224 protein-coding genes, 1 tRNA gene, 2 pseudogenes and 2 riboswitches (2 of these 229 only partly in view) are annotated in these 230686 nt (G+C 45.2%); of the genes and pseudogenes, 108 read left to right on the top strand and 119 right to left on the bottom strand.

Going from position 1 to position 230686, the window contains the following annotated elements; translation table 11 throughout:
- Window positions 1–308: the 3' portion of an SCO family protein gene (locus C9J01_RS01665; RefSeq protein WP_107296369.1), read on the top strand. It extends 286 nt beyond the left edge of the window; the window shows 308 of its 594 coding nt (coding positions 287–594); its start codon lies beyond the left edge, outside the window; its stop codon occupies window positions 306–308.
- A 177-nt stretch (window positions 309–485) separates the two neighbouring features.
- On the top strand, window positions 486–749 hold the full coding sequence (locus C9J01_RS01660) for an Lpp/OprI family alanine-zipper lipoprotein (RefSeq protein WP_036821101.1): 264 nt from the start codon (window positions 486–488) through the stop codon (window positions 747–749).
- Window positions 750–791: 42 nt separating this feature from the next.
- On the opposite strand, the gene C9J01_RS01655 is transcribed toward C9J01_RS01660, so the two are convergent.
- Window positions 792–1457 carry a response regulator transcription factor gene (locus tag C9J01_RS01655; RefSeq protein ID WP_107296368.1) on the bottom strand — a complete coding sequence of 222 codons (666 nt, stop codon included), beginning with the start codon at window positions 1455–1457 and terminating at the stop codon, window positions 792–794.
- Window positions 1458–2253: 796 nt separating this feature from the next.
- Between C9J01_RS01655 and codB the strand changes: the two genes are divergently transcribed.
- Together codB and C9J01_RS01645 are read left to right on the top strand one after the other, a co-directional pair.
- On the top strand, window positions 2254–3495 hold the full coding sequence (codB, locus tag C9J01_RS01650; RefSeq protein WP_107296367.1) for a cytosine permease: 1242 nt from the start codon (window positions 2254–2256) through the stop codon (window positions 3493–3495).
- Window positions 3496–3506: 11 nt separating this feature from the next.
- Window positions 3507–4793: a cytosine deaminase gene (locus C9J01_RS01645; protein ID WP_107296366.1), complete on the top strand. Its 1287-nt coding sequence runs from the start codon at window positions 3507–3509 to the stop codon at window positions 4791–4793.
- 37 nt (window positions 4794–4830) lie between these two features.
- Here C9J01_RS01645 and C9J01_RS01640 read toward each other — a convergent pair whose 3' ends face one another.
- Window positions 4831–6069: a serine protease gene (locus C9J01_RS01640; RefSeq protein WP_107296365.1), complete on the bottom strand. Its 1239-nt coding sequence runs from the start codon at window positions 6067–6069 to the stop codon at window positions 4831–4833.
- Between the two features lie 204 nt (window positions 6070–6273).
- Window positions 6274–6762, bottom strand: coding sequence for a hypothetical protein (locus C9J01_RS01635; RefSeq protein ID WP_107296364.1), 489 nt, complete (start codon window positions 6760–6762; stop codon window positions 6274–6276).
- 254 nt (window positions 6763–7016) lie between these two features.
- Here C9J01_RS01635 and C9J01_RS01630 point away from each other — a divergent pair, with 254 nt between their 5' ends.
- The 6 genes and pseudogenes from C9J01_RS01630 (at window position 7017) to tenA (ending at window position 12120) form a co-directional block, all read left to right on the top strand.
- Entirely contained in the window at window positions 7017–7589 is a 573-nt protein-coding gene (locus C9J01_RS01630; protein ID WP_107296363.1) for a PhnA domain-containing protein, read from the top strand.
- Between the two features lie 197 nt (window positions 7590–7786).
- Window positions 7787–7883: riboswitch (TPP riboswitch) on the top strand.
- Between the two features lie 61 nt (window positions 7884–7944).
- Window positions 7945–8772 (top strand): bifunctional hydroxymethylpyrimidine kinase/phosphomethylpyrimidine kinase, encoded by an 828-nt coding sequence (thiD, locus tag C9J01_RS01625; RefSeq protein WP_107296362.1) that lies wholly within the window; start codon window positions 7945–7947, stop codon window positions 8770–8772.
- Window positions 8773–8792: 20 nt separating this feature from the next.
- Window positions 8793–9581: an ABC transporter ATP-binding protein gene (locus C9J01_RS01620; protein WP_107297382.1), complete on the top strand. Its 789-nt coding sequence runs from the start codon at window positions 8793–8795 to the stop codon at window positions 9579–9581.
- A gap of 103 nt (window positions 9582–9684) precedes the next feature.
- Window positions 9685–10410 (top strand): annotated as a pseudogene (locus tag C9J01_RS01615) (ABC transporter permease); the annotation flags it as partial.
- Window positions 10411–10462: 52 nt separating this feature from the next.
- Window positions 10463–11422 carry an ABC transporter substrate-binding protein gene (locus C9J01_RS01610; RefSeq protein ID WP_107296360.1) on the top strand — a complete coding sequence of 320 codons (960 nt, stop codon included), beginning with the start codon at window positions 10463–10465 and terminating at the stop codon, window positions 11420–11422.
- Between the two features lie 32 nt (window positions 11423–11454).
- Window positions 11455–12120: a thiaminase II gene (gene tenA, locus C9J01_RS01605; protein ID WP_107296359.1), complete on the top strand. Its 666-nt coding sequence runs from the start codon at window positions 11455–11457 to the stop codon at window positions 12118–12120.
- A gap of 69 nt (window positions 12121–12189) precedes the next feature.
- On the opposite strand, the gene C9J01_RS01600 is transcribed toward tenA, so the two are convergent.
- The 5 genes from C9J01_RS01600 to C9J01_RS01580 form a co-directional block, all read right to left on the bottom strand.
- A complete protein-coding gene (locus tag C9J01_RS01600) occupies window positions 12190–12834 on the bottom strand; it encodes a YdcF family protein (protein ID WP_107296358.1) in 645 nt (214 codons plus the stop codon).
- Between the two features lie 145 nt (window positions 12835–12979).
- Window positions 12980–13519: a YaeQ family protein gene (locus C9J01_RS01595; protein ID WP_107296357.1), complete on the bottom strand. Its 540-nt coding sequence runs from the start codon at window positions 13517–13519 to the stop codon at window positions 12980–12982.
- A gap of 176 nt (window positions 13520–13695) precedes the next feature.
- Window positions 13696–14025, bottom strand: coding sequence for a GIY-YIG nuclease family protein (locus C9J01_RS01590; RefSeq protein WP_107296356.1), 330 nt, complete (start codon window positions 14023–14025; stop codon window positions 13696–13698).
- Window positions 14026–14091: 66 nt separating this feature from the next.
- The gene (locus C9J01_RS01585; RefSeq protein ID WP_107296355.1) at window positions 14092–14763 is read right to left on the bottom strand and encodes a YceH family protein; all 672 of its coding nucleotides are present in this window, start codon (window positions 14761–14763) and stop codon (window positions 14092–14094) included.
- Window positions 14764–15012: 249 nt separating this feature from the next.
- Entirely contained in the window at window positions 15013–15960 is a 948-nt protein-coding gene (locus C9J01_RS01580) for a GGDEF domain-containing response regulator (RefSeq protein ID WP_107296354.1), read from the bottom strand.
- 293 nt (window positions 15961–16253) lie between these two features.
- Here C9J01_RS01580 and C9J01_RS01575 point away from each other — a divergent pair, with 293 nt between their 5' ends.
- The 4 genes from C9J01_RS01575 to C9J01_RS01560 all read left to right on the top strand — a co-directional run bounded on the left by C9J01_RS01575 (window position 16254) and on the right by C9J01_RS01560 (window position 21615).
- Window positions 16254–16706 carry a DUF3069 domain-containing protein gene (locus C9J01_RS01575; RefSeq protein ID WP_107296353.1) on the top strand — a complete coding sequence of 151 codons (453 nt, stop codon included), beginning with the start codon at window positions 16254–16256 and terminating at the stop codon, window positions 16704–16706.
- Window positions 16707–16916: 210 nt separating this feature from the next.
- Window positions 16917–18203 carry a winged helix-turn-helix domain-containing protein gene (locus C9J01_RS01570; RefSeq protein ID WP_107296352.1) on the top strand — a complete coding sequence of 429 codons (1287 nt, stop codon included), beginning with the start codon at window positions 16917–16919 and terminating at the stop codon, window positions 18201–18203.
- Window positions 18204–18377: 174 nt separating this feature from the next.
- Complete coding sequence (locus C9J01_RS01565) at window positions 18378–20756, top strand: fatty acid cis/trans isomerase (protein WP_107296351.1); 2379 nt, start codon at window positions 18378–18380, stop codon at window positions 20754–20756.
- 184 nt (window positions 20757–20940) lie between these two features.
- Window positions 20941–21615: a cytochrome b/b6 domain-containing protein gene (locus tag C9J01_RS01560; protein ID WP_107296350.1), complete on the top strand. Its 675-nt coding sequence runs from the start codon at window positions 20941–20943 to the stop codon at window positions 21613–21615.
- 73 nt (window positions 21616–21688) lie between these two features.
- On the opposite strand, the gene C9J01_RS01555 is transcribed toward C9J01_RS01560, so the two are convergent.
- The 3 genes from C9J01_RS01555 to C9J01_RS01545 all read right to left on the bottom strand — a co-directional run bounded on the left by C9J01_RS01555 (window position 21689) and on the right by C9J01_RS01545 (window position 22780).
- Window positions 21689–22135 (bottom strand): c-type cytochrome, encoded by a 447-nt coding sequence (locus tag C9J01_RS01555; RefSeq protein ID WP_107296349.1) that lies wholly within the window; start codon window positions 22133–22135, stop codon window positions 21689–21691.
- Window positions 22136–22274: 139 nt separating this feature from the next.
- Window positions 22275–22538, bottom strand: coding sequence for a GNAT family N-acetyltransferase (locus C9J01_RS30140; RefSeq protein ID WP_107296348.1), 264 nt, complete (start codon window positions 22536–22538; stop codon window positions 22275–22277).
- A gap of 5 nt (window positions 22539–22543) precedes the next feature.
- Complete coding sequence (locus C9J01_RS01545) at window positions 22544–22780, bottom strand: hypothetical protein (RefSeq protein ID WP_107296347.1); 237 nt, start codon at window positions 22778–22780, stop codon at window positions 22544–22546.
- A gap of 115 nt (window positions 22781–22895) precedes the next feature.
- On the opposite strand from C9J01_RS01545, the gene C9J01_RS01540 reads away from it, so the two are divergent.
- Complete coding sequence (locus tag C9J01_RS01540; protein ID WP_107296346.1) at window positions 22896–23717, top strand: DUF2797 domain-containing protein; 822 nt, start codon at window positions 22896–22898, stop codon at window positions 23715–23717.
- Between the two features lie 72 nt (window positions 23718–23789).
- On the opposite strand, the gene C9J01_RS01535 is transcribed toward C9J01_RS01540, so the two are convergent.
- From C9J01_RS01535 to C9J01_RS01520, 4 genes are all read right to left on the bottom strand, one after another.
- Window positions 23790–24422 (bottom strand): putative ATP-dependent zinc protease, encoded by a 633-nt coding sequence (locus C9J01_RS01535; RefSeq protein ID WP_107296345.1) that lies wholly within the window; start codon window positions 24420–24422, stop codon window positions 23790–23792.
- 147 nt (window positions 24423–24569) lie between these two features.
- Window positions 24570–25433 (bottom strand): phosphotransferase, encoded by an 864-nt coding sequence (locus C9J01_RS01530; RefSeq protein WP_237156835.1) that lies wholly within the window; start codon window positions 25431–25433, stop codon window positions 24570–24572.
- 233 nt (window positions 25434–25666) lie between these two features.
- On the bottom strand, window positions 25667–25900 hold the full coding sequence (locus C9J01_RS01525; protein ID WP_107296343.1) for a DUF3389 domain-containing protein: 234 nt from the start codon (window positions 25898–25900) through the stop codon (window positions 25667–25669).
- Window positions 25900–26334 carry a hotdog fold thioesterase gene (locus C9J01_RS01520; protein ID WP_107296342.1) on the bottom strand — a complete coding sequence of 145 codons (435 nt, stop codon included), beginning with the start codon at window positions 26332–26334 and terminating at the stop codon, window positions 25900–25902. Before C9J01_RS01520 ends, C9J01_RS01525 begins: the two co-directional genes overlap by 1 nt.
- Window positions 26335–26427: 93 nt before the next feature.
- Here C9J01_RS01520 and C9J01_RS01515 point away from each other — a divergent pair, with 93 nt between their 5' ends.
- Window positions 26428–27219 (top strand): M48 family metallopeptidase, encoded by a 792-nt coding sequence (locus tag C9J01_RS01515; RefSeq protein WP_107296341.1) that lies wholly within the window; start codon window positions 26428–26430, stop codon window positions 27217–27219.
- Between the two features lie 95 nt (window positions 27220–27314).
- On the opposite strand, the gene C9J01_RS01510 is transcribed toward C9J01_RS01515, so the two are convergent.
- Window positions 27315–27506, bottom strand: coding sequence for a hypothetical protein (locus C9J01_RS01510; RefSeq protein WP_107296340.1), 192 nt, complete (start codon window positions 27504–27506; stop codon window positions 27315–27317).
- A gap of 115 nt (window positions 27507–27621) precedes the next feature.
- Window positions 27622–28092, bottom strand: coding sequence for a TetR family transcriptional regulator (locus C9J01_RS01505; protein WP_107296339.1), 471 nt, complete (start codon window positions 28090–28092; stop codon window positions 27622–27624).
- A gap of 599 nt (window positions 28093–28691) precedes the next feature.
- Between C9J01_RS01505 and C9J01_RS01500 the strand changes: the two genes are divergently transcribed.
- Window positions 28692–30386: an AMP-binding protein gene (locus tag C9J01_RS01500; protein WP_107296338.1), complete on the top strand. Its 1695-nt coding sequence runs from the start codon at window positions 28692–28694 to the stop codon at window positions 30384–30386.
- A 77-nt stretch (window positions 30387–30463) separates the two neighbouring features.
- On the opposite strand, the gene C9J01_RS01495 is transcribed toward C9J01_RS01500, so the two are convergent.
- A complete protein-coding gene (locus C9J01_RS01495) occupies window positions 30464–32350 on the bottom strand; it encodes a methyl-accepting chemotaxis protein (protein WP_107296337.1) in 1887 nt (628 codons plus the stop codon).
- Window positions 32351–32619: 269 nt separating this feature from the next.
- On the opposite strand from C9J01_RS01495, the gene C9J01_RS01490 reads away from it, so the two are divergent.
- From C9J01_RS01490 to C9J01_RS01480, 3 genes are read left to right on the top strand one after another with little or no spacing between them, the layout of a single operon-like run.
- A complete protein-coding gene (locus tag C9J01_RS01490; protein ID WP_107296336.1) occupies window positions 32620–32967 on the top strand; it encodes a PepSY domain-containing protein in 348 nt (115 codons plus the stop codon).
- On the top strand, window positions 32964–33623 hold the full coding sequence (locus C9J01_RS01485; RefSeq protein ID WP_107296335.1) for a response regulator transcription factor: 660 nt from the start codon (window positions 32964–32966) through the stop codon (window positions 33621–33623). The genes C9J01_RS01490 and C9J01_RS01485 overlap by 4 nt, the downstream gene beginning before the upstream one ends.
- A complete protein-coding gene (locus tag C9J01_RS01480) occupies window positions 33613–34950 on the top strand; it encodes an ATP-binding protein (protein WP_107296334.1) in 1338 nt (445 codons plus the stop codon). The genes C9J01_RS01485 and C9J01_RS01480 overlap by 11 nt, the downstream gene beginning before the upstream one ends.
- Window positions 34951–35011: 61 nt before the next feature.
- On the opposite strand, the gene C9J01_RS01475 is transcribed toward C9J01_RS01480, so the two are convergent.
- Window positions 35012–35251 carry a hypothetical protein gene (locus tag C9J01_RS01475; protein ID WP_107296333.1) on the bottom strand — a complete coding sequence of 80 codons (240 nt, stop codon included), beginning with the start codon at window positions 35249–35251 and terminating at the stop codon, window positions 35012–35014.
- 202 nt (window positions 35252–35453) lie between these two features.
- On the opposite strand from C9J01_RS01475, the gene C9J01_RS01470 reads away from it, so the two are divergent.
- Entirely contained in the window at window positions 35454–37103 is a 1650-nt protein-coding gene (locus tag C9J01_RS01470) for an ABC-ATPase domain-containing protein (RefSeq protein ID WP_107296332.1), read from the top strand.
- An 87-nt stretch (window positions 37104–37190) separates the two neighbouring features.
- Here C9J01_RS01470 and C9J01_RS01465 read toward each other — a convergent pair whose 3' ends face one another.
- The 5 genes from C9J01_RS01465 to C9J01_RS01445 all read right to left on the bottom strand — a co-directional run bounded on the left by C9J01_RS01465 (window position 37191) and on the right by C9J01_RS01445 (window position 47076).
- A complete protein-coding gene (locus C9J01_RS01465; protein ID WP_107296331.1) occupies window positions 37191–38768 on the bottom strand; it encodes a methyl-accepting chemotaxis protein in 1578 nt (525 codons plus the stop codon).
- 212 nt (window positions 38769–38980) lie between these two features.
- Entirely contained in the window at window positions 38981–39934 is a 954-nt protein-coding gene (locus C9J01_RS01460) for a patatin-like phospholipase family protein (RefSeq protein ID WP_107296330.1), read from the bottom strand.
- Window positions 39935–40145: 211 nt separating this feature from the next.
- Window positions 40146–42329, bottom strand: coding sequence for a 1,4-alpha-glucan branching protein GlgB (gene glgB, locus C9J01_RS01455; protein ID WP_107296329.1), 2184 nt, complete (start codon window positions 42327–42329; stop codon window positions 40146–40148).
- Between the two features lie 16 nt (window positions 42330–42345).
- Window positions 42346–44529 carry a 4-alpha-glucanotransferase gene (malQ, locus tag C9J01_RS01450; RefSeq protein ID WP_107296328.1) on the bottom strand — a complete coding sequence of 728 codons (2184 nt, stop codon included), beginning with the start codon at window positions 44527–44529 and terminating at the stop codon, window positions 42346–42348.
- An 87-nt stretch (window positions 44530–44616) separates the two neighbouring features.
- Window positions 44617–47076: a glycogen/starch/alpha-glucan phosphorylase gene (locus tag C9J01_RS01445; RefSeq protein WP_107296327.1), complete on the bottom strand. Its 2460-nt coding sequence runs from the start codon at window positions 47074–47076 to the stop codon at window positions 44617–44619.
- A gap of 480 nt (window positions 47077–47556) precedes the next feature.
- Here C9J01_RS01445 and malT point away from each other — a divergent pair, with 480 nt between their 5' ends.
- The 8 genes from malT to C9J01_RS01405 all read left to right on the top strand — a co-directional run bounded on the left by malT (window position 47557) and on the right by C9J01_RS01405 (window position 56343).
- A complete protein-coding gene (malT, locus tag C9J01_RS01440; RefSeq protein ID WP_107296326.1) occupies window positions 47557–50265 on the top strand; it encodes an HTH-type transcriptional regulator MalT in 2709 nt (902 codons plus the stop codon).
- 30 nt (window positions 50266–50295) lie between these two features.
- Window positions 50296–50973, top strand: a complete 678-nt coding sequence (locus tag C9J01_RS01435) for a DUF4336 domain-containing protein (RefSeq protein ID WP_107296325.1) — start codon at window positions 50296–50298, stop codon at window positions 50971–50973.
- Window positions 50974–51110: 137 nt separating this feature from the next.
- A complete protein-coding gene (locus tag C9J01_RS01430; RefSeq protein ID WP_146157053.1) occupies window positions 51111–51755 on the top strand; it encodes a hypothetical protein in 645 nt (214 codons plus the stop codon).
- Between the two features lie 143 nt (window positions 51756–51898).
- Window positions 51899–52180: a D-fructose-6-phosphate amidotransferase gene (locus C9J01_RS01425; RefSeq protein ID WP_107297381.1), complete on the top strand. Its 282-nt coding sequence runs from the start codon at window positions 51899–51901 to the stop codon at window positions 52178–52180.
- A 176-nt stretch (window positions 52181–52356) separates the two neighbouring features.
- Entirely contained in the window at window positions 52357–53430 is a 1074-nt protein-coding gene (locus C9J01_RS01420; protein ID WP_237156834.1) for a M14 family zinc carboxypeptidase, read from the top strand.
- Window positions 53423–54256, top strand: coding sequence for an alpha/beta fold hydrolase (locus C9J01_RS01415; protein WP_158264472.1), 834 nt, complete (start codon window positions 53423–53425; stop codon window positions 54254–54256). The genes C9J01_RS01420 and C9J01_RS01415 overlap by 8 nt, the downstream gene beginning before the upstream one ends.
- Before the next feature lie 68 nt (window positions 54257–54324).
- Window positions 54325–55056 (top strand): glycosyltransferase, encoded by a 732-nt coding sequence (locus C9J01_RS01410; RefSeq protein WP_107296322.1) that lies wholly within the window; start codon window positions 54325–54327, stop codon window positions 55054–55056.
- A 3-nt stretch (window positions 55057–55059) separates the two neighbouring features.
- Window positions 55060–56343 (top strand): LssY C-terminal domain-containing protein, encoded by a 1284-nt coding sequence (locus C9J01_RS01405; protein ID WP_107296321.1) that lies wholly within the window; start codon window positions 55060–55062, stop codon window positions 56341–56343.
- Between the two features lie 69 nt (window positions 56344–56412).
- On the opposite strand, the gene C9J01_RS01400 is transcribed toward C9J01_RS01405, so the two are convergent.
- The 4 genes from C9J01_RS01400 to modA form a co-directional block, all read right to left on the bottom strand.
- On the bottom strand, window positions 56413–57072 hold the full coding sequence (locus tag C9J01_RS01400) for a CAP domain-containing protein (RefSeq protein WP_107296320.1): 660 nt from the start codon (window positions 57070–57072) through the stop codon (window positions 56413–56415).
- Window positions 57073–57563: 491 nt separating this feature from the next.
- Window positions 57564–58649: a molybdenum ABC transporter ATP-binding protein ModC gene (modC, locus tag C9J01_RS01395; protein ID WP_107296319.1), complete on the bottom strand. Its 1086-nt coding sequence runs from the start codon at window positions 58647–58649 to the stop codon at window positions 57564–57566.
- Window positions 58646–59335: a molybdate ABC transporter permease subunit gene (gene modB, locus C9J01_RS01390; RefSeq protein ID WP_107296318.1), complete on the bottom strand. Its 690-nt coding sequence runs from the start codon at window positions 59333–59335 to the stop codon at window positions 58646–58648. The genes modC and modB overlap by 4 nt, the downstream gene beginning before the upstream one ends.
- The gene (gene modA, locus C9J01_RS01385; RefSeq protein ID WP_107296317.1) at window positions 59335–60102 is read right to left on the bottom strand and encodes a molybdate ABC transporter substrate-binding protein; all 768 of its coding nucleotides are present in this window, start codon (window positions 60100–60102) and stop codon (window positions 59335–59337) included. The genes modB and modA overlap by 1 nt, the downstream gene beginning before the upstream one ends.
- Before the next feature lie 309 nt (window positions 60103–60411).
- Here modA and C9J01_RS01380 point away from each other — a divergent pair, with 309 nt between their 5' ends.
- Complete coding sequence (locus C9J01_RS01380; protein ID WP_107296316.1) at window positions 60412–60744, top strand: hypothetical protein; 333 nt, start codon at window positions 60412–60414, stop codon at window positions 60742–60744.
- A gap of 153 nt (window positions 60745–60897) precedes the next feature.
- Window positions 60898–61581, top strand: coding sequence for a hypothetical protein (locus tag C9J01_RS01375; protein ID WP_107297379.1), 684 nt, complete (start codon window positions 60898–60900; stop codon window positions 61579–61581).
- Between the two features lie 52 nt (window positions 61582–61633).
- On the opposite strand, the gene C9J01_RS01370 is transcribed toward C9J01_RS01375, so the two are convergent.
- The 6 genes and pseudogenes from C9J01_RS01370 to C9J01_RS01350 form a co-directional block, all read right to left on the bottom strand.
- A complete protein-coding gene (locus tag C9J01_RS01370) occupies window positions 61634–61933 on the bottom strand; it encodes a hypothetical protein (RefSeq protein ID WP_107296315.1) in 300 nt (99 codons plus the stop codon).
- Between the two features lie 338 nt (window positions 61934–62271).
- Window positions 62272–62547 carry a sunset domain-containing protein gene (locus C9J01_RS30195; protein ID WP_473805502.1) on the bottom strand — a complete coding sequence of 92 codons (276 nt, stop codon included), beginning with the start codon at window positions 62545–62547 and terminating at the stop codon, window positions 62272–62274.
- Window positions 62524–63207: pseudogene (locus C9J01_RS01365) on the bottom strand (endonuclease); the annotation flags it as partial. The pseudogene C9J01_RS01365 and the gene C9J01_RS30195, both read right to left, overlap by 24 nt.
- Before the next feature lie 172 nt (window positions 63208–63379).
- Window positions 63380–64498 carry a S1 family serine peptidase gene (locus tag C9J01_RS01360; RefSeq protein ID WP_107296313.1) on the bottom strand — a complete coding sequence of 373 codons (1119 nt, stop codon included), beginning with the start codon at window positions 64496–64498 and terminating at the stop codon, window positions 63380–63382.
- A 103-nt stretch (window positions 64499–64601) separates the two neighbouring features.
- A complete protein-coding gene (locus C9J01_RS01355; RefSeq protein ID WP_237156833.1) occupies window positions 64602–64910 on the bottom strand; it encodes a hypothetical protein in 309 nt (102 codons plus the stop codon).
- Between the two features lie 176 nt (window positions 64911–65086).
- Window positions 65087–66109: an AbrB family transcriptional regulator gene (locus C9J01_RS01350; RefSeq protein WP_107296311.1), complete on the bottom strand. Its 1023-nt coding sequence runs from the start codon at window positions 66107–66109 to the stop codon at window positions 65087–65089.
- Between the two features lie 339 nt (window positions 66110–66448).
- Between C9J01_RS01350 and C9J01_RS01345 the strand changes: the two genes are divergently transcribed.
- Window positions 66449–67228: a transporter substrate-binding domain-containing protein gene (locus tag C9J01_RS01345; RefSeq protein WP_107296310.1), complete on the top strand. Its 780-nt coding sequence runs from the start codon at window positions 66449–66451 to the stop codon at window positions 67226–67228.
- 284 nt (window positions 67229–67512) lie between these two features.
- A complete protein-coding gene (locus tag C9J01_RS01340; protein WP_107296309.1) occupies window positions 67513–68448 on the top strand; it encodes a bile acid:sodium symporter family protein in 936 nt (311 codons plus the stop codon).
- 103 nt (window positions 68449–68551) lie between these two features.
- Here the strand turns inward: C9J01_RS01340 and rsgA are convergent, their stop codons facing one another.
- Window positions 68552–69595: a ribosome small subunit-dependent GTPase A gene (gene rsgA, locus C9J01_RS01335; RefSeq protein WP_107296308.1), complete on the bottom strand. Its 1044-nt coding sequence runs from the start codon at window positions 69593–69595 to the stop codon at window positions 68552–68554.
- Between the two features lie 463 nt (window positions 69596–70058).
- Here rsgA and C9J01_RS01330 point away from each other — a divergent pair, with 463 nt between their 5' ends.
- The 7 genes from C9J01_RS01330 (at window position 70059) to C9J01_RS01300 (ending at window position 77137) form a co-directional block, all read left to right on the top strand.
- Window positions 70059–71891, top strand: a complete 1833-nt coding sequence (locus C9J01_RS01330) for an ABC transporter permease (RefSeq protein WP_201797773.1) — start codon at window positions 70059–70061, stop codon at window positions 71889–71891.
- Window positions 71891–73027 (top strand): ABC transporter ATP-binding protein, encoded by a 1137-nt coding sequence (locus C9J01_RS01325; protein WP_107296306.1) that lies wholly within the window; start codon window positions 71891–71893, stop codon window positions 73025–73027. The genes C9J01_RS01330 and C9J01_RS01325 overlap by 1 nt, the downstream gene beginning before the upstream one ends.
- A 35-nt stretch (window positions 73028–73062) precedes the next feature.
- The gene (locus C9J01_RS01320; RefSeq protein ID WP_107296305.1) at window positions 73063–74172 is read left to right on the top strand and encodes an ABC transporter substrate-binding protein; all 1110 of its coding nucleotides are present in this window, start codon (window positions 73063–73065) and stop codon (window positions 74170–74172) included.
- A gap of 56 nt (window positions 74173–74228) precedes the next feature.
- A complete protein-coding gene (locus C9J01_RS01315) occupies window positions 74229–75029 on the top strand; it encodes an inositol monophosphatase family protein (RefSeq protein ID WP_107296304.1) in 801 nt (266 codons plus the stop codon).
- A gap of 27 nt (window positions 75030–75056) precedes the next feature.
- A complete protein-coding gene (locus C9J01_RS01310) occupies window positions 75057–75665 on the top strand; it encodes a dual specificity protein phosphatase family protein (RefSeq protein WP_107296303.1) in 609 nt (202 codons plus the stop codon).
- Between the two features lie 95 nt (window positions 75666–75760).
- The gene (locus tag C9J01_RS01305; protein WP_107296302.1) at window positions 75761–76753 is read left to right on the top strand and encodes a LacI family DNA-binding transcriptional regulator; all 993 of its coding nucleotides are present in this window, start codon (window positions 75761–75763) and stop codon (window positions 76751–76753) included.
- Window positions 76754–76831: 78 nt separating this feature from the next.
- On the top strand, window positions 76832–77137 hold the full coding sequence (locus tag C9J01_RS01300; protein WP_107296301.1) for an ArsR/SmtB family transcription factor: 306 nt from the start codon (window positions 76832–76834) through the stop codon (window positions 77135–77137).
- 108 nt (window positions 77138–77245) lie between these two features.
- On the opposite strand, the gene glgA is transcribed toward C9J01_RS01300, so the two are convergent.
- Both glgA and glgC read right to left on the bottom strand, forming a co-directional pair.
- Window positions 77246–78763 (bottom strand): glycogen synthase GlgA, encoded by a 1518-nt coding sequence (glgA, locus tag C9J01_RS01295; RefSeq protein ID WP_107296300.1) that lies wholly within the window; start codon window positions 78761–78763, stop codon window positions 77246–77248.
- The gene (gene glgC / locus C9J01_RS01290) at window positions 78753–79970 is read right to left on the bottom strand and encodes a glucose-1-phosphate adenylyltransferase (protein WP_107296299.1); all 1218 of its coding nucleotides are present in this window, start codon (window positions 79968–79970) and stop codon (window positions 78753–78755) included. The genes glgA and glgC overlap by 11 nt, the downstream gene beginning before the upstream one ends.
- 365 nt (window positions 79971–80335) lie before the next feature.
- On the opposite strand from glgC, the gene C9J01_RS01285 reads away from it, so the two are divergent.
- A complete protein-coding gene (locus tag C9J01_RS01285; protein ID WP_107296298.1) occupies window positions 80336–81727 on the top strand; it encodes an alpha-amylase family glycosyl hydrolase in 1392 nt (463 codons plus the stop codon).
- A gap of 88 nt (window positions 81728–81815) precedes the next feature.
- On the opposite strand, the gene C9J01_RS01280 is transcribed toward C9J01_RS01285, so the two are convergent.
- Entirely contained in the window at window positions 81816–82094 is a 279-nt protein-coding gene (locus tag C9J01_RS01280) for a PepSY domain-containing protein (protein WP_107296297.1), read from the bottom strand.
- 270 nt (window positions 82095–82364) lie between these two features.
- On the opposite strand from C9J01_RS01280, the gene C9J01_RS01275 reads away from it, so the two are divergent.
- Window positions 82365–83756 carry a class II fumarate hydratase gene (locus C9J01_RS01275; RefSeq protein ID WP_107296296.1) on the top strand — a complete coding sequence of 464 codons (1392 nt, stop codon included), beginning with the start codon at window positions 82365–82367 and terminating at the stop codon, window positions 83754–83756.
- Window positions 83757–83787: 31 nt separating this feature from the next.
- Here the strand turns inward: C9J01_RS01275 and C9J01_RS01270 are convergent, their stop codons facing one another.
- Complete coding sequence (locus C9J01_RS01270; protein WP_158264471.1) at window positions 83788–84624, bottom strand: EAL domain-containing protein; 837 nt, start codon at window positions 84622–84624, stop codon at window positions 83788–83790.
- Window positions 84625–85020: 396 nt separating this feature from the next.
- Here C9J01_RS01270 and C9J01_RS01265 point away from each other — a divergent pair, with 396 nt between their 5' ends.
- Window positions 85021–86700 carry an RluA family pseudouridine synthase gene (locus C9J01_RS01265; RefSeq protein WP_107296294.1) on the top strand — a complete coding sequence of 560 codons (1680 nt, stop codon included), beginning with the start codon at window positions 85021–85023 and terminating at the stop codon, window positions 86698–86700.
- Window positions 86701–86861: 161 nt separating this feature from the next.
- Here the strand turns inward: C9J01_RS01265 and C9J01_RS01260 are convergent, their stop codons facing one another.
- From C9J01_RS01260 to C9J01_RS01250, 3 genes are all read right to left on the bottom strand, one after another.
- Complete coding sequence (locus C9J01_RS01260) at window positions 86862–88046, bottom strand: Gfo/Idh/MocA family protein (RefSeq protein ID WP_107296293.1); 1185 nt, start codon at window positions 88044–88046, stop codon at window positions 86862–86864.
- 73 nt (window positions 88047–88119) lie between these two features.
- Window positions 88120–88740: a class I SAM-dependent methyltransferase gene (locus tag C9J01_RS01255; RefSeq protein WP_201797772.1), complete on the bottom strand. Its 621-nt coding sequence runs from the start codon at window positions 88738–88740 to the stop codon at window positions 88120–88122.
- Between the two features lie 161 nt (window positions 88741–88901).
- Window positions 88902–89786, bottom strand: a complete 885-nt coding sequence (locus tag C9J01_RS01250) for a sugar phosphate isomerase/epimerase family protein (RefSeq protein ID WP_107296291.1) — start codon at window positions 89784–89786, stop codon at window positions 88902–88904.
- A 382-nt stretch (window positions 89787–90168) separates the two neighbouring features.
- Between C9J01_RS01250 and C9J01_RS01245 the strand changes: the two genes are divergently transcribed.
- Window positions 90169–90966, top strand: coding sequence for a helix-turn-helix domain-containing protein (locus tag C9J01_RS01245; protein ID WP_107296290.1), 798 nt, complete (start codon window positions 90169–90171; stop codon window positions 90964–90966).
- A gap of 180 nt (window positions 90967–91146) precedes the next feature.
- Here C9J01_RS01245 and C9J01_RS01240 read toward each other — a convergent pair whose 3' ends face one another.
- Both C9J01_RS01240 and C9J01_RS01235 read right to left on the bottom strand, forming a co-directional pair.
- Complete coding sequence (locus C9J01_RS01240; protein ID WP_107296289.1) at window positions 91147–91692, bottom strand: hypothetical protein; 546 nt, start codon at window positions 91690–91692, stop codon at window positions 91147–91149.
- A 291-nt stretch (window positions 91693–91983) separates the two neighbouring features.
- On the bottom strand, window positions 91984–92496 hold the full coding sequence (locus C9J01_RS01235) for an O-acetyl-ADP-ribose deacetylase (protein WP_107296288.1): 513 nt from the start codon (window positions 92494–92496) through the stop codon (window positions 91984–91986).
- A 121-nt stretch (window positions 92497–92617) separates the two neighbouring features.
- On the opposite strand from C9J01_RS01235, the gene C9J01_RS01230 reads away from it, so the two are divergent.
- Complete coding sequence (locus C9J01_RS01230) at window positions 92618–93499, top strand: patatin-like phospholipase family protein (protein ID WP_107296287.1); 882 nt, start codon at window positions 92618–92620, stop codon at window positions 93497–93499.
- 80 nt (window positions 93500–93579) lie between these two features.
- Here C9J01_RS01230 and C9J01_RS01225 read toward each other — a convergent pair whose 3' ends face one another.
- From C9J01_RS01225 to C9J01_RS01215, 3 genes are all read right to left on the bottom strand, one after another.
- Window positions 93580–94035: a dCMP deaminase family protein gene (locus tag C9J01_RS01225; RefSeq protein ID WP_107296286.1), complete on the bottom strand. Its 456-nt coding sequence runs from the start codon at window positions 94033–94035 to the stop codon at window positions 93580–93582.
- 139 nt (window positions 94036–94174) lie between these two features.
- The gene (locus C9J01_RS01220; protein ID WP_107296285.1) at window positions 94175–95362 is read right to left on the bottom strand and encodes an MFS transporter; all 1188 of its coding nucleotides are present in this window, start codon (window positions 95360–95362) and stop codon (window positions 94175–94177) included.
- 73 nt (window positions 95363–95435) lie between these two features.
- A complete protein-coding gene (locus C9J01_RS01215; protein WP_107296284.1) occupies window positions 95436–95924 on the bottom strand; it encodes a c-type cytochrome in 489 nt (162 codons plus the stop codon).
- A 145-nt stretch (window positions 95925–96069) separates the two neighbouring features.
- Between C9J01_RS01215 and C9J01_RS01210 the strand changes: the two genes are divergently transcribed.
- Together C9J01_RS01210 and C9J01_RS01205 are read left to right on the top strand one after the other, a co-directional pair.
- On the top strand, window positions 96070–96699 hold the full coding sequence (locus C9J01_RS01210; RefSeq protein WP_107296283.1) for a cytochrome b/b6 domain-containing protein: 630 nt from the start codon (window positions 96070–96072) through the stop codon (window positions 96697–96699).
- Between the two features lie 23 nt (window positions 96700–96722).
- Entirely contained in the window at window positions 96723–97151 is a 429-nt protein-coding gene (locus C9J01_RS01205) for a MarR family winged helix-turn-helix transcriptional regulator (protein ID WP_107296282.1), read from the top strand.
- A gap of 53 nt (window positions 97152–97204) precedes the next feature.
- Here C9J01_RS01205 and C9J01_RS01200 read toward each other — a convergent pair whose 3' ends face one another.
- Entirely contained in the window at window positions 97205–97579 is a 375-nt protein-coding gene (locus C9J01_RS01200) for a thiol-disulfide oxidoreductase DCC family protein (protein ID WP_107296281.1), read from the bottom strand.
- A gap of 165 nt (window positions 97580–97744) precedes the next feature.
- Here C9J01_RS01200 and C9J01_RS01195 point away from each other — a divergent pair, with 165 nt between their 5' ends.
- Together C9J01_RS01195 and C9J01_RS01190 are read left to right on the top strand one after the other, a co-directional pair.
- Window positions 97745–98422 carry a type 1 glutamine amidotransferase domain-containing protein gene (locus tag C9J01_RS01195; RefSeq protein WP_107296280.1) on the top strand — a complete coding sequence of 226 codons (678 nt, stop codon included), beginning with the start codon at window positions 97745–97747 and terminating at the stop codon, window positions 98420–98422.
- Window positions 98423–98464: 42 nt separating this feature from the next.
- Entirely contained in the window at window positions 98465–98905 is a 441-nt protein-coding gene (locus C9J01_RS01190) for a VOC family protein (protein WP_107296279.1), read from the top strand.
- Window positions 98906–99004: 99 nt separating this feature from the next.
- Here the strand turns inward: C9J01_RS01190 and C9J01_RS01185 are convergent, their stop codons facing one another.
- The gene (locus C9J01_RS01185; RefSeq protein WP_107296278.1) at window positions 99005–99913 is read right to left on the bottom strand and encodes an aldo/keto reductase; all 909 of its coding nucleotides are present in this window, start codon (window positions 99911–99913) and stop codon (window positions 99005–99007) included.
- A 102-nt stretch (window positions 99914–100015) separates the two neighbouring features.
- On the opposite strand from C9J01_RS01185, the gene C9J01_RS01180 reads away from it, so the two are divergent.
- Together C9J01_RS01180 and C9J01_RS01175 are read left to right on the top strand one after the other, a co-directional pair.
- Entirely contained in the window at window positions 100016–100423 is a 408-nt protein-coding gene (locus tag C9J01_RS01180; protein ID WP_107296277.1) for a helix-turn-helix domain-containing protein, read from the top strand.
- 95 nt (window positions 100424–100518) lie between these two features.
- Entirely contained in the window at window positions 100519–101778 is a 1260-nt protein-coding gene (locus tag C9J01_RS01175) for a hydroxymethylglutaryl-CoA reductase (protein ID WP_107296276.1), read from the top strand.
- Between the two features lie 97 nt (window positions 101779–101875).
- On the opposite strand, the gene C9J01_RS01170 is transcribed toward C9J01_RS01175, so the two are convergent.
- Entirely contained in the window at window positions 101876–103447 is a 1572-nt protein-coding gene (locus C9J01_RS01170; protein WP_107296275.1) for a cryptochrome/photolyase family protein, read from the bottom strand.
- Window positions 103440–103583 carry a DUF2256 domain-containing protein gene (locus C9J01_RS01165; protein ID WP_107296274.1) on the bottom strand — a complete coding sequence of 48 codons (144 nt, stop codon included), beginning with the start codon at window positions 103581–103583 and terminating at the stop codon, window positions 103440–103442. The genes C9J01_RS01170 and C9J01_RS01165 overlap by 8 nt, the downstream gene beginning before the upstream one ends.
- A 261-nt stretch (window positions 103584–103844) precedes the next feature.
- Here C9J01_RS01165 and C9J01_RS01160 point away from each other — a divergent pair, with 261 nt between their 5' ends.
- Window positions 103845–104765, top strand: coding sequence for a DMT family transporter (locus C9J01_RS01160; protein WP_107297378.1), 921 nt, complete (start codon window positions 103845–103847; stop codon window positions 104763–104765).
- 81 nt (window positions 104766–104846) lie between these two features.
- Here the strand turns inward: C9J01_RS01160 and C9J01_RS01155 are convergent, their stop codons facing one another.
- Window positions 104847–107216, bottom strand: a complete 2370-nt coding sequence (locus C9J01_RS01155) for an ATP-binding protein (RefSeq protein WP_107296273.1) — start codon at window positions 107214–107216, stop codon at window positions 104847–104849.
- A 249-nt stretch (window positions 107217–107465) separates the two neighbouring features.
- Here C9J01_RS01155 and C9J01_RS01150 point away from each other — a divergent pair, with 249 nt between their 5' ends.
- A complete protein-coding gene (locus C9J01_RS01150; protein ID WP_107296272.1) occupies window positions 107466–107987 on the top strand; it encodes an RNA methyltransferase in 522 nt (173 codons plus the stop codon).
- A gap of 7 nt (window positions 107988–107994) precedes the next feature.
- Here C9J01_RS01150 and C9J01_RS01145 read toward each other — a convergent pair whose 3' ends face one another.
- Complete coding sequence (locus tag C9J01_RS01145; RefSeq protein ID WP_107296271.1) at window positions 107995–108717, bottom strand: hypothetical protein; 723 nt, start codon at window positions 108715–108717, stop codon at window positions 107995–107997.
- A gap of 259 nt (window positions 108718–108976) precedes the next feature.
- Window positions 108977–109735 carry a DeoR/GlpR family DNA-binding transcription regulator gene (locus C9J01_RS01140; protein WP_107296270.1) on the bottom strand — a complete coding sequence of 253 codons (759 nt, stop codon included), beginning with the start codon at window positions 109733–109735 and terminating at the stop codon, window positions 108977–108979.
- A 294-nt stretch (window positions 109736–110029) separates the two neighbouring features.
- On the opposite strand from C9J01_RS01140, the gene ltnD reads away from it, so the two are divergent.
- From ltnD to C9J01_RS01115, 5 genes are all read left to right on the top strand, one after another.
- Entirely contained in the window at window positions 110030–110935 is a 906-nt protein-coding gene (gene ltnD / locus C9J01_RS01135; protein WP_107296269.1) for an L-threonate dehydrogenase, read from the top strand.
- Between the two features lie 2 nt (window positions 110936–110937).
- On the top strand, window positions 110938–112197 hold the full coding sequence (gene otnK / locus C9J01_RS01130; RefSeq protein ID WP_107296268.1) for a 3-oxo-tetronate kinase: 1260 nt from the start codon (window positions 110938–110940) through the stop codon (window positions 112195–112197).
- Window positions 112190–112822, top strand: coding sequence for a 3-oxo-tetronate 4-phosphate decarboxylase (otnC, locus tag C9J01_RS01125; RefSeq protein ID WP_107296267.1), 633 nt, complete (start codon window positions 112190–112192; stop codon window positions 112820–112822). The genes otnK and otnC overlap by 8 nt, the downstream gene beginning before the upstream one ends.
- Window positions 112822–113604, top strand: coding sequence for a 2-oxo-tetronate isomerase (otnI, locus tag C9J01_RS01120; RefSeq protein ID WP_107296266.1), 783 nt, complete (start codon window positions 112822–112824; stop codon window positions 113602–113604). The genes otnC and otnI overlap by 1 nt, the downstream gene beginning before the upstream one ends.
- 135 nt (window positions 113605–113739) lie before the next feature.
- Window positions 113740–115191 carry a GntP family permease gene (locus C9J01_RS01115; protein ID WP_107296265.1) on the top strand — a complete coding sequence of 484 codons (1452 nt, stop codon included), beginning with the start codon at window positions 113740–113742 and terminating at the stop codon, window positions 115189–115191.
- Window positions 115192–115271: 80 nt separating this feature from the next.
- Here C9J01_RS01115 and C9J01_RS01110 read toward each other — a convergent pair whose 3' ends face one another.
- Together C9J01_RS01110 and C9J01_RS01105 are read right to left on the bottom strand one after the other, a co-directional pair.
- The gene (locus C9J01_RS01110; RefSeq protein ID WP_107296264.1) at window positions 115272–115952 is read right to left on the bottom strand and encodes a hypothetical protein; all 681 of its coding nucleotides are present in this window, start codon (window positions 115950–115952) and stop codon (window positions 115272–115274) included.
- Between the two features lie 329 nt (window positions 115953–116281).
- Window positions 116282–116692, bottom strand: a complete 411-nt coding sequence (locus C9J01_RS01105) for a hypothetical protein (RefSeq protein WP_237156832.1) — start codon at window positions 116690–116692, stop codon at window positions 116282–116284.
- Between the two features lie 270 nt (window positions 116693–116962).
- Window positions 116963–117026, top strand: a riboswitch (Fluoride riboswitch).
- Window positions 117027–117154: 128 nt separating this feature from the next.
- Between C9J01_RS01105 and C9J01_RS01100 the strand changes: the two genes are divergently transcribed.
- Window positions 117155–117847: an iron-sulfur cluster assembly scaffold protein gene (locus tag C9J01_RS01100; protein ID WP_107296263.1), complete on the top strand. Its 693-nt coding sequence runs from the start codon at window positions 117155–117157 to the stop codon at window positions 117845–117847.
- Between the two features lie 82 nt (window positions 117848–117929).
- Window positions 117930–118943, top strand: coding sequence for a GGGtGRT protein (locus tag C9J01_RS01095; RefSeq protein ID WP_107296262.1), 1014 nt, complete (start codon window positions 117930–117932; stop codon window positions 118941–118943).
- A gap of 83 nt (window positions 118944–119026) precedes the next feature.
- Here the strand turns inward: C9J01_RS01095 and C9J01_RS01090 are convergent, their stop codons facing one another.
- A complete protein-coding gene (locus C9J01_RS01090; RefSeq protein WP_107296261.1) occupies window positions 119027–119878 on the bottom strand; it encodes a GNAT family N-acetyltransferase in 852 nt (283 codons plus the stop codon).
- Between the two features lie 275 nt (window positions 119879–120153).
- Between C9J01_RS01090 and C9J01_RS01085 the strand changes: the two genes are divergently transcribed.
- Both C9J01_RS01085 and C9J01_RS01080 read left to right on the top strand, forming a co-directional pair.
- A complete protein-coding gene (locus C9J01_RS01085) occupies window positions 120154–120444 on the top strand; it encodes a putative quinol monooxygenase (RefSeq protein ID WP_107296260.1) in 291 nt (96 codons plus the stop codon).
- Between the two features lie 170 nt (window positions 120445–120614).
- Window positions 120615–121154, top strand: a complete 540-nt coding sequence (locus C9J01_RS01080) for a peroxiredoxin family protein (protein WP_107296259.1) — start codon at window positions 120615–120617, stop codon at window positions 121152–121154.
- Window positions 121155–121235: 81 nt separating this feature from the next.
- On the opposite strand, the gene C9J01_RS01075 is transcribed toward C9J01_RS01080, so the two are convergent.
- From C9J01_RS01075 to C9J01_RS01065, 3 genes are read right to left on the bottom strand one after another with little or no spacing between them, the layout of a single operon-like run.
- Window positions 121236–122081 carry a dimethyl sulfoxide reductase anchor subunit family protein gene (locus tag C9J01_RS01075; RefSeq protein ID WP_107296258.1) on the bottom strand — a complete coding sequence of 282 codons (846 nt, stop codon included), beginning with the start codon at window positions 122079–122081 and terminating at the stop codon, window positions 121236–121238.
- Complete coding sequence (locus tag C9J01_RS01070) at window positions 122078–122704, bottom strand: DMSO/selenate family reductase complex B subunit (protein ID WP_039469785.1); 627 nt, start codon at window positions 122702–122704, stop codon at window positions 122078–122080. Before C9J01_RS01070 ends, C9J01_RS01075 begins: the two co-directional genes overlap by 4 nt.
- A gap of 13 nt (window positions 122705–122717) precedes the next feature.
- Window positions 122718–125129, bottom strand: a complete 2412-nt coding sequence (locus C9J01_RS01065) for a DMSO/selenate family reductase complex A subunit (protein ID WP_107296257.1) — start codon at window positions 125127–125129, stop codon at window positions 122718–122720.
- Between the two features lie 425 nt (window positions 125130–125554).
- Here C9J01_RS01065 and C9J01_RS01060 point away from each other — a divergent pair, with 425 nt between their 5' ends.
- The 5 genes from C9J01_RS01060 to C9J01_RS01040 all read left to right on the top strand — a co-directional run bounded on the left by C9J01_RS01060 (window position 125555) and on the right by C9J01_RS01040 (window position 129254).
- Window positions 125555–126100 carry a helix-turn-helix domain-containing protein gene (locus C9J01_RS01060; protein WP_107296256.1) on the top strand — a complete coding sequence of 182 codons (546 nt, stop codon included), beginning with the start codon at window positions 125555–125557 and terminating at the stop codon, window positions 126098–126100.
- A 146-nt stretch (window positions 126101–126246) separates the two neighbouring features.
- Window positions 126247–126981, top strand: a complete 735-nt coding sequence (locus C9J01_RS01055) for an HAD family hydrolase (RefSeq protein ID WP_237156831.1) — start codon at window positions 126247–126249, stop codon at window positions 126979–126981.
- 207 nt (window positions 126982–127188) lie between these two features.
- Window positions 127189–127725 (top strand): cytochrome b, encoded by a 537-nt coding sequence (locus tag C9J01_RS01050; RefSeq protein ID WP_107296255.1) that lies wholly within the window; start codon window positions 127189–127191, stop codon window positions 127723–127725.
- Window positions 127726–128295, top strand: a complete 570-nt coding sequence (locus tag C9J01_RS01045) for a YceI family protein (protein WP_107296254.1) — start codon at window positions 127726–127728, stop codon at window positions 128293–128295. It begins immediately after the preceding gene.
- Between the two features lie 176 nt (window positions 128296–128471).
- Complete coding sequence (locus C9J01_RS01040; RefSeq protein WP_107296253.1) at window positions 128472–129254, top strand: DUF2076 domain-containing protein; 783 nt, start codon at window positions 128472–128474, stop codon at window positions 129252–129254.
- A gap of 39 nt (window positions 129255–129293) precedes the next feature.
- On the opposite strand, the gene C9J01_RS01035 is transcribed toward C9J01_RS01040, so the two are convergent.
- Window positions 129294–129737: an Lrp/AsnC family transcriptional regulator gene (locus C9J01_RS01035; protein ID WP_107296252.1), complete on the bottom strand. Its 444-nt coding sequence runs from the start codon at window positions 129735–129737 to the stop codon at window positions 129294–129296.
- Between the two features lie 111 nt (window positions 129738–129848).
- Here C9J01_RS01035 and C9J01_RS01030 point away from each other — a divergent pair, with 111 nt between their 5' ends.
- A complete protein-coding gene (locus tag C9J01_RS01030) occupies window positions 129849–130436 on the top strand; it encodes a LysE family translocator (RefSeq protein ID WP_107296251.1) in 588 nt (195 codons plus the stop codon).
- Window positions 130437–130989: 553 nt separating this feature from the next.
- The gene (locus tag C9J01_RS01025; protein ID WP_107296250.1) at window positions 130990–132516 is read left to right on the top strand and encodes a phospholipase D family protein; all 1527 of its coding nucleotides are present in this window, start codon (window positions 130990–130992) and stop codon (window positions 132514–132516) included.
- 57 nt (window positions 132517–132573) lie between these two features.
- Here the strand turns inward: C9J01_RS01025 and C9J01_RS01020 are convergent, their stop codons facing one another.
- From C9J01_RS01020 to C9J01_RS01010, 3 genes are all read right to left on the bottom strand, one after another.
- Entirely contained in the window at window positions 132574–133470 is an 897-nt protein-coding gene (locus C9J01_RS01020) for a 6-pyruvoyl trahydropterin synthase family protein (protein WP_107296249.1), read from the bottom strand.
- Between the two features lie 87 nt (window positions 133471–133557).
- The gene (locus C9J01_RS01015; RefSeq protein ID WP_158264470.1) at window positions 133558–134247 is read right to left on the bottom strand and encodes an outer membrane protein; all 690 of its coding nucleotides are present in this window, start codon (window positions 134245–134247) and stop codon (window positions 133558–133560) included.
- 132 nt (window positions 134248–134379) lie between these two features.
- Window positions 134380–134760 (bottom strand): SpoIIAA family protein, encoded by a 381-nt coding sequence (locus C9J01_RS01010; RefSeq protein ID WP_107296247.1) that lies wholly within the window; start codon window positions 134758–134760, stop codon window positions 134380–134382.
- Window positions 134761–134897: 137 nt separating this feature from the next.
- On the opposite strand from C9J01_RS01010, the gene C9J01_RS01005 reads away from it, so the two are divergent.
- Complete coding sequence (locus C9J01_RS01005; protein ID WP_107296246.1) at window positions 134898–135674, top strand: AraC family transcriptional regulator; 777 nt, start codon at window positions 134898–134900, stop codon at window positions 135672–135674.
- On the opposite strand, the gene C9J01_RS01000 is transcribed toward C9J01_RS01005, so the two are convergent.
- Window positions 135671–136078 (bottom strand): hypothetical protein, encoded by a 408-nt coding sequence (locus C9J01_RS01000; RefSeq protein ID WP_107296245.1) that lies wholly within the window; start codon window positions 136076–136078, stop codon window positions 135671–135673. The two genes, C9J01_RS01005 and C9J01_RS01000, sit on opposite strands and share 4 nt — an antisense overlap.
- A 93-nt stretch (window positions 136079–136171) precedes the next feature.
- Window positions 136172–136624 carry a methyltransferase family protein gene (locus C9J01_RS00995; protein WP_107296244.1) on the bottom strand — a complete coding sequence of 151 codons (453 nt, stop codon included), beginning with the start codon at window positions 136622–136624 and terminating at the stop codon, window positions 136172–136174.
- Window positions 136625–136752: 128 nt separating this feature from the next.
- Between C9J01_RS00995 and C9J01_RS00990 the strand changes: the two genes are divergently transcribed.
- Together C9J01_RS00990 and C9J01_RS00985 are read left to right on the top strand one after the other, a co-directional pair.
- Complete coding sequence (locus C9J01_RS00990; RefSeq protein WP_107296243.1) at window positions 136753–137259, top strand: M48 metallopeptidase family protein; 507 nt, start codon at window positions 136753–136755, stop codon at window positions 137257–137259.
- A 79-nt stretch (window positions 137260–137338) separates the two neighbouring features.
- Window positions 137339–137761 carry a DUF3010 family protein gene (locus C9J01_RS00985; RefSeq protein ID WP_107296242.1) on the top strand — a complete coding sequence of 141 codons (423 nt, stop codon included), beginning with the start codon at window positions 137339–137341 and terminating at the stop codon, window positions 137759–137761.
- A gap of 80 nt (window positions 137762–137841) precedes the next feature.
- Here C9J01_RS00985 and C9J01_RS00980 read toward each other — a convergent pair whose 3' ends face one another.
- Complete coding sequence (locus C9J01_RS00980; protein ID WP_107296241.1) at window positions 137842–138744, bottom strand: LysR family transcriptional regulator; 903 nt, start codon at window positions 138742–138744, stop codon at window positions 137842–137844.
- 136 nt (window positions 138745–138880) lie between these two features.
- On the opposite strand from C9J01_RS00980, the gene C9J01_RS00975 reads away from it, so the two are divergent.
- The 3 genes from C9J01_RS00975 (at window position 138881) to lhgO (ending at window position 144345) form a co-directional block, all read left to right on the top strand.
- Complete coding sequence (locus C9J01_RS00975; protein WP_107296240.1) at window positions 138881–140923, top strand: alkyl/aryl-sulfatase; 2043 nt, start codon at window positions 138881–138883, stop codon at window positions 140921–140923.
- 346 nt (window positions 140924–141269) lie between these two features.
- On the top strand, window positions 141270–142232 hold the full coding sequence (locus C9J01_RS00970; RefSeq protein WP_107296239.1) for a hypothetical protein: 963 nt from the start codon (window positions 141270–141272) through the stop codon (window positions 142230–142232).
- A gap of 904 nt (window positions 142233–143136) precedes the next feature.
- Window positions 143137–144345 carry an L-2-hydroxyglutarate oxidase gene (gene lhgO, locus C9J01_RS00960; RefSeq protein WP_107296237.1) on the top strand — a complete coding sequence of 403 codons (1209 nt, stop codon included), beginning with the start codon at window positions 143137–143139 and terminating at the stop codon, window positions 144343–144345.
- On the opposite strand, the gene C9J01_RS00955 is transcribed toward lhgO, so the two are convergent.
- Entirely contained in the window at window positions 144340–144531 is a 192-nt protein-coding gene (locus tag C9J01_RS00955) for a hypothetical protein (RefSeq protein ID WP_107296236.1), read from the bottom strand. The two genes, lhgO and C9J01_RS00955, sit on opposite strands and share 6 nt — an antisense overlap.
- Before the next feature lie 170 nt (window positions 144532–144701).
- On the opposite strand from C9J01_RS00955, the gene C9J01_RS00950 reads away from it, so the two are divergent.
- The gene (locus C9J01_RS00950) at window positions 144702–145598 is read left to right on the top strand and encodes an AraC family transcriptional regulator (RefSeq protein WP_107296235.1); all 897 of its coding nucleotides are present in this window, start codon (window positions 144702–144704) and stop codon (window positions 145596–145598) included.
- 22 nt (window positions 145599–145620) lie between these two features.
- Here C9J01_RS00950 and C9J01_RS00945 read toward each other — a convergent pair whose 3' ends face one another.
- The 3 genes from C9J01_RS00945 to C9J01_RS00935 form a co-directional block, all read right to left on the bottom strand.
- Window positions 145621–147135: an ATP-binding cassette domain-containing protein gene (locus C9J01_RS00945; protein WP_107296234.1), complete on the bottom strand. Its 1515-nt coding sequence runs from the start codon at window positions 147133–147135 to the stop codon at window positions 145621–145623.
- Window positions 147136–147239: 104 nt separating this feature from the next.
- Window positions 147240–147791: a ferredoxin-type protein NapF gene (napF, locus tag C9J01_RS00940; protein WP_107296233.1), complete on the bottom strand. Its 552-nt coding sequence runs from the start codon at window positions 147789–147791 to the stop codon at window positions 147240–147242.
- A complete protein-coding gene (locus tag C9J01_RS00935) occupies window positions 147791–148372 on the bottom strand; it encodes a molecular chaperone TorD family protein (RefSeq protein ID WP_107296232.1) in 582 nt (193 codons plus the stop codon). Before C9J01_RS00935 ends, napF begins: the two co-directional genes overlap by 1 nt.
- 387 nt (window positions 148373–148759) lie before the next feature.
- Here C9J01_RS00935 and C9J01_RS00930 point away from each other — a divergent pair, with 387 nt between their 5' ends.
- The 7 genes from C9J01_RS00930 to C9J01_RS00900 all read left to right on the top strand — a co-directional run bounded on the left by C9J01_RS00930 (window position 148760) and on the right by C9J01_RS00900 (window position 158423).
- A complete protein-coding gene (locus tag C9J01_RS00930; RefSeq protein ID WP_107296231.1) occupies window positions 148760–151189 on the top strand; it encodes a DmsA/YnfE/YnfF family dimethyl sulfoxide reductase in 2430 nt (809 codons plus the stop codon).
- Between the two features lie 10 nt (window positions 151190–151199).
- Window positions 151200–151817 (top strand): DMSO/selenate family reductase complex B subunit, encoded by a 618-nt coding sequence (locus C9J01_RS00925; protein ID WP_107296230.1) that lies wholly within the window; start codon window positions 151200–151202, stop codon window positions 151815–151817.
- A 1-nt stretch (window position 151818) separates the two neighbouring features.
- A complete protein-coding gene (locus C9J01_RS00920) occupies window positions 151819–152664 on the top strand; it encodes a dimethyl sulfoxide reductase anchor subunit family protein (protein WP_107296229.1) in 846 nt (281 codons plus the stop codon).
- 599 nt (window positions 152665–153263) lie between these two features.
- Window positions 153264–155705 (top strand): DmsA/YnfE/YnfF family dimethyl sulfoxide reductase, encoded by a 2442-nt coding sequence (locus tag C9J01_RS00915; protein WP_107296228.1) that lies wholly within the window; start codon window positions 153264–153266, stop codon window positions 155703–155705.
- Window positions 155706–155715: 10 nt separating this feature from the next.
- Window positions 155716–156333 (top strand): DMSO/selenate family reductase complex B subunit, encoded by a 618-nt coding sequence (locus C9J01_RS00910; protein ID WP_107296227.1) that lies wholly within the window; start codon window positions 155716–155718, stop codon window positions 156331–156333.
- A 1-nt stretch (window position 156334) separates the two neighbouring features.
- Window positions 156335–157180, top strand: coding sequence for a DmsC/YnfH family molybdoenzyme membrane anchor subunit (locus tag C9J01_RS00905; protein ID WP_107296226.1), 846 nt, complete (start codon window positions 156335–156337; stop codon window positions 157178–157180).
- Window positions 157181–157418: 238 nt separating this feature from the next.
- Window positions 157419–158423, top strand: a complete 1005-nt coding sequence (locus C9J01_RS00900; protein ID WP_237156830.1) for a Solitary outer membrane autotransporter beta-barrel domain — start codon at window positions 157419–157421, stop codon at window positions 158421–158423.
- 45 nt (window positions 158424–158468) lie between these two features.
- Here C9J01_RS00900 and C9J01_RS00895 read toward each other — a convergent pair whose 3' ends face one another.
- Together C9J01_RS00895 and C9J01_RS00890 are read right to left on the bottom strand one after the other, a co-directional pair.
- On the bottom strand, window positions 158469–160466 hold the full coding sequence (locus tag C9J01_RS00895) for a TonB-dependent receptor domain-containing protein (RefSeq protein WP_107296225.1): 1998 nt from the start codon (window positions 160464–160466) through the stop codon (window positions 158469–158471).
- A 151-nt stretch (window positions 160467–160617) separates the two neighbouring features.
- The gene (locus C9J01_RS00890) at window positions 160618–161541 is read right to left on the bottom strand and encodes a LysR family transcriptional regulator (protein ID WP_107296224.1); all 924 of its coding nucleotides are present in this window, start codon (window positions 161539–161541) and stop codon (window positions 160618–160620) included.
- 313 nt (window positions 161542–161854) lie between these two features.
- On the opposite strand from C9J01_RS00890, the gene C9J01_RS00885 reads away from it, so the two are divergent.
- From C9J01_RS00885 to C9J01_RS00870, 4 genes are read left to right on the top strand one after another with little or no spacing between them, the layout of a single operon-like run.
- Window positions 161855–162778 (top strand): siderophore ABC transporter substrate-binding protein, encoded by a 924-nt coding sequence (locus C9J01_RS00885; RefSeq protein ID WP_107296223.1) that lies wholly within the window; start codon window positions 161855–161857, stop codon window positions 162776–162778.
- A gap of 37 nt (window positions 162779–162815) precedes the next feature.
- Window positions 162816–163775, top strand: a complete 960-nt coding sequence (locus C9J01_RS00880; protein ID WP_107296222.1) for an ABC transporter permease — start codon at window positions 162816–162818, stop codon at window positions 163773–163775.
- Window positions 163768–164715: an iron chelate uptake ABC transporter family permease subunit gene (locus C9J01_RS00875; RefSeq protein ID WP_107296221.1), complete on the top strand. Its 948-nt coding sequence runs from the start codon at window positions 163768–163770 to the stop codon at window positions 164713–164715. Before C9J01_RS00880 ends, C9J01_RS00875 begins: the two co-directional genes overlap by 8 nt.
- 6 nt (window positions 164716–164721) lie before the next feature.
- The gene (locus C9J01_RS00870; RefSeq protein WP_107296220.1) at window positions 164722–165483 is read left to right on the top strand and encodes an iron ABC transporter ATP-binding protein; all 762 of its coding nucleotides are present in this window, start codon (window positions 164722–164724) and stop codon (window positions 165481–165483) included.
- Window positions 165484–165571: 88 nt separating this feature from the next.
- On the opposite strand, the gene C9J01_RS00865 is transcribed toward C9J01_RS00870, so the two are convergent.
- The 6 genes from C9J01_RS00865 to C9J01_RS00840 form a co-directional block, all read right to left on the bottom strand.
- Window positions 165572–166141 carry a 4Fe-4S binding protein gene (locus tag C9J01_RS00865; protein ID WP_107296219.1) on the bottom strand — a complete coding sequence of 190 codons (570 nt, stop codon included), beginning with the start codon at window positions 166139–166141 and terminating at the stop codon, window positions 165572–165574.
- Window positions 166142–166212: 71 nt separating this feature from the next.
- The gene (locus C9J01_RS00860; protein ID WP_107296218.1) at window positions 166213–166866 is read right to left on the bottom strand and encodes a TorD/DmsD family molecular chaperone; all 654 of its coding nucleotides are present in this window, start codon (window positions 166864–166866) and stop codon (window positions 166213–166215) included.
- A gap of 96 nt (window positions 166867–166962) precedes the next feature.
- On the bottom strand, window positions 166963–167808 hold the full coding sequence (locus C9J01_RS00855; RefSeq protein WP_107296217.1) for a dimethyl sulfoxide reductase anchor subunit family protein: 846 nt from the start codon (window positions 167806–167808) through the stop codon (window positions 166963–166965).
- Complete coding sequence (locus tag C9J01_RS00850) at window positions 167805–168431, bottom strand: DMSO/selenate family reductase complex B subunit (RefSeq protein ID WP_107296216.1); 627 nt, start codon at window positions 168429–168431, stop codon at window positions 167805–167807. Before C9J01_RS00850 ends, C9J01_RS00855 begins: the two co-directional genes overlap by 4 nt.
- Window positions 168432–168443: 12 nt before the next feature.
- Entirely contained in the window at window positions 168444–170873 is a 2430-nt protein-coding gene (locus tag C9J01_RS00845; RefSeq protein WP_107296215.1) for a DMSO/selenate family reductase complex A subunit, read from the bottom strand.
- 543 nt (window positions 170874–171416) lie between these two features.
- Window positions 171417–172247, bottom strand: a complete 831-nt coding sequence (locus tag C9J01_RS00840) for a siderophore-interacting protein (protein ID WP_237156829.1) — start codon at window positions 172245–172247, stop codon at window positions 171417–171419.
- A gap of 472 nt (window positions 172248–172719) precedes the next feature.
- Here C9J01_RS00840 and C9J01_RS00830 point away from each other — a divergent pair, with 472 nt between their 5' ends.
- Entirely contained in the window at window positions 172720–173397 is a 678-nt protein-coding gene (locus C9J01_RS00830; protein WP_237156828.1) for a hypothetical protein, read from the top strand.
- Window positions 173398–173548: 151 nt separating this feature from the next.
- Here C9J01_RS00830 and C9J01_RS29565 read toward each other — a convergent pair whose 3' ends face one another.
- Together C9J01_RS29565 and C9J01_RS29560 are read right to left on the bottom strand one after the other, a co-directional pair.
- Window positions 173549–173944 (bottom strand): hypothetical protein, encoded by a 396-nt coding sequence (locus C9J01_RS29565; RefSeq protein WP_158264469.1) that lies wholly within the window; start codon window positions 173942–173944, stop codon window positions 173549–173551.
- Entirely contained in the window at window positions 173945–174427 is a 483-nt protein-coding gene (locus C9J01_RS29560) for a NanQ anomerase/TabA/YiaL family protein (protein ID WP_158264468.1), read from the bottom strand.
- Between the two features lie 348 nt (window positions 174428–174775).
- On the opposite strand from C9J01_RS29560, the gene C9J01_RS00820 reads away from it, so the two are divergent.
- On the top strand, window positions 174776–175303 hold the full coding sequence (locus C9J01_RS00820) for a GNAT family N-acetyltransferase (protein ID WP_107296212.1): 528 nt from the start codon (window positions 174776–174778) through the stop codon (window positions 175301–175303).
- Between the two features lie 4 nt (window positions 175304–175307).
- Here C9J01_RS00820 and C9J01_RS00815 read toward each other — a convergent pair whose 3' ends face one another.
- The gene (locus C9J01_RS00815; protein ID WP_107296211.1) at window positions 175308–175739 is read right to left on the bottom strand and encodes a universal stress protein; all 432 of its coding nucleotides are present in this window, start codon (window positions 175737–175739) and stop codon (window positions 175308–175310) included.
- A 178-nt stretch (window positions 175740–175917) separates the two neighbouring features.
- Here C9J01_RS00815 and C9J01_RS00810 point away from each other — a divergent pair, with 178 nt between their 5' ends.
- Window positions 175918–176739: a bestrophin-like domain gene (locus C9J01_RS00810; RefSeq protein WP_107296210.1), complete on the top strand. Its 822-nt coding sequence runs from the start codon at window positions 175918–175920 to the stop codon at window positions 176737–176739.
- A 2-nt stretch (window positions 176740–176741) separates the two neighbouring features.
- On the opposite strand, the gene C9J01_RS00805 is transcribed toward C9J01_RS00810, so the two are convergent.
- The 9 genes from C9J01_RS00805 to C9J01_RS00765 all read right to left on the bottom strand — a co-directional run bounded on the left by C9J01_RS00805 (window position 176742) and on the right by C9J01_RS00765 (window position 188410).
- The gene (locus tag C9J01_RS00805) at window positions 176742–177578 is read right to left on the bottom strand and encodes a (2Fe-2S)-binding protein (RefSeq protein ID WP_107296209.1); all 837 of its coding nucleotides are present in this window, start codon (window positions 177576–177578) and stop codon (window positions 176742–176744) included.
- 493 nt (window positions 177579–178071) lie between these two features.
- Entirely contained in the window at window positions 178072–178401 is a 330-nt protein-coding gene (locus C9J01_RS00800; protein WP_107296208.1) for a hypothetical protein, read from the bottom strand.
- A 181-nt stretch (window positions 178402–178582) separates the two neighbouring features.
- Window positions 178583–180457 (bottom strand): propionyl-CoA synthetase, encoded by a 1875-nt coding sequence (locus C9J01_RS00795; protein ID WP_170114870.1) that lies wholly within the window; start codon window positions 180455–180457, stop codon window positions 178583–178585.
- A 58-nt stretch (window positions 180458–180515) separates the two neighbouring features.
- Window positions 180516–181724, bottom strand: coding sequence for a 2-methylaconitate cis-trans isomerase PrpF (prpF, locus tag C9J01_RS00790; protein WP_107296206.1), 1209 nt, complete (start codon window positions 181722–181724; stop codon window positions 180516–180518).
- A 13-nt stretch (window positions 181725–181737) separates the two neighbouring features.
- The gene (gene acnD, locus C9J01_RS00785) at window positions 181738–184323 is read right to left on the bottom strand and encodes a Fe/S-dependent 2-methylisocitrate dehydratase AcnD (RefSeq protein WP_107296205.1); all 2586 of its coding nucleotides are present in this window, start codon (window positions 184321–184323) and stop codon (window positions 181738–181740) included.
- Between the two features lie 24 nt (window positions 184324–184347).
- Entirely contained in the window at window positions 184348–185523 is a 1176-nt protein-coding gene (gene prpC, locus C9J01_RS00780; protein WP_107296204.1) for a bifunctional 2-methylcitrate synthase/citrate synthase, read from the bottom strand.
- A gap of 156 nt (window positions 185524–185679) precedes the next feature.
- On the bottom strand, window positions 185680–186549 hold the full coding sequence (gene prpB / locus C9J01_RS00775) for a methylisocitrate lyase (RefSeq protein WP_107296203.1): 870 nt from the start codon (window positions 186547–186549) through the stop codon (window positions 185680–185682).
- Window positions 186546–187259: a GntR family transcriptional regulator gene (locus tag C9J01_RS00770; RefSeq protein ID WP_107297373.1), complete on the bottom strand. Its 714-nt coding sequence runs from the start codon at window positions 187257–187259 to the stop codon at window positions 186546–186548. Before C9J01_RS00770 ends, prpB begins: the two co-directional genes overlap by 4 nt.
- A gap of 242 nt (window positions 187260–187501) precedes the next feature.
- A complete protein-coding gene (locus C9J01_RS00765; RefSeq protein ID WP_107296202.1) occupies window positions 187502–188410 on the bottom strand; it encodes a DMT family transporter in 909 nt (302 codons plus the stop codon).
- 378 nt (window positions 188411–188788) lie between these two features.
- Between C9J01_RS00765 and C9J01_RS00760 the strand changes: the two genes are divergently transcribed.
- The gene (locus C9J01_RS00760; protein WP_107296201.1) at window positions 188789–189244 is read left to right on the top strand and encodes a hotdog fold domain-containing protein; all 456 of its coding nucleotides are present in this window, start codon (window positions 188789–188791) and stop codon (window positions 189242–189244) included.
- A gap of 63 nt (window positions 189245–189307) precedes the next feature.
- Here the strand turns inward: C9J01_RS00760 and C9J01_RS00755 are convergent, their stop codons facing one another.
- From C9J01_RS00755 to C9J01_RS00685, 15 genes are all read right to left on the bottom strand, one after another.
- Window positions 189308–189724, bottom strand: a complete 417-nt coding sequence (locus tag C9J01_RS00755) for a hypothetical protein (protein ID WP_107296200.1) — start codon at window positions 189722–189724, stop codon at window positions 189308–189310.
- Window positions 189725–189962: 238 nt separating this feature from the next.
- Window positions 189963–190502, bottom strand: coding sequence for a 3'-5' exonuclease (locus C9J01_RS00750; protein ID WP_107296199.1), 540 nt, complete (start codon window positions 190500–190502; stop codon window positions 189963–189965).
- Window positions 190503–190630: 128 nt separating this feature from the next.
- On the bottom strand, window positions 190631–191323 hold the full coding sequence (locus C9J01_RS00745; protein WP_107296198.1) for an MOSC domain-containing protein: 693 nt from the start codon (window positions 191321–191323) through the stop codon (window positions 190631–190633).
- Window positions 191324–191383: 60 nt separating this feature from the next.
- Window positions 191384–191914: a GNAT family N-acetyltransferase gene (locus C9J01_RS00740; RefSeq protein ID WP_107296197.1), complete on the bottom strand. Its 531-nt coding sequence runs from the start codon at window positions 191912–191914 to the stop codon at window positions 191384–191386.
- A gap of 11 nt (window positions 191915–191925) precedes the next feature.
- The gene (locus tag C9J01_RS00735) at window positions 191926–192396 is read right to left on the bottom strand and encodes an HAD family hydrolase (protein WP_107296196.1); all 471 of its coding nucleotides are present in this window, start codon (window positions 192394–192396) and stop codon (window positions 191926–191928) included.
- Window positions 192397–192437: 41 nt separating this feature from the next.
- Window positions 192438–192833 (bottom strand): ACT domain-containing protein, encoded by a 396-nt coding sequence (locus C9J01_RS00730; RefSeq protein ID WP_107296195.1) that lies wholly within the window; start codon window positions 192831–192833, stop codon window positions 192438–192440.
- A 25-nt stretch (window positions 192834–192858) separates the two neighbouring features.
- A complete protein-coding gene (locus C9J01_RS00725; RefSeq protein ID WP_107296194.1) occupies window positions 192859–193440 on the bottom strand; it encodes a GNAT family N-acetyltransferase in 582 nt (193 codons plus the stop codon).
- Window positions 193441–193553: 113 nt separating this feature from the next.
- Window positions 193554–194036, bottom strand: a complete 483-nt coding sequence (locus C9J01_RS00720) for a GNAT family N-acetyltransferase (RefSeq protein ID WP_107296193.1) — start codon at window positions 194034–194036, stop codon at window positions 193554–193556.
- Window positions 194029–194412 carry a MazG nucleotide pyrophosphohydrolase domain-containing protein gene (locus C9J01_RS00715; RefSeq protein ID WP_107296192.1) on the bottom strand — a complete coding sequence of 128 codons (384 nt, stop codon included), beginning with the start codon at window positions 194410–194412 and terminating at the stop codon, window positions 194029–194031. Before C9J01_RS00715 ends, C9J01_RS00720 begins: the two co-directional genes overlap by 8 nt.
- A 29-nt stretch (window positions 194413–194441) precedes the next feature.
- Window positions 194442–194801: an MmcQ/YjbR family DNA-binding protein gene (locus tag C9J01_RS00710; RefSeq protein ID WP_107296191.1), complete on the bottom strand. Its 360-nt coding sequence runs from the start codon at window positions 194799–194801 to the stop codon at window positions 194442–194444.
- Window positions 194802–194819: 18 nt separating this feature from the next.
- Window positions 194820–195245, bottom strand: a complete 426-nt coding sequence (locus C9J01_RS00705) for a VOC family protein (protein ID WP_107296190.1) — start codon at window positions 195243–195245, stop codon at window positions 194820–194822.
- A 30-nt stretch (window positions 195246–195275) separates the two neighbouring features.
- Entirely contained in the window at window positions 195276–195668 is a 393-nt protein-coding gene (locus C9J01_RS00700) for an NUDIX hydrolase (RefSeq protein ID WP_107297372.1), read from the bottom strand.
- An 81-nt stretch (window positions 195669–195749) separates the two neighbouring features.
- Window positions 195750–196151, bottom strand: a complete 402-nt coding sequence (locus C9J01_RS00695; RefSeq protein WP_107296189.1) for a GFA family protein — start codon at window positions 196149–196151, stop codon at window positions 195750–195752.
- Window positions 196152–196307: 156 nt separating this feature from the next.
- Window positions 196308–197501, bottom strand: a complete 1194-nt coding sequence (locus C9J01_RS00690; RefSeq protein ID WP_107296188.1) for a DEAD/DEAH box helicase — start codon at window positions 197499–197501, stop codon at window positions 196308–196310.
- Between the two features lie 517 nt (window positions 197502–198018).
- Entirely contained in the window at window positions 198019–198900 is an 882-nt protein-coding gene (locus tag C9J01_RS00685) for a mechanosensitive ion channel family protein (RefSeq protein ID WP_107296187.1), read from the bottom strand.
- 515 nt (window positions 198901–199415) lie between these two features.
- Between C9J01_RS00685 and C9J01_RS00680 the strand changes: the two genes are divergently transcribed.
- Together C9J01_RS00680 and C9J01_RS00675 are read left to right on the top strand one after the other, a co-directional pair.
- Window positions 199416–200918, top strand: a complete 1503-nt coding sequence (locus C9J01_RS00680; protein WP_107296186.1) for a DUF1800 domain-containing protein — start codon at window positions 199416–199418, stop codon at window positions 200916–200918.
- 5 nt (window positions 200919–200923) lie between these two features.
- Window positions 200924–202708 carry a DUF1501 domain-containing protein gene (locus tag C9J01_RS00675; protein ID WP_107296185.1) on the top strand — a complete coding sequence of 595 codons (1785 nt, stop codon included), beginning with the start codon at window positions 200924–200926 and terminating at the stop codon, window positions 202706–202708.
- A 33-nt stretch (window positions 202709–202741) separates the two neighbouring features.
- On the opposite strand, the gene C9J01_RS00670 is transcribed toward C9J01_RS00675, so the two are convergent.
- Entirely contained in the window at window positions 202742–203695 is a 954-nt protein-coding gene (locus tag C9J01_RS00670; RefSeq protein WP_201797771.1) for a DUF4382 domain-containing protein, read from the bottom strand.
- Window positions 203696–203889: 194 nt separating this feature from the next.
- On the bottom strand, window positions 203890–204738 hold the full coding sequence (locus tag C9J01_RS00665) for an MBL fold metallo-hydrolase (protein ID WP_237156826.1): 849 nt from the start codon (window positions 204736–204738) through the stop codon (window positions 203890–203892).
- A gap of 187 nt (window positions 204739–204925) precedes the next feature.
- Between C9J01_RS00665 and C9J01_RS00660 the strand changes: the two genes are divergently transcribed.
- The 6 genes from C9J01_RS00660 to C9J01_RS00635 all read left to right on the top strand — a co-directional run bounded on the left by C9J01_RS00660 (window position 204926) and on the right by C9J01_RS00635 (window position 210816).
- Entirely contained in the window at window positions 204926–205717 is a 792-nt protein-coding gene (locus C9J01_RS00660; RefSeq protein WP_107296183.1) for an AraC family transcriptional regulator, read from the top strand.
- Window positions 205718–205812: 95 nt separating this feature from the next.
- Window positions 205813–206751, top strand: coding sequence for a DUF3179 domain-containing protein (locus tag C9J01_RS00655; protein ID WP_107296182.1), 939 nt, complete (start codon window positions 205813–205815; stop codon window positions 206749–206751).
- A 640-nt stretch (window positions 206752–207391) separates the two neighbouring features.
- Window positions 207392–207730, top strand: coding sequence for an Hpt domain-containing protein (locus tag C9J01_RS00650; RefSeq protein ID WP_158264467.1), 339 nt, complete (start codon window positions 207392–207394; stop codon window positions 207728–207730).
- A gap of 190 nt (window positions 207731–207920) precedes the next feature.
- On the top strand, window positions 207921–208994 hold the full coding sequence (locus tag C9J01_RS00645; protein ID WP_107296180.1) for a threonine aldolase family protein: 1074 nt from the start codon (window positions 207921–207923) through the stop codon (window positions 208992–208994).
- Window positions 208995–209314: 320 nt separating this feature from the next.
- Window positions 209315–209695, top strand: a complete 381-nt coding sequence (gloA, locus tag C9J01_RS00640; RefSeq protein WP_107296179.1) for a lactoylglutathione lyase — start codon at window positions 209315–209317, stop codon at window positions 209693–209695.
- 20 nt (window positions 209696–209715) lie between these two features.
- On the top strand, window positions 209716–210816 hold the full coding sequence (locus tag C9J01_RS00635; RefSeq protein WP_107296178.1) for an alkene reductase: 1101 nt from the start codon (window positions 209716–209718) through the stop codon (window positions 210814–210816).
- A 69-nt stretch (window positions 210817–210885) separates the two neighbouring features.
- On the opposite strand, the gene C9J01_RS00630 is transcribed toward C9J01_RS00635, so the two are convergent.
- The 3 genes from C9J01_RS00630 to C9J01_RS00620 form a co-directional block, all read right to left on the bottom strand.
- Entirely contained in the window at window positions 210886–211176 is a 291-nt protein-coding gene (locus C9J01_RS00630; RefSeq protein WP_107296177.1) for a GNAT family N-acetyltransferase, read from the bottom strand.
- Between the two features lie 127 nt (window positions 211177–211303).
- Entirely contained in the window at window positions 211304–212050 is a 747-nt protein-coding gene (locus C9J01_RS00625) for a nuclear transport factor 2 family protein (RefSeq protein ID WP_107296176.1), read from the bottom strand.
- Between the two features lie 137 nt (window positions 212051–212187).
- Window positions 212188–212736 carry an outer membrane beta-barrel protein gene (locus C9J01_RS00620; protein ID WP_107296175.1) on the bottom strand — a complete coding sequence of 183 codons (549 nt, stop codon included), beginning with the start codon at window positions 212734–212736 and terminating at the stop codon, window positions 212188–212190.
- Window positions 212737–213290: 554 nt separating this feature from the next.
- On the opposite strand from C9J01_RS00620, the gene osmF reads away from it, so the two are divergent.
- From osmF to C9J01_RS00600, 4 genes are read left to right on the top strand one after another with little or no spacing between them, the layout of a single operon-like run.
- Window positions 213291–214205, top strand: coding sequence for a glycine betaine ABC transporter substrate-binding protein OsmF (osmF, locus tag C9J01_RS00615; RefSeq protein ID WP_107296174.1), 915 nt, complete (start codon window positions 213291–213293; stop codon window positions 214203–214205).
- 26 nt (window positions 214206–214231) lie between these two features.
- On the top strand, window positions 214232–215383 hold the full coding sequence (locus tag C9J01_RS00610; RefSeq protein WP_201797770.1) for an ABC transporter permease: 1152 nt from the start codon (window positions 214232–214234) through the stop codon (window positions 215381–215383).
- Entirely contained in the window at window positions 215380–216330 is a 951-nt protein-coding gene (locus C9J01_RS00605; protein WP_107296173.1) for an ABC transporter ATP-binding protein, read from the top strand. Before C9J01_RS00610 ends, C9J01_RS00605 begins: the two co-directional genes overlap by 4 nt.
- A complete protein-coding gene (locus C9J01_RS00600) occupies window positions 216327–217061 on the top strand; it encodes an ABC transporter permease (protein ID WP_201797769.1) in 735 nt (244 codons plus the stop codon). Before C9J01_RS00605 ends, C9J01_RS00600 begins: the two co-directional genes overlap by 4 nt.
- Here C9J01_RS00600 and C9J01_RS00595 read toward each other — a convergent pair.
- The 4 genes from C9J01_RS00595 to C9J01_RS00580 all read right to left on the bottom strand — a co-directional run bounded on the left by C9J01_RS00595 (window position 217058) and on the right by C9J01_RS00580 (window position 221343).
- Complete coding sequence (locus C9J01_RS00595) at window positions 217058–218446, bottom strand: aldehyde dehydrogenase family protein (RefSeq protein ID WP_107296172.1); 1389 nt, start codon at window positions 218444–218446, stop codon at window positions 217058–217060. The genes C9J01_RS00600 and C9J01_RS00595 overlap by 4 nt on opposite strands.
- Window positions 218443–220083, bottom strand: a complete 1641-nt coding sequence (locus C9J01_RS00590; RefSeq protein ID WP_107297368.1) for an acetolactate synthase large subunit — start codon at window positions 220081–220083, stop codon at window positions 218443–218445. Before C9J01_RS00590 ends, C9J01_RS00595 begins: the two co-directional genes overlap by 4 nt.
- Before the next feature lie 98 nt (window positions 220084–220181).
- On the bottom strand, window positions 220182–221054 hold the full coding sequence (gene purU, locus C9J01_RS00585) for a formyltetrahydrofolate deformylase (RefSeq protein ID WP_107296171.1): 873 nt from the start codon (window positions 221052–221054) through the stop codon (window positions 220182–220184).
- A gap of 214 nt (window positions 221055–221268) precedes the next feature.
- Window positions 221269–221343: transfer RNA gene (locus C9J01_RS00580), tRNA-Gly, on the bottom strand.
- Between the two features lie 469 nt (window positions 221344–221812).
- Between C9J01_RS00580 and aspA the strand changes: the two genes are divergently transcribed.
- Window positions 221813–223243 carry an aspartate ammonia-lyase gene (aspA, locus tag C9J01_RS00575; protein WP_107296170.1) on the top strand — a complete coding sequence of 477 codons (1431 nt, stop codon included), beginning with the start codon at window positions 221813–221815 and terminating at the stop codon, window positions 223241–223243.
- A gap of 144 nt (window positions 223244–223387) precedes the next feature.
- Here the strand turns inward: aspA and C9J01_RS00570 are convergent, their stop codons facing one another.
- Complete coding sequence (locus tag C9J01_RS00570; RefSeq protein ID WP_107296169.1) at window positions 223388–224305, bottom strand: LysR substrate-binding domain-containing protein; 918 nt, start codon at window positions 224303–224305, stop codon at window positions 223388–223390.
- 396 nt (window positions 224306–224701) lie between these two features.
- Here C9J01_RS00570 and C9J01_RS00565 point away from each other — a divergent pair, with 396 nt between their 5' ends.
- Window positions 224702–225889: a dicarboxylate/amino acid:cation symporter gene (locus C9J01_RS00565; protein WP_107296168.1), complete on the top strand. Its 1188-nt coding sequence runs from the start codon at window positions 224702–224704 to the stop codon at window positions 225887–225889.
- Between the two features lie 88 nt (window positions 225890–225977).
- Here C9J01_RS00565 and C9J01_RS00560 read toward each other — a convergent pair whose 3' ends face one another.
- Both C9J01_RS00560 and C9J01_RS29980 read right to left on the bottom strand, forming a co-directional pair.
- Entirely contained in the window at window positions 225978–226157 is a 180-nt protein-coding gene (locus C9J01_RS00560) for a hypothetical protein (RefSeq protein ID WP_107296167.1), read from the bottom strand.
- 36 nt (window positions 226158–226193) lie between these two features.
- Entirely contained in the window at window positions 226194–226328 is a 135-nt protein-coding gene (locus C9J01_RS29980; protein WP_272898704.1) for a hypothetical protein, read from the bottom strand.
- 133 nt (window positions 226329–226461) lie between these two features.
- On the opposite strand from C9J01_RS29980, the gene C9J01_RS00555 reads away from it, so the two are divergent.
- From C9J01_RS00555 to C9J01_RS00545, 3 genes are all read left to right on the top strand, one after another.
- A complete protein-coding gene (locus C9J01_RS00555) occupies window positions 226462–227367 on the top strand; it encodes a chemotaxis protein (protein WP_107296166.1) in 906 nt (301 codons plus the stop codon).
- A 161-nt stretch (window positions 227368–227528) separates the two neighbouring features.
- Window positions 227529–229010, top strand: a complete 1482-nt coding sequence (locus C9J01_RS00550) for an FMN-binding glutamate synthase family protein (protein ID WP_107296165.1) — start codon at window positions 227529–227531, stop codon at window positions 229008–229010.
- Between the two features lie 257 nt (window positions 229011–229267).
- Window positions 229268–229576 carry a hypothetical protein gene (locus C9J01_RS00545; protein ID WP_107296164.1) on the top strand — a complete coding sequence of 103 codons (309 nt, stop codon included), beginning with the start codon at window positions 229268–229270 and terminating at the stop codon, window positions 229574–229576.
- Window positions 229577–229647: 71 nt separating this feature from the next.
- Here C9J01_RS00545 and C9J01_RS00540 read toward each other — a convergent pair whose 3' ends face one another.
- Window positions 229648–230686, bottom strand: partial view of a response regulator gene (locus tag C9J01_RS00540; protein ID WP_107296163.1) — the 3' end only. It continues 1409 nt past the right edge of the window; 1039 of the gene's 2448 nt are visible here — the last part of the coding sequence; the start codon falls outside the window, past its right edge — the gene reads right to left on this strand; it ends in the stop codon at window positions 229648–229650.

Here is a 230686-nt window from a genome sequence, read left to right as displayed (position 1 = left end):
TCACGTTAGATCCTGAACGAGACACGCCTGAAAAGAGTGCTCAATATGCACAGTACTTCCATAAAAAAATTATAGGTATGACAGGAGATGCTGATCAGACAAAAGCACTGGCTGAAAAATACGGCGTGTTATACATGCGCACAGAACTGGAAGGCTCAGCATTGGAATATGCGGTAGACCATAGCTCTTATTTTTATTTCCTCCGTGCTGATGGCACCTTGGTAGAAAAAGTGCAGCATACCCTCAATCCGAATATTTTAGTCGATGCAATAAACCGGATTCTTGCTGATGAAAACGCACCTGCGTAATTTCTGTATTCCGCATAAATAAACCCGCTCAGGCCGGTTTTCTCATCTTTGAGAGAAAAAAATCTGACTCTTTCTTCACTTTAAGCAGCAATTTGCGCAACTTCTGCCATAATGAATTTGCCGACTGAAACTTTTATCGAACAGTCTGTAGTGGCAAACAAAGGAGAAGAAAGAAAAATGAACCGTTCATTATCTATCCTTACCGGTATTATTCTGAGTGCAACACTTATCGGTTGTTCTAGCTCAGATGAAGTTGACCAAATGCAGCAACTAACCAATAAAGTAGATATGCTCTCTGATCAGGTAGGCGCATTACAAAGCCAACAAGATCAAATGGCTGGTGCAGTTAACGATGCTCGTGCGGCATCAGACGCTGCTTACCAAGAAGCTATGCGCGCAAACCAGCGTATCGACAATATTGCTAGTTCTTACAGCAAGTAAAACCAAAGAGTGGCGCATTATTGCGCCACTCTTTTATTTTATTCAAAACCCAACTACTTCCAAGAAACTATACCCTTTACCCCTCACGGTTTTTATATGCTGTTTTGGTAATCCTGATTGAACTATTTTGCGACGAATGTTGCTAATATGCATGTCAAGATTTCTATCAAATGGGCTCAATTCTTTCTTAAGCACCGCTTTCTGCAATTCAGCTTTTGATACAACAATACCGTTATGCTTGACAAGATACTCCAACAATTCACTCTCGGTACCCGTTAACGGAATTCGCCTCAGCTGTTCAGTGATATCCATATCAGTAGAAACATTACTGCCACGTTGCTTTTCTAATCCAACTCGTCGCATTGTAGATTTTATTCTAGCCAGCAATTCAGGCACATTAAAAGGCTTCGCCATATAATGATCAGCGCCAGCTTGTAAGCCATCAAGTAATGAGGCCTCATCTCCTAATGCCGTCAGCATAATAATTGGCGTCGCAAACCTCTGGCATATTCGCCGGGCCATCTGCATACCGTCAATATGTGGAAGCATGACATCAAGCAAAACGAGATCAACAGGCTGCTCTTGCAAGTAAGCTAACCCTGTCTTCCCACAATGTGCACAATGAACGTCGTACCCTTCTTCCTCGAGTACTTCCTGGAGTAACTCGCAAAGGACAATATCATCATCTACAACAAGGATCTTAGACACAAAACACTACACTTATCGAAATCATTATCATTTAGATAGCATTATCCTGCCTCTATGCTCTGCAATCAAGGTGATAAAGCAGTCTCAGCCTCTGATTGTAGCCAAAACACCCAAGCAATTATCGTTGAAAAGCAAAATTGAGTTGTGTCAATAACCTTTATTTTTCATGATGTTTTTATAATGATTTCATGAACACAGGTATTGACTTTACTGAAGCCAGCATGGGGATTAGCTCTCAACCATTTCCCACAGAGTTACTCACAAGTTTTGTGGATAATAAAGTTATCCACAGGTTTAAGTTCATTTCCTTCCCGGCGCCACAATGAACAGTTTTCTCATACAAAAAACGACATTAACCGCCACAAAACCATTATAAAAAACAACCAAAACCAAAAATCATGCCGCAGCGGTTGTTTTCACATGTAAACAGAAGCCCAAAAACATAAGCAAGTTCTTTATCGACTATTAAGTCTATGAGTTAGTGAAAAGAAATCGTTTTCATATAAGGAGTTTTCCGCATGACTTAGAATATTGAGACGCAGACATCAATAATCTTTATTTGAAATCATATTTGACACCATTTAAGGCTCACACCCATCATACAAACGATTTCCTTTTTTACAGTCAACAATACTAATAAATGTAATTAACTGTTAAATAAGGAGATAATTTAGACCTTTGATAAATTTCTGAAAATCCCCCTAAAACACATTTGACAGCAGTTTTTTATTCACTAAAATACGCGCCGTTTAGCTGCAAATCAGTACTATTATTAAATGACGTTAGAGGTGTTTCAATGGCTGGCGATAACAACTACAGTCTAGGGCCTGTGCCAAAATCGGCACGTAAAGGAGTAGTGTCACTTACTATGGTGATGCTCGGACTGACCTTCTTTTCAGCCAGTATGTGGACCGGAGGGACATTAGGAACAGGGCTCTCCTATGATGATTTCTTCCTCGCTGTTCTTATTGGTAACCTCATTCTTGGTATCTACACCTCCTTCCTCGGATACATCGGCTCTTCCACTGGCCTCTCTACCCACCTTCTTGCTCGATTCTCTTTTGGCTCTAAAGGCTCTTGGCTTCCTTCCCTACTTCTTGGCGGTACACAAGTCGGCTGGTTTGGTGTCGGCGTCGCTATGTTTGCCATTCCCGTTCAAAAAGCAACGGGTATTGATACCAACATCCTGATTCTGGTATCGGGCCTTCTGATGACAGCAACGGTATATTTTGGCATTTCAGCGTTGATGGTACTTTCCGCTATCGCAGTTCCAGCCATTGCCTTGCTTGGTGGTTACTCTGTATTTGAAGCTGTAGGCAGTACTGGTGGTATTGATGGCCTCAAAGCTATTACACCTGAAAACCCAATCGAATTTTCAACCGCTCTGGCGCTGGTTGTCGGCTCATTTGTTTCAGCCGGTACCTTAACAGCAGACTTTGTTCGCTTCGGTAAAAAGCCAATGGGCGCTGTCATGGTCACTATGATTGCCTTCTTTATTGGTAACTCCCTGATGTTCATCTTCGGTGCAGCGGGCGCAGCAGCAACCGGCCAATCGGATATCTCCGAGGTAATGATTGCACAAGGCCTACTAATCCCAGCCATTATCGTACTTGGCCTGAACATTTGGACCACCAACGACAATGCCCTATACGCCTCAGGTCTTGGCTTCTCAAACGTCACTGGCCTACCAAGTAAATACCTTTCTATGGCAAATGGCTTAATCGGTACGCTATGTGCACTATGGCTCTACAATAACTTCGTTGGTTGGTTAACCTTCTTGTCGGCGGCTATTCCTCCAATCGGTGGTATTATCATTGCAGATTTCATTAAAAACCGTCATCGTTACAAAGATTTCGCGAACGCAGAGTTTAAAACCGTTAACTGGGCTGCAATCATCGGTGTTGCTGTAGGTGTTGCTGCCGGTCACTTCCTGCCAGGTGTTGTTCCAATCAATGCCGTGCTAGGCGGTGCAATCAGCTACCTTATCCTTAACCCGGTGCTAAATCGCGATACCGAAGCTTGTGCAAGTAACGCGTAAGGACAACTAAGATGCAAACCTCAAACATGCTAATAAAAAACGTCACCATCAAAGGCAAGGATGGCCTGCATCAGATACTGATTAACGAAGGTAAATTTCATTCTATCAAGCCAATGGGCGAGCACGTTGATTTCAACGGCCTTGTGCTTGACGGTGAAGGGGGTATGGCAGTGCCTCCTTTCTGCGAACCTCATATCCATCTAGACACCACGCAAACAGCAGGTGAACCTAACTGGAATATTTCAGGTACGCTATTTGAAGGGATTGAACGCTGGGCTGAGCGCAAATCAATGCTTTCCATTGAAGATGTAAAAGCTCGCGCAAAACAAACGCTTAAATGGCAAATCGCCAATGGTGTGCAACATGTGCGTACCCATGTCGATGTCTCAGACCCAACACTTATCGCCCTGAAAGCCATGCTTGAAGTGCGTGAAGAAATGAAAGAATGGGTTGATATCCAGATTGTGGCTTTCCCGCAAGAAGGGATTTTGTCGTACCCGAACGGCAAAGAACTTCTTGAAGAAGCCGTGAAGTTGGGCGCTGACGTTATCGGTGCAATCCCACACTTTGAGTTTACTCGTGAATACGGCGTAGAATCCCTTCATTATGTATTCGAATTGGCACGTAAATACGATCGCCTAATCGATGTTCATTGTGACGAAATCGATGATGAGCAATCCCGTTTTGTAGAAACGCTAGCCGCACTTGCCCATAAATTTGAAATGGGTGACAAAGTAACTGCTAGCCACACAACCGCGATGCACTCATACAATGGCGCCTATGCGTCAAGGCTGTTCCGACTGCTGAAAATGTCAGGCATCAGCTTTGTTGCTAACCCTCTGGTCAATATCCACTTGCAGGGTCGTTTCGATGATTACCCAAAACGCCGTGGTGTGACCCGTGTAAAGGAAATGCTAGCTTCAAACATCAATGTCTGCTTTGGCCATGACGATGTTTTTGACCCATGGTACCCATTGGGAACAGCTAACATGATGCAAGTTCTGCATATGGGACTGCATGTTTGCCAGGTGATGGGCTACGACCAAATCAACCAATCTTTGGATTTGATCAGCACTAATTCTGCGACCACGCTAAACATTCAAAGCCGCTACGGTATTGAGTTGGGTAAGCCAGGTAACCTGCTTATTCTTCCTGCTGAAAATGGCTTTGATGCGGTTCGCCGCCAAGTGCCAGTACGTTACTCAATTCGTGCCGGTAACGTTATTGCTGAAACCCAGCCAGCGGTTACCCATATTGAACTAGCAGACGGTAAAGAAGCAGTTTCTTTCCGCCGCTAACGAAAACAGCCACCCTCCTGGGTGGCTGTTTTTTAAATTAATCGCGTGATAAAACTCGTCGTCTCAACAACATCAGAATCAAGCCTCCTAAGCCAAAATAGCTGACCATACCGCCTCCCCCATCTGAATTCAGGGCACAATTATTCGGGCTGATACCGGAGACCTCGGGGTTACACCCTTCGTCGGCCTTTCCTTCCCCCGTATCTACGTCTTGATCATCATCTTTACTAGTTCCAGTTTCCTTATCTTCCATAAAGTCTGGATTGGAGATTGGGCTATCGGGAATCTTACCAACTATTTCCTTTATCCAATCAAAATATGTACCTACTCGCGCATAAAAACCTGGACGTAAATATGCGCCACAAAGAGGGGCTCCTTGTGGGCCTCCACTCACTACCCCTAACTGCACCCACCTTCCGTCGATATCTTTCGTTACGAGTGGGCCACCACTGTCTCCCTTGCAGGCATCAGGCCCATATCCGAGGGGGTCACCTTCTTCATCAAACAAAATATCAGGTGGTAAGGCACAAACTTTCGTCAAGTTCATCGGGCTACCTATGATAAAGTGTTCATCATTGCCCCTTTCAAGTAAATTGAAGCAATCTGATATTGGCAAATATGAGAGTTCGGTATACATAAGGTTTGTTGATATACCGGTGCCATCACTATTTGTCGCCCCCCAACCAGAAACCACAGTATTGGCTGGGCGATTGATTTCGTTCCACTCACCAGCCAAACTCGCCTCGAGCCTTTGTGCTATTTTCTGATCAGCTAATTTAATTGGGTTTACCGTAGGAAACGGAAACGATCGATTGACGCGAAGCAACGCAATATCATTGTCTAATGCTAACTTAACCACTTCCTGCGTCTGGTTTTGATTTTCATCGACCGTAATTTTAGTTTCAGCGTTCGGAGAGTATTCAGGGTGTACGACAACATGGGTGACCTGATATAGATCGGCAGTGTCAACGACCTCACTAGACAATTTTCCAACCATCACAGCTAGGTTATTAGGCGGCAACGTAAATTCATTGCCAGCGATACCCTGCACAACGCAATGGGCGGCAGTTAATACCCACTCCTTATTAACAATACTGCCTCCACAAAAATGTGAAGTATTGTCCGTCGTATTTCTTATTGAGGCCATCCAGGTTATTTCATCACCTTGCCTGACAGGATTGCCGCCAACAATATAGCTCTCAATTTCAGCAGCATAACCAATACACGGAATATTGATCAAAATACCTAAAAGGCCGAATATCCCTTTCTTTTTCATTACTTCTTACCGCTTAATAACCCAAAAGTAGTGGCTTAAATTAGCAAGAAACCCCTAGTCAAAAACCAGTCAGAAATAGAAGTTGCGAGTCATTTAATGAAATTAATTTAAAGGAATGAAACAGTAATGGTGTTTCTTTTAACTAAAAGAATATAGCAGGCCTATGTATGCTACATTAAGGCCTGCCTTTCAACCGACTATCAACTACAACCCAATACTTGAGCAACTTACACGCTCAATATCAAAGTCAGAAAAGGTATCACCTAGCAAATCAGCCGCTAATTTAGGGTAGAAACCATTGTCATAGGCGCGTTTCACTTCATCAATGTCGATGGTATAAAGTTTGATACCTAATTTAGTGACCTCATCGGGTACACAAACTGTATCGCTCCCAGCTCCAAAACAAACATCGCCACTGGTATCAATAATACCGCAATCTGTATCCTCTATATCTATACCTAGAGATCCTAACCGGCTATCTAGCGTTTGTTCAGAGCCTGCTGGGAATTCATCGGGCAAAGTGATTGGATATTGGTTTTCTAGGCTATCAATGCTGGTGTAACCTTGTGCTCCTTCAACTTCAGCTCCGGTAACGGCAAACACTTCTGCATTGCCTGATACTGTGTTCACTACATCCTCATCATCACAACCAATAAGTGCTAAAGCTGAAAGTAAAAAAAGTGCCTTTTTCATACATTTTCCTATTTCTTTTTCTGTAACTACTTGGATAGGCTATTTGATCTTAGTCTCAACTCAACAATATCTCCTACATTTTTGTTGCATTATTTTTACTTAGACGTTCAATTAGTCTGTTTTTTGCCCGTAAGTTAATGAGACTAATGTGATCTTGATCTTCATTCCTTTTCTTCTCAGAATTAAATGGCATAATAAACAGAACAGTTACCTGTATGGTAACTAAAACCATTACACTTCCTTGGAATATTCCTATGAGCATTGAATCAATCGTTAAAGAGCGCGCTGGCGCTAAATGTGAACTATGTGGATCAGAAGACAGTCTGAGCGTTTACGAAGTTCCTGCGTCTCCTGACCAAACAGCAGGTAGCTGTGTGATGGTATGTGGAACTTGCCGTACAGAAATCGAAGACGCTGAAACGCTAGATCAAAACCACTGGCGTTGTTTGAACGACAGCATGTGGAGCCAAGAACCTGCTGTTCAGGTTATGGCTTACCGCCTTCTTAAGCGTCTGTCTTCTGAAACATGGGCTCAAGACCTGCTTGATATGATGTACTTGGAAGAAGAGATGATTGAATGGGCTGAAAAGGGTATCGCCCTTGCTGAGCTTGACTCAATCAAGACCGTGGATGTAAACGGTACGGCTCTTGAAGCAGGTGACAACGTCACTATCATCAAAGATCTGCCAGTGAAAGGCTCTAACCTTGTTATCAAACAAGGTACTGCTGTTCGTGGTATCCGCCTGACTGATAACCCATTACACATCTCGGGTAAAGCAGCAGGTACTAACATGGTAATCATTGCGGCATACTGCAAAAAAATGTAATTACCAAGGCAGCCACAGTGTGGCTGCCTCTTTATTCCCCTTCTGTATTATTCTTCATCCATACACCTCATTTTATTCCTAACATGTTTGCCCTATCGTAAAAAACATGTTTAGATTAGTCACATCTTCAGGCATTTAAGCCAGAAAACTGTTTTTTTCAGGTCAATATTCAACATTGGCCCGTAAGTACAAATTTTATCCGTTAGTCGGGGAGCCGAGCGCTGAGACCACGTAGTGGGACCCGTTGAACCTGATCCATTTAATAATGGCGTAGGGAACTAGCTGTAATGCCCTTTCTCGTGCCCCACTGCGGTTCGATGGTATTAGCTACCTTACGTCTTAGATAGAGGTAACTATGCCAATTTCATCAAAGACCCCGATTACCCTTACCATCGCTGGCTCTGACAGTGGTGGCGGCGCAGGCATTCAAGCCGACATCAAAGCCATTTCCGCAACTGGCGGCTATGCATGCTCTGTGATCACAGCACTCACTGCCCAGAATACCCAAGGCGTAACAGGTATCCTTGGTATTGATCCTGCCTTTGTCGAGCAACAACTTGACGCTGTATTTACCGACCTTGATGTAAAGGCCGTTAAAATTGGCATGCTGAGTGACGCTAATATCATTCGCATGGTCGCTAAAAAACTACGCCAGTATCAGCCTAAATTCTTGGTTATTGACCCAGTTATGGTGGCAACAAGTGGTGATTTACTGCTTGAGCAAGATGCGATCTCAACACTGAAGGCCGAGCTACTACCGCTCGCCGACGTGATCACCCCGAACCTTCCTGAAGCAGCAGCATTGATTGGCTCAGATTTACCTGAAACTGAGCAAGAAATGACAGCAATGATCGCTGCATTGCGCAGCATTGGTTCACGTTCAATTCTATTGAAAGGTGGCCACCTAGAAAAAGACGAGTTCAGTACCGACCTCTTGATTCTTGAAGGTGATGTTATCCGTATGAGCACTCCGCGAATTGCGACCCGCAATACCCACGGTACTGGCTGTACGCTATCGGCAGCAACTGCCTCATTCCTTGCTCAAGAGTACCCACTGCAAGACGCTGTAAAACATGCCAAAGCCTACATCACCAAAGCCATCGAACATGCAGATGAACTTGAAATCGGTTCTGGCCACGGACCGGTGAATCATTTCTTTGCAGGCCACTTCAAACCAGAGTAAGCATGGAAGCGATAAACAAGATGAATAGCAATCTTGCATCAGACACATCTGGCAATTCTTATGTTGCTAAAGGGATGGCGGTCAAAATCGAGGATCTAATACTTCGATATAACGACGCCAGCACCCCATTATTTAGCCAGTTAAACGTTGAGTTGCCAGCCGGTCAATGGACTTGCCTTCTGGGGAAGAGCGGTTGCGGCAAAACAACACTGCTCCGCCATCTTGCTGGCCTGTTGGAGGACAACGTTGCATGGACTGGCACTATCTCCACAAGCAACAAGTTACCACTAAACGGCAACATCGCTTACATGGCCCAGCAAGATTTACTACTGCCTTGGCTCAATGTCATGGACAATGTTTGCTTAAGTGCGCGTTTTGGTAAAGCTCAGAAAGCAGACAAACAACGTGCTCAGGCATTACTGGAAGCTGTTGGGCTAGCTGATAAGTCGGACGTAATGCCTAACCAACTCTCTGGCGGGATGCGCCAGCGTGTGGCTTTGGCTCGTACTCTGATGCAAGACAAACCTCTTGTTTTAATGGATGAGCCTTTTTCGGCCCTTGACGCTGTCACAAGGCATAAGCTCCAGTCTCTTTCGGCAAAATTACTCGAAGGGAAAACCGTATTGTTGATCACCCATGATCCGCAAGAAGCACTTCGGCTTGGCCACCAGATATATATGATGGCAGGTACCCCAGCTTCAATAAGAGCCTTGCCAGTCCCCTCTAACCTACCACCAAGGCAATTTGATGGTGAGCTCGCCACCCACCAGCAAGGGATCATCAATGAGCTGGAGAATGACTATGTCTGATCAATCAGTATCTCCGAAGCTACAGAACCCTTTGTTGGAACAACAAGAGGCTAACCAGCATACTAATGAGGTTAATAAGTCACTGTTGTCGCAACATATCTCCCGCTTTGTCATTAGCGTGGCAATCATTATGGGTTTATGGCAGGCCAGTGTCGTTATCTTTGACCTACCACCTTTCATTTTGCCGGGTCCTGTTGCTGTCCTCTCCAAGCTAGTTGAACGGGCAGATGTACTGTGGCACCACACTGTGGTAACCGGTACTGAAGTCCTGTTTGGTTTGCTGCTTGGCTTAGCTATGGGGCTGTTCTTTGCCCTGCAAATGCTGGTATTTGAGCCTCTTCGTCGTTGGCTACTGCCAATACTGATCACTAGCCAAGCAATACCGGTATTTGCTATCGCGCCCATTCTGATGCTGTGGCTCGGCTATGGCATGGCGTCAAAAATTGTCATGGCTGCACTGATCATTTTCTTCCCTGTCACGACATGCTGTTATGACGGCCTTCGCCATACACCAAAAGGCTACCTTGATCTGGCCACCACGATGGGAGCTTCCCGTTGGCAGCAACTTTGGCAGATCCGCTTACCCGCCGCACTACCCGCTTTGGCATCAGGTATTCGCGTTGCGGTTGTCGTCGCGCCAATTGGTGCTGTGATTGGTGAATGGGTGGGTTCAAGTGAAGGCCTTGGGTACTTAATGCTGCAAGCCAATGCACGCATGTTTGTCGATGAGATGTTCGCCGCTTTGTTTATCTTGGCGTTTTTCTCTATCAGCCTGTACTTCATTACCGATCTTTTATTAAAAAAAGCCATTCCATGGCAAAGCCAATAACTCGGTTACATAACACGGAATGCTTTACTTCGCTCAACAACAAGGAAATAGAATGAAATCCACTTTTTTTAAAGCAGGTAAACCGCAACTGTTTGCCGCAGCTGCATTAATGCTGGCTTCTTTTAGTGCGTCTGCAGAAGAGAAAGTCACACTCATGCTGGACTGGTTCGTTAACCCAAACCACGGCCCAATTATCCTAGCAAAAAAAAAAGGCTGGTTTGCCGAACAAGGTTTAGATGTTCAAATCCAAGAGCCTGCCGACCCGAGTGTACCTGACAAATTAGTCGCAGCAGGTCGTATTGACCTTGCTGTTTCATACCAGAGCACGCTGATTTCAAGCACAGCGGCAAAGCTTCCTCTGGTACGTTCTGCGACGCTCATTTCTGGCCCGTTGAACTCGCTGATTGTATTAGACAAGTCAGGCATCAAGTCATTGGCTGATCTAAAAGGTAAAAACATTGGCGTTGCTATCGGCGGTAATGAAGATGCGACGATCGGCACCATGCTTCGCTCAGAAGGTGTGGATATGGATAGCGTAAAAATCATCAATGTCGGCTGGGCACTCTCTTCCTCACTCGCTTCTGGCAAGGTTGACGCCATATGGGGTGGCTTGCGTAACTTCGAGCTAAACCAACTTGCCATCGAGGGCTATGACGCAACCGCTTTCTACCCAGAAGAACACGGTGTACCGCCTTATGACGAGCTGATTTTCGTTGCTAACAAAAACAAATACGATCCAGAAACGATCAACAAGTTTAATACTGCTATCGAGAAAGCTACGGTTTACCTCATTAACCACCCAGAGCAGGCATGGAAAGAGTTCGTGGCCTACTCCCCTGATACATTGAACAACGACCTAAACCGCCGAGCTTGGGAAGATACCCTAACCCGCTTTGCTTTACGCCCAGGCGCTGTGGAGCTAAAACGCTATGATGAATACGCTGAATTCATGAAGCAGCACGACATCATAAAAACATTACCACAAGCGAAAGATTACGTGCTGACCTACTAAGCGCCACGAATATCAGTATTTGAGGATTTACAATGAAATACCAAGATTTGATTAGCTACTGCCAGCAGGATTGGGAAGATTATACCGAGCATGACTTTGTCAACCAGTTAGCTACTGGTGACTTGAACAAGTACGCTTTTTTCCACTACCTTAAGCAAGATTACTTGTTCCTAAAGCACTATGCCCGTGCTTACGCACTGGCTATATTCAAATCAACAACATTGGCTGAAATGCGTGAGCCTCTACCTGGTTTGAGCGCTTTGCTTGAATCAGAAATGAACCATCACATTGAGTATTGCCAGACTTGGGGTCTGTCTGCTGAAGAGATGGAAGCAGAACCGGAAGACTTCGGTACTGTTTGCTACACGCGCTATGTATTGGATACCGGTATGGCAGGAGACCGCACCGATTTATTCACTGCCCTAGCCCCTTGTGCTATCGGCTATGCGGTAGTGGGTCAACGCCTAGCGAAGTGGTCAGAGACAAAACTTGAAGGTAACCCTTACCGCAGCTGGGTTGAGCTTTATAGTGGTGAGGAGTATCAATCAGGTGTCGAGGAAACCATTCGACGTTTAGACGCTATGCTTGAAGAAATCCCGCTAGAAAGCAAACGTGGTCAGCGCCTGTGTGAGATTTTCAAAACAGCGACACGGATGGAAGTTGCCTTCTGGGAACAAGGCATGAACGCAGCACAATAATCCACTTTATGTATTTAAAAGCCCTGTATTTACAGGGCTTTTTCATTTCTATGCGCCGTCTTACATAAGTTATGTCAGTAAGTGCTCTTTAAACCCTAAGTCGACCAACTTCTTGTAGGCCTGCCAGACCTCATCTGGGATATTCTGCTCAACAGAGTAGCCATAAGACGGGTAGACTTTGATACGCTGAAGGTCGCCTAACATAACATTGATAACATCACTGTATGACAAGGTTTCATTCGGGTATTCATCAAAGGCTATGGGAGGTGAAGTAACCTTCACTTTCTTACCGGGCCAATTCTGTTGGAAAGTCGCATAAGCTCTTCTTTCCATAAATGGCTTTTGGACAATAATAAAACTCTCAGGCTCGAGTCCCTTCATCTCCAGCAATGCACGCGTAAACTGAACATTTTCACCCGTGTTGGTGGACTGCGGTTCAAGGAGGATCGCATCTTCTGGAACACCCATATCCAAGGCAACCTCAGCAAAGGCTTCAGCTTCTGACCCCTTAAACATTCCTCGGGTTAACTCACCCTCCCCACCCGAAAATACGATGAATGGTGCATAGCCTTCAAGGAACAGTTTAGCCGCATATTCAGCGACTCGAATATCATTACTACCCAGCACGAAGATACAGTCAGAGGGTGAGAGCGTGTGGTTAAGATGATGATAGTCCCACACTTTTGTTGCTAAAGCATGCACATTTACTGGCATTGCACGACTCCTTGTTGCTGAAAAGGCGAAAGCTGCCTGATAGTCAGGCAGCAGTATCAATCTTGGTATACAGGAGGATATCATGAAGGGCTTCGATGACTATTCAGTGACAGCCATCATCAGTTTCAACCAATCGCTTGCAGTATTAGCGAAGCCACCATTCTGGCGTTAGGGTACAGCTCTTTTCACCTAACATTAGCCAACCTTGCTCTGCTTCAATGGTTAGTTGAAGGTTCATCGAACGTTCAACCATAGCCTCAAGTTCAGCTAACGTTTCATCATTGAAGAAAACAACAGAAATATTGCCATATTGGCTCACTTTGGCCTGGTGTTGCTTCCACCATACTGGGGCAGCATTGTCGCCATAGGCAAAGATAATGACTTTTTGCGCCTTATGGGCGGCTTTCTTCAAACGTTTTTCATCAGGCAAGCCTAGGTCAATCCACAACTCAATTTCATCACTCAGGTTTTTCTTCCAAAGTGCAGGCTCATCAGCTTCACAAAGGCCTTTGGTAAACTGTAACTCTTCATCGGCATTAAAACCCCATGCGATCAACCTTAGCATCAAGCGCTGCAGGGTCTCAGATGGATGACAGGCCAAGGTGTGCTGCTGATCGAGATACACATGGCGGTCAAGATCGGCAACATTGAACTGGGCTTTGTAAATCGTGGCTTTAAGTGCCATAAAAATATCCTAGAAAAATAAAATTTTGATATAGAAATAGTAAATGCAGTGTAGTTTGAACAGGAAGAAGGTTCAATTTCAATTGTCTAACAAACACCCAAAAGGTGTTAGGAAAAGGCGGAAATCTCAAAAAAGTACTAATGCTGCATCATTGAACCTACCGCTGAGCCAACAATTTACTCAACTAAGCTCAAAACCTTAACGCTACCATTCACAATTTGCTCTTTGGTGCGCTTAGGCAGACGCTTGATCTTATATTCAAGTTGCATGGCTAAGCGTTTATCCCCTACACACTCTGACCAGACTAAATTAAGGGGTCCCTTTCCCTTCAGGAATTTAGCACCGCGCTTTGTCGAAGTATGCTCGCAAAAGCGTCTTGCTACGTCCGTGGTGACCCCACAATACAACTTGTTATCTGCCGTCCTAATTAAATAGACCGACCACTGACCGCATTTATTCTTTTGCTTTTCACTCTCTGCTGAACTTGCTTGATGAGTGTAGGCCATAAATCTTTACACCTTACAAAAAAGCCCAGCATCCGCTGGGCTGATAACACTGACACTATTTGACACTTAAGACGTCAATGATTCAAGCATTGCCTTGAGCTCTTGTACTTCTTTTTTAAGCTCTGAAACTTCATCTTCCAAGGCGGTTAGACGCTCAGAGGTTGGCGATGACGGTGTGCCTGTGGCAACAGAGGCTGCCTGTTGTTGAAGTTCCTCTAGATCCACTTCACCACTGAACAAATGCATATAGCGAAAATCACGCTTACCCGATTCTTTAGGCAGTTGGACCACAAACGGGCCTTTAGGATGCTCTGAAAGAGCACTCAACACGGACTCGACTTCTTTCACATCAGTAAAATCACACAGACGATTTGTGCGTGTACGCAGTTCACCCGGAGATTGTGGCCCACGCAACAACATCACACAGATAATGGCTTTTTCTTGCTTGGTGAACTGGAAAGTACTGAATTCAGTATTACAAAAGCGGTGCTGGTATTTCGCTACTCGGCTACCAAAGCCTGCGGTCACTTCCTGCACAATGCGTTTTGACTTCAACGCTTCGATCGTGTCTTGCACCTCAGCTTCAGTCAGCGACATCACAGGTTCTCGGTTACTTTTTTGATTACTGGCCGTTGTTAGTGCATTGAGTGTTAATGGGTATTGATCAGGTGTGGTCACCTCTTTTTCAAGCAAGCAACCAAGCACGCGCGCTTCTGTCTGCGAAAAGCAAATATCCATGATCCTTCCCTCACATTTTTCTTCATACAATACAAATTCCATTGAGCATAGCCGAAAACACATTGTCTTTATGGCAAGGATTCACTGCTACTCAAAAGAATGCACACTGCGTTAGACATTCATGTCTAACAGCAGGTTATCACTGAAGATAGTTACGGCAAGCACCAGACAGGTTATTTGGCTGCAATTCAGCCAAATAACGCTTGGTAAAGTACAAAGTGTTAACTAGATCAAAAAACTGGCGGGAGGTTAGGTGAATTCAGCGGCAACAAACCGGTTTCGGCCTTGCTCTTTGGCCTTGTACAGAACCCGGTCAACAATTTCATACATGTTTTCAACTGTTTCCAACCCCGTTGGTACCCAAGACACCATACCTTGGCTAACTGTTACAATATCAGCCGTGGTTGATTTTGAGTGCGGGATTTCGAGTTGCTGAATACACAGCTTTAAACGTTCACATTCGCGCACCGCTCTAGTTTTGTCACAATTACTCAGGGCAATCACGAACTCTTCACCACCATAACGGGCCGCAAGTTCACCTGCACGGCTGAAGTTTTTCTTAAGTTCAGTTGCAACCGCCTGTAAGCAGCGGTCACCTTCTAAATGGCCATAGTGATCGTTGAACAACTTGAAGTGGTCGACATCGAGCATAATCAATGTCAGGGGGAAATTATTACGGCCATGCCAAGAAATAAATTCAGCCATTTTGGTATCGAGGTAGCGACGGTTAGCTAGCTTAGTCAAACCATCTTCGTTCACTTGCTGTGACAACTTTTCGTTAGCTTGCTCTAAGCTTTTGGTCGCATCCTTCAACTGGTGACGCATATGGGCAATACGCTGCATCGCTTTTAGCTTCGCCGCCAGAACGATTTTGTTAACGGGTTTAACGATGTAATCATCGCCCCCCATATCTATCGCTTTCGATATCATTTCAGGCTCATCATGCCCGCTCAGGAATATGATAGGCACCCATTCAGGGTGTTTGATTCGAATTTGTTCAGCAACCTCAGTACCGCTCATATCCGGCATACTGACATCTAACAGCAATAAATCTGGGTCAAACAAAGGATATTTCTCGATAGCTTCATGACCTGAAGCGACAGCTTCAACCACATGTCCAAGACGCTGCAATCGCATGGCCAACTGCATCCTCTCAAGATGCACATCATCTACTAGTAGTATCCGCATCGCTTCCATCTAAGCATCCTATTGATATATTGGCTATTCCCTAAGCTATTTATAGCACAGAATGACATGGCTTTATTGGTTCTATGAAAAAGTTTATGCAACTTATTTACAACTTAGCTTTTTCATGGGCTGAGTCAATCTCGCTCATCAGGGTGGCTACAAATCGGGCAGTCAGGTCATTGGCAATATTCGTGAGCAAATTAACGTGATTGTTCTTGTTTATTCGCTATCTTATCAGTTGACATTTATAGAGAGGACTATAGGATTCCCTCCCTTAACAATTCATGCTTTAGGAATTAGCTATGTCTGATATTGAGAAAAAAGACGACCAAACAATTGAAGAAGTAAAATTCACGCTTGATGACTGTTCACCAGAACTTCGTCAAGTTGTTGAGTTTGAAGAAGTGCCTGAAGAGCTTCTAGACATGCTAATTAACGTATATAAAGCGTCTGAGCCTACGTCACGTGAAGCTTGGGATCAGCTTCCAGCAAGTGCTCAGAATGTACTAGATAACTTCGAGCAATTTCATGCACTAATTGCACTGAGCCAAAGCTACTCAGGTGTTGATTTCCTTGGTGAAATGCAGGAAAGCGAAAAACCGTCAGACATGACTGACGAAGAATACACAGATTACAAAGCAGTTATGCTAGACAAAGTCCTGCACAACTGTGTGAAGGATATGTGTAAGCAGCTGAAAAAAGCTCGCCGCAACCCACCAATGAAGCGTGAGTTCCAGGAAATTTTCAAGAAGTAACCTTATTAGTTACTGGAAAAACGCGACATATCATCAAAGGGAGCCTGGTGCTCCCTTTGTTTTTTTGCAGCAATTATTCGCATACCAATTATTTTTTTTCATGATAAAATAAGCACCTTCAATCAATTAGGCATCATTACGTTCAAACTGTGATTCCTATTGCCAATCAACGACTAAAATAGCAGTTAAGCAAGAGGCTCTGAGGTATCAATGTCTGGCCAGAAGCAATTTAAATTCACTAATGAGCTTGTTTTTATTCCAGCTCTAGGGGTTATAAAGTCAGACACTACCAGTCAAAAGCTCAACCTTTCAGAGCAATATATTCTGCTCTATTTGATAGAACATGCTAACTGCCCAGTGACAAAAGAAGATTTGCTCAAGGCTGGTTGGCCAGATCGGGTTGTCTCTGAGGCCTCTCTTTTCCAAGCAATTCGTAGCTTACGGGTAAAGTTGCAGGAAAAAACCAAGGGTGAAATCATCGAAACCCTACCTCGGGTCGGATACCAGATCACCCAAGTTTCAATCGAAAAATATTCCGATTTATCCACAGCCACTGTAATAAAGAAGACAGCCCCATATTTACCTTACCTTTCCATTGCAACCCTTGCGGCTGGGATTTTGCTTGTAGGTAGTTATCTCTGGTTCACTGGGTACAAATACCCAGACAAACCACATTACATCACCCGCACAAGTATGTTGCAAAACAGTACCGTCACACTGATCTCTACCAGCGAAAAAGAGATCAGCGAACTTCAAGCAAAGCTTGATGACCTACATGACACCTATTCCCAACTTGATAATGTGCCGGACTTAACAAACCTAAAGCTCTATGCATTCAAGGGGAAAGACTCATACTCTCTTGCATGGTGCCGGGTTGATGAAAATAACCATTGCCTACCCAACACTGATTTCTCATATCAAATTAGCGATGAAGGCTGGCGTCTGTTTAAGCTCAAGGTAATGCAAGACTTACCTCTTTCTCGCCAAGACCCAATTATTCAAACCGAACTCGCCCGCGAACCGACATCACAAGTCTTCCTAAACTTTGTTGATGATTCAGGTATCGACTCTCAGGTTGTGTACCATTACATCACCAAAGATAAAGACAATAAGCTTAACTTCTCGTATTTAAACTTTATTTCTGAAGAAAAAACAGGCTATCACCATGCTCTGTCAATCAGCTCGGCAACCTTGACTGTGGTAGAGAATGAATCCCCTTTTATTTCTACTATCGAGCTTAAGCCTATCATGTACCACTGGGCTTACCAGCCTAATGAATTTGTCAATGAAGACACATCAACGGCCATTTACCTTGAAAGTAAGGTGAAAAATCAGTTCCTCGGTAAAAATATTGGCTACAGCTACCTTCTCTATCAGCAACCTTTTGTTGATCTGGTTTTAAATGATCAAGTCGGCATATTTTGGGTTCATAACAGTGAAAAAGATGCCAAGATTTTTAACTACAAGCGCCAAGCGATAACTCAAAAAGCCTTATAACAGCACATAAAGAAGCAGCTCAAATGAGCTGCTTCTTCTTTTCTGTATATCCCTTCACCATTCAATAAGATCAAATCATTTTCCCAAGCAATATGAGTGTTTTGATAAACTTATACATGACATTAGCTTTTAACGCATTGCAGCTTGCTGCATAAAATAAAGATAAAAATCAGAATGACTAAAAATAACAGACACTTAAAACGATCATGGCTGTTTGCCCTGATACTGTTTTTCTCCGGTTGCGCTGTTTATGCTGGGCTGAACTTTGACCAGCAATTCGGCAAACCCCAACCGCAGGAAAGAATAGCGGCTGATACTTCTCCCATTGCCAATCACTATTTGGACACCGTAAAGCCCATCATTGAAAATCGCTGTGTTGTCTGCCATGCCTGCTACGATGCACCCTGCCAATTAAAAATGTCTTCGGCAGAAGGCATAGACCGTGGTGCCAGTAAAGAAAAGGTATATGAAGGAACCCGACTTCTCGCTGCGAATACCACACGTATGTTTATTGATGCACAGTCAACGGCTGAATGGCGCGAAAAAGGGTTTAATCCCGTTCTTAATGAACGAATCCAATCCGAAGAAGCGAATACCCAAGCCGGTGTCATGGCGCGTATGCTTCAGCTTAAACAGGCGCACCCTCTACCTGAGCAGAAAGTCCTTAACCATGAGGAATGGGACTTTTCATTAGACCGGGATCAGCAATGCCCAACCATTGAAGAAATGGCGAAGTATGAGCAGAATTATCCGCAATGGGGAATGCCTTATGGCCTGCCACAGATTAGTGACAAAGAAAACCAAGTTCTGATGGACTGGCTAGCAAGTGGTGCCTTAATGGCAACTGCACCTCAGCCTAGCTCATCCACCTTATCAAAAGTGGCTGAGTGGGAAGCCTTCCTAAATGGAAGTAGCCTGAAGCAGCAACTGGCAAGTCGCTACATTTACGAGCACCTGTTTGTCTCCCATCTTTATTTTTCAGATGAGCAACACCCAACATTTTTCAATTTAGTGCGTTCCCGTACCGCCCCAGGTGAACCAATCGACCTTATTGCAACGCGACGTCCTTATGATACTCCCGGCGTCGAGCGCGTGTACTACCGCTTCCAACCTGTGCGGGAGACCATCGTCGATAAAACCCACATGCCTTATGCCCTGAATAAAGCCAAGCTCACTCGTTTCAAAACGTTGTTTATCGAGCCGGAGTATAAGGTCACATCAATGCCTAGCTACCACCCAGACATTGCTGCCAACCCATTGATTGCTTTTAAACAAATCCCAGTCGATAGCCGCTATCGCTTCATGATTGATAACGCCCAAAATACCATCATGGGATTTATCAAAGGTCCGGTATGCCGAGGACAATTGGCACTGAATGTTATTAATGATCACTTCTGGGTGTTCTTCGTGGATCCAGCGATGGCTAACACCCCTTCTGTTGATGAATTTTATGAAACTCAAGCAGACAATTTGAGGCTACCAGCAGAAAATGAGAGCAACACGCTACCTGTTGCTAATTGGATTTCTTACTCCAAGCAACAAGGCCGTTTCCTCAAGGCGAAAAATGCTTTCCTCAATGATGCCTTCAAGAACGGCGAGCACTTAACAACCGATCTAATTTGGGATGGGGATGGCTACAATGACAATGCTAGCCTAACTGTCTTCCGCCATTTCGATAGTGCAACCGTCACAAAAGGTCTGGTAGGCAGCCAACCAAAGACGGCATGGGTCATTGACTACTCTTTACTTGAGCGCATCCATTACCTGTTAGTTGCAGGCTTCGATGTTTACGGAAACTTTGGCCACCAGCTTGTAACGCGTATGTATATGGACTTCTTGCGTATGGAAGGTGAATCTAACTTCCTTTCTTTACTGCCAGCAGAGGTACGAAGAGAGCAGCTGGCCTACTGGTATCAGGGCTCCAATAAACACCTAAGCGATTACCTTCAGGGTGATATTAACGAATTCGATCAACCGACCGGAATCAAGTACCACACCGAGCATCCGAAAAATGAGCTATTCGGTATGCTTCTAGAGAAGCTGAAAGTGGTTTTGCCAGATCGATACGATTTCACTCAATCACCACTTGCCAAAAATGGATCTCTTGCGCTGTATAAATTGAACCGGTTGAGCGGTAAGCAAGCAAGCCTGTTACCTGAGATTACCTTCATTATGGTCGAGCCAACAGAGACTAACCAAGAAGCAGAATTATTCACCCTAATCCGCAATAGCGCCCACAAAAACATCTCAAGCCTATTCGATGAAGAGTCTAACCGTCTTCCTGCGCAAGACAATGTGACTCTAGTACGTGGTCTGCTCGGCAGTTACCCTCGAGCTTTTTGGCACCTAAAAGCAACAGAGCTAGATGATGCAGCCAAACAGATCAGCGCCATCACGTCAGAAGAAGAATACCGACTGTTTTTAGATAAATACGGTATGCGACGTACCAGTGCTGACTTCTGGTCATTCAGCGATAAACTCAATGAAATCAACCAACGTAGGTTCCCTATCGAGTCAGGGTTACTTGATTACAACCGGATTGAGAACCGTTAATCAGTATCAAATATGTACCTACTCTATTCTAGGCCCCATTAGGGGCCTTTTTGTTGACCTAATACTCACTAGGCTTAACACCAGAACTGTTTTGTAAATAAATGAAAAGAAACAACAACCACTGTAGCCAGTATGTTTCTAAAGGGTAAAATATCGATATCATTTTTCATGGAAGGAATAGGTAATGACTCATACCCAACTTCACCCGGTGTGGGACAGTTTTATCCGTGGCTACCACTGGCTTCAGGCCGTCACCATTGGTGGGCTATGGTACACAGGTACCGAAGGGCTAATGGACTGGCATTTTAGTTTGGCATATTTTCTATTAGCGCTCATTTCGACTCGATTGATTTGGGGTGTTTTTGGCAGTGAAACCGCTCAATTCAGCCGTTTTGTCCGTTCCCCGGTAACGGTTATCAACTATCTAACCGCAAGTCTTCGAGGTGAAAAGCCTTCATATTCTCCGGGTCACAACCCTGCCGGCGCTTATATGGTGGTGGCTTTTATGCTCCTGCTGATAACACAGCTAACAACTGGGCTTTTTGCCAATGACGATATTATATCCGAAGGGCCTTTCGCTTACCTTGTCAGTGGTGAAACAAGCAGTCTGCTCACAGAAATCCATGCCATTAACTTTGACATTATCCTTGGTGCCATTGGGCTTCATTTAACCGCGATTGCTGTTTATTCCTTACGAAAAGAAAACCTTATTACACCAATGCTAACAGGCAGGAAACGGTTTAATGATGAGGCATTACCGAAAGTCGTAAATGGTATTTGGGGATGGGTGATATTTTTCGCTATCGGCATAATCGTTTATTTCACCCTTGCCAAAGATGTGGTCGCCTATTTGTTTTGATCAAAAAATGCCAGACTTAGGTCTGGCATTTTATGTTTGCTATTTGCGCTGGTATAAAAAGGAGTACTTAAGCCTAGCGGTACTTATAGTCGCTATGGCAAGACTTACAGTTCTTGGCCGCTTCACCAAAAGCACGCTTGGTTGCTCTCTCATCCCCTTCAAGTGATACTTTAGCCAAGTTTGCCATATCACCTTGGAATTTATCTAATTTAGCACTGAAGCCGTCCCAATCTGACCAAATCTCAGGCTTAGCCTTAGTTTGGCCTTTGTCTGTCCCTTCTACTTTGAATGCTTCTTCCGGCATATAGGTTAGCTGTGAAATAAATTGTGCGCGCTGGCTGAAAGTTTGCTGATCCCAATCTTTACGCCCCTTGACCATTTCAGCCAAGTCACCAAAGTTAGTCGCAATCATGGTGAATGCCGCTTGACGGTATTCGATGGCATCTTCAGGCTTTTCAAATGGGGATGCGGAAACACTAGCTGCAAATACAATACATCCTGCAAGCAGAGCTTTTTTCATGACTTCTTCCCTTTGTTATTATTCCGTTTATAAAGACACTCACTATGATCATGACCAACTGCATGTGAGTGTTACGTAGCATATAAAAATGATACAGCGACGTATAAACATGTAAACCACAAGCAGCCAAAGATTACATTTATTTACAATCAAAGTATTTGACCATTTGGCCTCGAGTTTCGTCTTTCGCAAATACAAAACCATGACGCCTACGATAGAAGTCAATCAAGGTAGGTATTCGATAAAGTTGGATACTCATACCTCTTAAGCCCCGTTTCCTTGCTTCTCGCTCTAATTGACCAATCAATTGGGATGCAAGGTCCATATTTCTATATTCCAGCGACACCCAAAGCGTGCCGAAATACAAGGTCTCCGAAAGCTCATCAGGCTCCCGGTAACACACACCCGCTAAGCTTTTTTCCCGTCTTTGATTAACAGATAGTGGCTGTTTTCATCAGTAAGGCTTTGGAAAAATTGCTCGTAGGTTGTAAATCGCTTATACGGCTTACCAATAAAGTCTTCATATTCGGCAAATGCAGCGTTTATAGTTCGCCATAATTCGCATCGCTCTGTTTCAGGCATAAGGGCAATGTCTGGCTCAATAAAGCCCGGGGATAGGTTTGCTACCTCTATTCTATCGGCCATAATAGTCCTTAACGAAACAGTTAATATAAAGGGAAGCCACTCTGGCATCACAAGAACAAGCACACAGAACTGCCAAGTGTTATGATAGAGGCATAACATAACAAAGAGCAAAGTCATGCTAGGAACACTGAGCAAAATGAAGTCTCAACTCGGCGATGTTGTCGAGTACCAACTCCCTGTTGGTGATGAGTTACTCCCTTTAAACCCGCTTATTGGTAAACACCTTAAGCTAACCTATACCGGTAATATCTACTGCGATGCCTGCGGTAAGAAAACGAAGAAAAGCTACTCTCAGGGACACTGTTTTCCGTGTATGAAGAAGTTAGCCCGTTGTGACATGTGTATCATGAAGCCGGAAACCTGCCATTATGCAAAAGGCACATGCCGAGAGCCTGAATGGGGTGACGCCAACTGTATGGTTCCCCACTATGTCTATCTTTCCAATACCTCAGGTTTAAAAGTAGGTATTACCAGACATACTCAGTTGCCAACTCGCTGGATTGACCAAGGGGCAACACAGGCTTTACCGATTTTAAAAGTCAAAACCCGTCAAATTTCCGGCCTTGCTGAAATTGCACTGGCTGATCTGGTAGCAGATAAGACGAACTGGCGAGCTATGCTAAAGGGAGATAATGCTGACATTGCCCTGCAAGATGAAGCGCAGCGCCTTTTGCCTGCCATTGAGCAACGTATTAATGAATTGCTGGAAATATACGGGGAAGATGCCGTCGAGCAACTCAACGAAGAGATCGTTGATATCCAATACCCGGTAACAGAGCACCCGAAGAAAATAGCCTCCCATAACTTCGATAAAGAACCCGTGGTCGAAGGCACACTGCTGGGCATTAAAGGCCAATACCTTATTTTTGACACTGGTGTCATTAACATTCGTAAATTCACCAGTTATGAAGTTAGCGTTGAGACGCCTGGGAGTTAATACCTCTTAAAGCGTAAAATAAAAAACGGCTGAGTTAACTCAGCCGTTTTTCTATGACTTTTTAGCCAATGGTTATTTTGCCTTAGGTTGAACAAACTTACGGTTGCTATCGACAATTGCGACATCCCTAATAAAGTTCACACCGAGCACGATCCCTTTACCTGCTGTCAGGGCAAATTCCGTCAACTCATTCAGTTCACCCAACTTCGCCCTGAGTTTAACAACCGCTTGACGTGAATCGCTCTGTTTTGACTTCAACCAGCGCTCAACAGGTAATTCAACCTCTTGCCCTCCCGCATTGAATTTGACCCAATCTTTACCATCGCGCTCAAAGGCTTGAACATTAGACACACCGATCGATGAAAGTGATTTGCCATCATCAACCTTGGCACGGATATGCTGTTGTGCCTGTGATACCCACAACCATTCTTCACTACCGAGAATTAACTTACCGTCATCAGTTTTAGTTACTACAGGCTCAGGCTTTGGCTCAGGCTTCACTTCAGGCTCTGGCAAAGGCTCAGGTTCTGGGATAGGCACTGGGACGACAACCGGTGTTTCAGGTTCAACGACAGGCGGTGTCACAGGTTGCTCAATATTTCCACCACCGATTTCTGGGTCTGGGATTGGCTCTGTTTTCTGTCCTGACTGCTGAGCACAACCCGCAAGCAATAATAGCGCAAAATATACAGCCGACTTTCTCATCAAATTCATCCCTACAACATCAAGATACGCAATACGACCAAACACTTATTAGTATCGTTTTACCAACTAGGTTATATATAACATAGTATGCTCAATCATTGGCAACATCCAAAATGATTTGCCAGATTGCAAGATTAAATCACAGTGTTAATGGAATACGGAGCCAAAATCAGCCTTTGCCATGTGTTCAAACTGTATCAGCTTATTTTGGATCCAAGCTTCATCATACCACCCCATGTTTCGGCTATGTTTTGCGTCATCCCATAAACTGAAATACCAGCGCCTTATTTCAAACCCCGGTTGCAATGCCACTTCTTGCTGATAACGCTCTGCAAGCTGTAACTCTGGCCTCACATCGAACAAATGAAATATATCCATTTCTCTATGCTTAAAGCCAACATCACAAGGATCGAGTACAGCGGTTACTTCAAAGGACTTGGGGTCAACCAGTATATTACCAAGGTGACAGTCGTCATGGATCAAGGACGACTCCGAAGAGGCCGTTGATAATATGTCACGCTTCATTGCCCATAATGATTCATAAGCTTGTTTTTGGGTAGGCGTAAACGGAGACACTTCACTAACTACATATCGGTAAACTGTCCCCATCCAATGGAAGAAAGCCTCTGTCAGGTTCGATTCGAATTGGCCACTTTCAAGTTCGAATCCTTCAGCAGCATTCATGTCATGCAGCGTCAGCAATATTTCAAGAAAACAATCAGAAAAACGGTCAATAGCTTTTGGATCATTAGGCAACTGGTGTGCCGATACTCCCTCAAGCCACTCCAGCATAATAAACTCGTAGCCTTCTTCCCGGCCAAAGTACAACACTTTTGGTACTGGGCACGGTAGGGCCTGCTCAAGACGTTCAAGACCTTTGATCTCTTTTGCAAGCCGCCCTATCTCTCGGGAGAATTTCACCACGACCTTAGCACTGTCTGATGCTAGAAAAACAACCCAACCATAAAATGTTTCTTGAATTTCATTGACCTGAGGGGCATGTCGAAACATTGTCTTAAAACTATATTCAGCAATCCTTTTTAGCTGCAACCTGTTCAATCTGACTTCCTTTCACACTCAATGACTTCTTCTTTATTTACTCGTTAAGGTGATGATTTTATTTACTGAATTATTAACCTTAACGAATACACCATACCCCTTTAGAAGCCATTATGGGGCCCTTGAACGCAATTATGAGTCCAAGCTCGCAAAAACCCGAGCAACATATATGTCTCGGGCTTTTACTATTGAATAGCTATCCCTAACAGTTCAGCTAATTCTTCCAATTGCTGCTCCGAGTCAAGACGGAGGGACCAATTCACCCCAGAACCCATCGCGGTGATCACATTGGCCCCCTTTCCTAGCAACGTGATGTCATCAACTGCCGCCTGCAAAGAAACTCGTGATGCGCCATCGAGCCTGACGACAATCTCATGCTGGTTGGCAACAATGCGTCCCGCCGAAAAAACCAATGTCATTATTCCACCGCCTTCTTGTGCTTCATCACGGCTATGGTCAAACGACTGGTACAAACCATACGACCACGCGGATCTTTGATGTCGATTTGCCACACCTGGGTGGTTGCACCCAAGTGAACGGGAGTTGCAGTGCCGACAACATAGCCACTGCGCATGGCACGGAGATGGTTAGCATTAATATCAAGGCCAACACAATACTTGCCTTCGTCGACACACATATTGGCTGCCAGCGAGCCTAGCGTTTCAGCCAGCACAACCGATGCGCCACCGTGAAGCATTCCCAAAGGCTGGTGAGTTCTTGATTCAACAGGCATTACGGCAGACAAACTATTTTCGTCGTAAGCCGAATACTCAATACCTAAGTGTTCAACTAGCGTATTTACCGAAGTCTCATTTAAACTTTCAAGAGTGAAGGATTTTTTCCAAATACTCATCACGTTATCCGTACAAACTCATTTGGAGAGAATGATACAGCAACTGTATAATTCCGCTATCGCGGTTTATACATTAAATGAAAGGAGTCTTTGATGAATCGCTTTCAACCTCTTGCTATAGCGGGCGTGATCGCCTCCATATTAGCACTCTCGGCTTGCAGCAGTTCCCCGACTGGCAGGCAGCAGGTATTACTGTTCTCTGAACAAGATATGTCTCAATTAGGGGCGCAATCTTTTGATGCCCTTAAAGAACAAGAAAAAATCCACACAGATAATAAAACCAACCGGTATGTACAATGTGTAACTGACGCATTAACCACTCGGCTGGGAGGCCAGCAAGCCACAGGTCAATGGGAAGTTGTTGTCTTTGACAGCGAACAAGTGAACGCCTTCGCCCTGCCCGGAGGCAAAATTGGCGTATATACCGGTCTTTTAAACGTTGCAACCAATCAAGATCAGTTGGCAACTGTGATCGGTCATGAAATTGGCCATGTCTTAGCCCAACACAGTAACGAACGGCTGTCTCGTTCCCAGTTGGCGAATATGGGGCTGCAAATTTCCAGCGCAGCAATGGGTGGGGCTGAATATCATGATGCCGCCATGGCTGGTTTGGGACTGGGCGTTCAGTATGGTGTTCTCATGCCTTATGGCCGTGCACAAGAGTCTGAGTCAGACATTATTGGCTTGAGGCTAATGGCTGAAGCAGGTTTTGACCCTTACGAGAGTATCAATCTGTGGAAGAATATGGCGAAAGCTGCAGGTGGTAACCAACCCCCAGAGCTATTATCGACCCACCCTTCTCACTCTACCCGCATTGACGATCTCCGGGCGGAGATAGCCAAACTGCCTAGCTACAATACGCCGAAGCCTCAGTGCGAAATATAATGATGAGTTTATAAAGTACGTGCCAAACAAAAAAGACCAGCACACAAGTGCTGGTCTTTTGATGAAAAGGAGTTGTCTCATCTCATACAGGTAAGTTAGTTCTTCAATTCTTCAAATTTATCACTTAACTCACTCGCTGTATCAGACGCTTTGTCAGACACATCTTCAAAAACATCCTGTACGTCTTCAAATGAACGTGAATCAGTGAGATCTTCAATTTGATCTTTATAAGTCACGCCAATGTAAATCCCCAAGCCAACAAGGGCCAATACGATATATTTCAGCATTTCAATTATTCTCTTCGCAAACCGAATGTATGAGGCATGCCCTGCCTCTTTATAAAAATTATATGGTCTAAAACAAAAAACAGCTCCCGAAGAAGCTGCTTTTTTTAACTCTGAATTAGCGAACTAGGCTAATTAGAGATTTACCCAGCAACCACTCTAGCTCTTTTTGGCTTTCATCACCGAAGCGTTCAAGGCAAAGGCCATAGAGCCTATCGATGCCTCGCTTGGCAAATTCACTGGTCGATTCTGATGATGCGATATGATGGAACAGCAGACGTAGTGTCGCTTTGAACTTCTCATCACTATTATCATCCAACGCGGCAATCCAGCTTTTAGAAAAACCTGCTAAACCGTTATCCAAATCGAGTTTTTCGACGAACAACCGGAAAATACGGCCATCGAGTGCAGTCGCAAAATCTTGTTTTTTAGGGAAGTGGTGGCTAATACCAGTACGAGAGATCCCAGTTTGCTTGCTTAAGGTGGTATAAGACATTTTGTCGTATCCTAACGTCAAAATTTGATCCACCACCGCATCCATAATCGTTTGGATGGTAATTTCAGTATCTTCTTTACTACGCTTCGGCATAATGCGTTGACTCTATGATTCTAAGTGATCACTCATAAACCCGCCGAGTTCCTGTGCGGGTTTCGTAACCATCTAAGCAAATGTATTGAATCCCCATTGGTATCACTTTGTACTGATAACAAGTCACACAATACGGGATATCATTCCGTTAATCGATAATATTACCGTTCTACCCGCAGTTTCAAGTATTAAAATGTCATGAAATGAAAAATTAATGCATCCGTCATTAGGCTGCTGTTCTGGAAATTTTATGAACGACTAAACAAAAAGCACATAACAGAATTTTCCATTTGTTTAGTGTTAATAATTGGAATTCCCAGCCACCTTAACATCTCATTAACACACCAAACACCTAGGTTCACTGCAAAAAATTGGCGCTATTGTAATAGAAACAGGAATTTATGAATAGGGTATTGAGAGTAAAAAAATTGTACACCTGTTTGAATTTTGTTCTATTTTAATCTTTGAAAACTAATTATTTTTCACCACATTGTGTCTGTTCCATGAAATTTCGTAACAACTTTAAGGCAAATAACTGCTTGACCAAACAGTGAAAATAGCATTATTTTAACAAAAACATAACACGGAAGGATCGAAGTATGACTCTACCTCTGCAATCGGATCGCTTAAGGGATACACTGATGACTCAACCACTGCCAACAGAAATGATTCTCAAATGGGCAGAAGAACGCGCAGATGATGTGTATCTTCGCCAGATCATCAATCGACAATTCGTAGACTTTACATATGCAGAGGTAGCTGACAAAGCACTCAGACTTGTCAGCGCCCTCCGTGCACAAGGCTTCCAACCCGGTGACCGCATCGCCTTGATGTCGAAAAACTGTGCTGAATGGTTTATTACCGATCTTGCTTTGATGTTAGGTAGCTATATCAGCGTACCTATTTTCCCAACAGCAGGTGCTGAAACCATCGAGCACTGCCTAACCCACAGCGAAACAAAAGCGGTTTTGGTGGGTAAATTGGACGATGAAAAAGCTGCACTCTCGGTAATGGAAAAGCACCCTGAGATCCTTTCTATTGCTTTCAACTACCCTTCAGCTCCAAAGTGTGACCACGATTTCAATACGCTGCTTTCTCAGCATGAACCATCAGAAGAACGTCCTAACCATCAACAAGATGACTTGATGTCTATTGTGTATACGTCTGGTACTTCAGGGTTACCTAAAGGCGCCATGCTTAGCTATGGCTCATTTGCCTGGGCTGCCCAGCGACTTGTCGACCACATTGGCATGCAAGAAGGTGAGCGTCTGTTCTCATACTTGCCTTTGGCGCACATTACTGAACGAGTCTACATTTTTGGCTCTTCTGTTATGTCAGGTATTCAGGTTGCTTTCCCAGAGTCACTTGATACCTTTATCGATGACGTCAAAATGCATCGCCCGACCTTGTTTATTTCGGTACCGCGTTTATGGACCCTATTCCAGCAACGTATTCTAGAAAAACTTCCGCAGGCGAAACTTAACCTATTACTTAAAATCCCATTCATTTCCGGTGTCATCAAGCGCAAGCTTGCAGACGGTCTTGGTTTAAACAAGGCTCGTGTATTGGGTTGTGGTTCAGCACCAGTATCACCGGCCCTGCTCCGTTGGTATGAAAACATTGGACTCAACATTACTGAAGCCTGGGGGATGACGGAGAGTTTTGCTTACAGCACCCTCAACCACCCATTCCGCAGCGATAAAATTGGTTCCGTAGGTAATGCCGGTCCGGGTGTTGAAATCAAGATTTCTGCCGATGAAGAAATTCTGGTTCGTGGTATGGGCCTGTTCTCCGGCTACTACAAAAACGAAGAAGCGACCAAAGAGATGTTCGATGAGGAAGGTTGGCTTCACACAGGGGATATCGGCTTTATGGATGAGGATGGCTACCTAACTATCCAAGGCCGTAAGAACGATACCTTCAAGACAGCTAAAGGTAAGTTTGTATCACCGGTTCCCATTGAGAAACGCATTTTCGAACTGGCCAATATCGAAATGATGTGTGTGGTGGGCTCAGGTATGCCAGCACCAATCCTGCTCGCGGTTCCTCATGACTTCCCTAACTTTGACCGTGAACGTTATGCGCGTACCGCTCAGAGGGTTATTGACACGCTTAACATGGAGCTTGAGTCTCACGCCAAGATCAGGGGTGTGCTGATGATTAAAGATCCGTGGAGTATTGAAAACGGTATTCTGACACCAACGCTCAAGATCAAGCGTCACCTGCTTGAGAAAAAATACCATGATGTAGGTGCAAACTGGCCGAAAGATCAGCTTGTACAATGGGAAGAGTAATTGCCATTACCCTTAGATAAAACTTGCCCCCGCAATTGCGGGGGCTTTGATTTTTAAAAGATGAAATACAAGATGATTTAGAGCTTGTAACGTTGTACTTCTTTCTCTAGTTGTCCTGCTAGCTCTTTCAAAGTCTCAGCTTGGCGAGCGGCTTCCATAGCTTCTTGAGCCATCTGGTTTGCAACTTCCTGCACCCCTTCTGTATTACGACTAATTTCAGCCGTCACACTCGATTGCTCTTCGGCAGCAGAAGCAATCTGCGTCGCCATATCACTTATCACATTTATCTCACTCGCAATGCTGTTGATGCTTTCACCCGCCGCATCGACATCCTGAACGCTGGTATCTGCTAATTGATGACTATCATTCATCACTGATACTGCGTTATGAGTGGTCGACTGAAGAGTTTCAATCATGGTTTGAATTTCTTCCGTTGAGGTATGGGTACGCTGTGAAAGAACACGCACTTCATCAGCGACAACTGCAAAACCACGTCCTTGCTCTCCTGCTCGTGCTGCCTCAATAGCCGCATTCAATGCCAGTAGATTAGTCTGCTCTGCAATATCACGAATGGTCGATAGAATGGTGCTGATCTTAAGCGCATGCTCGTTGAGATCTTCAATAATAGAGGCAGCATTAGTCACTTCATTGGCTAGATTGCCAATCGACTGCTGGCTTTGCCCTACTTGACGGTGACCGCTCCCCGCCAAAGAGACAGCCTGCTCTGCAGTCTTAGCCGTGTTCTCTGCGTTACCCGCAATTTCCTGAGTAGCACTCGCCATTTCGGTCACAGCAGTTGCGACCATGGTAATTTCATCCTGCTGCTGTCGGATATTGTGACTACGTTGGGTAGAAGCTGCGGCTGATTCCATTGCATTGCGGTTCAATTCAATGGCAATGTCTCGTAATTTCGTTGCCATCACATGCTGATGGGAAACAAATTGATTGAAATTATCGGCTAACAGCCCCACTTCGTCCTGGCTGTTTACCGGGATACGAGCTGTAAGATCACCTTCACCATGCGCAATATCGGCCAAGGCTTCAGAGACTTTCTTCAATTCGCTTAGCTGCTTTGTCAATAGCAAGCTTATCAGGCCACAAACGACAACAAGAATCACCAAGCCAATTAGCAGTTCATCAATCAGCATGTCACGGATTGGTGCTTCAAGCACTGACTTATCCATCACCATGACCAATGCCCAGCCTGAATTTGGGACATCATGAATCGCTATTGCGCGATCGCGGCCATCAAAGTCACTAAAGAAAAAGCCATTACCATGCATTTCATTACGCAGCGACTGAACATTAAGTCCCAGCTCAGAAATAGGTTTGAGCTGCATATCGGCATTTGGGTGAGCGACAACAACTTGGTTGCCCATGTCCAGTAGCATGGCATAGCCATCCCCAAGCACTGGGATATTTAATACATCACGCATTAAATCGCCTAGCGCTAAATCAGCACCCACTACACCTTGTAATTGTCCAGCTGACATTACCGGCTCAGCAAGAGTTACAACCAAGGTTTGCATTGTGTGGCTCATATATGGCGCCGTAATCACTGGAGATCGCGCTGCTGAGGCTTCTTTGTACCACCCCCTTTCGCGAGGGTCATAGCCCGCTCGGTTCAATGATGGATCTTGACGATGCATATCACCTTGCTGGTTGCCGTAAAAGCTCAAACTGAAATCACCAGAAATATGCATTTGTTTTAAATGCTCAACGATATCCGGTGTGTTATTGGTAGCCATCGTTGCTACCACAGCTTTAACTGCCGCTTGTTTATTTTCAAGCCAATCACCAATACCTTTGGTTACTGCTACTGATGTATTGCGACTTTCGCTTTCAATCGACTGCCACGCTTGATTTTTCATTGTCTGGTAGGAGAAACCGCCTAAGGCAATAGCGGTGATAGAAATAGCGACAAAACTCGACAGTAAAAGTTTTGTTTTTAACGATAATTGCATGACTTCCCTTTATCTCGAAACAAAATTGGTGCGATTATAGTGTGTGGCACGAATTAAATTCATGATCTACCACTAAAAAATCTGAGTTTATTCATTTAACATCATGCCAATATGCATAGATATTCCTAATCGGCCATTTTACCTATAACGACCAATACCTTGTAAAACTCAAGGTGTTCCTAATATTTTGTTGGCCTTCGCACATACAATATAAAATCAATCCGCTATATTCATTTTCGGTTCACGTACAATCAGTTACAATTCAATGTATGAATAGAAAAAGCAAATACATAATCCTTTTGTCTCTTCTCTTCGTTGTTTCTTCAGCGCTTGCAAACGTTGAATTGGAAATTGAAGAAGATCACGACGACGTTATGCGGGCCGTTCAACAAGGGCTGGTACAGCCTTTCTCATCTTTAAAAACCAAAGTCAGCGAACAACTCCATGGCCGTATTATCCGCGTCGAGCTGGAAGAAGATGATGACATTTGGATTTATGAATTAAAGCTTATTGACCCCAACAATAATATTGTCAAAGTGGAATATGATGCTCAGACGTTGACCATTCTGGAGATAAAAGGCCGGGGTCTTGAAAATATTATCAAGGTAGAACAATGAAAATACTCGTCGTTGAAGATGAACAAGCCTTGGGCGAACAAATTGTTGAAGGTTTAGAACAAAGTGGCTGGGTCGCCGAGCTTTCCTCTGATGGCATTGATGCCCTGTACCGTGCGACTTCTGAGCCTTGGGATGGCATTGTGCTCGATTTGGGCCTCCCGAAATTGGATGGCCTTACCGTGCTCAAAGGCATTCGTGATGAGAATGTCACATGTCCAGTGATTATCCTCAGTGCTCGAAATGAACTTACACAACGCGTTGAAGGGCTCAACGCCGGTGCTGATGACTATCTAACCAAGCCTTTCCAAATGATTGAGCTTGTCGCACGACTGCGAGCACAAGTTCGCCGCTCAACAGGTAATGCTTCACCAGTGATTCAGGTTGGTGGCTTAAGCCTAGATACACGCACCTCAAAGGTGATGCATAACGGTGAAAGCATTGATCTCACTGCGCTAGAATTTAAAGTGCTCTCCTACATGATGCACAATGCCGATAAAGTTATCTCTCGTACTGAATTAGTCGAGCATATCTATAAGCAAGACTTTGACCGTGACTCCAATACTATCGAAGTATTCATTGGTCGAATTCGACGTAAAATTGGTGGTGATGTCATTAAAACAGTTAGAGGGCTTGGATACCGTATCAATGCAGATTAGAGCGCCACAAACACCTCTACCTAGCCTACGCAGCCGCTTGCTTATTGCTGCGGCTGTTTGGTTATTAGGTATAACCCTTGCTGCCGGTTACCTGATGCCATCATTCATCAAAACCTACTTGGTTGATCAGGAGAAGCACCAACTTTATATCTACTTAGACGAATTAACAGCACAAATTGATACTGACAGTGATGGTAATGTTATCCCCCCAAAACCTCTGTCTAATCCTCGCTTCCAACAGCCTTATAGTGGACTTTACTGGAGTTTGAATGTTGCAGATACGGAGCTTCGTTCCCGCTCGCTGTGGGATACCCGTATTTCAGGAGATAAAGAATCTGGCTTTGTAGGTCCAGACAAGCAATCATTGATTGTTTTAACACGCGATATCCTTCTTCCCGATCTGGATGACCCTGTCACCCTGACCGTTGCGATAAGCCAAGAGCGATTGCTAAAAACCTTAACGCAGCTCACCAGTGGGCTTTGGCTAATTCTGCTAATCATGGCTGGCGGCATACTGTGTTTGATTTGGCTCCAGGTCAGTTGGTCGCTATGGCCACTTCGCCGGTTGCAGAAAAACCTTAAGCAAGTGCGAGAGGGGGAAACCTCAGAGTTAAGTGGAACATACCCTGCTGAAATACGCCCTGTCGTGGACGATTTGAATGCCCTGCTTTTCCACTATCAAGAGATACTAGAGCGGGCCAGAAATCACGCAGGTAACTTATCTCATGCGTTAAAAACACCAATAGCGGTATTGAACAATGAAGTCGCCCACTTAAACGAGCAAGAGCAGTCTCGCTTACAGCCTTCACTTCAGCAGTTGCAACAACATATCGACTACCACCTTGGACGTGCAAGGATGGCGGGAGCAACTAACATCCTATCGGCTAAGACGGCACCTTCCCCTCGTGTTGATGCTATCTCAATGGCAATGGATAAAGTGTACGCAAGCCGAGGAGTCGTGCTTGTCAACGAATTAGACAGTGATTTACTTGTGGCTATCGAAAAGCGCGACCTTGATGAGATCATCGGTAACTTGATCGAGAATAGCTACAAATGGGCGAAAAGCCTCATTAGGGTCCACCAGCTTGAACAAAGCGCCGACACAGTGATGGTGGTCATTGAAGATGATGGTCCCGGTATTGATGACGGGGCTTATCAAAATGCCCTAAAGCGTGGTGTAAGGCTTGATGAAACTACGCCAGGGACGGGTTTAGGACTGAATATTGTCAATGAGCTAGCCCATAGCTACCGGGGTGAACTTAACCTGAGTAGAAGCCAGCTTGGTGGACTGAAAGCGTCCATTACACTACCTAAACCAAGGAAGTAAAAGTATTTCCAAGGCTTATCTAATTTAAGCAAGATCTGGTGGCTCCTCACCAGATCAGTCTTTATGATGGCCAAAAAGTTAGGTTAACTATCCTGATAATCACACCCAACACCAAAGCGGCGACACCTAACCGATACCATTTGAACTCCACGGCTGACATACCAATACGGTTGTAAAACATCTTCAATACGCCTGTCCAATCGCTAGTTCGGCGGCCATATAAAATGATCCCGTTTCCGACTAAGACTAAGCCTGCCAAAATCAATACATATTCAGCAACTGTCATTGATACCTGCAGCATGGTGTACTCCCTTTTTCATCATCTACACTCTGATTTAATGACATAAACAACCATTGCTCAATTAGACCATGGTAGAGGGTCGGGCTTTCTTTCAACGCTATCTGAAGAAAAAAAGCCCTTAACAACAAACTTTATATGCTTATTCAAGGCGTTTAGTGTAGAATCCTGCCCCCGGAATTTCTAACGAAGGTATCGAGGCGACATGCAATTACTCGAAGCAAAACTACATAAAATTGACCGTCATAATTACCGCAGCTACTCCAGCTTACGCGGTGAATACCATTTCGTTGACTTCGATTTCTTCATTGATATCACTCAATCAGATCCCTTTGCCCCGGCATCTCGTGTCCGTGCCCGCCGTAAATGGTCGTTAACCGATCTTGAGTGGTTGAAAGAACAGTCTCCTGATTACCAGCGTGCAGCACGTGACTTTATTGCCCGTCAGTTTGCTGAGCTGGCACAGCAGATTAATGAGATCCAAATTGATCGTCCGGGCCAAGCGGTTCTGGACCGTACTGCCGTTGTCTTTGATGATGATGCTCTTGAACTTCGCTTCCGTGTCAACCTGCCGTCCGATGGCCGTACCATCATTGCGAAGAAAACAGCAAACTTGTTGACGTTCACTATGCCTAAAATCATCCGTCGCGCCACGATTGCACGTGAACTGCCGATGGACGAGCTAAAGCGCCACTGTGAAACGGTTGAAGATCAGGTTGCGCTACGTAAACAACTGGCAGACAAAGGCTTGATGGCGTTTGTTGCCGACGACAGTGTGTTGCCACGTCTAGCTGGTAATAGCGATCAGCCAATGGCCGATGCTATCCCATTTGTTAGCCCGGAAAGCTTGGCTGTAGAGCTTGAAGCACCACACCGTGGCAAGATCCGTGGTATGGGTGTACCTAAAGGCATCACTATGATTGTCGGTGGTGGCTTCCACGGTAAGTCGACGTTACTCAACGCGATTGAAAACTCTGTATACGACCATATCCCTGGTGATGGCCGAGAGTACATCGTGACCGATGAATCAGCCTCAAAGATCCGCGCCGAAGATGGCCGTTGTGTACACAACGTTGATTTAACGCCATACATCAGCAACCTGCCAATGGGCAAAGACACCAGCATGTTCTCTACCCAGAATGCTTCAGGTTCAACCTCACAGGCATCATGGCTACAAGAGTCGATCGAGTCTGGCTCAAATGCATTGCTGATCGATGAAGATACCTCGGCATCGAACTTCATGATCCGTGACGAGCGTATGCAGGCACTGATAGCGAAAAATGATGAGCCAATTACCCCGCTTGTAGACCGCATTTCGCTATTACGTGATCAGCTTGATGTATCTGTACTGCTTGTTATGGGCGGCTCTGGTGACTATCTAGATGTGGCGGACACTGTGATTCAAATGCACAACTACCAAGCACTGGATGTTACAGAGAAAGCCAAAGAGGTTGTTGCTTCACATCCTACCCGCCGTCAGCTAGAAGGTAGCACCGAGATCACTCGCCCTCGCACCCGTAAGCTTAACCGTGCAGGTCTAAAAGCTCAGCTTGAAGACGGTAAGTTCCGAATTCAGGTGAAAGACAAAACCTCTATGCGCTTTGGTCGTGAATTTATTGACCTACAAGCCTTGGAGCAGGTAGCCGATTCAAGCCAACTACACGCTATCGGTTGGTTATGGTTCCAAATTGCCCAAGGTAAAGGCTGGGAGAAGGCGCCAAGCAAAGCATTTAGCCAAATGCTAGCAAGCGATGAGTGGTTCCGAACTATGCCAAACTACGGTGATATCGCTAAACCACGCGTAATTGAAGTTATGGCAGTATTGAACCGTATGCGTAAGGCAGAGTTCAAGTAAGCATCGAGCTAAATTCGACCGAATAAAAAGCCCACAACATTCACACGTTGTGGGCTTTTTTATAAAGAGAGATGGAAAAATACTTTGCTATCGTTGGAACTGACTCATCAATCTTTGAAGGCCTTCCAAGCGCTCAACCAGCATTCGGGTACTCTCGACAGAAGTATCACTCGATTTTTCTGTCTCACTGCCTAACACGTTTATCTTCTGGATATGCTCAGCGATGTCAACACTCACTCCCGCTTGCTGCTCAACCGCAGCAGCAATTTGATGACTGCTATCTGTGACTAAATCCAATACTCGATTAATCTCTTCTAGCTGTTCACCCATAGCTAACGCCTGCTGGCGACAATGCTCGGACTGCTCGCCTCCTCTTTCAACAGCAGCGGCAGCTTGACCGGCAATATCCTGAAGCTGAGATATCATCTGGTGGATCTCGCCTGTTGAGGATTGCGTCTTCTGTGCCAGCGATCTGACCTCATCAGCTACAACAGCAAAGCCTCGACCCGCCTCACCTGCTCGAGCGGCCTCGATCGCCGCATTCAGCGCCAGTAAATTAGTTTGATCAGCGATAGTTCCAATAACATCTAAGATCCCTTCAATCTGGCGGCTACTTTCTGATAATGCATTGATTACACGTTTAGAGTCATCCAGCTCTTTATGGAGCGCATTGACCGATGAAATGGTTTCCTCGACTCTCATCTGGCCGCTATTGGCGACCTGCTGCGCTTTTACGGTCATATCCGAGGCATTAGTTGCACTCTCAGCAACCTCTTTAACCGTCGAGGCCATTTGATCAATGGCTACCCCAACCTGTTCCGTTGCCAACGCCTGCTGTTGCAAGTTGGTTTTAACTTGTTGAGTGTTAGCAAACTCATCTTCGGCAGAAAGAAGGATATCAGATGATGTTTCACTGGCTCGGCCGACAATAGCACGAAGCTCTGCTTGCCGCATTCTAAGCGCAAGCTCCACCCCGGAGTAATCGTCGTATTTGCCAGTATAAATCTTTTCCATCAAAGCATTATCATAGGCTTGATGGGCTAGTTGAGTTATCTGTTGCAACCGCTTCTGGGCCATTAGATTAACGAATAAACCCAAAATAGTTGCAACTAAGATAGCCATTGAAACTCCTGAACCAGAAACTGCAGCATGGTACATGGCAGCTGCAGCCGTGAATGCCAAAAGGATAGTCAACATAGTCCCATGCTTAAAGCGAAAACGACTTGTACCTTGCTTTCCCTCATTGAGTGCTTTGTAAGCCACTTCCGCGCGTTTCACTTCATCTTTGCTTGGGCGGCTTCGTACAGATTGGTATTCAACAATCTGGCCATTACTATTGACTATCGGGGTTACGAAAGCTGAAACCCAATAGTAATTACCATCTTTACATTTGTTCTTTACCAACCCCATCCAACTTTTACCTCCTTTGACATACTGCCAAAGTTGGGCAAAAGCCGCTTTAGGCATATCGGGATGCCTAACAAGGTTGTGGGGATTATCAATAAGCTCTTCGTTACGGTAACCAGCCACATCACAAAAAGTACTGTTGGCATAAGTAATCGTGCTGCTTGGGTCCGTCGTTGAGATTAGATTCAAAGAGGCTGAATACTCGACTTCCCTTCCTTGGGGTGAAGTATTCTCAAAATGTGTGTTTTCCGCTGTCATTATTGTCACTTATTATTTTTATTCCGGTGAAATGGTTCTAGGGCAAGCTAATTAATGCTTGCTATAACACCGTATTGTGACACCCATTCCAATCGTGATAGTTGATTTATATTAAATAACTATCTGACACTAAATAAACAAAAGCGGTTTCAATCATTCTTTCCCTTTCCTATCAGGGATAGCAAAACGTGAAATTCATGAAAAAAATTGAATTAATAAGGTCTACCTAACATGGCCTTGAGCTCAGGCAGTACCTCCTTCATCGCTTTATAGCCAACCTCCATGGCTGCGGTTCGCTCTGATGAGCCGCCAAAATTCACTAGGCTCGGATCAGGTGACACTGGAGCAAGTGCAATATCTGCGCTATCGATTTCTTCCTTAGTTGCAATACAACTCTGGATCCAAAAAGTATTCGCCATAGTATCTATGGCCGTATATCTAAGCGGTGGTGGCAAACTACAGAATACATCGACCCCAATGACAATATCGGCTCCTAGTTGGCGGGCAGCATAAACCGGAACCAGAGACAATACGCCTCCATCAACAAGAATATCTGCATTGTGATAAACAGGAACAAACACACCAGGTACACTTGATGATGTCTGTACCGCTTGGCCAATATCCCCTTCCGTAAACATAACAGCCTTCTGCTGAGTCAGGTTGGTAGCAACAATACCTGTTGTGATAGGCAGGTCACTGATATCTTCATAGCCGGTGTGCTTATTCACCCACTTTGCCAATGCTTTACCCTTTATCAGCCCTTTGCGTGAAAAGTTAATATCAACTATCTCATGTTCGGAAAATTCAAACAGCTTTCGCTGAACATCAAGGTATTCATTACTGCTGTACAACGCTGCAGCAATGGAGCCCACAGATGTGCCAGTCACGATATCTGCCTTTATCCCTTCTTCTTCTAATGCCTTCATCACCCCAAGATGCATCATGCCGCGAGATGCACCTCCGCCAAAAGCAATCGCTAGCTTGGGTTTATCAATATTGTCCGCACTCAATTGACCAGTTTGCGCAGACTCTTCGTTTGCCACCACCTTTATATCAACCGCTGTCAGGCCGTTATATTCATTGGTTGTTGAACAGCCGGATAAAGATAGCAAAAACAATACAGTAACGAATTGACGGAACTTGGCCGATGAAACGGTGCTATTCATTGCTAACTCCCTTGGCTTCAAGATCTTTGTTGTCTTGCGGTTCGGTATATCGAGGTAACACTAAGTTTACATTAAGTTTTTTAGTAAACAGTGATTTGTATGGGAATCACAAAGATTAAGACGAAGGATTATTGAAAGTGGTGAGATAGAAAGAAAAAACCCACCACTTAATCAGTGATGGGTTTGCATTTAGTAACGAATCTATTGGTGCTTAGCGCTTGAAGCGCATAAATACCGTCGAGAGCGGAGGCAGGTCTAGGCTTATTGACTGCTCAAGGCCATGCGACTCGACAGGCACAGTCTCAACAACATCTTTGACATCTGCACCACTACCCCAATACTTGTTATCGTCGGTATTTAGCAGTAGCTCGTACACACCTTCAACCGGCACACCGAGGGTATAACCTTGACGTGGTACCGGGGTAAAGTTTGATACGACCAATACCTTGTCACCATTAAGAGCAATACGCTCATGGGCAAGAATACTGTTATCGGCATCATCCTGGACGCGCCATTCAAAACCAGCCGGATCACAGTCTTGCTCATACATCGCAGGTTCTGAGGTATAAAGGCCATTTAAGTCTTTGACCAATGCCTGCATACCGCTGTGGCGAGGATACTCCAACCAGTGCCACTCTAGCTGACCGTCGTGGTTCCACTCAGCGCTCTGGGCAATTTCTGCACCCATGAAGTTAAGCTTCTTGCCAGGTTGGCCATACATATAACCCATATATGCACGAAGGTTTGCTGTTTTCTGCCACTCATCACCCGGCATTTTGTCCAGCATTGAACCTTTGCCGTAAACCACTTCGTCATGAGACAAAGAGAGTACGTAGTTTTCGCTAAATGCATATACCATTGGGAAAGTAATGGTGTTGTGATGGTAGCTTCGGTGAATTGGCTCTTCCTGGATGTAGGAAAGGCTATCGTGCATCCAACCCATGTTCCATTTAAAGCCAAAACCCAAACCGCCCATATCAGTTGGCTTGGTCACGCCAGGGAAGGCTGTCGACTCTTCAGCAATAGTCATCGCATTCGGGTAATGACGGTAAACTTCCTCATTCACCCAGCGCAACAGGCTCACTGCATCAAAGTTAACGTTGCCACCTTCGTGGTTAGGGATCCACTGATCGTGCTCTCGGGAGTAGTCCAAGTAAAGCATTGATGCTACTGCATCTACTCGCAAGCCATCGATATGGTAATGTTCGAACCAGAAAAGCGCATTCGAAACCAAGAAACGGCGAACATGATCACGACCGTAATCGTAGATGTAGCTCTTCCAATCTTGGTGCCAGCCTCGGCGCGGATCCGGGTCGTTAAACAGCGCGGTTCCGTCGAAGTTAGCCAAACCGTGATCGTCTGATGGGAAATGGGCTGGAACCCAGTCCAAAACAACACCGATATTTGCCTGGTGACACTGATCAACGAAGTACTTGAAGTCATCCGGTGAGCCGAAACGACTTGTCGGTGCAAACAGGCCAATTGGCTGGTAGCCCCAAGAACCGTAGAACGGGTGCTCGGAAACCGGCATCAGTTCAACATGGGTGTAGCCCATTTCGCTTAGGTACGGGATAAGCTCATCAGCGAGCTCACGGTAGTCGAGGAACTCACCCTGAGCGTTCTTGCGCCATGAACCAGCATGCAGCTCATAGAATGACAAGGCTTGTTGGTGCTTGGCAGTTACCGGACGGTTTTGCCATGCGCTGTCTTGCCAATCATATTTCGCTTGGTCGAAAACTTTAGAGGCAAATGACGGATACTGCTCCGACGAATAGCCCCATGGGTCTGCTTTGTGAGGTAACCCCTCACCTGCACTGTCTTTCAGCTCAAATTTATATAGGGTGCCTTCCTCAAGTTCAGGAATGAACAGACCCCAAAGGCCATCATCAAGACGTTGCATTGGGTGGCGACGACCGTCCCATGCATTGAAATGGCCAACAACACTTACCGCTGAAGCATTCGGTGCAAAGACAAGAAAACGTACACCGGAAATTGAAGAGTTACCACGATTAAGAGTGACTAGCTGGGCACCCATTTCACTGTGCATCAGTGATGGGTCTGCCAACGCTTCACCTGATTGAATCAGATTGTGGAATTGGTAAGGGTCGCAAATCGTTTGTTCGCCTTGCGGCCAGTTAACGACAAGTTGATATAGTGCAGTGGTAAAATCGAAATCACCCTCAAGCACAAAACCGCTATCAGCTTCGCGTGCGAGGGTAAAACGTTCACCGTTTTCAGTTATTGCTTCAATAGAATCAGCACCAGGCATGTACACGCGAAGTGCAATGTCAGTTGACTGATATTGAGGGCCTAAAAATGAAAATGGGTCTGAAAATGCAGCTCTCTCGAGCTGCATGTATTCCTTATCACTGCGGGTCACTTTAGATGTGTCCAACGCATTACTCCTGATATTACTTATTGTTTGATGCTTCTGCTCGTGTTTCGGTTAAACGACGAGTCAAGTCAACAATATTCTGGCGGGTGAAGATATCATCCAATGTGGTCGATAACTTACGACGCCAGTTCGGGTATTCATCAACGGTACCCGGGATGTTGACCGGCTTGTCCATTTCTAGCCAGTCTTCCAACTGTAGGCTCAACAAAGCACTAGAGCCGGCAGCTAGGTGGAGTTGCATGGCTTCGCTTAAGTGCTGATCCATCGGCACATATGCAGCGTTATGCCCAACCCCTTCAGGAAGATAACCATGCCAAGCTAAACTATCAAGGATTTTTTGTTTGCTTTCGGCACGACTATCAAACAAACCTGCCAATTGCTCCTTATTTGGATACAAACCAAGCTCTTCGCCCATCTTAAGGTCGTCACAGTGCCAGAAACCACGTAGCGTTGGCATATCGTGAGTACACAGTGCAGACATTGACTGATCAGCATAGTGCTTAGGTGAGTAGAAGCCGCCGTCTTCTGCAGTTTCGAAGAAGAACACTTTGTATGAGTGAATACCAGCTGTAGCCAACTTATCAACGATTTCATCAGGTACCGTACCCAAGTCTTCACCGATAACCGTACATTGGTAACGATGGCTCTCAAGCGCCAGAATCGACATCATATCTTCAACTGGGTAGTACATGTACGCACCGTTTTTCGCTGACTCGCCTTTTGGAATCCACCATAGGCGAAGTAGGCCAAGTACGTGGTCAATACGAAGTGCGCCACAGCTGCGCATGTTAGCGCGTAGCAGTTGAATATATGGCTCGTATGCACGCTCTTTAAGTACGTCTGGGTTCAGCGGCGGAAGGCCCCAGTTCTGGCCTAGTGGACCAAGAATATCTGGCGGTGCACCCACGCTCACGTCCTGACATAGCGCGCCGTGGTCAGCCCAAGTTTCTGAGCCAGAGTCACAAACACCAACGGCTAGGTCACGGTATAGACCAATTGTCATACCCTTCTCTTCAGCCAACTCATTAACCTCTGCTAATTGAGTATCAGCTAGCCATTGCAAGTACATGAAGAGTTGTACTTGAGCGTAGTTTTTCTTGATAAACGTCTGTACAGCTGCATTATCAAAGTGACGGTACTGCTCAGGGAATACAGGCCAGCCCCAAGTATTATCGTCTTCTTTTTTCAGCTCTGCATGCAATGCATCAAACGCTGCTTGGTGAAGCAGGCTCTCGCCACCGTCTTCTACAAACTGCAGGAATTTCTGTGCACGTGCCGTGTTTTTCTCAAGATGGCGCTCGCTGAACGTATTGAACAACAGAGGCAGAACAGCCATTTTCAGACAAGACACTTCACTGTAGTTCACCCAATTCGCGTTGCGCGCTTCATTCAAACGCTGCTGGAATTCTGGGCTACCGACAAGTTGCTGTGCTTCATCACACTGGGCAAACTCAGTTACAGAGCTCACATCAATGTACATCAGGTTCAGCCAACGGCGTGAAGATGGGCTGTATGGGCTCGCACCTTCTGGGTTAGCTGGGAATAAGGAGTGGATTGGGTTCAAACCCACAAAATCACCACCGCGGGCAGCAACGTCAGCAACCAACTGTTTAAGATCGCCGAAGTCACCAATACCCCAGTTGTGGTTAGTACGGATTGAATACAGCTGAACGCTGGTACCCCAAAGCTTCTTGTTATTAAGCAGATCTTCCTGCTTGTAACAAGATGTCGGAGTCACGATCAAAGTCATTTCAAAAGGAGATTTACGACGCTTACGGAACACCTCAAGCTTGTGGTAACCCCATGCCAGATCATCCGGTAATGCGAAAACCAACGTACCACCGTCTGCGCGCTCGTCAGAGACAAGCTGAGACTGTAGCCAGCCTTCCAGCACATCACCCTGCTCTGTTTCCAAGCGCCAGCTAAAATCGCTGATACGTGCGCTTTGGCCCAAATGCATTTCAATGTGCATCGGCTCACCTTTGCGAACCACCTTAACCGGTGCTAGCACATCAGGGCGTAGCTTTTTATTTGCTGATTCCAGCAAAGCTTCATCACTCTTGGTGTCGTAACCTAGCGCTGCCAACAGGCGACGGATTGTATCGCTGTCAACTTGCGCCTCATCCCCCCAAGCACTGACATAGTTATCGGCAATGCCGACCATGTCCGCGACTTGTTTTAATACTTGATCGTCTTTCATCGTTCTCTCCGTTAGCGGCCTTGCGGCCGCTACGATGTTTAAAGTTTTGCTGATATCAATTCGTACTTTTTTTGCAGCTTAGAGCAGTTATAGTGAAACCGGCTCTAGTTTCCAGATATTGTTAGCGTAGTCTCGAATACTACGGTCTGAGCTGAATTTGCTCATCAGTGCCGTATTCAGAATGGCTTTGCGAGCCCATGTCTTCTGGTCACGGTATTCCGCATCGATTTTCTCTTGCGTCTTCACGTAATCGGCAAAGTCAGCCAGTACCAGGTAAGGGTCACCACCGTCCAGTAGGTTGTGACGGATTGCCGCCAACTGGCCAGGGTTGCCTGGTGTGAATTCATCGGTCTCTAACAAGTCCAGTGCTGCGCGTAGAAGGCTATCAGCATGGTAGTAACGGTAAGGGTCGTAACCCTCTTGCTTCAGTTTTTGTACTTCATCTACCAATAGGCCGAAGATGAAGATGTTTTCGTCGCCCACTTCTTCGCGCATCTCAACGTTTGCACCATCCATCGTACCGACAGTCAGTGCACCGTTCATTGCGAACTTCATGTTACCCGTACCCGATGCTTCTTTACCGGCAGTCGAGATCTGCTCAGAAACATCAGCTGCTGGGAACAGGATTTCAGCAAGGCTTACGCGGTAGTCAGGAATGAATACCACTTTCAGCTTGCCGCCAAGACGTGGGTCGTTGTTCACTTTCTCTGCCACCTTGTTGATAGCAAAGATAATGTCTTTCGCCAGTGCGTAACCCGGTGCTGCTTTCGCACCAAAGAAGAACACACGTGGGTGCATATCGAACGTTGGGTCGTTCAATAGGCGGTGGTATAGCGCCAAGATGTTCAGCAGGTTCAGGTGCTGACGCTTGTATTCGTGTAGACGCTTGATTTGGATATCGAAAATTGCATCAGTATCTAGCTCGATACCCATGTTCTCTTCTACCCAGTTAGCTAGGCGCTGCTTGTTTTCTTTCTTCACTGCCATGTAGCGCTTCTGGAAGGCTGCATCGTCAGCGAATTTCTCTAGGCCTGCAATCTTCTCAAGGTTTGCCGGCCAGTCATCACCCACTTTCTCACTGATTAGTGCAGAAAGGCCTGGATTACAGTATTTGATCCAACGGCGAGGCGTTACACCGTTAGTAACGTTAGTTAAACGGCCTGGGAATAGCTCGTTAAACTCAGGGAATAGATCGCGCTTAACCAACTCAGAGTGCAGTGCTGCAACACCGTTTACAGCGTATGTGCTGACAACACACAGGTTAGCCATGCGAACCATGCGTTGTGGGCCTTCTTGGATGATAGAAAGCTTACGCTTCACTTCGTTGTTGCCTGGCCAATTTTGCTCAACCAGCTTCATGAAACGGTGGTTGATTTCGAAGATGATCTCCATGTGACGCGGTAGCATCTGCTGGATCAATGCTTCGCTCCACGTTTCCAGTGCTTCTGGAAGTAGTGTGTGGTTGGTGTAAGCAAAGGTCTTCGAAGAGATTTCCCACGCCTTGTCCCAGCCTAGTTTGTACTCATCCAGAAGGATGCGCATTAGCTCTGGGATAGCGATAGTTGGGTGGGTATCGTTTAGCTGAATTGTCTCAAGCTCAGATAGTGACTCGATAGAGTTACCTGCAGCTTCGTGGCGGCGTAGGATATCAGCAACCGAACAAGCACAGTGGAAGTACTGCTGCATTAGACGTAAGGCTTTACCTTGATCGTGGTTATCGTTCGGGTATAGCACCTTGGTCACGTTACCTGCTTCAAGAGCAGAGTACTGTGCACCTACGTAGTCACCGTCATTGAAGCGCGCTAGGCTGAACGGCGCGTTTGAGCGACATTCCCATAGACGTAGTGGGTAAACACTCTTGTTGTCGTAACCAACGATTGGTAGATCCCATGCAACACCTTCAACAGTCATTGCAGGTACCCAGCGACGGCACTCTACGCCACTCTCATCAGTGTAAGCTTCAACATGACCGTATAGGCTAACTTCTTGGGTCAATTCTGGACGCAGAACTTCCCATGGGTAACCTTCAATACCGCGCCATGCATCCGGTGCTTCGACCTGACGGCCATCAACGAAAGACTGACGGAACAGACCGTACTCATAGTGCAGGCCGTAACCTACTGCAGGGTATTCCTGTGCTGCTAGTGAGTCCATGAAGCAAGCCGCTAGGCGACCTAGACCACCGTTACCCAATGCTGGGTCACGCTCTTCTTCAAGAAGGTCTGTTAGGTTTTGGCCCATTCCTTCCATTGCGTCAGCAACGTTTTCGTATAGGCCCATGCTGATTAGGTTGTTGCCGGTTAGGCGGCCGATCAGAAACTCCAGTGAAAGGTAGTTAACACTGCGAGCTTTCTGCTCTGCAAGATTCTTTTCTGTGGCCAATAGGCTACCCGTGCTGATTTCTGCCAGCGCTTTGCCCATTGCTAGATACCAACTGCGAGATGTCGCAGTTTCTGCTGTAGAAGCGTAAGTTGTTGTAAGGTGCTTTTCTACTGCTGCTTGGAAAGCGGCTTTATCAAATTGTTGTGTCTGACCATTCTTAGGCATGGTTCAATCTCGCTCTAGGATTATTTCCAACTGCTGACAATGTTGCCTGTATTTATCAGCGCTAACATCCTCCCGAACTAGGGAGGAGTAGGGATGAGTGGGAGGGGCGTAGTTATGAATCTCCCCCACTTTATGTGACACAATGCAAAATTCTGGGGTGTAGAAAGACTTAAACGCCCATCCATATGCATTTAAAGTCACAAATACAGACTACCTTTTCATGTGCAATTGGACAGATACAAGATGGTGAAAAATCAGAGATATGTGAACTGTGTCATAAAAATAGGGATGAGTTGACATCTTTTGCTGAATTCAACCTAATGCGCTGTCAAAGTTATCATCTAGATCAAATGCCTCACTGCAATTTTTTGAAATGATAATCAGGATTACATGGCATAAATGCTCAGATAACATGGTTCATTCAGAGCAACGCTCCTGAGCAACAATGGAACTGAAACCTCACAATAAGATAGCAAGACTATGTGGATACCATCTAAATTAACTCGTCCGGCACGCCTTCATAATGCAATTCTGCGTCCCCGTTTGCTGGAAACGCTAGAGCAGGCCCCGTTTTATCGTCTTGTGCTGTTTCGATCACCTGCGGGCTATGGCAAAACAACCATGGCAGCCCAATGGTTGAATGAGCACCCGCATACCGGTTGGTTCAACATTGACGAAAATGACAACGACACCTTCCGTTTTGCCAATTACTTACTGCAAACCATCAACAAAGCGACGAATAACGCCTGCTTGAAAACCCAAGCTATGGCTGAACGTCGTCAGTTTGCTTGTCTGTCCACACTTTTCAGCGAACTGTTTGGTGAATTAGCGGATTACCACGAACAAACCTATGTTGTCCTCGACGACTACCACCTCATCAACAATGATGATATTCACGATGGGCTCCGATTCTTCCTTAAGCATATGCCAGACAACCTGACACTGGTAGTTACCAGTCGAACGTTGCCACCGCTTGGCACGGCAAACCTTCGCATTCGCGATCTGCTCATCGAAGTTGACAACGATTTGTTAGCATTTGATGAAGAGGAAACCACCCGCTTTTTCGACAAGCGTATCGGTGAGAACATTGAAGAAGCTGTACTTAGAACGCTTCACCATCAAGTGGAAGGCTGGCCATCAGCTTTGCAATTGATTGCTTTGCACGCACAGCAAAAACCACACAATTTGGTTGAGTCTGCCGAATCTATGGCAAACTTTAATCGTGGCCATCTGTGGGATTACCTTGCAGAAGAAGTGTTTGATCTGCTTGATGGCGAAACACAACAATTCCTATTGCAGTGTTCCGTATTGGATATGTTCAATGCGCAATTAGTGACTGATCTCACGGGGCGTAGTGATGCGCTAGCAGTATTGGAGTCTCTAAATCGCTTTGGCTTATTCCTCAATACACTTGAAGGTGATAGCAATTGGTACCGCTTCCACAACCTGTTTGCTGAATTCCTCCGCCACCAGCGCTACTCCCAGATCCCACAGCAAAGGGCTGAGTTGCACGCACTGGCCGCAAAAGCATGGTTGAAGCAAAACTCGCCTCAACAAGCCCTGCTCCATGCGCAAAAGTGTGAAGATACTGCACTGGTGATTAATATCTTGTGTGATTTCGGCTGGGAGATGTTCCACCACGGTGAGATGAAGCTTTTACAAGACGCCTTGAATCAAATCGATGCCGAAGAGCTCTATAGCCAACCTCGCCTGAACCTACTTCACATGTGGCTTCTTCAAAGCCAGCACCTATATAACGATGTGGGTGATATGATTGCGGAGACAGAAACCGAATTTGCCAAGCGTGATATCGAACTCAATGACGCCTTACAAGGTGAATTCAATGCCCTGCGCGCGCAGGTAGCGATCAACCAAGGTAAACCAGATGATGCACTAATCTTGTCTGAGCAAGCATTAGGACAGCTGCCATCTACTACTTACCGCAGCCGAATCGTCGCAACATCGGTGGTTGGTGAAGTCCACCACTGCTTGGGTAACCTTAGCCGTGCACTGCCAATGATGCAGCAAACCGAAAAGATGGCACGCCAATACCATGTCTATCATCAGGCATTGTGGGCACTGCTTCAGCAAGCTGAAATATTGTTGGCACAAGGCTATGTCCAAAATGCTTATGAACTCCTTGAGCAGGCTTTCAAACTGGTCAAAGAGCAACATTTACAACAGGTACCTTTGCACGAGTTTCTTCTACGCCTTCGTGCGCAGATCCTGTGGTGTTGGAATCGCTTGGAAGAAGCTGAAGAGTCAGCGCTAAAGAGTTTGGAAGTGCTTGCGCCATATGACGAGACCAAGTCACTCCATGCATACTCGATGCTCGCCCGTATTGCGATCACCCGTGGCGAACAAGACAAAGCAAGCCGCTATCTCGATCTGTGTAACAGCCTAATGAGCCGTTCCATCTACCATATCGACTGGCGTGCTAATACTGACTTGGCTAATTTGCTCTACTGGCAACTGACCGGTGATATGGAGAGCATTCAGCAATGGTTGCTCCATGCAGAACAACCTGAAGCGGCCTGCAACCACTTCCAGCAGTTGCAATGGCGAAACATTGGCCGTGCTTGCGTCAACATTGGTGATTACGATCGTGCTGAAACTATCTTCACTATGCTCGATGAGAGCTGTAATAAGCACAACCTGATCACTGACAAAAACCGTAATCTTGTAGTGCAAGCAGTACTAAGTAAACGTCAGGGGCGTAGGGATTTAGCCCTAGCGCAGATGAAGCAAGCGCTTGAACTCACAAACAGTACCGGCATGGTTGGGATCTTCCTTTGCGACGGTAATCAGATTTGTGATCTCATCCAAGAGTTGGTAGATACCAAAGCGCTTAATGAACTGGAACTTCACCGTGCCCGTCAGTTACTTAGGGAAATGACGAGCAAGGAGCGTAACCGTTCAGTTCACTTTGATGAAAACTTTGTCGAGAAGCTACTTAACCTTCCTGACGTGCCTGAGCTCATTCGTACCAGTCCACTAACCCAACGTGAATGGCAGGTGCTGGGCTTAATCTACACAGGATATAGCAACGAGCAAATTGCCTCTGAGCTGGACGTAGCATCAACGACCATCAAAACGCACATTCGCAACCTGTATCAAAAGCTCAACATCGCTAATCGACAGCAGGCCATTGAAACAGCAGAAAATTTATTGAAATTAATGGGCTTCTAAGCCCCCTTAAAACTGGTTAAGGATGACCATATGGAAGAATGGAGCAAGGATCGGCTCTGGACTCGTGATATGCCATTCAAGTTGAATGGCATTCCCGTTGGCGCAAGGATGACAGTCATCAGGCTTGATAATGGCAAACTGCTTATCCACTCCCCGATCCAATTAACAACAGCATTGCAGCTTGAACTCAGCCAACTCGGTGCTATTCAAGCGATTGTGACACCAAATATGAATCACCATTTGTTTTTGTCCGAATGGTGGCTCGCCTACCCTGAAGCTTATTTTTTTGCACCGCCTGGACTTCAGACCAAACGAACAGACCTCGCCTTTGATGATGCTCTCAGTGCCCACAGCCCGCAAATATGGCAGCACCAACTGTACCAGACATTATTAAGGGGGAGCGATCGGATGGAGGAAGTGATCTTTTGCGATCCAGTCTCCAACACCTTGATCGTCGGTGATACCCTTGCATGGTTTCGGCCTTCTAGCAATATTTTCACCATGGCGCTGGCATTAGCCAACGGTTGCTATCAGCACCCTGCCATGCCGCTGTACTGGCGTTGGACCTTCCAAAACAAAACAAGACTCAGGCAGTCACTGCAAGAGATACTGACTTGGCCTTTCGACCGCATCATCTTGTCTCACGGCCATAATGTTGAAACTGATGGTAAGGCTTTCTTTCATAATGCGTTTAAGTGGGCTTTATAGTGTAACTACACTATGTATTCCTTTTAATACAATAACGGTTACAATTTAATACGAACAATGTTCACTTGCTTTATTGAACATTGTTTTAATGGGTATATGATAGGCGACAGTCTCTACTTGTTGCCATACATACACCCATGAAAATCCAACTTAGATCACTTACAATATTCCCCCTTCTCCTAACCTCTCCACTCGCATACTCACAACAACCGACAACGGAATTTGATTATATTAGTGGAGGCTTCCAATACACAGCGCTAAGCGACAAGTTCACAAGTTCACATTACTTTTATAACGACAAAGAAAATACGTCTGTCGCCGACAGCATGGCTGGCGCATATTTAAAAGGTAGTTGGAATTTTACCCATCAATTATACGTTGCAGGTAAAATCGAATTGTCTAAGCGAAACCAGTTCTCACTGTCTCATCAAAATGTGGGGATCGGCTTTTATCAACCGGTATCACAATCAATTTCTCTATTTACAACATTGGGTGTCGCAAACCTTCAACTAAAGCAAGGGGAAACCTTCGGCTACAAAAACAAAGAATACAGTGAAACAGGTGCAAGTATTGAGGCAGGTCTACGCTATACCCCTTTTGATCTGTGGTTGGTTGAACCCTCATTCCGTACCGATCAGTTTGAACACACCTTTAATGAATACCGCTTGGGGAATGTATTTAACGTTTCTAACAATATGAAAATTGAAGCTAATTTTTCATATTCGACCATTGATAAATTCTCAATGACCAGTTATCAACTAGGTGTTCGCTATACGTTCTAGAACGCTAAAAATTGCTTATAATTTGCCTTATATCAATAAACTAATAAGTATGGTTCAGCCGAACTTCATATGTGATTAATGTCACAACAGAAGGTATGGATAGGAGTATATTTATCCTCGATCATTTGTATGAGGAAATGGATATGAATGCTTCTAGGCTTTATTTAAGAGATTTATTAGGCATAGGCTTGGTGATCTCTGCAATTCTTGTTGTACTTGGCTTAATCTTTAGTGCTCTCGCTGCCTTAAACTTCATCACACATGAAGAAGTGCTAGCCAATACGTATTTACATGAAGCATTACCGCTGTATTTCTTTGTATTACCGGGCTTCGCGATTGCAAGGTTCATCAACCGCCCGAAATGGGTACATGATATTGAAGAGTATCAATTAGAGTCAGCCAAGAAATACAGCCAATCCCACTAATGCTCTCTGAAATTGCTGCCAACTAAATTTGCTCTCCGTCTAGTTGGTAGTGATTGCTCTCTCCTCCCCCATTCTCATCGTAATGCGCCGCTTCTATACTGACATTAGCTTGTCATACCTTGTAGATAGTATTCTTATTAATCGGATCATAGAGCTTGGCGAAGGAGTGCAGCGCATTGATAAAAGAAGGCCTATACCGAAGATTACCCGAGCTCATGCAGCTTGAAGCGCTAGTTAATCATTCATTGCCCACACTACACCACGTGAATTCCTCTATCGATGTCGTGAGCTATGCCGACCTCGATAATATCCCCTTACCCATCTACAAGATCAGCATAGGCGCCATTGATAGTCATTCCCCGTGTTTATTTTTTGTGGGGGGTGTCCATGGTTTAGAGCGTATAGGTAGCCAAGTCGTCATCTCCCTGTTGGATAGTTTATGTCAACGCCTTCACTGGGATGAGTCCCTTAATCAAAAGCTAAATCGAATTAAACTTGTGTTTATTCCTTTGTTGAACCCAGTTGGAATGGCAAAACGGTATCGCTCCAACGGTAATCATGTTGATTTGATGAGAAATGCCCCAATTGACAGCGCAGAGTCAACCGCTTGGTTAGTTGGGGGACATCGCATATCTAAATATATCCCGTGGTATCGTGGCAAAGCACAACAAGCGATGGAAATTGAGTCACAAGCACTAACCAATGAAGTTCTAAAGGCTACTGGCTCGAGCCCATTTACCTTGGCACTGGACTGCCACTCCGGCTTCGGAACTAAAGATAGGCTGTGGTTTCCCTATGCGCGAAGTAAGCTTCACCCGATTTCGAAAATTGGCGCCCTGTATCACTTAAGGGAGATGTTCTTTAATGCATTCCCCCATCAAAATTATTTATTTGAGCCCCAAACCAAACATTACACCTGCCATGGAGACTTATGGGATTACCTCTATGATATAGCTGAAAGCCGCCAGCAACATCTTCTTCCCATCACATTAGAAATGGGATCTTGGCGCTGGGTCAGGAAGAACCCATTACAATTACTCGACCGTATTGGCCTATTTCATCCTATAAAACCGCATCGAATTCAACGTGTTCTTCGTACCCACTTGACGCTTACAGAATTTTTGATAAACGCAACCTACTCTTATCAACATTGGTATCAGAGTGAAGACGATGACACATTTTCCCACCAAGCAAAATTGCTTTGGTATCCCCAACATGCACCCGAACAACGCAAAAACACCTATGAATAGAACAACTATTGAACCCCATCATCGTCCGATATTGTTACTTAGAGGGCTACTTCGGGAAACTCGTCATTGGGGTAGATTTGCCGATATGCTGGAACAGGCTTTTCCCAAGCGTAAAATCATCGCATTGAACATTGCAGGCAATGGTTTCCGCCACCAAGAGGTGTCTCCGACTAGCATTTCAGCTATGGTCGATGATTTAAAATTACAAATCAGCTCTTTCCTGTCTTCTTCATCCATTGAGTCACCGACAGAATCAGCCGCTGAAAGCGTCGATATCATAGCAATTTCTATGGGAGGAATGATTGCATTAGAGTGGATGCGAAAGTATCCGCAGGATGTGCATTCTGCAATCTTGATTAACTCTAGCCTTAGTAACTACTCCCCCTTCTATAAAAGACTTAAGTGGCAACAGTACAACAACATCCTAAAATTTTTCTTCATTCCAAAAGAGCAACGAGAGTCGTTAATCTTCGATATGACAACACGCCAATCACCCGCCGAGCTTGTCGACTCTTGGATTGAATGGTCTAAAGCTAACCCTGTCTCTACTACCAATACCTTGAGACAACTCTATGCTGCGAGTCGCTTCAAGTTTGAATCATCACCACCACCTACAACCTTACTTATCGGCAGCCAGAATGATGCGCTGGTCGATATCTCATGCAGTAAAACATTAGCTCAGCACTGGGGCATTCCGATGATGGTTCATCCTAAAGCAGGTCATGATCTCCCGTCTGACGATCCCAGCTGGCTACTCGATAAAGTGACTCTATTTTACCAACGGCAAAATAGCGCTTTAAAGGAAAATGAATCCAATATGAATTAAGCCCTCAGCATTAATTCAATCACAGGCTTGCAAACTACACCCAGTTAAGACGAAAACTGGAGAGAGTTATGACACCTGTAAGTATTGTGATTATCACACTGAATGAAGAAAAACGAATTGGCCGACTACTGTACGATCTGAGCAAGCAAAGCCATCAGCAGTTCGAAGTTATCGTTGTTGACTCCAACAGTGAAGACAACACCTGTGAAGTCGCCAAAGGCTTTGAGCAAGCTTTACCGAGCTTAACCGTCCACAAAATGAATGAACGTGGAACGAGTCTTGGCCGTAATACCGGCGCACAGATAGCTAAACATGAGCGTTTGTTGTTCCTTGACGCCGACGTCCGCTTAAGCCCGACATTCCTAACCAACGCGCTTTACGAACTGGATAACCGCAAGCTAGAAGTTGCCGGTGCCTATATGGCAGCTAAAGACTTATCAGTGGGCTACAAGTTAGGCTACGGAGTATTCAACGCGGGCTTGTTTACCACGTCCTTTTTCTTCCCGACAGCCGTCGGAGCCTGCATGTTCTCAACCAAGCGTGTCCACAGTGAGATCGGCGGTTTTGATCAGACCATCGTCTTGTGTGAAGACTGCGATTATGCAAATCGTGCCGCAAAGACATGGCGTTACCGTATGATCCCGGTTAGTTTTTGGTTCGACCCTCGTCGTTTGGAGCAAGATGGCTTTGTAAAAATGGGGCTGACCTACTTGAAAGCTAACGTACGCCGGTTCTTCTTGGGTGAAATGCGCAACAACGAAATGGAATACCAATTTGATCATTACAAGGATGCAAAATAAGTCATGCATGACGTCGCTTGGTGGTGGTATTTTGGAGGGAGCTTCCTCGATGCCCTGATCGGTCCCAACCTATTCTTTCCTGGTGAGCCATTCTTGCTTGCTGCTGGTTACCTACTAAGCAGTGGCGCTATATACGGCTTACTGGCCGTACTTGCCGGGGGCTTTATCGGTGACCAAATAAGTTTCTTCATTGGTCGCCGATGTGGCTCACAGGGACGACGTTGGTTGATACGTAAGTTCAGTAAAACCAAACGACCGATCGCCAAAACACGTTTGATCCTGCGAAAAAAAGGACCTTGGATTGTCACAGCGTCAAGGCTACTTGGCCCTGTCGCTTGGATAATGCCCTTTATCGCCGGTAGCTATGCCATGCGATGGTCAACGTTTACCTTATACTCCTCTATTGGTTTAATTCTGGGCGTTGGTCAATTTACACTTGCTGGATTCTTTATCGGCAAGGGTATTGAGATACTCCCAAGCTGGGAAACGGTAGGGCTATTCTTTAAAGAACATAGTGTCTTACTCACCGCCTGCCTGGTTTCTTCGTTAGCTTCTTTCATCCTGTATCGACTCTATCGCTGGCGTAAGTGGTTGCTGATGACTTTTTGCTGGCTGACTGCAATGAGCTCGGCTAACTACTACCATTTTTTCCATAGTGAAGCCTATAGCATCGAATGGATCTCTCAAGCACAAGCCAGGAATAGCCATACGATACTGGAAGAAAATGTATCGCTGGCCAAGCTCGATTACACGGTGTATCCAGGATTATCACCGGTGTACAAATCACAACCTATCAATATTATCTTGCAGGGGGGACACCCTAGTATTTTGATGGAGGAACTAGGCTGGGTTGAAAACAAAACCTTTTCCCGAAATAAACTCGATTTATCACAGTACCTTGAATTGATTGCAGATAAACAGCCCCCAATTTCAGATTTATATTGGAATCAACAGCCACAATTGTTGGCCTACCAAATTAAAGGTGACTTAATTAATCGGAGACATATTCGGTGGTGGTTTGCAGGTAAGTCACAACAAACAAATGAAGATATTTGGCTTGCTTCAATCAGCTATGACGATAGCCTCAAGCTTGCTCATTACAAAGGACTCATCACGGTTCTGCATGGTATTGATCCGGATATAGATAATGAGCGCGACACCCTGATGAAGAATGCAGAGGCATTAGGCTGGAAGACTAAATTAAGAAGGCTTGGTGAGCCCGTCGCTTTTTCAAAGTCCAGCCATTATTTCAGTGATGGTAACATCGCTATTATTCAATCTATCTAGCAAGACTATAAAATAGCAAAGCCGCTTCAACTAGCGGCTTGCATATCATTATTACTGATTAACCATGAATTAACGCGGTTTAGCAAAGACTTGGGTCCAGTAAATACCGTACTGTGCATCAGGGTTTTCTGCAAATGCGGCACCCATCTCTGTGACATTACCATTCATAATGTTCTTACAGTGGCCAGGGCTGTTCATCCATGAAGCCATTACAGCATTTATATCTTTTTGGCCAGCAGCTACGTTTTCTGCCCAAGTCGACCACGAATACCCCGTTGCTTCAATACGGTCTTGTGGCGAACTACCATTAGACCCCGTATGGCTCATGAAGTTATAGTTAGCCATATCAACTGAGTGGCCATATGCAGCATCCTGTAAATCAAGGTCCCATGTCAAAGCTGGTACTGCAGGCATGATTTGACCGCCACAGTTTTGCTCTTCGGCACGTGCTTGGTTTACGGCAAACAGCATTTGCTCTGCGAAAGTTTCACCTGGGCCCGGTGCTGGATCTGGGTCGGTATTTCCTTGATCATCGCCGGAATTATTATCATTACCACCGCCGACATTATTATCATCACCAGGATTCGTACCTATATTTTGCCCATCTTCAGGTAAGCTCACTGGGTTTCCTGAGTTATCTGTACCGGATGAAGATGAAGAGCTTGAACCGCCAGAACCACAGCCAACCAACAGGAGTGACGACAATACGAATAAGGGTAAAACTTTCATAACATACCTTGTTTTGTATCTGGTGTTTTATAAAGCGCCAAAGACCATTAAGGCTAGTATTTATTTAGCCTAATAAAACACAATAAATAAATTTGCTACTCACTTTTTACGGAACACACTATACTTACTCCCCGCTTAATCATTCAATATGCAACGGTGAAAATCGCTTCAACCTGACAAACAATTAACAAACAATTTAAGCCAACAGTAATATAAAACCACTCATAAGACATTGTATTAGATATAGTTATATAAAAACCCACATCAAGATAGTTAATGTAGGTATTAATTAACGTCATTGCCTAGCAAAACTTTCAATTTTGACAATAGAAAGATATTTATCAATTAAAAATAAGAAGGCATGATATAAAATCAATAATAATAATGGTGAAATAGTTATACTAGATATTTAATTAATAATATAGGTAACTAATAAATAATAAAAAAGTACCAATATTTATCGGTACTTTTCAGAAAATTTCGGGAAGGCTTTACATGGTAGCTAAATCTTCTTGGGTCACACTTACCCCTTTGATTTGTGCGAAGACTTTATCACCAACCGACAAATCTAACTCATCCGCTGCCCACTTAGTGATATTGGCCCATAGCTGCGCCTCCCCTACCCTGAGCCGTACCTCTATGCGCTCCTGTTCATCAACAGGGTGTATCTTGTCGACCTTTGCCGACAAGATATTACGGATACTGGTTTGCTCCGACCTTACCTTGGTCAACGAAACATCATTGGAGTGGACACGAACCCTCACCCACTCACCACGAACACTTTGCAGTCGGTTAACCCAAAGATAAGCATCATGATTGAGCATCACTTGGGTTAACGCATAATGTGGGTGATGATGATTAACCCGGGCGCTAAGCAGTGAACTCTGTTCTTTCGCAGGCAACCATGGTCTCATCTCAGGCGAGCCCCAAACGCTATTGATATGCCCTGAGACTACCACCTTGCCTTGATGGATCATCGCCATATGATCAGCTAAACGAAGGATCTCATCCAGACTGTGAGTAACATAGACAATGGGGATCTTCACTTCTTTTGCTAATCGCTCAAGGTAAGGCATAAGCTCTTGCTTACGAGGAAGATCAAGTGAGGCGAGGGGTTCGTCCATCAACAACATAGATGGGTTGGATAGCAATGCTCTTCCAATTGCCACCCGTTGTTTTTCACCACCAGATAAAGACGCAGGATAACGTTTCAAAAGATGCTCAATGCCCAATAGTTGGGTCACTGATTGGAACTGCTCAACATTTTCTGTTTTACAGCCATACCGCAAGTTACCTGCCACTGTATAGTGAGGAAACAACCTTGCATCTTGGAAGACATAGCCAATGCGACGTTTCTCAGGCGGCAAATTAATCCCTGCCTGAGAGTTATAAAGAACATGTTGACCTAGGGAGATAGCCCCTGAATTAGGCGTTGCTAATCCACTCAACACGTTAATCAGCGAGGTCTTGCCCGCACCTGAGCGACCAAAGATAGCGGTGATACCTTGCATTGGTAGCTGAAGTTGGATGTCCATATCAAGATCACCCAGTTTTTGCCTGACATCAATCTCGATCATCTCGCCTCCAATCGCTGTTTGGCCATGCGTGAAAACCACTCAGAAGCGAATATAGACGCGAGCGCTATTACTATTGCAATCACACATAATCTTGCAGCCTGATCTTCTGCACCTGGTGTTTCTATAAATGAGTACATTGCCAAAGGGATAGTTTGTGTTTCACCAGGAATATTTGAGACAAACGTAATGGTTGCGCCAAATTCCCCCAGAGCACGGGCAAACGCCAAAATGGCACCCGTTAATACACCCGGGAGCGTCAGCGGTAAGGTAATGGTAAAAAAGACTTTAAGCGGGCTTGCTCCTAAAGTGCGAGCTGCCTGTTCAAGCTTGTAATCGACGCTTTCGAGCGCCAATCGGATCGAGCGCACCATCAAAGGAAAAGAGACAACAGCCACCGCCAGAACAGCCCCGCGCCAACTAAAACTGAATGTCAGGCCAAACCATTCATAAAGAGCTTTGCCTATAGCACCCTGTCGTCCCATCAATACCAATAGTAAATAACCAATAACAACAGGAGGCAGAACCAAAGGTAAGTGTACTAAGCCATCCAACAGTGATTTGCCAACAAACTGACATCGGGCCAATAACCATGCGCAGATAACACCAAATGGTAAGCTAACGACCACGGCAACACTGGCTATTTTCAAGCTCAGCAATAATGCTTGAACTTCATACTCCGTCAACACTAATGGATGTCCTCGAAGCCGTATTCAGAAAAAATAGCCGCAGCGTCATCAGAATTAAGGAAGTCATAGAAGGCTTTCGCACTCTCATTTCCCCTCCCCTCGACCATAGCAACTGGGTAACTGATCGCGGTGTGGCTATCTGCTGGAAACTCACCGACGATTTTTACTTTGTTTGAAATCAGTGCATCTGTTTTATAAACCACGCCCAATAGCGCTTCTTGTCTTTCTACCAGTAATAATGCACCGCGTACGCTGTTTGCCCTTGCGAGAAGCCGCTCAGCTTGTTGCCAAAGACCGATACTTTCTAACGCTTCTTTGGTGTAGATCCCTGCCGGGACATGGTTGGGATCACCAACTGCTAAACGAGTACCGTCTAGCGCTTTAGCGAAATCCAATGAGTCATCTAAGGTAATTGTCTGCTGAGGGTAATTATTGGGCGCTACCATCACTAAACTGTTATGAAGTAACGGTTTTCTCGTTGATGCCTCAATCACTCCCTGACCAGAGAGATAATCCATCCATTTTTCATTAGCCGATACATAGATATTAGCTGGCGCACCCTGTGCTATCTGACGGGCTAACGCTGAAGATGACGCATACGAAACTGTCGGTTTTTCACCGGTCTTTTGCTCATAGGCTGATACCACATCATTCATAGCATTAGTCAATGACGACGCTGCAAACACAGTTACCTTATCAGCAGCAACCGTTGTAAAAGACGATACAGATAAAACAATAGCGGTAATGGCCGCTTTCAAGCACTTCATCTTTAGATCCTACGAGCAAAAACACCGTTATATAGTAAAGTATATAACGCTAAAGAAAAATACCTAGATAGTGATAAGGGCATGGGAAATCCACAATACCTTAACCATGCATATGCCCAGATATAGGCCTTTTAACTAACATCGCCTTGTTTAAGTCCCCTCTTAACAAATTCAATGCTCATCTGATAAATCTTAGAAACATAATCAACGTGTTACAAACACTCATGGGCATAGCCCAGATCACGTTTTCCCTTCCCCTACAGGGTATAAACTGACGCAGTGGTAAAATATTAAAAGGTGATATTAAGCATGCAATTATTTGGCACCGTGACTTATGATAACAACAATCATTTGCGTCGATTTTTCGCAAAACACGCAAGATATAAGAAAGAAATAGAATTAGATATTGAAGAAAGGTTGCCCTCCCTCCTAAACAGCAATAGTTACAAAATCAAGTACGCACAAAAACTGATGCACAATGGCATCAGAATTCAAGAATACAAAATAGTTCTGACTTCAACTATTAGTTGCCGAGTAGCATTTATCCTCCACGAAAATGATATCAAGGTGATTTATATAAGTGACCAAATAACTAAACAACCCTATTGTGAAAAATTGGCAAAAACTACACTTGTTGATTGATACAGAAACAGATAAACATTTATGAATTATTGTCTATTTTTTAAGTTAATATTCACTTGCCATTCACATTTTCGCCTTCAATACCCTATGTTACTCCTATTCGATATGCTTATAATCGATTAGTATAGGTATAAACAATACATGGAAGCCATCATGCAAAATCGATTAGGGTCAGCGATACAGCTAGCTTTGGCTATCGCTATTTTTTATTTGGGTTACACCGTTTACTCTTTCACCAATACGATCAACAAAGTTGTCGATACATACCCACAGCTAATAGCAGATATCAATGCTACGGCGGATAAATTAGAGGTTGAGCAATGGCTGATAGTAGCAAAAACCTTTGAACAGCTAACTCCAAAGGCCCTGCAATTGGCAGGCGATATTCAATTGACCGTAGAGGAAGTAAACAAAACAGTGGCATCGGTTGATCAGAAAATTCCACTGATACTTGATGAGGTTCAGGCAATCCGCAGCGAAACGGTGCCCTCTGTTATTCAAATCGTCGATACGGTGAACAAGACCACCCTACCCGTCGCTCTTAATGAGCTGGAACATTACCGGACGGATATCCTGCCAGAGATATTGGTCGAGAGTGAAGGATACAGGAAGCAGACAATACCTGCTGTCATTGCAGAGTCAGAGCAGTTACGTAATGATGTCCCAATAATACTGGCCAAGACGGATGAAATTGTTGAAAAAAGTGAACAACTAACCCAACAAGCAACACAAGGTGCAGTTAAGGGCGTCTTGCTCTCACCCGTTAACTTGATCCGGGATGCGGGTACTGGCCTGATCAGCCTTCCCTCTTCTAATGAGCCAGAACCGGAGCAATAACTGTGGAGTTATCGTGGTGCCATCAAAGCAAACCATTATGGTTGTGATGGCATTATTTCTGGCCGCTTTTCCTTGAGCTAACCAAAAACACTATACCCATCAAGCTTTGGATAGCCATTACGATAAGAAACAGGCGTAATGAAATTTCACAGGCAATAATCTCGTTTCTAGACAGGAAGGCTGAGGTTACCAAGGCGTCCCAGTGATAGAAAAAAGTAGCAGGAACAATTGCAATAGTAATTGCTAACCCTTTGATAAACCATGATTTACCCTGCCATTCAGCTTTTGTATGGATACTATAACGCCCAGCCGTCCATAAGACTGCAGCAATAATAACGACCAAACTCTCCATACACACCCTTGCAAATCAACAATTCTGAACCATTTCAAAATTATCATTAGGTTTGCTTATCGAAAAGCTTAGATTTGCTCTGCGCACAAATGGCATATCAACAACACAGATTTTACCAATACAAACAACTAGAAATATTAGTAAATGGGGAATTACATTTAGAAACAAACTCCAAATTTAGCATCTATCACTAAAATTAGAGCCGTTAATGCAAATATTGAAATCTCATTTCTCTATTTTGAAGGATAAAGTGCGATTTGGAGGGGCAAGTGCCCTACGAGAGAAATAAAAGAACGAGGTTGGCTGAACAACATAGTCCAGCCACGCTCAATCATTCTTTATGAACAATTACCCGCCTTGCGGTAACCGGCAGAAATGGCTTCTTGCTCAGACTTGAAGTTTACAACATTCTTAGGACTCACACGGTCATAACTAGGACAGCCTGCAGGCAAATGGTATACCTTGCTATTTTTATTGCCACGGATGTGACTCACCGCTTCCGTAACCTTATTGGCCTCTTTGGATACAAAGGCTGTTTTTAGCCCAAGCCCACTGTTCTTATGGCCCACTTGCCAAACCGCTTTGCCTGTTACAAATGGATTATCGTGGCCCATTTGTTTAGCAATTCGTTGGTTTCGCTCAAGCTCCCATTGCGATACAGGATACTGCCTGTCCCATGCCACCAGCAGACGTTGTTGTTGAGTGGACATCGGTAAATTGTAACGATCAAACATATAGAAATAGGTTCTAGCTATTTGACCTTTGATCTCATTCCTAGGCTCGGCTGATCGGCTCTTGAAATCCACTTTGAAGTCACATTGACCGTACTGGCTAGCAGAAGCATTGAATTGACTAAAGTTGAAGTTAGAGCGGTCACCGTTGACCTCTCCGATAGAAGGGGTCAGGTTATGCATGTCAGCTTCCATTGCCGCAAAGACAGGATCAGTCTTCACGCAATTTTTACGGCCACCCTCCTGCCAACATTGCCTTGCTCTACCAAAGTTAGAGGCAGGGACAATGTGCTCCCACTCTATCCTTTGGGCACGATTCTGGTTTTTACGCACTTCATAGCCACAACTATCCAGGTCAACCCGACCACCACTTTTACCCATGAATGTATAGTTACAACCGCAGTAAAACGTCCCTTTTTCTGTTCGGTCAAAATAGACATGTTCTTTCGCTAACACTTTGGCGTGACTGAAGTTATTCGGTGCAGCAATCGCGGTTGAAGATAATAAAAGAGCAAATATAGGTAGAAGCAGTGTTTTTGTCATTTTCTATGCAGCAATGGTATTGATATATCGCACTAGAATGACATAACACTATAGATAATACGATAGTTATCTATTTTTAACGGATACGGGTATACCGATAAGCATAAGGAGATATCGCAATAGATCCCCATAAACTAGCTGTATAAGGAAGCTATTGCGATTCCATACATTGTTATTTCCTATTACGGATTACACGCTGGGCAGTTGAGTTGAAAAAGTTATTCGTTCGCTTTAACAGAGTGACTAACAAGATAAATAACAACGAGAAATAGTCTGTTGAACCTCCTCCCGATGAGCTTTGCTTCTGATCTGAGTCTCTTGTCTCTGGTTCATTGACATCGGGTACGTTGTTCTCTGACTGAAAAACATCATAATCTAGTTTTTCAGTCGGTTCTTGGTAGCCATCGATATGATCGACTACCCACTCTTTTACGCCACTCACCTGAGTAAAGACATCTGGATAGTTGCTGTTAGCACATCGGGATTTATGTACAAAACTAGTAATACCGACTAAGCGATAGCCCTTATCAGCATCGGCTACATGGTCTTTATCTTGCCACACCAATGGGCCACCACTGTCACCATTACACATACCGGCAACTTCAGAGTTTGCACATAAATAGTTATCACCATGCTTATCAAACCAATCTTCTAACCCCCATGCGCTAGCGCAAGTTTGATCATCAACACCGTTAAGTAAGGTTTTTTGAAGATTAAAGCGTTTTGTATCTACCTGCGAAGTATTGTTACTTGTTCTCCCCCAACCAGACGCAAATACATTATTTTCTACTGCCAAACCTAACTCGATATCAAGTGCTTTTTGCTCCTCTAGATTCATCATTTTTATCGCTTTAGCGCGCGCAGAAACGGGATAACGTAGTTTAATTAAAGCAATATCTTTATACGGGATATCATTAAAATAGTCCGGGTGAATAATCACCTTTTCAGCTACAGAGACAGACATAGTATTATCTTTTAGTGACGTCATTCCTGAACCGACAAAAACATCTCCTGCACGGGCTGCTTGCCAATATTTATCGTCCATGGAAACATTAACACAATGCGCTGCCGTCAATATCCAGTGATTATTTAATACAACACCACCACAACTAGAGTTGCCTTTGATGTCATCATGGACTTCAACATACACCTGCCAAGGAACTTCTTCTGCACTCGCATCTGCACCATTAAGAATTCTAGGTGCAATATTTGTATAAGCATATGTTGTATTTGAGAATAGCGTGATAATAGCTAAACCCAAAAGATATTTTGATGTTTTAACCACTGACATTATTATACCTTTGATTTTTATTCGTGTTTTGATGAGTTATAGAAAAATTCAAGTCATTATTATTGACTCACTAAACAATTAAGTGGCTAATATTGTTAATCTTCTATTTTCTTTTGCCACAGACTGAGCAGATTGAGTGTCTTTCAAATTCATCCATCGAGGCGATAAAAGGCCCTAGAAACCATCCAGCAAAAAAGCCTTTCCAAAAAGACCCTGCATCTTTTTCATGTTTTTTATTTTGTTTTCTAACTAACACAACATAATGTTTAGTTATGTTTTCACATAAAGAACAATACGATTTTTCTTCCGTCGATAACATTCGCTTCCTTGTAAAGTTAATATTTGACCATAAGGTTGAAAGCAGAATCTTACTATCACGTTTATCGATTGCCAAAGCAATGACTAGATTCACACTTTAAACTCAATACTGAATCAAAACGTTTTGATTTATTTCGACATTCCTGATAAGTCAGCAAATATGAAATATTACTTTTCAATATTGCGCAAAAAGTAAATCCACCCATTACGCTTAACAATCAAAGTACTTAATTTACTGTTATCTATATATTTATGGTCTTGGACTAGGATTTAGCGTTTACTCAACTGCTGAAGAGGTGTTTTACATACACTCGGTAGCATATATAACAAACTTAATCTCATCACATGATTAATAGCGACAAAAGCAGGTTCAAGGCCAATTAATATCGCCACAGCTGTCATTGCTTCAACACTGCCCGGCAACCATGATAGCAGTAGTACTTCCCATTCTTTTGTTGTGATAAAGCTAAAAGCCAAGGCATAGACAATAGTGATAGCAATGCCCATTGCAGTGATGATGAAACCCGCTTTTGAATAGCGGATTGCTTCCCGGGCGGTTGTCTCTGCCAACCTGACACCAATTAATACACCAAGCATCGACGTGGCAAACAGGATTAGCTCTTTTGGTACGGCTGTTATTACCCCACCTAGCAGCCAATTATTATAAGCGAGGCTGACAAAGAGCCCCATCACCATAAATGGTGCAGGTAACCCGAGATAACCGGTCAATTTACCCAGCAAGAAACTCATTGCCGCGATTGCAATCAAGTGCCCAGCCCAACTTAATGGGAATACAGCATCTTTTGGAAGAACTTCCGCCCCTTGTGCGGCTATAAACCCAGCTAAAACTACCAACATTAATAGTCTCACCGTATGGGAGACAATCACTTTAGGTGACGGCTTCTCTTGTTCCTCGTTTAAAACCAAAATGGCCCCTAGTGCACCTGGTATGGCCCCGAGCAGAGACTCAAAAGGCCGCCAGCCTTCTTTTTTATTCAGCCATAGATAACTGACCATCGTTTGGGAAAGCATACATAGAATCAAGCCTACCAGTAGCGTTGGAGAGAAAGCAGCGACTAGTTGAGTCAGCTGTACAGTCATTCCTATACTTACGCCTAAAATTATCTGGACGAGTAAAATGACAATTCCAGGTAGTCTGATTTTTTTCCCGGTTGTTTTAAGGCATGCAATAACAACAAGGGTGGCACCGAATAATTCTCCCATAGGCAGATTCAGGAAACTTGCAGCGAATGCCCCAAGTAGCCCCATCAGCATAATCACAGCCACACCCATCGTTTCCTTCCTCTTCAATACCTAGCTCTGCAAATTCTCTAACAACATAAATCTATCAATTGAAATAAGGATTAAACATGCAATACAACATCGTCTTATTGATTGCATAAACAAATATTGATGTAGATAACATTCAAAAGCACAATTTTGCTTAAAACAACACCACGGCCGTAAATTAAAGTTTACACAATACAAAAAACCAAAAAACCGCACCGATATTGACATTTTATCTTGTACTATTTCAGTGGTTCGATTATGTTGAGCAGGAAAGCAATCAGAGGCTCACCACGGCCCAGTTAGACTTTTCCACCTAATTACACACAACATAAGATTCTGAACATGAAGCCAACATTACTCACTACTTCACTTCTGAGCGTACTCAGCCTCGCAACCGCCTCTGCTTTTGCAGGTGAAACACTTGATCGTATTGAACAAAATCAAGAAATCCGAATCGGTGTGACTGGTGACTATATGCCGTTTTCCGAAAAGCTTAACGACGGCAGTTATGTGGGTATTGAACATGATCTAGCCGCTGTAATCGCTGAAGAGCTTGGGGTTAAGTTAACGCTCGTGCCAACCAGTTGGCCAACGCTAATGGAAGATTTCCAAAACAACAAATATGACGTCGGTATGAGCGGCATTTCCGTGACAGATGCACGTAAGGAATACGCCTACTTCTCCCACAGTTACTACAACTATGGCAAAACCCCAATTACTCGTTGTGAAGACGTAGAGAAGTTTGATTCATTAGAGAAAATTGATCAGCCAGAGACGACAGTCATCATCAACGAAGGCGGTACCAACGCTATCTTTGCTCGTGCTAACCTCAAGCAAGCCAAACTTCATGTCGAACCGACAAATAAATATGTCTACGACCGTATTCTTGATGGAACTGTAGATCTGATGATCCCAGATTCAGTAGAAGCCGACTACCGCGCTCGTCACCATGACGAATTGTGCCGCTCAATGCCAGGCTTTGAGTTTACCGAATCGACAATCGCAACCATGATGCCTAAAGACGATGAACTTAAAGCACGTATCAATGCTGTCCTTGCCAAGCTAGAAGAAAACGGTCAGCTAGATAAAATTATCGATAAGAACATGGGTATCAAGATCTAATCATAGTCAATCTAAACCAGTAAAAGTGCCACTTAACAGTGGCACTTTCCTGCCACATCTTTAGCCCCTGCAAAATTAACCACTGTAATTAGTGGGAGTACATTAAATATATCTCTACCAAAAACCGAAAAATCCGGCACTTACAGAACCAAGTAGCAACAATGATAGAATCTATAACCGTATTTCTTTTTCGTCTTTTTTATCAATAAGCTTTGTGAAAATATAATTGTCACACATTTAAAGCCTCTATATAGAAATAACGTCAGAATATTAAGGAAGTTGTAATGATAGGAAGGATCACTCAGTTATTTCCCGTTTGGGCCATTCTTTTCGCTGTAATAGCCTATACCTCACCCAGTTTATTTGTCGGTCTAAAAACACAGATCGTTCCCTTGCTGACCATCATCATGCTGGCGATGGGGATTAGCTTATCAGCCAAAGATTTCCTCAATGTCGCCCAACATAAAAAGGCTGTGGGTGTTGGCGTGGTGCTGCAATTTTTAATAATGCCTCTCACTGCATTGCTGATTAGTTTCCTATTAGGCTTTAGCACAGAGTTGACCGTAGGGATGGTATTGGTTGGCAGTGTTGCCGGGGGAACGTCTTCGAATGTCATGGCTTTTCTAGCAAAAGGGAATGTCGCTCTTTCCATTTCAATGACTGCTATTTCAACCCTATTGGGAGTAGTGCTTACCCCATTGTTGGTTGAGTTATTGGTTGGTGAAACTGTCGATGTCCCCGTTTCTGCCATGCTAATGAGCTTAGTGAAGATAGTCCTGTTACCTGTCGGAATCGGTGTAGTTATCAATACGTTTGCACACAAAGCCGTTGCCAAGGTGAATGCTTTACTTCCTCTTATATCAATGGTTGCCATCGTATTAATTATTGCCATTGTTGTCGCTCTAAACGCAGAGAATCTCAATCAGGTGGGCCCGATGGTTGCGCTTGCTGTTATCCTGCACAATGGCTTTGGCTTAACCGCAGGCTACTACTGTTGCCGCCTGCTGGGTTTCAACGAATCGACATGCCGCACCATTGCCTTTGAGGTAGGTCTTCAGAACTCAGGTCTGGCGACCGCGCTTGCAATGAAATTCTTCTCACCGGCCTCCGCAATTGCCGGTACTATTTTCTCGGTTTGGCACAATATCTCTGGCTCACTTTTAGCTGGTTACTGGGCAAGCAGGAAAGAAAGCCAAGCTAAAACGTCAATCGCAAATTAATATATTTACTCATTATTGCTTGGCATAAAAAAACCTTGTCGGTAACCATACCGTAACCATACCGACAAGGTTTAATTATACGCATTAATCCGGTTAACTAAGGTTAGTACCCTTTTTTGCGCTGCCTACTTTGACTTTGTACCGAACGATACATTTTACCTAGCTGCTTATCTTTGTCCCGAAGCTCACTTAAGGTCGCTGTATTGCGGGCTTGCTCAGCCAGTAATTTGTAATAATTCTGTACGCGTCGCTTATCAATCTCTCCGGCGGCTAGTGCTCTCTGAACAGCACAACCTGGCTCAGACTGATGTTGGCAATCACTAAAACGACATTGCTGGCTTAACGCTTCAATATCAGCAAATGTTTCAGAAACCCCACTCTCGCAATCAGTTAGTTGCAATTCACGCATTCCAGGCGTGTCAATCAGCACCGCACCTGATGGCATAAAATGCAATGAGCGTGACGTTGTCGTATGGCGCCCTTTACTGTCATCCTCACGGATAGTACCTGTCTGCTGCACCTCGTTACCCATCAAGGTATTGACGAGGGTAGATTTACCCACCCCAGACGACCCCATGAAAGCAATTGTCTTACCTAGGCGGCACCATGATTCCAACGCACTATACGAAGATGTATCTAATGCATTGAGCACCTCAACCATCAACATAGAATCGAGTGCCTGCACTTGCTGACGTTTTTCGTCACTGTCTTGGCACAAATCTGCTTTGGTCAGTATGACGACAGGCTCAACATTGGCTTCCCGCGCTATCGCCAAATATCGTTCAATGCGGCTTAAGTTAAAATCCTGGTTCAACGAACAGACAATAAATAACGTATCAACGTTTGAGGCAATGTATTGCTCCGCTATCTTGGCACCTGCTGCCTTCCGGCTAAATAACGAAACTCGCTCCAACAGGCGAACAAAGTGGTTGTTACTGTCAATAAGTACCCAGTCCCCTACTGTCATTGCCGGTAACGAATGATGGATCTCAAGCGTGACCGGGCCGTCCTCGGTCTGTAAGGCATAACCATTTCGGTGATGAGCTAAAATACGGGCAATTTTAGCTTGTTCGTAATCTTCAAGTGTAAGTTGCTGTTGAAATACTGGCTGCCAACCAAGCTGGCTAAGTGTAATAGTAGAATTCATTATTTTCCCCACGCACAGGCCATTAATCAGTTTTGGCTCTGATAATGCGTATCAAAGAGAATTTAGGGTCAAATAAATACAGATAGACCCCGGGTTGATAACACCGGGCAAGAGAAAGGAAGTGGTAAAGCGGTTACTTCAATGTCGCTGATGCTTATTTGCTCAATATCAGCTCTAAAACGCTTATTGTGTTTGCTTCGCAGTCTTTGCCGAGTGAGTACGTAATACAATCATCTTTATCTCCTAATGTTATGTTCAATGCTGATAACGATCATAACAGATCTTTTGTCATTGGCTAGATCCACGTAGAAACTATTTTTCAGTTAAATGACAGCCCGCAAATGTTCAGCATTCATTCAGCTTTTCATTGCAATGTCATCAATCTTCTATCAAAACAACATATATGCCTCCTAGTATTCATCGCAATTGCACAGCTGTGCAAAACGAATGAACGAGGTATATTTTGAACGCTTTGCCTACAGGGACTGTTGGTTCCAACCAATATTCGCGCTGGTTTGCCATGCGCTATCACTTACGGTTAATGATGCAAACGCCGACCACGCTAATCGGTGTTTTACTCGCTGTAATTTTTGCCTATTTCATCGCTGTACCTGTTTTTTCATTATTACTGGACGCTTTTCAGGTTCAGTTCGGCGATGAAAGACGAATTGGTGATGTCACTGGAAGTTGGACAGATTACTACATTAATCGAGCTCTGCTATCCCCTATTTCCCAATCACTATTCTGGCAACCCCTTTCCCACACCATGCGCGTTGCATTGGGTGTAATTGTTATATCCCTTTCGCTAGGTAGTGTGCTGGCTTGGCTGGTTAGCCGCAGCAATATGTTTGGCAAAAAATGGTTTGCTACTGCACTGATTGTTCCTTACATGTTGCCAGCCTGGACGTTCGCCATGGCTTGGACGACCATCTTCAAAAACCGTTCTACGGGCGGCCAACAAGGGTGGTTAGAAAGCTTGGGCATTGAGCCTGCTGATTGGATGGCCTATGGCGAATTACCGATCATTATCATCTTGTCACTCAACTACATTCCGTTTGTAATCTTGTTGCTTGGCAACGCCCTTCGCTCATTTGACACCCAACTTGAAGACTCGGCCCGTATCCTTGGGGCACCTAGCCGCACGATTACATTCAAGATCATCATGCCTTTGATGTTGCCAGCATTGATGTCTGCTTGCGTACTGATTTTTGCCAAGGTGCTTGGTGAATTCGGTGTTTCCTACATCCTTGGCCTTCCGGTTAACTATGAAGTGTTATCGACCTCGCTATACCGCAGCATTGAATCACGCCAAACAGGTGTTGCCGCAGTTTTGGCGGGTGCCATTATGTTCTTCGGCATCATTTCATTGTTGATTGACGCTACCTTGCTAAGAGAAGCAAGGAAGTTTGTCACTGTTGGCAGTAAAGGTGTCATGCACCGCACTAATGATTTAGGCAAATGGCGTATGCCCGCCACTATGCTGGCTGGCGGTGTATTCCTCGTTTCGGTTGTGATGCCAATGTTAGTGCTTTTCCTGTCAACCATTATGAAAGTGCCAGGCAACTTCAACTTTAGCAATTTCACGCTGGATTACTGGATAGGCTCGGGGCTTGAGACCATTGCAGAGAGTAACGGTATCTTGCTAAGTAACAACCTCTGGAGCGCGGTATGGAATACCTTGTGGATCGTCGGTATCGCCTCTGTTTGCTCGGGCATTCTTGGTTTGTTGGTTGGCTATGTCGTTGTTCGCAGCCCACTACGCCCATTGGGAAGTATGCTGCGCCAAATCACCTTTTTCCCATATTTGGTTCCAGGTGTTGCCTTTGCCGCTGCTTACCTGTCGTTGTTCGCCGTACCTCGCGGCCCGATGCCTGCGCTTTACGGTACAGTAACCTTGCTGATCCTTGCCTTGATTGCCGATGAAATGCCTTACGCCTCACGTGCCGGTATCTCGGCCATGATGCAATTGGGCAAAGATCCTGAAGAAGCTGCTCAAATGGCAGGTGCCGGTTGGTTTACCCGCATGCGCCAGATTGTCATGCCAATTCAAAAAGGCTCACTAGTAACCGGCATTTTATTGCCTTTCATTTCGGGGATAAACGGCCTAAGCCTATTTGTCATCCTCGCAGTACCGTCTACGGATGTATTAACCACCTATGCACTGAGGCTTATTGATTACAACTACACCCAAGCCTCTAACGCCGTTGTACTAATTATCTGCCTGATTGCTTTTGTAGGCACTTATATCACACAGAAAATGACCAAAACTAACCTTGCAGAAGGACTAGGAAGCTAATGCCTAATATTCGTCTAAACAGCGTCAGCAAACAATACGAAAAAAACGCGGCCCCTGCCGTTAATGCCGTTGACCTTGAGATCAATGACGGTGAATTCATGTGTCTTCTTGGCCCTTCTGGTTGTGGCAAAACCACAACACTGAGAATGATTGCAGGCCTTGAAAACATATCCGACGGCCAGCTTTTATTGGGCGACACTCTGGTCGACTCCAAGCAAGATGGTGTATTCGTTCCGCCAGAAAAGCGTAACCTTGGCCTCGTATTCCAAAGCTACGCGCTTTGGCCCCACCTAACCGTGGAAAAGAACATCGATTTCGGCCTGAAGCTTCGTAAAATCGAAAAAGCTGAGCGTGAGAAAACCATCCATTCAGTAATGAAAACTCTCGGCATTGAAAAATACCGTCACCGCTATCCTTCTCAGCTCTCAGGTGGACAACAACAACGTGTAGCCTTAGCCCGAATGCTGGCAGTACAACCTGATATTCTGCTGATGGATGAGCCACTTTCTAACCTGGACGCACGCCTACGCCTTGAAATGCGAACGGAGCTGAAGCGTATTCATAACGCTTTCAAAACCACTATCGTCTTCGTTACCCACGACCAGTGGGAAGCCATGGCGCTTGCAACCAAAATTGCGGTAATGAAAGACGGTGAGTTGCAACAAGTCGGCACCCCCAATGAAATCTATGACCGCCCAGCTAACCGTTTTGTCGCAGAGTTTGTTGGTACGCCACCTATCAATATCATCGAGCTTGACGAAGCCTCACTGTGCAGCGAGCTTGCCCGTAATCATATTCGTGCTTACGTCGGTCACGACATCCCTGGAGGCTCAATTGGCTTACGTCCCGAACGTATGTCAGTCGCAGCGGCAGATGCCAATATCGATAACCAAAAGGCGTTCAGGCTTCACGCAAAACTCGAAGGTATTTTGCCAACAGGTGGCAGCTGGATCTTGGAATTTAGCGTGGCTGATCACCGGCTACATGTGACTACCCAGACTCCTCCGCATTATAAAGAGGGAGAATCACTTTCATTGATTATCAGCAATGACAATTTACATCTGTTCGACAACCAAGGTTTAGCGATTGATATGCCGTGCATGTCATCAACATCTCAACAACAGTTTCAAAAGTAACCGCTTATTCGGAGTTAATTGTGAAAAGGACCAACATGAAGACTACAACTTTAGCTGCCACTCTGGCATTGACCCTTGCGGGTGCAGTACAAGCGGCTGACAATAATGATTTTGACCTAAATGCACTGATTGAAGCGGCTCGCCAAGAAGCGCCTATTACGGTTTACGCGCCATCAGGAAAAATTGTCGAAACAGCTAAAAACTTCACCGAGAAATACGGTGTGCAAGCAACAGGTAATAAAGTGAGCAGCTCAGCGCAAGTTGAAATGCTTATCCGCGAATACCGCGCTAGCAACATCCGAGGTGATGTCGTCATTACCGGTGATGCATCAGCAACGATGGCACAACTTGTCCCGATGGGCGTTGTAGAAAGCTGGGTATCCCCTGTTGTGGCAGAGTCTATTCCTGAAAACGCAAAGAACCCGCTAATTGTCTACGGTGACCCAGCTGTTTGGACTTACAACTCAGAAGTACATGACACCTGCCCTATTTCAAACATCTGGGAGCTAACCGATGAAAACTGGCAGCGTAAAGTCGCTATTCCAGATCCACTAAACAAAGCCGCTTACCTAGATTGGTTCAACCAACTTGCTGCTCACCATGATGACGCTGTCGCTGAAGCCTATGAAGTGCATTATGGCAAGCCTCTAGAAACGAATGAAGCCTCAGCGACTGCGGCATGGGTTAAAGCATTGGCACAAAACTCACCGCTTCCAACCGATTCTGACTCTGCAGTCGGTGATGCAGTGGGCGCACCAGGCCAAAAAGACACATTCATGGGCCTGATGTCGACAGCTAAATTCCGAGACGTTGCCAGCGGCAAGGTCCATCTTTCAATCTGTGAAGGCCTTGAGCCGTTCGTCGGTTGGTCCACACCTGGCTACGGTGTCATGTCGACTAAGACCGAAAGCCCTAATGCAGCAAAACTGTTCCTTCATTTCCTGATGACTGAAGAAGGGATCAGCAACCAGACAGTAGACGGGAAAGTGTCAGGCAACCAAGCTATTGCACCACACCCTAAAGAAGCCTCTGGGGTGCAAAAGCTCTACACGCATATTCTTCAGTACAACGCTGAAACCGGATTGGACGATTTTGACCATCGCCAAGATTGGGCAGACTTATGGCGAATTAACTTCACACGTTAATCTCTCTCTCAAACGCCAGCAAAGGCTGGCGTTTATTACAAACATAACAACTACCTATGTCATTACTTACTGATACTTGTCTAGACAAACGCTTGAAGGCTGCCATTGATATCGTCCATGAAGCTGGTGCAATAGCATTGGCGGCATTCAATGCGATGTCACCAGAAAAAATTGCATTCAAAGGCCCACAGGATTTCCTGACGGAAACCGATATCGAAGTAGAAACACTCATCCGCCAACGCTTGAACAAAGCATTCCCGGAGGACGGTATTTTAGCTGAGGAATCTGGCGGCGAAGTGCAAACCAACACATGGATCATTGACCCCATTGACGGCACAGCTAATTTTGCCCGAGGGATCCCCCACTTTTGTATTGTGCTCGGTTTTGTCAGCCAAAACAAAACGCAGTTTGGGGTAATTTTCGATCCTTGCCACAATGAAATGTTCATTGCACAAGCAGGCAATGGCGCAACCCTCAATGGTGAAGCAATCACGGTTGCCAGCACACCTTGTTTCTCCTCTGCCAACCTAGAACTAGGTTGGAGCCAGCGAGTGCCAAATGAACGATATCTACAATCACTGCAGGGTTTTCTCGAATTAGGCGCCAATGTAAGGCGAAGTGCCTGTGGAGCATTGGCGCTTGCCTATGTGGCTGTCGGCCGTACTGACGGGTATGTTGAACATCACATGAACCCTTGGGATTGTCTGGCAGGCATGCTTCTGGTTAAAGAAGCCGGTGGTATAAGCAATGCTTTTACCGACTCTCCCGACTGGCCACAAGGCGGCGCTGTACTGGCCGCATCGCCACAGTTTGCCTATGCCATTGCTGACATCACAGCAATCACAATTGATAAATAACAAACACGCTTTTAAGCAAGGAAAACCATGAAAATTGCACCCGTTTACCAACGCGACCCAGCCCATTTGGTAGCAACGAATATCGGCCCTGAAGGACAAAGTTTATATCTTGGCGGCTACGATTCAGCCCGGGACTTATCCCTACACAAAGAGCTAGGCATTACGACCCTTGTTAATTGTGCAGTTAACTTGGATATCAACTACGTTACCGACCCTTACCTCGAAGCGGAGGATAACAAGCTGTCGGGCGGCAGTGGTGTCATCCGCACCTATAAAATGGGGCTCATCGATGGCCCGGGCAACCCGCATCATATGATCCTTGCGGGCTATTACTTGTTGGACGGCGCGTTTAACCAACAGTTACCAGATAAGCCGAGCTACCCTAACCGTGAACGTGGCAATGTTCTCATCCACTGTCGTGGCGGACGCAGCCGCTCTGTAGCGATTGCCTCACTGTATATGCACCGCAAGCAACCAGACCAATACCCTACTTTACAATCAGCGATAGATGCTGTTCGTGAACGCCGTGATCTTCGCCCAGACGAGTGGTTTGAAACACCTAAGCCAAGCTTGATTGAAGCAATAGAAAAAGCGAATCAGATGCTAAACCTACTTGAAGAACATGGCTTTAGCTGATCCTTCATTGCAACAAAAAGATACGCCTAGAAAGCTTGTAATACCATGCCTGCGGTTGCAGGCATTACCGATTTTGAATTAAACAGGACAGAAATATGGCCGGTACTGGAAACCGCTTTGTCAGTGCACAACAAGTCGCCGAATATGCTGGCGTTTCACGTTCAGCCGTCTCGAGGACGTTTACCGAAGGGGCCAGTGTATCGGCAAAAACGAGAGAAAAAGTGTTGGCAGCTGCACAGGAGCTAGGTTATCACGTTAATCACCTAGCCCGTGGTCTTCATGATACCAGCAATATTGTCAGCCTGATCACCACAGACATCAACAGCCCTTTCCAATCTGCATTCATTGATGAATTGACTCAGCAACTGCAGAAAATTAATAAAATTGCACTTGTCGTCAATACTAAAGCCAATGATGAGGATGTTGATACCGCGCTAACGCAAACTCTCAATTTCAGAGCTGAGGCGTCTATCGTCCTTTCAGGGCAACCCCATAAAGATCTTATCGACAAATGTATTGCGAATGGCCAGCACGTTATCCTAGTTAACCGCAACCAAGTTTACGACAATGCTTACAACATTCGGCTCGACAACCATGCTGCAGCCTTTGAAGCATTGGCAATCCTCCAGCAGCAAGGGTGTAAAAACCTCCTGCTGGTTAACTCCGACATTGGCTCTCCCGGTCTAGTTGCCAGGGAAAAAGGTTTTGTTGATGCCGCTAACAAAGCCGGCTTGTCAGTGAGTGTTTCCCGTTTTGGTGATACATCCTATGAGTCGGGGAAACACATCGCCAAGCAACTCAAAGATATTCCTGACGGCGTCTTTTGCGTTACTGATTTACTCGCCTGTGGTTTTATTGACGGCTTAAAACAACAAGGTATAGAGATCCCTAAACACACTGTCGTCATTGGCTTTGATGATATTAATCAAGCAAGCTGGGATGCTTATCAACTGACAACATTCCGACAGCCACTAACCAGTATTTCCCAGCACATTATCCAGTGTTTACAGGCAAATAATACGGTACTCAATGGTGAATTTACCTACTTGCTCGAGCCCGTTTGGCGAAAAACCACCCGCCACAACTAAGATTTCATACTATCAGGGTAGCGAACGAAATATTGTTCCAGTATTATCGAATTAAGATTCGTTTTGGAATAACCAATCATGGATATCGAAGTTGTCGCAAAGGCACTCAAAGAGTTGGGCCACCCTACCCGCCTAAGTATTTACAAAGCGGTTGTCCGCGCGGGATTTCAAGGCACACCTGTTGGAAGCTTGCAGGAGAAACTTGCCATACCGGGTTCTACGCTTTCACACCATATCTCAAGTCTTGTTTCGGCTGGCCTTCTTACCCAGCGCCGTGAAGGGCGTACTCTGTATTGTGTGGCAGAATACGAGCAGCTTGACTGTGTTATCGGATTCCTGAAAGACGAGTGTTGCGTCGAAGAGGAATCTCAGGAGCCGAAATAATAACTTAAGTCTTGTCGACTAAAGTCACGCTAACATCATGGTTACCTAATAAAAAAGCCCTCAAAAATGAGGGCTTTGTCTATTTTTAAGCATACCTAATCGGCGTGTTTAGGCACACTCAATCTGCTTTTTTTCCAGAACAGACTCTTCTTCTCCGGAGTACATGCGCAGGTATTGCTCAGCCGCATCTTTCCACTCAAAGCGGCAAGCCATTGCATTTAGCTGAAGGCGCTTGAACTCTTGAGGTCGCTGACAATAAAGCAACAAGCTTCGCTGCATCTTGATAAGCAGTCCTTCCGGCGTTGGGGCATCGAATACAAAACCTGTCGCAAACTGCGGGGTATCGTCGTAATCGATAACCGTATCTTTCAAGCCACCTACGCCACGAACAATCGGCAGTGTACCGTATGCAAGGCTGTAGATTTGATTCAAGCCACAAGGCTCAAACTGAGATGGCATCAAGAAGAAATCAGAGCCGGCTTCTACACAATGCGCAAGCGGGTTATCGTAAGCTTCGATAAACGCGAACTTATCTGCAAACGCTTCGCTAATCTCACGTAATGCAGTGGCCAACTTAGGATCACCGCTGCCAACAAGCACAATTTGCACATCGTTGACCAAGAAGTCACGAAGAACAGGCAGTAGGTATTGAATACCCTTCTGCTCTGTCAAACGACAAACCATACCATAAACAGGCACATCATCCTGAGGCAGATTCACCTGCTGCTGTAGGTCACGCTTACACGCTTTCTTGCCGCGAGCAAGGCTAACTTTATTCGCCTTGAAGTGCTGCTTGATATACGGGTCTGTTTCTGGGCTCCAATCGCCGTAGTCACAGCCGTTTACAATGCCGTAAAGCACATCTGAACGGTGCTGGAAATCTGTCGCCATACCGTGAGAACCCAGTTCAGTCAGCAGTTCTTTGGCATAATTCGGGCTTACAGCATTCACCTTGTCGGCAAATGCAACGCCAGCTTTCAGCATACTGATGTTGGCTGCGCCATCTTCAAGTTGCAGATAACGCTTTTGAATCAACTCAGGGATCAAGCTGTACTGGTCGTAATTGAACGTACCCTTGAATACTGCATTATGGATAGTGATGACACTTTGCGTATCCGCATAAAAAGCATCATCGGCATAACGCGTTTTGAGCAAGAACGGGACTAGACCAGTGTGCCAATCATTACAGTGAACTACATCAGGTTTGAACCCTAGTTTTTCACACATATCCAATGCAGCAGCACTGAAGAAAGCAAAACGTTCACCGTTGTCACGGTAACCTTCATTGTTTTCGGCATACAACTCAGGGCGGTCAAAATATTGCGGCGCATCAACTGTATAAACAGGCACATCACCATTATGTAGCTGTCTAACTTTATACGATACGGCCTGAGGTTGAGTCGATACCATCAATTCAGTATCGAGTAACTCAACAGCTTCAGTACCATTAGGTACTTTGCGGTACAGAGGCATCACCACTCGCACATCATGCCCTAGTTCCTTTAGAGCTGCTGGCAGTGATTTGGCTACATCTGCCAAACCTCCGGTTTTGACCAATCCGTCTACCTCTGAAGCGACAAACAATATTTGTAGTGGCTTAGAGTTAGATTTCTTCCTAGTAACCAATTTTTGCTCCTTTTGGTATCACAACAATTCCTTCGTCAGATACGTGGTACTTCTTCTTATCTTCTTCTAGGTTCTCACCAATTACCGTGCCCGGTGCAATCATTACATTCTTATCGATAATTGCGCGGCGGATAGAACAGTTGGCACCGATTTTCACATCACCTAGGATCACTGATTCACTGATAGTCGTGTCGTGATCAACGTTGGTACGGAAACCCAATACAGACTTATGTACCTTAGCACCACGGATATAACTACCAGCAGAAATCATACAGTTATTGATATCGACTTTGCAGTCATCACTATCTAGTACTGTCGCAGGTGGTAGTGGTGGGTAGTAAGTGTGTAGCTGCCACTGGCGGTTGTATAGCGAGAATGGTGCATCTTCAGAAAGAAGATCCATGTGTGCCTGCCAGTAAGACTCGATAGTACCTACATCACGCCAGTATCCTGCTGTTTTCTCACCAGGGATGATATTGGTCATAAAGTCATAAACATACACTTTACCCTGTGGGAAAAGCTTAGGAATAATGTCTTTACCAAAGTCATGGCTTGATTCTTCGTTAACAGCATCTTCTTCTAGCTCTTTGCAAAGAACATCTGTTTCGAAAATGTAGTTACCCATAGATACAAGGGCATTTTCTGGATCACCTGGAATTGACTTAGGGTTAGCCGGTTTTTCTTCAAAACCAACCATACAACCGTTTTCATCAATCTCGATAACACCGAATGCACTTGCTTCACTGAGCGGCATACGAAGAGCAGCAACCGTTAGATCCGCTTTTTTCTCATTATGGAAATCAAGCATTTGCTTAACATCCATCTTGTAGATGTGGTCACTACCAAAAATACAAACCTGATCAGGTTCTTCTAGCTGCATGAAACGCATATTCTGGTAAATGGCATCAGCTGTACCATCATACCAGCGCTTACCCATACGCATCTGCGCTGGAATAGGATCGATAAAACGCCCTGTGATCCCCGATACATTCCAGCCCTTCTTCATGTGCACGTACAAAGATTGAGATTTGAACTGAGTCAGAACATAAATCTTCATCAGGTCAGCATTCAAAAAGTTGTTTAGTGCGAAATCGATAAGGCGGTAACTGCCACCAAATGGCACCGCAGGTTTAGTTCTTGTATCTGTTAATGGACGCAGACGAGAACCTTCGCCACCTGCTAAAATCATTCCTAAAACACCAGCCATGGTGTACCTCCTTGTTAGTAAGCAATCGTAGTCATATATACCATATTCCAATGGGCGATTAGAATAGGCTTTCAATGAAAATTGGTGAATAGTTTCAAAAATCTCGTTTTATTACATTTTGAACACTGATTTTTACATCACCTCATACCACCTCATCCTTAGTGGTAGAACTATCAATAAACCATATAACAAGAAAATGCCAACAAAATATTATTTTGTTTACAGTACGGACATTTTTCATACATTTTTGCAATAGTGGTCTGACTACTCCCCCACTCCTCCTCCCCTTTTTTTAGTCAAACAGCTGAATACTTTTTCATCAACTAACGATAGACTGCGCTTAGTTCATTGAAGGGACACAAACCATGACCACCAGCAATACGACTAAGACGACAATCAAAGCGACCAATGTCATTCTTCATGCCTTTGACTGGCCGTATAATCGAGTCACACAGTATGCTAAAGACATTGCAAAATCAGGCTATAAAGCCGTTCTTGTCTCTCCTCCTCTGAAATCATACAAACATGAAAGTGGCACACAATGGTGGCAACGCTACCAGCCGCAAGACTACCGAGTGATAGACAATCAACTGGGTAACACCCAAGATTTCCGTACCATGACAGCAGTATTAAAAGAACATGACGTGCATGTTTATGTCGATGTTGTCTTCAACCACATGGCCAATGAGTCATATCTCAGAGACGATTTAAACTTCCCCTCTGATCAGGTATTGGATGAATATAAGCAGTCAGCAGAAAATTATGAAAAGTTGAAGTTATTTGGAGATCTCACTAAGCCCTTATTTAGCGAGCGGGATTTTATCAAGGCGTTTCCCATCAAAAACTGGACCGATCCTTGGGAAGTTCAGCACGGTAGGATCAGCGGTGGGAAAGAAGACCCTGGTTTGCCGACACTGAAATGCAACGAAAATGTAGTAAAACAACAAAAAAGCTACATCACTAGTTTAAAACAATTAGGTATAAAAGGCTTTCGAATTGATGCTGCCAAGCACCTAACGCTTGAGCACATTCAATTAGTCTGGGACAAAAACATTAGTGCTGACGTCCATATTTTCGGTGAGATCATCACCGATGGTGGTGCGACAAAAGAAGAGTATGAACTATTCTTAGCTCCCTACCTGAAAGGAACCAGCTTAGGGGCGTATGATTTCCCGCTATTCCACGCCATGTATAACGTGTTCGAAAAAGGCCAGCCGCTTGCTGAGCTAGATAACCCTTACTCAGTGGGACAGGCATTGGCTTATGACAGAGCGATTACCTTTGCCATTACCCATGATATTCCAAACAATGACGTGTTCTTGGATCAAGTAATGAAGGAGCAAAACGAGCTCTTTGCTCACTGCTATATTTTGGGCAGGGATGGTGGGGTCCCGCTCATCTATAGTGATTTAGATACCAGCAAAATTAACAACACCAATGACTTACCTCGCTGGAAAGACACATGGAATGACCCATTGTTAGTCCAAATGATCAGTTTCCATAATTTGATGCAGTGCCTGCCTATGAAAGTACTGGATAAGGGGGAAGACCATTTAGTCTTCAGTCGCGATGATAAGGGGATTGTTGCGATTAACAGAGGCAGCGAACCACTGAACATTAAACTTCCTTCAGGCGAGTTTTTCTCCCTGATGAACTCCGCTGAAAAAGGCTCAATCTCAAATCAAATGGTATCTGATCAGTTCACTATCAAAGCAGAAAGCTGCGCTATGTTAGTTCAATCTCACTTGATCAGCTAAGCATAAAACCAAAAAAGCCGCGGCTTCTATTTGTCAAAGCAAAAGAGCGTCGCGGCTTTCTTTAAATCTATACTGATAGGGTAACTGCTTAATCTCGCTCTACTGCGAGTATTTTTCCACTGAAGAGATCCATTTCAATCTCAACTCTGTGGCCATCGGCATTACGTGCTTCAACCTCAATCTCGTGCTCGTCACGTTCCACTTTAATCTTGCGAAAATCATGATAGCCATGGCTTTGCAACATCCTCATTGCCTTTGGCACGGTAAGCTCTGGAGTGGCTGTTCGTTCTACCGGATCAGCGTAAACAGGCAGAGAAAAACAACTCACTGTGAGCACTGCTAACAGAGATTTAAACATAACTTTCATACATCCACCTGTAACCATTACTACTCAGCGCATAATAACAAAAGTGCAGGCAATAGCTTGCTTACACAACATGTAAGGTGTGAAACCCATCACGTATTTATCTCTTTAGCCCTGAGTATGACCTATAAATTGCATATACCTCGCTTCATTTCTAGGATTCTATCTAGTGTTCCTGCTATGCAAGTCAATTCTTAGTTAATTATCTCGGAACCTTGAATTACATCTAAGCTTTTCATATCACCTTCATTTCTGAATCCGAAGGGGGACACCATGACATCACGATACCGGACAGAAGTTGACAGCATGGGGGAAGTGAAAGTCCCGACAAAGGCGCTTTATCGCGCACAGACTCAGCGCGCTATTGATAATTTCCCCGTCAGCGGCATTCCTATGCCTACCCTATTTATCCAAGCCCTTGCATTCATCAAACAAGCCGCCGCAAGGAGCAACCTTGAACTTGGGTTACTGAGCTTCGATAAAGCTCATGCCATTATTGACAGTTGTCAGGAAATTATTGATGGGCAGCATATAGACCATTTCCCTGTCGACATTTTTCAAACGGGCTCAGGTACTAGCTCAAATATGAATGCCAATGAAGTCATTGCAACGCTAGCTACCCAGAAGTTAGGCGATGAAGTGAGCGCCAACGATGATGTCAATATGGGGCAAAGCAGCAATGATGTTATTCCAACAGCCATTCAAGTCAGCTCAGCACTTGCTTGCCATCGGTTATTGCTTCCAGCTTTTGACCACATTATTGATACACTCGAGAAAAAAGCGCTCAGCGTTGGCCACCATGTCAAAACAGGTCGTACCCATTTAATGGATGCGATGCCCGTCACCCTTGGGCAAGAGCTGGAGGGGTGGCAAACCCAACTCTGTAAAGCCCGTCATGGTATTGTGATGGTCTTGGATAATGTCATCGCGCTTGGGCAAGGTGGTACTGCAGTGGGAACAGGGATAAATTCAGCCCCTGAGTTTCCCGCCATCTTTGCCAATAACATTTCAATCTCAACAGAAATTGATTTTACGGTCAGTGATAATTTCTTTTATAACCTCAGCAGCCAAGATGCGATTGTCAGCCTGTCAGGTCAGCTAAAAACAACGGCTGTTGCTCTGATGAAAATCAGTAATGATCTAAGATGGATGAACTCTGGCCCGCTAGCTGGCCTTGGTGAAATCGAATTGGAATCTTTGCAGCCGGGATCATCAATTATGCCAGGCAAAGTGAACCCAGTTATTCCAGAATCATCAGCCATGGTGGCCGCTCAGGTGATGGGCAACGATACCACCATTTCGATAGCCGGTCAGTCGGGTAACTTCCAACTCAATGTGATGTTACCCGTTATTGCTTACAATATATTGCAAAGTATCGAGTTACTGGCCAGTTCGCTAGAGTTGCTTGCAGACAAAGCCATTGATACCTTCCAAGTGAAGCAGGACACGCTGGAAAACGCCCTAGCTCGAAACCCAATTCTGGTGACTGCCCTTAACCCAATTATTGGTTACTTAAAAGCTGCAGAGATTGCTAAAAAAGCCTATAAGGAACAACGAAACATCATCGATGTTGCAGATGAAGAAACAGACATCAGCAGGAGTGAGCTAGAGAAATTACTTGAGCCCCACCATCTGACTCAAGGTGGCGTCGCAGATAAAGATTAACGATTCTATTAATTGGCCGGCCGACAGAGCATTAATTTGGCTGGTCAATATTGCCCTTGTTATCAGTTTGACCTGATTCTGCAGTAAGTTGATTTGCTACATTGATGCCCCTAGGAAAGCCGACATAATAGCCTTGGAGGTAATCGGCCCCAGCAGAAATTGCTGCATGATAACCTTTCAAGTTTTCAACACCCTCAATAATGAACTTTGCATTCAGTTCACGACATAAAGTGCTTACCTTTAGAAGTGGCTCAGGGTTCCCTTGCAGGTAGTCTACCAATAACGAAGCATCTGCCTTAATGATGTTCGGATAAACATGCCTGGCACGTCGCTCAGACGAACCCTCAACACCAAAATCATCAATAACAATGTTCAGTCCCGCTTGCTTCAAGTGCCTTATCGCTTTTGTTAAAGCCTCATCGTCGTCGGTGTGATGCTCTAAGATTTCTACATAAATTTGCGCTGGATTTAAGCCAAGTTCATAAATTCGAGGCAAAAATATAGAATCCACCAGACCTTCATCTTCACAAAAAAGTATAGTGACTGGCATCATATTAATAAATAATTTGGTTGAGCTTTGCGAACGAGAAAAGTTTCTTAGATGAATCACCCGGGCAAGACGATCAATATTAATTAAATGAACAGGGTGGCCTCGGTAATAATTAATTAAATCACCATTGTTCAGTAGTAGGCCATCTGAGTTATATATTCTCATCAACGCTTCGTAAGCATAGATAACACCATCGCTCTTTACTATTGGCTGAAAAGTGCTTTTAAGAACAAGATCTTGGTATACCGCAACATACTGACCTTCCTCTTCGAGAAGATGGTTCTCTATGTCATCTCTTGTTCTTAATATCTTATCCACAGAGCAAATTCCTAATATAAGCTATTCTAATTTATCATCATACTAATGATTAAAATATTAACGATGTAAATTAGGTTAGACCATATCCTAACGTTATTCAGTGTATTTACAATATCTTGACAATTCACACTAACGTTAAAGAGCAATTTATTACTCAAAAAAGTCTATTCAATGGCAAAAAAGGTAAATAACCATCCCAAGTCCATAGTGGATTTCATATCCCCTAAGTGCAACAAGCCCCATATCATTCTGCGACTTTACAATCACTTTCCATGAAATTAATTGTGAAAGGTGATCTCATATCGTCTTACAGGTAGAATTGCCGGCCTTAATCCCTATCCAATCCCACCTTAGCAGGGATAGATAGGACTGGATAAATTCACGATAGATCAGCTTATGCACGCCCCGGAACACTGTTTTACGCCCTTTACTTCATCTATCGAGCATTTTGAATTGCCCGAGCGTTTTACATACCCGTTCTACTATGAACCTCATCCCTTGTGTCTCGTAGCTGCAGAACAACTGCAACAGCACTTAGAAACACAAACAGACTGGCAGCATAACTTTGGCTTAGACGGTAATACTGAGTCTGCCATCGGTAAAATGTTTGGCGTTCTGCTGGTTAGAAACCAACAGGGTCAAATCGGATACCTTTCGGCATTCTCCGGAAAAATAGCCGATCAAAACTTGTTACCACACTTTGTCCCACCCGTTTTTGATATGCTCGCAGAGGGGAGCTTTTTTCTAAACGGTCAAGATAAGCTCAACGAACTTAGTCAGCAGATCAGAAGCTTAGAAGCTAACCCAGCTTTGGAAGACGCCAAAACTGCCTTGAAAGCAGCGCAATCGGCTGCCAGTGAAGCATTAGCAAACCACCGCAGTAATATGGTCGAAGCAAGGAAGATCCGTAAGGCAAAACGTGCGGCAAGTGCTGATCTTGATCCAGAAGTTCGCAATGAGCTAAAGAAGCAACTCAGCCAAGAAAGCGTTATCGAAAAGCTTCAACTTCGCGATCTCAAACTTCATTGGGAAGCCGAAATTGCCCAGAAACAACAGCAACTCGATCACTGGCAAAATGAAATCACGCCGCTGATTGAGCAGCGTCGTAACTTCTCGTCTTCGTTACAACAACAACTGTTCGAGCAGTACCGTTTTCTTAATAGCAAAGGCGAAGAGAAATGCCTCGGAGAGCTTTTTGTAGATACAGCACAAGGCGTTCCACCAGCAGGGGCTGGCGAATGTGCTGCGCCAAAACTACTACAGTATGCGTTCAAGCATAATATGACGCCTATCGCGATGGCTGAGTTTTGGTGGGGTAGCTCACCGAAATCTGAAATTCGCCGCCATAAACACTATTACCCTTCTTGCCAAGGTAAATGCCAGCCTATCCTGACTCATATGTTAGAAGGTATGGAGCTTGATGATAACCCGCTCCTGACTAACCCTGCCGAAGGAAAAAGCGTCGAGATTATCTACCAAGATGAAGATATGGCCGTGGTAAACAAGCCTGCTGAGTTCTTGTCTGTGCCAGGAAAAACTATTGAGGATTCGGTCTATTTGCGGATGAAGCATCAGTTCCCTAAAGCAACGGGGCCATTGATTGTTCACCGCCTAGATATGTCCACTTCCGGCCTGATGGTTATCGCTATATCCAAGCGTGCTAACAAAAGTCTGCAGAAGCAGTTTATCCAGCGCACGGTCCAAAAACGATATACCGCATTAATTGACGGCGTGCTCGATCAAGATACTGGCTATATCAACCTTCCAATGCGTGGTGATCTCAATGATCGTCCCCGCCAATTGGTCTGTTACGAACACGGCAAACCTGCTGAAACCAAATGGGAAGTGATCAGCCGTAACGACAAACACACTAAGGTCCATTTGTACCCTAAAACAGGCCGAACACACCAGTTGCGTGTTCACTGTGCCCACGCTTCAGGGCTTAACATGCCAATTCTTGGTGATGATTTGTATGGTGTGAAAGCCAACCGCCTTCATTTGCATGCTGAGCGTTTAGAGCTTGTCCACCCTATTACTGGCGAGCCGATGGTCTTCCAAGTTGACGCAGAGTTTTAATCAAAACACTGCTATATATGTATAAGAACACATATAACTAAAACCTGATACAAAAGATAGAAACCCCGCAACGGCGGGGTTTCTTGTCCGATAGCCTTCTTATACCTAAATCACCTAATTCTCGGCTTACCATCAAGCATAAATAGACTTACTGAATCAATTTAGGCTTCTTCAGATAACTTTTCTTCTTCGATCTTCTCTGTAAGTTTTTCGAAGTACAGATCTTCATCAATCGGTAGTGAAACTTCTTCACCTAACCAGCTTGATAAATGCATTGCATTAGTAATGCTTAGTGCATGGATGCCCTCAGCCCCAGGCGCTACGAGTTCTTTACCATCAGTAATTGCTGATGTGAAATTCTTTATGACTTCAAAATGCTCATAGCCCCACTTACTCTCAAACTCGAATTCTTTTTCAGTGACAATATCGCCTAGGCCTGCCCCCATGAAAATCTTTTTCACATCTTCGAACGACATATTTTTGCTAAGGTTTTGCTCTGAATCTTTAAGAGTTTTAAGGATAACTTTGTTACTATTTTCAACAATAATTTTCCCCTTATCACCAAAGATTTCGAAACGGTCTGTACCTGTTAAATCATGAACACAGGTAATAAATGAGCCTGTCGCACCATTCTCGTACTCTACTACAGCTGTAACATCGTCTTCGACCGCAATATTACGTTGTGAACCATAAGATGCTTTTGCTGCAACTTTGGTTGGCATACCGCATAACCATTGCCACAGGTCAATTTGGTGTGGTGCTTGGTTGATTAGCACGCCACCACCTTCACCATTCCAAGTAGCACGCCAGTCACTCATCTTATAATAACCTTCTGGACGCCACCAGGTTGTCATCAACCAGTTTGTACGGCGTATATCGCCAATAGTACCTTCATCCATAAGTTCTTTAAGTTTCATGTACAATGGGTTTACACGCTGGTTGAACATCATCGCAAACTTAAGATGAGGCTTCGATTCAGCCATCTTATTCATTTCTTTTACTTTCTTGGTGTAAACACCCGCAGGCTTATCAACAAGAACATGTATATCACGCTCCATGGCGTCCATCGCCATTGTGGGATGGAAATAGTGAGGGGTGACAACCATAACTGCATCGACTAAGCAACTATCAAGCATTTCAATATGATTTTCGAAACACGGAACATTAAATAAGTTTTCCGCAGCCCACTGCATACGCTCTTTACTAATGTCACATACTGCAGCAAGTTCTACACCTTCAATAGTTCCAGTTTCAATACCGAATGCCGGAATAGCACCGTGTTTTAATAAAGAAGCGTACATTGAGCCTTGCTGGCCAAGACCAATTATTCCTATTTTAAGAGTCATTAGTTTTTCCTTTATTTAGGGGGTTAATTTTAATTTTCAAGAGAGGTCTATATACTGCAAAGCATTCTAATAATTAAATCTTTCTTGCAATAATGAAAACACTCACATCATCCTTTCCATGGTGCCACTGTACTTCAATTGAAAATCCAGAATCTTGGATTTCTTTAACCAACTCAGATTCTGTTAAAATATATACATCATGTATTAAGCCAAGAACTTTACCTATTGGTATAAATAATCTTACGAACCGTAGGAAAGAATTACCCAAGCAAAGAGTACTACTTACAAAGATACCGCCAGGCTTAATCACTCTAGCAATATATTCTAGTGTTCCCTTTCTATCATCAAGTAAGTGAATTATGTTCAAACCTAATACGGCATCCAAACTCTCAGGCTCAAAATTAAAGTCAAATAAAGTCCCCTTGGAAAAGTTAATATTTTCAACATTCGCTTGTTTGGCTTTAAACCGCCCTATATCAAGCATATTCTCAGATATATCTATTGCATCAATATATTGAACATGAGGAGCATGGTAAATAGCTGTAGTCCCTGTCCCACAGCCAAACTCTAAAATATGCATATCAGAAGTAAAGTATTTTTGGGTTTCAGATATTTTCCTCTTATAACTTACTTCATCGGAAACAGGGCGCCTTGAATACATTGCTGCCACTTTATCCCAAAACTTTTCGGACATATCCATATCCCATCTAAATACATTTAAATAAAATAACCATTTTCGGTTTTGATACACATTTACACATTAAAAAATCATGAAAACAAAATCAGGTGGATAATTTCAATTAGGTGTAAACATAGATGACGTGAAAATTAAGTTATGGCCTATAAAACATCCAATTAAAAATAGTCAGCATAACCCATTTTATTCAAGTTATGTGCACTTGTTTTAAGGCAATCCATTGGATCTTTGCCATATGTTTCATCTTGTTCTATTGGGAGGTACCTAACGTCAGCTTCTTCACAAGCTGATATGATTTCTTTAAAATTAAGAGTCCCTTCACCTACTTCAGCGAATCGAACCAACTTATGTAGATAAGTATCATAGAATTGACGAGTATCTTTAGGCATCTCTTTTGGCACTTCAATTTTATAATCTTTTAAATGAACCAACTCGACTCTTCCTTTTAGCTTCTTGATCCACTCTACTGGATTTTCGCCAGCGCGATGTACCCAGTGAACATCTAGTTCAAAACCAACATAGTCTGGATCCGTATTTTCGATTAAAATATCCATGATAGTCTTACCATCATCTGTTACTTTTTCAAATTCTGCATGGTGATTATGGAAAAACAACTTCATTCCATACATTTCTTTTAATCTCTTCCCATACATATTCATTTCCTTGGCATACTCTAGGCATCCTTCCGCATTCGACATGTAAGAAAAAGGTAACATTCCAATTCTTAAGAACTGACAATCCAGTCTTTTTGCATCAGAGATTATTTTATCAAAACCATCTTCTAAAATTTCCATTGCAAATGGCAGTTTCACTCCACCGTATGGCTTCATCGAGCAGCCAACGGTTAATGCACAAATTTCAACACCTAGTTCATTTTTTGCTCTTTCCAGTTCAGAGACGTTCTCTTCAGTCATATCGAGTTGTGATACTTCCACTGACTTGTAGCCTAAGTTTGTCATTTGTTTTAGAGTTTTATAAACCCCAATTTCTGCAATTTTTTCTTTCAGCAATATCATTTGAACTGCAATTTTTGGTTTAGCCATAATATATGATTCCTTATCAATCGGTTTACCTTAACGTTGGAACACAGTGTAAACTTTGCAGTCGCTGCAAGGTCAACACTTAATTTTCAATTTGATACTAAACGTTTAGTGATGCACAGTAACGGGAATCCATATATATGGTTTTAGTACGAATTAGCATGTCAAATTTGCCTTATATCGATGAAACTGTTTAGTGGATGAAAGCAATAATTTAAAACTATAAGAGATTAAATCGCTCTTACCATAGGGCTAAAAGTATCTAACCAATGCCATTTGAGTGTATGATGCTGTAATGTTCACAAAGTGTTGGCCAATTTTTCTTGATCACTACACATTTATATTAAGTTGACGATATAATGTGTTCAATTATCAGGAGGGGGTTATGGCAAAAAGAAAAAATATAATGATTGGCGAAATGGCAAAACTACTTAATACAGCCCCATCTAATATAAGGTTCTATGAAAAAGAAGGGTTGATAGAACCATCAGAGATTTTAGAAAGTGGATATAGACAATATGACATTAAAAATGTAGGTCGACTTTCTGACATAATCAAATTACGCAGTATGGGCATACCAATCAAAGATATTAAAAACTTACTAGATAATTATACTGAGAGTAAATACATAGAAACATTAGTACGTTCAAAAGAAGAGTTAATCCATGAAGTGAGGGAGTTAAACTCACGTATTGATGATATAGACGAAAGCATTGCTCTTGCGAAAAGAAGTTTTGTTAAGAGTTCAGATTTCACAATCAAGAAAAAGGAGAGAAGATCTTTTTTATTGCTTGAAAAGGCTCGCAAAAATAATAACATTTCTAGCAAGAATGTTTATGACTCACTTAGAAAGATAAAAAATGACAATTTTGATTTTCACAAGAAAGACATCTATAGATTAACCAACACCAACTTGTCTGCAATCGCAATTATATCAGATAATAACAAAGAGTTTATAGAAGACGGTAATGTAAAAGTCTTCGAAGGTGGTAATTACCTAATATATAGCTTCTATACTGATAACAATGATGACGCATTAGAAAAAGAAAAGGAACTGGATAGATATATAAGTAACAATAAAATTGATTGTTTAAATGAAAGAATTTACATTATGAAAAACAAATCATTTGTATTTTCTCATAAAGGTTTTTACGGTGAAATACAAGTAAGACTTAAGAATTAAAGGTAGTTATTTGCCAATAGCCATTACTCTGTCCTTTTAGTTGATCGCTTTCAAGTGTCAACAAAATTGTGATGAAGAAAATTGTAGCCAAACTTCTTTGCATCATACAGTAACAAAGGAATGTTAGATAAAAAAAGCCCCGGAACCTCACAGGTCCGGGGCTTTCTTTTTCGAATCACATTAAGACTGAGCAGCTGCCTCTTGGGTGCTTTCGTCTTGGTTCTTGTATAGCTTGTAAGACATGATACCGATAACCAATGCTTTGATGATCATCATCTGAGGGTTACCGTAATAACCCACCATACCAACGAAACCAGACATCAGCATAAGCACACGGTATTTACGTAGGCTAGTCATGTAGATGGCTGTCAGGATAATACCTAAGTCCATAAACTGGAAACCGACCGCCAATGTTGGCTCAGCCACAAAAGAAGAAACGGCCACGTAAAGAATATAGCCAATACCTACAGCCATAACGCTGCCTAAGGCAATCAGCAGTGCCTTAGAGACTTTCATGAAATCTTTTGCGTAGCGATAAGAGTTCACACTTGCTACCGCTAGATTAAGAATTACCTTTGGGTACCAACCCATCAACAGGGCCCAAACCGTATCGTTCGCAGCAGAACCAAACGCAGCAAAGCGCGTTGCCTTCATACTATTGAAAATAGTCAGTGAAATGTAAAAGGCGACACTGGTCCATCCCAGCACTTCGACGATAAAGTCCATTAAAGTATCTCCACAAGGTAAAATTCGGCGTAGATACTAATGCTGTAGACCTGCTGAAACAAGCGTTTTTGCCAGCTGAAACAGAATTAAACACTATATGAAAACCACAAACCAGCCATTAACAATCAATTAAAAACCATCAACAAAACAACATAAACTTATACCGCATGAAATTCATTTTAATAATCAAGCTGTAACCATCACGACACTTTATCAATCAATCGAGTTATCCACAGTTTCTGGGGATAGTTTGTTGCTAATCCTGTTTATAGCTATCAGATGTAAAATTGGTCATCTATGTTGGCTTAACACCTGCCGCCATACTTGAACAATATCCTCACCAAAAAGGTAAAACGTCTTTTCAAGCGACTTGAATTCATCTTCCAAACAGACAGACACTGCTATCTCCGCCGCTTCATTCAGTGGATAACCATACACCCCACAAGATATCGCTGGAAAAGCGATACTCTTACAGCCATTTTCCAATGCAAGGCGCATTGAATTACGATAAGAAGAAGCTAACACCAAGGCTGGTGCTTCTGACTGTGAATAAATAGGCCCCGCGGTATGGATAACATATCTTGCATTCAATTTTCCCGCCGCTGTGATCCTCGCTTCACCAAACGGGCACCTTCCCCTCTCGGTTAAAGGTACTTGCTTGCAAGCAGCCAGTAACTCCGGTCCCGCAGCACGATGAATAGCCCCGTCCACGCCACCGCCTCCTAACATGGTTGGGTTTGCCGCATTCACTATCGCATCCGCTAAAGCTCGGGTGATATCACCTTGTACAATATGTATGCCCATCCAGCATCCCCCTCTCGAGAGTATTGTTAGAAAATACTGATTACAACAATAACCAAAACCAAATATCGCTTCACTCCAACACCGCGTAACCTTCCCGGGTAACAGAGATATTGAGGTTTGTATGTATATTGAAAACAGTCGCGCATTAATTGTAGAAGGTGGCGCAATGCGTGGCATTTTTGCCAGTGGTGTATTGGATGCCTTTATGTCTTGCGACTTTCAGCCGTATGATTTTGCCATTGGTGTTTCAGCCGGCGCGTCTAATTTGCTTGGTTACCTTTCAAACCAACCCAAGCGTAGCTATAACGTCATTACTGAACTTGCGACAAGCAAAACGTTTATCAACCCGAAACGCTTTCTAAAAGGTGGGGATTTGGTTGATGTCGAATGGCTATGGCAAGAATCAAACCGTCGATACCCTGTTGATAAGCAAAGCCTCTTTGAAGGTATCCCCTTTTTGGCAACCGTTACCAATGTATCTAATGGTCATGCTGACTATTACCGCATTAACGAGTCAAATATGCAGGAAGCACTCATTGCAACTGCAGCATTACCGATTGCAGTGAAAACGCCCTCTTGCTTTTCAGGCGCATGCTATACCGATGGCGGGGTTGCAGACTCTATTCCGGTAAAAGAAGCTTACCATCGCGGTGCTAGGGATATTACGGTAGTTCTCTCTCACCCTTTGAGTTACCAAATGAACCCCGCCAAGCATCCTTGGTTAATGAAAAAACTGTTGTCACGCTACCCAGGTGTGGCAGAGGCAATGGTACACCGCGCTGAAAATTACAACGCTTCACTGGAGTTCATCCGTAATCCTCCTGCGAATACCGTTGTAAAAGTGATAGCACCACCGGAAAACTTCGCAGTTAAAAGGCTGACAATGAAGCCTGAAGTATTAGAAGAAGGTTACAGCATGGGGCTGGATGCGGGTCATTCTCATATCAGTAACCTAATGGGGCGCCATGGGCTTACCGACGAAAACTGCCACTTCTGTCTATAACCACTTTGATACACAAAAAATAAAAAAGAGGCTGCACTGTGCAGCCTCTTTCCTTTTTGGTGATCGTTCACTTGCTGAAGTTAGTTTGCTTTACGGTCAAGTTCAGCCAGTGGTAACCAGTTTACTCTTACTCCAGCCTGCTCAAACATTTCCTGACTAACTTGGATTTTATCACCCCAACGTGACAGGAAGTCTTCTGTCTGTTCAGGACAATGGACAGTTGAAATGCCGGTCTGAATAATTTTTGCTGCACAATTTGGGCAAGGAAAGTGAGTCACCCAGATATCACAGTCGGCCAAATCTCGCTTAGCAAACAAAATGGCATTCTCTTCCGCATGAAGCGTTTTCAAAAGCTTCATCTCGCGGTCATCAGTATCGGCACTGTCTGATACACCATGGGGATAGCCATTAAAGCCTACCGATACAATTCGGTTCCCTTTGGTAATAACAGCACCAACTTGGGTCGAAGGATCTTTACTCCATGAGCCTACTAGCTCCGCCATTTGAAAAAAGCGCACTGCCCATTTCGAAATCATGATCTTTACCTTTTACTCTTTATAGGTGTTATTCCAGGAGTTCAAGCTATGCCAGCGGGCAAGTCTTGAAATCAATGGGATATATGATGCAAAACTTATGCGTGTCGCTCAAGTCCGACCTTGTCAATGAATGTGTATTTTAACGCCAAGCCAATACCCTGACTTCATTGCCTTCCTCGGGTTTGGCAGGGATATTCAGTGACAAAAGCAGTGACACACCAGCCATCGCGGCACCAGCGAAAAACACTGCGGCAGGCGACGTAAGCCAGAGTAGCCCGAAGCTAACCGGAATAACAACCGCTGCAATGTGGTTGATGGTAAATGCGACCCCGGCAGTTGAAGCCATATCAGCGGGGTCGGCAATTTTCTGGAAGTAGGTTTTCATTGCCAACGCTAGGGCAAAAAATAAATGGTCAACCACATATAGCGCTGCCGCCATTTCAGCCTGCTCCACAACCGCATACCCTGCAAAGACACCGATTAAGCCCACATATTCAAATACCAATGCCTTGCGCTCACCGACTTTACCGATAAAGCGGCCAATTTTTTTGGCAAATAGCCAATTGAATAGATAATTGATTAAGAACAACAAAGTGATATCTGCGGCAGAATAACCGAACTTCTCGACCATCAGGAAACCAGCAAACACAATGAAGATCTGACGGCGAGCACCACTCATGAAGGTTAACGCATAATATAGCCAGTAACGTTTGCGTAAAACCAGCTTCTTGTTCTGTACGGTTTCACTTTTAAATTCAGGAAATGTCACTGCAATAAAAACCAATACCGCAAAAGCCGCCATGCCCGTAATGAGGTAAACCCACTTAAATGACATTTCAAACTGCTCAAGCATCAGCCATAAGGCACCGTATGTGCAAAGTGAAGCCAAGGCACCGACCGAAATAAGTTTACCCAGTACCTCTGGTGCCTCTTCTTTACTCAGCCATTGCAGGGATAAAGACTGTTTGAGCGTTTCAAAGTAATGGAACCCGGTAGACATTAACAGGGTTGTCATTAATAGGCCGAACACTGATGGGAAAAAGCCGGTAATCGCGACTCCGATCGTCAGCATCGCAAGCGAGAGCAACATAAACCTCTGCTCACGAATAAACAGTAAAACGAAGACAGCTGTAAAGGCCAGAAAGCCCGGTATTTCACGTACACTTTGTAATAAGCCGATATCAGCCCCTGTAAAAGACGCCTCCTCGATAACAAAGTTATTCAATAGTGCCTGCCAACTTGAAAATGCCACAGGTACAATAATTGAAATTAATACCAAAAATACCTCAGGCGTCTTCCACCCTTTTCCCTGATAATGTGTTTGCATGTTTTTCTACTGTTGAATCAATATTCAACTAGCTTAACAGCACAGTTAAAAAAGGCTAAGAGAATAATTGCTACTACCAACGTGAACGATACTGGCGGTGACACGCTTTACATGTAGATTGGGCACTCTTTAGCCCTTGCTGAGCGACTTTTTTATCTGCTGTCAGAGTTGCCTGGTACAACTGCTCAAACCCCGCATCCATTTGGTTTAATGAACGTTCGAATTTTGCTTTGTCTTTCCAGACCTTCTCTTTGGCTTTGCTGCCTTGCTGGCTTCCCTCTGGGAACAAAGAATGCAAGCTTACCGATGATTGATGCAACTCTTGTGAAATTTGCTCCAGGCCCTCCCAATCGACTTGTTTATTATCGAGCGTCTTTCCTGCCAGCTTGGCACCCGATTCAATTTGGACAAAGGCCTGTTGGCGTTGTTCGATACTCTGCGCAGCACTTGACTGGGTATCTTGTTGCCCTCCAGCGCTAGTTGCTAGCGAGACAGTAGAGAAACTGAGGCCAAGTCCCAACGCGACACCCACCACTACAGATTTTCTTTGCTTCATCATCATTCGTCACTCCCATTTTGTAGCTTGTTGTAATTAGTCATTCTGTTTCGACGGGATAAATTTACACTGCAATAGTTGCAATTGCAACTATTGCAGTGTAAATTCACTTCATCAACAAATCGGAACTACTTAAAAAAGGTCAAAGACTATGAAGATTTGGGATTTACCAACAAGGCTTTACCACTGGCTACAGGCATTACTCTTCACCCTTGTTGCAATGAGCGGCTTCAATGGCGGAGGTCCCCATGTTACGTTCGGACTAGCATTACTTTCTCTTCTGCTGTGGCGGATCTGCTGGGGAGTGTTTGGCAGTGAAACGAGTCGATTTTCGCAATTTATCCGCTCACCACGCGTGGTACTGAACTATCTAAAAGGGAAACACTCACCAAAACCGGGGCATAACCCTGCTGGCGGTTTGATGGTCTTTGCCCTACTCACACTTTTGATTATCCAATGCCTGAGTGGTTTGGCGCTAGCCGGTTGGTTCGATAACTTCTCGTTACTTGATAATATCTTGAGCGATCAGTTCTACTACATAGTTGAAGAGATCCATGTTTTTGTTGCCAAAACCTTGGTTGGGCTTGTTGTTATCCACCTGGCAGCAATAGTCATTTACAAGTTACGCAAAAAACCGTTGGTACTCGCCATGATCACCGGCAAGCAAACTCCCCCTGAGCCTTTCCAATCAGGTAAGCTGCATTTTGCGAGTAATCTAAAAGCGTTGGTACTGTTTGTTGCAGCCCTATCAGTTACAATAGCAATAGTTGCCAGTTTATAATCCATAAAGGTTAGTCTCCCCTTATGACACAAGAATTTGACCGACAGTCCAGCTTCGGGTGGCTGATCAATGTTGTCGCCAACAATGCGGCAAGGACTTTCGACACAGAATTAAAGAAACATGGGCTTACTATCGCACTCTGGCCAACGCTTATGTGCTTATGGGAGGAGGAAGGAGTTACCCAAACTGAGATATCGCAAAAATCTAAAGTTGAGAACTCAACGACGACACGAACTATCGATAAGCTTGAAAAACTAGGTCTAGTTGAAAGGCAAAACGACCCGAATAGTCGCCGCTCATTCCGCATATTTCTGACCGAAAAAGGACGTGAGTTAAAATCGGACTTATTGCCAATTCCCGTCGCTATCAATGAGCAGGCTCTGAGCAGCTTAGATACAGATGAGAAACAGCAATTAATTTCACTCTTGCAGAAAATGGTCAAAGCCCTCTAACAAGAGAGATATGTCGCTTTATATGAAGGTGAGTCCAGTTTAGGCACTTACCTTCATTTATCGCTTTCTATCCGCCCCTGGCTAGCCAAGCGACGATCTACCGTTGTTCTGTACCAACGAGATAGCCGCTTTTTTACAAAAGGTAGTGCCACTATCATTGCTATGGGGCGTAAATACCATACCTGATCAAACAGCAAGATATAGGCATCAAGCTCTTTGAGGATTTCCCCCTTAGCATTCATGACATGCAATTCCCTGATTGCGAGTTCTGGGTCTATACCTATCGCTTTCAAGTCCGCGTCTCTACCCGTAATATCATACCAATCAACATGCTCTGGCTGACTGAGGCGGCGCTCAAACCAATTGCGGTCATTGACACAACTTGGACAGGCACCATCATAGAATATGGTCAACTTTCGCTTTGGCATCTCCGTTCTCCTGCATTCACCCCAAAATACTCTCGCCTCTGTTAAGTGTAGCGAGCAGGCTTAACAGCGGCATACACCGCTTATCCCAATAGACTCTGACATGAAGTCATGTAGGTATACTATGCTTTCGCTGTGAGTTTATCTCTTACTTAAGGGAGTATGATTATGGCAAAAGCATTGATAGTAGTTACCAGCCATGCAGCATTAGGCAATACAGGAACAACGACGGGTTTCTGGCTATCGGAATTAACCCATCCCTACTTTGCACTGGTAGACAAAGGGATCGAAGTGGATATTGTTTCAATCGCAGGTGGAGAAACACCCATTGATCCAAAGAGTTGGGATGAAGAAGATGAATCCAACGCACGCTTTCTGGCAAACCCCGATCTTGTCGAGCAATTAAAAAACAGCCACTCCCTTAATAACATTATGCCCTCTGATTATCAGGCTATCATTTTTGCCGGCGGTCACGGCACCATGTGGGACTTTCCCGATGACGAACACGTGAAACGTGTCGCCATTGCCATCTATCAGCAAAATGGCATTTTAGCTGCCATCTGCCATGGCCCTGCTGCTTTGGTTAACATGACTTACGGTAATGGCGACCATCTTATTGCCAACATGAAAGTCACCGGCTTTACCAATGAGGAAGAAGAAGCTGTTGGGCTTACAGGCGTTGTTCCTTTCTCGCTTGAAGACAAGCTAAAGCAAGCCAATGCCACATTTATTGGCGCTGATGCATGGGCCAATAATGTTGTTATCGACGGACACCTTATCACCGGCCAAAACCCTCAATCAGCTAATGGTGTTGGCGAAGCCGTTGCAGAATTACTGTTAGAATAGTAACTTGGCGATGAGCAATAGCTAACAATAACAGGATGTACAATGGAATATTTACACACAATGGTACGGGTCAGCGATCTCGATGCATCGCTAGATTTCTACTGTAATAAACTGGGCTTGGTTGAAACCAACCGCAAAGAAAGCGAAAAAGGTCGCTTTACTCTGGTCTTCCTTGCTGCTCCTGGCGATGCAGAAAACGCCAAGACCACCAGCTCACCTTTGGTTGAACTGACCTACAATTGGGATCCTGAAGAGTACGCCGGTGGACGTAACTTCGGTCACTTAGCATTCCGAGTCGACAACATTTATGACTTGTGTGCACATCTTAAGGCAAATGGTGTAACCATCAACCGTCCACCTCGTGACGGCCATATGGCATTTGTCCGCTCACCAGATGGTATTTCTATTGAGCTATTGCAAAAAGGCGAGGCACTCGCCCCAGCAGAGCCTTGGGTTTCAATGGAAAATACCGGTCAGTGGTAATTCATTTTTAAATGAAACAAAAGGCCCTTACTATCAAGTAAGGGCCTTTCAGTATTTCGCATCTATTAGATGATTGTACCTAGCACGAAACCACTGGCTCTATGGCACACCATGACCTTTTGATGCAACCCAGACACGGTACCACTGCTCGCGCGTCAGAGTAATATTCAGCGCATCTACCGCCGCTTGTACCCGCTCAATTTTACCTGAACCGATGATCGGCAGCGGATTGGATGGCAAGCGACGTACCCAAGCATAAATTACCTGGTCAATACTCTCGGCACCAACTTCTTCGCGAATCGCTTCCAGCTCATTGCGAACTCGGACTTGCTGTTCTGACTGACCTGAGAAAATGGCGCCGCCGCCCAAGCAGGACCAAGCCATAGGTTTAACACGCTTCATCTGCAGTTGATCAAGTGTACCATCATGGGCCACTTCGAAATTCAGCGGGTTGATCTCAACCTGGTTGGTTACCAGAGGCGCATCCAAGCGGGACTGCAGCAACTCGAACTGCGAAGGTGTGAAGTTAGACACACCGAAGTGGTTCACTTTGCCCTGCTGCTTCAGCTCGGCGAACGCTTCGGCAACTTCGTCAGCATCCATCAATACATCCGGACGGTGGATAAGCAAAACATCAATATTCTCGATATTCAATCGAGACAATGAGTTGTTCACCGAGTTAACGATGTGCTGTTTGCTGGTATCGTAGTGGTTGATCTTACGCTCTGGTACCAAGTCGCTACAAAGATTAATATCGCACTTGGTCACGATTTCAATTTGATCGCGAACACTAGGCTCAATCGCCAACGCCTCACCGAACAAATGCTCACAACTGTAGTTGCCATAGATATCGGCATGATCGACAGTCGTAACACCCAGTTCAATATGCTGTTTCAGGAAACTCAATCGCTCCTGTGGGGTCATATTCCAATCAGCTAGACGCCAATACCCTTGAACTAACTCAGAAAACTGCTGCCCGTTCGGGGTGAGTTCAACTTTTGCCACCATCTGGACTTAACTCCGTTTACTCAAAAATCGCCATCCATCCTAGGCTTGTTCCGCCAAGGAGGCAATGATATAAATCCTAACCTTCGAACTGGAGTACGAACTATGACTTTTTCCTTCCGCCTCAAAACCTTAATTGGCGAAGAAAGCATCAGCGGTTTTGCCCGCAGGGTTGATATCAGCGAAGCCTTAATCCGCAAATACCTCAAAGGCAGTGAACCAAGTTTAGCCAAGGCCAACCAAATCGCCATGCGGGCAAATTGCTCACTGGAATGGCTGGCAACAGGTTGCGGCTACCTTTACCGACAAGCCGAAGTTGTCGACAAGCCGGCACTTAATGCCGCTTTTGAGCATGTGAACGGTAAAAAAATCAGCGATACTGAATCAGATAATCTGTTAAAAATTGTGACAGGCTACCAGTACCTCCGAACCCATAAAAAATCTGATGGTTACTTAGATATCAGCGGGATGGCAACATTCCTTAATGTCGCTAAACAAGATAAACCTGAATGATTTCTGTCAGCACGCGAATTTCCCAACTGGCAGGAGTAGTGTTTTTATATTAGGGGGTTACAATCCGCCGCAGTCATTAGCTAAGAAGTACTGCTATGCCAAAACTAAATCTCCATCGACGTGACCACATGAAAACCGTGGTCAATGACTTCACTGCGGACGAGCTGCAGCAACGCCTTGGTTCTAACTTTGCCAAGCCGGAAAATAAACAGCCACGTACTCCCTACCTCACCCCCAAGGCGGTAGAGCGACGCTGGCAGATGCTCGACAACGAAGAAGCCAAAGCACAACTGCTCGATGGACACACGCAAGAGCAGATGCTCTGCTATAACAAAAACATCGAAAACTTCATTGGCACAGTCAAAATGCCTATCGGCATTGCAGGTCCTTTACGTGTAAACGGCCTGTTTGCTCAAAACGATTTTCATGTCCCTCTCGCGACCACCGAGGCCGCACTTGTCGCTTCCTATAACCGTGGGTCTCAGCTGATCACCCAAGCCGGTGGTGCTAGTGCTATGCTGCTAAATGAAGGGGTTACCCGTACTCCGTGTTTTGCCTTTTATGACTTGGCACAAGCTGGGCAATTTGTTGCTTGGGTCGTAACCCAATATGATGAATTCCGCCGCATTGCCGAATCTACCACCCGCCACGGTAAATTGGCCGATATCAGTGTTAACATCGAAGGTAATCACGTTTACCTTGTGTTCGAGTACCTGACGGGTGATGCTTCAGGCCAGAACATGGTGACCATCTCCACCAATGCTGTGTTTGAGCATATCTTGCACCATTCTCCAATCACACCGCTTGAAGCCTTTCTTGATGGCAACTTATCAGGAGATAAGAAGGCAACAGCCCAGACGCTACGTGGCGTACGCGGCAAGAAAGTCACAGCCGAAGTCAATATCGACAAAGAACTGGTTGAGAAGATGCTGCACACCACGCCACAAAAGATGGCAGAGTTTGCCCGCATGAATACTATCGGCGGCACGCTCAGTGGCAGTATCGGTATCAATGCCCACTATGCTAATGCACTTGCGGCTTTTTATATCGCTTGCGGTCAAGATGCAGCTTGTGTGGCTGAATCAGCCGTCGGCATTACCCGTATCGAAGTCAACCAACACGGCGGATTATATGCGTCGGTAACCCTGCCAAATCTAATGGTAGGCACTGTCGGTGGTGGGACATCTCTACCTAGCCAAAAAGCTTGCCTCGACTTGCTTGGCCTACATGGCTCTGGCAATTCTCAGGCGCTATCTGAGGTCTGTGCTGCATTGTGCCTGGCTGGAGAACTCTCCATTGTTGGCGCTTTTTGTGCCGGGCACTTCTCCCGAGCACACCACAAACTTGCCCGCTAAGCTTACTATTTGCATCTAAAACCAGCTTTTTACCTAGTTCAACGGGTAAAGGCTGGTTCTAGAAACCGAATACGTTGGTGAAAAAGGCGGGGGTTCATCAAAGCTGCTCAATATCTATCAACAGCTGTTTGGCTTTATCTAGTACCGCTTGCTGGTTTTCATCAGGTTGGTTATCCCAATTTCGATACACCATCCCCACCCTTGGGTTTCGTTCAAACTGCTCACGATGCTGTGTCATAAAATGCCAGTACAAACTATTTAGCGGGCAAGCATTTTCTGCCGTTTTTTCTTTTACCTGGTAATGGCAATGCTGGCAGTAATCGCTCATTTTATTGATGTAGTTACCGCTGGCAGCATAAGCCTTACTACCTACAATCCCCCCATCGGCATATTGGCTCATACCGCGGGTATTTGGCATCTCAACCCATTCGATAGCGTCCACGTAGATGCCAAGGTACCAAGCATCGACTTCACTGGGGTCAATGCCTGCTATCATGCAAAAATTACCGGTGACCATTAACCGCTGTATATGGTGGGCGTAGCCGTACTCAAGGGATTGAGATATGGCATGATGGAGACAGTTCATCTTGGTTTCACCGCTCCAAAACCAGCTAGGCAGTTTTCGGCTAGCTTCGAGATGATTATGCTTGGCATAGTCCGGCATATGGGTCCAATAAATCCCTCGTACGAACTCTCGCCAACCGAGGATTTGCCTGACGAACCCTTCAATCTGGGCGATATTGATCGCCTCGCCTGAACGGTAGTGGTCGATTGCACATTCAATTACCTCTAGCGGACTTATGATTTTACTGTTCAAAGCAAACGACAACCGGGAGTGATACAAACTCCATTGTTTTTCATCCACTAAGTCGTCAGCCTGACATGTCATAGCATCCTGAAAACGGCCGAAATTTGGTAAGCAGTGAGTACAGAAGAAGTCCAACAGTTGCAGCGATTGCTCCCTATTAACAGGCCACAGCAATGTATCCCTACTTACACCTATACTCTTAACCTTGTGGCGAACTAGGCGCTGGTTAACATCCGAAATATCATTGCCAAACAGCAGCGGGGATGGCAGCTCAGCTATATCTTTAGGTTTGAGTTTATCTCTGTTCGCTTTATCAAAATTCCACTTCCCGCCCTCTGGCTTCTCTTCATCTTCCATTAAAATTTGATGCTTCTTCCTGAGCTTTCGATAAAACGTTTCTAACCGGCCATTTTTTTCTCGGTTGAAGTACTGAGGGATATCATGAAAAGGCACGATGAAGTGCTCACTATCAACACATGATGTGGAAATCGTTTGCTGCTGGCAGAATGTGATGAGTTGCTGGCGTAGCCTAAATTCATCCGGCTGCTGGTATTCAAATCGCTGACACTGTAAGCGTGTTATTAGCGAACTTAACAAATCAGGAAGATCGGCGTATTCAGACGTTTCATCCAGCGTTAGGTGCAAAACTTGATGCCCAGATTCCGTTAAGGAGTTTGCCATATGCTGCATCGCTAGGAAGAAGGCTTGGATTTTTTGAATATGATGTGAGGCGTAATCCATTTCCTGTGGCAACTCTGCGATCACGTATAGAGTGCAATCATCCGGTTCTTGAAACCAAGAGTGATGTAAATTCAATTGATCCCCAAGAACCAGCCTCAAACACTCATAGTGCTTATCCATGATTTACCCTCTTCTGCATTCGGCAACGTTTAGAACAATACTTAACCTCATCCCACACCTTCTCCCATTTCTTGCGCCAAGAAAAAGGCAGGCCGCAGACAGCACATTGTTTGCTTGGTAAGTGAGATTTCTTCATAGCTCTTTGTCAATAATTGTCCAAGTTACTGAACTTAAACGTCTATAACTGGTATATCGATCATAGGAAAATTTCACTAGAAAACAAAAAGAAAGGAGCCTTTATCAACTTACCTCATTACAAGTAGTAATAACGACAAAGGGCATTCATCACACATATCTAATGCGTTGTGCATCATTTTCAGGCAAACTTGCGGCAGCGATTACCATTATCATTTGCAGCATTTTCGGCTGCATTACAGCTGAGGTTTCAATTTCACCAATGCACAAAGCCCTTGTTCCCTCTTTCCTGAAAAACTCTTTTCTGGGCCAACTCCCTGTTGGGCTCAGGTTCATGCTGCTCTCTGCACTTGGTTTTGCGTTGATGGCTGCCTGTGTCAAGCTGGTCAGTTCCACTGGCATGCCGATTTTCCAAATTGTTGCTGCTAGGGCATTCATTTCGTTGGTCATCAGTTATCTTGATATCAAGCGCAAGAAAATTCCGGTATGGGGCGACAACAAACCGCTTCTAATCGCTCGAGGAACCGTCGGAACACTGGGGCTGATTTGCGTCTACTACGCCATTGCTCACCTACCGTTGGCTGAGGCGACTATTCTTCAGTACCTACACCCGGTATTTACGGCAGTGCTCGCCCTACTGTTCCTAAAAGAGCGCATCCAGCTCTCAACCATTGCATGTATCGTGCTTAGTATTCTTGGCTTAGTCATTACGGTTAAACCCAATATGCTGGCAAGTAACGCTGTCGAACTACCGACTTTCGCTGTTGGTATCGCCATGCTTGGCGCATTCTTCAGTGCGGTTGCCTACACCATCGTCAAGCGCTTGAGCAAAAGTGAAGATAGCTCAGTTATCGTGTTCTACTTCCCATTCATCGCCCTACCGCTCTCTCTTTTCCTATTGGGTGGCGATATCCAAATGCCAACACTATTTGAAGCTGGTTTGTTGTTGCTGGTGGGTATCTTTACTCAAATTGGCCAAGTTTGCCTAACCAAGGCAATGCAAACAGAAGCAGCAAGTAAAGCCACCGCTTACTCTTACATCCAAGTGGTCTTTTCAATCTTGCTAGGCGCATTCCTATTTAATGAATTGCCTTCGGTTTGGACACTGCTGGGCGGCAGTTTGATTATTATCGGTACGCTTATCAATATCTTTGGCAGCCAGCGGGCAGCACCGAGTAAGTAAAACAAGAATTTCACTAATATAAAGCTCGAAAAAGAAAGACCGCCATCGGCGGTCTTTTTGTTGTGTTACCAGCAAAGATATTTATCTTAGGGCATTCAGTTTCAGTTGCGCTTGGCCCAGTACGCTATCGACCGGATAGATGCCATCCAATCCAGCTTGCCCTGCTGCTTGACCAATCAGGATTTCAATAGCTTCAGTAACATGGCGAATAGCCCAGATATTGAAGTCACCTTTCTCAACCGCTTCTACAATATCTTTTCTCAACATCAAGTTATGAACATTGCACTGGGGAATAATCACACCTTGCCCTGACGTCCGCCCCTTGATTGCACAGACGTCGAAGAAGCCTTCAATTTTCTCGTTTACACCACCAATTGGCTGTGCAGCGCCAAACTGGTTCATAGAACCTGTGATGGCAATACCCTGCCTAATTGGCATTTGCGAGAATGCCGATACAATGGCACAAAGCTCTGCCATCGACGCGCTATCGCCATCGACACCACCATAAGACTGCTCAAACGTCAGATGGGTAGTCAGTGGGATGCGTTTGTTGCGACCAAATACAGACGCAAGGTAAGCCGATAAAATCATCACACCCTTGGAATGGATACGACCACCCAGATCGACACTGCGCTCAATATCAAATACCCCGCCCTCGCCATAGGACGTCGTAGCAGTGATACGGTTAGGTGAACCAAACTGATAATCCGACGTCGAGATAACCGACAGGCCATTGACCTGCCCGACAGCTTCACCGTCGGTATCAATCAGAGTCGTCCCGTTGGTAAAGGTCTGCATGACATGATCTTTAAGCCTGCTTACCCGCATTTCCTGATTGCTCAGGGCAAGCTCGACATGGTTGGCCCTGATCATGGTGGCATTGGACGACTTAGCAACGTAGTTCGATTCACGCAACAAGTTGGCGATATCCGCTGAATGCAGTGACAGTTTGTTCTGATCATCGGCCTGGCGCGAACTGTATTCGATGATCCTGCCGATCGCCTTGCGATCGCAGTGTAACATCTTGTTATCATTAACGATGCTGGAAATAAACTTGGCATACTGAGCCTCTGATTCATCGGTACGGTTCATTTCGTCTTCAAAATCAGCGGTAACCCGGAATAGTTCACTAAATTCAGGATCATAGTGCTGAAGCAACTGGTAGGTCTGGTAGTCACCGAACAAGATGATCTTCACATTGAGCGGGATTGGCTCTGGATCCAACGAGATAGTGCCCGATAACGTCACTTCCTTCTCAAGAGAACTCACACTGAGCTTGCGAGAACGCAGTGCACGTTTCAGACCGTCCCATACATAAGGACGCTCCAGTACCTTCACCGCATCCATCAAGAGCACACCACCATTGGCCTTGTGCAAACTACCCGGACGGATGAGTGAAAAATCGGTAAACACTGTGCCTTTATAGGTGGCGTTTTCCACATAACCAAAAATAGAGTGATAATTCGGGCTCTCTTCCACCACAATTGGAAACTTAGAGCCGTCTTGGTTCACCAGCACATTGACCTGATAGCGCCGAGGCATTTTCTTGTCCAGCGCAGCATATGCCAGCGCAACCTGCTCCTCGCTCTCTTCCAAGAAAATATCGAGGTTTTCGAGAATATCCGCCTGCATCGCCTTTAGATAGGCTATTACTTCTGGCAGAGACTTATACTCTTCTTTAAGTGTCTTGATGAAATGCGCGACCACATCAAGTGCAACTTCTTCGTTGAGTTTCTGGATCTTATCCGAGAACTCTTCTTCTAGCTCTGTAAGCTGACGGACAATACCACGCAGTTGGCGCTCAAGCTCGTTGATAGTATCTTCAAACGCCTGTTGGTCTTCATCTGATAGCTGAGCAAAAGTTTCTTCGGTATGGGGTTCTTCACCGTTTAGAGCAATTAACTGATACTCACCTGTTGTTGTAACCGACAAGCTAACACTATGCTCTTTCGCTTCTTGGGTCAGCGTTAGCAGCGCACTCTCCTGCTTTTGAGTCAGCTGGTTTTTCAACTTTTCCGAGCGGCTGTAATACATTTCGTTATCGAAGGCTAAAGGCAGGGCTTTAACCAAACGGGTCATCAGCTTTTCAATATCTTTCTTAAAAGCATGACCACTACCTGCAGGTAGCTTTAGGATTTTGGGGCTTCGAGTCTCTTCAAAGTTGGCGACATAACACCAATCATAGAGCGGATTACCATTTCCATTAGGATCATGGCGATTGAGATAGCGCAACACCATTGTTCGCTTGCCTAGGCCATTACGGCCAATAGCATAGATGTTGTACCCCTTCTCCTTGATAGACATAGCAAATTCAACGGCCTTCTGGGCACGTTCTTGACCTACGATTTCATCAAGTGGGGTCAGGTTCTTGGTCGACTTACAATCTTCAGGCAAGCCATTTAGTTCTGAGGCGCGATACAGTTTGTCACTGCTTAGCGGATGAATAGTCATATGGCTCCCTCCATAAACAATCAGTTACATCCAGTGTAGACAGTAAATTATTATGATTTAGTGACTTAGACTACGTTTACTGCTGCCGAACCAGCCCAATAGGTATCGTTTGCTGTATTTATGAACAAAAACCACACTAAGACAAGGTTTTTATACAATTACAGCCTCGCACATAGCCTATCCGCCTATCACTTACATTTTCTCTCTGTTAATATGCCGCGCTTGTAACAAGCTCTGCGGACATCATCAATGAAAAACAACCGAGTCAGTATTGGACTAAGCAACCCTAAAAGCCCTACTAATGTTGGGGCGGTAATGCGTGCAGCGGGCTGCTATCGTGTCGATTCTGTTAAGTATACGGGCAACCGCTACGGATATGCGGCTAAGTTCCATACCGACACTAAAGACATTACAGATAAGATCCCACTGACGAACGTAGAATCGCTACTGGATGATTTATCTGCCGATACCAAGATTGTTTGTGTCGAACTTGCAGAAGGAGCTACTGCTCTGCCGGCTTTTGAGCACCCTGAAAATGCTTTGTATGTCTTTGGCCCCGAGGACGGCACAATTGCCCAAGAGGTTGTTGATCAGGCCGATGCTGTTGTTTACGTACCTACCGTCGGTTGTATGAACCTAGCCGCAACGGTAAACGTATTACTCTATGACCGGTTAGCGAAAGCAGAAAATGTGATTATGGGGGATGAGCTTATCCGACAGAGCCGGGATAACCGTAACAACCTCGTAGTGAAAAAAGCGAATAAAAAATAAGGCCAGACTACTGGCCTAATTGAGAAAGTATCTTCCTAACGTTCGCTGCATTGTTTTCATACGCAGCGAGCATCTGTATGACGGTTAAACAATCTTCTGTTAAATTTGACTGGTTATTTTCAATAACCGTTGCAAAAGTCGATTGAGGAAAGTCATCCCCAAGCCCCTTAGGTTCAACGTACAGCACCTTGGATTCTTGATAATCGCGATGGTACTTCAAGCATGGCCAACTGATCATTTCGACTGCAGCTTTTGCAATACCACATTGCCATTCTTCACGAACCTCCTCCGGCGATTGTTCGAAATGTACCTCTTCTTCACTGCCAATATCTAACCATCGCTGAACTGATGCCAGGTAATGTTGGTGATCATAATCCTGAATCAGCTCAACAATCGAAGATGACGAATACGAAAAGCAAGCACTCATAAAATACAGCTCTGACAAAGATAACTCTTCAAGGGAAGACAACGCCGTGTTGTATGCTTTTTCATGAAGCACAGCTTCGGCATGCTCTCTTTGCGTTTCTTCATGCTTACGTATTTCTTTCAGGGATTGTACACGGGCTTTACCATTGTCAATGAGTTGCTGCGCTTGCTGCAACAACTCGATCTCAGCGGGTGAATACAACTCAATGAAGTCGACCAAAACCACGTTTTTGATGATATTGGAAGCTGTGGTCGCTTTCGCCTGCTTACTCTTCAACACGCTGCTATTTGCCAAATCAAGCATAATATCCCCCTAATAATCGAAAACAGATGCCTAAGCATCGATAAGGTTAAAAAACGGATAATCAGTTATTGGGAAGGGTGAGAAAAACGGTTATTAGAAAAGGTACTGGTAGAAAATGACAAGACGTCACTTAGTTACAGTATAGAAAAGAAACTATCTAGGTTAGCGACTTAAGTTCGATTTATGATCCTTGTCTAACAATCTTAAGAGCTATTGCCGACAAGCAGAGACACTAAAGCCGCTATAGTGAACTTACAAATTAGACAACGTCCACCAAAATACCGCGCTCATTAAAGTCATCAATACAGCTAGCCGGAAACTCACTGTCAGTGATCACTTTATCAAAGCACTCTATATCCACAGCATGAAACGTTGCTACCTTGCCATATTTTGACGAGTCGCTGACGAGATAGTTTTGTTGCGATGAGGCAATAATCGCCTTCTTCACTAATACCTTTTCTTCACTTGGCGTTGAGATCCCGCGCTGATTCCAAGAGGAGGTTGAAACGAAAGCCAAGTCGATATTCATTTCCCGCAAGATATGCGTTGCTTGTTGACCGACACAAGACTGGTTTCCCTTATCAACCTTTCCACCCGTATGATAAATGCTGCACTCAGAATGGTTCATCAAATAACAAGCTATGGCGAAGTCATTCGTGATCACTAAAAGATCATCCCTATGGTTAAGTTGATGGGCAATTTCCAACGTCGTTGTACCCGCATCGAGATAAACTGTCATATTCGGTTTAATCAGTTGCGCAGCATAGAAGCCAATATCAGCCTTTTCATTACGATGCTGGTTAATTTTCACATCATGTGAATGCTCGGTATGGATTGTCTCAGTAAGTTGCACCCCACCCGATACCGACATAACACGCCCATCAGACTCTAGCTTGGCAATATCACGCCGAATAGTCATATGTGAAACGTCAAGTTGGTGAGTCAATTCACTAATGCTGATGACTTCCTGGTTACCCAACAAAGTCAGGATCGTTCGTTGTCGTTCTGCCGGAATCATAATGGTTCTTCTATATATGGTTATCTTGCACATATCTTAACACCACATAGTCACACCTGTGAATATATGTGAGCATTTGATAAGGCAAAATTTGATAATTCTCCATAATTTCAAATCATTAGCCAGAATAACCCGCTTATCTTTAGAAGAGCCCAACAGATTCACATCAGATTTTCACACATTTTATCACCATCACTGTTAAAAAGTGTGAAGTCACGCCTTCTCCTTTTCATAAAAGCAACATAGAATCACAAACAAGAACACAAATTCACAAAAGTTAACATGGAGAGGCAAATGGAAAGTCAACAATTACAATCAGTTGCCGTAATTGGTCTGGGTTCGATGGGTATGGGGGCCGCTAAATCTTGTATTCGTGCAGGCCTTGATACTTATGGCGTCGATTTGAGCACCAACGCACTCAAGGAGCTTGAACAAGCCGGTGCTAAAGGCATCTCACATAACTGCGCTGACTTCGCCAACGTACTCGATGCAGTCTTACTACTGGTTGTGAATGCCCGCCAAGCTAAAGCCGTCCTTTTTGATAATCAACTTGCCGCCCAACTAAAACCAGGAACGGCGGTTATGGTTTCTGCAACTATTTCAGCAGAAGATGCCAAAGCGATTGAGGCCGGTCTCATTGAGCATCAATTAATTATGCTTGATGCGCCAGTTTCAGGCGGAGCAGCTAAAGCCAATATTGGCGAAATGACCATTATGGCATCAGGCTCTGAAGAAGCCTTTAATAAGCTTAAGCCTGTACTCGATGCAACAGCAGGTAAGGTTTACAACATTGGCACTGAGATCGGTATGGGTGCCACAGTCAAAATTATCCACCAACTGCTTGCAGGTGTTCACATTGCTGCAGGTGCCGAAGCCATGGCCCTTGCCGCCCGAGCCAATATCCCTCTGGATTTAATGTACGACGTGGTAACCAACGCTGCGGGCAATTCATGGATGTTCGAAAACCGAATGAAACACGTCGTGGATGGCGACTACACACCGACATCAATGGTCGACATTTTTGTTAAAGACCTCAACCTTGTTTCTGATACTGCCAAAGATCTGAAATTCCCACTTCCTCTCGCCTCTACAGCACTAAACATGTTCACCAGCGCGAGTAATGCTGGTTTTGGTCAGGAAGACGACAGTGCTGTCATTAAGATTTTCGATGGCATCGACCTGCCTAAGAAGGAGCAATAATCATGCTACTAGGAGTTATTGCTGACGATTTTACCGGCGCAACAGACATTGCAGGTTTTCTTGTTGAAAATGGCATGCGCACCATTCAACTCAATGGTGTCCCAGAAACCAAGCTAGATATTGACGCCGATGCGGTCGTCATCAGCCTTAAATCACGTTCTTGCCCTGTTGATGAGGCTATCGAATCCTCGGTTGAAGCCCTTAACTGGCTACAGCAGCAAGGCTGCCAACAGTTCTACTTTAAATACTGCTCGACATTCGACAGTACTCGCGAAGGCAATATCGGCCCTGTCACCGATGCCTTACTCGAAGCCCTAAATGAAGAATTCACTATCGTTTGCCCTGCACTACCGGTCAACGGACGTACTGTATTCAATGGCCACTTGTTTGTCTTGGGTGAATTACTGTCTGACTCGGGTATGCGTAACCACCCAGTTACCCCGATGACAGATTCAAGCCTTGTACGTTTGATGGATGCACAATCGACAGGAACAACAGGCCTGGTTAATTACCAAACCATCGAGCAAGGGGCGCAGGCTGTTACAGAACGCTTCTTGGCCATTGCCCAAGAAGGCCAGCGCTATGCGGTTGCTGATGCCTTCAACCAATCCCACCTTGAAACACTGGGTGAAGCAGCTAAATCACTCAAGCTGGTAACAGGCGGCTCTGGTCTTGCGTCAGGTATTGCCAAAAACTGGACCGAACATTTAAGCGACCAGTCATCGGCAAAAGAAGCCGGTAAACCTCAGCCAGCCAACACCGTGGTTCTATCAGGTTCATGTTCAGTCATGACCAACCAGCAAGTTTCCACTTACGCACAAAAAGCGCCACACCTAGCGTTGGATGTTAAAGCGTGCCTTGAGCAGCAAGATTACTGTGAGTCCGTCTTCAAGTGGGTGCTTGAAAACCTTGATGCTGACTTCGCGCCTATGGTTTATGCCACCGCAGAGCCGGAAGTACTAAAAGCTATCCAGGCTCAATATGGCGCTCAGGCGTCTAGCCATGCGGTTGAACAGTTCTTCAGCCAACTAGCCCACCAGCTAAAAGAAAATGGCGTGCAGAACTTCATTGTCGCAGGCGGTGAAACCTCCGGTGTTGTAACCCAAAGCCTTGGTGTTAAAGGTTTCCATATCGGCCCTCAGATTGCACCGGGTGTGCCTTGGGTAAAAGCAATAGACAGCAACCTGTCACTGGCTCTCAAATCAGGCAACTTTGGTGACGTCAACTTCTTTGAAACGGCACAAGGGTTCTACCATGACTGAACAACAACTCAGGGAGCAAATGGTAACGCTTGCTCGCTCGATGTTCGAGCGAGGTTACGCTACCGGCGGCGCGGGTAACCTTTCTCTCAAACTGCCTAACGGGCACTTTCTTGCCACACCAACAGGCTCTTCTTTTGGCCGTTTGGATGCGGAACGTTTATCGGTAGTGGATATTGACGGCAACCATATCTCAGGTGACCGCCCGTCGAAAGAAGTCGCGTTCCACTTAGCTATTTACCGGAACAACAATGAATGCAATGCCATTGTTCATTTGCACTCGACCTATCTAACAGCACTGTCGTGCTTAGAAGGGTTGGATACCGACAATGCCATTAAGCCATTCACACCATATTTTGTTATGCGTATCGGTAAGCTACCGGTGATCCCTTACCTACGACCAGGGGATCCTCGCATCGCTGAAGAGCTCGCTAAACGCGCGGCAGATTACCGTGCCTTCTTACTGGCTAACCACGGTCCGGTTGTTACAGGTAGCGACCTCATCGATGCCGTCGACAATGCCGAAGAATTGGAAGAAACCGCAAAACTGGCATTGATGCTGGATGGCAAATCAATCCGATACCTTAGCGAAGAAGAAATCACAGACCTACAAGGGAGAGGCAAATAATGGCTAAGTTCGCAGCTAACCTTACGATGCTATTTACCGAAGTACCTTTTTTAGAGCGCTTTGAGCAAGCACACCAAGCCGGTTTTAAGGCCGTGGAATACCTTTTCCCATATGCCTTTGATGCTGAAGTGCTTGCGAGTGAACTAGAGAAATATGGCTTCGAACAAGCATTATTCAATATGCCTCCGGGTGATTGGGATGCTGGCGAGCGTGGCTTTGCCGCAATCCCAGGTCGTGAAGATGAGTTCCGCGCCAGTGTCGACACAGCATTGAACTACGCTCTCACTCTAGGCTGTAAAAAAGTTCACGCTATGTCAGGTATTGTCGATAACGCCTTTAGCTACCAACAACATGTTGACACCTTCATTAGCAACATTCGTTTTGCCTCTGATGTGTTTGCTGAACACGGCATTGAACTAATGATTGAGCCATTGAACAACCGTGATGTGCCTGGGTACTTCGTTTCTCGCCAGCGCGAGGCGGTTGAACTTATTAAGCAGGTTGATCGCCCGAATGTGAAGCTGCAGCTAGACCTCTACCACGCCCAAATTATGGATGGTGACTTATCTGTACTTATCCGCGATTTGGCTAACTACACCGGCCATATCCAGATTGCTTCGGTGCCTGAACGACACGAGCCAAGTGAAGGTGAGTTGAACTACCCTCACCTATTTAATGTGCTGGATGAATCAGGATACAGCGGCTGGATTGGCTGCGAATACAACCCGAAAACAAACACACTCGACGGACTGGGTTGGGTGAAACCATACCTCGAAAAGTAAAACATAAGTCCGGTTTGTAATTAAAAATCATTAACACAACTTGCGGCATCTGTTCGCTCAGATGCCCAAATTTAGAAATTTATATAACGACGTGAAATAGAACCTGCACAGCAGGCAATTAAAAGGAATGAAGAAATGGATGGAGCAATTCTAGGCATTATTGTCGGTATCACCGCAATGATGGTCATGATCATCAAGACCCGTATCCCTGTCGCACTGGCAATGGTGCTCTCATGTTTAATCATGGGTTTATTTGCTGGTATGGCACCGACAGAGTTGGTTAACGCGATTAAATCTGGCTTTGGTGGTGTACTAGGTGGGATCGGTCTAATCATCGCTTTTGGTGTCATCATGGGTGCCTGCTTCGAGAAGTCGGGAGCTGCGGTACGAATGGCAAAAACCTTCGTTAAAATCTGTGGTAAAGGCCGTGAAGATCTCGCGCTTGGCTTTACTGGCGTATTAGTGGCAATCCCTGTTTTCTGTGATTCAGCCTATGTGCTGCTGCACTCGCTAGTTCGTGCTATCTCGCGCAACACGGGTAAATCTGCAGTTGGCTTGGGTGTCACACTGGCACTAGGTCTTCTTATCACCCACGCCCTTGTGCCGCCAACACCAGGACCTGTAGCGGTATCCGGCATCCTTGGTGTTGACCTTGGTGTCTACATGCTATGGGGCTTGGCTGTCTCTATCCCAATGATGATGCTATCGCTTATTTATATCCGCAAAGTTGGCAAACAATACTACCGCGTGCCAAATGGCGAAAATTGGATTACTAGCGAAGCTGATTGGGCAAACCTAGAAAACGTAAAAGAGACCAAAGACGAAGATCTACCAAGCAACTTCCTATCATTCGGCCCAATCTTAGTGCCAATCGCACTTATCCTTGCAAACACTATGATTGGTGAAGGTAGCAGCTTCTTCCATACATTCCTTCAGCTTGTCGGTAACCCTGTTGTTGCAGTTGGTATCGGTGTCCTGATGGCGCTTTACGGCCTAACAACACAAATTGACCGTAAAGAAATGATTGGCTCAATGGACGATGCCCTATCAACAACCGGCCTAATCCTTGTTGTCACAGGCTGTGGTGGCGCGATGGGCGCAGTACTTAAAGCTTCTGGTGCAGGCCCTCAGGTAGCAGAGGTCATTGCAAGCAGTGGTATCCCACCGCTACTTGTTCCACTTGCTATCGCCTCTATGCTGCGTCTAATCCAAGGTTCTGCAACAGCGTCAATGATGGTCGCTGCAACAATGACTCTACCTCTAGTAGAAACCCTTGGTCTTGACCCTGTTTTCGTCGCGCTAGCCTGTGCTGTTGGCCCTGTGGGCTTCTCACACCTTAACGACTCTTACTTCCATATCATCAGCCGTACACTGGGTATCACCGAACTCTCTGACCAGCTAAAGATTTGGAGTCTGACTTCAACTATCGCTTGGGCAATTGGTGCCAGCATCATCATGACACTGAACTTGTTCTTCGGTAAAGGCGGTACACTTATCGATCCAATCATCCCACTCGCTGTACTTGGTGCAATCGTTGTTTGGATGAAAACACGTCAGGGTGAAGCACCGAAAGAGGTTGCAGCTTAATACCTAATAATTAAGCCCCCCAAAAACGAATAAAGCCCACTATGATGTGGGCTTTACGTTTATTTGGGGAATTACTCAATTTAATGAATAACACCAATCAACCCAATATCACTCCGGGTGACAATACCTTTCTCATCAACTTCAAATGAAAGCCCTGACTCAGTCTCGAACGACAACAGATTTTCATTCAACGTCAGCTTACCCACAGAAAGAGAAGAGTATGAATGATCACTGATTTTCACATAGTTATGAAAATATGATGCATGTCGCGAGGTAGTCATCACTGTATCACCATATTTCACATCTACCTGAAAATCACCAATGCTGGTATCAAGTGCCACATAATTATCTTCTTTGGCACACACACGCATGCTCTCTACAACAAAAATTACGTCTTTTTGTAGTTGAGGGCTGTAGTACTCATAATTCTCTTTCACGTAGCAACCGTTGGGCTTCACTTTCGCGATTGCAGAAAGGTTTTCGAATTCCGATTGTGGAATAAAGCTGTAGTTTATTTGTTCCTGCCCTAGCGCTAAAATCAGCTGCTCTCTAAATTCAACCATATCATTGTTGGTCATCTCAGCATCCTTAAGCAGAAACTGAACATTAAGAGCCTGTGTGGCAGCTTTTTCACTGAGTACCTGAATCAGCTCGCTCTTCTGTAAATCCACCGGGATCACCTTTGAAGGTTCATCTTTACTTGGGCTAGCACACCCGAACAGAAGCATCGATAAGATTGCCATTAACGCAAAATTTTTCATCCTAACACCAACTGGTTAAGTTAACTCACCACAAATATAAAACACCGTTCAATATTTTGGTAAGAAAAGTTATTATTTTTATTTTTCCCCTAAATCACCAAATACCGCGATTTTCTTTTAGAGGTTTCATTAGCAAATTTATGCTTGATGCGAGGACTATAACAGATGAAAAGCAAAAAGTTGTCATCTAACTTCAAAAATTATGAACACTGCTCAAAACTCAAGCAAGATACCTAACTCAAGAAAGATACCTAGGCCACCAGTTCATCAAGTAAACAATTGTTCTATATAACAACGTGATGCCCTGTTTGACAGGGCACCTGGAAAAACTATCGTGGTTTAGCCACATATTCATAGTTATCACCACGGCGTTTGTAGTAGTGATTATCGATAATGGCGTAGGTAGCACCTGCAATCACAGCAAATGTAGCGATTTCAGGGAGACGACTGCGGTGATAGTGACGGTGCTTAGGGTACTTATGTACAACTACCACCTTCTTCTTATGCCTTTTAGGTTTAGGCTTCACCACCACGACATGGTGTTTATGCTTATGTTTATGATGCTTGTGTTTGTGATGGTGGTGGTGTCCATGTTTATGACCTTTTGCCTCAGCGACACTTGGTACGGTTAAACCCACCGACATCACGGCCATTGACATAACACCTACCATTAGGCTTTTTTTCCAAGACTTTGATGCCTTAGTTGATTGCTTTGATTCCGCTCTAAGTTGTATTTTCATGGTTTTACTCCACTCTTTTATGCCGAAAGATTACCCTTCACAACGAAAAACAATGTTCGATTTCTGTAAAATTTCGTCAAGCAGACAGTCAAAAACCATAAAGATATTAATGGTACTTATTAAGTGATTGAATTGTAGGTAACCCTCGAAAGATCCCCTTACATTTCAACTAGAGCAAAAAAACTATTCCAGTTTTGCAATCTAGGATTCTTCATTCAGATAGTTCATTTTCTCGCCACTGGCGTATAGTTAATCCCATCAACAAAGCATTTGTTGATGGGAGATGATGTTCCTCCTTTAACCGCCCTACTGGGATGATGACGTCTAACAACAACGGCAATGAATGGCCGGGGATCTTTAATGACACTGTGCTCTCACAGTGCATCTAGGTATGTTGTTAGCGTTAAAACTCCCCCTCCATTCTTTGCTCAAAAGTACACCTGTTAGAGATGAGCAAAAGCAATGCAATATTCAACTGAAATCCAAAACATGTGCCCTATCCAGAGAGGGCCTCAACATCAATCATCCCCTATCCCTGTCGAAGGACGCTGGGTTCACCCCAAAGATGTTATCGCTATTTCCGGGGTCAGCCACGGCGTTGGCACTTGTGCTCCTCAGCAGGGCGCGGCCAAACTTACCCTTAATGTCAAAGACGGCGTTATCGAAGAGGCCCTTATTGAAACCATTGGCTGCTCGGGTATGACCCACTCTGCGGCAATGGCTTCCGAGCTTATCACTGGCAAAACCATTCTTGAGGCACTGAATACTGATTTGGTGTGTGATGCCATCAACGTCGCGATGCGCGAAATCTTCCTGCAGTATGTCTATGGCCGAACTCAAACCGCCTTCTCATTGGATGGCCTACCCATTGGTGCCGGTCTTGAAGATTTAGGGAAAGGCTTGCGCAGCCAGGTAGGCACCCATTACGGTACGCGTGCCAAGGGGCCACGTTATATGGAAATGGCCGAAGGGTATGTAACCGAACTGGCCTTGGATGAAAATGATGAAATTATCGGTTACCGATTCGTCAACCTGGGGAAAATGATGGAGTCCATCGCCAAAGGGACCGCTGCCGAACAAGCCATGCAGTTAGCAACTGGCCAGTATGGTCGATTCGACGAGGCAGTCAAAACCATTGACCCACGCCAGCAATAACAAGATTAGTGATTACCTTTGCACCAAGAGTGACAGCGTCACCGACCGTATAGCAAGAATTAAACTTCCCGAGGACATCATCATGGCCGCTTTATTCGAAAACTACGACCGCCGCATTAACCAAATCCAGCCATTGCTGGAGCAGTACGGCTTCACCTCTCTGAACGACGCCCTAGACTATTGCATAGAACACAAGGTTAACCCCTACAAAATCGTCAAAGAAACCCAACCTATTGCATTTGAAAATGCAGCTTGGGCTTATGTACTAGGGGCCGCCATTGCATTAAAAGATGAATGCAAAAGCGCCGCTGAAGCGGCAGAAGATATCGGGCAAGGCTTGCAAGCTTTCTGTATTCCGGGCTCGGTCGCTGACCAACGTATGGTCGGATTAGGACATGGGAAATTAGCCGCACGCCTACTCAGTGAAGATACACAATGCTTCTGTTTTCTCGCCGGCCATGAGTCTTATGCTGCGGCAGAGGGCGCAATCAAAATTGCCCTCAATGCCAATAAAGTCCGCCGCCAACCACTTCGGGTGATCCTCAATGGTCTTGGCAAAGATGCTGCCTACTTAATTTCCCGAATCAATGGCTTTAATTATGTCCAAACCCAGTATGATTACTACACAAGGAAGCTCAATGTTGTTTCAGAGCGCCGCTTTTCACCGGGGCCACGAGGCGAAATCAACTGCTACGGTGCCGACGATGTACAGGAAGGCGTAGCTATTATGCATCGTGAAAATGTTGATATATCAATAACAGGTAATTCAACCAACCCGACCCGCTTCCAACACCCCGTCGCAGGTACTTATAAGAAAGAACGGTTGGAACAAAGCAAACCGTATTTTTCGGTCGCATCCGGTGGCGGCACTGGCCGTACCCTCCACCCCGATAATGTGGCAGCAGGCCCGGCTTCGTATGGAATGACTGATACCATGGGAAGGATGCACTGTGATGCCCAATTTGCCGGCTCATCATCCGTACCTGCCCATGTTGAGATGATGGGATTGGTCGGTATGGGCAACAACCCAATGGTTGGCGCAACGGTTGCGGTGGCTGTAGCTATTGAACAGGCTTTAAAACCAGCTACTCATTAAGAGAAGCTTGTGCAAACTATCTAAGCTTTGGCCCAACCTTTGAACATGAAAATGAAAAAGGGTTGGGCTGGCTATCGCGTCTTCTAACCGAGTTCGAAAGTGGTGACACCGAACGTTCGGTTGACTGAAATCTCAGGGGTTTCGCCGGTATACATGCGGGCGGTAGTAAAAACAGGCTCCATGCTATATTTTTCAGCCAAAGCCACACCAGCTAGGTTCACTTCCGGCACATCAAGATATACATTCTCTGTTGGCGTTGCTTTGGACTTAAGGGCGAGAAAGAGTTCCTCAGCTAACAAGGCATCATCAGCAAAAAGCGGCCCGATCTTAAAGCCATTTCGACATGGGCGGATCACTCCATAACCCACCAGTTTACCTGCTTGTTTAATACCCAATGCACTAGATCCAGTTTGTCCTATCCAGTGTTTTAAAAAAACATGCCTTTCCGTAGGGAAAAAAGCGGAATCATAGTCCTGAACTTCACTAAATGACAGTTCATTGAGATCAACCAAGCCAATACCTTCAGGCTCATCACCCCCACCAAAGCCTTCAAAACGGATATTGCCATAAGCGAGTTTAAATCCTGATTGTTTATAGTTGCCCTGCTGCTCAACAACGCCGTCTAACCCCACATTACAGCCTTCGAGATATTGCAGACCTGCCTGCCATAGCTTGAGACCATAACCTTTGCCTCGAAACTCTGGCTTTACGATATAGAAACCCAGAAAGCCATAGCTATTGTCATACTTCACTACAGAGATTGAGGCTATCGCCTCATCACCTAGAAAACCCATTAGAAAGCCATTCGGATCTGCCGCATAAAATGACTCGATATCATGTAGCCCCGGATTCCAACCTTCAGCAACCGCCCAATCAATCGCTGTTGCTAGATTCTGCTTCGACATAACTTTGATGTGATAGTTTTCTTCTGCCATGTTTTCCCACCTTTACTCTTGCCCCACCCTAATATGCTAATGGTAGATTATATTTGTACTTGAATTGGGTAGAGAGGGGCTAATAACTAGCGTAACGGGTCAAACTGGCTCGGGCAGCTAGCAGAAAAGTATGGTTTATTTTCAAATTTAATTTGAGAATATATCAAAGGTTCTCCTGTTTTCAGGCAGGCTTACTGCATCTACTATTCAATACATCAGCACGGCACACGCCGGCATTACAGACAATCATTTTTTTTTCGAATAGAGGAAGTCCCATGACCAAGCTAACCATTGTTGCCAACATCATCGCCAAACAAGATAAAATTGAACTCGTCAAAGCAGAGCTATTAAAGCTTATCGATGTGACCCGAGCTGAAGATGGTTGCATCAACTACGATCTTCACCAAGACAATGAAAACCCTGCACACTTCCTGTTTTTTGAAAACTGGACATCACGTGAATTATGGCAACAGCACATGGGCAACAAGCACCTTGCTGATTACTTGGCTGCAACTGAAGGGTGTGTGGAACAATTCACTGTCAATGAAATGTCTCAAATTGCTTAAATTACCGCTCTGATTCACTCCCCAAAATATTACCCATCGCCGCTTATTGCAGCGATGGGTTTGTTCATTTCGGTTATGTAGGTTACTAAAAGTTAACTACTTGAAGATAGTGGTATTCGTGTCCACAATGAGCACTGTAATTCAAACAATCTATACCAATGGAGTGAAACATGGATTATTCGGTGAAGCTCAAAGCAGGTAACGATTTCCCTGCCCTGACAGCAACAACCCTCGATGGCTCTGAAGTAAAACTGGGCGAGCCTCAAGGTGATGCAACTTGGCAAGCCGTATTTGTCTACCGTGGCAAGCATTGCCCTCTTTGTACCCAGTACCTCAATGATCTTGAAAATTACAAACAAGCTTTCGCAGATGCTGGGGTTGATATCCTTGCGGTCTCTGCAGACTCTAAAGCGCAGTTAGAAGCCCACCTTGAAAAACTCGATATCTCTTTCCCTATTGCATACGGGCTAACTGAAGAGCAAATGAAAACCTTGGGTGTTTACATTTCCCTACCGCGCTCCGAGCAGGAAACAGACAATAACTTTGCCGAGCCGGGCTTGTTTGTGGTGAACGAACACGGGAAGTTGCACGTGGTTGATATATCCAACAACCCATTTGTCCGTCCTGAACTTGGCGCTTTAACTCGCGGCCTTGCCTGGATCAGAAACCCTGACAACCACTACCCAATCCGCGGTACATTGGATTATTGATTAACTGAAAAAAGATGAAGGCGGAACTCCAGCCTTCATCTTTTTATTATGCCTATTCAATCAATAACGTTGCTGAGCTAATTACATACCACTGCCCGCACTGATAAATACGTCATAGAAAAATGCACGTCCCATCAACTCTGAAGCTAAAACGATAGCGAAACTGGCAAAGGCCACTGATTTGGTACCATGGTTGCCCTTGGTTGCGCTGACCAGCCAGAAAATGATCCCTGCCATCAACAAGCCGACACGAATCAGAGCCACACGGAATGAATAATCCACCACGTCAAACGGGTTTACGTGGACGTTTAGCTGACCAAGCCATACCAAATATGCCGCGTACCCCATCAGCGCAATAATGCCAAATGCCGCAGCCGAAACGGCAAGGGTTTTATCCGCTTTCGCCGCCAACTCTCCCATATCCTTAGCTTGCAAGCGAAGCATTACCGCTGCAGCAATAGGCCCAAGAACCGCAGCCGTCATTAAGAACTGGAATGAGGTAAACGGCGTGTTCCAAGTCGGTACAGTTGCCAACGTATAAACATTTGCAATAGCAAGGATAAATACCACCCCCATCACCATTGCGATTGGCAGCAGGAATTTCCGAACATCTGGCCTGATATCAAAAAGGCGCATACCGGTATATGCAGCGCCCGCACCACCAAATAGGCTAAGGCCTACAATCTCAAGGCTAAGTGCACTACCGTGGGCAAGACCAAAAATAACGTTAAACATACGAAATGGTTGGCCCAGGTGGGTGACAGACGCCATAGCACCGATACCCAGCAGGACAAAGACCGCAATAAAGCTTCGGGTCATCACCTTCGCATTGGGTTTTAGCCGCATTTCAACCAAGCCCAAGGCAATGAACATACCGACAGCAGCCTGTGCTAAGACTGTAAAGATAACAAGTGATAGCTGGCTCATGCTCCTACCTCCGTTGGATTCTGGATTTTCCCTTTGGTATCACCGCTTAATTTGCTGTTGGAGCAAGTGCTAACAATCAGGTTAGGGCTTGTCAGTCGAGGATCAGGCAACGGTGCAATATCGGCCCGTGCGCCGTATTTCTCACGCAGCTCATGAATCGGCCCAAAGTCCAAGGCACGCAGCGGGCAAGACTCCACACAGACTGGCTTTTGCCCCGTACCGATACGCTCATAACAACCATCACATTTGGTCATATGTTTCTTTTCAGGGTTGTACTGCGGAGCGCCATAAGGACAAGCCATTTCGCAATAGCGGCACCCTACGCACACATCGCCATCAACAACAACTAGGCCATCTTCTTTTCTCTTGTGCATCGCACCGGTTGGACAAGCTTTGGTGCAGGCAGGGTTGCTACAATGATTGCAACTCACCGACATGTAATAGGCGAAAACATCATTGGTATAGGTACCGTCAGTGCCCATTACCCAGTCACCGCCTGCGTATTCATATACCCGACGCCAATTCACACCAACCGGCAGGTCACTTCTATCTTTGCAAGATACCTGGCACGTTTTGCAGCCTGTGCACTTACTGGTATCAACGTGAAAACCATACTGAGTCATTTATACCCGCTCCTTAGACTTTTGCGACTTCAACGAGGATGGAGTGCTGGCCGTTGCCCTTGGACAATGGTGTTGCACGCTGATTGGTAAGTGTATTGACACATCCCCCTAAATCGACGCCGTTTTTATCCGGCGAGTACCAAGCGCCCTGACCTAAGCCAACAACACCGGGCATGATTCGTGGCGTGACCTTTACAGCCATACGGATCTCACCGCGATCATTCCAGATTTTGACGTGGTCTCCACTTTGCAAGCCACGCTTGTTGGCATCAATTGGGTTGATCCACAATCCATCGAAGACGGCTTCGCGCAGCCACGGGATATTATGGTACGTAGAGTGAGTACGCCCCTTGGTGTGATAGCCTGCAATTTGTAGCGGGAAATCCTTAGCCCTTGGGTCTAAATGACTATCCCAACTAACCACATACTGAGGCAGTGGTGTTACGATGTCGCCTTCGACCAAATCCCATTCTTTGGCAATGGTTTCAAGCTTCGTGGAATAGATTTCAATCCGGCCTGATGGGGTTCCTACCGGATTGGCAACGGGGTCTTTGCGGAACTCTTCCAATGCGATACGCCCTTCTTTCGGGGCGACAACCCGGTACGGGCCCTGCTTACGCAAGTCGGCCAAGCTCGGGATCGCCGGGTCTTGCTTCATTCGTTCGCTATAAAGGAATTCCAACCACTCATCATGAGTGCGACCTTCCGTAAACTGTTCGTGTAAACCAAAACGCTTTGAAAGCTCGGCGCACATCTCATATACACTCTTGGTTTCAAACAGTGGCTCAATAACCCTTTCAAGCGGGAACAGAGCTGCCATCGAACCCGAAGAGTAACCGTCTGAGCTAACTTCGGTATTTTCAAGCGTGGTTACATCTGGCAGCAGCAAGTCAGCCCAGCGAGCAGAAGCCGTCATGTGGTTATCACATACCACGATAAACTCACAAAGTGACTCATCTCCCAAGATCTCTGCCTGACGATTCAAGCCCGCATGCTGGTTCATCAACACGTTACTGGCACAGGAAATAATAAACTTGATTGGATTTTCAAGCTTATCGCCGCCTTGTAGGCCATCAGATTTATCCGTCATTTCATGGTGACGCCAGATAGCATCCACCCACTTAAAGAAGGTAACTCGGGTTGAAATGGGATTTGAACCGACAGGTAAGCGAGGCGCAGGATAGCCATAGTTGGCTGGCATATCGCCGGTATTCGTGCCCGCAAGGCCAATGTTACCAGTAAGAATTGGCAGCATTACGATTGCACGGGATGTTTGCTCACCATTGGACTGGCGCTGGATACCCGTCCCCTGAGTAATAAAGCAAGGTTTAGCGGTACCAATTTCACGGGCTAATTGAATTATTTTCTTGGCTGAAACACCGGTAATTTTTGATGCCCATTGAGGCGTTTTCTCAATGCCATCAGGCCCTTGCCCAAGAATATGCGCTTTATAATGACCATTTTCAGGTGCACTGTCTGGCAGGGTTTTCTCATCAAAGCCTTGGCAGTACTTATCGAGGAAATCCTGATCAACTAGGTTCTCGGTGATCAACACGTGGGCGATACCTTCAACCAAAGCGGCATCAGTACCCGGACGGATTGGGATCCACTCATCTTCTTTGCCCAGCATGGTATCAGTATAGCGTGGGTCGATAATGATGGTACGCACGTTGCGCTTGCGCTGGGCATTAATATGTTCGTGGATCTCACCGCCGCCACTCATTCGTGTTTCCGCCGGGTTGTAACCGAACATCACCAACAGCTCAGCATTTTCAATTTCAGTGGTATAAGAGCCGTAAGCCGATGGCTTGGTATTGCCATAGGTAAATGGGAGTGCAAACTGGATTTGGCCCCAGCTGTAGTTACCGTAGTAGTCGAGGAAACCACCCATCAGATTCATTAGACGCTTAAAGCAATCTTTGCCGTCTGTACGTAGCCCTTGGGTACCTGAGCCATAGGTAATATGCACTGCGTCGTTGCCATACTCTTTGAGGGTATACTTCAGCTTGTCCGCCATTAAATCAAAGGCTTCATCCCAGCTAATACGTTGGAAACGGCCTTCGCCACGCTTACCAATTCGCTTCATCGGATACTTAAGGCGATCTGGGCTGTAAACCCGGTGCTTGATCGAGCGGCCTCGCAGGCAAGCTCGTATCTGGTGCTGGCCGAATTCGCTGTCATCACCCCGGTTATCCGTTTCAATTTGGGTGATCACCCCATCTTTGGTATGCACCCGAAGGGCACATCGACTTCCGCAGTTCACCATACAAGCTGACCAAGCTGTATTTGTATCACCGGCAAGTGGTTTAGGCTCTTCGGCTGCCACAGATTTGAAAGGCAAAGGTGCCATCGCCGCGCCACCAACAGCCGCCCCCCACTTCATGAATGTCCGGCGTCTCATTTTAGAGAAATCCGTATCGCTCATCCTCTACTCCGTAATCAGTATTGATATAAATTAAGTTGCCCATGTCCCATTACGCTTATCATGGGAAAAACAAAAAAGATGAGTTGATGTACGGGTACCGAGATGTCGTAAAGGTATTGCTATCAACTCACCCATCGCTAAAAATTCTTTATAGCGAACAAAAATCCGTTATAGTGTCCAACGGATTTTTTGCATTGTCAATTTGAGATTGTTGTTAATAGAGGTAGCGCTTGTTACCATTCAACGCATCAATAGGTTGCTTTCTACATTCCTCAGACCTAACACTCTGTAATTAAACCCTTTATATTCGAGTTGCGAAGCTCGTATACAGCTACTATGATTCACCCTCTTTAGGCGCTCTCTGTCAGCGTTAAAGCCAGTGGTGATGTTGGTCATCTAAGCAACAAGTTTCAAAAGAGGTAAAAATGGACGACTTTTCCGTGTTGGGGGACAACTTAAAAAGCACCCGTAAGAAAATGGGCCTAAGTCTCGACAAAGTGTCTGCTATGACGGGTGTCAGCAAAACCATGCTGAGTCAGATAGAAAGATCGGAGTCGATGCCGACCATTGCCACCGTTTGGAAAATCGCTAACGGGCTCAAAATTAAACTGGAAACTTTGCTGGAAAACTCAACCTCAGAAGTTGATGTACAGAATATCGAAGATATGATTCCAGTGATGGATGATGACGGTAAAATGATCATCCATAGTATTTTTCCTTTCTCGCCGACTAGCGGTTATGAAGTATTCCACGGCACCTTCAAGCCTGGCTGTAATTATTCAAAATCGAATCATACAAACAGCACCACAGAGCAAATTTTCGTCAATCAAGGTGTGCTTGAATTAGTGGTTAGCGGCCAGTCTTATGTGCTCAAAGCGGGTAGCTCCATTACTTTCGATTCAATGCAAGAGCACAGATATATCAACCCTGGTAATGAAGATGCCAAAGTGGTAATCATCGTAAACTATTAACAAAATGGATTTGTGACGCAAAAAGGTCATAGTCTTGCAAACTAACTGTCATCCCCCTTGCATAGTCTCTATCGAAACTGAGCAAATGCTAGTAGAAAACGACTTAGCAAAAGCAACTTATACAATAAAGATGATAGGAACACAGTTTGACAACCAATAACTCTGCACACATTCACTCTACAAACAAGCAGCCGGCAAAAAAAGTGACACCTTACCTCGCGATTTTCGATTTAGATGAAACATTGATTGCTGCTGACTCTGCTAGCCTATGGAGTGCCTACTTAGTCGAGAAGGGTGTGGCGCCATCATCACTTCTGCAACAAGAAAAAGAGATGATGGAAGCCTACGCCAAAGGCCAGATGAATATGGACGACTATATGCAGGCAACACTCAGGCCGATGATTGGTATGGATGAAAATGCCATCACAGGTTTAGTGGATGAGTTCATTGATCAGCGCATCAAACCTGCGCTATACCAAGATGCGATTGAGCGAATTGAGTGGCACAAGCGACGTGGCGATACCATTTTGGTGATATCGGCTACCGGTGAGCACCTAGTTAAACCTATTGCTCAACTACTCGGTGCTGACGACGCCATTGCCATAAATCTGGAACAGGTCGATGGTAAATTCACCGGCAAGACAACAGGTATACTCAGTTACCAATATGGAAAGGTGATCAGGATGAAAGCTTGGCTTGACCAACAAGATACCGCGTTCAAAGGCAGTTACGGATACAGCGACTCTATTAACGACCTTCCACTATTGGACGCAGTCGATCGCCCATTTGCCGTCAACCCGGACCCTGCACTGGCACTTCATGCCCAGATGAATGAGTGGACTATCATGGATTGGCGCCACGATAACAATATCCTGCGCTAGAACTCCCCTCTTTGCATAAACCGTCGTCATTCAAGGTGACGGTTTAACAGCCATTAAATCTTTGATTCATCCTCATCCGTTAATTCATATTTATCTCTAGCAGCCAATGTTATTCAGATAATTTGATGTTGTTGTTCAATTGTTAGTACTTATGTTCTTGACAGTGATGTCTACAATAACCGTATAAGTGACATACGGTAGAACAAGATGAACAAGGACAGAAAGACATACGATGGATTATCCATCTTCATTCACTGGCTTACAGCCCTCACCGTGATAGGGCTATTTGCAGTAGGCTTGTGGATGGTTGACCTCAATTATTATTCACAGTGGTATAAGCCTGTTCCCCACTGGCATAAATCAGTCGGCATCTGCCTTGCTCTGCTAACGATCTTCAGGTTGATATGGAAGCACGTCAAAAAACAACCAGCAATTGAAGGCGCGGCATGGGAAATCGCTGCAGCAAAAATGGCCCATGGCCTCATCTACATTTTGCTGCTCGGTATCTTCATGTCTGGCTATCTCATTTCAACTGCCGATGGTCGTGCAATCGAAGTCTTCGACTGGTTCGCAGTACCGTCTATGGGGGAGTTCTTCCCTAACCAAGCAGATATTGCAGGAGAGGTGCACTATTACCTCGCCTTCGCCCTTATCGGACTCGCTAGCTTGCATGCCCTCGCGGCGCTCAAGCACCACTTCATAAATAAAGACAACACCCTAAAAAAAATGTTGGGAGTAAAGTAAATGAAAAAGCACATCATCGCCATGGGACTAATGGCAGCGGCATCTGTTTCAGGTATTGCTCAAGCGGCTGATTACGCCATTGATACAAAAGGTGCTCATGCCTCTATCAACTTCAAAGTCGATCACCTAGGCTATAGCTTCATCAAAGGTCGTTTTAATACTTTTGACGGTACGTTTAGCTATGATCCACAAAACTTGTCAGCTTCTAAAGTACAAGTGAATGTTGATACCACCAGCCTTGACAGTAACCATGCTGAGCGTGATAAGCACTTACGCAGTGCCGATTTTATTGATGCGGGTAAGTTCTCAACTGCAACATTTACCTCAACCAAAGTAGAGCCAAAAGGCAATGGCGAAATGACCATCTTTGGTGAACTGAGCCTACACGGACAGACCAAGCCTATTGCCATTGATGCCCAGTTCATTGGTGAAGGTGAAGACCCTTGGGGTGGCTACCGCGCCGGTTTCACTGGCACCACACGAATCGAATTTAAAGATTTTGGTATTCAGGTGATGGGCTCGTCAAGCTATGCCGATATCGAACTGCATGTTGAAGGCATTCGCCAATAACCATTTCAATGTCAAGTAAATGCAAAATCCGGCTATTTGCCGGATTTTTTGTATGCATTTCAATCAATCAGTAATATTTTTTACGCATGGTTACAGATCGAAACAGGAACCATGCGCTAGGATGAATGTCATAAAAACAAAGCATAATGACGTGCTACTCAATGAGAAGGTAAATCATGACACCACAAGAAAAAGAGCTGATTCAGAATGTCGCCAATAAACTGAAGCAAAGCCCAAATAAAACCAAGGATGCAGAAGCAGAAAGCTTGATCAACAATGAAATCGGCGCGCAGGATGATGCAGTCTACAAGCTTACCCAAGCTGTTCTTGTGCAAGAAATGGCGTTGAAAGAACTCAAGCAAAAGAATGAATACCTTGAGAAGTGCGTTGAGCACCACAAATCTGAAGCCAACCGAGGCGCGTTTAGCAAGATGATGGGTGGCAACCGCCCTGCCCCTCAACCGCCGCAACCGACCCACCAACCAAGTGCCTTTGGTAGCTTTATGCAAACTGCAGCCAGTGTCGCTGTGGGTATGGTAGCTGGTAACATGATCAGCAATATGCTGTTCAACAATGATGACCCAGCAGCAGATGCTATGGCCTCAACGGATGCACAAGCTGCAGACACGCCAGCCGAAGAAGCTCCTGCAGATGATGCATTAGCGAGCTCTGGCGCAGAAGAAAGCAGCGGTGGTTTCTTGGATGACTCCTCAAGCTTTGCTTCAGAATACACTGACAACACAGGCGGCTTTGGTACCGATGGACTGGGTGGCAGCAGTGAAGGCTTTGGCGATGCAGGCTTTGGTGATGCTGGCTTTGGTACTGACGGCCTTGAAAACAATGGCTTTGAAAATACCGACTTTGACGACACACTAGCCAACAATGGTTTCAGCAGCGAAGACGACTTCTTCGGTGGTGGCGGTGATGACGGCGGCTTTGACTTCGGTGGAGACGAATAACCACCTCACCATTTCTAAAGGGCGCGCTTCGTGCCCTTTTTAGCCTCTATCATCTTTTGGCGTGTCCATCACTACCATGGTACTAATCGAGTTTACCTGAGGGATCTCACCCAGCACATCGGCATGAAAGCGCTTGTAAGCATTCAGATCTGAAGTTTCGACCCTTAGCAGGTACTCACTCGCACCCGTGATGTTATGGCACTCCACGACTTGCTTAGCCAAACAAATATGGGATTCGAAGTCCAACTGCGACTTTTTGCTGTGGTTAGCCAACCCAACACTCACATAGGCAACAAACCCAACGCCCATTTTGGCCTGATTTAATATCGCCTTATAGCCAGTAATGACCTTTCGCTTCTCGAGTTCCTGTACCCGCCTGAGTGTCGCTGATGGTGACAACCCCACCCTTTGAGATAACTCAACATTGGTTAATCGGCCATCAGCCTGCAGCTCTTGCAATATTTTTTCGTCAAACCTATCCATCACGCAACTTTATTGTGTTTAAGGTGTTAATCAAGCAAAGTTAGACACAAAATTGCCTGCCTATTTAATTAATATACAGATTAAAGTTAAACAGACCAACTAGGCAACACTATGGAATACCATCACCTTATTGCACTTGTGACATTTGCTTTTGTCTCAACCGTCACTCCTGGCCCTAACAATATAATGCTAATGACCTCCGGTGCGAATGTCGGGTTTTGGCGAACTATTCCTCATATGATGGGGATAATATTTGGCTTTAGCTTCATGGTGATACTGGTAGGGGTAGGCTTAGTCGGTATGTTCCAGAATTATCCGATACTCCACCAAGTCCTGCAGGGAGTGAGCGTCATATACCTGCTGTATCTTGCCTTTAAGATAGCCAAGAGCCAACCTGCTATCTCAAGTCAAACCCAGTTCCAGCCGATGACTTTCTTTTCGGCTGCGGGTTTTCAATGGGTGAACCCTAAAGGCTGGACAATGGCAATCACCACTGTCAGCGTATACAACGCAACATCAGACTGGCGTGGCATTGCGTTAATCTCATTAGTGTTCGCTATCGTAAATATTCCTTCTGTCAGCATCTGGACCATTGCAGGCCGACAACTCCAATCTGTTTTGAAACATCCGACAAAAATGAAGTATTTCAATTACGCGATGGCGGGATTACTGATCGCTTCTCTGAGCCAGGCTCTATAACAACAGTGCCCAGAAATAGAAAAGCCTCCAGACTGGAGGCTTTCAGGACTTATTTCTTCGCTTTTGCATTGTCTAAAATTTCTTTGATTCGCTTGTTTGATACACGTTTAGCCATAACAATAACTCCTTTTGAAAATTACATACCACGGTCTAATTTATCGCCCTTAAACAGTCTTTATTGTTTCTGATTCATGGACTTAATTTCAATATACTCAAGTTGGTGCACATTTAAACACCTTTTTCTGTAATGTGAGTATTCAACAAGCACGCGACAATAGAATAAAGCACCAAACTACCTACAACAATAAGCCAAAAATACCAACAGACTTGAAATTAGACGTTCTAAATCACCAATAGAGATAAAAAATGCTGCTTTTATGTAAGTTACATATTTGTGACCTTTACCAAATAATTGTGGCCAAATTTACTCCATTTATGGATTGCTATGTCTACTTACAATATCCAACACAAAGTTTTAATTTAAATTTGTCAACGCAAAACACGCCATTTAAAATCCTATATAAAACATAAAGAGGGAATAGCCCAACCCATCATGGCTTACTTGTATATTTTCTTTCGTTACCTTGCTTTATTAGTAAGTGCTTTTTCTTTTATCGGCTGTGCATCTACCCCAACTGCCGAAAAAACACCGAGCTATACAATCCCTTTCGATTCGCAAACCCAACTTGCCAGTCAAGCCCTGCCCTACATCAACAAACATCCTGAACTGACTGGCTTTTATCCACTTGGCGATGGGCAAGAAGCCTTTCTCGCACGTTTAGCACTTATCTATGGAGCTGAGCACAGTATTGATCTGCAGTACTACATCTACCGTGATGACAGTACCAGCTCTTTGATGACCTATGCACTCTACCAAGCTGCCGAACGAGGTGTCCGAATAAGGCTGTTATTGGATGATATGCAGTCTCGGAACGATAAATCCATGGCGCAGCTCGCCAGCCACCCCAATATCAAAATCCGCCTGTTCAATCCGTTTGAAAACCGCAGCGCCCGTGTCTTTGGCTTCATCACCGATTTTGAACGCCTCAACCGCCGCATGCACAATAAAGCGTTAATCGCTGATAATGCCTTTGTTATAACGGGTGGACGCAATATTGGTGACGAATACTTTGCTGCAAATACTGCTGTCGATTTCGGCGACTTCGATATCCTTATGCTTGGCCAGTCCGTCACAGATGTTGCCGTGCAGTTTGATATGTACTGGAATAGCAAACCCTCTACGCCTATAGAATCTTTTGTCCATGACGCGGCCAAACCAACAAAAGTAGAGGTACAAAACTGGGAAGATAGCCTAAAGCGTGAGTTCAAAAACTCAAAGTACGTAAAATCTCTCGCTGAACTTCCTTTAACCCAGCATATCAAAGATGAATCGTTAGATTTTTTCTGGGGCAAAGCAGAAGTTCACTACGATCTTCCTTCAAAGATCTATTCGCCGGAAGATACCGATCTTATGCTCCACCAGCTCGGGGCCATACTTGCGCAAACCAATGAGGAATTACTGCTCATTTCTCCGTACTTTGTCCCCACCAAACAAGGTGCAAATGCATTAGTTGATGCGGCCCAAGATGGAATTGATATAACCATAATTACCAACTCACTCGCTTCTAATGATGTATTCGCTGTGCATGGCTGGTATGCAAAATACCGAGAACCTTTATTGGCTGGCGGGGTAAAGCTCTACGAAGTAAAAGTAGATCCTAGCTTGAAGAAGCAGCGCTCTTGGTTGGGTAGTTCCCGTACCAGTCTGCATGCAAAAACCTTCCTGATCGACCGTAAGGATTTATTTGTCGGCTCATTCAATTTTGACCCGCGCTCTGCCTACCTCAACACAGAAATGGGCGTGCTCATTGAATCAGAAGAGTTTGGCGAAATTGTTTACCAAGAAATCGAGCGTAATCTGCGAAAAAATACTTATCGCCTGGCACTTAACGAAGAAAATGCGCTCGAGTGGCACAATGATCTGAACGGCACGACTAACCGTTCAGAGCCTGATGCCAGCATATGGTTACGATTTTCGGCCTGGTTCGCTGGCATTTTGCCAATAGAGAATCAACTTTAAACGAAAAAGCCCCATCACTATCTCTACTGATGGGGCTTTGACTAAATGTTTTCACGGTTATGCTTTTAGTTGGCCTACCGTCGCTGCCATCGCACCTTTACCGACACCTTCATAGGCAATAACTTCAATGGTTGAGCCTGATGCTACAGAGGTACTCACCTGCTCTGCAATATACTGCGCAAGCAACTCAACCGTCGTATCGGTACTTATCATCTCAACATCACTTCGGGCAATCGCTAACTCAAACTCTCCTTGCGGTGCTGTGTAGCGAAATGCATGGTGAGTTTGTTCAGTCACATTGGCGGCAAGTGAGCTCAAATTAAGCTCGCTCAACACGCATTCATCCTCGGTACTACCAAGGTAGATGTCCTGCCAGCGCTCAGCCCATTGTTGCTCCAAAGCGGTATCTCGCTGACCGTTAATCACTAACTCAACCGGAGAACGGTGGCCGTGAGCAATTCGCTGGCAGTTACCATCGTGCTTTTTCAAACCGTGGCTGTAGTGATAAAACGGCCCAGGGATATGCTCGGGGCGAAGCGTTAGCTCCAACCCTTGTACATTCTCTGGCAACTTACCTTCGAGTACTTTATGGATATGGCGTGTGACAGACTCGATAGTGACTTCACTGTCATCGATAAAGCAATACGCTTGCTCTGGACAGTGCAGGTGAAGGCTTTTGTCTCCACGCAACAAATCAACGGTAGCGTAACCCGGCTTGGTTGCTGCTGTACGAATTGCATCGCTTTGGCTAGGGACAATCAATCGATGATCAACATATTCGTCAACAATCTGTTTGATTTGTTTTTTTACCCGGCTGAAATCAAGCACCATGCTCATTTCATTCAATTCGCCCGACATCACCACATCGAGGATCCAACTCTCCCCTACCATACCTCGCTGCTGGCAAAGGTAAGAGGCATCGATGACGGTAAGATCTCTAACAAATAGCTTCAAACTGAAGTCCTTACTGATTCTGGTTGCGGCAGGGCATTATACGCAGCTAAAATCCTGAGTAAACCGCTCAAGTGAACCGAGGAACCATTAAAAACGATAGCTAGCACCAAGATAGGCTGATGTGACGCCATTTAGCTGTGTTTCAACAGTCACTGACTCACCGTCACTATTTTCCGCCTTCCATGAACTACGGTCTGAAGGCAGCACGGTATGTCGTATGCCAACTTCCATCCCCAGGTTCTGCGTCACTTCCCAGCCCAAACCGGCCTGAAAACCGAAAACGATACCACTTTCTTCATAATTTTCAGAAAAGTCTGAGTCTGTTTCTGCAAATGCGTAGCCCATATGCAGGCCAACAAATGGCCGGACGCTACTGTTGGGGCGAAAGATATGATCAGCACTCAAAAGGTGTAAGCCAACATTGGTATCATAAGCGTCCTGACCATCAAACTTAGTCGTCGTAGAGTGGTATTCAAAGCTGTAATAAACCCGCCCACGGTCATTGGGCATATACACGCCAAGGTCTAAACCACCAAAAACACCATAATCCCCATCGTCAGAATCAATTGACCCAGATGAGATTGACGCTGAATCAGCATTTCCAAGCAAGTTACCACCACCTCGGAGACCGACAAAATATTGGAAACCGGGCTCCTGAACAACCGCAGGAACTTCCTCACTGCTAAAGACCGATTGAGCCGTAGCGCTTTCATTACACCACGCCTGCATAGAAACAAGCGAAAGCAAAACCCCAGACGCAATTACATTCCTTTTCATTTTCACCATACCTGTAGCGAAATTTATCATTTTTAATTTTAAACAGGGTCTGCTTAGCTTCCCCAAAACTATCAGCATCTTAATGTAAACGTAGATGCAATGCTAGGTGGTGTATTTTATCGCATGTCAGCTTTACTCTTCCCGCAACCAACTAATCGCTTCTAAAGAGTCTTCGAAAAAGCGTACTTCTCCACTGACAAACCAGCCTCCCACTTTGCTCATCACTTCTTGCCAGTGCTGATTGCCATAGATAGCCACCTTGTTGAACTTCTTGCCGAACCTGAGGCCAAGTTTTAGATCATCCCAGGCCGCATGGAGATCCCACCCTTCAAAATCAGTACCGTCAAAATACAGATTAACGATTGGATTCTCGATCCCCTCCAGCGCATCTTCAATCAAAGGGGTTATCTTCTCATAATCAGCGTGAGTCAATGTACCGACAGCCTTAAGCTCCATAAAGATCGAACCTTCCAAGCGTTCAACCTCAAAGTGAATACCATGAACATAACTCATACTTATTCCTCCTGCTTGCGGCTATCTCCATAGTTTATACCCTACTCGCCACAGAAGCAGAATGAATGCCCATACATATACTTAACCACGCTTAGCCGCTATTATTTACCCCAAATCCTACCGGCACAATTTCAGCAATGGCGCTTATCACCGAGCAAGACAGATTCAACCCAGATACCATCGACAATTGCGTGGTCGGCATCGCTGCAGATGTAGGCCGTCATGACTCGGGTATGCACAAACATCAAAAAGCGCAGCTGTTGTATGCCCCTTCAGGCTCTATGAATATCACACTTGAAAATCAAAAGTGTATCTTGCCACCAACAAGAGCAGTTTGGATTCCGGCGGGAACTTGCCACTGTGCGGTCATGACCAATGTCGTCGCTTACCGCTCGGTGTATTTCGATATGTCGCAATCCGCTTGGCAAGACGACAACATTAGGGTTATTGGGGTGAACCCATTGCTTCGAGAGCTTATAGAGAGGATGGCTTTTTGGCCCTGGGATATGCCTTATTCAGAGCAAAAAGCACTGGTAGATTTATTCTGGCAAGAACTCAAGACAGCCCCTGATGAAAACTTGTTGTTGCCAATACCTTCAGACAAAAGGCTGGAGCCATGGTTAAACCAGCTAGATAAAGAAGGTCATTCTCCGCTACCACTGAATGAAACCGCCCTGTCGATAGGAGCCAGTGAAAAAACCATATCACGCATTTTCTCTCGAGAAACAGGTATGCCTTACCAAGCCTGGCGTCAGCAATGGCGTTTGATGAAAGCCATCGAACTGCTATCTGAACACAAGTCGGTGACGACTGTCGCTTTCGAGCTAGGCTTTTCTAGCGACAGTGCATTCGTTAGCTTTTTCCGCAAGCAAATGGGAAGTACGCCAAGTGCTTATATCAAGCGTCCCCTTTAATGAAGAGCCAATACATCAATTGAAATTAACTGAGATGATGAAAGCTGTGGCTCTGATGAAAACAACCCTGTTTCATCATAACGGATTTCAACTTCGCCAGAGAAAGGTCTCAGTAAATCATAAAGTTCATCTAGAGGATGATCAGCCATACTCAAAGCAAGTGTCACTTCAACCCTAACAATTTGGGTCATTTGGTAACCTGCTTGGGTGAGATTTCGCTTGATGCTAGAAATCTCTCTTTTTGCTTGTCTTATTAAACACTTATAGTCTTTAGAGAAATCTGATGTATGAGACTGAAAACTTGAACTAAAAAAGTTCACTTCACCGCTTTTAGCAAACAAACAAGCTAAAGGTAACTTAAGGAAAGGTAGAAAATTTTTATCGATTACCTTGAGAATCTCCATAACGCCTCCCAAACCACTCATCCTTACGCATCACTAAATAAAGAGTAGTATAAAAAAGTGATATAGTGTCCAAAAAAATGATAATTAACAAAGTTAACACCAACGCCTAGCTTGTTGACAGTATTGACAATATTGCTCGCGAAACATTGCTTGCAATACTGCTTCTTCAGGCGCTATTTGAAAATGGTTCATGTAGAAAACGAATAGCATGACCATAAGTAAAGGGCTAAGTGCCGAAAGATAGACAAACGCTGCACATATAAAGCACAACAAGCCAAGATACATAGGATTTCGTGAATAACGGTAGATACCTGAAGTCACCAGTTTAGAAGTTTTGTTGGGGAAGCGAGGATCAATCGTGGTGCGGGCTTTTGAGAATGACCACACCGCCGCCAATCCAAGGAAAGCTCCTAGCAAGCAAAACCCTAAAACAATCAATGCCTGAGCAGAAAATGAAAAAGTGTACAGTGGCCAATATTGAGCAAGTGCATACATACAACCAAGAGTAATGAGCAGTACCAAAGGTGGTGGTAAACGTAATTCCATTTTTGCCTCCTTTTTCTTCTATTCTAGTGTCACTTATTGTCGCAATCCTAGTCTGTGATTGCCCGTATCTTGCAAAATGTTTAAAATCGCGGCTCAATTTCCTCGTTGAGCAATAACTGGCTGCGTAAATGCAAAAACTCAAATATCTACAAGGCTACCCCGAACAACTCATTGGCCAAGTCAGCCAACTGGTCGAGCAAGGGAACCTAAAACGTTATCTATTAAAGAAATACCCAGAGCAACATACTATCCAGTCAGAGAAAGCGCTTTACGATTATGTGATTGAGCTGAAAAACCAATACCTGAAGAAGTCATCGCCTGTCAGCAAAGTGGCTTACGACGGCAAGATCCACATGGTTAACCATGCACTGGGTATGCACAGCTTCGTTTCGCGTGTTCACGGCAACAAACTCAAGGCCAAGAATGAGATACGGGTTTCAACTATCTTTAAGCAGGCTCCATTGCCATTGCTGCGTATGATCGTGGTACATGAGCTTGCCCATATCAGAGAAAAAAAGCACAACAAAGAATTCTACCAGCTATGCTGCCACATGGAGCCTAGCTACCACCAGCTTGAACTCGATGCCCGCTTGCTGCTAACCCAGCTCGAAATTGACGGACCACTGTACAACTAGCGTTAAGGGGCATTTAATTTCTGGTATTTATTGCACTTTTGCCTAAAATACCCTGCTAACTACATTATTAGGTGTTTACATGAAAATTTGTGCTGTCGAGCTTCGTAGCAACGAGGCTGTCATTTGCCTTCTTACACAGAGTAACGGTCTGTTCGATCTACCAGAATGCCGTGCTCAAAAGTTCATCATGCAAGACTCAATGGACAATGAGCAAATGCGTAATTTCCAGCAGACTTTCAAAAAGCTTCTGGATGACTACCAAATTGACCGTGTTGTGATCCGCACTCGTGAAACCCGCGGTAAGTTTGCAGGCAGCGCAATTGGCTTCAAACTTGAAGCTGCAATCCAGCTAATTGACGGTGTTGAAGTAGACTTCATCTCTAGCCAAGAGATCAAACAGAAGCTAAAGCGCAACCCGCTAGCTATCGAATTCCGTGCAACAGGCCTACGCCAGTTCCAGGAAGCCGCTTTCATGACAGGTTATGCCTACCTAGGTAAATAACGTCATATCAAAGCTAAAAAAGCCAGCATTGCTGGCTTTTTTAATGGGCTGCATTCGGGAAATGACAATTTCTCCCTCATTTAACCTCTGTATATCAATTGAATTCGTTCCCGAAGCCATCGATGCCCTTGATCATCGTCCATCGCTTTATGCCAAAGTAAATAGATTTGAATCGGACTGCCGCTAAATGGAAGATCAAACATTTTCAGGCCGAGAATATTCTTAAAATGATCAGCCATAGAAATTGGCAAGGTAGAAATTAACTCTGTCTGAGACACTGTGATCATAGACTCAAACAAAGACTGGGTGTGAGACACAATATTCAAGCGATGGATTTGTGCTTTGGTCAGCCATCTTATCCCAGCCAATTGGTCGCGCGTTCTGTTCAGTTTGACGTAGGGTTCAGAGAGAAATTGCTCCAACGAAATTGCCTCTCCCTGTAACCTCGGGTGGTTATTGCTGGCAATTACACAGGAACGGTCAACACCCAATGACTGTGCCATAACACTGGGGTGATCAGGCACTGTCACATCAATAAACAGATCTCTCTCACGATCCAGCAGTTGCTGCATAAGAGCCTCGCTACTACTGGGTTGATCATGAAAGACAACTTTTAAATCCGGATTTACCAGATCATTAAGCTGGTTGAATAGCAGGGTATTGCTAAATTCTGGACAAGATATCGTAAATTGGCGTTTTGAACTCATAGGATCAAACGCAGTGATCCCTGCAACGGTTCGGTTTATTTTCGTCAGGTCCACAGAGACATCACGATACAACGACATAGCGATAGCGGTGGGCTTAACTCCTCGACTCTGACGGATGAACAACTCAGCTCCAAGGCTATCTTTCAACTTTTGCATGGCCGAACTGACCGCAGACTGATTCATATCTAAGTTTTTGGCCGCCTCAGACATACTGCCCGCTTCAACCGCCGAGCAAAAAATCTTCAGTAAATTTAAATCTAATCCCTGTCCGACCATACCCCAACCTGTTTCAACTTTGTTAATGATATCTGATTTTTATATATCATATTCACCTATGTCGATTATATTCATATTTCATATCAATAGATACTAAAGCTCTCTGACCACCTACTACCAAAGCTAAGTCTCTATTATGAAAACATCTTTATTAGCATTCTCGGTTATATCAGCCATTTCTTTTGGTGCTTTCGCTAATCACCTCGGTGAAGGTGAAGAGCATCTCATCAACTACAGCAACTTGCTCGAATACAAAGGTAAACCCGCCTCTGAGCACACTATCGCGGCCAATAATGTGTTATCAAAAAAGCTGCCATGGAACGATCGCAGCGTTATTGAGCGCCAAAAACATGGGCTAATTGCAGAGTTTGGTGATCACCCTGCCGGTGAAATACTTCGTCGCTACGCTTTTCTCGACGGTGCAATTGATGTCTCGGCTGATGCTGTACCAGAAACCGTCAATCCTTCTATTTACCATCAGGCTGCACAAAACTTTTTGGCAAACGGTCTCTACAAAGTCGCTGATGGCGTTTACCAGCTCCGTGGAGCAGACGTCACTAACCTGACCTTCTATCGCACTGACAATGGTTATGTTGTTCATGACCCAGCCCTAACGGTTGAAGCGGTTCAACATGCAATGGACTTTGCCCGCACGCACCTCCCTAAAATCAATGGTGAAGTCAAAGTAACGGGTGTCCTTTACTCCCATAACCACATTGACCACTTCGGTGGTGTACGTGGTTTATGGGAAGACGGAAAGCTTCCAGAAGGTGTCCCAGTCATTGGCCCACGCAGTTTCCTCAAAGAGCTTATCGATGAGGGTATCCTTGCGGGTAATGCCATGAACCGCCGCTCGCAATACCAGTACGGCACCACGCTAACGCCTTCCGAGACAGGTATTGTAGATAGCGCTATTGGCCTAGGTGCCTTTGGCGGTAACATGTCCCTTATCTTGCCGACCGAAGAAGTCCAAGAAGACAAGAAAGTGATCAACATTGATGGAGTCGATTTCGAGATCACCAACGTCCCATACGCAGAAGCACCGGCAGGCATGATTGTCTGGGTCGAGAAATACAAATCCCTCAATACCGGCGAGCTGACCTACGATGGTATGCACAACCTCTACACACTCCGTGGTGCCAAAGTCAGAGACGGCTTATTGTGGTCAAAATATCTGGCTGAAATGTTGGTTAACTACGGCGACCGAGTGGACCATATTGTAGCGGCGCACTCCGCACCGGTTATTTCCAATGAGTATGTGAACCACTACCTTGCCCTGCAGCGTGATAACTATGGTTTCATCCACAACCAATCGCTTCGACTAGCGAACCATGGGGTTAACATCAATGATGTTGGCCGCAAACTGGAACAGATTGTGCCTCAATCTCAGGAGCAAGCGTGGTTTACTAATGGCTATCATGGCTCTTACTCCCATAACGCCCGTGCGGTACTAAATCTGTACCTCGGCTATTACGATTCCAATCCGACAAACTTGAACCCACTGCTTACCCAAGATAAGTCATGTACGTATGTGGAAGCCAGTGGCGCAGATACCATGTTCAACGCTGCCAAAGGGCATTTCAACGCAGGGCGCTATCAGCAAGCCACCATGCTGTTTAACGACCTTGTCCAATGCGACCCGAATAACGTCAAGTATCGCCTAGCTATGGCTGACTCTTTAGAGCAACAAGGGTATCAGTCTGAGACCATGGCGTGGCGAAACAGCTACCTTCAAGGGGCTTACGAACTCAGAACCAATGAGATTAAAGACCCAATCAAAACGACGTCTGCCGACGTGTTAGCAAATACACCTACCTCTGCAGTATTGGATTTGCTTGCCGTGCGCTTAAATGCGCCAAAAGCGGAAGAGCTAGCAATGGATGTGTCCTTCCAAATCGTACATCCAGATATTGAAGAGGTTTACTACGGTACGATTGCTAATGCCAATATGTCTTCGGTAAAAGTTAGCGATAAACAAGACAATGTTGATATGACGGTGACAATTGACAGAGCCGATCTGACAAGGGTATTGCTTGGGCGGGCAACATTTGAGCAAATGATCAAATTCGGCGTGGCTAAGATAGAAGGCCAAGCGGATATTCTTGATCAACTGAACGCCGTGCTTGACGATTTCAGCTTGGACTTCGAAGTGTTACCAATGCCAATTAAAGCTGATTAAACCCAATAACTTTCATTTTACAATAATCAACCCTGCCGCTATTGCGGTGGGGTTAAAGCCAAAGTCAAACTTTTGACACCGCTCCGACCTGACACTTCAATACAATTGTAAATATATTTTCCACACGCTATATCTCACAAATAGTTAACCTCTCTCGTAATATCCAACCGACTTTTCATCGCTTTTATTTCCTTGTAACTCCTTTCATCCACAATATGGAAATCAATTCATACAGAATCAATACAATTCAGGACACATATCCAATCCTCTCCCACCTATAATCCCGCTCAATCATTACATGGACAGTCAAATAGCTTTTATCCAACTCACTTTACATGGTCTCATAATGAAAAAAACGATTATCAGCCTTTCTATCATTTCTCTTTTAGCCGGTTGTGGTGGCGGCGGTGGTAGCTCAACACCAGACGATAAAAAACCGACGCCAACACCAATACCTGCACCAATACCAACACCAACACCAACACCAACAGTAGATTTCCCACTAAAGGGAGCAACCTTTGATGCTGCAAATATCAATAGCACAACGTTGCATGTAAAAGTTATTGATAAAACGTATGAAGGAATTTCTTCAATTAATGAAGAATTCTACGAGTTTTCGACATACCAACCTATCAGCGAAGACTTACTGCCTAGCAATCTCAATAAGTTAGAGAACCATAACCTAGCAAATAACTTCTTCAAATCCACAACGGCAGTTTTTGAGGATGCGGCATTAACCAAGCCTAAAAAAGACGAAAACGGAGAAGATGATAAGGAGACCTCATATGGCGCTAAGCTCATCAAGTCACCTTTCATCACATTTGTCTCTGATGATGACTTAGAGAAACAACCATGGTCACTACCTGACTTCATTGCGGATGGAGACTATGCACTTGGCCAGCCAGCCAGTTATCAAGCTAATTTCCAGGCCAAACTAGGCACATTGAATGAAGAAGAAACTAAAGGCTTTCTTGAAGAGTATGGTTTTAATGAAAAATACTCAGGCATCATCCGATGTGAATCAGTAGACATCAACCGAGCTTTTGATTTTTCTCGCTCAAATAAAGAGACGATTACTATAAAAGGTAAGTCGATTGAGACTTGGAAAATGAATGTAAGGGATTATGTTTCTGCAGTGTGCGAGCAAGAAGGCACAAGGATACCTAAAATGATAAACGATGTTCGAAATAGCAACTCAGAAAGTGTTGAAGCTTGGTATAACCCAACTTTGGGGATTATAAAAATTGTAGAGAATAAGGGCAAGGTAGAGGAAATCATGGAACTTGTTGATTTCTCAATCAGCCAATAAGTCTAAAACAATCAGTCTCTACCCAAGCTTTGCAAAAAGCTTGGGTATTTTTTTATTTTGGCGATCATTACATATGTTGGTCTGTCTACACTCATTACTCTTGATTTCAACTGTGGTAATTTCGCCGCTTCCTCAGCTTATACAACGTCAAGATAAGCAATGCACTGACAACTACAGAAAGAACAACAAACGCATAGATTAATAAGTTGGTACTCTTCATCCAACTTAGTAAATGAAAAGCGCCAAAGAAGAAAAGAAAATAGCCACCGATCACGGTGAACAACTTGTAAAAATCGACCTCACTAACTTTCCTAAGCATCACTGATCGCTCCTATTGCTATATCCAAGCAACTTCAACGAACATCTGTCACTTGGAATACGTTACAAGTATGGTGCGTCCTGCCGGTTTTGCCTCTACCTTGATTATACCCAAGCTACTTCAAGATGCAGGTTCAGCGAGAATTTATAAGCTTATAGACAAGGCATTGTTTTGAAGATCTAGTGGCTCTAAATCAAGAAACAATAACGCGGTATATGAGCTTAGAAAACTCGCCCTTTGGGAGGGTGTCAGCCCATCCACTCCTGCGTTGAAGCTTTTTGAAAGGGAGTGCCATTCCTGCAAACCTTCGCCTTGAAGTGAATGCGCTGACAACCCTCTGAATCCAGCACCTTGAAGTAACTTGGGTATATAATTACTTTACATCCAATCAGTTAAGTTTGCTGTGACAGGTGCCTTCCAGATACAAAATCGAACAAATACTCACCAATTCACATAGTGTTAAATGCTTGCTCTTACATTTCGTGTGCTGTGGTCAGGCTCGCAGCTTTCGACCCTAGGTTTATCTATACTCATCAATAATATAGCGGTCCGAACAGTCGCAGGTTTCATAGAAAAGGAATTCAAATGGATAAGGTCTACGATTACATCATTGTTGGTGGTGGTATCGTTGGTATATCAACGGCTTGGCAACTGCAGCAACGCCGCCCTGATGCATCGGCCATAGTTATCGAAAAAGAAGCATCGCTGGCTTCGCATCAAACCGGACACAACAGCGGTGTTATCCACGCAGGGGTCTACTATGCGCCGGGAAGCTTGAAAGCAACGCTCTGCAAAGCAGGGGAAAAAGCCACGAAAGCGTTTTGCAGAGAGCACCAAATTCCTTTTGAGCAATGCGGCAAGCTGTTAGTGGCAACCAATACTGCCGAACTAGAGCGAATGCAGGCCCTTTATGAGCGATGCTTGGAAAATGGTATTGAGGTTGAGTTACTAAACCAAGAACAACTGCAACAGCAAGAGCCTAATATCATAGGGCTTGGGGCCATTTTGGTGACAGCTACCGGCATAGTAGATTACACAAAAATCACCAACAAAATGGCCGAACTATTCGTCACACTCGGCGGTGAGATATCTAAGCGTACCGAAGTCAAAGCACTCGAAGAAACATCAGATAACGTAGTTGTTCAATGCAGAAGTGATGGTCAGCCTTTTCAATTAAAAGGCCGGTTCTTAATTTGCTGCGCTGGATTAATGGCAGATCGGCTAACCAAGATGATGGGCATTGATACTGACTTTCAGATCATCCCCTACCGAGGCGAATATTACCGCTTAGCGCCGCAGCACAACCAGATCGTAAACCATTTGATATACCCTATTCCTGATCCTGAACTACCATTCCTCGGCGTTCACCTTACCCGGATGATAGATGGCACAGTGACCGTTGGCCCGAATGCCGTGCAAGGTTGGAAACGGGAGGGATACAGCAAGGTTAACTTCAGTGCCAAAGACACGGTCGAGATGCTTACTTTCAAAGGGTTCTGGAAAGTCAGTGCCAATCATTTTAAGGCAGGTTTGGCTGAAACCAAAAACTCATGGTGGAAGCCGGGCTACCTGAAGCTAGTCAACAAATACTGTCCGCAATTAGCAACTTCTGATTTGCAGCCCTACCCTGCAGGGATCCGTGCTCAGGCCGTGCTCAATGATGGTACTCTTGTCCACGACTTCTTGTTTGCCGAAAGTCCGCGAAGCCTCCATGTTTGCAACGCACCTTCTCCAGCGGCTACCTCTGCCATGCCTATCGGAAAATACATTTGCGACAAGGTGCTGGATCTATAAAGTATGGTGGCGTTTAGCTCGCTGGCGATATAGGCTCAACGCCAAATCCTTTTCAAACTCTCGCTGAGATTGATAGCCCAACACCTGCCACGAGTATTCTGCTTGGTAGCCGCAGACAACCCTCGCCAAGCAGTCTCGACGGGTTTCAAAAATCAGTTTTGTTATCATTTTTTTAAGCTTGTTCATTGTGTTAGCTCCTCATATGGCTTGCCTCAACAATACGCTTAAGGGGATAACGGACTTATCCGAATTTATCAACTATTGGTACTATCCCTTCAAAGCATTCACTTTAGGGCTAATTCCAGTACTATATTGATAAAGATTGGTACTTTTCCTCAATTCTCGGATTTTGTTCAATGCAACAAGCGACTATCGAAAGAGTCATGCAGCGTCAGGGTTATTCTTGGCGATATCGCAAAATAGAAGAGCCACATAAGCATTATGATTGGCACTTCCATCAGGAATATGAGCTAGTGATCCATCGCAACTTTCGCGGTAAGGCCTCTATAGGCCATTACGAAGGGGAGTTTGGCGATAACAACATGGTACTGATTGGCCCGGGATTGCCCCACCGCTTCCACTCTACAGAGACGCAAACTAACCAGTCTTGTGAAACCCACATCATTTGGTTCAAGAAAGAATGGATTGCCAATATGATGTTCAGCTGTGTAGAGATGAGAAAACTCGACTCATTGCTGAAACGAGCCGATAAAGGCATCGAGTTCTCTGGCAATGCTTGCAAGGAAGTACTGACTTTGCTGCAAGGTGTGACTAGCCACCCTCCTATGACTCAGCTTGGTATTCTGCTTCAGGTACTCAGCACTTTGCTGGCTGATAAAGACAGCCGTACCCTACTCTCTTATGCGCCCCAGAAGCAGATTGATGGCTCGCAAAAAGAATACACTACAGAGAAAGCCAACCAAGAGAAAATCGAGAAAGTGTGCCAGTACCTTGAGGAGCACTTCAGTCAAACGGTCACTCTGGCTGATCTCGCTTCGCATATGAATACCAGCGAGAGCAGCATTCATCGGCTGTTTTCCGTCCACTTCAAAGAAAGCTTTAGTCAGTATTTGAAGAAGCTGCGCTTGAACCATGCCGCAGAATTACTACAAACCACCAGCCAACCCATTGGCCTTATTGCCGAAAACGTCGGTTACCGCAATCAGGTTAACTTCAACCGCCAATTTAAAGACTACAAACAGATGACGCCACGCCAATACCGCAACAACTACAAAATCAATGCTGCGGTCTGACTAAGGCACTTGTTTACGGTGACTATGGGTTGTTGTGGCTAATAACGGTTTTATACCCTGTTTCGGCACACCCTACAAAATCCACAAAGTTATGGATACTGTCGAGGGAATCTTCCGGATGATGGGAGACGTACAAAAGTTGGCTCAAGTTGTTGTTGGCAATCATCTCCAGGGCATTTTTCACCAGTTGGCGATTGAGGAAATCTAGCCCCTGATAAGGCTCATCAAGAATAAGCAACTTAGGGCGCTTGATCAACGCCCTAGCCACCAGCAGTAACCTTTGCTGTCCATATTCCAACTGCCTGAAAGATTTGGTAGCGAGGTGTTCCATATGCAATAGCTTAAGCCAGTCTCTGGCCTGCTTGATCTCGTCGATACTTGGCTGCTGGTATAAGCCGATAGAATCATAGAAACCAGAGATAATGGTATCCAATGCCGAACAGGACACACGGTATTGAAGGTGCAGAGCCGAAGATACCATACCGATATGTTGCTTAATCTGCCAAATCGTCTCGCCGCTCCCCCTCTTAATACCAAAGATATCAATATCATTGCTGTAGCACTGTGGATGATCGCCAAAGATCAAACCAAGTAATGTACTCTTACCACAACCGTTCGGTCCTCTGATCTGCCAGTGCTGGTGATGATTAATTTGCCAATTCACCCCATCAAAAATCAGCTTGTCGGTATATTCAACTTTGCCATTTCGAATCGCAACCAGGGGATCTGGCATGTCGGCTTGATGTTGGTATTGTTGGATCAACGCCAGCATGGCTTCGCTACGTTCAGACGATTGGGCCCGCAGGTGAGAAAGCAGCGGCAAGAACTCCCATTCTTCTCTGGTATAAGTTCCTGTCAGTTTCTCCTCATCGAAAACACCGATATGGGAAATACTGTCAGGCAAGGCCTGTTCACGGGATGTGATCAGGATAATTTGGACATCTTTTTGAAGTTGATCAATCAGAGTAATGAGCTGTGCTTGATGCGCAATATCCAGTCCAGCAAGCGGATCGTCCAAGATCAACAGTTCTGGCTGTTCGGCTAACGCTCTGGCCAACATGACACGGCGAGTTTCCCCTGTAGACAGGTTTCGAAACCCACTTTTTCTCAGGCTCTGAAGATCGAAAAGCGTAAAAAGCTCTTCAGCATATTCAGGACTTTGACAGCAGGCGAGAACCAATGCTTCGACACTTGTTCCTTTGTCAAACCTATCGAGAAAATCAGTATCATCCTTCGCCAGTTCTTCCTCTAGCAATGCTTGCTGTTCAGCAAGAGAGACCAAGCTGACTTTTTCAGGCAAACCTGATAACTCACCGTCAAATTCCAATTGCTCCCCAGACTTATTACTGGGTTTGGATTGATGCCTATCGTTGATTAATAGTTGGGCAAACACTGAACCCGCATCGCCTCTTGCACAGAAAAAGGCCCAATGCTGATCTTGTTGGATGTCGAGTTTGGGAATAGATAAGCGGATAACCGGCTTCGGAGTACCCGGCTCGCTGCTATAGAGTTTGATTTGGTGTAATTGGATAGACATTGGCTCCATTCCCTGTAAGGCCATTAGGTAGTAACTGATACCTTACATGGAACGTGTGAAGCCAATCAAATTATCTTAATTTTTCTAACTTTGACCAGTGAGCTTTAGGCTTCGGGAAAAGCCATGGTGATAGCGCCGGTATAGCAAGCAGTGCGGCACTGACCACACCCATCACAAGACTCAGCATTTATAGTTGGGGCTTGTCCATGCTCAATAGAAATCGCCTCATGCGGGCACTGCTCTGCACACAATTCGCAATAGCCTGACAACCGGTTGGCGCAACGAGTCGTGAAATCCGGTCGCACACCGATATCTTTATCTGCAGATGAAAGCGCCTGTGTAGGACACGCTTTTTGGCATTCGCCACATTGGCTGCAGTCATTATAGTCAAGGTTAAGCTGGGGTAACCCTTCCGGGCGCTCAATCACCTGTTGGGGGCATGCCTTTTCACAGGCATCACATGACTGGCAGACCTGAAGAAACAACGCTTCTTCGATGGCACCCGGGGGACGAGGGACCGTGCGAACGATAGCCGGGGCTTGCGCCTCTTTCTTTACACGGTTTGCACCTGAGAATAAGCCACGAAGTAGACCGCGTCGGCTTACCGTGTAATGCTCCATGCAAGCTTTGTAATATCGTTCGTCACGTTCAATCATTAGAAATAAACCTTTTTCTCCACAGCCGTTACCGCAAGCTCTTCAGCAATAAAGGCTAACCATTGCTCTGCCATAGCACCAAGCAACTGATAAGACTGGGTGTTGGCGTTTTTCTGCATTAGCTCGAGATATCTTGGTGCCCAAGGTAGCAAGTGAACAGATAACAGAGCCTTAATCGCCTCGCTATCTTCGGCTTCTGCCAGTTTTGACATCGCCATTAGCATCAAACCGAACTGGTCTTCCGGTTCACGCATTCCTGTATCCAGCGACATTTCTTTGTCAGCAAGGAAGCGACGGTAAGCAACAGTGGTTTCGCCAAAGATCACTTGCTCTTTATCGAGGTATACAGAACCCCATGGCGGCGCAGGCATCACTTCACAGCCTTCAAATAACTGCTGGAAGTCCATTGCAAGATCATCAGCCCCATCCGCTTCCACAGCTTTCAGCAACTCTGCAAACGGAGAATCCTCTTGATCTTCACTATCAGCAATCATCTGACAGACTTGTCGGTTCGTTTCGTGGGTTAGTGGATAATAAAAAAAGCTACCCAGAATACGAGCGATTGTTGAAATGTGCTCCATGGTCACATCCGCCTCCAAAAATATGTAATATCATGCAATAAGTTTTCATGATGCCAGTGGAATAACAGCTAAATTAGGTTATTTATTAACATTTTCCTATGCACGATAGCCGATAACTAACACGGAAAACATGCTTTAGGACAATATTTACTACTTTAAGTTGTTGATAGTGAATGATAATCACTATCAACACCCTCAATCTTGAAATATCCTGTTACACGCATTAATCCCCACATTCACATTGTTACAGATACATAAATATTCAAAATAATTCCCCGTGATTTATTGATCGACGGCAAAGTTAAACGTTCTCATAGACGGAAAATGCGTGTCAGAAACCTACCCACTAAGTGTAGGACTGTTAGTCAATACCGAGAATGTCGTGTCATGAAATCACAACTCAAAAAGCTATTGGCACCTAAATTCACCCGCCGGGACTTTGTTAAGTCAAGCTCAGCGTTAGGTGGATTAGCTGCAGTTGCAGGCAGTGTTTCCCTGCCATTTAAATCAAGTAAAGTCGAAGCCGCTACAACAACTGACGAAAAAGTCGTGTGGAGTGCGTGTACCGTTAACTGTGGTAGCCGCTGTCCGCTACGCATGCACGTTTCAGACGGTGAAATCAAATGGGTTGAGACCGATAACACCGGTGATGACCAATACGGCAATCACCAGATCCGCGCCTGCCTACGAGGCCGTTCTATGCGCCGTCGTGTTTACAACCCAGACCGCTTGAAATACCCAATGAAGCGTGTCGGTAAGCGTGGTGAAGGTAAATTCAAGCGTATCAGCTGGGATGAAGCCTTCGATGAGATCACCAACAACCTCAACCGTATCCGTAAAGACTACGGTAGCGAAGCGGTATACCTGAACTACGGTACGGGTACCCTAGGCGGTACAGTCACTAAATCATGGCCACCGGGCGCAACTCTGATTGCTCGCCTGATGAACCTGAGTGGCGGTTACCTGAACCATTACGGTGACTACTCAACTGCGCAGATTGCTGCAGGTATGCCTTATACCTATGGTAACGGTGCCAACAACTCATTCTCAGATGTTGAAAACACTAAGCTGATCGTTCAGTTCGGTAACAACCCTGCTGAAACCCGTATGTCAGGCGGTGGCCAGATCCACCACTTGATGGAAGGTAAAGCTCGCTCTAACGCCAAGATGATCGTTATCGATCCTCGCTACACAGATACCGCTAGTGGTCGTGAAGACCAGTGGATCCCAATCCGCCCGGGTACGGATGCGGCACTTGTAGCTGGTATGGCACACGTGATGATCAGCGAGAACTTGGTTGATCAGCCTTTCCTAGACAAATACTGTGTCGGTTACGACGAGAAGACGCTACCTGCTTCTGCGCCTGCTAAATCTGACTACAAGTCATACATTCTTGGCCGTGGTGAAGACCAAACTGAGAAGACACCAGCTTGGGCGGCTGATATTACAGGTATTCCAGCTGATATCATCATCAAGCTTGCTCGCGAAATTGGCGCAGCCAAGCCATGTGCCATCTTCCAGGGCTGGGGCCCACAACGTCACGCTAACGGTGAGTTGGCGGCTCGTTCAATTGCGATGCTGGCAATCCTAACCGGTAACGTCGGTGTAAGCGGTGGTGGTACTGGTTCTCGTGAAGGTAACCAGGCAATTCCATTTGTTCGCTTCCCTATCCCAGAGAACCCGGTGAAAACCGCTATCTCTATGTTCCTATGGACAGATGCCATTACCCGTGCAACTGAAATGACTGCGAAAGCTGACGGTGTTCGTGGTAAAGACAAGCTAGACGTGCCAATTAAGTTCATCTGGAACTATGCGGGCAACTGCCTGATCAACCAGCACTCAGACATCAACCGTACTCACGACATCCTACAAGATGACAAAGCGTGTGAAATGATCGTCGTGGTTGATAACCACATGACTTCATCTGCTAAGTACGCCGATATTGTTCTGCCAGACCTAACAACTTCTGAGCAATCAGATTTCTGTATGGATGGTGCAGCTGCAAACATGCCTTACTTCATCTTCGCTAGCCAGGCAATTGAGCCGGTATTTGAAGCTCGCAGCATTTACGATATTTGTACTGAACTTGCCAAGCGCCTTGGTATTGAAAAAGAGTTCACTGAAGGTCGTGACCAGGAAGGTTGGCTACGCCACCTATACGCACAGACACGTGAGATTGACCCAACTCTGCCAAGCTTTGATGCTATGCGTGAGCAAGGTATCTACAAGCGTAAAGCCGAGCACTTCATTGCCCATGAAGACTTCCGTAAAGATCCTGAAAACAACCCATTGGCAACGCCATCGGGCAAAATCGAGATCTACTCTGAGCGTCTTGCCGACATTGCGGCTGAATGGGAACTACCTGAAGGCGATGTGATCCACCCGCTTCCGGTATACGCTTCAACCTTCAACGGTTGGGACGATCCGAAGCGTAAGGACTACCCGCTACAGCTAACAGGTTTCCACTACAAGTCTCGTACCCACTCGACTTACGGTAACGTTGAGCAGCTTAAAGAAGCAGCACCACAACAAATGTGGATGAGCCCAATGGATGCAGATCAGCGTGGCATCAAAAATGATGACCAAATCCGTATCTTCAACGAGCACGGTGAAATTCACCTTACTGCCAAAGTCACTCCTCGCATGATGCCAGGTGTTGTTGCCCTAGGTGAAGGTGCTTGGTACGCACCGGATAAGAAAGGTGTTGACCACGGCGGTAGCATTAACGTGCTAACTACCCAGCGTCCTAGCCCGCTGGCCAAAGGTAACCCGCAACACACCAACCTAGTCGACGTGCAACTGCTGAAAAAAGCATAAGGTTTAAACCATGAAACAATACGGTTTTTATATTGATTCAAGCAAATGCACCGGCTGTAAGACTTGTCAGCTGTCGTGCAAGGATAACAAGGACTCAGACATCGGCGTTAACTACCGCCGTGTCTATGAGTACACCGGTGGTAACTGGGTAAAAGAAGGTGAAACCTTCCGTCAGGACGTATTCTCCTACTACCTGTCTATCGCCTGTAACCACTGTGATGAGCCTGCCTGTGCCAAGGTTTGTCCATCAGGTGCTATGCACAAACGCAAAGAAGACGGTCTGGTTATCGTTGATACTGATACCTGTATTGGTTGTCAGTACTGCTCAATGGCTTGTCCTTACGGCGCGCCTCAGTACAACGCAGAAAAAGGTCACATGACCAAGTGTGATGGCTGTTACGAGCGTGTTGGCCAAGGTCTTGAGCCTATCTGTGTTGGCTCTTGCCCACTACGTGCACTTGAGTTTGGTCCAATTGATGAACTACGTGCGAAATACGGTACTAATGCCGATGTCGCCCCACTGCCGTCATCGCTGAAAACCAAACCAAATCTAGTCATCAAAGCAAACCGCCATGCCCGCCCAACAGGCGATCGCACCGGTTTCCTAGCAAACCCTAAGGAGGTATAAGATGGCTTGGCATGAGTGGCCTCTGATCCTATTCACAGTATTGGCACAAACTGCTGTTGGTGCTTTCATCCTGCTTGGCGCAGTGATCCTGAGCGGCAAATTGTGTATTGGCGTGAAAGACCGCCTTCACAAAGCCATGTTCTTTATTTGGGTACTAATGGGTCTGGGCTTTATGGCTTCGACCATGCACCTAGGTAGCCCGTTCCGTGCATTCAATGCACTGAACAACGTGGGTAGCTCTTGGCTTTCTAACGAAATCTTCACCGGTAGTGCCTTCTTTGGCCTAGGTGGCGTTTACTGGCTTCTAGAAATGCTGGACAAAGGCAGCGAGAAAATCCGCAAAGCCCTGCTTGTTGCCGGTATGGTCGTTGGCTTGAGCTTTATGTTCTCGATGACCAAACTGTACCTTCTGGACACAGTACCGACTTGGAACACGGTTTACACACCTATCGCGTTCCTTAGCACTATGGTTATCTCTGGCCTGATCTTCGGTCACCTACTATTGACAGGTGCCCAGCATAAGATGGCTGGCTTGGACCGTGTCCTGCCTTACATTGGTGCCGTGGCTATCGTCGTCAGCCTAGTTGCCCTTGTTAGCCAGTTAATTGGTCTTGCTGATATCCAAACATCAGTGATCACAGCAGCAGAGCTGATTCCAAACATGGCACAGTTGCAGATCATCCGCATCGGTTTACTGCTTGCTGCCCTAGCGGTGTGGTTCATCCCTAACCTGATGAACAGCCGTCCTGCAATGCCAGTAATGGGTGTAAGCTTTGCCTTGGTACTGCTTTCAGAACTCGTTGGCCGTGGCGTGTTCTATGGCCTGCATATGACTGTCGGTCTGTAATCATTAACTGACGTCAAATAGACAAAAGGGAGAAATGGCCGGTGCCGTTTCTCCCTTTTTGCATTCTGTATGCAGTCTGTATATCACGCAATTACGGAATGTATATTAGCAGTTCATCCCAGTTTCCTGCCAAAAACCAAGTCGCAAAAAATACGCCGATTCCGAACTTCAGGCATAGAAGAAGCATCCCTACCTTCGTCTTCACAGAATCAAAGTTAGTCATCGTCATCTTAAAACCACCAGTCACATCAACAAACAGGACGAAGTCTCTCAGCGATCAAGCAGATAAGGCAATGGTGTAAGGGCTGTTTTTATATTTATTTTAGATATACCTCACCAGCAAACCATTGATTTGATAAAGCACAACCAAAATAAGAATAAGTATCATTACATAAGGTGCTGATATGTAAAAGGTAATTTACATCCTACATTTTTGTATGATGAATATCACACTCCGTTACATTTTATGCTGCCATTGGATTTATATGCGCCGTTTATTGATAGAAAACAAAGCTAGCTATTAGCACCCAGACGATTATCTCGATAGAACTCTACCTCGAAAGTAGTGTGAATAACGAAAATCAAGAGAATGTCGTGCTATGAAAAATAAGCTCAAACAGCTCCTCTCTCCTAACTTCAGCCGTCGTGATTTTATGAAATCGACGTCTGCAGTAGGTGGACTAGCAGCCGTTGCCGGTAGTATTTCCCTACCCTTCAAATCATCCCCTGTTGCTGCTGCAACGACCCCTTCCGAAGAGAAAGTCGTATGGAGCGCCTGTACCGTTAACTGCGGTAGCCGCTGTCCATTACGGATGCATGTTGCAGACGGTGAGATAAAATGGGTGGAAACCGACAATACCGGTGATGACGAATACGGTAGCCATCAGGTTCGTGCCTGTTTGCGTGGCCGCTCTATGCGCCGCCGGGTATACAACCCTGACCGCCTGAAATACCCAATGAAACGGGTTGGCAAACGTGGTGAAGGTAAATTCAAGCGAATCAGTTGGGAAGAGGCCTATGATGAAATCGCTAACAACCTAACCCGCATCCGCAAAGACTATGGTAGCGAAGCCGTATACCTCAATTACGGCACCGGTACGCTAGGTGGTACAGTCACTAAATCTTGGCCACCGGGCGGTACTTTGATTGCTCGTTTGATGAACCTATCAGGCGGCTACCTAAATCACTACGGTGACTACTCAACTGCACAAATCGCCGCCGGCTTGAACTACACCTACGGCGGGTGGGCAAGCAACAATAGCTTCTCCGATTTAGAAAACACCAAGCTTATTGTCCAGTTTGGTAACAACCCAGCAGAAACCCGTATGTCTGGCGGCGGCTTGATCCATCACTTGATGGAAAGCAAAGCACGATCCAACGCCAAGATGATCATGATCGATCCGCGATACAACGATACCGCAGGTGGCCGCGAAGATCAGTGGATCCCAATCCGTCCCGGTACTGACACGGCTTTGGTTGCTGCCATTGCCCATGTATTGATCACTGAGAACATGGTCGACCAACCATTCCTAGACAAATACTGCGTCGGCTACGATGAAAAAACCTTGCCAGCTTCAGCCCCAGCCAACTCTGACTACAAGTCATACATTCTTGGTAAAGGTGAAGATGGCATCGAAAAAACACCGGCATGGGCATCACCGATTACGGGTATTCCGGTCGATATCATCGTCAAACTGGCGCGTGAAATTGGCCAAGCCAAACCTTGTGCTATCTTCCAGGGATGGGGCCTACAACGTACTGCCAACGGTGAAATCGCCTCCCGCGCTATTGCCATGCTGGCGTTGCTAACAGGTAACCTTGGCATCAATGGTGGTGGCACCGGCGCTCGTGAATCTGACTACAATATTCCGTTTGTCCGCTTCCCGATCCCTGAGAACCCTGTCAAAACCTCAATCTCCATGTTCCTGTGGACCGATGCTATTGTGCGTGGGCCAGAAATGACAGCCACCAAAGATGGTGTTCGAGGCAAAGACAAACTCGATGTGCCAATCAAGTTTATCTGGAACTATGCGGGCAACTGCTTGATCAACCAGCATTCCGACATCAACCGTACCCATGAAATCCTGCAGGACGACAAAGCCTGTGAAATGATCGTGGTGATTGATAACCACATGACTTCATCAGCCAAGTATGCGGATATCTTGCTGCCGGATTTGACCACCTCTGAGCAAGCCGACTTCTGTATGGATACCAAGGCTGCCAACATGCCTTACTTCATCTATGCCGACCAAGCGATCGAGCCGCAATTCGAAGCGCGTGGCATTTATGAAATGTGTTCTGAAATTGCCAAGCGCCTAGGTATTGAGAAAGAATTCACCGAAGGTCGCGATCAGCAAGGTTGGTTGGAACACCTCTACAAATTAACAAGAGAGAACGATCCTTCCCTGCCTGATTTTGAAACAGTCAAAAAACAAGGCATTGTGAAGCGCCGCGATCCAAACGGCCACTTTGTAGCCTATAAAGCCTTTAGGGATAACCCAGAGCAGAACCCACTTTCTACCCCATCGGGCAAAGTAGAAATCTATTCTGAGCGCTTGGCCAACCTCGCCAAGGAATGGGAACTGCCTGAAGGTGATGTTATCCATCCGCTTCCTGTTTATGTATCAACAGCTGAGGGTTGGGATGATCCGAACCGTAGCAAATACCCACTACAGCTAACGGGTTTCCACTACAAGGCACGCTGCCACTCAACCTATGGCAATGTCGACATTATCAAAGAAGCCGCTCCGCAAGAGATGTGGATGAACCCTATTGATGCCGAACAACGCGGTGTCAAGAATGGCGACCTTATCCGTATCTTCAACAATCGCGGTGAAGTACACATCAGTGCCAAAGTCACCCCTCGTATGATGCCGGGTGTTGTTGCCCTTGGTGAAGGTGCTTGGTATGCCCCAGATGGCCAGAAAGTAGACCACGGCGGCTGTATCAATGTATTGACCACCCAGCGCCCTAGCCCGCTGGCTAAAGGCAACCCGCAGCACACGAACCTGGTGGAAGTACAACTGGTGAATAAGGCATAAGGTATAAACCATGAAACAATACGGTTTTTATATTGATTCAAGCAAATGCACCGGCTGTAAAACCTGCCAGCTATCGTGCAAAGACAACAAAGACTTAGATGTCGGCGTCAACTACCGCCGCGTTTACGAATACACCGGTGGCAACTGGGTAAAAGAAGGCGAAACCTTCCGTCAGGATGTGTTCTCCTACTACCTTTCTATTGCCTGTAACCACTGTGATGAACCGGCCTGTGCCAAGGTATGTCCATCAGGCGCGATGCACAAACGTAAAGAAGACGGTCTGGTAGTCGTCAACGAAGATGTCTGCATTGGCTGCCAATACTGCTCTATGGCGTGTCCTTACGGCGCGCCTCAGTACAACGCAGAAAAAGGTCATATGACCAAGTGTGATGGCTGTTATGAGCGTGTTGGTCAGGGTCTTGAACCTATCTGTGTCGGTTCTTGTCCACTGCGTGCATTGGAGTTCGGTCCAATCAACGATCTACGCGAGAAATACGGTACTAATGCGGATGTAGCGCCTCTGCCTTCGTCACTGAAGACCAAACCAAACATTGTCATTAAACCAAATCGTCATGCCCGCCCGACCGGCGATCGCAGCGGTTTCCTAGCAAACCCTAAGGAGGTATAAGATGGCTTGGCATGAATGGCCCCTGATTTTGTTTACAGTGTTGGCACAAACCGCTGTCGGTGCCTATCTGCTGCTCGGTGGTGTGATCCTCAAAGGCAACCTTTGTGTCGGTGTAAGCGACCGCCTGCACAAGGCAATGTTCTTCCTATGGGTTCTCATGGGACTGGGTTTTGCGGCATCAACCATGCACCTAGGCAGCCCGCTGCGTGCATTTAATGCCCTCAATCAGGTCGGTAGCTCTTGGTTATCCAACGAAATCTTCACTGGCAGCGTGTTCTTTGCCCTCGGTGGTGGTTACTGGTTGCTTGAGGTGCTGGACAAAGGCAACGAAGCCCTTCGCAAGCTACTGCTCGCTGCGGGTATGCTAGTGGGTATCGCCTTTATGTATTCCATGATCAAACTGTATCTCCTTGATACAGTCCCGACCTGGAATACTGTTTATACCCCGATTGCGTTTGTGATGACGATGCTGACATCTGGCCTGATCTTCGGCCACCTGCTGCTTACTGGCTCACAGCACAAGATGGCTACTCTGGATCGCATCTTGCCGTTTATTGGCTCTTTAGCGGTAGCAATTAGCCTGACAGCCTTGGTCAGCCAACTAATCGGCCTGGGGGATATCCAGACCTCAATCACTACGGCTGCTGACCTAATCCCTAACATGGCTCAATTGCAGGTAATCCGTGTCGGTCTATTGCTCGGCGCACTCGCAGTATGGTTTATCCCTAACCTGATGAACAGCCGTCCGGGTGTGCCTGTGATGGTGTTGAGCTTTGGTTTGGTGCTGCTATCAGAATTGGTAGGGCGCGGTATCTTCTACGGCTTACACATGACAGTGGGCATTTAATTTCTACTTGATCTAACCAATAGAAAGACTAGGCGACGACTAAAAACCGAGTGTTGTGAAAAACACTCGGTTTTTTATTTCCCCATATAAATCAATGAGAAATTTCAAATAGCTTCAATGACCTATCAATGAGTACATGTGATAACTAAGTTTGATAATCGGTGACTAGTCTTACAGGGGGTGAATGCAGTAATGTCAAAATAAATTATCTTTTAGGAATAAAACCGCTGGTTCCTAGATGGTATTAGACAAAGATATACATATGATAAAAATCACATTTTACATCGGCTTACTCTTCACTGCTTTATCCGTCCAAGCTGATGATATGTTGAGGAAATCGTTGGAGGGTGACTTTGCCACTGCGGTTCTCCTTAGTGATACCGATGCTATATCTTTGGGGTTCCATGATTTCAATCCAAACGCTTTTGTTGACATTAGCGACAACCTTGGAGATGAGGAAGCGCTTGAGCTTCGAAAACAAATCAATGTCTACACAATCCCCTATGACTTTGCCCTAACGCCAAACACCTCTATCAATGGACATAAATTAGAGCAATACATCACAGTCTCCGGCTCCTACCTTAAAGTGGAAAGAGATATAAAATTCTCGAACAATCGAAGTGAACCGACTGATGGTGTAAAAGATGAAGTAGTGACCTTAGCCGGAAAATATTGGACACGGTATAGGCTTGATCCGAAATGGAGCCTGATATCAGGACTGAAAGCCCATACCCAATACTTCAAAAACAGCTATACATACCGTAATCCCCTTTCAATTTTCTTTCGTGACCAATTAGACGGAAATGCCTTCAATACCACAGCTTGGTCTTTTATTCTTCAGCCAAATGTAGAGCTACATTACCGACAGCCATCCGACTGGGGGCATTGGGAAGCCTTTACAGATATGAACTATTTCTATGGTCACGGTTGGGGAGAGGCAAATCAGGGTAATGTCGGAAACCCCGAAGGCTGGTACTGGATTAATGGTGTTAAATCATTTTGGGAAATTGCGGATTTTCACAACTATAACCAGTCAATTTACTCAAGTATCAGAAGAATCGATGTTGGCGGTGACTTACAAGCGCCTTTAGCCAGTTCGCACTACTATGAGTGGAGTCTAGGTTGGTTGAGCGCTACACCATTTGGGGACGACTACATTGAAAACATAGGTATTGGCATAAACCTCAATTATGGCAGCAGTTTAAAAGGCGGTACGATCGTATTGCTGATCAATCAGAAGTAAAGGCCCAACCGCAATGCGGCTAGGCCTTTGTAATATCAGATACGATTAGAAATTCGCTGTCATCCCTAAGTACCAGCTACGTGGTTCGATAGAGTAGCCTCGCTGGGTAACATCGAATTCATCAAACTGCTCGTCGGTGATGTTACGTACCCCTGCACGTAGACGCCAATCACTGTTAATTAGGTAATTCATACCCAAGTCGGCTGTGGTGAAACTAGAGCGATGAAGATCAATAGTGTTATCAATCAGTGCTTCACCGGTGTAGTTCACTCGTACGAAGGTATCCAGATAATCTGTCGCGTACCAAGTAACACGCACATTCGCTTGGTGATCAGGGCGATCTTCAAGGGCTTTACCGGTAGACTTATCTTCAGTATCTAAGTACGTGTAGGCACCGTTTAGCTGAATAGATTCAGTAACATCATAACGACCGGTCAGCTCCAAGCCCTGCGTCATGGCTTTATTGATATTTTTGTAGGTGAAAATATCACGGCCATCAGGTGACGTACCCACTGCATTGTCACGGTCTTGGTCAATCAAGTTCTTGATGTCGTTACGGAATAGGCCTGCTTCAATACTCCACGTCGTCTCGTTGTAAATTGCAGACACTTCGTAACTAACACTGGTTTCCGGGTCGAGATCCGGGTTACCCACAACCTGACAATCACCCTTACAGCTGTTAATGACATTCTCTTCTGAAGTTTGCAGCAGCGTCGGCGCATTGAAAGCCGTACCAACACCACCTTTCAGTGTCAGTTTATCGGTTACTGTGTTCACCAAGTAAGCTCGTGGGCTCCAATGGCTACCGTATGCTTCATGGAAATCAAGGCGCGTACCGTATGTCAGCGTATAGGCATCATTGATTTCCCACTGATCCTGCACGAACAATGCTTGTTCATGGACATCCGCTTTACCTGTTTCTGTCAGGCTCTCAGGGTTTTCAAGCTCTGAATAACTCCACTCACCACCGAAAGTCAAAGTATGGCTACCAATATAAGTCGTACCATGGCCGTAGACTTGTTGGTTGGTCTCATTAATGTCCGATACGCCAGTATCAATTTCTGCTGCATCGACACTTGATACGGCATCACGGTTATAGCGAAGCTGTGCTTCACCCCAATCAAACATACCGTTGTAGGTTATTGCCTGCATATCGCGCTTAACACGTGATTCCGAGTCAGTAAGACCTGCGGTTGATTCAATGATGCCCTCACGGTCATCGTCGGTGTATGAGAAATCAAACGCGATATCGTGCATATCATTGATATACCATAGAACATTACCGCTAACCGCTAACGTGTCGCGCTCTTCTAGCGTTGTCGCTTGGGAACGGTCATAGTCGTTACCTTTGTTGTCTTGTGCAGTGCCGGAAAAGGCATTGTAAGCATCACGACCTGTTTGGCTAACTGCAAATGACATATATAGCTCGTCATCGATCAGCGCACCCGATGTATTAAATCCGGCCGAGTACTCACCACCCTTGTCATCATCACGGTAGCTATAGTCACCGCTGATTTGAGAATTCCACTCATTGGTTGGCTTTTTGGTGATCACGTTAATCACGCCACCCAGTGCTTCTGAGCCATATAGCGCAGACATAGGACCACGGATCACTTCGATTCGCTCGATACTTTCTTTAGGAATTGCTGACAAATCAAAGTCATTACCACGGAAAATGGCATTTGATGAACTGAGTTTACGGCCATCAACCAAAATCATGGTGAATTTAGGATTAAGGCCACGAATCGAAATCATCTCACGGCCTGCTCGGCCACCGTCCATTTGGCTCTCTACACCAGCAATATCTTTTACCAAGTCATTCAGTGCAAGGCTCGGCTCAGACAAAATATCTTCTTCTGTCACAACCGCGATTGAAGCCGGTGCTTTTGCCAATGTGGTTTCAGTTCGTGTTGCTGTCACAACCATCTGCTCATCGGTTTGAGTTTCCTGAAGATCAAAATCCGCGTAAACAGGCATGGAGATAAACACAGAAGCAACGGCTGCAGCCAGAGGCTTACGAATGAAAGTGGTGCTGGAATACATAAACGTCCCTATATAGAACTATAAAGCCAAACATAATGATAATGATTCGCATTAGACACATTATTCATAGAAATGGCAATACAAGTTCCATTCGGGTTTTGAATTGTGATTATTCAGTTTTTAAATAATCACACCATCATAAATTCACATTTTAGCTTGTATGCAGTTGCTTGATAATATCCCTTACCCACATACAAAGTTCATCATTGTGATATCGTTTATGCCAATACAGATAGACATCCTGATAAGGCGATCTTAGCCCCTCAGGTACAGGACGCGTCACTAGATTGCGGTTGATACAAGCTTCTTCGGCAAAGGGGGTTGGCAGATGAAATATCACATCAGAGTGTTCTGCCATTGCTGGGGCAACGTTGAAGTTTGTCAGCATCAGAGGCGTTGAAACCGGTTTATTCCTATCCGACAACCCCAAATCCCGGAAGCGCTGCTCTATCGATAAGTTGCGATCACCATGCAGTGATATTTGCCCGAACTGACATTCAGCCAGTTTTTCAGGGGTAAGTTCTTGCCCTGCCATTGGGTGCTCTGCACTCATCAACAACCTGAAATCACGGGACGCAATGAAACTGCGGTAGATATTTTGCTCCGATGACGGGGGTTGCTGGGTCGATAACACAAAATGTACATCCCCTGCGATAAGCGCATCAAAGTGGCGCTGGGGTACCGTATCTATCTCGAGGGTCAACAACGGAGCATGCTCTCTTAGGTATTGAAATATCTTAGGCATTAACCAATTAACCTGTGGTACTAGACCGAATATCTTAAGGAATTTCTCGCAACTCTTCGGATCAAACTCCTGGTCGTGTACCAAACGATCCAACGAAGCCAACATCGAACTGATCTCTGTTTTTACAGATTCGGCTTTAGGTGTTAGTTCATACCCGTGGCTTGACCTAACCAGTAAGTCATCATTGAACAGCGCCCTGCACTTTTGCAATGAACGACTCACAGATGGTTGGCTGATATTCAATGCTTGAGCAGTATTCGAAACATGTTTTCGCTCCAGCAGGTGCTTTAGAACGATTAGGTGACTGATATCAATCTGGCATAACTTCATAATTCAACGACACTTTCCGACTTATACCACCGCTATTTGGCCAAATTTCATAAACTTCAAAATCACGTCACTTAAAGTATGAATACACATACATAGTGTATTCAAATTATGAATAATCACTATTCAAAGTCAAAATACCGTGGACCAAATGAACTGTGCTACAAATAGCTTTCAACGCTTTAGAGTGTAAATAAAAATTAATATTACTATGATTTATGCCCCTTTCATGAGTAATATCAATAAAAATTATTCTCATTTGTGATTAGATTGCATTTATCAGCATTCAATCTGCTTAAAGTTTACAAGGTTCGTTATGACTCGCTTTTCCACTGCGTTAAAATCTGCACTTCTTGTCGGTGCAATGGCTTTCAACTTCCCGGCTGTTGCAGAATCGGTGACGGTTCAACACTCCTTAGGCTCGACCACCATTGAACAAACCCCGCAACGCGTCGTGGTTGTCGGTGGCCACGGCAGTCTAGATACACTAAACCGTTTGGGCATTGAGCCTGTCGGTGCTGTAACAACCATGTTGCCGGAATACCTTTCAGATTACAGTGAGAAAGCTACCCATATCGGCAGCATGAAAGAAGCCAACTTTGAGCAAATCTTCACCCTAAAGCCTGATGTGATCATTGCAGAAGGCCGTGCAGCTGACGCCTACCCGACGCTTTCACAAATTGCGCCGACTGTTATGCATGTAGTTGAAAATGGTAACTACTGGGAAGATACCAAGAACAATTGGCGCATGCTGGGCAAAATCTTCGATAAAGAAGCGGAAGCCGAGCAACTGATCGCAGAAACCGAAGCCCAGATGGCAGAAGTACGCGAGCAAGTTCAAGCACAAAACCTAAAAACACTGGCTGTCATGAACAACGGCAACAACGTATCTATGTTTGGTGAAGTAAGCCGCTTCTCAGTACTATTTGACGAGTTCGGTTTCGAGCCTGCGCGTACTTCTGATACGCAAAACCCTCACGGTAACCTGATTTCATTCGAGTTCATCGCCGATGCCGCTCCTGACGTGCTGTTCGTTCTAGATCGCGAGAGCGCAATTGGTCAAAGCTCTGGTAAAGCACAACAGCTATTTGATAACCCATTAGTTAAAAGCACTCCAGCCTATAAAAACAACCGCATTGTGTTCCTGAACCCAAGTGCCTGGTACCTGACTATCGCGGGTGTTAATGCCACCGAAATCATGATTGATGATGCACGAAAAGCGGTAACGTCTACTCAATAACAACCTATAGGCCCGGCATTTGCCGGGCATCATTACCATGCATAATAAAAAATTACTCTGGGCTGTTATTGCCCTTTTCCCACTCGCGGCCTTTTCGCTCTTTATTGGTGTCGCCAATATCAGTTTGGACAGCTTTCTAGCTGGCGATGAACATACCCTTTCCATTCTGTTCGGCAGTCGTTTACCTCGTTTACTCGCTATTTGTCTTGCAGGTGCCGGCCTTAGTGTCGCAGGTTTGATTATGCAGCAGGTCTGTCAAAACAGGTTCGCCGCTCCATCGACAACCGGTACCATTGATTGTGCAATGTTGGGCTACGTGCTGGGTATTGTCTTCTTCGCCGGAGCCAATCGCTGGGTTAGCCTTGGCGTTATTCTGACGTTTGCACTGGTTGGTACACTGCTGTTTGTGCAGTTCCTGCAGCGCTTGCAGTTCAAGAATGCCGTTTTGGTTCCACTTATCGGTATTATGTATGGCAACGTAATCTCGGCAATGACTACCTTTATTGCCTATCGCTATGATCTGGTTCAAACCATGTCGGCTTGGACTGTCGCCAATTTTGCTTCTGTGCTGCAAGGCAATTACGAATTCCTATATCTTGCCCTACCTGCCTGCATGATTGCGTACTATTTCGCTAGCCAATTCAGCGCTGCCAGTGTTGGTGAGAGCTTTGCCAAGAATATCGGCCTGGATTATCAGAAAATTGTCTTTATCGGCGTATTGATTGTTGCCATCCTCGCTTCAACGGTAGTGATGATAGTCGGTGTTATTCCGTTTCTTGGCCTTATTGTCCCTAACCTGGTCGCTATCTTTACGGGCGATAACATGCGCCGCAACCTACCTTGGACAGCCTACTGGGGCGTGGTACTGGTACTGGCCTGCGACATTCTTGGTCGCTTGATTATTTTCCCTTATGAAATGCCTATCTCGATGATCATCAGTATATTCGGTGGGGCTATCTTCATTGCTCTCGTTCTGAAGGATAAATCCAATGCGTGATGGTGTTAAAGTTTCCCTGCTTGCGGTATTTGGGTTACTCATTACTGCCTACTTCATTGGTCAGGGCCTCAACGCACAGAACTATCAGTTCTTCCTGTCTTTACGCCTGCCAAAGGTGATGGCGATTGTGCTTGCAGCCGTTGCAATTTCCACCTCATCTCTGGTATTCCAGACCATCACCAACAACCGTATTCTGACGCCTTCGATTCTGGGTTTCGATTCACTCTATGTGATGATTCAAGTGATTATCGTGGTGATGTTCGGCAGCATGAGTGTGTGGTTTGCCGATGCGAAGGTCAATTTCCTGCTGACAACACTAAGCATGAGCGGCTTCTCTATGCTGCTGTTTAGCCTTTACTTCCGCCGGTCCAATAGCAATGTCTTCACCTTGCTGCTGATTGGTATCATCTGCGGGAGCTTGTTTAGCAGCGTGACCAATTTCTTTACCATGATCTTGGACCCGAATGAGTTCGCCAACTTGCAAAACACCATGTTCGCCAGCTTCAATAACGTCAATGGACAATTGGTTTACTGGTCGATTATCCCTCTCGGTATTTGCCTTGTGTTGTTGTTCTCTCTTTCCAATAAGCTTGATGTGTTCTGGCTAGGGACGGACAACGCCAAAAGCCTTGGGGTTGATACCCATAAGGTGACGATGCAGGTCATGATGGTGATAACTGTTATGGTGGCTATCTCAACGGCTTTGGTTGGTCCGGTATTGTTCTTCGGTTTGATCGTGGTGAGCCTCACTCGCCAACTATTTCGCAGTTACCACCACCGCTTCTTGATGCTGGCGACCAGCACCATGTCGATTGTGTTGCTGGTTGGCGGCCAATGGCTCATCGAAACAGTGTTTGCGTTCGATACCACTATCAGTGTCATCATCAACTTTGTCGGCGGTAGCTACTTCCTCTTCCTTCTAATGCGTAACAAGTTTTGATTTATCATGATTAAATTAACTGGACTCTCAAAAAAATATAACGGCAACTTGGTGGTTAGCGAGGCGAGCGCCCTGTTTCCATTAGGAGAAGTGACTTCAATTATTGGCCCTAACGGCGCTGGTAAAAGTACCCTACTTTCAATGGCTAGCCGCCTGACTGAAAGTGATGCCGGTGAAGTATTGATTGCAGGCAAACCGCTCTCCCAATGGGATACCCAAGAGCTATCAACTCGCTTGGCGGTACTGCGCCAGTCTAATAACATCAATATGCGCTTCACCATCCGTGAGTTGGTGGCCTTTGGCCGTTTCCCACATAGCAAAGGCCGTCTGACTGACGAAGATAACCGTATTATCGATGATGCCCTTGAGCATCTGGATATCACCCACATCCAAGATAAATTCCTCGATCAACTCAGTGGCGGCCAGCGTCAGATGGCATTTATCGCTATGGTAGTTGCGCAAGATACTGACTACATTTTCCTTGATGAGCCACTCAATAACTTGGATATCAAGCACTCTGTCGAAATCATGCAGACTATCCGCAACCTCGCTCACAAGATGAACAAGGCCGTTGTTATCGTGATCCATGATATTAATTTTGCATCTTGCTATTCAGATAACATCGTTGCGATGCGAAAAGGTGAAGTAATCAAAAGCGGCAAAGTTGACGAGGTCATCCAACAGTCAATCATGGAAGATATCTACAATATCCCATTCAAAATCCAAGAGGTTGATGGTAGTCGTATCTGTATGTATTACGGCAGCTAATTCCGTCTTCTACTGACAAATAAAAAAGCGGCGAGTGACCAAAGTTGGACACTCGCCGCTTTTCTTTTACGGTTTCAAGTAAAGCGCGTTACCCCTGAACCGGAATAGGCTGTATGGCTGTTAGTTCAAAACTAATTGCCCCCATAGGGCAAGAAGAACGGCACTGGCCACACCCTGTGCAGCTTTCTTTGATTACCGCAGGGCGCTTTTCATTAAGATCAATAGCTTGTTTCGGGCACTCTTCCGCACACATGTCGCAGTAGCCGTGCAAAACACGGCGGCAGGCACCACTAAAAACAGGAATCATCCCAGTAGAAGCAACATTGTTCGATAATGCTTTGGTTGGGCAAGCTTTCTGGCATTCACCGCAATCAGTGCAGTAATTGCAATCTAGGTGCAGTTCGGGCTTACCATCAATCATAGAGATGACTTGCTGTGGACAGGCTTTCTCACACTCTCCACAGCCATCGCATAACTTGGCTAGCAGTGTTTCATCAACGGCTTGAGGTGGACGGGCGACTTTACGAGTAAAAGGCTCCAGCACCGCGGCGTGATGGGTTTTCTTCACCCCACCCAGCAGACCTCGGAATAGCCCCCGACGACTCACTTGCTTGTGCTCTAGCACCGCTTTGTAATACTTCTCGCTTTTTTCTTGCAATGACCTGCCCTGCCTTATCTGATATATACCCTGCCCCAAAGGGCTCGCTTAGCTAGTTATAATACAACGGCTTAACGATACAGTTTTACAATTCGGTAATCAGCTTTGACCAACTGGGCAAACTGGCGCAGCGTTCCTTCCGCAGCGAAGCTGATACCACGGTAAAAGTCTGTCTCTGCCTGCTCGCGCATGATATGCAACATACGCGGCGCCCAAGTCAGTACATGCTCACTAAGGAATTTTTCCAAAGCACATAAAATCGGCGATGGTTTGTTTTCATCGACCTCTTGTTGCAAGGCCATTTCGGTTAGATGAGCCAGAAATGTAAATATCAAACCGATATGATCTTCTGGCTCGCGCTCACCAGTATCAATCTCGATACCAAATTGAGAATAAAAAGCTTTGATTGCCAAAGTTGGCTGGCCAAAGATTGTCTGCTCTTCAGTCAAGTATACCGATGCCCAAGGGGCAGCTTTCAGGACATCTGGGCCAATGAAAAGAGCCTGGAAGTCCTCTGCTAAAGGTTTTAGCTCTGGCTTATTGCCAAGTAGTTCTAGGCCTTTCTCAACCGAGTCGTTATCGGCATCTAACGGCCACTGCCCAATAAGGTCATTTTGGTAAATAGCATCAATGAATTCGGCAGTTGGCGACTGATGAAGTGCTTGGTAAAGGAAGCGGCTAACTAGCGATAAGCCTGCGATGGTTTGGTATTGTTGTTCGGTCATATTTTTTCCAAAAAAGAAGGCTGAATAATCAGCCTTCCTTGCTTAATCAAATAGTAAAGTTACTTCGACGCTCACTTAGGTTGCTGTCACAAGCAATTACATGCCTGCGCTAGCACTGATGTAGACATCATAGAAGAAAGCGCGGCCCATGAACTCTGATACCAATACAAGTACAAAGCTGGCAATCGCGACATGTTTAGCCGTACTGTTACCCTTCACGGCACTAACTAGCCAGAATAATACACCAGCCAGCAGTAAACCAACACGAGCTAGCGCCAAGCGGAAAGAGTAATCCACCACTTCGAACGGGTTAGCGTGAACGTTCAACTGACCTAGCCATACCAAGTAAGCAGCGTAGCCCATCAAGGCGATAAGGCCAAAACCGGCTGCTGAGACAGCAAGCGTACGATCTGCCTTTGCACCAAGCTCACCCATACCGGATGACTGGGCACGAAGCATCACTGCGGCAGCAATAGGACCAAGTACCGCTGCAGTCATTAAGAACTGGAACGAAGTAAATGGTGTATTCCAAGTCGGGACTGTCGCCAAGGTGTACACATTAGCAATCGCTAGGATAAAGACCACACCCAGCACCATAGCTACCGGCAGCAATAGCTTGCGGATTGCGGGCATCAGGTTGAACAAGCGCATACCTGTGTATGCTGCACCAGCACCACCGAACAGGCTCAAACCAACAATTTCCAGGCTCAACGCACTACCGTGTGCCAAGCCGAACATGACATTGAACATGCGGAATGGCTGGCCTAGGTGAGTCACCGAAGCCACTGCACCGATACCTAGCAAAACAAAAACCGCGATAAAGCTACGGGTCATTGTCTTTGCGTTTGGCTTGAACAGCATTTCAACCAAGCCAAGCGCAATAAACATACCGACAGCAGCTTGAGCTAGTACAGTAAAGAAAACTAGAGATAACTGGCTCATGCGCCCACCTCCGTTGGGTTCTGGATACTACCCTTGGTATCGCCGCTCAACTTGCTGTTTGAGCAAGTGCTGACAATAAGGTTCGGGCTGGTCAAACGTGGATCCGGTAATGGTGCGATATCCGCACGAGCACCGTACTTCTGGCGTAGCTCATGAATAGGACCGAAGTCGATCGCACGTAACGGACAGGATTCAACACAAACCGGCTTCTGACCTGTACCGATACGCTCGTAACAGCCGTCACACTTTGTCATGTGTTTCTTCTCAGGATCGTACTGAGGCGCACCGTAAGGACAAGCCATTTCACAGTAACGACAACCTACACACACATCGCCATCTACCACAACCAGACCGTCTTCTTCACGCTTGTGCATTGCGCCTGTCGGACACGCCTTGGTACATGCCGGGTTGCTACAGTGGTTACAACTAATAGACATGTAGTAAGCAAACACATCGTTGGTAAACGTACCATCTTCATGCTGCACCCAGTCACCGCCCGCGTATTCATATACACGACGCCAGTTAACACCTACTGGTAGGTCACTTCTGTCTTTACAAGATACTTGACACGTTTTGCAGCCAGTACACTTACTGGTATCAACGTGGAAACCATATTGAGTCATTTACGCTTCTCCTTAGGCCTTGGCTACTTCAACTAGAATGGTGTGCTGTGGGTTACCTTTCGATAACGGTGTTGCACGCTGTGACGTCAGCGAGTTGATACAACCGCCTTGGTCGACACCTTTCTTGTCAGGGCTATACCAGGCACCTTGGCCTAGGGCAGTCACACCCGGCATGATACGAGGAGTCACTTTGATTGCGACGCGGATTTCACCACGGTCGTTCCAAACTTTAACGAAATCACCGCTCTTCAAATTGCGTTTCGCAGCATCTACAGGGTTCATCCAAATACCGTCAAATACCGCTTCACGTAGCCACGGGATGTTGTGGTACGTCGAGTGGGTACGGCCTTTGGTGTGATAACCAAATAGCTGCAGAGGGAATTCCTTGGTCTTTGGATCCAAGTGGCTTTCCCAAGTCGTTACGTATTGCGGAAGTGGCGTAATGACATCGCCTTCTTTCAACTCCCACTCTTTGGCAATCGTTTCTAGCTTGGTCGAGTAGATCTCGATACGGCCTGAAGGCGTGCCAACTGGGTTTGCCTCTGGATCCTTGCGGAAATCTTCCAAGGCAATACGGCCTTCTTTCGGCGCAACCACGGTATATGGTCCTTCTTTACGCAACTGCTCAAGGGAAGGAATGTTCGGGTCTTGCTTCATTCGCTCGGCGTAAAGGTGCTCAAGCCACTCATCACGGCTGCGGCCTTCCGTGAACTGCTCGTACAAGCCAAAACGCTTAGATAGTTCCGCACACATTTGGTAGGCACTGCGCGTTTCGTAAAGCGGTTCGATTGCACGAACTAGCGGCCATAGGCCTGCCATCGAGCCAGATGAGTAACCATCAGAGCTAACTTCGTTGTTTTCGATAGTCGTTACATCAGGTAGTAGTAGGTCAGCATGGCGTGCAGATGCCGTCATATGGTTGTCGCATACCACGATAAACTCAGCCAATGACTCATCTTTAATGATTTCGGCATTACGGTTTAGATCCGCATGCTGGTTCATCAATACATTGCCAGAGTATGCAAGAATGAACTTGATTGGCGTACGCATACGCTCGTCACCTTGGATACCGTCAGTCTTGTCGGTCATTTCCTCGTGGCGCCAAATCGCATCACTCCACTTGAAGAACGGGACCTTGACTTTCACAGGGTTAGTACCCACAGGGATACGCGGCGCTGGGTAACCGTAGTTAGCTGGCATATCACCGGTATTGGTACCCGGAAGCCCAATGTTACCGGTTAGGATTGGCAGCATAACGATAGAACGAGAAGTCTGCTCGCCGTTCGCCTGACGTTGAATACCGGTCCCCTGAGTGATGAAACAAGGTTTAGCTGTACCGATTTCGCGAGCAAGTTGGATGATCTTCTTCTCAGGGATACCCGTGATACCTGCCGCCCATTTTGGTGTCTTTTCGATACCGTCAGGACCTTGACCCAAGATATGCGCTTTGTAGTGGCCGTTTGCCGGCGCACTTGCTGGCAGCGTTTTCTCGTCGTAACCCTGACAGTATTTGTCTAGGAACGCCTGATCCACCAGGTTCTCAGTGATCAGTACGTGTGCGATAGCTTCAACCAGAGCGGCATCAGTACCTGGACGAATCGCTAGCCACTCATCTTCTTTACCCAGCATGGTATCTGTGTAGCGTGGGTCGATGATGATGGTACGGACATTTTTCTTACGTTGTGCTGAAATATGCTCGTGGATTTCACCGCCACCACTCATCCGCGTTTCAGCAGGGTTGTAGCCAAACATGACCAACAGCTCTGCATTTTCAATCTCTGTGGTGTAAGAGCCGTAAGCTGCTGCCTTTTTGTCACCGTAGGTGAATGGCAGGGCGAACATGATCTGGCCCCAGCTGTAGTTTCCGTAATAGTCCAGGAAACCACCCATCATATTGAATAGTCGCTTGAAGCAATCCTTACCGTCAGTACGGTAGCCTTGGGTACCCGAGCCGTAAGTAATAAAGATAGAGTCGTTGCCATACTCTTTGATGGTGTACTTCAGTTTGTCAGCCATCAAGTCCAGCGCTTCATCCCAGCTGATACGCTCGAAACGCCCTTCGCCACGCTCACCGACACGTTTCATTGGGTACTTCAGGCGGTCTGGGTTGTAAACACGGTGCTTGATAGAACGGCCACGCAGACACGCACGGATTTGGTGTTTACCAAACTCGCTATCGTCACCACGGTTATCCGTTTCGATCTGAGTAATTACACCATCTTTAGTGTGTACACGAAGTGCACAACGGCTACCACAGTTAACCATACAGGCAGACCAGACTGTGTTAGTCTCTCCTGCAACCTCTTCTTTAGTTTTAGCAACCGCTTTTAGCGGAAGGCCAGAACCGACAGTAGCTGCAGCACCCCCAACAGCGGCACTCCACTTAATAAAGCTACGGCGCTTCATTGGCGAAAGAATTGCTTCGTTTATCCAGTTTTTCATATTGCGACCATTATGAATGAGGAGTAAAACCATCCATTTGTAATTTGTTTTATAAGAACAATACAAATCAAGACGGGTTGTTTTACTTATTTATTATGCGGCTGATACTAAAGTAGTAGTAATCACAAATTAATGATCCCCATCAATTTAAGACACTATGTGATAATAAATTAATGCAAGCACGTATTTTTTGAGCAACAGATATGAAATATGTACAGAAATATAATATTGGATATGAGATAAAATCGGTCATTAATGACATAAACCCTTATGATTACTGGGCGCTGGCATTGATAATCAAACGCAAATGAGAAATGAATTCAGTGAAAATATGCCATTAATAATATTTCATAATATGCCTTATTCTTTAATATTGTCTTCTTTTAAATAGATTTAGAAATTAAAAAAACAGCAACTTGGAATGTATAATAAATCTACTTAAAACATTAAAAACAAACATTCACAGCATGTATGCATCTATAAAAAAAGCCCTGTAAAAGTAATTTACAGGGCTTTTTGTTTTAAAGTTGTATTTTATATGCGTTATTTTGCTTTTGCTACTTGTTCTTCTAGCGCCATACTGTCTTCACGCTTTAGAACTTTATGTCCATCTTCAGTCACACCGTGTTTCCAGTAACTGCTGAAGTAACACATTTTACGATCGACAGCCTTATCCGATGTAATGTAACTACGGATCGTCCTCATCTCACTAAACTCGCAAGCACACCATACCGCCAGGTTCTCCGTGTTCAGTTCTAACGCTTTAACGCAGTTGGAGAGTGAACTTTCAGAGCTGATATTAACAACTAGCTCAACGCTTTCAGACAGGGCAAGAGGCTGTAAATCTGCTTTAGTCGGTACATCAAGGACGACGTGACCTTTGGCATTATCAGGCAGTAACGCCAATTTACCCTGCAACGCGGTCTGCGCCGTCATATCGGCTACCAACAAGAAGTGCTCTGCATCAACTGGCATCGCTTGAATGGGGCGAGGACCAACCAAGGAAATCACATCCCCCACTTGTGCTTTAACGGCCCAACGAGAAGCATAGCCGCCAATATCTGGGGTGATAACGCCATCGAGCTCTGCGAGTTCATGCTTAGCAACATCGATGGTGATTGTACTGGCATCAGGTTGATAGCCTGACACGGTGAAGGTACGCATCATTGGCTTTTGCCCCTCGGGCAAGGTACTGATGTCGGTACTGCCATCGGCAGTAAAAAGGAACTTCACATACTGCCCTGCACTTTCTTGGGAAAAATGCTGGCTTCCTTCACCACCCAGCGTCAAACGGATCATATTGGGGGTGATCAGCTCGTTTCCCACCACCGTCAGCTGCTTTGGGCTCATTTTTGGACGCATAGCCTGGGCCATGTAATACTCCACAATAAAAGTGATAATAAGATTGATTATCACTGATAAAATCAACTTACTTCAACTTAAAATTCGCTACCATGGCATTTAATTGGCTATTGGTAACAGCAAGTTGCTCGGTACTGGCCACAGAATCATCAGCATTGCGATTGAGTTCGTTTGCTGAGATGGCTATCTGGATAGTTATGAGTTGGCTTGATGGTCGTTTCTATGTAAGCAAAGAAGCCCTAAAAAAATTGACCTACCAATACCACAAACACCCCAGCATCCGGCTAACCAATTAGTTTGTGACCTAGCTCTCATGACTAAATTATCCATCAGATTTATAATCTAAATCGTATATCTATCATAGATGGATGACATACCAACCTATTTTGGTTCACCAACAATACCTGTGTATGCTTAACCACTTAAGAATTTGTCTCTGATTAAAATTAAAGTGCGGAAGAAATAACAAACGAAGGCCTTAGGAATGAACATAGCCACATTGCATACAATGAAAATTGCTTTTCTCTACACGCTTGAAGCAAACAAAGTCTTATTTCACCCTTATATTGATCAATACCTTGCCGATAAAAGTGTGACGATTAGCCACCATGTCAATGAGCAACTTCTCAAACAGGCCATGGCTGATGGCCTGACATCGAATGTCGTCAATCTTGTCCAGCGGGAAGTTCAGGAAATAGCCTTAACAGGTGCAGACATCATCATCTGCACCTGCTCAACTATAGGTGATGCAGCAGAGCAAACGATGGATATTACAGCCCGAGTCATTCGTGTCGATAGACCTATGGCGGAGAACGCTGTACTAAATAGCAGCATTCATGTTCTTGCGGCACTAGAAAGCACAATAGAGCCGACCCTAAAGTTGCTTGAGCAATGTGCTAAACAACTAAAACAGTCTCCTGCTATTACTTGTGATGTAATTCCTGGCGCCTGGAAATACTATGCTGATGGAGATACAGTTTCCTATGCTAAAGCTATTGCAAAACACATTGAGCAAAATGACTTTCTCGGCGATAGTATCATCCTTGCTCAAGCCTCAATGGCTCCGGCCATTCAATATATAGAACAGGGATCAGTCCCAATTTTATCCAGCCCAGCATTATGCTGTCAGTATCTATCTAAAATAGTTCCATCACACGATTAAACCAAAAATTCAAAATAGACCTTCTTTCATAAAAATGGTAATCACTTCTGGATACAGTTATCGTTTTTCAAAAGCACATCAAAAAAAAGTTGGATGTGCTTTTATAGAGTTATCTGGCAGATGAGTTACGATTGAAATTTAATATTTACATTTATAGAGAAACCGCCTTTAATGGCTTTAACAAGCCTTGATCATGCGCCATACCAGGAACAAAGGATAACTTATCAGCGGACATTTTTGTTTTGTCAGCTAACTGTATATGGTTCACAGTCCAAACAACACAACCATTTTCCAAGTTAAATAAACTACGAACCTGTGAATAGAGACAGCCATCATCATAAGCTTCGGAAACTGCGGTAGCCCTTCCCTGCCAAGCGACAATAACTTTTTCTTGTGAAGTCGGCAATTCTAAATAAAGCATTTCAGGTTCAATATCTTTTACAACTTTCATGCATAACCTAGTCTGATTATTATCCAGCCTTTCAACCCACAATCGATGTGGAATAGATTTGTCTTCCCACGCCAACATATTCATATAAGTATTCATTCAAAATTCCACGTCATTATTTAAATATTTATTACTGATTTTTATTACTACTTTTTTAACACTCTGAGGCTCAGATGGTGCGACTAAAGGACGATGAGGTTGATTAGTGTTAAAAATAATAAAGTCGTCTTTATATAAAGTAGTGAACTGCTCGTCGATGATATCTTTACCAAAAGCGATGTCTTTCTCTGTAATGAAGTCTTCAGAGATTGAATTAAAAGGACTTAGGCTATACCCATACATTTCCTCTCCTTCCAATACAATTTGTACATCAACATACCTTCGATGAATTTCTGACTTTGTCTCTGAAAGGTGCTTTGTCTTGTCGTCTACAATGAAATAGAAAACATCATCACCAATCACAGGATAAGTACCATTCTTGCTATTTGTTTGAATTTTTCGCTTCACTATCTGGATGATTTCAATCAACGAGCATGGTATATGACGATAGCTTTCCAGAGAGCTTAAGTTACCTCTGTACACTGATACCTCGGGTGGCAAATTAAATATGTAGGTTCATAGTATACCACCCACAACAAGTGGTCGACCAATCCAGTTAAATTAGTAGACCACGATCAAATATTTTGTCTATTTTAGCTAATAAACGCTTTGATAATGTTAAATGACCTTAAACGAAGCCAATCCTGATAGTGCATCACCTTCAGCACCATTTAACGAAAAGTTTCTACCCAAACACTTGGTCAACCAATATTTGAGTTGTTTTGCTATGCGCTCACAGAATCAGTTGTTCAAAACTGGTATTGCAGAAGGAAATATTTGAAGTAACATCAAAGGTATATGGGAAGTGAATAAACAATATAAGGAGGTTTTGTGATTACTATAAAGCCAGCAAGATTGGAAGACAGAGACGCTATCAGCCAGTTGCACGCGACAAGCTGGCAAACTGTTTATGCCGGTTTGCTCACAGAAAAGTACCTTTCTGAAGATGTCTTTACTGAGCGTGGTGCGATTTGGCACCAACGTTTTAGTAAGCCAAGTTCTAATCAACGAATATTGGTCGCAACAGAGGACCATAAGCTGCTTGGTTTTATCTGTATCTATGTCGATCAAAGCCATGAATATGGCACGTTAATCGAAAACCTCCACGTTGATGTCAGCACAATAGGAAAAGGGATCGGCAAAGCATTACTAAAACATGCAGCTCAAGTTATCCAAACAGAAGCCTCACACGCCGGTGCTTATCTAGAGGTGCTCAGCCAAAACCAAAGTGCCCAGAAGTTTTATGATTACCTAGGTGGTAAACCTATTATTACCCAGCAATGGCAAGCGCCAGAAGGTAGTCTGGTAGATGAATTGGTATACGCCTGGACTTCTGTAACACCAATATTAGAAAGCTAACGCTCTACTTTTCAACTCTGACAAACAACAAGTCACAAGGCATTTTTCGCAGCAAAGGTTCACTGCTAGACATAGTCAACTGGTGAAACCAACTTGATTCATGGTGCCCAAAGACAAGAAGATCAACATCGTACTCTTCAATGGCTTTAATGATTTGATCTTCTACATATCCAGCATAGAAAATATGCTTGAATATAGGGTAATCAGCCTCCTTTAACAGCTCAGCCATTTCCCGGACTGACTCGTTATGCACCGAATCATCAAACGCAGTAGGGTTAAATTCCCTCACCCCTTCGTATAACTCAGTAAAATCTGGATCAATATGAATCACACTCAGCAGTGCATCATGAGATCTCGCCTGTTGAGCGGCTTTCATTACTAAATATTCAGCGTTCGCATCAAAGTTCACAGCTAACAAGACATGTTTGTATTTCATCTCTTATTCCTCGAGAGGCAGGATTTATGAACACTATCAGTTTAGCTTACCGTGCGCATCTAAGAATTGTGACAGCCATGACCCGCTATACTGTTAGCCAGATGTCTGAAGTTTCACTAGTTTCATTCCTTCAGGCTACACGCGAACGTTTGGTTGAGTCTCTTTTCAAGGTTGTCGTATGTATCAAGAATCCTTTATCGATTCTCTCTCAATCTTTATCATCCTTGGATTAATTTTCGGGGCCATTGCCCTTATGTTTGAGTTTGGCTATCGCTTGGCACTTCGCTTTCCATCAAACGAATACAGTCAATCTATCAGCCCGATGGCAACCGGTCTTGCCAGTTTGCTTGCTTTCATCCTTGCCATAACATTCAGTATGGCGGCAGCAAAATCCGCAGACAGAAAAGAACTGGTTCTAACTGAAGCCAATGCGGTGGGTACAACCATACTGCGTACCGGGTTACTAGCAGAGCCCTACCGTTCTCGTAGTCGAGAACTACTACGTGAATATGTCACCCTTAGAGTGATAGAAAAGAAAAATGAACAAGAACAAAAGGTGAATACTGTCATCAAGGAAAGTGAAATCTTACAACTACAACTCTGGAATCAAGCAGTAGATTCTCACGGTAGTACATCACCAGAATTACTCTTGCTGTACATCAACTCTCTTAATGAAGTTATCGATGTACATACAGAGCGGGTCAACAAGGGGATTAGAGGACGTATCCCTGTCAGTATCTGGTTCACTCTAGGCCTGCTGACTTTTCTTACCATTGCACTAAACGGTGTCCAAGTTGGAGCACAGAACAAAGGCAGAGCGTTAGTTGCAGCCCTGCCCTTTGCTCTCGCTTTTTCTTTGGTGTTAACCCTGATTGTCGAACTCGACAGACCTGCGAGAAGTATTATCGAGATTAGCCAACAGCCCCTTATCGATTTACGTGATAGCCTAGATAAAGTGCTCTATCCCGACGGTGCCGGTAAGTTGAAACTGACCGAATAGAATTATACCGGCACTTTTGATTGATAAAGCGCTAGTTGTGCTTCAGGCTCCCGTTGCTGGCAAGTGGCACAATGTTTCTTTCCATCTAACTTGTACTTCATACAGCAAGTTTCCCGGCGAATATAGTTAATACTCATGTTATCTTGGGTTGCGGCCTTAACACTGTTCAGTTCAGCATATTTAGGTAATAAAGTCGCGAGCCAAACATCAGCTTTGGGAGTTAAACGCTCAATGAGTGCTTTATCACAGCCATGCTGGGTGAGTTTCTGGAACACCAAACCTAACGCATAACCAATCGCTCCCCAGTATTGAGGTGTGTTCACTTTCTGCTGCTTAAACTTATCCGCAAGATAATGGCCTACTTCAATAACAAAGTCTGATAGCATTCGATCCAAAGCTTGTTCCGATTCAACAACGTTTGCTTGAGATGTACAGGCAAGTGGATCGTCGGCTAAACAATAAAACGTAACATCCTTAGCAATACCTACACGCTTTAGTTTTCCATTCTCAGCCACATCAAGGCTAATTTGCTCAAGGGTTGGCATAAGTACACGGTTAAACTTCAGTCTCAGTGCGGCCAACCCTGAAAACAAATGAGCAGTGAAACTCTTCAACCACAATGAAGCACCGACTGCTAGGCGCGTATCGACATCCTGACTAAAAGCCATGACTGTCGACTCTAGGTGTTGTTCAGCCCATCCAGGTAAACACGTACCCACTTGGCCATATTGTAAACGAAAGAAAGGCTCTCGCTGATAAAGCCATTCGAGTTGAGATTCTAATGTGGGTTGTGCTGGCTCACCGAGCCAAATTGGCGCTAAGTCCGTGGATAAAGTCATCTTGTTGTCTACTTCGAGAGATACTTATTTAAGCTTTTTATGCTTGAATTTCAAAGCTCATCATTTTCTATTTCGTTGATTCTAACCTAACGAATGACGGGTTCAAGATCTGTAAACAACAAGATAAAAACATACCAAACTGAGCAAATACTCCACACACGCATAAGAGTTATGATGCATAAAGTTGATGAAGATCACGAAATCATGGGTTTTAACCGTATTGCAATACCATATAGCTTTAATTAGACAACACTTTTGTATATATTTCCTTGCAAAAGCAGCGTGGAGTTGGGACGGATGTCACACCCATAGCCAATAAAATCAATAATTAGCAACGTTGGTCAAACGTGCATGGATTGCATAGGAACTTTTACTTATGAGTAAGGATGCCAAACTGGTTAGGCAAAAACTGAAATCAGAAACACAATCAGCACTGAGTAAAGCAAGGATTGCGTTTCTAAGAGACTACCAAAAAGCCACGTAAGTGGCTTTTTTAGTAATCAGCAGGAACAACCATTCCCCCTAACACCACCTGTTTTACATTCAGTGAAGCATGAGGTGTCGCACTCGGTGTCATCATGGCATCATATTCATCGATACTATGCCGAGGAGAGATGTCCCGAGCTGAAATAGGCTCGACGGGATATGAAGCTTTTCTTTCCGTTTCTGCTTTAGCGGTAGGAGCCGATGTCTTAGAAAAATCCGGATTGACTTGATAGGTTGGCACATTTACGTAATCAGATGTGTCATCATCAAAGATTGACAGTTTATCCAGCGCTAAAGCCGCTAGTGCAAACCCAATAATAATAAAGTTGAAATGCATGGCACCCTCCTTTTCGCAATGCACTGTTTCTATTGATAGTCCACAATACAAATATGATCAAGATCACAGTGTGCACTTAATTCATTATTCATAACTCATAAAAAAGCCCCTCAGATGTGAAGGGCTCTCTAAATGCTGATTTTGGAAAGGCACTGTAAAAGCGTGCAATTCCTTTACTGCACTATCCCAGCACTTTTTCTATTTCACTTAAGCTCGATGGGTCATCAATGGTAGATGGCACCACATACTGCTCTCCATCAGCAATTTGCCTAATTACTCTACGTAGTATTTTGCCAGAGCGTGTTTTCGGTAACCTGTCGACGACCAGCGCCCGGTTAAAGCAGGCAACCGCGCCGATTTCGCTTCTCACTTTCATCAAGAGCTCTTTCTCAATAGCACCATCTGCCGAGAAGTAGCCGTCTTTCAAAACCACCAGCCCCAACGGAAGTTGTCCTTTCAAATCATCGTGGATACCAATGACCGCACACTCAGCGACAGCTTCGTGTCCGCCGACCACCTCTTCCATCTCACCGGTTGAAAGGCGGTGCCCGGCCACATTGATAACATCGTCTATCCGTCCCATGACAAATAAATACCCGTCCTCATCAATATATCCGCCGTCGCCAGAGACATAGTAACCGGGAAACTGGCTAAGATAGCCAGATTGGAACCTGTCATGGTTGCGCCACACTGTTGGCAAGCAACCAGGTGGTAGTGGGCGTTTAATGGCAATATAGCCCTGTTGGTTAGCCGATTTCTCTTCACCGGTTTCATCCAGTACCACAACGCCATATCCAGGGATCGGCATAGTGGCAGAGCCTGGCTTTATATCGAAGCTCTCAAGCCCCACAGGGTTTCCTGCAATCGCCCACCCTGTTTCGGTCTGCCACCAGTGGTCTATCACTGGCCGTCCAGTCTTTTCTTGCACCCACTCCAGCGTTGGCGGGTCTAGCCTTTCACCAGCCATGTATATCGCTTTAAGCTCATTCATTGGATACTCGGCAAGTAATCCCCCTTCGGGATCTTCTTTCTTTATTGCGCGGAATGCTGTCGGTGCCGAAAACAACACTTTAACGCCATATTCATTACAAACCCGCCAAAAAGCCGCAGGATCGGGGGTTTTCACCGGTTTGCCCTCAAACATGACCGTTGTACAGCCATGGATAAGGGGGCCGTAGACAATATAGGAGTGACCAACTACCCAGCCTACATCCGAAGCAGCCCAGAAGACTTCTCCAGGTTTGACGTTATAGAGAGTTTCCATGCTGTATTTCATCGCAACGGCATGGCCTCCGTTATCCCTAACCACACCCTTTGGCTTACCCGTTGTGCCAGAGGTATAAAGAATATAAAGGGGATCAGTGGCTTTCACTGATACACAAGGAGCCATCTCTGCTTTTTGTTTCAAAGCCTGCCAATCACGATCCCTTTCCTCGGTTAGTTCAGCCCGACAAGCATTACGCTGGAAAACGACCACATGTTCAGGTTTCCAGCGGCTATCCATAATGGCTTGATCAACCATTGGCTTGTAGGGAATGACCTTGTTTACTTCAATGCCACAACTTGCCGTTAGTATTAACTTGGGCTCGGCATCTTCGATTCGAACTGCCAGTTCATTTGGCGCAAAGCCACCAAAGACCACTGAGTGAATTGCGCCAATACGGGCACATGCCAGCATCGCCATGGCCGCTTCAGGGATCATCGGCATGTAGATCACCACACGGTCACCTTTTGTAACCCCCAACTCAGTCAGCATGCCAGCCGTCTTTGCTACCTGATCCCTTAACACCTGATAGCTGTACTGCACTTTGGAACCTGTTACCGGTGAGTCGTATATCAGGGCCGTCTGATTCCCTCTTCCGGCTTCAACATGCTGGTCTAACGCCAAATAACATGTATTTAATTCACCATCGGCAAACCAGCGCTCTATGCCATTCTCGTCCTTGCTTAATATATTTTTTGGAAACTGATACCAAGGCAATTTCTGTGCTTGTTGTTGCCAAAAATCTTGCGGTGCACTTTGTGCCAGTTGATATTCTTTCTGATATGCAGACATAGTGCTTCCTCCAGTATGTCCTGACATTGCTTCATCAAAGGGGTGTCATTCAAAAACATTATTCAAAAACATTGGATGGAACACGGACGAAGCCTTCCATCATGATACGCGCGCTACGGCTCATCATGACTTTCTCAACAACCCAGCCATGCTCAGCTTTTGTGGCCTGCGCCCCTACTTTCAATGTTCCTGAAGGGTGACCAAACGTGACTGATTCTTTACTCCCACCACCTGCAGCGAGGTTAACCAATGTACCCGGTACACTTGCCGCTGAAGCAATAGCCACTGCAGCGGTTCCCATCATGGCATGGTGTAACTTGCCCATAGATAAAGCCCGAACCAGCACATCTGCATTGTTCTCTGTCACCGTTTTGCCACTCGATGTTAGGTACGCTTTGGGTTTTGAAACGAAAGCAACTTTCGGTGTGTGTTGGCGTGTTTCGGCCTCTTCCAAATGGGATATCAACCCCATCTTCAATGCCCCATAAGCACGTATACGCTCAAACCTGGCCAATGCCCCCTCATCACTATTGATATCGCCCTGCAATTCAGTGCCGATATAACCGAGCGCTTCGGCGTCGATAAAAATGGTCGGGATCCCGGCATTAATCATAGTGGCATTGAAGGTACCGACTTCTGGCACTTCCAGATCATCGACAAGGTTGCCGGTCGGAAACATCGACCCATCACCATCAGCAGGATCCAAGAAGTCGACCTGAATTTCAGCGGCAGGAAACGTGACGCCGTCGAGTTCAAACTCACCGGTTTCCTGGACAAAACCATTAACGATAGGAACATGTATTTCGATTGTTTTCTCGATGTTGACCTGCCAGACACGTACTTTCACGATGCCATTTTCTGGAATTCGATCAGTTGGGATCAAACCCGCATGAATCGCAAAAGGCCCTACTGCCGCCGACAAATTTCCGCAGTTCCCGCTCCAATCAACAAAAGGCTTGTCGATTGATACCTGGCCAAACAAATAATCCACATCGTGATCAGCTTTGCCGCTTTTGGACACAATCACCGTTTTACTGGTACTTGAAGTAGCCCCACCCATACCGTCAATTTGCTTCGCATATGGATCAGGGCTACCAATGACCCGCATAAGTAATTTATCTCGGGCTTCACCTGCAACTTGTGCTTCCAACGGCAAATCGCTCAGGCTGAAAAACACCCCTTTGCTCGTTCCGCCACGCATGTAAGTGGCAGGTATCCTGATTTGCGATTGCGTACCCTGCTTAGGCAGAGAAGTTAAGTTTGTCATGTTCGCCCTCCCCCTATTGCGCCAAGAAATCTTGAGCAAATCGCTGCAGCACGCCACCCGCTTTATACACCGCGACTTCATCAGCAGTATCAAGACGGCACGTCACCGGCACATCCACTTTATCACCATTAGCGCGTGTTACCACCAAAGCCAAGTCGGTGCCTGCCTGAATATCGCCCACGACGTCATAGACTTCCGTGCCATCCAACGCCAACGTATTTCGGTCAATGCCTTGCTTGAACTGCAATGGTAATACGCCCATCCCAACAAGGTTGGTACGGTGGATACGCTCAAAACCTTCAGCAACTATTGCTTCGACCCCTGCTAAACGAACCCCTTTAGCAGCCCAATCCCGAGAGGAGCCCTGGCCATAATCGGCACCCGCAACAACGATAAGGGGTTGCTTACGCTCCATATAAGACTCAATGGCTTCCCACATGCGCACTACCTTCCCTTCAGGTTCGAGACGTGCTAGTGAGCCTTGGACAACCTCTCCATTTTCCCGAACCATTTCATTAAACAGTTTTGGATTGGCAAACGTCGCCCGCTGCGCCGTAAGGTGATCACCACGGTGAGTAGCGTACGAGTTGAAATCTTCTTCCGGCACGCCCATTTTCGCTAGGTACTCACCCGCCGCACTAGAAGCAAGAATGGCATTGGAGGGAGAAAGATGGTCAGTTGTGATGTTGTCACCCAAGACCGCCAGTGGGCGCATTCCAGATAATGTCCTCTCTCCGGCTAACGCTCCCTCCCAATAAGGTGGTCTACGAATATAGGTACTCATCGGACGCCAATCATATAGCGGGTTGCTATTACGTTGTCCTTCATCCAGTTTGAACATCTGGATGTATACCTGATTGAACTGCTCAGGCTTAACATGCTTACCGACAACCGCATCAATTTCTTCATCGGAAGGCCATAGGTCGTTTAGGAATACTGGATTACCTTGTTTGTCGGTTCCCAAGGCATCGCGCTCGATATCAAACCTAATCGAACCTGCAAGAGCGTACGCCACCACCAGCGGCGGCGAAGCCAAAAACGCCTGTTTGGCATAAGGGTGGATACGGCCATCAAAGTTACGATTCCCGGACAACACTGCAGTCGCGTATAGGTCCCGGTCGATGATCTCCTGCTGGATTTCAGGATCCAGTGCCCCACTCATTCCGTTACAGGTCGTACAAGCGTAGGCAACAATGCCAAAACCTAGTTTTTCCATTTCAGGCAAAAGACCGGCTTCTTCCAAATACAATTTGGCGACCTTCGAGCCCGGTGCAAACGAGGATTTCACCCAAGGCTTTCGTACCAAGCCCAATTCATTGGCTTTCTTGGCGAGCAAGCCTGCTGCCACCACATTGCGAGGGTTACTGGTATTGGTACATGAGGTAATGGCTGCAATAATGACAGCACCATCCGGCAACTCGCCATCTTTCTCCTGCCACTCACCGGAAATCCCTCGCGAGGCCAACTCTGACGTTGGTAGACGGCGGTGAGGATTAGATGGCCCTGCCATATTGCGCGAAACGCTAGACAGGTCGAATTCCAGTACACGTTCGTATTGGGCTGAGACTAAATCATCGGCCCATAAACCGGTTTGCTTGGCATAGCTCTCTACTAACTCAACCTGCTGTTCATCACGCCCAGTGAGTTTGAGGTAATTGATGGTTTGCTCATCGATGTAGAACATACCCGCTGTCGCGCCATACTCCGGGGTCATATTTGAAATGGTTGCACGATCACCAATGGTAAGATCCCGAGCACCTTCACCAAAGAACTCCAAATAAGAAGAGACGACACGCTCATTTCGTAAGAACTCAGTAATAGCCAGTACGATATCGGTCGCGGTAATGCCCGGCTGGCGTTTCCCGGTCAGGTTAACCCCAACTATATCTGGCAGGCGCATCATTGATGGGCGGCCCAGCATAACCGTTTCTGCTTCCAGTCCCCCCACGCCAATAGCAATTACACCCAAAGCATCAACGTGTGGTGTATGACTATCGGTACCAACACAGGTATCAGGGTATGCGACACCATTTTTGGATTGAACAACCGGTGACATTTTCTCCAAGTTGATCTGGTGCATAATGCCGTTACCCGCAGGGATCACGTTGACGTTTTCGAACGCGGTTTTACACCACTCGATAAAGTGGAAACGATCTTCATTTCGGCGTTCTTCAATCGCGCGGTTTTTATCGAAGGCTTCTGGATCAAATCCGGCATGCTCAACGGCGAGCGAGTGATCAACAATGAGTTGTGTTTCCACCACCGGATTCACTTTCGCAGGGTCGCCCCCCTGAACAGCGATAGCATCACGTAAACCTGCGAGGTCAACCAACGCTGTCTGCCCCAGAATATCATGACAAACTACACGGGCCGGATACCAAGGGAAATCCAAATCGCGCTTGCGCTCTATGATCTGCTTGAGGCAATCGGTCAGTGAGTCAGGATCGCAACACCTGACCAACTGTTCGGCCAATACCCGTGAGGTATATGGCAGGGTTTTGTAAGCACCGGGTGATATTTCGTTGACGGCCTCGCGGGTGTCGAAGAAATCAAGGCCGCTACCTGGCAGGGGCTTACGGTATTGAGTATTCATATTCATAATAAACATCCGTGATTTGAGGTATTAACTGCGCTTTTCAATTGGCAGCCAGTCCTGATGCTCAGGTCCTTCATAATCAGCACTCGGACGTATGATCCGGTTGTTGGCACGTTGCTCGAACACATGGGCAGCCCAACCTGTAACACGGCTCATCACAAATATCGGAGTGAACAATTTGGTTGGGATCCCCATAAAGTGATAGGCCGAGGCATGGAAAAAGTCAGCATTACAGAAAAGCCCTTTTTCCCTTTTCATAATCTGCTCTACACGCTCAGATACCGCATACAAATGTGTATCGCCAACATCGGCAGACAGTTTTTCCGACCATGCTTTAATTAAAGCATTGCGCGGATCAGATTCACGGTAAATCGCATGACCAAAGCCCATGATTTTGTCTTTGTTTGCCAGCATCTGCATAATGCCCGCTTCGGCTTCATCAGGTGTTTGCCAATTCTCGATCATTGCCATTGCCGCTTCATTGGCCCCACCGTGCAGCGGTCCACGCAGGCTACCGATAGCTGCAGTGATACAAGAATGAAGGTCAGATAAAGTGGACGCACAAACACGGGCAGTAAATGTCGAGGCATTGAACTCATGCTCTGCATAAAGAACCAGTGAACAGTGCATGACCTGCTTATGAAGCTCTGAGGGTGACTTGCCTGTCAGCATTTCAAGGAAATATCCACCAATGCTGTCTTCATTGCTATTGGCGGTATCAATACGTACACCGTCATGGCTGTAGCGATACCAATAACAAATAATGGCTGGCAACATGGCGAGAAGCTTATCGGTCTTCTCATCCTGCTCCGAGAAATCAAGCTCTTGGTCAAGGTTACCCAACATAGAGCAACCCGTTCGCATTACATCCATCGGATGGGCATCGGCAGGAATGGTTTCTAATACCAACCTTAGTGCTTCCGGTAACCCGCGAAATGTCATTAATGCTTGTTTGTAACGTTGTAATTCTTGTTTATTTGGAAGTTTGCCTTTCAATAATAAATAGGCCACCTCTTCAAACTCGGCATTATTGGCCAAATCAGTAATATCGTAGCCACGATAAGTTAATCCGGTACCGGATTTGCCCACGGTACAAAGCGCCGTTACACCGGCACTTTGCCCTCTGAGGCCCGCACCACCAATGGCATTGGATTTCTTTTCGCTTCCGTCCTTCTTTACATCAGCTACGGCTATCGCAGTCATAGCAGACTCCTTCTTCAGTTGTATTCACGATATTGAATGGATTGGGCTTCCCTCTTTATTGGCGGGATAAATAGTTACACTGATCCCCAGAGGTTATTTCCACCCTGTATTTCATATTATTCGAATTATATTTTTAGCCTTTAGCCTGCTATCTTATCAAGGCTGCTTGAATAGCTTATCCAAGGTTTGCTCGTAGTCGTGATAACCCAGGTAATGGTATAGTTCTTCACGAGTTTGCATTTGATCGACAACATTGCGCTGATGGCCGTCTTTCAACAAATGTTGGTATACATTCAGCGCGGCTTGGTTCATCGCCCTAAATGCAGACAGCGGATAAAGCACCATATCCACCCCACATTCAGCAAGCTCGTCAGTACTGAATAATGGCGTTTGGCCAAACTCAGTGATATTAGCCAGAATCGGCACTTTGACGGCATCTGAGAATTGCTGGTATTGTTCTAGCGTGTTCATTGCTTCTGGGAAAATCATATCTGCCCCAGCCTCGACACAAGCTTGGGCCCGCTCAATCGCTGAATCCATACCCTCAACAGCCAATGCATCGGTTCGAGCCATGATCACGAAATCAGGATCAACACGGGCATCAACCGCCGCCTTGATCCTATCTACCATTTCCTGTTGGCTGACGATGGCTTTATTCGGGCGGTGACCGCAACGTTTTTGAGCCACTTGATCTTCCATATGAACCGCAGCAGCTCCGCTTCGCTCCACTTCTTTGATGGTACGGGCAATATTAAAGGCACCACCAAATCCGGTATCAATATCGACCATCAGTGGCAACTTTGTAGCTGCAGTAATGCGACGGACATCTTCCAAGACATCATTCAACGTCGTAATACCTAAATCCGGTAAGCCATATGAAGCATTGGCAATCCCTCCCCCCGAAAGATATACCGCCTGATGACCGACCTGCTCTGCCATCATGGCACAATACGGATTGACCGTACCGACTATCTGTAACGGGTTGTTATTGGCTACCGCTTGGCGGAAGCGTTTCCCTGGACTCATGAGACCTTCTCCTTATCCTGCTTCAACTGCTGTTCAATTAACTGGCGGCTTCTCATAATGTGACGCCGCATCAACATCTCTGCCAACTCCCCGTCGCGTTCTTTCAACGCACTGAGAAGATGAAAGTGTTCCTTTAGGGCCTGCTCGGGGCGGGAATGTGAACGCTGAGACTGATAACGGTACATTCTCAGCAAGTGATATAGCTCATCACAGAGCAGGCTGATTAACTTGGTGTTGCGGCTAGCTTTTATCACCCGGTAATGAAAGTCGAAATCACCCTGTTGGTGGAAATACGACGCCCCTTCTACCTGCTCGATATGTTGATGGTGGGTATCTAGCAAGTGTTCTAAAGCGGCAAGCTCCTCGTCGGTGATATGCTCACAAGCAAGCCTCGCAGCCATACCTTCTAGGGCTTCGCGAACCGCATAAATCTCAATTAATTTTTCCTGACTTAAGGCAACAACCCGCGCCCCGACATGGGGAATACGCTCAACCAACCCCATGGACTCAAGGCGCATCATTGCCTCACGCAACGGCCCTCGACTCACTCCATAATGCTTGGCAAGTTCTGGCTCGGAGATCTTACTGCCAGCAGGATAAGTGCCACTGACAATCTGATCGATCAGTTGCTCGGTTAAGCTCTCAGACTTAGTGCCCTCTTTCTCAACTGGGCTGTCGACACTTTTCAGTTTTAAATCTTGCTTGCTCATCATTATTGTCAACAATTTCTTAACTTGTGAACAAATTTAGCGCTAAATTGCCACCCTTACAAGCCAATTGTTAACAATATGTATTAGACCTTAGTATAGATTGTCGACAATCTCTCATTTCAACTTATCCAAACCGGCATATTCAATGAGTTCAATGACGTTATTGTCGTCATCACGGAGAGAGCAAAAGAAAACGGCAGTGACTTTTCAGCCACTGCCGTCTGTAATATTGATCTTTTGGATTATGCTGTTGGTTTAGCGTCACCGGCCAAATGCTCGGTGGTAATCTCCACCTTTGGTTTACGCTGCGCAAGAATCACACCAGAGAGAACCATACCGCCACCAATATAATGGTAAACCGCTAACTGCTCGCCCAATGTCACGCTGGCAATAAGTGCAGTTAATACCGGCATCAGGTTCATGAACATTGCGGTGCGGTCAGCACCCAAGATTTCGATCCCTTTTAGCCAACACCAAGGTGCCAATACCGAAGCCGGCAAAGCTGCGTACATGATTAATGGCAATGATTCACCTGTGATTGCCATACGCTCGCTGCTCAACAACATTGGGGTAAGCATGGTTACCGCAAAGAGCCCCTGTACATAGACAGACTGCCAATTGTTCAGCGGCATTTTCCAACGCTTGAGCAATACACAGTAAAGCGCATACACAAAGGCGGCAATTAACAGCAGTGCATCACCCTGTTTGATACCTTGTGAAGTCAATGTACTGATATCACCGTGACCTAGCATGAACACCAAACCAGCCAACGAGAGTACAGCCCCCACCATAGCCAAAGGTAGCAGGCGCTGACCCAACAATGGGACACTCAAGAACATACTTAGCAAAGGCACCAAAGAGATGATCAGTGCCATATTGGTTGCTGTTGTCGTCGCAGCCGCGAAATAGCCCAACGACTGGTTAAGCACCATACCCAACAAAGCAAGAAACGCGAGCTTGGTCAAATGCGGCTTGATTTCATGACGCTTACGCCATACCGATGGTAGAACAAAGGGAGTTAATACCATCATGGCAAAAAACCAGCGATAAAAGGAGATCGCACCAGGGTCGATCACGCTGTAAGACATTTTGTTAACGATGGCATTCCCTGCCCAAATAATGACAGTCAGAAGAGGAAATAAATAGAACATGGTTTGCCTTTTAATTTGATTACGGGGCAATTGTGGCACGTCAGCTTACAAATAAATATCTCTAAAAAGACATCGTGATTCTATTGTCAGACATTTAAATTATTCACGGAGTGTTTTCTGTCTTCCATAACATTTCCCCGCATTCAAAATATTCAATAAAATATTGAAAAATATACATTTAAATACTTAACTATAAGTTCTCATCAAATTCATTCCCATTAAGAAAGAGTGATCTGTCTCACGGGAAAGCTGCTTGTATTTCCTCTCAAATGCATAAATTTCCTCTGTAGAATGACAGCTCTATTTTCTGTTTGTATTCTGGTCAGACCAGACTATAAATAAAATATGCTTCTCAGCCACTTCGAAAAGGACATCACAATGCGCAAAAACCTCAAAATCTACCAACAGATGAGTCGCCTCCCTTTTGGTAACAAGCTGTTCAGTTTTGTTGTGTGTCGCCTTGCCCCATACTTTGGAAGTATCAAGCCTAAAGTCACCGCACTAAAGCCAGGCTATGCTGAGGTGATAATTAAAAAACGCAGGCGCGTTACCAACCATTTAAATACTGTGCATGCCATTGCGATGTGTAATATGGCTGAATTAGCGGGTGGGATGATGACGGATGTATCTATTCCTGTAAAAAGCCGCTGGATCCCTGTTGGCATGACGGTCGAGTATCTGAAAAAAGCAAAGACCGATCTTACTGCTCATGCAAAAGGCGAGAATATCGATTGGAACACAGAGGGTGACAAACTTGTGCCCGTTGAAGTGAAAGACACTGATGGAAATTTAGTATTTCGAGCAGAGATTACGATGAATGTAAGGTTTACTTAATGCCATTCATATGATGGGCAAAAATAAAAAATGGCGCATTTAATGCGCCATTTATAATGTTCGTTAGTCGACCAGAGATAATTCTCGCTCTGGTTGTTTAGCCGATTCGCCATTGGGCAGCCAATGAAACATGTATTCGAATAACTGCTGCTCATCCATTTTGGCTAATTTGCCATGAATAAACGAGCTCATATCAATCAAATGATCCACCTTCGCCAGCGGCTGATAAGGCTCTTTAAAGCGACGCCAGATATCTGAATGATTGATATAAAAATTAGCGGCTGCCACAGCCTCTTCAAAGGTTGCGTGCTCAGAGATCAACCTCGGGCCATCCCAAGTCGCTCCATCAAGCACACAAACACCTATTTCCCCAGACTCTTCATACGTTAGTTCATCCACATAAGGGACATTCCACCAGCGAATGATCTCCTCAATAGGACGTTGCTCGTTGAGAGTATCAGAGCAGGGAAACTCGTCCATATTGAGTCTATTCCTTACCGGAATTTGACAAGTTGTAAAATCCATAGCCAACAATTTGCATATTTATATTTTTGCATAATCTTAGCTATCGTGCTGCATTTGTCAATTAATTTGGGATAAAAAATCTTGTGAAATTAGAATCTTAACCAAACAACATGCCAGTATTCAGCCATAAACTTATGCTTTATGGGATTTTCCCTACATCTTTAAAACATAAACGACCAAATACACTATTCCTTTAATCATTGATAAAAAGTGTTCTGGCTAGGCGAGCTAGATTATAAGCATCATCATAGCCAGAGTGCTGACGCCCTTCCCACTCGATTCCAGCCATTTCCATGGCAGCACGTTGACCACAACGTTTCTTGGTAACATGGCGTTGCAGTCTAAATAACGTGGCCAAGTTTAAGTATTCATCAAAGGGGACTTTTAACCCTTTCTCTTCACACTCTTTACGCAGGATGATGTCATCCCGCCCCCAAGCTGCATATATCTTATGTCGGCCACCAAATTTCTGTTCAACCGACTTCAGGATATGCCCAAGTGGCTTGCCATTCTTTTCAATGACTTCAGGCTTGATCCCAGTTAGTTCTGTGCAGAAGGGTGATACTTCATCATGATCCGGTTTTACAAAATGTTGAGCTCGGCGCACAATATCACCATTGGTTAGATCTAGTTCTGCAACGCCAATCTCAATGATCTCACCTGTTCTCGACTCTCGGCCATCGTTCCAACAGCACATTTCGAGGTCAAAACAGACAATACGGTTAAAATTCATCTTACTTCCGGATATCACGCTATAACTGGCACGAAGGATAGCATTTAGAGGCGGGTTAGCCAAAAATGAAAATGGTTAGCCGCTATTTCGCTAACCAAATATCATAAGCGATAGAATGAATTACGCGCTTAAATTGCACGATCCCTGCCCTGCAGCCTGAATTGCCAATTCTCGACTTCGTTGGTTTCTAAGCGTTGCTTGACCTTGCTCATCCAACTGTCAGACAGTTTTTCCTGCTGTAGAAGTAATTCCAAGCCTTTCTGGTTTAGCGGATCACCAAAAAAGATATCGCACACGCCTTTGAGTGACATCGCATTGGGTACACGCTCAATCAAGGTCAATGGTTCATCAACACTCACCATTCCGGGCTTAATCACGCGATATAGCCAACCACAACGACTGATCTCTTGCATGTCGACAGAAAAGCCCTCTACGCCCCAACGCTGATTCAATTTATAGCAAGGAGAGCGAGGTTGGCTAACTTCGATAATGGCTTCTCCCCATTGGAAACGGTCACCAAGGCAAACGGTTTCTTCTGTCATGCCCTCTGAACTGATGTTCTCCCCCATGCCAGGAGCGGTCCACTTAACATGGTCGCCATATTTTTCCGACCAGTATTGGTAGTGTTCCAAAGGATATTGATGGAGTGCACGCTCAGGACCGCCATGATGACGCATTTCAGCGCACTCATCACCTTCCAAGCCCGTTTCTGTCAGGTATAGCGCTCCCTTGACCTCGACCTTATCAATAGCTGTATTAAAGCCATAACGATGGGCAACCTTTCCGGTATATACATTTGTTAACTTATTAGTTGTACTCACTTCTTCGCCTCAATAGAATCGCTCACTAACTTATTAGCCATAATTATCGGCGTGCTAAATTTACGGCTTTGCACCGCAACACTCAACCCAATACCGGGCAATGGGATATGGGAAGACGATACCCTGCACTATTTTATCTAACTGGCCACCATTACGTTCGATGACAGTACGTGAAGCAATATTATCTTCATCTGCTGTGATCAACGCTTTATGAATACCGAGCTGGCAAGCTTTGGGCAAGGCAAGTTTAAGCATTGTAGTACCGTGCCCCTGACCTCGAAAGTTCGGGGCAACATCATAACCGATATGCCCACCTTCGAGGGCGAGGAATGGCGTTTCGATATTATGGCGCACACGTATTACACCAATAATTTCTTTCTCTGGGTTAACTAGCCAATAATGATGGCATGGAACATAGTCTTCTTTAAGGTTAACGCCATTTGATTCATCGTTTAATGTTTGAATATACCTCTCAAAGTTCTGAACGCCTTCAAGGTAATATTCTGCGTTAGCCACATCGTTATTGGCATAGTCATTATAAAACCGCTGGAAGGCCTCCATATATTCACGATTAGGAGAAATTAATTCCATCTACATAGTCCTTATTGAGTGAGCTCTTCTAGTGTTCTTATTATCCGATATTTCCCATTGTCACGGCTGAGAGTTTCTGGGCAGTACCAAACCGCACTTAACCCCGCCTCGACAGCCGGCAATATATCTTTGTCTAAGGTATCGCCAACCATAGTGATGTTCTGCGGTTCAGCATTCAATGCCAAAGCTATCTGCTCAAAGTACCTTGCCGTGCCTTTCGCAAAACCGGTATTTGCACGGCAAAAGTATCCCTTGATAAACGGGGCTAAGCCCACTCGAGCAAAAGCCAATTGGATTTCCTCAACGGAAGAGTCTTCAGCATTGGTGGCGACATAAATCTCGGCTTTCTCCGATAAGTGACAAAGCGTTTCTAGCGCTCCTGAAACAATGTCGACTTCAGGCCAATCACACATCGGGCCCTGATATTGCGGGAAGTCGACCATCAAGGTATCTCCCCAATCAAATAAATATATCTTTGCCATCTCGAATCCTTTCAGCCTGACAAGTTAATTTGAACGGTAATTTACGAAGAGAATGAATGTAGAGCTTCCAAAGCCTCAGCTGCTTTGGCGCTTTGCACAAAAACATGGTCATGATAATAGGCCGCGATCACATTGGCACTGATCCCCCGCTCTGCGAGCTTGCTTGCAACAGCTGCGGTGAGCCCTACCGCTTCTAAACTGGAGTGAACTGTTAAGGTGATCATCCGGAAAGTACCTTCATAGGCCAAACCTGCTTTATCAGCATTGTCCTTACCAAGTACCAGCGTCAGCCCTTCTTGTTCCTGAAACGTCGAGATGGGTGACAACCCCACATATTGCGATAAATCGCCCTCCACAGTGCAGAATACAAACTCTCCATCTTTGAGCTCCGGCGCCATTGATTTCAGTAATTGTTGCAGGTCGGTAATTCCACTCATGTATCCTCCTTGAACGTGATTTTATCTACGCTAAAAAATCGGCTTTAACATGACTTTTCAACCAAGTTTCACGAGTAATTTGATACAAACAGTGGCGCTCCAAATGGTGCCCTGTCGGCAGTTTGGGGTGGTCAAAATCTTGGCCAATGTTTGCCATTCCAATTTTTTCCATCACTTTTTGTGATGGAATATTCGATAAAGCCGTAAACGCATAGATGCTAGGAGCCATTAGCTCTTCAAATGCAAACTGCAACGCTTTATCAGCCGCTTCAGGTGCATAGCCTTTGCCCCAATAATCTTTGGCAAGCCGCCAACCGATTTCGATGAATGGCGCATTTGGGATGCCGGATTGCTCATCTTGGCTATGTAGACCGACAAAACCAATAAACTGTCCTGTTGCTTTCACTTCCACCGCCCAGAAGCCCCAGCCCCTTTCAGCAATTAATTGGGTGATCCTTGCCGCTTGGGCGTCACTTTCCTGCTCTGATAAAACAGCAGGAAAATACTGCATTACATCTGGGTCAGCATTGAGCCTAGCGTAGTCAGGGTAATCTTCACTTTTCCATTGCCTAAGGATTAACCTGTCGGTTTCTAACTCATGTGCCATCTGATTTATCCTTATACAACACGTAACCTCTTCACCAGTATAACCACAGCGTCATACAAAATGAGCCACTAAATTTAATATTCTGTTCGTATTAAATGAGGGGGGAAATAGACTTAGAGTGATTTAGACAGCAATCGCTGTTTTTCAGAAAATCCATAATGACGGTAAAATTCATTGGCGGTTTGGTTATTCGACCAAACATGTAATTCAACAGAGGTAGCCCCTTTCACTTCGGCCCAATCCTCAAATGTCGCCATAAGTTGGCGAGCAAAGCCTTTCCCCCGCTGGTGTTCATCGACCACTAACTCTTCGATATACCCATAACACCGACTGTTTGTCCAGCGCCGACCTGCGACATCGACGACAGAGCCTAGCAATGTACCAACCACATTCCCATCAACATCTACAACGAGTAGACACTGGTTGTTGTCGGCAATTATTTCTCTCAGTTCTTCCTCAGTAAGCACGTCTTCAGTCTTACTGACGATATCTGGTGCAATTGATGCATTGTGGTGGTTTTCCACAATAAATAATCGTTTTAGTGCTAGAAGATCGTTAATCGTTGCTGCCCTTATCGCCCTTGAGGATTTATCCATGCTTTTTTTGCTCGAAGTTCGCTTGCTCATGTTCAAGGGCTTGTTTCTGTCTGATTTTAATTTCCTGCCAGGACTCACCCTTTTCAATGCCTGAAATTCTTTCATGATACTTATTACATGCCCGAGCCAGAACATTGGCGATGTTAATACCCTCTTCTTCCTCTAGGGCAACCAAAGCATTGAGATAATCCCAGAGTACATCACCCAACTCATCTTCCAAGAAACATAGCCGTTGCTTAGCAACCTCTTCGTTTACTTCATCGACTTCTGCTTTTAGCTCTGAGAGATAGGTTTTGGCTCCATCGGACCATGTCGATGCTTTATCAATATCCGCCTTTCTTCGCGCCAGTCCTAATAATGTTTCCAGCTTCTCCATCATTTCCCTAATCAATCAGTCGCACTAGTTTATCTCTGGATAGCCAGTCGTTCGCGGTCAGCTTTTTTCAGTTTCGCCACCACCAACTCGAATGAGCGATCAATCAAGCCTTTCAACATGCCATCTTCAATCTCTTCGGTTACCGAAACCGTAATCCAGTGCTTTTTATTCATGTGATAACCCGGTTTAATCGCTGAAAATATCGACGTCAATGCTTCATTATCTGCGGGCGCCCCTTTGAGGTTAATATCAACCACACCGTCATTGACAATAATGAGGGCAAACATCTTACCCAGCACCTTGAACACCATTACATCTGCGCCAAAAGGATAATCCAGCTCGGCTTCTGGTAACATCAGCATAAAGTCGACAATCTCTTGTTTGTTCATCGCAGTCCTCTTTAATAATTAGCGAGCTGTTCGCTTTGCCATAGGGTGATCGGGATTGAGTTGCAGGAGATCCCACAGGTTACCGTAAAGATCTTCAAAAACCGCTACCGTGCCGTAGTCTTGCTCTTGTGGTTCACGAATAAATTTAATGCCGTCTGCGACCATTCGGTTGTAGTCACGCCAAAAATCATCGGTATTCAAGAACAGGAACACCCTTCCTCCTGCTTGGTTGCCAATGAAATCGATCTGCTCAGGCTTTGAAGCTCTCGCCAGAAGTAAGGTTACCCCATTAGAATTTGGCGGAGATACCACAACCCAGCGTTTATCCTGCTCTGGTTGATAAGTGTCTTCAATCAATTCAAACTTCAACTTGTTGACGTAAAAATCTAGCGCTTCGTCGTAGTCTTTTACGACAAGTGCAATATGGACGATATTCTGTTTCACTTTGATTCCTTTGTGCGAAGACAACCTTGTTTAGTCAATATTAACTTTCATATGGTTGGAAGGGCTGCTGTCGACAAAATTCGCCCAAACATGATCATACACCTGCCTTTGGCCCGGAAATGGCACCAAAGACTTAGCCTCTTCTAAACCGACCCAGCGGTACTCTGTATGCTCTTCATTAAGGGTAACAGGTTGATTGGGCGGGCATAGTACAGCAAAGACCGGTATGATTTGCAGCACATTCACTTTAGCTTCAAAAAACTGCTCTAAAAACTGGGCGTTATAAAGTTCTGATACAGAGATTTGTGTCTCTTCATAGAACTCCCTCACGATTGCCTGCCAGCCCTTTTCCTCCCCCTCGATAGAGCCGGCGACATGACACCAGTAGTCACCTTTTACTCGCTTCATCAATAGCATTTTCATTTCGCCATTAATTTCCGACAGAGCAACACCTGAAACTATCGACGTATTAACCGGGATCTTTTGTGTAATCGTCACTTATTATTATTCCTCTTTTGGCACATACTGCTCAAAGACCTGCTGCGCAGTCATTTTTTTCGTGTCATTACTGAACTCATAATATTCAGGCTTTTCATCAATGAATATTTCACTGACTAGTTTGAAAGCTTGGTCCTGAAACAATCCAGCAGAAACAATATATTCATCATTGGCTAGTAGATGATAAAACAAGTGCGAACCACAGGTTCCACAAAATACCCGCTCAGCCCATTCTGAAGACCGATACACCACTGGTTGTTGCCCTTCGATTTTAACCTTTGAATGACAATGAACCGCAAACAAAGGGCCACCAGACCATCTACGACACATATCGCAATGGCATAGCCCAACTTCAGTTTGATCATCAGCGGTTAGCTCGATAGCCCCGCACAAGCATTTCCCTTTCATCTTAATCTCCTTCAACCCCTACTAGAAGTTTAACTCTATGTTGAATAGGAAGTTATTGTGACAGGTGATTCTATCGGGTTCTGTGACAACGGAAGGGACTAAGCAAAAAAAAGCCCTCACCGATTGGCAAGGGCTCTAGAATAATTAAATCAGCAATCAGTCTTTTTTCTGACGTTTACTTTTTGGCACGTAATTCAAAATAGAAATCGGCACCGGCTTTCTTGGCTCAAAGCCTTCAACTTCACGACGCTCAATCAAGTGGCCCAAACGGCTCTCAATCATGCACAGGTTCTTGAAATTATCTTTCGAGACAAACGAGATGGCCTCGCCCGATGCATCCGCACGGCCAGTACGGCCAATACGGTGAACATATTCATCCGCAGGGAATGGCAGATCATAGTTAACTACGCGTGATAGTTCTTCAATATCAATACCACGGGCACCCACACCAGTTGCCACAAGATATTGGATTTTACCTGCTTTGAAGTCTTCCAATAGCTGTTCACGGACTTTCTGGCTACGTCCACTGTGGAAAGCTTCTGCAGCAATGTCGCGCTTTTCCAACTGCGATACCAATTTAGCAGCACCGTGCTTAGTTTCAATGAAGATCAACGCCTGATCCCAGTTGTTTTCTTTGATCAGGTGGCTCAGTAACGCTGACTTCTTATCTTTATCAACTGTGATCAACCACTGCTCGATATTGGCTTTGGACGCTTGATTGGCAGCGATACTGATCTCATGCGGGTTTTCAACCACAGACTTAGCCAAGTCACGAACTTTGTTAGACAAGGTTGCAGAGAACAGCAGGAATTGAAGCTCTTCAGGCAGGCGATCAATGATCTTGTTGATGTCATCGATAAAGCCCATATCCAGCATACGGTCGGCTTCATCAAGCACCAGCATTTCCACTTCTTCAAAGTGAACCGCACGCTTGCCATACATATCGAGCAAACGGCCCGGTGTCGCTACCAACACATCCACACCGTCAATCAAGCGCTGCTTCTGCTCTTTTTCATCAACACCACCATACATCGCCAGTGATGTCAGGCCTAAGTGTTTACTGTATAGGGTGATCTTCTCTTCTACTTGAACAGCAAGCTCACGAGTAGGCACAAGGATCAACGCACGGATACGCTTTTTGCGCTGCGTTCTACCCTGGCTGAGTTTTTCCAGGATAGGCAAGACAAAACTCGCAGTTTTACCTGTACCGGTTTGCGCCGCTGCAATCAGGTTTTTACCCTGCAAAATAACAGGGATCGCCTTGTTCTGGATGGTAGTTGGCTTGCTGTAGCCAAGTTCACTGACCGCTTTGGTTAATGACTCGCTGAGCCCAAGTTTAGAGAATGGCATAAATCGCCTCTAATTGTACTGAAACTAAATATGGTAGAGCCGCCTCTACATGAAGCGCGGGAGTGTACCACGAACATGATCGTCACGAGACAACTTTCCTATCAAGCGTAGCGAATTTAAAACAAAAAAATCATTGAAGCTCAATCCGCTAGCGAAAAGAACTAAACCCATCATTGCTACCTGTTACTCAACACTACGAAGAAATGCACCCAGCCACTCCCATTTATAGACCTTGTATAAGCGCCCGTAACCGAAATACTTAGCACGAATGTATAAGCTCTCTAGTTTGGTTCGATTGACTTCCGTTACCATCAAATAATACTCCATACCGTAAAACGGGCGCATTCTATACTGTATAATCCGGTTTGCATATATTTTTAAGGTATATTTTTTATGCTTGTTATAAGTTACTGAAATCTAGGCTACCTTCTCTACCACCTTGCCAATACACAAAACGCCTGATGAAATCCATCAGGCGTTTTGAAAAATAAGCACGTTACATTTGAATAAGCAAAAACTACATAAAGCTCACCTTCGGGTTTCGCTCTTCGTTGATGTTGTTTTTGCTAAAGGTCTCATGGTAAATCTGCATGAAATCTTCACGGATCAACTGCTCAAGATGCGTCGCCATTTCTGTCGGGCAAAACAGCATGATGTGTACGACCTGCTCACCCGTTGCGGTCGTTGTGATATGCACATGGGGATCTGGTCCCGGTAGGTCAACGCCTGCGTGCTTTTCAATTACCCCGTTGTAGCGCCTCGCAACATCAATGAACTCTTCACAGTGTCCTTCGATTTGTTCGATTAGTTCAGGCACAGTGACATACAAATTGACGAACTCTTTAACAGTAATACTGAAGCTGTGGTACACATAGCGCTTCATAAAGTTAAGGTTCTTCACTGGATAAGTGAAAAACATACTATTCGGCAAGGTGGCCGTTTTACCCGTGAAATGGTATTGCCCATGGTGAAGATCGATCTCTTGGATCACCGTTGCCATCATATTGTGCTCGATAACCTCTCCGCAAAGGGAGCCAACTTCGATCCAATCCCCAATTCGAAAAGAACGGGCACTGGCACGCTGAATAGAGCCAGTGAAACAAAGGATGATCTCTTTAGAGGCAACCACAATGGCGACGGCAATGGCGGTGACCGACAACGCAAACTCGCTGATCTCAGACTGCCAAAGCATGAACAGCACCACCACCATAATGGTGAAAGTGCCGTTTTTAGTTCGCGACATCCATTTTCGCTGGTGCTCTGATACAAACGCGACATCACCGCGAATTTGTTTTAGAACTAGCCTGCGGAACATCAGAACCAGCGCAATGATCAATACGCTTAACAATAATTTGTTTTCTAGAAAGAAATCGATAACCGGTAATAACTTCTCTGGCATGAGCGCCTCTTCTCACTCCTACTTATAAACCTATAAGTGACTACCTGCTAAACTCCCACAGTTTTCACCCAAAATCCAGTTACAACAAAGTACCAATGTTTAAAACGCTAGCGCATTAAAAAAAACCTACGCAGTCAGGAGTGATTTCCTGCAGATCCACTTAATCAGGCACAATATTTCAAGGCAAAAACACAACAGCAAAATATCGCATGGGATAAAGATCACCCTCCAAACTCTCTATCCAACCACGATAATTCAGATAAAAACTCTGGTATCAGGCAACACATCAATCTTTACCCCCAACAAGTAGCGCCCCGACTATATTTACCTATCAATATTTTTTGATATGCACATATTTCTGTTTGCATGACTAGATTTCAAGGCAGTTTCATTGCGCCTTGCCACAACATCATAATTTTCAATAAAACCCAAAAACATTATTCCGCACAAAAATAGATGACTTCCAAGATAAATGTACGTGCAACAAAATTTCTTAATCACCAAGGTGGGCATCTATGGAAGGACTGACATACCGACAAGCATCCAGATTTTTGGATATAGCAACAATGGGAATAAAGCAGGGAGAAATTGAAGCATTTCTGACTATCAATAGCCGCAGCAGCTGGATAAACAGCCAGCTTTCAGAGCCCTATGAAAGCCACAAAGAACGAACTCTCTACCAGGCCCAACAACGTGGTAGTTCATCGACCTCACAAGAAATGCGGGTGAGTGCCTGGTTTGATATTGCGTTATGGAAAGGGGCACAACTGCGTCAGCGTATGGCTTTCGCCCTAAGCCAGATTTTAGTTGTCGGCGACCGTGATGCCCAATTGGCCCCCTACCCCACAGAAATGGCGCATTACTACGATATCCTTACCGAATACGCCTTCAGCGACTATAAAACGCTGCTCTATCACGTTACCCGATCACCGATAATGGGCCACTACCTCACCATGGTCGGTAATCTACCCAAAAGCCACACCGGCGTTAACCCAGACCAAAACTATGCCCGGGAGATTATGCAGCTCTTCACCATTGGGCTTGAAGAACTCAATCTCGATGGTACCCCTAAACTTGATGGCAACAACCAGCCTATCCCAACCTACGACGATACAGACATCGAGAATATGGCACGAGTTTTCACAGGCTGGTTTATGAATGGCAGCAGTATGGAAAACCCTATGGTTGCCTATGATGACTCCCACGACATGGAAGCCAAATCAATACTGGGAACTGATTTCCCTGAAGGTGTGGGGGCTGAAGCCGAACTCGATCAAGCATTGGATTTATTGGTAAACCACCCCAATACGGCACCATTTATCAGTACCCTGCTAATTAAACGGTTCGTCACTTCCAACCCAAGACCAGAGTATGTTGCCAGAGTAGCCTCAGTATTTCGCAATTCGGCAGGTAACTTAGGTGAGGTCATTACCGCTATTTTGACCGATAGTGAGGTACTAAAAGACAACGACCAACATGTAGCAAAATTGCGCGAACCCATTCTTGCAATGACCTATTTTTATCGCGCCATGGATGCCTACCCGGGTAAAGGCGGTGACATCATCTACAATCCGATGAACTACGCAGATACGTTTGGCCAGTACCCACTAGGCTCCCCTTCCGTGTTCAACTTCTTTTCTCCCGATCACCGCCCACAAGGCGCATTGCAAAATGCCAACCTGACGTCACCAGAGCTTGAACTTATCGATTGGAGCCAAGTGATCAAGACCAGCAATGTCTTCTATCGTACGATCCTGAACTACGGCCAAGATCGTAATAAAACTAACAATAAGCAAGAGATGTATATCGCACCGGTTGACTTCGAAGATGCTGCAAACAATCAAGACAAAGAAACCATGATGTCACTACTCAAAACTCGCTTTTTACACGGCGAGATGGCTCCTGAGTTAGAAGCAAGGATTGGGGCAATCTATGACACCCATAACAATAAGTATTATGCCGTTCCCAAAATGATTTTCTTTGCCGTCATTTCCCCTAACTTCATGGTACAGGAGTAGCATCTATGAGCATTTCACGTCGACAATTCTTAAAAGGCTCAGCTATCGCTACGGCCTCCTCGGCTCTTCCGTTATCATTGACGTTACCAAGACATGCCTTCGCGGCAGGTGGAGATGATTATAAAGCGCTGGTCTGCCTTTTCCTCTATGGTGGCAACGACTCTTTCAATATGATCATGCCAGCCAGCGGCACTAACTATCAAAACTACGTCAACGCTAGGCCAGATATCCACCTTTCCTCAACGGAGATGCTAGCAATTCCTCCCACGGCAAGCGGGCAGGCAACCGCTATCAATAACAGCATGCCAAACATCGCCCAGTTAATGGCAGAAGAGAAGGCCACTGCCGTGGTCAATGTCGGCACCCTGCTAGAGCCAACCAATAAAGGAAACATCAATAGCGTTAGAAAGCCCTCAAATCTAGGAGCCCATAATAAGCAACAATCCGCCTGGCAGACGGCTTGGAATACCTCAGAATATCACTCCTATGGCTGGGCCGGTATGATGATGGATCTACTGCCAAACGAATCAGCGACTGTTTCAGAAAGCCTGTCGCTCTCAGGCAATGAGTTGCTGGGTGGTCAAAACAGTCAGGATTTACGAATAAGTAGTGATGGCGTGAGGGCAATGGATGCGCTTGGTCATTCAAATGCGGTAAATAACAACTTCATTAAACTGGTTGAGCAGCCTTACGGCTCTCTATTCTCGCAAGAATATATTTCTCGCCTCAAAGGTGTGATCGATTTCCAATCTGAACTCGATTCGGTGATGAACAACTTCCCGGAGGATGAGAGTATTCCCGCCAGTTACCTTGGCGGTCAATGCCGCATGGTGAAGCGGATGATCCAAGCCAGCGAACAGCTCAACCACCAGCGCCAAGTGTTCTTTATCAGCCTTGGTGGTTTCGACAACCACAGTAATCAACGAAACCTCAACCAACCGGGAAAACATGATGCACTGCTAGCCCAAATTGATACAGCCTTAAGTGCTTTCTACCGCTCGCTAGAAGCCGAAGGCCTACAAGATAAAGTTATCACTTTTACCATGTCGGACTTTGGCCGTACGATAGCCAATAATAGTAATCGAGGTACCGACCACGGTTGGGGGAGTAACCAGCTTATTATCGGCGGAGCGATCAACGGTGGGGTAACATACGGAACGCTGCCGGAATTTATTCCTACCGATGGTCAAGATGCGACGGGGAATAAGTTCATTCCATCCACCTCTTCCGAACAGATGGCAGCGACGTTATGTAAGTGGTTCGGCTTATCTGACAACAGTGTCGACTATATTTTCCCAAGCTTGAACCCAGCCAATGATAACCGGTTCCCCAGCCGTTACCTTGGCTTCCTTGGCGACGCAACAGAACCACCAGCAGTACCGGAAAAGCTGACAATTGCCAAAGTTTTTGCGTCTGACACCCGCGTTGATCATACCCCAGAGATGGCTGTTGATGGCGACGATACAACACGCTGGACAGCTCATGGGCTCGGCATTACTTATACCCTAGAGCTTGCAGCTCCAGCTGCTATTTCAGAAATAAAATGGTCCCAACAGAAAGGTGATGTACGGCAATACTTTGTCGATATTGCTGTTAGTGAAGATGGGATCAATTTTACGACTATCAGTAATATCACGACACCGGGTAATACCTCTGCACTTGTCGGTTTCCCTATCTCGGCAAGCAAGGCGAAATATGTTCAACTGACCTGTAACGGCAATAACGATCCCGCAGGTGGAAGGTGGGTTGGATGGAATAACTTCCGTGAAATTGAAATCTGGGGCAATTAATATTAGAAAAGAAAAAGGGCCATCGGGCCCTTTTTAAAAACCAAAATTCTGCTGAGTTTCTTTTGTTTGATAGAGAATTACTTCTTCTCTTTGCTCAAAAGGTTTCGCTATTTGAATTCCATCAAACTTTTCCGGGTCGTCACTAGCGGCGTTACAAGTGAAAGCTGCTGTATATTCACCAGCAGGAATAAACCCAAAGCCATATTCCAACTGATTCGTTTCATCATTCCATACAACAGGAGCAGAAGTATATGGCGCTACATAACCATCAGGTAGTTTAGAACTATCATCTACATTATCACTCAGTTGATTACTCCATAGTCCATGGTCTTGATATAAGTAAACAAAACCATCATCAATTGAACAGCCTTGCCCTAGATCAAACAAGCTGGAGTTAACGACCCCCCATAATGATGAAGCGACATCATTATCAACAATTTTTACCCCATTCGGTTTCAGATGATAGCCTTTACCGCTTCCACCACGTGGGACCAATGCTTGCCGTAGGTCGAACTCTAATGTAAAACTTTGAACTGCCTGAGTTGAAACATCAAAACCACCAAGCTTTAGCTTTGAGCTTGGCACACCCAGTACTTCTTTACCGCCGTCATATTCTACAACCCAGCTATAAGATGCTGACTCATCGCTTAAAATATGAAGTATCATACTTTTATAATGACCAACAGGGATCTCTTCATCAGTAACGATCAATGCAGAGTCTTTACCCTGATAATCCAACAAATCAATCCCTTGGTAACCATAGCCGTCGTCATCTGGATCGACTTCGATAATATATCTATTACCATTTTCATGATGTAGTTCGATTTTATCAAATGCCACCATCACCTCAGACATGGTGTCAACCGGTGCATCGGATACGCTGAAAGACACCTTGGCATACTGGGTAGAATCGCCACCACTGTCACTGCCACACGCCGAAAGTAGCGTAGCCACTGCTAATACTGGTAAGGTTTTATAAATTGTCATGATACTCTCCATTTCTGGCGGCAATTTTATGCCTACATATCAAGCAACTCAATAAACCCTAACTGAATTGACAAATAACTGACAGAACTTGCTGAACCTTCGATTTTGAATTACGGAACAATTGATAGTAATTCATTAAGCCCACTCACACACACTTAGATGTAAATATATTTAGGCAACGTTACTTCACTATATTAAAAAGCCTTTGAAATCGGTATCTTAATAAATCCATCCGGTAGTTGACCTGCCAATATATTTACCTGTACCGAAGGGTATAGCAACTTGGGGACATTCAATTGCTTGTCTCGCTCAGTTCTAAATTCAACGAACTCGGTTTCGGGGGTTTCCCCTTTGATGTGGATATTGTCTGTTTTGCTTTCACCGACCGTTGTCTGGTATTTCAGCTCCCTTCCTCCCGGCTGGTAATCATGGCAGACCCACAAACGGGTTGAATCGGCTAGAGAATAAATGCGTTGGATGCTGTCGAATAATTGCTTAGCACTTCCACCAGGAAAGTCACAGCGTGCTGATCCAAAGTCAGGCATGAACAAGGTATCACCAATAAAAGCATTATGATTCACCACATAGGTGACGCTGTCACTGGTATGCCCCGGCGTTTCCAAAACTGTTGCCGTCAGCAAGCCAATCGCAAATTCTTCATTATCTTCAAAGTAATGATCAAATTCGCTGTAATCGCTGATGTTTAGATCATCCATGCCCAGCAAAGGTTTAAATGCAGCCTGCACATCAACAATATGGCGCCCTACCCCAATCTTCCCACCAAGCTTAGATCTGATATAGCTGGCAGCTGTTAAGTGATCAGCATGGGCGTGAGTTTCTAAGATCCAATCCAAAGTCAGTTGATTAGACCTGATATATTCAATAATAGTATCGGCAAACTCTGTACAGACCACTCCGGAAGACAAATCAAAATCCAGAGCACTATCAATCACCGCACAGTGCCCACCTGCCATATCAAATACCACATAACTCAGTGTTGATGTAGAACTATGGAAGAATGCTTCAACCGAAACCGTCATCATCGTCCCTCCTGCTTAGTAACAATCAGTGACGTGCCTGATTTACTAGTCACACTCATTATTTTAGTCAGGTTTTACGGCTGATTGATTACTAAAAGCCTATTACGATGTAAGACTTGCCATCGAACTCCTGCGCGATTACTGTTGATGCCATGAGAAGCTGATCACTATGCTCTAACCTTTGGATGCAATGAAGAAAATCTACCAACCGCTTTTTGATAACGATAACCCACCCGGAGAGATTTTTTTCGGTCACGAGGTTTTTCTGCCTAATACAACAACCCCCAGCCATAGCCACCCGTGGGGTCAACTGCAAATAATCAATGGCGGGATCCTTGAGCTTAGGGCAGAGAAAAAGCGCTTCTTATCACCCTCACAATATGCAGTTTGGGTTCCTGCAGGTATTGAGCATGAAAGCTTTATGAGACGAAGCCTTAACTACTGCTCGATGAACATTACCCACCCGTTGGCTGCCCCGTTACCTGATTACCCCTGTTTATTGGAAGTAAGCCCGATCATGGAAGCAATCATCAATGATCTCAAAGCACGACAATTGACGGTGGCAGAATCGGAACAGGACAAAAGGCTGATCAGCGTCTTGCTTGACCAAGTCTACCAAGCGAAAGAGCACGAGCAATTCTTGCCGACCAGTAACGACAAACTGCTCAAGCCGATCCTTACTGAGCTTGAACGTAACCCAATGTCAGAAAAGACCTTAAAGGACTGGGCTGAGGTGCTTCACACCACAGAGAGAACACTGGCCCGTCATTGTCAGGATAAGCTCGGCATGAGCTTTACCGAGTGGCGGCAACGTCGCAAGTTCCTTTATTCTTTGCATTTACTGCGAAAAGGATCTTCGGTGAAGGAAGTGGCATTGACCTTGGGCTATCACCAAGCTTCGCCTTTTATCACCCTCTTCAAGCGCCATGCCCAGTGCACCCCGGAACAATACCGTCAACGCTTCTTTGCCAGTAAAGATTAGGTAGAGATGACTCACCGCGTATAGTTTCGAAATAGGTTGTGAAAGATTCTCTCTCCATTGCGGTCTGTATATCTGAAGCGCGTTGGAGGGGATAGATGAAACAGCTCATTGTTATTCTTTTATACGGACTTATCTTCACTTTGCCGTTAAGCATGCAAGCCGCATCGCTTAACGGCTTTAATCTCTCCAATACCAGTATTCCAGCTGCAGAGATTTTATCTGGGGGACCGGGCAAAGACGGGATCCCAGCTATTCTTCACCCCAAGTTTGTCCCGGCCCATAAGGCCAGCTTTTTATCCGCAAGGGATCCTATTCTAGGTATCGCAATCAATGGGAAATACCGTGCCTACCCGATCAAAATCTTAAATTGGCATGAAATAGTCAATGATCAAATTGACGGCACGCGCTTTATCGTTAGTTACTGCCCGCTATGTGGCTCGGGAATGGCTTTTTCTTCCTCGGTAAACGGCCGCACCCTGACTTTTGGGGTATCAGGTTTGTTGTATAACTCTGATGTCCTGATGTATGACCATCAAACGGAATCCTTGTGGTCACAAATAAAAGGCTCGGCGGTTTCAGGTCAATCTATTGGGAAGCAATTAACCCAGTACCCGTTGACTTTAACGCGTTGGAGTCAGTGGCAACAAATGCACCCAAATACACTGGTGTTATCCACTGAGACTGGCTACCAAAGAAATTATCAGCATGACCCTTATGCCGGTTACAGCCGCACCCCACGGCTTTATTTCCCGGTAGCTAACCAAGCCCCATCTATCTACAGTTCAAAAGAAACCGTGATGGGATATAAAGGGAAAAATGGTGTTATAGCCTTTCCTTTCACTGAATTGAAAAAGAATGGGAAAGCAACTTTCAGCCACACCTTCGAGCAGCAGACTCTTACGGTTCATTGGGATGCTCAAAATCGTTCGGCTCATATAACCAACAGCCAAGGACAGAATTTACCAAGCACCCTACTATACTGGTTTGCTTGGTATGCTTTTTACCCAAATACCGAATTATATAAAGCGCAATAATAGGTTTACCTCTCGAACTATCAATCTACGGCTGAGCCACAACGATGTTCAAAAAACAGCTAACCACATACTCAACAAAGCACATAAAGTAATCATCATAGTTGCATATCACAAAAACAGAAAGCAAAGCAGAGCTTTACTTTATAACAAGCCAGAAAAACCAGATAATAACACCACAAAAACAACAGTTAGCTAGGTTTTATAACTATGATTGATATGATTTTTCCTGCATTGTTCTTATCCACAGTGATTGGCTTTAGCCTATGGGGCTGGACACAAGTCATACGTGTGGTTTTTCGTTTCTAACCCCTTTTCCTCATGGAAGCCTTCAACATATACATTGCTCAACAATAACTAAAACAGAACAAGCCAGCAGAAATGCTGGCTTGTTCGTATATCAGGCTAAGATGACTATGGGATCATTACATCAACATCTCTTTTACCCAACTGAATAAGCCGACGCCGTAAATCATACATAATTTTAAAATAGAATCAGCACTGTTCTCGGTGAGAGGTAGCTCAATAAATTCAAAATAATCAGCAAAATCACCTTGTATTTATTTCCCACCTGGTCCATACGTTAAATCGTCAAGCTCTTTATTATCAGTACGTTGCTCAAAATTAAACTAGGATGATTAACATGATTGATTACGATGCATTTATGGAAGCAATGGACGGAGATGTAGACATGATGTCTATGATCATCGAACTGTACAATGTTGAGCATGGTAACGACGTTGAACTTATTACTGAGCTTTATAACAACCAAAAAATCGATGAACTGTACCAAGCGACTCACTCTCTAAAAGGAGTTCTGCTTACCTTGTGTGAAGATCAGGTCTCTATACGGTTAGAAGCTATTGAGCAATTGTGTAAGAAAGGGGAACTGCCAGAGCGGGCAATAATAGATAATATGTTAGATGAAATGCTTAAAGTTAACGAACAGATCAGCCAACTACCGTTAGCCAACTACCGTTAGCCAACTAAATGATTAAACCCAACAGCGTTATAACGTAAGTAGAACTAGCGACAAGTCGTACCTGCCTTAAGCTCTCCCTTTCACTACCCACCTCTAACACGTTGATATTTATCAGTATCAATTTAGCGCTTTGACTTATAGCTTGCCCCACTATAAGTTGAAGCTTCAACGCACCTCATAGGAACAATCAATGAACAAGGATTTGCGCAACCAGTGCCATACAATACTGCCTGGAAACCAAGATGAGTCACCAGCCGAACATTTTAAGAAAATGGCGCAATGGTGCGAGCAACACAACATCAAGCATGATACCTATGGTGATGGCGAACTCATTAAGTCTTTCGAGCAAAAGGTTGCCGAACTGCTGGGTTTCGAGGCCGGGCTATTTGTCATCAGTGGCACCATGGCGCAGGTCACTGCCCTAGAGCTTGTATGCCGGCAAAAACGTAATCCTATTGTCGCTATGCATGAGTCCAGCCATATCACCCGATTCGAGCGGCAGGGCTACCAATTGCAAAACCGCTTTAACATTCTTCCTGTTGGGAATATGTTCAGACCTTGGGCGTTGAAAGATCTCCAAGCATGGCCAGATGAAATTTCTGCCGTGCTATATGAATTGCCAATGCGAGAACTAGGCGGCCAACTACCTACATGGGATGAACTAAGGGATATCAAGCAATACTGCCAGCTTCATAATATTCACCTGCATATGGATGGCGCCCGTCTGTGGGAGTCCGCCGCGTTCTACCAGAAATCATACCAAGAGATTTCTCACGGGTTTAACAGTGCCTATGTTTCTTTGTACAAAGGCGTCAACGGGTTGGGTGGTTCAATGCTGTTGGGTGATAAAGCGTTTATTGAGCTAGCAGATATGTGGATGAAGCGACAAGGGGGCAATGTTTACCACCGCACACCTTACATTGTATCTGCCGCCATGCAGTTTGATGAGCGCATTGCGTTGATGCCGGCCCTGTTCGAGCGGACCAAGGAGATCTACTCGCTGCTAGCTGAGTTCCCGCAACTAGCCGTAAACCCAACTCAACCTCATTGTAATATGCTGCATTTGATCCTGCCGTTAAGCTATGAGCGCACCGTCAAACTGTGCGAAGAACTCGCCAGTGAAAAAGGAATTTGGCTTGGAAACCCGCAAATTGCCCAGCATCCAGGGCAATCGGTCATTGAGTGGTATATCGGTGACAATTTACTGAACATGGCTGACGATCAGCTCAGGGATATATTCCAGCTTATCGTTGATCGAATCTAACTACCTTTCGACCAACCTCCCTAAAGATTGATGATGAAAGACAAAGATAGCAACTATATTTACTGTTAGGTTCCAACAGTAAGATTCAAAAATGCCTCTCTATCTCATCATCAATCTATTGCTACTTCTTGTAGTCATTCTGGCTATTGCCGCCCTTGCTATCAAAAATCGATAGAATCATAAGTTTGAATTATCAAATTAATAATTTTTGATAATTTCTTCTTGACCCTCTTCATCGCTATAGTAGTCACATCAAAAATGGTTTCTCAGAGCGAACATCTTCAACCCATTCGCTCTACGTCCCTATATAAGGTAGCGATATGAAATTTCTCCACACCATGATCCGCGTTTCCGATCTAGATAAATCAATTGAGTTTTACACCAACGTATTGGGTATGCAGGTCCTAGATCGTTTTGAAAACACTGAATATCGCTACTCGCTTGTCTTCGTGGGTTATGACAAAAATGGGCCAACCATCGAGCTGACCTATAACTGGGATACAGACTCTTACGATCTTGGTAACGGCTTCGGCCATTTGGCACTCGGTGTTGATGATATCTACCAGACTTGCGATCAAATCAAAGCCGTTGGCGGCAACGTTACCCGAGAGCCTGGACCAATGCTTGGTGGTACAACTCATATTGCCTTCGTCAAAGACCCTGACGGCTACGCTATCGAACTTATTCAGACCAGCAAATAATTTTAGGTTGGAGCATTAAAATGAAAGACGCACTATTTCAGCCAATGCGCCTTGGCAAGGTAACACTGAAAAACCGTATCGTTATGCCACCGATGACCCGCTCACGCGCAAGCCAGTCGGGTAACGTCGCCAATGACATGATGGCTAAATACTATGCCCAGCGTGCCGATGCCGGTTTGATTGTTGCCGAAGGTACCCAGATTTCAGAAATGGGCCAAGGCTACGCTTGGACACCGGGTATCTACACCCAGGAGCAAATTGCTGGCTGGAAGAAAGTGACGGATGCTGTTCATGACAAAGGCGGCGTGATTTACGCGCAGCTTTGGCATGTTGGTCGTGTTACCCACCCTGCGAATATCGGCGGGCAGCAACCAATTTCATCTTCGGCGCTAAAAGCTGAGAATGTGAAAGTCTTTATCGACGATGGTAGCAATGCACCAGGTTTTGTTGACGTGGTTGAGCCACGTGAAATGACCAAAGCCGACATCCAACATGTTATCGGTGAATATCGTCAGGCAGCCTTAAACGCGATTGAGGCTGGGTTCGATGGTATTGAGTTACACGCAGCGAACGGTTACCTAGTAAACCAGTTTATCGATTCTGAAGCCAACAACCGTACCGATGAATATGGCGGCTCTGTTGAAAACCGTCTGCGCTTCCTTGGCGAAGTGGTTGAAGCAATGACAGACGCAATCGGTGCCGACCGTGTTGGTGTTCGCCTTGCGCCGTTTACCTCCCTGAACGGCACGGTTGATAAAACACCTGTTGAAACATACACAGCAGCCGCTGCACTGTTGAACAAACTGAATGTTGTTTACCTTCACATTGCTGAAGTGGATTGGGACGATGCTCCGGAAACACCGGCAGAGTTCAAACCGGCGGTACGTGAAGCCTACAATGGCACCATCATTTACGCAGGCCGCTACAATGCTGAAAAAGGGGCAGAAGCCATTGCTGACGGTATTGCAGACATGATTGGTTTTGGTCGCCCGTTTATTTCAAACCCAGACCTGCCAAACCGAATCATGAATGATTACCCGTTGGCTACCCACGACCCTGACACCCTGTTTGGCGGTGCAGAAAAAGGCCTACTTGATTACCCAGTGTACCAAGCAAGTTAACAGATACCCCCAAAGAAAAAGCCCTGCTCAACCATGAGCAGGGCTTTTTTCGTACCGAAATTGCTCTAGCTATTGTGAAGCAAGCAAATGGTTCCATTCATTATGTTTCCCCATATAGTGGACAACATAGCTACACTGCGGGATCACCTTGAAGCCCTCTTGCTCAATCTTGCCAAGCACCGCTTCCATCATGATACCTGCATACCCTTGCCCACGAAGCTCGCTCGGCACTGAAGAGTGATCGAGTGTCAGTACATTTCCCGAGATCTGGTAGCTTACTTTGGCTTGATAGCCATCAATAAGATCAACAAAATATGTTTGTTTGTCTTTATCGTGTACAACCTTGTGATTGTTGGACATCGCTTCCCTCTCCATTTGCATTCAAACTCAATATTCTTTCCCCAGATATTAACTGATTCACTCCATCAGATACATCTTAGACACATCAATCACTTAAGTTAAACGCTGGCAATCAATGCAGAAAAGGCTAGAACTTCCCACCATTTACCCACTCGTTTTTAGGTGGCACCGGTTCTTGATTGACCCATAATTCTTTTATTTTTCCCTGCTCTAACCTAAAAATATCAAACCTCGCAATTTCCTGTCCGTTCTCTAAAACCCGGCTGTAAGACACGACGAAGTTTCCCTGCCCGATAATTTTAAATACTTGGTCATAAGTGCCAATATAGCTTTCTAATGAGCCGACATCAGGTGCGCAATGAACAATCACTTGCCCATCACTTAAATAAGCGTGGCGCTTATCTTGCTGCCCCAAAACCATGACATCGCAAAGGAACTCGCGGACAAGCTCTTTGTTGTCTTCCGTTGCATCTAAATCTGTAATTTCCGTTTCACCCGAAATTTGGTCAGTATTTAAATTCTTAGCGTCTTGATAGGCTGAAATCACATCCCAATGCTCGATTATCTTGTCGTTGCTGTCGGTATCGAACAGATCCGTGGTTACCCACTTGGCATCACCGTTATTGATATCCTGAAAAACTTGTAAGAACACGTACTGACCGTCGACGATTGAGCGGATCACCCGGATATCCCTGATAGGGCAACGTACAAGGAAGGGTTCGAAAAACTCGATGAAACCTTCAACGCCATTGCGCACGCCCGTACTATGCTGGGTATAGCGTCGGCCGGTATACTTGGTAATAGCGTCTTTGGCATTACCATCCCGAATCCCTTCCATGTATAAGTTCGTCGCAGTTGCCAGCTTGCTGTTCATCCTACTCTCCAATGGTCAATTTCATTTTCACACGTCAATAATAGTAGTTGTTTTAATTGATACTATTTAGCCAGTATGAAGAAAGGCTATTGCAATCATGCAATAGCCATTAAATTTTACTTAGTGTTAGGCTTAATTTAGAAATGATAGTTCGCCATGATTACAACCTGTTGGGTATAATCTATCTCAACATCGCGCTCATCAAAATCTTGGTGTAGATAGCGATAGGTAAGATCAGTACTCCAGTCTTTATTAATACGATAAGTTGTACCTACTTGAAGCCCCCTTATAAAATCCATCGAGGTTTCACCAACTATATCGTTGTAACCAACACCAAGAAGAAAGCCACCATTTAGAGAAACTCTGTTGTTTATATCATATAAATAATCATACGACGCGAAGAACAAACTCTGGGAAAACTTGTCTTTGTAGCTATACGTTGCTGTCACCCGATGCTCCGAGTTTATCGTCAACCCGCCGTTTAAAAGCACCGTCGCATCTTCACCATTGATGGAGTTGGCACCGTCTAACTTATCTTCTTGGTAGCCAACACCCGCACCAACGAAATACTCTGTCTTCGCATGTAATATTGGTGAAACTAGCAGCAATGAAAGAGTCATCAATCCTATACCCTTGCTCATGCTGGCATCAGGTTTGCTCAATTTTTCTTGCTCAGAACTAAACATTTGATACCACCTTAACCTAGCCAAATATAAAGTAGTAGTTAGAAATCGCTTATTATCATGTACCAGTTAAGAATGTCGGGGTATAGAAATGCAATACACAAAAACAGAAAAGTTATAGGTTCAGATAAAATGAGAACACTAAAATTTAATAGGGTATGGCGTATTCATAGATGCATTCAAATTCAGGCACTGATTCAGAAAATGTAGACGAGGTCTTGAAGTCTATTTTTCTCATTATCAAGAAAGTGAGACTGAGGTAATATAGCAAGGACAAACATCATTATTTTATAAATCGCCAGTCACATAAAAAACCCCTTTAAAACAGTCATAAGCTTCACCTTCCACCTTTTTGTCTGCATCGTTTAAAACAATAAATTTATGAGTCCCTTATTAGTTACATTTGTTGACCTGCTGTAACTTTGTTGTAATCCACATATGTACAACTATGCGCTAGTATCGCTTTGAAAAATCAGTTACTTTGGTTACATTAAAGTTAAAAGACAAGCGAGAACATACGGAAGTTCTTGCAAGATCAACAACTAAGGAAAAGGTTGATGAAAAAACACCCACTAAGCGCCCTACTTCTCGCCTCTCTGATTTCTGTGCCGAGCGCCTTTGCCAAAGATACCGTTGTCGTCTCCTCCAAAATCGATACCGAAGGCGGGTTACTTGGTCAAATTATTTACTTATCCCTCCAAGAAGCAGGGATTGATGTCGAAAACCGAGTCCAGCTTGGCGGAACACCGATTGTCCGCAAGGCGCTGCTTGCCGGTGAAATTGATATTTACCCAGAATACACAGGTAATGCCGCCTTTTTCTTCAACAAGACTGCCGATGATGCCTGGAAGAACTTCCAACAAGGCTATGACATGGCCAAAAGTCTTGACTACGAAGCCAACAAGGTTGTCTGGCTTACCCCAGCCAAGGCAAACAACACCTGGGCTCTCGCGGTTCGCCAAGAGATCGCTGAACCTAACAACCTAAAAACCATGTCTGACTTTGGTCAATATGTCAGCAAAGGGGGAGACATAAAACTGGCGGCCTCTGCCGAGTTTGTATCCACTCCCGCTGTACTTCCAGCTTTTCAGAAAACCTACGACTTTGAGTTGAAGGAAAGCCAGTTGCTCGTCCTGTCCGGTGGTAATACCGCTGCGACTATCCGTGCTGCTGCTCTTCAGACAGATAAAACCAACACTGCCATGGTCTACGGCACCGATGGTGCAATTGCCTCTGTCGGGCTAGTGGTAATGGAAGACGACAAAGGGGTGCAGCCTGTTTATGCCCCAACACCAGTCATCCGTGAAAGTGTCTTGAAAGCCCATCCACAAATTGATGACATCTTAAACCCGATCTTTGCATCGCTAGACTTGAATACCCTGCAAGGCCTTAACAGCCGAATTGCAATTGGTGGTGAAAGTGCCAGCGCTGTTGCAAAAAACTACCTACAAACAAACGGGTTCATTAAGTAATTACAAAGTCTGTTCAGGGTACTAATTTGAAGTTCTTACCTATCGACAAACTTGGCCTATCAGTGAGTGTACTTACGGTACTCTCACTGGTTGCCCTACCTTTTGTCCACCTCCAGCCAAACCGTATCATGCCCGGTGAAGGCTTCTTCCTCGCTGACGTGTTAATGCCGAGCCATTTAGCCACATTTACGGTGCTAATGCTCCTAACCGTCTTGAGTGCATCGACGACGATGCTATACAGACTCCAGCTTATCCTGTGTACTGCCTCGGCATTTATCCTGTTGTACAGTGTCGGAGCCAGTGCCGATGGCCTGCTTGAAGGGGCTTCCCCTTTCGCTCGGGTGTCCTTGGGTAGCGGGTTTTGGACCAGCCTTTTTTTGCTCGGACTACTGTTGACTGACGTCGTCATAAAATTGAACCTGCAAGGCCTCAAGCGACTGCTTTTCATCTTGTCGGTTGTCATTGGCGTGGTTGCGGTTCTAAAGACTGGCGCATTAGATAACCTCTCTATTATCAAAGAATACCAGAACCAAGATACCTTCTGGCAACAAGCCCTACGCCATGTGCAGCTCTCTTTCGGTAGTCTGGTGCCTGCCATACTCGTTGGCATTCCCTTGGGAATAAAGTGCCATCGCTCTCAGGCCGTTCGAAATGGTGTTGTCCCTATCCTCAATGTGCTTCAAACCATCCCAAGCCTGGCGATGTTTGGCATCTTGATGATACCGCTGAGCTATATCGCAGTAACGTTTCCTACTTTGTCAGATCTCGGTATCAAAGGCATTGGTGCAGCCCCTGCAGTGATTGCACTGTTTTTTTACTCCTTGCTCCCTATTGTCAGCAACACGATCGCAGGGTTTGACAAACTTGATGGCAAAACACTCGATGCGGCGAGAGGAATGGGCATGAATGCCCGCCAAGTTCTATTTGGTATAGAGCTCCCCCTCGCCCTGCCCGTCATTCTTTCTGGCATTCGTATTGTAGTAACCATGAACATCGGCTTGGTCGCTGTTGCAGGACTGATTGGCGGTGGGGGCTTCGGTACTTACATCTTCCAAGGACTAGGCCAAACAGCAACCGACCTCGTCATTCTTGGTGCTTTCCCCACCCTACTACTTTCTTTTGTATCCGCGGTATTGATTGATGCCATCATCGAAGTCGTCAAAGGCAATAAATCATGATTGAATTAAAAGCGTTAACCAAAACATTCGGTGAGCAAACAGCGGTAAAGGGCATCTCTTTAACCGTTGAAACCGGTCAATTCTGTACCTTAATTGGCACTTCGGGTTGTGGGAAGTCAACCACATTAAAAATGATCAACCGATTGATTGAGCCAAGTGCCGGTAAGGTGTTGATTAACAACCAAGATGTCTCGACCATGCCTGCAGAGTCATTGAGGCGTCGTATTGGCTATGCCATTCAAGGTGTGGGCCTTTTCCCACATCGCAATGTATTCGACAATATCGCTACTGTACCTGTCTTACTGGGGTGGGATAAGGCCTCTATCACCCAAAGGGTAAAAGAGTTACTGGAACTGTTTCACTTGGATTATGAGCGCTTTTCGACAAAGTTCCCCCACCAACTTTCAGGGGGTGAACAACAGCGTGTCGGGGTAGCCAGGGCACTTGCGGCCAAGCCGGAAGTATTGCTGATGGATGAACCGTTCGGTGCACTCGACCCATTGACCCGAGAGAGCCTGCAGGATGAGATACTGAGTATTCAAAAGATCCTCGGCATCACCACTATCATGGTAACCCATGATATTGACGAAGCCATCAAAATGGCAGATGTCATTGCAGTTATGGACAAGGGGAGATTATTGCAGTTCGATACGCCCCAATCGTTGTTGAGAAACCCTGAACCTGGCTTTGTCAGCAATATTGTCGGTGGCTTGGACCGCTCTCTGCGCCTCTTGACCCTTAACCAGGTTGCAGATGTCATGAGTGTCAACCTTGCTCCAAACAAAAGCACTACCAAGCCAGTGATACCTTTCAATACCAACTTGCGTGATGCCGTATCGATGCATATCTGGGAAGGGGAGGAAACGCTCGCTGTCAGCGATGAAACAGGGGCTGTTGTCGGGACAGTGTCCCTCAATGATATTCTGAGCAAGGGGGCCAAATCATGAACTCCCTAGCTTTGAGGCAATGGATAGGGCTTGTCGCCCCAATGGGCATATTGGCTCTGTTGGCTTTTCGCATTGAGTTGATAGAACCACTGCTGGCCTACTTCAACCACATCGATGCCCCGGTGATCTACTACCGCGACACCTTCACCAATTTAATCTTTTGGCACATGCTGGTAGTATTTTTGGCCATCGGCGCTGCCACTATTATCGCACTGGTATGTGGGATACTGGTCACCCGCGGGTCCGGCAAGGATTTTCTCCCATTAGCTAGGGCCGTCGCTAACCTTGGCCAAACATTCCCACCGGTTGCAGTGTTAGCATTGGCCATTCCTTCATTGGGCTTTGGTTTGAAGCCCACGCTGGTTGCCCTATTCCTTTATGGCTTGCTCCCGATATTTGAAAACACCGTAACCGGGTTGCAGCAAACGCCAAAAAGTGTCCTCGAAGCAGCAAAAGGCATGGGTATGAGTAAATTCCAGCAGCTTTGCCAGGTGGAATTACCCCTTGCGCTACCGATAATTATCTCCGGTATCCGTACCTCGTTAATCATCAGCATTGGTACTGCCACAATTGGCTCCACCGTCGCATCGAAAGGTCTGGGAGAAGTGATCATCGCCGGTTTGCTGACTGACAATATGGCGTTCATCCTGCAAGGCGGGATCCTGGTTGCACTGATTGCCATTATTACTGACCAAGTGTTTGTAAAACTGGAATCCCGTTTCTCGTATTAAGTCGGCAGTTTTATCACCACCATTTTCTCTTCGGTAAAATCATGCATCGTATAAGGGATGCCGCCTATGCCGTACCCAGATTCTTTGCGGCCGGCAAAAGGCATCCAATCAACCCGGAATGCCGAGTGATCATTGACCATAACGGCAGAGGCTTCGAGTTGATGCTGTGCCTGCAGGGCAACCTCGAGACTCTGGGTATAGACTGCAGCCTGAAATGAAAAAGGCACATTGTTTGCTCGCTGGTAGGCCTCGGTGATGTGATCGTAGCCATAGACACAAACCACAGGACCGAAAATCTCTTTTGAAGACACATTCAAATCGTCACTAGGGTTGAGTATTACTGTCGGCTCATAAAGGGTAGCGGTTAACGCTTTGCCGCCAATGGGGATTTGTGCCCCACTCTCTCTGGCTTGCTCGACCCACTCTGCAACCCGCTGACATTCTTTGGGACGAATTAACGGACCGCAATCTGTGTTTCCCTCCCTTGCATCCCCCACTACCAGTTTACCCACCTGCTCCACCAGCTTTTGAACAAAATCGTCAAGGATGTGGTTATCAACGTAGATACGCTGGACAGAGACACAAACTTGTCCTGAGTGGTAAAAACCGCCCTTCACTATGGATGGCAGAATAGCATCGATATCGACCTGTTTATCAACAATAACAGGTGCTGCACCACCATGCTCAAGAGCACAACGGGTACCCGGGGCCAATTTACTGCGTAAGTACCAGCCAACTCCGGGAGAGCCAATAAAAGTGAAAAATGCCGTTCTAGGATCGGTGACGACTCGTTCGGTGTCCTCCCTTTTAGCAAGGAAAAAGCGGCACCATTTTTCATCAAGCCCAGCCTGATAAAGCAGTTCGACAAATTTTTTGGCACTCAGCGGAGTGTCGTTGGCAGGCTTAATCAAAATGGGGGCATTTACCGCGATGGCTGGCGCTACTTGATGGACTATCAGGTTCAGGGGATGGTTAAATGCCGATACCGCAACCACCGGCCCAATCGGCTCCCTATAGGTAAAGGCCAACCGGCCAGCACCTGCTGCAGTCAGATCCATGGGGATTTGCTCCCCCTTAAGGCCCAATAGCTCTTTGGCCGCCAGTTGCACCCCATCAATCGCGCGGTCAACTTCAATAATGGCATCCTTAAGCGGCTTACCGCCTTCTGTGGCAATCAACATCGCCAACTCATCCTTTTGTTCCAGCATCAACCCTGCGCAGCGGTTAAGGATGGCAATCCGCTCATGGGCAGCAAGCCTTTGTGCTTTGTCAGCAATCGTATCGGCCGCTTGCTGTAACATGGCATCCAGTTCATCCCATGTCGACAGCGCCAACTCAGCAATCACTTCTTGGTTATAGGGGTTCTCTACTTTAACAACAGTCATAATAGGCAAACCTTCGAGGCTAATTCATCAATAAGCACTGTTTTATTGGCTGTGTAGTCAACGGGGACATCGACAAGGTGGACGCCACCGGCATCAAAGGCCTGATCAAGCACACGTTCAAATTCAGCAGCGCTGGTTACCCTGTGCCCGGTCACACCGTAGGCATTGGCATACTTAACAAAGTCTGGGTTATCGAATTCCAATCCCCAATCGTCCATGCCCGCTATCTGTTGTTTCCACCTAATCATCCCGTATGAACCGTCATTCAACACCATGACCACCAAGTTGAGCCCGACTCTTCTCGCAGTCTCCAACTCTTGGGAATTCATCATAAATCCCCCGTCACCGCATATCGCCAAGACCCTCTTGCTCGGGTTGAGCTGCGCTGCCATCATCGCCGACGGTAAGCCCGCCCCCATCGTCGCTAATGCGTTATCTAACAATACTGAATTAGGGTGATAAGCTTTGTAATTGCGGGCAAACCAAATCTTGTAGATGCCGTTGTCCAGTGCGATGATGCCATCTTCCCCCATCACTTTCCGGGTACCTGCAACTAGCCTTTGAGGAATAATGGGAAAAGAGTTATCTTGCGCACCGGTCATAATATGCTGATCAATTTCTTGCTTAATTCGTTGGAAATAATCCACATCAGCACTTTTCCACCCGTTGAGCTTTTCTCCCAACCTGCGCACAGTTCTACTGATATCGCCCACTAACTCAAGTTGGGGAAAGTACACTTCATCCACCTGAGCAGATTTGTAGTTCAGGTGGATAACAAACTTGTCATTGTCTGACATGAAAAATGGCGGCTTCTCTACCACGTCATGGCCAATATTGATGATCAGATCAGCCCGCGAAACTGCACAGTGCAGATAGTCATTATCTGACAGCGCCGCTGTTCCCAAAAACAAATTGGAACGCTCGTCGGCCACCCCTTTTCCCATTTGGGTGTCAAAGAAATAAATGCCTGATTGTTCAACAAAGTTCTCAACCGCTTTGCAGGCTGTTTTCCGGTTTGCACCTGCCCCAATCAGAATCAGCGGGTGGCTAGCAGCCTTAATTTTCGCGATCGCTTCATCAAGCACAAAATCATCTGCCACGGCGTACTGTCGGGTACTCTGCTTCACTACTTTGGCATCGGTCTCTTCTGCCGCAATGTCTTCTGGCAACTCCAGCAAAATGGCACCCGGGCGCTCTTCCTCGGCCCTTCTGAAGGCCTCCCTGACCAATGACGGAATGGTATTGCCATGCACAATCTGCTTGCTCAACTTACAAATGGGTTCATAGAGCTTAACCACATCGATAATTTGAAATTGCCCCTGCTTGGAGGCTTTGATTGGCTTTTGGCCAGTAATCATAATGAGAGGGAAAGCTCCAAGATGGGCATAGGCGGCCGGGGTAGAAAAGTTAGTTGCGCCGGGCCCCAGCGTTGCCATACAGACCCCGGCTTTACCCGTCAGCCGACCATATGTAGCCGCCATAAACCCAGCTCCCTGTTCGTGGCGGGTCAACACCAACTTTATTGAGGAGTCTTTCAGGGAATTTAATACATCGAGGTTTTCTTCCCCCGGAACAGCGAAGATATACTCAACCCCTTCGTTTTCTAGTGCCTTTACCAATAGATCTGAAGCTTTCATACGATTACCCGAGCAAGCCATTGAGTGAATTACACCAAGCATATACAGCAACTAGCTGAATCCCGATTTCATAGTATTTGAATATAGTTCAGTCTTGATTATGAGCGCTCGAATACCACCGATTTATCATTGAACAGAAACACCCGCTTTTCGATATGGTACTGAATCGCCCTTGCCAAGGTTAAGGATTCAACATCCATGCCTTTTCTTGCCAAGTCAGCAGGATAATAAGTGTGATCGACGGTTTCCATGCCCTGAGTAATGATTGGGCCTTCATCCAAGTCATCACTGACATAGTGTGCGGTAGCCCCTACCAATTTAACCCCTTTCTGGTAAGCCTGATGATAGGGCTTCGCACCTTTGAAACCTGGCAGTAAGGAATGATGGATATTGATGGCCTTCCCAGCCCAGCGGATGCACATGTCATGGGAAAGTACCTGCATGTAACGGGCAAGCACCAACAACTCACACCCGGTTTGCTCCAACACTGCCTGTACCTGAGCTTCTTGTTGCGGTTTAGTCTCGGCAGTAATAGGAAAGTAGTAATACGGAATATCGTGCCACTGGGCGAGTGACTGCAGGTCTGGGTGGTTTGATATTACGGCTTTGATATCAACGGCTAAGTTACCCGTACGGTACCGATACAGTAAATCATTGAGGCAGTGATCATATTTAGACACCATAATCACCACCTTCGGCCGGTAATCCGATGGTGTCAGTTCCCAATCCATCTCAAACTCCTCAGCCCGAGAGGCAAAAGAAGAGCAGAAAGTGACTTGGTCAAGTGCCGAACTATCTTCCTTACGAAAAACGGCACGAATAAAAAAACGGTGGCCCAGTGCATCATCAAATGAATTGAGTTCAGTAATATAACAGCCAGATTCACGCAAAAAGCGCGTGACCACATCCACAGTACCGGAGCGGCCGGCGCAACTTGCGGTCAGAATATACGTTAATGATGACTGATTCATAAGCTCACCTTTTCGACTTTTGCACCATCCTCATCCCGCAAGCATGGCACAAAGGTCACAAAGTTGCCGAAAGCTTATAGTCAGTCAACATGCAGTAAAGACATCGAACAGAAAAGATATTGAGTCAAGATATAGGCAAAGGCCAGATTCAGAAAAAACACGTCAAGCGTTCTAGTTTCTAAGGTACGAAATAAGTATTGGGAGAGATGAAACTTGGAGCGGGCAGCGGGAATCGAACCCGCATCATCAGCTTGGAAGGCTGAGGTAATAGCCATTATACGATGCCCGCTTATTGAAGATTGGCCTGAAAGCCTATGATGGTGTGCATCGAACAATTGCTATATTGTCACAACTTACAAAGAAGAAAAGCGTTGATTTCCAGTGCGTGACCTTTATCACAAATAACAACACCAACCGCTTACAAAACAAACACCTGGTATCATTATCACTCTGCAAAAAATCATATCTCATTATTCATGAAGCATAAAAATTGAACAACATTGAGTACTGATTGACTTTTTACGGTAATTAAAATTGAAACAGCCATTCCTATCCATTTTCATAAAGCAGTTAAGCGTCACTAGCAGCATATATTGACATCACAATCAAGCAATATAGTCGAATAATATTTCAAGCCGTGGCTTGGCAAGATAATCCGCTATGCAAGAAATGCATTATTGCTAAATTTTAGGCATTTCACTTTCAACAGCAAAAAGAACAAGGTGTTGGTGTCTTATCATCAATAAAAGGTACCCACCATGAGCGACATTGTTATTAACACTCGTATTGAAGAAGATCTACTTGGTAAGCGTGAAATCCCAGCAGATGCCTATTATGGTATCCACACGCTTCGTGCGTATGAGAACTTTAATATCTCGACGACAAAGATCTCTGATGTGCCTGAGTTTGTTCGCGGCATGGTGTTTACGAAAAAAGCGGCAGCCAAAGCCAATATGGAGCTGGGCACAATCCCTAGCGATGTTGGCCAGTACATTATCCAAGCTTGTGATCTGATTTTGGACACGGGTAAATGTATGGATCAGTTTATCTCTGATGTTTACCAAGGCGGTGCCGGTACTTCAGTTAACATGAACGCCAATGAAGTGATCGCTAACGTTGCACTAGAGCTAAAAGGTGACGACAAAGGCGAATACCACATCATCAACCCTAACGATCATGTCAACAAGAGCCAGTCGACCAACTGTGCCTACCCGACCGGCTTCCGTGTTGCGGTATACAACAGCATTATTAAGATGATCAGCTCTATCGAATATTTGCGTACCGCTTTCGATGCCAAGAGCGAAGAGTTTAATGACATTCTGAAAATGGGCCGTACCCAGTTGCAAGATGCCGTGCCAATGACTGTTGGACAAGAGTTCCACGCATTCAGCACCTTGCTAAAAGAAGAAGTTAAGAACCTGAAGTACGCTGCTAACCTGCTGCTTGAAGTTAACCTAGGCGCGACAGCTATCGGCACAGGTCTAAACGCCGCTGAAGGCTATCAGGAACTGGCTGTCAAATACCTTGCAGAAGCCACAGGTCTAGATTGTGTGCCTTCAGAAGATTTGATTGAAGCAACCTCTGACTGCGGTGCCTATGTGACTGTCCACGCAGCCCTGAAACGCCTTGCGGTTAAGCTATCTAAAGTCTGTAACGACCTGCGCCTGCTGTCTTCAGGCCCTCGCGCTGGCCTTAATGAAATCAACCTGCCAGAAATGCAGGCCGGCTCATCAATTATGCCAGCTAAAGTTAACCCGGTGATCCCTGAAGTCGTTAACCAGGTTTGTTTCAAAGTGATCGGTAACGACACAACAGTTACATTCGCAGCAGAAGCCGGACAGTTACAGCTAAATGTCATGGAACCGGTTATTGGCCAGGCTGTATTTGAATCCATCGAACTACTTGGCAATGCTTGTATCAACCTTGCTGATAAGTGCATCAGCGGCATTACCGTTAACAAAGAAGTCTGCGAGCATTTCGTCTTTAACTCAATCGGTATCGTGACCTACCTCAACCCGTTCATCGGCCACCACGAAGGCGATATCATTGGTAAAATCTGTGCAGAAACAGGACGAAGCGTGAAAGATGTTGCCCTTGAGCGTAACTTGCTTGGCGAAGAGCAACTGAACGAAATCTTTTCCGCCAACAACCTAATGCACCCAGAATACAAAGCCAAACTGTATAATTAATCTTAGAAACAAGATAACTAATCTTCGAAAAAGGGGCTATTTAAAGCCCCTTTTGAATAATTCAAGTTAACTCATTTCAAGGTGTTAAGTTGGTTATAGAAGAAAATGAAAAGTGGAAATAACCATTTACAACAGCACAAATGCTTAATTATCTAGCAGGCTCTCACCCGTTAGCTCTTTTATTGGACAGATTTTACTGAGTTCATTCCACATTGCTTCACAAGAGGAGTGTAATTTCGAATAATAGCGGTAAACATATAAATCCAAAGGTACTGGGTCTCTTGATGAAAGTATTTTCAACTGTCCTGATGCCAACTCATCTTTTATTGCATAATCAGGCAACCAACTAATTCCTTTACCTTGTAAAACTAAGGCCTTAATAAAGTCTGTCATGGAAGAAGAGCACACAGTATTGTTAGTCAACTTGCTTTTAGAACGATGAAGCGCCCTTCCCATATAGCTTTCCGGTGTATAATCTAAACAAGGCACATCATCATTATTTGCCAAGTCGAACAATTCTTTGCCATCCTCATCGACCGCTGACACACAATACAGATAACTGCGGCCAAGATAGATTGAACGATAAGGAGCAACTTGCAACCTGTCTTCATAAAACGAAAACAAAAAGTCACACTTACCATCTATCAATTGCTCAACAGCGTCATCAACTTCATTCGCCTCAACAGATAAACGAGTATTTAATTGAGGGTCAAACAAGCATGAGTGCAACTTTGGCAGCAGACTGATTGAGATAGAGTGGGCAGCGCTCAGACGCACCGTATGCCGACCATCGAAAGAACTACCCGCGAGACGACTTACCTCTTCATCTATCTGCTGGAGGATGGACAGTGCCGTTGTCTTGAACTGCTTGCCACAGAGAGTGAGCTCAATCGGCGTTTTGCTGCGTTCGATTAACACCAAGCCTAACTCAGTCTCCAGTGACTTTATCCTGCGGCTGAAAGCTGGTTGGGTAACATTTCGGACAGCCGCAGCATGGGAGAAGTTTTTTAACTCCGCCAGAGTAAGAAAATCTTGCAGCCATTTTGTCTCAATATTTTTCATTTATTTTTCTCAATAAACATCTATCTATTGCAGTCGTCATCTTCTAACAACCCAGCCAAATCATGGTTATTAGCAAGATAATGAGAAGTCACTAGCAGAAAGGTATAAGGATCAATTACTCATTAACATATGTCTATTAACTTGATCACAATCCCTGACTTTCTCGTAATGCAATTTAATAACCGAGCCTTTTTTTTCTGCATTTCACAAGCTACCAGAATAATCATACCATCCGGATGTAACATTAATAACACTGACTTATCTTTTATATTAACAATCACACTGGATGAGACAGCTTAAAAAACATTCTAATTAATAATAATTTAACCAATAAGCTTAACAAACCTACATATTACTATATGAAATCTGTATCCTAATAAATAAAAGGTCAATTAAATGAACTTAATTATTAAGTTATTGTGTGGAATATTCGCTGGTATTCTCCTGGGCATGTTTGCTCCTGACGTTATTGTTCAAGCCCTAATTACAGCTAAATATCTGGTTAGCCAACTCATTAAATTTACTATACCTCTTCTTATCCTGTTCTATGTTACCAGTGGTATTGCTAGCCTTCCGAAAAACTCCGGTAAATTGCTGAGCAAAACCGTTGGTTTAGCTTATTTATCAACCCTAGGGGCGGGTATACTGGCCTTTTTGGTGGCCAAAAGCCTTTTCCCTGCCCTGCTTAGTGGTGCCGGACAACTGCCTGAAGCCGAAACTGTTCTAACCCCATTCTTAGAGCTTCAGATCCCACCGATCATGAATATCATGACCGCATTGACCGTGGCTTTCATTTTCGGCCTGGGGATTTCCAACACGGGTGCTGAAAACCTCAAGAAGATCAGTGATCAGGGTCGTGACATCATCGAACTGTTCCTTAACAAGGTAATGATCCCATCGTTGCCGTTCTATATTGCTGGTGTGTTCGCTGACATGACGGTCAAAGGGACAGTATTCGCAACCCTACAGACTTTCAGTTTAGTCTTGCTTGCTGTTGTCGCCATGCACTGGTTCTGGCTGAGTTTCCAGTTCGTCACTACCGGTGTCGCCCTGCAACGCTCACCGCTGAAAATCCTGCGCACCATGTTGCCGGCTTATTTCACCGCTGTTGGTACCATGTCCTCGGCGGCAACAGTACCGGTTACCCTGCAGCAGACTAAACGCAACGGGGTATCCAACTCCATCGCCAACTTTGTTGTACCACTGTGTGCCAATATCCATATGTCAGGCTCAGTGATCAGTATTGCCAGCGTAGCGGTGGCCGTCATTATCATGACCGGTGCCGGCCCAGTACCTAGCTTACTGGAAGCCCTGCCATTCCTTGCGATGCTGGGTATCACTATGGTTGCTGCACCAGGCGCACCGGGTGGCGCAGTGATGGCATCAGCCGGTCTTCTTGGCTCAATGCTTGGGTTTACCGAGGAGATGATTGCCCTACAAATCGTCCTTCACCTTGCCCAAGATAGCTTTGGTACAGCCTGTAACGTTACCGGAGACGGTGTTATTGCGCTGCTCATTGACAAAGTTTCTGACTCAGCCGAAGAGACTGGAGGCGAGCTGCTCCCTGCTGAAGAGGCCGCCTAAAGCACGTTGCTACAAAAGTAGAGAGCTTCCACACCACAGATGAAAAAAGCCAGCGACATGCTGGCTTTTCTTCACTATTTCAATGTGATCATTTAGATGGGTATTCGCCAATTTTGTCTTTGGCTGAGTCACCAGTGACTTTCCAGTGCTCATTAGGATCATAAGCTTCGTCACAGATGTCCAAAGTAAAGCCCATATCTACGACTTCTTTTAATGTCAGATTGTCAGCCAGTTTTGCAATATCGCCAGATTTGTTACGTAATTCCATATCCGTCTACCTTCTAACAAACGCCCTTTCACCTTCTTAAATATAGTGGCGATGCGGTAACTTGTCCTGTAGGTACAGAGAAGCGGCAATACCGGCTATATGTTCAACCGCCACATAACCCCACGCTTGATTACCGAACCATTTATGCTCGGCAAAGTAGAGAGAGATCAAGCTACACCTAAATATCTTTGCGCTCCTGTTCCATCTTGCTGATTTACCGCTAAGATATAGACAAAATAGAATGACAAACCATCTTAAGTATCGCTTTGATGTGTAACCAAGATTATCAACAAGGGATTGGCCAATGATAAAAGCAGCAACAAATCAATCTCAGGGAATGCTGTTGTTCAAACTGACCCACCAGCAGTCTTTTGCCATTGGTACGTTAAAGGTCAAAGAAATTGTGCCTTATACGCCCCTGACAGCCATTCCGCATTCTCACCCAACCGTATTAGGTGCAGCAAGTCTGCGGGGTGATACGCTGCCTGTTATCGACATGGCGAAAGCCGTCGGATATCCCCCTCTAACCAAAGATGAGCTAAAAAATAGCTATATTATTATCACCGACTGCCGCCGTATGCTGGTTGGCTTCCTTGTCCGGGGTATCGACCGCATTACCGAATGCAACTGGCATAATATTGATGCTCCGCCGAGCTCTTTGGGTAAAAATGTCTTTGTCACAGGTGTCACTAACGTCGATAACAAACTGGTGCAGTTGCTGGATGTCGAGTTGTTGCTATCAAAAGTCTTCCCAGATAGCCCTGATAGCTTGCACCCGATTCTGACTGATGTAGAACGTGAAGTACTACGCCCGCTGAAAATACTGCTGGTAGATGATTCAGCCGTTGCCCGCCGCCAACTTTCGCAAGCGCTGGACAGTATTTCTATCCCGTACTTCATTGCCACTAATGGCCATGATGCACTCGATATGCTCAAACATGCTGCTGGAGCTGGAGCGCCCTTTGATATTCTTGTCAGTGATATTGAAATGCCGGGCTTGGACGGTTATGAGCTTGCCTTTGAAGTCCAGAATACTCCGCAACTCTCGCATGCCTATATTATTTTACATACCTCGCTCTCAAGCGAGATCAGCGTCTCACAAGCCCACCAAGTTGGCGCCCATGAAGCATTAACTAAGTTTGAGGCCAACGAACTGATCCATGCCATGCTCCGTGGTGCAGAAAAGAAAAATAACGTTCAAGTGGCTTAGCCATATTTCTAAGCCAAGCCTCTTTGCTTGGCTTGATTCATTACTCTTTAGGACTATTGTGCTAATAAGTGTCGCCCAACAATGAAATTTATCGAAGTTAGGGCGCTCTTTACTCCTGTATAAGCTAGCTTTAGATCTAGCCATTATTATTGGGAGGCATCATGGGCGACTCATTAATCTTCGGTATCAATTTCCTTTCTGGCTTATTTATCATCTGCTTAGGGTTAGGTGTACTTGCGGTGATCTATATGTACATCACCGATATCCGCCAGCATAAGCACGCCATTAGACATAACTACCCGGTAATTGGCCGCTTCCGCTATTTGTTCGAAAAGCAGGGTGAGTTCTTCCGCCAGTATTTTTTCGCCATGGATCGAGAAGAAATGCCTTTCAACCGCGCAGAGCGAAGCTGGGTATATAAAGCGGCCAAAAACGTAGATCGCACCCTCGCATTCGGCTCTACCCGCAGCCTTGAGCCAACGGGCACCATTATGTTCATGAACTGCGCCTTTCCGACCTTAGAAGAAGACGCTGTTGCACCAGCCCCAGTTACCATTGGTCCCGATTGCCGAACCCCATACACTACCTCATCAATTTTCAACATTTCAGGAATGAGCTACGGCGCCATATCCAAACCAGCAGTACGAGCACTCTCCCACGGGGCAAAAATAGCGGGTTGCTGGATGAATACCGGTGAAGGCGGTTTGAGCCCCTACCATCTTGAAGGTGGTGCAGACATCGTTTTCCAGGTCGGTACGGCAAAATACGGGGTTAGAAATGCTGAAGGGCATCTGAGTAAAGAAAAGCTTGAAGAAGTCGCGGCGCACCCTGAAGTCAAAATGTTTGAAATCAAAATGAGCCAGGGGGCGAAACCGGGTAAAGGCGGGATTTTACCGGGCGGAAAAGTGACGGCGGAAATCGCCAAAATTCGTGGTATAGCCGAAGGCCAAGACTCCATCAGCCCGAATGGGCATATCGATATCCGCAGTGTCGGCGATTTACTCGATATGATTGACTTCATCAGGGAAACCACAGGTAAACCCGTAGGCTTCAAATCCGTGATCGGCTCACTCAACTGGTTTGATGAATTATTAGATGAGATAGAAAAACGAGGTAAAGCCAGCGCACCGGATTTCATTACTATCGACAGTGCTGATGGTGGTACTGGTGCTGCCCCCCAACCGCTTATCGACTATGTAGGTCTGCCTCTCAAGGAAAGCTTGCCTCTTGTGGTAGCCAGATTAGAAAAGCATCAACTAAAAGACCGAATAAAAGTCATTGCCTCAGGCAAACTGATTACACCATCAAAAGTCGCTTGGGCTATTGCCCTAGGAGCAGATTTTGTTGTCTCTGCCCGTGGCCATATGTTTGCCTTAGGTTGTATCCAAGCATTGCAATGTAACAAAAACACCTGCCCAACAGGGATCACCACCCACAACAAGCGGTTACAACAAGGACTCGATGTGGGAGATAAAACCCAACGAGTCGCCAATTACAATAAGTACATCCATTACGGCCTTGGTGTCATCGCGCATTCATGCGGGGTAACCAATGCCCGGCAACTTAACAAATCACACATTCGGATAGTCACCGAAAATGGGTTATCTATTGCTCTAGATAAGCTCTATGAAAACCACCAGTAAGGCAATGCTGCAATTTCCGCAACCATGCAAAGAATACAAACAGTGTTTTCAATAAACTCAATGGTTAAAATTAAACCAGATGAAAATTAACTTTCAAAGAAAAGATAATTTTGAATGGTGTTTTAATATACTTTTAGCCTTTAGCTCCCTCGTCATGAGCTAAGGGCGCATTATTTACTCTTTTGACCTTGTGCTGACATTTCACCACGGTCGACATGTCAAAGTACAACTACTGACTGACAACCCACTATAGACCCATGATTTCGCGCACTATCGCAGCTATTGCATTACTGACAGCATCCACTTTTTCTTTCGCTTCCCCAGAGCTGCTTGTTCCAGTTGAAGTTCCAAATACCCAACTTGCTCATGTTGAAACACTGGTCATTGATGGTGATATTAATGACAGCCTACAAATGCTACTGAATAACACACTAAAAAATAAAAGTAGTGATTTTTACGTCATTGACGACATCTCAGAAGATACGCTAAACAATACTCTGACCATCGTTATCACCTTGTACAACCAACCAATTTCATTACCAACGGATGATTGGTCCCTGAGTTAAAGCAACCACACAAAAACTAAACAGCGCCTATTAGGCGCTGTTATGGACGAAACAAGGCACAATCATTATCTTCAAGAAACTGGTGATTCAGCCAGTGGAGCGTGCTGCTCTAACTTCTGTTTCAAAATCTGTAAATTTACCGGCTTAGATACGAAGTCATTCATACCTGCATCAAAACATTTATCTTTCTCTTCTTTAACCACATTCGCGGTAAGAGCAATAATCGGGGTAAAACTACCAGTCTGCTTTTCAAGCTCTCTTATCTGACGAGTCGCTTCAAAACCATCCATCACAGGCATTTGGCAATCCATAAATATCACATCAAAGCGCTTCTCTTGATAAATATCTACCGCAAGTTTGCCATTCTCAACAATCTCAACCACGGCCCCTGCCTTCTCAAGCATCATTTTGGCCACTTTCTGGTTAATCAAGGTATCTTCAACCACTAGCACTTTTACTAATGGCTCCGCCTCTGTTTCTACTTTGCCTTGCTCTTCTTTCTTCTCAGATTTTTCGATCTTTTCCTTCAGGGCCGATTTGATATCAGTGCGAGTTTTTTCTGTTGGTAAAAGAGTTGGCTCGGTAGCTGGTTGTTCCTGCACTAAAATATCATCGCTAGCACTTTCATTTGCTAGCTCAGAACCTAGCACCTGCTCATCACTACCAGACTCTGGAGATTTGGATACCAACTTGAGTATTGCCCACTTCAGGTGGGCATCTTTGTAAGGACGAGTGAGGAAAGATTTTATCCCGAGACTTGCTGCTTTCTCTTCATCATTCATTTCAGGAGCAGCTGAAATCATCATCAATTGTGGGCAGTTGGCACCAAAATGTCGCTGTAATTGCTCAGCAAGTTCAAAACCACCCAAAATTGGCATGTATTTATCAAGAATTACCACATCAAAGGCTTTTTGTTGGGCTGCGGCTTTTTCAGCCATAGGGATAGCCATATGTGGATCAAGGCAACTCACCGCCTTGGCACCAAACGCCTCAAGCTGAACAGTAGTAATGCGCATGTTCAACATACTGTCATCAACCAACAGGATATTTAGCCCTTCAAGTACTGAGCGTTCTTCAACCGGTATATTGGTCTTCTCTTTCGGTAACTCG

This window comes from Photobacterium rosenbergii (assembly GCF_003026455.1).
GTDB classification, from domain to species: domain Bacteria; phylum Pseudomonadota; class Gammaproteobacteria; order Enterobacterales; family Vibrionaceae; genus Photobacterium; species Photobacterium rosenbergii.
Note: the sequence above shows the minus strand (reverse complement) of the source record. Positions and strands in the feature narration are given on the sequence as shown.

Coding starts and splice junctions, on each gene's coding strand:
- C9J01_RS01660 (WP_036821101.1), top strand. CDS start 486: ATGAACCGTTCATTATCTATCCTTACCGGTATTATTCTGAGTGCAACA.
- codB (WP_107296367.1), top strand. CDS start 2,254: ATGGCTGGCGATAACAACTACAGTCTAGGGCCTGTGCCAAAATCGGCA.
- C9J01_RS01645 (WP_107296366.1), top strand. CDS start 3,507: ATGCAAACCTCAAACATGCTAATAAAAAACGTCACCATCAAAGGCAAG.
- C9J01_RS01640 (WP_107296365.1), bottom strand. CDS start 6,069: ATGAAAAAGAAAGGGATATTCGGCCTTTTAGGTATTTTGATCAATATT.
- C9J01_RS01635 (WP_107296364.1), bottom strand. CDS start 6,762: ATGAAAAAGGCACTTTTTTTACTTTCAGCTTTAGCACTTATTGGTTGT.
- C9J01_RS01630 (WP_107296363.1), top strand. CDS start 7,017: ATGAGCATTGAATCAATCGTTAAAGAGCGCGCTGGCGCTAAATGTGAA.
- thiD (WP_107296362.1), top strand. CDS start 7,945: ATGCCAATTTCATCAAAGACCCCGATTACCCTTACCATCGCTGGCTCT.
- C9J01_RS01620 (WP_107297382.1), top strand. CDS start 8,793: ATGAATAGCAATCTTGCATCAGACACATCTGGCAATTCTTATGTTGCT.
- C9J01_RS01610 (WP_107296360.1), top strand. CDS start 10,463: ATGAAATCCACTTTTTTTAAAGCAGGTAAACCGCAACTGTTTGCCGCA.
- tenA (WP_107296359.1), top strand. CDS start 11,455: ATGAAATACCAAGATTTGATTAGCTACTGCCAGCAGGATTGGGAAGAT.
- C9J01_RS01600 (WP_107296358.1), bottom strand. CDS start 12,834: ATGCCAGTAAATGTGCATGCTTTAGCAACAAAAGTGTGGGACTATCAT.
- C9J01_RS01595 (WP_107296357.1), bottom strand. CDS start 13,519: ATGGCACTTAAAGCCACGATTTACAAAGCCCAGTTCAATGTTGCCGAT.
- C9J01_RS01590 (WP_107296356.1), bottom strand. CDS start 14,025: ATGGCCTACACTCATCAAGCAAGTTCAGCAGAGAGTGAAAAGCAAAAG.
- C9J01_RS01585 (WP_107296355.1), bottom strand. CDS start 14,763: ATGGATATTTGCTTTTCGCAGACAGAAGCGCGCGTGCTTGGTTGCTTG.
- C9J01_RS01580 (WP_107296354.1), bottom strand. CDS start 15,960: ATGGAAGCGATGCGGATACTACTAGTAGATGATGTGCATCTTGAGAGG.
- C9J01_RS01575 (WP_107296353.1), top strand. CDS start 16,254: ATGTCTGATATTGAGAAAAAAGACGACCAAACAATTGAAGAAGTAAAA.
- C9J01_RS01570 (WP_107296352.1), top strand. CDS start 16,917: ATGTCTGGCCAGAAGCAATTTAAATTCACTAATGAGCTTGTTTTTATT.
- C9J01_RS01565 (WP_107296351.1), top strand. CDS start 18,378: ATGACTAAAAATAACAGACACTTAAAACGATCATGGCTGTTTGCCCTG.
- C9J01_RS01560 (WP_107296350.1), top strand. CDS start 20,941: ATGACTCATACCCAACTTCACCCGGTGTGGGACAGTTTTATCCGTGGC.
- C9J01_RS01555 (WP_107296349.1), bottom strand. CDS start 22,135: ATGAAAAAAGCTCTGCTTGCAGGATGTATTGTATTTGCAGCTAGTGTT.
- C9J01_RS01545 (WP_107296347.1), bottom strand. CDS start 22,780: ATGGCCGATAGAATAGAGGTAGCAAACCTATCCCCGGGCTTTATTGAG.
- C9J01_RS01540 (WP_107296346.1), top strand. CDS start 22,896: ATGCTAGGAACACTGAGCAAAATGAAGTCTCAACTCGGCGATGTTGTC.
- C9J01_RS01535 (WP_107296345.1), bottom strand. CDS start 24,422: ATGAGAAAGTCGGCTGTATATTTTGCGCTATTATTGCTTGCGGGTTGT.
- C9J01_RS01530 (WP_237156835.1), bottom strand. CDS start 25,433: ATGTTTCGACATGCCCCTCAGGTCAATGAAATTCAAGAAACATTTTAT.
- C9J01_RS01525 (WP_107296343.1), bottom strand. CDS start 25,900: ATGACATTGGTTTTTTCGGCGGGACGCATTGTTGCCAACCAGCATGAG.
- C9J01_RS01520 (WP_107296342.1), bottom strand. CDS start 26,334: ATGAGTATTTGGAAAAAATCCTTCACTCTTGAAAGTTTAAATGAGACT.
- C9J01_RS01515 (WP_107296341.1), top strand. CDS start 26,428: ATGAATCGCTTTCAACCTCTTGCTATAGCGGGCGTGATCGCCTCCATA.
- C9J01_RS01510 (WP_107296340.1), bottom strand. CDS start 27,506: ATGCTGAAATATATCGTATTGGCCCTTGTTGGCTTGGGGATTTACATT.
- C9J01_RS01505 (WP_107296339.1), bottom strand. CDS start 28,092: ATGCCGAAGCGTAGTAAAGAAGATACTGAAATTACCATCCAAACGATT.
- C9J01_RS01500 (WP_107296338.1), top strand. CDS start 28,692: ATGACTCTACCTCTGCAATCGGATCGCTTAAGGGATACACTGATGACT.
- C9J01_RS01495 (WP_107296337.1), bottom strand. CDS start 32,350: ATGCAATTATCGTTAAAAACAAAACTTTTACTGTCGAGTTTTGTCGCT.
- C9J01_RS01490 (WP_107296336.1), top strand. CDS start 32,620: ATGAATAGAAAAAGCAAATACATAATCCTTTTGTCTCTTCTCTTCGTT.
- C9J01_RS01485 (WP_107296335.1), top strand. CDS start 32,964: ATGAAAATACTCGTCGTTGAAGATGAACAAGCCTTGGGCGAACAAATT.
- C9J01_RS01480 (WP_107296334.1), top strand. CDS start 33,613: ATGCAGATTAGAGCGCCACAAACACCTCTACCTAGCCTACGCAGCCGC.
- C9J01_RS01475 (WP_107296333.1), bottom strand. CDS start 35,251: ATGCTGCAGGTATCAATGACAGTTGCTGAATATGTATTGATTTTGGCA.
- C9J01_RS01470 (WP_107296332.1), top strand. CDS start 35,454: ATGCAATTACTCGAAGCAAAACTACATAAAATTGACCGTCATAATTAC.
- C9J01_RS01465 (WP_107296331.1), bottom strand. CDS start 38,768: ATGACAGCGGAAAACACACATTTTGAGAATACTTCACCCCAAGGAAGG.
- C9J01_RS01460 (WP_107296330.1), bottom strand. CDS start 39,934: ATGAATAGCACCGTTTCATCGGCCAAGTTCCGTCAATTCGTTACTGTA.
- malQ (WP_107296328.1), bottom strand. CDS start 44,529: ATGAAAGACGATCAAGTATTAAAACAAGTCGCGGACATGGTCGGCATT.
- C9J01_RS01445 (WP_107296327.1), bottom strand. CDS start 47,076: ATGCCTAAGAATGGTCAGACACAACAATTTGATAAAGCCGCTTTCCAA.
- malT (WP_107296326.1), top strand. CDS start 47,557: ATGTGGATACCATCTAAATTAACTCGTCCGGCACGCCTTCATAATGCA.
- C9J01_RS01435 (WP_107296325.1), top strand. CDS start 50,296: ATGGAAGAATGGAGCAAGGATCGGCTCTGGACTCGTGATATGCCATTC.
- C9J01_RS01430 (WP_146157053.1), top strand. CDS start 51,111: ATGAAAATCCAACTTAGATCACTTACAATATTCCCCCTTCTCCTAACC.
- C9J01_RS01425 (WP_107297381.1), top strand. CDS start 51,899: ATGAATGCTTCTAGGCTTTATTTAAGAGATTTATTAGGCATAGGCTTG.
- C9J01_RS01415 (WP_158264472.1), top strand. CDS start 53,423: ATGAATAGAACAACTATTGAACCCCATCATCGTCCGATATTGTTACTT.
- C9J01_RS01410 (WP_107296322.1), top strand. CDS start 54,325: ATGACACCTGTAAGTATTGTGATTATCACACTGAATGAAGAAAAACGA.
- C9J01_RS01405 (WP_107296321.1), top strand. CDS start 55,060: ATGCATGACGTCGCTTGGTGGTGGTATTTTGGAGGGAGCTTCCTCGAT.
- C9J01_RS01400 (WP_107296320.1), bottom strand. CDS start 57,072: ATGAAAGTTTTACCCTTATTCGTATTGTCGTCACTCCTGTTGGTTGGC.
- modC (WP_107296319.1), bottom strand. CDS start 58,649: ATGATCGAGATTGATGTCAGGCAAAAACTGGGTGATCTTGATATGGAC.
- modA (WP_107296317.1), bottom strand. CDS start 60,102: ATGAAGTGCTTGAAAGCGGCCATTACCGCTATTGTTTTATCTGTATCG.
- C9J01_RS01380 (WP_107296316.1), top strand. CDS start 60,412: ATGCAATTATTTGGCACCGTGACTTATGATAACAACAATCATTTGCGT.
- C9J01_RS01375 (WP_107297379.1), top strand. CDS start 60,898: ATGCAAAATCGATTAGGGTCAGCGATACAGCTAGCTTTGGCTATCGCT.
- C9J01_RS01370 (WP_107296315.1), bottom strand. CDS start 61,933: ATGGAGAGTTTGGTCGTTATTATTGCTGCAGTCTTATGGACGGCTGGG.
- C9J01_RS30195 (WP_473805502.1), bottom strand. CDS start 62,547: ATGGGCCACGATAATCCATTTGTAACAGGCAAAGCGGTTTGGCAAGTG.
- C9J01_RS01360 (WP_107296313.1), bottom strand. CDS start 64,498: ATGTCAGTGGTTAAAACATCAAAATATCTTTTGGGTTTAGCTATTATC.
- C9J01_RS01350 (WP_107296311.1), bottom strand. CDS start 66,109: ATGGGTGTGGCTGTGATTATGCTGATGGGGCTACTTGGGGCATTCGCT.
- C9J01_RS01345 (WP_107296310.1), top strand. CDS start 66,449: ATGAAGCCAACATTACTCACTACTTCACTTCTGAGCGTACTCAGCCTC.
- C9J01_RS01340 (WP_107296309.1), top strand. CDS start 67,513: ATGATAGGAAGGATCACTCAGTTATTTCCCGTTTGGGCCATTCTTTTC.
- rsgA (WP_107296308.1), bottom strand. CDS start 69,595: ATGAATTCTACTATTACACTTAGCCAGCTTGGTTGGCAGCCAGTATTT.
- C9J01_RS01325 (WP_107296306.1), top strand. CDS start 71,891: ATGCCTAATATTCGTCTAAACAGCGTCAGCAAACAATACGAAAAAAAC.
- C9J01_RS01320 (WP_107296305.1), top strand. CDS start 73,063: ATGAAGACTACAACTTTAGCTGCCACTCTGGCATTGACCCTTGCGGGT.
- C9J01_RS01315 (WP_107296304.1), top strand. CDS start 74,229: ATGTCATTACTTACTGATACTTGTCTAGACAAACGCTTGAAGGCTGCC.
- C9J01_RS01310 (WP_107296303.1), top strand. CDS start 75,057: ATGAAAATTGCACCCGTTTACCAACGCGACCCAGCCCATTTGGTAGCA.
- C9J01_RS01305 (WP_107296302.1), top strand. CDS start 75,761: ATGGCCGGTACTGGAAACCGCTTTGTCAGTGCACAACAAGTCGCCGAA.
- C9J01_RS01300 (WP_107296301.1), top strand. CDS start 76,832: ATGGATATCGAAGTTGTCGCAAAGGCACTCAAAGAGTTGGGCCACCCT.
- glgC (WP_107296299.1), bottom strand. CDS start 79,970: ATGGCTGGTGTTTTAGGAATGATTTTAGCAGGTGGCGAAGGTTCTCGT.
- C9J01_RS01285 (WP_107296298.1), top strand. CDS start 80,336: ATGACCACCAGCAATACGACTAAGACGACAATCAAAGCGACCAATGTC.
- C9J01_RS01280 (WP_107296297.1), bottom strand. CDS start 82,094: ATGAAAGTTATGTTTAAATCTCTGTTAGCAGTGCTCACAGTGAGTTGT.
- C9J01_RS01275 (WP_107296296.1), top strand. CDS start 82,365: ATGACATCACGATACCGGACAGAAGTTGACAGCATGGGGGAAGTGAAA.
- C9J01_RS01265 (WP_107296294.1), top strand. CDS start 85,021: ATGCACGCCCCGGAACACTGTTTTACGCCCTTTACTTCATCTATCGAG.
- C9J01_RS01260 (WP_107296293.1), bottom strand. CDS start 88,046: ATGACTCTTAAAATAGGAATAATTGGTCTTGGCCAGCAAGGCTCAATG.
- C9J01_RS01255 (WP_201797772.1), bottom strand. CDS start 88,740: ATGTCCGAAAAGTTTTGGGATAAAGTGGCAGCAATGTATTCAAGGCGC.
- C9J01_RS01250 (WP_107296291.1), bottom strand. CDS start 89,786: ATGGCTAAACCAAAAATTGCAGTTCAAATGATATTGCTGAAAGAAAAA.
- C9J01_RS01245 (WP_107296290.1), top strand. CDS start 90,169: ATGGCAAAAAGAAAAAATATAATGATTGGCGAAATGGCAAAACTACTT.
- C9J01_RS01240 (WP_107296289.1), bottom strand. CDS start 91,692: ATGGACTTTATCGTCGAAGTGCTGGGATGGACCAGTGTCGCCTTTTAC.
- C9J01_RS01235 (WP_107296288.1), bottom strand. CDS start 92,496: ATGGGCATACATATTGTACAAGGTGATATCACCCGAGCTTTAGCGGAT.
- C9J01_RS01230 (WP_107296287.1), top strand. CDS start 92,618: ATGTATATTGAAAACAGTCGCGCATTAATTGTAGAAGGTGGCGCAATG.
- C9J01_RS01225 (WP_107296286.1), bottom strand. CDS start 94,035: ATGATTTCGAAATGGGCAGTGCGCTTTTTTCAAATGGCGGAGCTAGTA.
- C9J01_RS01220 (WP_107296285.1), bottom strand. CDS start 95,362: ATGCAAACACATTATCAGGGAAAAGGGTGGAAGACGCCTGAGGTATTT.
- C9J01_RS01215 (WP_107296284.1), bottom strand. CDS start 95,924: ATGATGATGAAGCAAAGAAAATCTGTAGTGGTGGGTGTCGCGTTGGGA.
- C9J01_RS01210 (WP_107296283.1), top strand. CDS start 96,070: ATGAAGATTTGGGATTTACCAACAAGGCTTTACCACTGGCTACAGGCA.
- C9J01_RS01205 (WP_107296282.1), top strand. CDS start 96,723: ATGACACAAGAATTTGACCGACAGTCCAGCTTCGGGTGGCTGATCAAT.
- C9J01_RS01200 (WP_107296281.1), bottom strand. CDS start 97,579: ATGCCAAAGCGAAAGTTGACCATATTCTATGATGGTGCCTGTCCAAGT.
- C9J01_RS01195 (WP_107296280.1), top strand. CDS start 97,745: ATGGCAAAAGCATTGATAGTAGTTACCAGCCATGCAGCATTAGGCAAT.
- C9J01_RS01190 (WP_107296279.1), top strand. CDS start 98,465: ATGGAATATTTACACACAATGGTACGGGTCAGCGATCTCGATGCATCG.
- C9J01_RS01185 (WP_107296278.1), bottom strand. CDS start 99,913: ATGGTGGCAAAAGTTGAACTCACCCCGAACGGGCAGCAGTTTTCTGAG.
- C9J01_RS01180 (WP_107296277.1), top strand. CDS start 100,016: ATGACTTTTTCCTTCCGCCTCAAAACCTTAATTGGCGAAGAAAGCATC.
- C9J01_RS01175 (WP_107296276.1), top strand. CDS start 100,519: ATGCCAAAACTAAATCTCCATCGACGTGACCACATGAAAACCGTGGTC.
- C9J01_RS01170 (WP_107296275.1), bottom strand. CDS start 103,447: ATGGATAAGCACTATGAGTGTTTGAGGCTGGTTCTTGGGGATCAATTG.
- C9J01_RS01165 (WP_107296274.1), bottom strand. CDS start 103,583: ATGAAGAAATCTCACTTACCAAGCAAACAATGTGCTGTCTGCGGCCTG.
- C9J01_RS01160 (WP_107297378.1), top strand. CDS start 103,845: ATGCACAAAGCCCTTGTTCCCTCTTTCCTGAAAAACTCTTTTCTGGGC.
- C9J01_RS01155 (WP_107296273.1), bottom strand. CDS start 107,216: ATGACTATTCATCCGCTAAGCAGTGACAAACTGTATCGCGCCTCAGAA.
- C9J01_RS01150 (WP_107296272.1), top strand. CDS start 107,466: ATGAAAAACAACCGAGTCAGTATTGGACTAAGCAACCCTAAAAGCCCT.
- C9J01_RS01145 (WP_107296271.1), bottom strand. CDS start 108,717: ATGCTTGATTTGGCAAATAGCAGCGTGTTGAAGAGTAAGCAGGCGAAA.
- C9J01_RS01140 (WP_107296270.1), bottom strand. CDS start 109,735: ATGATTCCGGCAGAACGACAACGAACGATCCTGACTTTGTTGGGTAAC.
- ltnD (WP_107296269.1), top strand. CDS start 110,030: ATGGAAAGTCAACAATTACAATCAGTTGCCGTAATTGGTCTGGGTTCG.
- otnK (WP_107296268.1), top strand. CDS start 110,938: ATGCTACTAGGAGTTATTGCTGACGATTTTACCGGCGCAACAGACATT.
- otnC (WP_107296267.1), top strand. CDS start 112,190: ATGACTGAACAACAACTCAGGGAGCAAATGGTAACGCTTGCTCGCTCG.
- otnI (WP_107296266.1), top strand. CDS start 112,822: ATGGCTAAGTTCGCAGCTAACCTTACGATGCTATTTACCGAAGTACCT.
- C9J01_RS01115 (WP_107296265.1), top strand. CDS start 113,740: ATGGATGGAGCAATTCTAGGCATTATTGTCGGTATCACCGCAATGATG.
- C9J01_RS01110 (WP_107296264.1), bottom strand. CDS start 115,952: ATGAAAAATTTTGCGTTAATGGCAATCTTATCGATGCTTCTGTTCGGG.
- C9J01_RS01105 (WP_237156832.1), bottom strand. CDS start 116,692: ATGAAAATACAACTTAGAGCGGAATCAAAGCAATCAACTAAGGCATCA.
- C9J01_RS01100 (WP_107296263.1), top strand. CDS start 117,155: ATGCAATATTCAACTGAAATCCAAAACATGTGCCCTATCCAGAGAGGG.
- C9J01_RS01095 (WP_107296262.1), top strand. CDS start 117,930: ATGGCCGCTTTATTCGAAAACTACGACCGCCGCATTAACCAAATCCAG.
- C9J01_RS01090 (WP_107296261.1), bottom strand. CDS start 119,878: ATGGCAGAAGAAAACTATCACATCAAAGTTATGTCGAAGCAGAATCTA.
- C9J01_RS01085 (WP_107296260.1), top strand. CDS start 120,154: ATGACCAAGCTAACCATTGTTGCCAACATCATCGCCAAACAAGATAAA.
- C9J01_RS01080 (WP_107296259.1), top strand. CDS start 120,615: ATGGATTATTCGGTGAAGCTCAAAGCAGGTAACGATTTCCCTGCCCTG.
- C9J01_RS01075 (WP_107296258.1), bottom strand. CDS start 122,081: ATGAGCCAGCTATCACTTGTTATCTTTACAGTCTTAGCACAGGCTGCT.
- C9J01_RS01070 (WP_039469785.1), bottom strand. CDS start 122,704: ATGACTCAGTATGGTTTTCACGTTGATACCAGTAAGTGCACAGGCTGC.
- C9J01_RS01065 (WP_107296257.1), bottom strand. CDS start 125,129: ATGAGCGATACGGATTTCTCTAAAATGAGACGCCGGACATTCATGAAG.
- C9J01_RS01060 (WP_107296256.1), top strand. CDS start 125,555: ATGGACGACTTTTCCGTGTTGGGGGACAACTTAAAAAGCACCCGTAAG.
- C9J01_RS01050 (WP_107296255.1), top strand. CDS start 127,189: ATGAACAAGGACAGAAAGACATACGATGGATTATCCATCTTCATTCAC.
- C9J01_RS01045 (WP_107296254.1), top strand. CDS start 127,726: ATGAAAAAGCACATCATCGCCATGGGACTAATGGCAGCGGCATCTGTT.
- C9J01_RS01040 (WP_107296253.1), top strand. CDS start 128,472: ATGACACCACAAGAAAAAGAGCTGATTCAGAATGTCGCCAATAAACTG.
- C9J01_RS01035 (WP_107296252.1), bottom strand. CDS start 129,737: ATGGATAGGTTTGACGAAAAAATATTGCAAGAGCTGCAGGCTGATGGC.
- C9J01_RS01030 (WP_107296251.1), top strand. CDS start 129,849: ATGGAATACCATCACCTTATTGCACTTGTGACATTTGCTTTTGTCTCA.
- C9J01_RS01025 (WP_107296250.1), top strand. CDS start 130,990: ATGGCTTACTTGTATATTTTCTTTCGTTACCTTGCTTTATTAGTAAGT.
- C9J01_RS01015 (WP_158264470.1), bottom strand. CDS start 134,247: ATGAAAAGGAATGTAATTGCGTCTGGGGTTTTGCTTTCGCTTGTTTCT.
- C9J01_RS01010 (WP_107296247.1), bottom strand. CDS start 134,760: ATGAGTTATGTTCATGGTATTCACTTTGAGGTTGAACGCTTGGAAGGT.
- C9J01_RS01005 (WP_107296246.1), top strand. CDS start 134,898: ATGGCGCTTATCACCGAGCAAGACAGATTCAACCCAGATACCATCGAC.
- C9J01_RS01000 (WP_107296245.1), bottom strand. CDS start 136,078: ATGGAGATTCTCAAGGTAATCGATAAAAATTTTCTACCTTTCCTTAAG.
- C9J01_RS00995 (WP_107296244.1), bottom strand. CDS start 136,624: ATGGAATTACGTTTACCACCACCTTTGGTACTGCTCATTACTCTTGGT.
- C9J01_RS00990 (WP_107296243.1), top strand. CDS start 136,753: ATGCAAAAACTCAAATATCTACAAGGCTACCCCGAACAACTCATTGGC.
- C9J01_RS00985 (WP_107296242.1), top strand. CDS start 137,339: ATGAAAATTTGTGCTGTCGAGCTTCGTAGCAACGAGGCTGTCATTTGC.
- C9J01_RS00980 (WP_107296241.1), bottom strand. CDS start 138,744: ATGGTCGGACAGGGATTAGATTTAAATTTACTGAAGATTTTTTGCTCG.
- C9J01_RS00975 (WP_107296240.1), top strand. CDS start 138,881: ATGAAAACATCTTTATTAGCATTCTCGGTTATATCAGCCATTTCTTTT.
- C9J01_RS00970 (WP_107296239.1), top strand. CDS start 141,270: ATGAAAAAAACGATTATCAGCCTTTCTATCATTTCTCTTTTAGCCGGT.
- lhgO (WP_107296237.1), top strand. CDS start 143,137: ATGGATAAGGTCTACGATTACATCATTGTTGGTGGTGGTATCGTTGGT.
- C9J01_RS00955 (WP_107296236.1), bottom strand. CDS start 144,531: ATGAACAAGCTTAAAAAAATGATAACAAAACTGATTTTTGAAACCCGT.
- C9J01_RS00950 (WP_107296235.1), top strand. CDS start 144,702: ATGCAACAAGCGACTATCGAAAGAGTCATGCAGCGTCAGGGTTATTCT.
- C9J01_RS00945 (WP_107296234.1), bottom strand. CDS start 147,135: ATGTCTATCCAATTACACCAAATCAAACTCTATAGCAGCGAGCCGGGT.
- napF (WP_107296233.1), bottom strand. CDS start 147,791: ATGATTGAACGTGACGAACGATATTACAAAGCTTGCATGGAGCATTAC.
- C9J01_RS00935 (WP_107296232.1), bottom strand. CDS start 148,372: ATGGAGCACATTTCAACAATCGCTCGTATTCTGGGTAGCTTTTTTTAT.
- C9J01_RS00930 (WP_107296231.1), top strand. CDS start 148,760: ATGAAATCACAACTCAAAAAGCTATTGGCACCTAAATTCACCCGCCGG.
- C9J01_RS00925 (WP_107296230.1), top strand. CDS start 151,200: ATGAAACAATACGGTTTTTATATTGATTCAAGCAAATGCACCGGCTGT.
- C9J01_RS00920 (WP_107296229.1), top strand. CDS start 151,819: ATGGCTTGGCATGAGTGGCCTCTGATCCTATTCACAGTATTGGCACAA.
- C9J01_RS00915 (WP_107296228.1), top strand. CDS start 153,264: ATGAAAAATAAGCTCAAACAGCTCCTCTCTCCTAACTTCAGCCGTCGT.
- C9J01_RS00910 (WP_107296227.1), top strand. CDS start 155,716: ATGAAACAATACGGTTTTTATATTGATTCAAGCAAATGCACCGGCTGT.
- C9J01_RS00905 (WP_107296226.1), top strand. CDS start 156,335: ATGGCTTGGCATGAATGGCCCCTGATTTTGTTTACAGTGTTGGCACAA.
- C9J01_RS00900 (WP_237156830.1), top strand. CDS start 157,419: ATGGTATTAGACAAAGATATACATATGATAAAAATCACATTTTACATC.
- C9J01_RS00895 (WP_107296225.1), bottom strand. CDS start 160,466: ATGTATTCCAGCACCACTTTCATTCGTAAGCCTCTGGCTGCAGCCGTT.
- C9J01_RS00890 (WP_107296224.1), bottom strand. CDS start 161,541: ATGAAGTTATGCCAGATTGATATCAGTCACCTAATCGTTCTAAAGCAC.
- C9J01_RS00885 (WP_107296223.1), top strand. CDS start 161,855: ATGACTCGCTTTTCCACTGCGTTAAAATCTGCACTTCTTGTCGGTGCA.
- C9J01_RS00880 (WP_107296222.1), top strand. CDS start 162,816: ATGCATAATAAAAAATTACTCTGGGCTGTTATTGCCCTTTTCCCACTC.
- C9J01_RS00875 (WP_107296221.1), top strand. CDS start 163,768: ATGCGTGATGGTGTTAAAGTTTCCCTGCTTGCGGTATTTGGGTTACTC.
- C9J01_RS00870 (WP_107296220.1), top strand. CDS start 164,722: ATGATTAAATTAACTGGACTCTCAAAAAAATATAACGGCAACTTGGTG.
- C9J01_RS00860 (WP_107296218.1), bottom strand. CDS start 166,866: ATGACCGAACAACAATACCAAACCATCGCAGGCTTATCGCTAGTTAGC.
- C9J01_RS00855 (WP_107296217.1), bottom strand. CDS start 167,808: ATGAGCCAGTTATCTCTAGTTTTCTTTACTGTACTAGCTCAAGCTGCT.
- C9J01_RS00850 (WP_107296216.1), bottom strand. CDS start 168,431: ATGACTCAATATGGTTTCCACGTTGATACCAGTAAGTGTACTGGCTGC.
- C9J01_RS00845 (WP_107296215.1), bottom strand. CDS start 170,873: ATGAAAAACTGGATAAACGAAGCAATTCTTTCGCCAATGAAGCGCCGT.
- C9J01_RS00840 (WP_237156829.1), bottom strand. CDS start 172,247: ATGGCCCAGGCTATGCGTCCAAAAATGAGCCCAAAGCAGCTGACGGTG.
- C9J01_RS00830 (WP_237156828.1), top strand. CDS start 172,720: ATGAACATAGCCACATTGCATACAATGAAAATTGCTTTTCTCTACACG.
- C9J01_RS29565 (WP_158264469.1), bottom strand. CDS start 173,944: ATGAATACTTATATGAATATGTTGGCGTGGGAAGACAAATCTATTCCA.
- C9J01_RS00815 (WP_107296211.1), bottom strand. CDS start 175,739: ATGAAATACAAACATGTCTTGTTAGCTGTGAACTTTGATGCGAACGCT.
- C9J01_RS00810 (WP_107296210.1), top strand. CDS start 175,918: ATGTATCAAGAATCCTTTATCGATTCTCTCTCAATCTTTATCATCCTT.
- C9J01_RS00805 (WP_107296209.1), bottom strand. CDS start 177,578: ATGACTTTATCCACGGACTTAGCGCCAATTTGGCTCGGTGAGCCAGCA.
- C9J01_RS00800 (WP_107296208.1), bottom strand. CDS start 178,401: ATGCATTTCAACTTTATTATTATTGGGTTTGCACTAGCGGCTTTAGCG.
- C9J01_RS00795 (WP_170114870.1), bottom strand. CDS start 180,457: ATGTCTGCATATCAGAAAGAATATCAACTGGCACAAAGTGCACCGCAA.
- prpF (WP_107296206.1), bottom strand. CDS start 181,724: ATGACAAACTTAACTTCTCTGCCTAAGCAGGGTACGCAATCGCAAATC.
- acnD (WP_107296205.1), bottom strand. CDS start 184,323: ATGAATATGAATACTCAATACCGTAAGCCCCTGCCAGGTAGCGGCCTT.
- prpC (WP_107296204.1), bottom strand. CDS start 185,523: ATGACTGCGATAGCCGTAGCTGATGTAAAGAAGGACGGAAGCGAAAAG.
- prpB (WP_107296203.1), bottom strand. CDS start 186,549: ATGAGTCCAGGGAAACGCTTCCGCCAAGCGGTAGCCAATAACAACCCG.
- C9J01_RS00770 (WP_107297373.1), bottom strand. CDS start 187,259: ATGAGCAAGCAAGATTTAAAACTGAAAAGTGTCGACAGCCCAGTTGAG.
- C9J01_RS00765 (WP_107296202.1), bottom strand. CDS start 188,410: ATGTTCTATTTATTTCCTCTTCTGACTGTCATTATTTGGGCAGGGAAT.
- C9J01_RS00760 (WP_107296201.1), top strand. CDS start 188,789: ATGCGCAAAAACCTCAAAATCTACCAACAGATGAGTCGCCTCCCTTTT.
- C9J01_RS00755 (WP_107296200.1), bottom strand. CDS start 189,724: ATGGACGAGTTTCCCTGCTCTGATACTCTCAACGAGCAACGTCCTATT.
- C9J01_RS00750 (WP_107296199.1), bottom strand. CDS start 190,502: ATGAATTTTAACCGTATTGTCTGTTTTGACCTCGAAATGTGCTGTTGG.
- C9J01_RS00740 (WP_107296197.1), bottom strand. CDS start 191,914: ATGGAATTAATTTCTCCTAATCGTGAATATATGGAGGCCTTCCAGCGG.
- C9J01_RS00735 (WP_107296196.1), bottom strand. CDS start 192,396: ATGGCAAAGATATATTTATTTGATTGGGGAGATACCTTGATGGTCGAC.
- C9J01_RS00730 (WP_107296195.1), bottom strand. CDS start 192,833: ATGAGTGGAATTACCGACCTGCAACAATTACTGAAATCAATGGCGCCG.
- C9J01_RS00725 (WP_107296194.1), bottom strand. CDS start 193,440: ATGGCACATGAGTTAGAAACCGACAGGTTAATCCTTAGGCAATGGAAA.
- C9J01_RS00720 (WP_107296193.1), bottom strand. CDS start 194,036: ATGGATAAATCCTCAAGGGCGATAAGGGCAGCAACGATTAACGATCTT.
- C9J01_RS00715 (WP_107296192.1), bottom strand. CDS start 194,412: ATGGAGAAGCTGGAAACATTATTAGGACTGGCGCGAAGAAAGGCGGAT.
- C9J01_RS00710 (WP_107296191.1), bottom strand. CDS start 194,801: ATGAACAAACAAGAGATTGTCGACTTTATGCTGATGTTACCAGAAGCC.
- C9J01_RS00700 (WP_107297372.1), bottom strand. CDS start 195,668: ATGAAAATGCTATTGATGAAGCGAGTAAAAGGTGACTACTGGTGTCAT.
- C9J01_RS00695 (WP_107296189.1), bottom strand. CDS start 196,151: ATGAAAGGGAAATGCTTGTGCGGGGCTATCGAGCTAACCGCTGATGAT.
- C9J01_RS00690 (WP_107296188.1), bottom strand. CDS start 197,501: ATGCCATTCTCTAAACTTGGGCTCAGCGAGTCATTAACCAAAGCGGTC.
- C9J01_RS00685 (WP_107296187.1), bottom strand. CDS start 198,900: ATGCCAGAGAAGTTATTACCGGTTATCGATTTCTTTCTAGAAAACAAA.
- C9J01_RS00680 (WP_107296186.1), top strand. CDS start 199,416: ATGGAAGGACTGACATACCGACAAGCATCCAGATTTTTGGATATAGCA.
- C9J01_RS00675 (WP_107296185.1), top strand. CDS start 200,924: ATGAGCATTTCACGTCGACAATTCTTAAAAGGCTCAGCTATCGCTACG.
- C9J01_RS00670 (WP_201797771.1), bottom strand. CDS start 203,695: ATGACAATTTATAAAACCTTACCAGTATTAGCAGTGGCTACGCTACTT.
- C9J01_RS00665 (WP_237156826.1), bottom strand. CDS start 204,738: ATGATGACGGTTTCGGTTGAAGCATTCTTCCATAGTTCTACATCAACA.
- C9J01_RS00660 (WP_107296183.1), top strand. CDS start 204,926: ATGAAGAAAATCTACCAACCGCTTTTTGATAACGATAACCCACCCGGA.
- C9J01_RS00655 (WP_107296182.1), top strand. CDS start 205,813: ATGAAACAGCTCATTGTTATTCTTTTATACGGACTTATCTTCACTTTG.
- C9J01_RS00650 (WP_158264467.1), top strand. CDS start 207,392: ATGATTGATTACGATGCATTTATGGAAGCAATGGACGGAGATGTAGAC.
- C9J01_RS00645 (WP_107296180.1), top strand. CDS start 207,921: ATGAACAAGGATTTGCGCAACCAGTGCCATACAATACTGCCTGGAAAC.
- gloA (WP_107296179.1), top strand. CDS start 209,315: ATGAAATTTCTCCACACCATGATCCGCGTTTCCGATCTAGATAAATCA.
- C9J01_RS00635 (WP_107296178.1), top strand. CDS start 209,716: ATGAAAGACGCACTATTTCAGCCAATGCGCCTTGGCAAGGTAACACTG.
- C9J01_RS00630 (WP_107296177.1), bottom strand. CDS start 211,176: ATGTCCAACAATCACAAGGTTGTACACGATAAAGACAAACAAACATAT.
- C9J01_RS00625 (WP_107296176.1), bottom strand. CDS start 212,050: ATGAACAGCAAGCTGGCAACTGCGACGAACTTATACATGGAAGGGATT.
- C9J01_RS00620 (WP_107296175.1), bottom strand. CDS start 212,736: ATGTTTAGTTCTGAGCAAGAAAAATTGAGCAAACCTGATGCCAGCATG.
- osmF (WP_107296174.1), top strand. CDS start 213,291: ATGAAAAAACACCCACTAAGCGCCCTACTTCTCGCCTCTCTGATTTCT.
- C9J01_RS00605 (WP_107296173.1), top strand. CDS start 215,380: ATGATTGAATTAAAAGCGTTAACCAAAACATTCGGTGAGCAAACAGCG.
- C9J01_RS00600 (WP_201797769.1), top strand. CDS start 216,327: ATGAACTCCCTAGCTTTGAGGCAATGGATAGGGCTTGTCGCCCCAATG.
- C9J01_RS00595 (WP_107296172.1), bottom strand. CDS start 218,446: ATGACTGTTGTTAAAGTAGAGAACCCCTATAACCAAGAAGTGATTGCT.
- C9J01_RS00590 (WP_107297368.1), bottom strand. CDS start 220,083: ATGAAAGCTTCAGATCTATTGGTAAAGGCACTAGAAAACGAAGGGGTT.
- purU (WP_107296171.1), bottom strand. CDS start 221,054: ATGAATCAGTCATCATTAACGTATATTCTGACCGCAAGTTGCGCCGGC.
- aspA (WP_107296170.1), top strand. CDS start 221,813: ATGAGCGACATTGTTATTAACACTCGTATTGAAGAAGATCTACTTGGT.
- C9J01_RS00570 (WP_107296169.1), bottom strand. CDS start 224,305: ATGAAAAATATTGAGACAAAATGGCTGCAAGATTTTCTTACTCTGGCG.
- C9J01_RS00565 (WP_107296168.1), top strand. CDS start 224,702: ATGAACTTAATTATTAAGTTATTGTGTGGAATATTCGCTGGTATTCTC.
- C9J01_RS00560 (WP_107296167.1), bottom strand. CDS start 226,157: ATGGAATTACGTAACAAATCTGGCGATATTGCAAAACTGGCTGACAAT.
- C9J01_RS00555 (WP_107296166.1), top strand. CDS start 226,462: ATGATAAAAGCAGCAACAAATCAATCTCAGGGAATGCTGTTGTTCAAA.
- C9J01_RS00550 (WP_107296165.1), top strand. CDS start 227,529: ATGGGCGACTCATTAATCTTCGGTATCAATTTCCTTTCTGGCTTATTT.
- C9J01_RS00545 (WP_107296164.1), top strand. CDS start 229,268: ATGATTTCGCGCACTATCGCAGCTATTGCATTACTGACAGCATCCACT.